The organism is Oceanobacillus sp. E9 (genome assembly GCF_001741975.1).
Lineage (GTDB): Bacteria > Bacillota > Bacilli > Bacillales > Amphibacillaceae > Oceanobacillus > Oceanobacillus kimchii.
This window is the reverse complement of sequence record NZ_LSNA01000007.1, coordinates 230,687-461,372: the sequence shown is the minus strand read 5'-3', so window position 1 is coordinate 461,372 and position 230,686 is coordinate 230,687. Positions and strand designations below refer to the sequence as shown.

Annotated in this window: 228 protein-coding genes, 2 tRNA genes, 1 pseudogene, 3 riboswitches and 2 other annotated features (2 of these 236 cut by a window edge); of the genes and pseudogenes, 77 read left to right on the top strand and 154 right to left on the bottom strand. The window is 33.9% G+C overall.

The window, feature by feature from the left end; genetic code table 11:
• Both AQ616_RS11895 and AQ616_RS11890 read left to right on the top strand, forming a co-directional pair.
• Positions 1-1,383, top strand: the 3' portion of a protein-coding gene (locus AQ616_RS11895) for a DUF6792 domain-containing protein (protein ID WP_069685870.1). It extends 492 nt beyond the left edge of the window; the window shows 1,383 of its 1,875 coding nt (coding positions 493-1,875); its start codon lies off the left edge, out of view; its stop codon occupies positions 1,381-1,383.
• 2 nt (positions 1,384-1,385) lie between these two features.
• Positions 1,386-1,724, top strand: coding sequence for a hypothetical protein (locus AQ616_RS11890; RefSeq protein WP_017796428.1), 339 nt, complete (start codon positions 1,386-1,388; stop codon positions 1,722-1,724).
• 65 nt (positions 1,725-1,789) lie between these two features.
• Here the strand turns inward: AQ616_RS11890 and ftsW are convergent, their stop codons facing one another.
• From ftsW to AQ616_RS11875, 3 genes are read right to left on the bottom strand one after another with little or no spacing between them, the layout of a single operon-like run.
• Positions 1,790-2,911, bottom strand: a complete 1,122-nt coding sequence (ftsW, locus tag AQ616_RS11885; RefSeq protein WP_017796427.1) for a putative lipid II flippase FtsW — start codon at positions 2,909-2,911, stop codon at positions 1,790-1,792.
• Between the two features lie 23 nt (positions 2,912-2,934).
• A complete protein-coding gene (gene rodA, locus AQ616_RS11880; protein WP_017796426.1) occupies positions 2,935-4,095 on the bottom strand; it encodes a rod shape-determining protein RodA in 1,161 nt (386 codons plus the stop codon).
• A gap of 43 nt (positions 4,096-4,138) precedes the next feature.
• Positions 4,139-4,768 carry a helix-turn-helix domain-containing protein gene (locus AQ616_RS11875; protein WP_017796425.1) on the bottom strand — a complete coding sequence of 210 codons (630 nt, stop codon included), beginning with the start codon at positions 4,766-4,768 and terminating at the stop codon, positions 4,139-4,141.
• 301 nt (positions 4,769-5,069) lie between these two features.
• Between AQ616_RS11875 and AQ616_RS11870 the strand changes: the two genes are divergently transcribed.
• The 4 genes from AQ616_RS11870 to AQ616_RS19935 all read left to right on the top strand — a co-directional run bounded on the left by AQ616_RS11870 (position 5,070) and on the right by AQ616_RS19935 (position 6,832).
• Positions 5,070-5,267 carry a hypothetical protein gene (locus AQ616_RS11870; protein ID WP_069685869.1) on the top strand — a complete coding sequence of 66 codons (198 nt, stop codon included), beginning with the start codon at positions 5,070-5,072 and terminating at the stop codon, positions 5,265-5,267.
• A gap of 300 nt (positions 5,268-5,567) precedes the next feature.
• Positions 5,568-6,026 carry an HIT family protein gene (locus AQ616_RS11865; protein WP_069685868.1) on the top strand — a complete coding sequence of 153 codons (459 nt, stop codon included), beginning with the start codon at positions 5,568-5,570 and terminating at the stop codon, positions 6,024-6,026.
• Positions 6,019-6,522 (top strand): PP2C family serine/threonine-protein phosphatase, encoded by a 504-nt coding sequence (locus tag AQ616_RS19940; RefSeq protein WP_240490500.1) that lies wholly within the window; start codon positions 6,019-6,021, stop codon positions 6,520-6,522. The genes AQ616_RS11865 and AQ616_RS19940 overlap by 8 nt, the downstream gene beginning before the upstream one ends.
• A complete protein-coding gene (locus tag AQ616_RS19935; RefSeq protein ID WP_240490499.1) occupies positions 6,500-6,832 on the top strand; it encodes a PP2C family serine/threonine-protein phosphatase in 333 nt (110 codons plus the stop codon). Before AQ616_RS19940 ends, AQ616_RS19935 begins: the two co-directional genes overlap by 23 nt.
• Before the next feature lie 98 nt (positions 6,833-6,930).
• On the opposite strand, the gene AQ616_RS11855 is transcribed toward AQ616_RS19935, so the two are convergent.
• Entirely contained in the window at positions 6,931-7,323 is a 393-nt protein-coding gene (locus AQ616_RS11855; protein ID WP_069685867.1) for a DUF4064 domain-containing protein, read from the bottom strand.
• Positions 7,324-7,776: 453 nt separating this feature from the next.
• On the opposite strand from AQ616_RS11855, the gene AQ616_RS20085 reads away from it, so the two are divergent.
• Both AQ616_RS20085 and AQ616_RS11850 read left to right on the top strand, forming a co-directional pair.
• On the top strand, positions 7,777-7,899 hold the full coding sequence (locus tag AQ616_RS20085; RefSeq protein ID WP_017796420.1) for a hypothetical protein: 123 nt from the start codon (positions 7,777-7,779) through the stop codon (positions 7,897-7,899).
• 2 nt (positions 7,900-7,901) lie between these two features.
• Entirely contained in the window at positions 7,902-8,510 is a 609-nt protein-coding gene (locus tag AQ616_RS11850; protein ID WP_017796419.1) for a protein kinase family protein, read from the top strand.
• Between the two features lie 232 nt (positions 8,511-8,742).
• Here the strand turns inward: AQ616_RS11850 and lipA are convergent, their stop codons facing one another.
• The 3 genes from lipA to AQ616_RS11835 all read right to left on the bottom strand — a co-directional run bounded on the left by lipA (position 8,743) and on the right by AQ616_RS11835 (position 12,258).
• On the bottom strand, positions 8,743-9,687 hold the full coding sequence (lipA, locus tag AQ616_RS11845) for a lipoyl synthase (protein WP_017796418.1): 945 nt from the start codon (positions 9,685-9,687) through the stop codon (positions 8,743-8,745).
• Positions 9,680-10,501: a lipoate--protein ligase family protein gene (locus AQ616_RS11840; RefSeq protein WP_017796417.1), complete on the bottom strand. Its 822-nt coding sequence runs from the start codon at positions 10,499-10,501 to the stop codon at positions 9,680-9,682. The genes lipA and AQ616_RS11840 overlap by 8 nt, the downstream gene beginning before the upstream one ends.
• Before the next feature lie 308 nt (positions 10,502-10,809).
• A riboswitch (TPP riboswitch) is annotated at positions 10,810-10,919 on the bottom strand.
• A 106-nt stretch (positions 10,920-11,025) separates the two neighbouring features.
• Positions 11,026-12,258, bottom strand: a complete 1,233-nt coding sequence (locus AQ616_RS11835) for a dicarboxylate/amino acid:cation symporter (protein ID WP_017796416.1) — start codon at positions 12,256-12,258, stop codon at positions 11,026-11,028.
• Positions 12,259-12,439: 181 nt separating this feature from the next.
• On the opposite strand from AQ616_RS11835, the gene AQ616_RS11830 reads away from it, so the two are divergent.
• Complete coding sequence (locus AQ616_RS11830) at positions 12,440-13,627, top strand: MFS transporter (RefSeq protein WP_139136358.1); 1,188 nt, start codon at positions 12,440-12,442, stop codon at positions 13,625-13,627.
• A gap of 47 nt (positions 13,628-13,674) precedes the next feature.
• Here AQ616_RS11830 and AQ616_RS11825 read toward each other — a convergent pair whose 3' ends face one another.
• The 9 genes from AQ616_RS11825 to AQ616_RS11785 form a co-directional block, all read right to left on the bottom strand.
• Positions 13,675-14,208, bottom strand: a complete 534-nt coding sequence (locus AQ616_RS11825) for a GNAT family N-acetyltransferase (RefSeq protein ID WP_069685866.1) — start codon at positions 14,206-14,208, stop codon at positions 13,675-13,677.
• 152 nt (positions 14,209-14,360) lie between these two features.
• Entirely contained in the window at positions 14,361-14,987 is a 627-nt protein-coding gene (locus tag AQ616_RS11820; RefSeq protein ID WP_077596300.1) for a DUF998 domain-containing protein, read from the bottom strand.
• A 397-nt stretch (positions 14,988-15,384) separates the two neighbouring features.
• Positions 15,385-16,386: a ZinT family metal-binding protein gene (locus tag AQ616_RS11815; protein WP_069685864.1), complete on the bottom strand. Its 1,002-nt coding sequence runs from the start codon at positions 16,384-16,386 to the stop codon at positions 15,385-15,387.
• Positions 16,387-16,541: 155 nt separating this feature from the next.
• The gene (locus tag AQ616_RS11810; RefSeq protein ID WP_026133747.1) at positions 16,542-16,871 is read right to left on the bottom strand and encodes an HIT domain-containing protein; all 330 of its coding nucleotides are present in this window, start codon (positions 16,869-16,871) and stop codon (positions 16,542-16,544) included.
• Positions 16,872-16,898: 27 nt separating this feature from the next.
• Positions 16,899-17,618 (bottom strand): class I SAM-dependent methyltransferase, encoded by a 720-nt coding sequence (locus AQ616_RS11805; protein WP_069685863.1) that lies wholly within the window; start codon positions 17,616-17,618, stop codon positions 16,899-16,901.
• A 13-nt stretch (positions 17,619-17,631) separates the two neighbouring features.
• A complete protein-coding gene (locus AQ616_RS11800) occupies positions 17,632-18,150 on the bottom strand; it encodes a GNAT family N-acetyltransferase (protein ID WP_069685862.1) in 519 nt (172 codons plus the stop codon).
• Between the two features lie 543 nt (positions 18,151-18,693).
• On the bottom strand, positions 18,694-18,894 hold the full coding sequence (locus AQ616_RS11795) for a Fur-regulated basic protein FbpA (RefSeq protein WP_017796407.1): 201 nt from the start codon (positions 18,892-18,894) through the stop codon (positions 18,694-18,696).
• A gap of 75 nt (positions 18,895-18,969) precedes the next feature.
• Positions 18,970-19,070, bottom strand: a riboswitch (SAM riboswitch).
• A gap of 101 nt (positions 19,071-19,171) precedes the next feature.
• Entirely contained in the window at positions 19,172-19,711 is a 540-nt protein-coding gene (locus tag AQ616_RS11790; protein WP_017796406.1) for an HAD-IIIA family hydrolase, read from the bottom strand.
• A complete protein-coding gene (locus AQ616_RS11785) occupies positions 19,708-20,007 on the bottom strand; it encodes a hypothetical protein (RefSeq protein WP_069685861.1) in 300 nt (99 codons plus the stop codon). Before AQ616_RS11785 ends, AQ616_RS11790 begins: the two co-directional genes overlap by 4 nt.
• 119 nt (positions 20,008-20,126) lie before the next feature.
• On the opposite strand from AQ616_RS11785, the gene AQ616_RS11780 reads away from it, so the two are divergent.
• The 5 genes from AQ616_RS11780 to AQ616_RS11770 all read left to right on the top strand — a co-directional run bounded on the left by AQ616_RS11780 (position 20,127) and on the right by AQ616_RS11770 (position 24,011).
• Positions 20,127-20,423, top strand: a complete 297-nt coding sequence (locus tag AQ616_RS11780; RefSeq protein WP_069685860.1) for a hypothetical protein — start codon at positions 20,127-20,129, stop codon at positions 20,421-20,423.
• A 152-nt stretch (positions 20,424-20,575) separates the two neighbouring features.
• Positions 20,576-21,787: a CynX/NimT family MFS transporter gene (locus AQ616_RS11775; protein ID WP_069685859.1), complete on the top strand. Its 1,212-nt coding sequence runs from the start codon at positions 20,576-20,578 to the stop codon at positions 21,785-21,787.
• Positions 21,788-22,144: 357 nt separating this feature from the next.
• Positions 22,145-22,270: an IS3 family transposase gene (locus AQ616_RS19245; protein WP_260048392.1), complete on the top strand. Its 126-nt coding sequence runs from the start codon at positions 22,145-22,147 to the stop codon at positions 22,268-22,270.
• Between the two features lie 143 nt (positions 22,271-22,413).
• Positions 22,414-22,602, top strand: a complete 189-nt coding sequence (locus AQ616_RS19440; RefSeq protein ID WP_139136357.1) for a hypothetical protein — start codon at positions 22,414-22,416, stop codon at positions 22,600-22,602.
• Between the two features lie 410 nt (positions 22,603-23,012).
• Positions 23,013-24,011 (top strand): pectate lyase family protein, encoded by a 999-nt coding sequence (locus AQ616_RS11770; protein ID WP_017796402.1) that lies wholly within the window; start codon positions 23,013-23,015, stop codon positions 24,009-24,011.
• A 170-nt stretch (positions 24,012-24,181) separates the two neighbouring features.
• On the opposite strand, the gene AQ616_RS11765 is transcribed toward AQ616_RS11770, so the two are convergent.
• From AQ616_RS11765 to AQ616_RS11720, 11 genes are all read right to left on the bottom strand, one after another.
• Entirely contained in the window at positions 24,182-25,330 is a 1,149-nt protein-coding gene (locus AQ616_RS11765) for an MFS transporter (RefSeq protein WP_276206866.1), read from the bottom strand.
• A gap of 238 nt (positions 25,331-25,568) precedes the next feature.
• Complete coding sequence (locus AQ616_RS11760; protein ID WP_017796399.1) at positions 25,569-26,126, bottom strand: GNAT family N-acetyltransferase; 558 nt, start codon at positions 26,124-26,126, stop codon at positions 25,569-25,571.
• Between the two features lie 3 nt (positions 26,127-26,129).
• Entirely contained in the window at positions 26,130-26,666 is a 537-nt protein-coding gene (locus tag AQ616_RS11755) for a GNAT family N-acetyltransferase (protein ID WP_069685857.1), read from the bottom strand.
• Positions 26,667-26,709: 43 nt separating this feature from the next.
• Positions 26,710-26,922 (bottom strand) — a binding site (T-box leader).
• Between the two features lie 105 nt (positions 26,923-27,027).
• Complete coding sequence (locus AQ616_RS11750; protein ID WP_017796397.1) at positions 27,028-27,777, bottom strand: sugar phosphate isomerase/epimerase family protein; 750 nt, start codon at positions 27,775-27,777, stop codon at positions 27,028-27,030.
• A 36-nt stretch (positions 27,778-27,813) separates the two neighbouring features.
• Positions 27,814-28,398 carry a GNAT family N-acetyltransferase gene (locus tag AQ616_RS11745; protein ID WP_069685856.1) on the bottom strand — a complete coding sequence of 195 codons (585 nt, stop codon included), beginning with the start codon at positions 28,396-28,398 and terminating at the stop codon, positions 27,814-27,816.
• Between the two features lie 18 nt (positions 28,399-28,416).
• Entirely contained in the window at positions 28,417-29,262 is an 846-nt protein-coding gene (locus AQ616_RS11740) for a hypothetical protein (protein ID WP_069685855.1), read from the bottom strand.
• 11 nt (positions 29,263-29,273) lie between these two features.
• On the bottom strand, positions 29,274-29,411 hold the full coding sequence (locus AQ616_RS19435) for a nucleotidyltransferase domain-containing protein (RefSeq protein WP_139136356.1): 138 nt from the start codon (positions 29,409-29,411) through the stop codon (positions 29,274-29,276).
• Between the two features lie 20 nt (positions 29,412-29,431).
• The gene (locus AQ616_RS11735) at positions 29,432-30,643 is read right to left on the bottom strand and encodes an amidohydrolase (RefSeq protein WP_069685854.1); all 1,212 of its coding nucleotides are present in this window, start codon (positions 30,641-30,643) and stop codon (positions 29,432-29,434) included.
• 31 nt (positions 30,644-30,674) lie between these two features.
• Positions 30,675-31,100 (bottom strand): MaoC family dehydratase, encoded by a 426-nt coding sequence (locus AQ616_RS11730; RefSeq protein ID WP_017796392.1) that lies wholly within the window; start codon positions 31,098-31,100, stop codon positions 30,675-30,677.
• 91 nt (positions 31,101-31,191) lie between these two features.
• A complete protein-coding gene (locus AQ616_RS11725) occupies positions 31,192-34,023 on the bottom strand; it encodes a LamG-like jellyroll fold domain-containing protein (protein ID WP_069685853.1) in 2,832 nt (943 codons plus the stop codon).
• Positions 34,024-34,627: 604 nt separating this feature from the next.
• Positions 34,628-34,882, bottom strand: a complete 255-nt coding sequence (locus tag AQ616_RS11720) for a hypothetical protein (protein ID WP_077596285.1) — start codon at positions 34,880-34,882, stop codon at positions 34,628-34,630.
• A gap of 694 nt (positions 34,883-35,576) precedes the next feature.
• On the opposite strand from AQ616_RS11720, the gene AQ616_RS11715 reads away from it, so the two are divergent.
• From AQ616_RS11715 to AQ616_RS11705, 3 genes are all read left to right on the top strand, one after another.
• Positions 35,577-36,881 (top strand): aspartate aminotransferase family protein, encoded by a 1,305-nt coding sequence (locus tag AQ616_RS11715; protein ID WP_069685851.1) that lies wholly within the window; start codon positions 35,577-35,579, stop codon positions 36,879-36,881.
• A 13-nt stretch (positions 36,882-36,894) separates the two neighbouring features.
• Entirely contained in the window at positions 36,895-38,271 is a 1,377-nt protein-coding gene (locus AQ616_RS11710; RefSeq protein ID WP_069685850.1) for a YjiH family protein, read from the top strand.
• An 82-nt stretch (positions 38,272-38,353) separates the two neighbouring features.
• Positions 38,354-39,712 (top strand): FAD-binding oxidoreductase, encoded by a 1,359-nt coding sequence (locus tag AQ616_RS11705; RefSeq protein WP_017796385.1) that lies wholly within the window; start codon positions 38,354-38,356, stop codon positions 39,710-39,712.
• A gap of 102 nt (positions 39,713-39,814) precedes the next feature.
• Here AQ616_RS11705 and AQ616_RS11700 read toward each other — a convergent pair whose 3' ends face one another.
• The gene (locus AQ616_RS11700) at positions 39,815-41,305 is read right to left on the bottom strand and encodes a glycine betaine uptake BCCT transporter (protein WP_069685849.1); all 1,491 of its coding nucleotides are present in this window, start codon (positions 41,303-41,305) and stop codon (positions 39,815-39,817) included.
• Positions 41,306-41,625: 320 nt separating this feature from the next.
• Between AQ616_RS11700 and AQ616_RS11695 the strand changes: the two genes are divergently transcribed.
• Positions 41,626-42,234: a peptidoglycan-binding domain-containing protein gene (locus tag AQ616_RS11695; RefSeq protein WP_017796383.1), complete on the top strand. Its 609-nt coding sequence runs from the start codon at positions 41,626-41,628 to the stop codon at positions 42,232-42,234.
• A 138-nt stretch (positions 42,235-42,372) separates the two neighbouring features.
• Here the strand turns inward: AQ616_RS11695 and AQ616_RS11690 are convergent, their stop codons facing one another.
• A complete protein-coding gene (locus AQ616_RS11690; protein WP_069685848.1) occupies positions 42,373-42,669 on the bottom strand; it encodes a hypothetical protein in 297 nt (98 codons plus the stop codon).
• Between the two features lie 366 nt (positions 42,670-43,035).
• On the opposite strand from AQ616_RS11690, the gene AQ616_RS11685 reads away from it, so the two are divergent.
• Positions 43,036-43,392, top strand: coding sequence for an MmcQ/YjbR family DNA-binding protein (locus AQ616_RS11685; RefSeq protein ID WP_069685847.1), 357 nt, complete (start codon positions 43,036-43,038; stop codon positions 43,390-43,392).
• Between the two features lie 157 nt (positions 43,393-43,549).
• On the opposite strand, the gene AQ616_RS11680 is transcribed toward AQ616_RS11685, so the two are convergent.
• From AQ616_RS11680 to AQ616_RS11670, 3 genes are all read right to left on the bottom strand, one after another.
• A complete protein-coding gene (locus AQ616_RS11680) occupies positions 43,550-44,392 on the bottom strand; it encodes a TraB/GumN family protein (RefSeq protein ID WP_069685846.1) in 843 nt (280 codons plus the stop codon).
• A gap of 146 nt (positions 44,393-44,538) precedes the next feature.
• On the bottom strand, positions 44,539-44,877 hold the full coding sequence (locus tag AQ616_RS11675) for a YolD-like family protein (protein WP_069685845.1): 339 nt from the start codon (positions 44,875-44,877) through the stop codon (positions 44,539-44,541).
• 1,579 nt (positions 44,878-46,456) lie between these two features.
• Positions 46,457-46,873: an Lrp/AsnC family transcriptional regulator gene (locus tag AQ616_RS11670; RefSeq protein ID WP_069685844.1), complete on the bottom strand. Its 417-nt coding sequence runs from the start codon at positions 46,871-46,873 to the stop codon at positions 46,457-46,459.
• A gap of 114 nt (positions 46,874-46,987) precedes the next feature.
• Between AQ616_RS11670 and AQ616_RS11665 the strand changes: the two genes are divergently transcribed.
• Positions 46,988-48,040 carry an oxidoreductase gene (locus AQ616_RS11665; protein WP_069685843.1) on the top strand — a complete coding sequence of 351 codons (1,053 nt, stop codon included), beginning with the start codon at positions 46,988-46,990 and terminating at the stop codon, positions 48,038-48,040.
• A 1,213-nt stretch (positions 48,041-49,253) separates the two neighbouring features.
• On the opposite strand, the gene AQ616_RS19930 is transcribed toward AQ616_RS11665, so the two are convergent.
• The 5 genes from AQ616_RS19930 to AQ616_RS11635 all read right to left on the bottom strand — a co-directional run bounded on the left by AQ616_RS19930 (position 49,254) and on the right by AQ616_RS11635 (position 52,041).
• Positions 49,254-49,439, bottom strand: a complete 186-nt coding sequence (locus AQ616_RS19930; protein WP_240490498.1) for a YolD-like family protein — start codon at positions 49,437-49,439, stop codon at positions 49,254-49,256.
• Between the two features lie 146 nt (positions 49,440-49,585).
• A complete protein-coding gene (locus tag AQ616_RS11655) occupies positions 49,586-49,792 on the bottom strand; it encodes a hypothetical protein (RefSeq protein WP_069685841.1) in 207 nt (68 codons plus the stop codon).
• Positions 49,793-50,033: 241 nt separating this feature from the next.
• Positions 50,034-50,306 carry a hypothetical protein gene (locus AQ616_RS11650; RefSeq protein ID WP_069685840.1) on the bottom strand — a complete coding sequence of 91 codons (273 nt, stop codon included), beginning with the start codon at positions 50,304-50,306 and terminating at the stop codon, positions 50,034-50,036.
• A gap of 420 nt (positions 50,307-50,726) precedes the next feature.
• Positions 50,727-51,290: a GNAT family N-acetyltransferase gene (locus tag AQ616_RS11645; protein WP_017796371.1), complete on the bottom strand. Its 564-nt coding sequence runs from the start codon at positions 51,288-51,290 to the stop codon at positions 50,727-50,729.
• A gap of 565 nt (positions 51,291-51,855) precedes the next feature.
• Positions 51,856-52,041: a YjzC family protein gene (locus AQ616_RS11635; RefSeq protein WP_017796369.1), complete on the bottom strand. Its 186-nt coding sequence runs from the start codon at positions 52,039-52,041 to the stop codon at positions 51,856-51,858.
• A 237-nt stretch (positions 52,042-52,278) separates the two neighbouring features.
• Here AQ616_RS11635 and AQ616_RS11630 point away from each other — a divergent pair, with 237 nt between their 5' ends.
• Entirely contained in the window at positions 52,279-52,557 is a 279-nt protein-coding gene (locus AQ616_RS11630) for a YrhK family protein (protein ID WP_084822471.1), read from the top strand.
• A gap of 212 nt (positions 52,558-52,769) precedes the next feature.
• Here AQ616_RS11630 and AQ616_RS11625 read toward each other — a convergent pair.
• A tRNA-Val gene (locus AQ616_RS11625) sits at positions 52,770-52,842 on the bottom strand.
• Positions 52,843-53,411: 569 nt separating this feature from the next.
• On the opposite strand from AQ616_RS11625, the gene AQ616_RS11620 reads away from it, so the two are divergent.
• The 6 genes from AQ616_RS11620 to AQ616_RS11595 all read left to right on the top strand — a co-directional run bounded on the left by AQ616_RS11620 (position 53,412) and on the right by AQ616_RS11595 (position 59,615).
• The gene (locus AQ616_RS11620; protein ID WP_069685839.1) at positions 53,412-55,142 is read left to right on the top strand and encodes an ABC transporter ATP-binding protein; all 1,731 of its coding nucleotides are present in this window, start codon (positions 53,412-53,414) and stop codon (positions 55,140-55,142) included.
• Complete coding sequence (locus AQ616_RS11615; RefSeq protein WP_069685838.1) at positions 55,132-56,937, top strand: ABC transporter ATP-binding protein; 1,806 nt, start codon at positions 55,132-55,134, stop codon at positions 56,935-56,937. The genes AQ616_RS11620 and AQ616_RS11615 overlap by 11 nt, the downstream gene beginning before the upstream one ends.
• A gap of 90 nt (positions 56,938-57,027) precedes the next feature.
• The gene (locus AQ616_RS11610; protein WP_017796365.1) at positions 57,028-57,753 is read left to right on the top strand and encodes an alpha/beta hydrolase; all 726 of its coding nucleotides are present in this window, start codon (positions 57,028-57,030) and stop codon (positions 57,751-57,753) included.
• Positions 57,754-57,841: 88 nt separating this feature from the next.
• Positions 57,842-58,354 (top strand): YjcG family protein, encoded by a 513-nt coding sequence (locus tag AQ616_RS11605; protein WP_017796364.1) that lies wholly within the window; start codon positions 57,842-57,844, stop codon positions 58,352-58,354.
• Between the two features lie 8 nt (positions 58,355-58,362).
• Positions 58,363-58,788, top strand: coding sequence for a GNAT family N-acetyltransferase (locus AQ616_RS11600; RefSeq protein WP_017796363.1), 426 nt, complete (start codon positions 58,363-58,365; stop codon positions 58,786-58,788).
• Positions 58,789-58,904: 116 nt separating this feature from the next.
• A complete protein-coding gene (locus tag AQ616_RS11595) occupies positions 58,905-59,615 on the top strand; it encodes a YetF domain-containing protein (protein WP_017796362.1) in 711 nt (236 codons plus the stop codon).
• Between the two features lie 64 nt (positions 59,616-59,679).
• Here AQ616_RS11595 and AQ616_RS11590 read toward each other — a convergent pair whose 3' ends face one another.
• On the bottom strand, positions 59,680-59,934 hold the full coding sequence (locus AQ616_RS11590; protein WP_069685837.1) for a hypothetical protein: 255 nt from the start codon (positions 59,932-59,934) through the stop codon (positions 59,680-59,682).
• Positions 59,935-60,167: 233 nt separating this feature from the next.
• Here AQ616_RS11590 and AQ616_RS11585 point away from each other — a divergent pair, with 233 nt between their 5' ends.
• The gene (locus AQ616_RS11585) at positions 60,168-60,638 is read left to right on the top strand and encodes a CotY/CotZ family spore coat protein (protein ID WP_017796360.1); all 471 of its coding nucleotides are present in this window, start codon (positions 60,168-60,170) and stop codon (positions 60,636-60,638) included.
• Between the two features lie 45 nt (positions 60,639-60,683).
• Here AQ616_RS11585 and AQ616_RS11580 read toward each other — a convergent pair whose 3' ends face one another.
• Positions 60,684-61,145: a CotO family spore coat protein gene (locus tag AQ616_RS11580; RefSeq protein WP_017796359.1), complete on the bottom strand. Its 462-nt coding sequence runs from the start codon at positions 61,143-61,145 to the stop codon at positions 60,684-60,686.
• A 186-nt stretch (positions 61,146-61,331) separates the two neighbouring features.
• Positions 61,332-62,711: a magnesium transporter gene (gene mgtE / locus AQ616_RS11575; protein WP_017796358.1), complete on the bottom strand. Its 1,380-nt coding sequence runs from the start codon at positions 62,709-62,711 to the stop codon at positions 61,332-61,334.
• Between the two features lie 375 nt (positions 62,712-63,086).
• Here mgtE and prpE point away from each other — a divergent pair, with 375 nt between their 5' ends.
• Complete coding sequence (gene prpE / locus AQ616_RS11570; RefSeq protein ID WP_017796357.1) at positions 63,087-63,833, top strand: bis(5'-nucleosyl)-tetraphosphatase PrpE; 747 nt, start codon at positions 63,087-63,089, stop codon at positions 63,831-63,833.
• Here the strand turns inward: prpE and AQ616_RS11565 are convergent.
• Genes AQ616_RS11565 through yjbM form a run of 3 tightly spaced genes read right to left on the bottom strand, consistent with a single transcriptional unit; the run spans position 63,825 to position 66,159 of the window.
• Positions 63,825-64,724, bottom strand: coding sequence for an RluA family pseudouridine synthase (locus AQ616_RS11565; RefSeq protein ID WP_077596266.1), 900 nt, complete (start codon positions 64,722-64,724; stop codon positions 63,825-63,827). The two genes, prpE and AQ616_RS11565, sit on opposite strands and share 9 nt — an antisense overlap.
• A 1-nt stretch (position 64,725) precedes the next feature.
• Positions 64,726-65,529: an NAD kinase gene (locus AQ616_RS11560; RefSeq protein ID WP_017796355.1), complete on the bottom strand. Its 804-nt coding sequence runs from the start codon at positions 65,527-65,529 to the stop codon at positions 64,726-64,728.
• Between the two features lie 21 nt (positions 65,530-65,550).
• The gene (gene yjbM / locus AQ616_RS11555; RefSeq protein ID WP_017796354.1) at positions 65,551-66,159 is read right to left on the bottom strand and encodes a GTP diphosphokinase; all 609 of its coding nucleotides are present in this window, start codon (positions 66,157-66,159) and stop codon (positions 65,551-65,553) included.
• Between the two features lie 172 nt (positions 66,160-66,331).
• Between yjbM and AQ616_RS11550 the strand changes: the two genes are divergently transcribed.
• From AQ616_RS11550 to AQ616_RS11540, 3 genes are all read left to right on the top strand, one after another.
• Complete coding sequence (locus AQ616_RS11550; RefSeq protein ID WP_017796353.1) at positions 66,332-66,898, top strand: CYTH domain-containing protein; 567 nt, start codon at positions 66,332-66,334, stop codon at positions 66,896-66,898.
• Between the two features lie 92 nt (positions 66,899-66,990).
• On the top strand, positions 66,991-67,377 hold the full coding sequence (locus tag AQ616_RS11545) for a globin domain-containing protein (RefSeq protein ID WP_017796352.1): 387 nt from the start codon (positions 66,991-66,993) through the stop codon (positions 67,375-67,377).
• 18 nt (positions 67,378-67,395) lie between these two features.
• The gene (locus tag AQ616_RS11540; RefSeq protein ID WP_017796351.1) at positions 67,396-68,301 is read left to right on the top strand and encodes a ClpXP adapter SpxH family protein; all 906 of its coding nucleotides are present in this window, start codon (positions 67,396-67,398) and stop codon (positions 68,299-68,301) included.
• Positions 68,302-68,849: 548 nt separating this feature from the next.
• Here the strand turns inward: AQ616_RS11540 and pepF (AQ616_RS11535) are convergent.
• The 4 genes from pepF (AQ616_RS11535) to spxA all read right to left on the bottom strand — a co-directional run bounded on the left by pepF (AQ616_RS11535) (position 68,850) and on the right by spxA (position 73,862).
• Positions 68,850-70,649 (bottom strand): oligoendopeptidase F, encoded by a 1,800-nt coding sequence (gene pepF, locus AQ616_RS11535; RefSeq protein WP_069685836.1) that lies wholly within the window; start codon positions 70,647-70,649, stop codon positions 68,850-68,852.
• A 69-nt stretch (positions 70,650-70,718) separates the two neighbouring features.
• Complete coding sequence (locus AQ616_RS11530; RefSeq protein WP_069685835.1) at positions 70,719-71,891, bottom strand: competence protein CoiA family protein; 1,173 nt, start codon at positions 71,889-71,891, stop codon at positions 70,719-70,721.
• Positions 71,892-71,984: 93 nt separating this feature from the next.
• The gene (mecA, locus tag AQ616_RS11525) at positions 71,985-72,686 is read right to left on the bottom strand and encodes an adaptor protein MecA (RefSeq protein ID WP_069685834.1); all 702 of its coding nucleotides are present in this window, start codon (positions 72,684-72,686) and stop codon (positions 71,985-71,987) included.
• A 780-nt stretch (positions 72,687-73,466) separates the two neighbouring features.
• Entirely contained in the window at positions 73,467-73,862 is a 396-nt protein-coding gene (gene spxA / locus AQ616_RS11520; RefSeq protein WP_011065612.1) for a transcriptional regulator SpxA, read from the bottom strand.
• 362 nt (positions 73,863-74,224) lie between these two features.
• On the opposite strand from spxA, the gene AQ616_RS11515 reads away from it, so the two are divergent.
• Both AQ616_RS11515 and AQ616_RS11510 read left to right on the top strand, forming a co-directional pair.
• Positions 74,225-74,566, top strand: coding sequence for a P-II family nitrogen regulator (locus AQ616_RS11515; protein WP_069685833.1), 342 nt, complete (start codon positions 74,225-74,227; stop codon positions 74,564-74,566).
• Positions 74,567-74,590: 24 nt separating this feature from the next.
• Complete coding sequence (locus AQ616_RS11510) at positions 74,591-75,961, top strand: ammonium transporter (RefSeq protein WP_069685832.1); 1,371 nt, start codon at positions 74,591-74,593, stop codon at positions 75,959-75,961.
• 66 nt (positions 75,962-76,027) lie between these two features.
• Here the strand turns inward: AQ616_RS11510 and AQ616_RS11505 are convergent, their stop codons facing one another.
• Both AQ616_RS11505 and AQ616_RS11500 read right to left on the bottom strand, forming a co-directional pair.
• Positions 76,028-76,621, bottom strand: a complete 594-nt coding sequence (locus AQ616_RS11505; protein WP_017796345.1) for a GNAT family N-acetyltransferase — start codon at positions 76,619-76,621, stop codon at positions 76,028-76,030.
• Positions 76,622-76,806: 185 nt separating this feature from the next.
• Positions 76,807-78,030, bottom strand: coding sequence for a putative glycoside hydrolase (locus tag AQ616_RS11500; RefSeq protein WP_069685831.1), 1,224 nt, complete (start codon positions 78,028-78,030; stop codon positions 76,807-76,809).
• 347 nt (positions 78,031-78,377) lie between these two features.
• Positions 78,378-78,550: a binding site (T-box leader), on the top strand.
• Between the two features lie 51 nt (positions 78,551-78,601).
• Between AQ616_RS11500 and trpS the strand changes: the two genes are divergently transcribed.
• A complete protein-coding gene (gene trpS, locus AQ616_RS11495; RefSeq protein ID WP_026133742.1) occupies positions 78,602-79,585 on the top strand; it encodes a tryptophan--tRNA ligase in 984 nt (327 codons plus the stop codon).
• An 84-nt stretch (positions 79,586-79,669) separates the two neighbouring features.
• Here trpS and AQ616_RS11490 read toward each other — a convergent pair whose 3' ends face one another.
• The 6 genes from AQ616_RS11490 to AQ616_RS11465 form a co-directional block, all read right to left on the bottom strand.
• The gene (locus tag AQ616_RS11490) at positions 79,670-80,431 is read right to left on the bottom strand and encodes a YjbA family protein (RefSeq protein ID WP_017796342.1); all 762 of its coding nucleotides are present in this window, start codon (positions 80,429-80,431) and stop codon (positions 79,670-79,672) included.
• A gap of 80 nt (positions 80,432-80,511) precedes the next feature.
• Positions 80,512-80,712, bottom strand: coding sequence for a YuzI family membrane protein (locus AQ616_RS11485; protein ID WP_017796341.1), 201 nt, complete (start codon positions 80,710-80,712; stop codon positions 80,512-80,514).
• A 142-nt stretch (positions 80,713-80,854) separates the two neighbouring features.
• Complete coding sequence (gene fabF, locus AQ616_RS11480) at positions 80,855-82,093, bottom strand: beta-ketoacyl-ACP synthase II (RefSeq protein WP_017796340.1); 1,239 nt, start codon at positions 82,091-82,093, stop codon at positions 80,855-80,857.
• Positions 82,094-82,123: 30 nt separating this feature from the next.
• Positions 82,124-83,062, bottom strand: coding sequence for a beta-ketoacyl-ACP synthase III (locus tag AQ616_RS11475; protein ID WP_017796339.1), 939 nt, complete (start codon positions 83,060-83,062; stop codon positions 82,124-82,126).
• Between the two features lie 178 nt (positions 83,063-83,240).
• The gene (locus tag AQ616_RS11470) at positions 83,241-84,206 is read right to left on the bottom strand and encodes a BMP family ABC transporter substrate-binding protein (protein WP_230199321.1); all 966 of its coding nucleotides are present in this window, start codon (positions 84,204-84,206) and stop codon (positions 83,241-83,243) included.
• Between the two features lie 33 nt (positions 84,207-84,239).
• Positions 84,240-84,845: a hypothetical protein gene (locus AQ616_RS11465; protein ID WP_069685830.1), complete on the bottom strand. Its 606-nt coding sequence runs from the start codon at positions 84,843-84,845 to the stop codon at positions 84,240-84,242.
• A 162-nt stretch (positions 84,846-85,007) separates the two neighbouring features.
• On the opposite strand from AQ616_RS11465, the gene AQ616_RS11460 reads away from it, so the two are divergent.
• Positions 85,008-85,172, top strand: a complete 165-nt coding sequence (locus AQ616_RS11460) for a DUF2929 family protein (RefSeq protein ID WP_240490497.1) — start codon at positions 85,008-85,010, stop codon at positions 85,170-85,172.
• A 49-nt stretch (positions 85,173-85,221) separates the two neighbouring features.
• On the opposite strand, the gene AQ616_RS11455 is transcribed toward AQ616_RS11460, so the two are convergent.
• The gene (locus AQ616_RS11455) at positions 85,222-85,527 is read right to left on the bottom strand and encodes a hypothetical protein (protein WP_017796335.1); all 306 of its coding nucleotides are present in this window, start codon (positions 85,525-85,527) and stop codon (positions 85,222-85,224) included.
• 85 nt (positions 85,528-85,612) lie between these two features.
• Here AQ616_RS11455 and AQ616_RS11450 point away from each other — a divergent pair, with 85 nt between their 5' ends.
• The 3 genes from AQ616_RS11450 (at position 85,613) to AQ616_RS11440 (ending at position 88,251) form a co-directional block, all read left to right on the top strand.
• A complete protein-coding gene (locus tag AQ616_RS11450) occupies positions 85,613-86,440 on the top strand; it encodes an undecaprenyl-diphosphate phosphatase (RefSeq protein WP_017796334.1) in 828 nt (275 codons plus the stop codon).
• Positions 86,441-86,636: 196 nt separating this feature from the next.
• On the top strand, positions 86,637-87,056 hold the full coding sequence (locus tag AQ616_RS11445; RefSeq protein ID WP_017796333.1) for a MarR family winged helix-turn-helix transcriptional regulator: 420 nt from the start codon (positions 86,637-86,639) through the stop codon (positions 87,054-87,056).
• A gap of 4 nt (positions 87,057-87,060) precedes the next feature.
• Entirely contained in the window at positions 87,061-88,251 is a 1,191-nt protein-coding gene (locus AQ616_RS11440) for an MFS transporter (RefSeq protein ID WP_069685829.1), read from the top strand.
• Positions 88,252-88,312: 61 nt separating this feature from the next.
• Here AQ616_RS11440 and AQ616_RS11435 read toward each other — a convergent pair whose 3' ends face one another.
• Together AQ616_RS11435 and AQ616_RS11430 are read right to left on the bottom strand one after the other, a co-directional pair.
• On the bottom strand, positions 88,313-88,624 hold the full coding sequence (locus tag AQ616_RS11435) for a metal-sulfur cluster assembly factor (protein ID WP_017796331.1): 312 nt from the start codon (positions 88,622-88,624) through the stop codon (positions 88,313-88,315).
• Positions 88,625-88,686: 62 nt separating this feature from the next.
• Positions 88,687-89,451, bottom strand: coding sequence for a prolyl oligopeptidase family serine peptidase (locus AQ616_RS11430; protein WP_017796330.1), 765 nt, complete (start codon positions 89,449-89,451; stop codon positions 88,687-88,689).
• A 135-nt stretch (positions 89,452-89,586) separates the two neighbouring features.
• Between AQ616_RS11430 and AQ616_RS11425 the strand changes: the two genes are divergently transcribed.
• The 4 genes from AQ616_RS11425 (at position 89,587) to AQ616_RS11415 (ending at position 91,278) form a co-directional block, all read left to right on the top strand.
• Positions 89,587-90,423, top strand: coding sequence for a Cof-type HAD-IIB family hydrolase (locus tag AQ616_RS11425; RefSeq protein WP_069685828.1), 837 nt, complete (start codon positions 89,587-89,589; stop codon positions 90,421-90,423).
• Between the two features lie 121 nt (positions 90,424-90,544).
• A complete protein-coding gene (locus AQ616_RS19630; protein WP_017796328.1) occupies positions 90,545-90,694 on the top strand; it encodes a hypothetical protein in 150 nt (49 codons plus the stop codon).
• Entirely contained in the window at positions 90,695-90,886 is a 192-nt protein-coding gene (locus AQ616_RS11420; RefSeq protein ID WP_017796327.1) for a DUF3813 family protein, read from the top strand.
• Positions 90,887-91,014: 128 nt separating this feature from the next.
• Positions 91,015-91,278, top strand: coding sequence for a NifU N-terminal domain-containing protein (locus AQ616_RS11415; RefSeq protein WP_017796326.1), 264 nt, complete (start codon positions 91,015-91,017; stop codon positions 91,276-91,278).
• A 317-nt stretch (positions 91,279-91,595) separates the two neighbouring features.
• On the opposite strand, the gene AQ616_RS11410 is transcribed toward AQ616_RS11415, so the two are convergent.
• The 5 genes from AQ616_RS11410 to AQ616_RS11390 form a co-directional block, all read right to left on the bottom strand.
• Positions 91,596-91,907, bottom strand: a complete 312-nt coding sequence (locus AQ616_RS11410) for a DMT family transporter (protein ID WP_017796325.1) — start codon at positions 91,905-91,907, stop codon at positions 91,596-91,598.
• On the bottom strand, positions 91,907-92,242 hold the full coding sequence (locus AQ616_RS11405; protein WP_069685827.1) for a DMT family transporter: 336 nt from the start codon (positions 92,240-92,242) through the stop codon (positions 91,907-91,909). Before AQ616_RS11405 ends, AQ616_RS11410 begins: the two co-directional genes overlap by 1 nt.
• The gene (locus tag AQ616_RS11400) at positions 92,235-92,825 is read right to left on the bottom strand and encodes a TetR/AcrR family transcriptional regulator (protein WP_069685826.1); all 591 of its coding nucleotides are present in this window, start codon (positions 92,823-92,825) and stop codon (positions 92,235-92,237) included. Before AQ616_RS11400 ends, AQ616_RS11405 begins: the two co-directional genes overlap by 8 nt.
• Before the next feature lie 177 nt (positions 92,826-93,002).
• Positions 93,003-93,422: a hypothetical protein gene (locus tag AQ616_RS11395; protein ID WP_017796322.1), complete on the bottom strand. Its 420-nt coding sequence runs from the start codon at positions 93,420-93,422 to the stop codon at positions 93,003-93,005.
• Between the two features lie 17 nt (positions 93,423-93,439).
• Complete coding sequence (locus AQ616_RS11390) at positions 93,440-94,282, bottom strand: YitT family protein (RefSeq protein ID WP_017796321.1); 843 nt, start codon at positions 94,280-94,282, stop codon at positions 93,440-93,442.
• Positions 94,283-94,390: 108 nt separating this feature from the next.
• On the opposite strand from AQ616_RS11390, the gene AQ616_RS11385 reads away from it, so the two are divergent.
• The 3 genes from AQ616_RS11385 to AQ616_RS11375 all read left to right on the top strand — a co-directional run bounded on the left by AQ616_RS11385 (position 94,391) and on the right by AQ616_RS11375 (position 96,723).
• Complete coding sequence (locus AQ616_RS11385; protein ID WP_069685825.1) at positions 94,391-95,257, top strand: DegV family protein; 867 nt, start codon at positions 94,391-94,393, stop codon at positions 95,255-95,257.
• Positions 95,258-95,437: 180 nt separating this feature from the next.
• On the top strand, positions 95,438-95,626 hold the full coding sequence (locus AQ616_RS11380) for a YppF family protein (RefSeq protein WP_017796319.1): 189 nt from the start codon (positions 95,438-95,440) through the stop codon (positions 95,624-95,626).
• Between the two features lie 224 nt (positions 95,627-95,850).
• Positions 95,851-96,723, top strand: coding sequence for an SDR family oxidoreductase (locus AQ616_RS11375; protein ID WP_017796318.1), 873 nt, complete (start codon positions 95,851-95,853; stop codon positions 96,721-96,723).
• Positions 96,724-96,829: 106 nt separating this feature from the next.
• Here AQ616_RS11375 and AQ616_RS11370 read toward each other — a convergent pair whose 3' ends face one another.
• The 7 genes from AQ616_RS11370 to AQ616_RS11340 all read right to left on the bottom strand — a co-directional run bounded on the left by AQ616_RS11370 (position 96,830) and on the right by AQ616_RS11340 (position 108,933).
• Positions 96,830-98,329: an alpha-amylase family glycosyl hydrolase gene (locus AQ616_RS11370; protein WP_069685824.1), complete on the bottom strand. Its 1,500-nt coding sequence runs from the start codon at positions 98,327-98,329 to the stop codon at positions 96,830-96,832.
• Positions 98,330-98,701: 372 nt separating this feature from the next.
• Positions 98,702-99,079 carry a YisL family protein gene (locus AQ616_RS11365; RefSeq protein ID WP_017796316.1) on the bottom strand — a complete coding sequence of 126 codons (378 nt, stop codon included), beginning with the start codon at positions 99,077-99,079 and terminating at the stop codon, positions 98,702-98,704.
• A gap of 101 nt (positions 99,080-99,180) precedes the next feature.
• Positions 99,181-100,350, bottom strand: coding sequence for a DUF418 domain-containing protein (locus AQ616_RS11360; protein ID WP_069685823.1), 1,170 nt, complete (start codon positions 100,348-100,350; stop codon positions 99,181-99,183).
• 13 nt (positions 100,351-100,363) lie between these two features.
• Positions 100,364-104,095, bottom strand: a complete 3,732-nt coding sequence (addA, locus tag AQ616_RS11355) for a helicase-exonuclease AddAB subunit AddA (protein ID WP_069685822.1) — start codon at positions 104,093-104,095, stop codon at positions 100,364-100,366.
• Complete coding sequence (gene addB, locus AQ616_RS11350) at positions 104,088-107,588, bottom strand: helicase-exonuclease AddAB subunit AddB (RefSeq protein WP_069685821.1); 3,501 nt, start codon at positions 107,586-107,588, stop codon at positions 104,088-104,090. Before addB ends, addA begins: the two co-directional genes overlap by 8 nt.
• A gap of 91 nt (positions 107,589-107,679) precedes the next feature.
• Entirely contained in the window at positions 107,680-108,222 is a 543-nt protein-coding gene (gene lepB / locus AQ616_RS11345; protein WP_069685820.1) for a signal peptidase I, read from the bottom strand.
• Positions 108,223-108,294: 72 nt separating this feature from the next.
• Positions 108,295-108,933 carry a TVP38/TMEM64 family protein gene (locus tag AQ616_RS11340; RefSeq protein WP_017796311.1) on the bottom strand — a complete coding sequence of 213 codons (639 nt, stop codon included), beginning with the start codon at positions 108,931-108,933 and terminating at the stop codon, positions 108,295-108,297.
• A 184-nt stretch (positions 108,934-109,117) separates the two neighbouring features.
• Between AQ616_RS11340 and AQ616_RS11335 the strand changes: the two genes are divergently transcribed.
• Positions 109,118-109,510 carry a YhjD family protein gene (locus AQ616_RS11335; RefSeq protein WP_069685819.1) on the top strand — a complete coding sequence of 131 codons (393 nt, stop codon included), beginning with the start codon at positions 109,118-109,120 and terminating at the stop codon, positions 109,508-109,510.
• On the opposite strand, the gene AQ616_RS11330 is transcribed toward AQ616_RS11335, so the two are convergent.
• The 5 genes from AQ616_RS11330 to AQ616_RS11310 all read right to left on the bottom strand — a co-directional run bounded on the left by AQ616_RS11330 (position 109,461) and on the right by AQ616_RS11310 (position 114,833).
• Positions 109,461-109,967 carry a competence protein ComK gene (locus AQ616_RS11330; protein WP_069685818.1) on the bottom strand — a complete coding sequence of 169 codons (507 nt, stop codon included), beginning with the start codon at positions 109,965-109,967 and terminating at the stop codon, positions 109,461-109,463. The genes AQ616_RS11335 and AQ616_RS11330 overlap by 50 nt on opposite strands.
• Before the next feature lie 153 nt (positions 109,968-110,120).
• Complete coding sequence (locus AQ616_RS11325) at positions 110,121-111,668, bottom strand: fatty acid--CoA ligase family protein (protein WP_069685817.1); 1,548 nt, start codon at positions 111,666-111,668, stop codon at positions 110,121-110,123.
• A gap of 183 nt (positions 111,669-111,851) precedes the next feature.
• Positions 111,852-112,793, bottom strand: a complete 942-nt coding sequence (locus AQ616_RS11320; protein ID WP_069685816.1) for an aminoglycoside phosphotransferase family protein — start codon at positions 112,791-112,793, stop codon at positions 111,852-111,854.
• Between the two features lie 222 nt (positions 112,794-113,015).
• Complete coding sequence (gene lplA, locus AQ616_RS11315; RefSeq protein WP_069685815.1) at positions 113,016-114,011, bottom strand: lipoate--protein ligase; 996 nt, start codon at positions 114,009-114,011, stop codon at positions 113,016-113,018.
• An 87-nt stretch (positions 114,012-114,098) separates the two neighbouring features.
• On the bottom strand, positions 114,099-114,833 hold the full coding sequence (locus AQ616_RS11310) for an MBL fold metallo-hydrolase (RefSeq protein ID WP_017796305.1): 735 nt from the start codon (positions 114,831-114,833) through the stop codon (positions 114,099-114,101).
• Between the two features lie 117 nt (positions 114,834-114,950).
• Here AQ616_RS11310 and yhfH point away from each other — a divergent pair, with 117 nt between their 5' ends.
• Positions 114,951-115,082, top strand: a complete 132-nt coding sequence (gene yhfH, locus AQ616_RS11305; protein ID WP_017796304.1) for a protein YhfH — start codon at positions 114,951-114,953, stop codon at positions 115,080-115,082.
• 159 nt (positions 115,083-115,241) lie between these two features.
• Positions 115,242-117,059: an oligoendopeptidase F gene (gene pepF, locus AQ616_RS11300; RefSeq protein WP_069685814.1), complete on the top strand. Its 1,818-nt coding sequence runs from the start codon at positions 115,242-115,244 to the stop codon at positions 117,057-117,059.
• An 82-nt stretch (positions 117,060-117,141) separates the two neighbouring features.
• On the opposite strand, the gene AQ616_RS11295 is transcribed toward pepF (AQ616_RS11300), so the two are convergent.
• From AQ616_RS11295 to AQ616_RS11275, 5 genes are all read right to left on the bottom strand, one after another.
• A complete protein-coding gene (locus tag AQ616_RS11295; RefSeq protein ID WP_017796302.1) occupies positions 117,142-117,690 on the bottom strand; it encodes a GNAT family N-acetyltransferase in 549 nt (182 codons plus the stop codon).
• Between the two features lie 158 nt (positions 117,691-117,848).
• Complete coding sequence (gene hemY, locus AQ616_RS11290) at positions 117,849-119,255, bottom strand: protoporphyrinogen oxidase (protein ID WP_069685813.1); 1,407 nt, start codon at positions 119,253-119,255, stop codon at positions 117,849-117,851.
• Positions 119,252-120,190, bottom strand: coding sequence for a ferrochelatase (gene hemH / locus AQ616_RS11285; RefSeq protein WP_069685812.1), 939 nt, complete (start codon positions 120,188-120,190; stop codon positions 119,252-119,254). Before hemH ends, hemY begins: the two co-directional genes overlap by 4 nt.
• A gap of 23 nt (positions 120,191-120,213) precedes the next feature.
• A complete protein-coding gene (hemE, locus tag AQ616_RS11280; protein WP_017796299.1) occupies positions 120,214-121,251 on the bottom strand; it encodes a uroporphyrinogen decarboxylase in 1,038 nt (345 codons plus the stop codon).
• A gap of 103 nt (positions 121,252-121,354) precedes the next feature.
• Positions 121,355-123,520, bottom strand: a complete 2,166-nt coding sequence (locus tag AQ616_RS11275; protein WP_069685811.1) for a transglycosylase domain-containing protein — start codon at positions 123,518-123,520, stop codon at positions 121,355-121,357.
• Positions 123,521-123,684: 164 nt separating this feature from the next.
• Here AQ616_RS11275 and AQ616_RS11270 point away from each other — a divergent pair, with 164 nt between their 5' ends.
• Positions 123,685-124,182 (top strand): antibiotic biosynthesis monooxygenase family protein, encoded by a 498-nt coding sequence (locus AQ616_RS11270; RefSeq protein ID WP_017796297.1) that lies wholly within the window; start codon positions 123,685-123,687, stop codon positions 124,180-124,182.
• A 417-nt stretch (positions 124,183-124,599) separates the two neighbouring features.
• Here the strand turns inward: AQ616_RS11270 and AQ616_RS11265 are convergent, their stop codons facing one another.
• From AQ616_RS11265 to AQ616_RS11240, 6 genes are all read right to left on the bottom strand, one after another.
• Entirely contained in the window at positions 124,600-125,070 is a 471-nt protein-coding gene (locus AQ616_RS11265; protein WP_017796296.1) for a thioredoxin family protein, read from the bottom strand.
• A complete protein-coding gene (locus AQ616_RS11260) occupies positions 125,071-125,508 on the bottom strand; it encodes a disulfide oxidoreductase (RefSeq protein ID WP_017796295.1) in 438 nt (145 codons plus the stop codon).
• 98 nt (positions 125,509-125,606) lie between these two features.
• Entirely contained in the window at positions 125,607-126,236 is a 630-nt protein-coding gene (locus AQ616_RS11255) for a response regulator (protein ID WP_017796294.1), read from the bottom strand.
• Positions 126,233-127,303, bottom strand: a complete 1,071-nt coding sequence (locus AQ616_RS11250) for a sensor histidine kinase (protein WP_017796293.1) — start codon at positions 127,301-127,303, stop codon at positions 126,233-126,235. Before AQ616_RS11250 ends, AQ616_RS11255 begins: the two co-directional genes overlap by 4 nt.
• 12 nt (positions 127,304-127,315) lie before the next feature.
• Positions 127,316-128,050, bottom strand: coding sequence for a cell wall-active antibiotics response protein LiaF (gene liaF / locus AQ616_RS11245; protein ID WP_069685810.1), 735 nt, complete (start codon positions 128,048-128,050; stop codon positions 127,316-127,318).
• A 79-nt stretch (positions 128,051-128,129) separates the two neighbouring features.
• A complete protein-coding gene (locus tag AQ616_RS11240; protein ID WP_069685809.1) occupies positions 128,130-128,783 on the bottom strand; it encodes a phosphatase PAP2 family protein in 654 nt (217 codons plus the stop codon).
• A gap of 110 nt (positions 128,784-128,893) precedes the next feature.
• Here AQ616_RS11240 and AQ616_RS11235 point away from each other — a divergent pair, with 110 nt between their 5' ends.
• Positions 128,894-129,328, top strand: a complete 435-nt coding sequence (locus AQ616_RS11235; protein ID WP_017796290.1) for a ferritin-like domain-containing protein — start codon at positions 128,894-128,896, stop codon at positions 129,326-129,328.
• 350 nt (positions 129,329-129,678) lie between these two features.
• The gene (locus tag AQ616_RS11230; protein ID WP_069685808.1) at positions 129,679-130,866 is read left to right on the top strand and encodes a M20 metallopeptidase family protein; all 1,188 of its coding nucleotides are present in this window, start codon (positions 129,679-129,681) and stop codon (positions 130,864-130,866) included.
• Positions 130,867-131,010: 144 nt separating this feature from the next.
• Here the strand turns inward: AQ616_RS11230 and AQ616_RS11225 are convergent, their stop codons facing one another.
• Together AQ616_RS11225 and AQ616_RS11220 are read right to left on the bottom strand one after the other, a co-directional pair.
• Positions 131,011-132,240 carry an ABC transporter permease gene (locus AQ616_RS11225; RefSeq protein ID WP_069685807.1) on the bottom strand — a complete coding sequence of 410 codons (1,230 nt, stop codon included), beginning with the start codon at positions 132,238-132,240 and terminating at the stop codon, positions 131,011-131,013.
• The gene (locus tag AQ616_RS11220; RefSeq protein WP_017796287.1) at positions 132,233-132,976 is read right to left on the bottom strand and encodes an ABC transporter ATP-binding protein; all 744 of its coding nucleotides are present in this window, start codon (positions 132,974-132,976) and stop codon (positions 132,233-132,235) included. Before AQ616_RS11220 ends, AQ616_RS11225 begins: the two co-directional genes overlap by 8 nt.
• A 791-nt stretch (positions 132,977-133,767) precedes the next feature.
• Between AQ616_RS11220 and AQ616_RS11215 the strand changes: the two genes are divergently transcribed.
• From AQ616_RS11215 to AQ616_RS11190, 5 genes are all read left to right on the top strand, one after another.
• Positions 133,768-134,196 carry an HIT family protein gene (locus AQ616_RS11215; RefSeq protein ID WP_069685806.1) on the top strand — a complete coding sequence of 143 codons (429 nt, stop codon included), beginning with the start codon at positions 133,768-133,770 and terminating at the stop codon, positions 134,194-134,196.
• Positions 134,197-134,512: 316 nt separating this feature from the next.
• Positions 134,513-135,034, top strand: coding sequence for a tryptophan transporter (locus AQ616_RS11210; RefSeq protein ID WP_069685805.1), 522 nt, complete (start codon positions 134,513-134,515; stop codon positions 135,032-135,034).
• A gap of 259 nt (positions 135,035-135,293) precedes the next feature.
• Positions 135,294-135,656 carry a YtxH domain-containing protein gene (locus AQ616_RS11205; protein WP_017796284.1) on the top strand — a complete coding sequence of 121 codons (363 nt, stop codon included), beginning with the start codon at positions 135,294-135,296 and terminating at the stop codon, positions 135,654-135,656.
• A 168-nt stretch (positions 135,657-135,824) separates the two neighbouring features.
• Entirely contained in the window at positions 135,825-136,367 is a 543-nt protein-coding gene (locus AQ616_RS11200; RefSeq protein WP_017796283.1) for a DUF3267 domain-containing protein, read from the top strand.
• Positions 136,368-136,772: 405 nt separating this feature from the next.
• Positions 136,773-137,672: a peptidylprolyl isomerase gene (locus AQ616_RS11190; RefSeq protein WP_017796281.1), complete on the top strand. Its 900-nt coding sequence runs from the start codon at positions 136,773-136,775 to the stop codon at positions 137,670-137,672.
• 297 nt (positions 137,673-137,969) lie between these two features.
• Here the strand turns inward: AQ616_RS11190 and AQ616_RS11185 are convergent, their stop codons facing one another.
• From AQ616_RS11185 to AQ616_RS11155, 7 genes are all read right to left on the bottom strand, one after another.
• Positions 137,970-138,173 (bottom strand): sporulation YhaL family protein, encoded by a 204-nt coding sequence (locus AQ616_RS11185; protein ID WP_017796280.1) that lies wholly within the window; start codon positions 138,171-138,173, stop codon positions 137,970-137,972.
• Positions 138,174-138,235: 62 nt separating this feature from the next.
• Entirely contained in the window at positions 138,236-139,189 is a 954-nt protein-coding gene (gene yhaM / locus AQ616_RS11180; protein WP_017796279.1) for a 3'-5' exoribonuclease YhaM, read from the bottom strand.
• A 25-nt stretch (positions 139,190-139,214) separates the two neighbouring features.
• A complete protein-coding gene (locus AQ616_RS11175; protein WP_240490496.1) occupies positions 139,215-142,175 on the bottom strand; it encodes an ATP-binding protein in 2,961 nt (986 codons plus the stop codon).
• Positions 142,156-143,364, bottom strand: a complete 1,209-nt coding sequence (locus AQ616_RS11170; RefSeq protein WP_017796277.1) for a metallophosphoesterase family protein — start codon at positions 143,362-143,364, stop codon at positions 142,156-142,158. Before AQ616_RS11170 ends, AQ616_RS11175 begins: the two co-directional genes overlap by 20 nt.
• Before the next feature lie 132 nt (positions 143,365-143,496).
• A complete protein-coding gene (gene copZ, locus AQ616_RS11165; protein WP_017796276.1) occupies positions 143,497-143,706 on the bottom strand; it encodes a copper chaperone CopZ in 210 nt (69 codons plus the stop codon).
• Between the two features lie 21 nt (positions 143,707-143,727).
• Positions 143,728-146,109 (bottom strand): heavy metal translocating P-type ATPase, encoded by a 2,382-nt coding sequence (locus AQ616_RS11160; RefSeq protein WP_069685803.1) that lies wholly within the window; start codon positions 146,107-146,109, stop codon positions 143,728-143,730.
• A 12-nt stretch (positions 146,110-146,121) separates the two neighbouring features.
• On the bottom strand, positions 146,122-146,421 hold the full coding sequence (locus AQ616_RS11155) for a metal-sensing transcriptional repressor (protein ID WP_069685802.1): 300 nt from the start codon (positions 146,419-146,421) through the stop codon (positions 146,122-146,124).
• Between the two features lie 160 nt (positions 146,422-146,581).
• Here AQ616_RS11155 and AQ616_RS11150 point away from each other — a divergent pair, with 160 nt between their 5' ends.
• Complete coding sequence (locus AQ616_RS11150; protein WP_017796273.1) at positions 146,582-147,196, top strand: YdhK family protein; 615 nt, start codon at positions 146,582-146,584, stop codon at positions 147,194-147,196.
• Positions 147,197-147,405: 209 nt separating this feature from the next.
• On the opposite strand, the gene AQ616_RS11145 is transcribed toward AQ616_RS11150, so the two are convergent.
• Both AQ616_RS11145 and AQ616_RS11140 read right to left on the bottom strand, forming a co-directional pair.
• The gene (locus tag AQ616_RS11145; protein WP_069685801.1) at positions 147,406-148,671 is read right to left on the bottom strand and encodes an ABC transporter permease; all 1,266 of its coding nucleotides are present in this window, start codon (positions 148,669-148,671) and stop codon (positions 147,406-147,408) included.
• Positions 148,664-149,563 (bottom strand): ABC transporter ATP-binding protein, encoded by a 900-nt coding sequence (locus AQ616_RS11140; protein WP_017796271.1) that lies wholly within the window; start codon positions 149,561-149,563, stop codon positions 148,664-148,666. Before AQ616_RS11140 ends, AQ616_RS11145 begins: the two co-directional genes overlap by 8 nt.
• 204 nt (positions 149,564-149,767) lie before the next feature.
• On the opposite strand from AQ616_RS11140, the gene AQ616_RS11135 reads away from it, so the two are divergent.
• A complete protein-coding gene (locus AQ616_RS11135; protein ID WP_017796270.1) occupies positions 149,768-149,953 on the top strand; it encodes a YhzD family protein in 186 nt (61 codons plus the stop codon).
• Between the two features lie 60 nt (positions 149,954-150,013).
• Here the strand turns inward: AQ616_RS11135 and AQ616_RS11130 are convergent, their stop codons facing one another.
• On the bottom strand, positions 150,014-150,367 hold the full coding sequence (locus AQ616_RS11130; protein ID WP_017796269.1) for a YlbF/YmcA family competence regulator: 354 nt from the start codon (positions 150,365-150,367) through the stop codon (positions 150,014-150,016).
• Positions 150,368-150,512: 145 nt separating this feature from the next.
• On the opposite strand from AQ616_RS11130, the gene AQ616_RS11125 reads away from it, so the two are divergent.
• The gene (locus AQ616_RS11125; protein ID WP_017796268.1) at positions 150,513-151,412 is read left to right on the top strand and encodes a PucR family transcriptional regulator; all 900 of its coding nucleotides are present in this window, start codon (positions 150,513-150,515) and stop codon (positions 151,410-151,412) included.
• A gap of 89 nt (positions 151,413-151,501) precedes the next feature.
• A complete protein-coding gene (locus tag AQ616_RS11120) occupies positions 151,502-152,599 on the top strand; it encodes an ABC transporter ATP-binding protein (RefSeq protein WP_017796267.1) in 1,098 nt (365 codons plus the stop codon).
• Positions 152,600-152,712: 113 nt separating this feature from the next.
• Here the strand turns inward: AQ616_RS11120 and AQ616_RS11115 are convergent, their stop codons facing one another.
• Positions 152,713-152,904, bottom strand: coding sequence for an alpha/beta-type small acid-soluble spore protein (locus AQ616_RS11115; protein ID WP_017796266.1), 192 nt, complete (start codon positions 152,902-152,904; stop codon positions 152,713-152,715).
• 186 nt (positions 152,905-153,090) lie between these two features.
• Positions 153,091-154,476, bottom strand: coding sequence for a class II fumarate hydratase (gene fumC / locus AQ616_RS11110; protein WP_069685800.1), 1,386 nt, complete (start codon positions 154,474-154,476; stop codon positions 153,091-153,093).
• 130 nt (positions 154,477-154,606) lie between these two features.
• Here fumC and AQ616_RS11105 point away from each other — a divergent pair, with 130 nt between their 5' ends.
• Entirely contained in the window at positions 154,607-155,509 is a 903-nt protein-coding gene (locus AQ616_RS11105; protein WP_069685799.1) for a zinc dependent phospholipase C family protein, read from the top strand.
• Between the two features lie 171 nt (positions 155,510-155,680).
• Positions 155,681-155,827: pseudogene (locus tag AQ616_RS19430) on the top strand (dTDP-4-dehydrorhamnose 3,5-epimerase family protein); the annotation flags it as partial.
• Between the two features lie 81 nt (positions 155,828-155,908).
• Here the strand turns inward: AQ616_RS19430 and AQ616_RS11100 are convergent.
• The 4 genes from AQ616_RS11100 to AQ616_RS11090 form a co-directional block, all read right to left on the bottom strand.
• Entirely contained in the window at positions 155,909-157,219 is a 1,311-nt protein-coding gene (locus AQ616_RS11100; RefSeq protein WP_017796263.1) for an MFS transporter, read from the bottom strand.
• Positions 157,220-157,235: 16 nt separating this feature from the next.
• On the bottom strand, positions 157,236-158,216 hold the full coding sequence (locus AQ616_RS11095; protein WP_240490495.1) for a methyl-accepting chemotaxis protein: 981 nt from the start codon (positions 158,214-158,216) through the stop codon (positions 157,236-157,238).
• Between the two features lie 38 nt (positions 158,217-158,254).
• Positions 158,255-158,701 carry a hypothetical protein gene (locus tag AQ616_RS19925; RefSeq protein ID WP_240490494.1) on the bottom strand — a complete coding sequence of 149 codons (447 nt, stop codon included), beginning with the start codon at positions 158,699-158,701 and terminating at the stop codon, positions 158,255-158,257.
• A 118-nt stretch (positions 158,702-158,819) separates the two neighbouring features.
• Positions 158,820-159,053: a hypothetical protein gene (locus AQ616_RS11090; protein ID WP_017796261.1), complete on the bottom strand. Its 234-nt coding sequence runs from the start codon at positions 159,051-159,053 to the stop codon at positions 158,820-158,822.
• Between the two features lie 375 nt (positions 159,054-159,428).
• Here AQ616_RS11090 and AQ616_RS11085 point away from each other — a divergent pair, with 375 nt between their 5' ends.
• On the top strand, positions 159,429-160,301 hold the full coding sequence (locus AQ616_RS11085; RefSeq protein ID WP_017796260.1) for a cation diffusion facilitator family transporter: 873 nt from the start codon (positions 159,429-159,431) through the stop codon (positions 160,299-160,301).
• Between the two features lie 493 nt (positions 160,302-160,794).
• Here the strand turns inward: AQ616_RS11085 and AQ616_RS11080 are convergent, their stop codons facing one another.
• From AQ616_RS11080 to AQ616_RS11070, 3 genes are all read right to left on the bottom strand, one after another.
• Positions 160,795-160,992 (bottom strand): helix-turn-helix transcriptional regulator, encoded by a 198-nt coding sequence (locus tag AQ616_RS11080; RefSeq protein WP_017796259.1) that lies wholly within the window; start codon positions 160,990-160,992, stop codon positions 160,795-160,797.
• A 98-nt stretch (positions 160,993-161,090) separates the two neighbouring features.
• Positions 161,091-161,387 (bottom strand): AzlD domain-containing protein, encoded by a 297-nt coding sequence (locus AQ616_RS11075; protein WP_017796258.1) that lies wholly within the window; start codon positions 161,385-161,387, stop codon positions 161,091-161,093.
• Positions 161,384-162,109 (bottom strand): AzlC family ABC transporter permease, encoded by a 726-nt coding sequence (locus AQ616_RS11070; RefSeq protein ID WP_017796257.1) that lies wholly within the window; start codon positions 162,107-162,109, stop codon positions 161,384-161,386. Before AQ616_RS11070 ends, AQ616_RS11075 begins: the two co-directional genes overlap by 4 nt.
• A 465-nt stretch (positions 162,110-162,574) precedes the next feature.
• On the opposite strand from AQ616_RS11070, the gene nhaC reads away from it, so the two are divergent.
• Positions 162,575-163,939: a Na+/H+ antiporter NhaC gene (gene nhaC / locus AQ616_RS11065; RefSeq protein WP_017796256.1), complete on the top strand. Its 1,365-nt coding sequence runs from the start codon at positions 162,575-162,577 to the stop codon at positions 163,937-163,939.
• A gap of 147 nt (positions 163,940-164,086) precedes the next feature.
• Here nhaC and map read toward each other — a convergent pair whose 3' ends face one another.
• Positions 164,087-164,839 (bottom strand): type I methionyl aminopeptidase, encoded by a 753-nt coding sequence (gene map, locus AQ616_RS11060; RefSeq protein WP_069685798.1) that lies wholly within the window; start codon positions 164,837-164,839, stop codon positions 164,087-164,089.
• Between the two features lie 144 nt (positions 164,840-164,983).
• Here map and AQ616_RS11055 point away from each other — a divergent pair, with 144 nt between their 5' ends.
• Positions 164,984-165,706 (top strand): ABC transporter ATP-binding protein, encoded by a 723-nt coding sequence (locus AQ616_RS11055; RefSeq protein WP_069685797.1) that lies wholly within the window; start codon positions 164,984-164,986, stop codon positions 165,704-165,706.
• On the top strand, positions 165,699-167,339 hold the full coding sequence (locus AQ616_RS11050; protein ID WP_069686000.1) for a putative ABC transporter permease subunit: 1,641 nt from the start codon (positions 165,699-165,701) through the stop codon (positions 167,337-167,339). The genes AQ616_RS11055 and AQ616_RS11050 overlap by 8 nt, the downstream gene beginning before the upstream one ends.
• Before the next feature lie 71 nt (positions 167,340-167,410).
• Here AQ616_RS11050 and AQ616_RS19220 read toward each other — a convergent pair whose 3' ends face one another.
• The 8 genes from AQ616_RS19220 to AQ616_RS11015 form a co-directional block, all read right to left on the bottom strand.
• Entirely contained in the window at positions 167,411-167,554 is a 144-nt protein-coding gene (locus tag AQ616_RS19220; RefSeq protein WP_017796252.1) for a YjcZ family sporulation protein, read from the bottom strand.
• A gap of 102 nt (positions 167,555-167,656) precedes the next feature.
• Positions 167,657-168,412, bottom strand: coding sequence for a (S)-benzoin forming benzil reductase (locus tag AQ616_RS11045; protein WP_069685796.1), 756 nt, complete (start codon positions 168,410-168,412; stop codon positions 167,657-167,659).
• Positions 168,413-168,472: 60 nt separating this feature from the next.
• Positions 168,473-169,834, bottom strand: coding sequence for a dipeptidase (locus tag AQ616_RS11040; protein ID WP_069685795.1), 1,362 nt, complete (start codon positions 169,832-169,834; stop codon positions 168,473-168,475).
• Between the two features lie 351 nt (positions 169,835-170,185).
• On the bottom strand, positions 170,186-171,319 hold the full coding sequence (locus AQ616_RS11035) for a bifunctional cystathionine gamma-lyase/homocysteine desulfhydrase (RefSeq protein ID WP_069685794.1): 1,134 nt from the start codon (positions 171,317-171,319) through the stop codon (positions 170,186-170,188).
• Between the two features lie 14 nt (positions 171,320-171,333).
• Entirely contained in the window at positions 171,334-172,263 is a 930-nt protein-coding gene (locus tag AQ616_RS11030; RefSeq protein WP_017796248.1) for a PLP-dependent cysteine synthase family protein, read from the bottom strand.
• A 53-nt stretch (positions 172,264-172,316) separates the two neighbouring features.
• Positions 172,317-172,778 carry an S-ribosylhomocysteine lyase gene (locus tag AQ616_RS11025; protein WP_017796247.1) on the bottom strand — a complete coding sequence of 154 codons (462 nt, stop codon included), beginning with the start codon at positions 172,776-172,778 and terminating at the stop codon, positions 172,317-172,319.
• Between the two features lie 15 nt (positions 172,779-172,793).
• Positions 172,794-173,435: a class I SAM-dependent DNA methyltransferase gene (locus tag AQ616_RS11020; RefSeq protein ID WP_069685793.1), complete on the bottom strand. Its 642-nt coding sequence runs from the start codon at positions 173,433-173,435 to the stop codon at positions 172,794-172,796.
• Positions 173,436-173,622: 187 nt separating this feature from the next.
• Positions 173,623-174,192 (bottom strand): YhcN/YlaJ family sporulation lipoprotein, encoded by a 570-nt coding sequence (locus AQ616_RS11015; protein ID WP_017796245.1) that lies wholly within the window; start codon positions 174,190-174,192, stop codon positions 173,623-173,625.
• 166 nt (positions 174,193-174,358) lie between these two features.
• Here AQ616_RS11015 and AQ616_RS11010 point away from each other — a divergent pair, with 166 nt between their 5' ends.
• Positions 174,359-174,604 carry a YhdB family protein gene (locus AQ616_RS11010; RefSeq protein ID WP_017796244.1) on the top strand — a complete coding sequence of 82 codons (246 nt, stop codon included), beginning with the start codon at positions 174,359-174,361 and terminating at the stop codon, positions 174,602-174,604.
• A 30-nt stretch (positions 174,605-174,634) separates the two neighbouring features.
• On the opposite strand, the gene AQ616_RS11005 is transcribed toward AQ616_RS11010, so the two are convergent.
• The 6 genes from AQ616_RS11005 to AQ616_RS10980 form a co-directional block, all read right to left on the bottom strand.
• Positions 174,635-175,828, bottom strand: a complete 1,194-nt coding sequence (locus AQ616_RS11005) for an anti-sigma factor domain-containing protein (RefSeq protein ID WP_017796243.1) — start codon at positions 175,826-175,828, stop codon at positions 174,635-174,637.
• Positions 175,825-176,550: an RNA polymerase sigma factor SigI gene (gene sigI / locus AQ616_RS11000; RefSeq protein ID WP_017796242.1), complete on the bottom strand. Its 726-nt coding sequence runs from the start codon at positions 176,548-176,550 to the stop codon at positions 175,825-175,827. Before sigI ends, AQ616_RS11005 begins: the two co-directional genes overlap by 4 nt.
• A gap of 410 nt (positions 176,551-176,960) precedes the next feature.
• A complete protein-coding gene (locus AQ616_RS10995; RefSeq protein ID WP_069685792.1) occupies positions 176,961-177,683 on the bottom strand; it encodes a PRC-barrel domain-containing protein in 723 nt (240 codons plus the stop codon).
• A 73-nt stretch (positions 177,684-177,756) separates the two neighbouring features.
• Positions 177,757-178,566, bottom strand: a complete 810-nt coding sequence (locus AQ616_RS10990; protein WP_084822468.1) for a S1 family peptidase — start codon at positions 178,564-178,566, stop codon at positions 177,757-177,759.
• A 21-nt stretch (positions 178,567-178,587) separates the two neighbouring features.
• Positions 178,588-180,618: an ABC transporter ATP-binding protein gene (locus tag AQ616_RS10985; protein WP_069685790.1), complete on the bottom strand. Its 2,031-nt coding sequence runs from the start codon at positions 180,616-180,618 to the stop codon at positions 178,588-178,590.
• Between the two features lie 3 nt (positions 180,619-180,621).
• On the bottom strand, positions 180,622-182,364 hold the full coding sequence (locus AQ616_RS10980) for an ABC transporter ATP-binding protein (protein WP_069685789.1): 1,743 nt from the start codon (positions 182,362-182,364) through the stop codon (positions 180,622-180,624).
• A gap of 1,053 nt (positions 182,365-183,417) precedes the next feature.
• On the opposite strand from AQ616_RS10980, the gene AQ616_RS10970 reads away from it, so the two are divergent.
• From AQ616_RS10970 to AQ616_RS10955, 4 genes are all read left to right on the top strand, one after another.
• On the top strand, positions 183,418-183,978 hold the full coding sequence (locus AQ616_RS10970) for a beta-class carbonic anhydrase (protein ID WP_017796235.1): 561 nt from the start codon (positions 183,418-183,420) through the stop codon (positions 183,976-183,978).
• Positions 183,979-184,174: 196 nt separating this feature from the next.
• A complete protein-coding gene (locus tag AQ616_RS10965; protein ID WP_017796234.1) occupies positions 184,175-185,674 on the top strand; it encodes a spore germination protein in 1,500 nt (499 codons plus the stop codon).
• Between the two features lie 8 nt (positions 185,675-185,682).
• A complete protein-coding gene (locus tag AQ616_RS10960) occupies positions 185,683-186,798 on the top strand; it encodes a GerAB/ArcD/ProY family transporter (RefSeq protein WP_069685788.1) in 1,116 nt (371 codons plus the stop codon).
• On the top strand, positions 186,795-187,925 hold the full coding sequence (locus AQ616_RS10955) for a Ger(x)C family spore germination protein (protein WP_069685787.1): 1,131 nt from the start codon (positions 186,795-186,797) through the stop codon (positions 187,923-187,925). The genes AQ616_RS10960 and AQ616_RS10955 overlap by 4 nt, the downstream gene beginning before the upstream one ends.
• Positions 187,926-188,051: 126 nt before the next feature.
• On the opposite strand, the gene AQ616_RS10950 is transcribed toward AQ616_RS10955, so the two are convergent.
• The gene (locus tag AQ616_RS10950; protein WP_017796231.1) at positions 188,052-189,125 is read right to left on the bottom strand and encodes an undecaprenyldiphospho-muramoylpentapeptide beta-N-acetylglucosaminyltransferase; all 1,074 of its coding nucleotides are present in this window, start codon (positions 189,123-189,125) and stop codon (positions 188,052-188,054) included.
• 104 nt (positions 189,126-189,229) lie between these two features.
• Here AQ616_RS10950 and AQ616_RS10945 point away from each other — a divergent pair, with 104 nt between their 5' ends.
• Positions 189,230-190,573, top strand: coding sequence for an MATE family efflux transporter (locus tag AQ616_RS10945; protein WP_017796230.1), 1,344 nt, complete (start codon positions 189,230-189,232; stop codon positions 190,571-190,573).
• A gap of 342 nt (positions 190,574-190,915) precedes the next feature.
• Here AQ616_RS10945 and AQ616_RS10940 read toward each other — a convergent pair whose 3' ends face one another.
• From AQ616_RS10940 to AQ616_RS10905, 8 genes are all read right to left on the bottom strand, one after another.
• The gene (locus tag AQ616_RS10940) at positions 190,916-192,103 is read right to left on the bottom strand and encodes a NupC/NupG family nucleoside CNT transporter (protein WP_069685786.1); all 1,188 of its coding nucleotides are present in this window, start codon (positions 192,101-192,103) and stop codon (positions 190,916-190,918) included.
• 350 nt (positions 192,104-192,453) lie between these two features.
• On the bottom strand, positions 192,454-193,725 hold the full coding sequence (odhB, locus tag AQ616_RS10935) for a 2-oxoglutarate dehydrogenase complex dihydrolipoyllysine-residue succinyltransferase (RefSeq protein WP_069685785.1): 1,272 nt from the start codon (positions 193,723-193,725) through the stop codon (positions 192,454-192,456).
• The gene (locus AQ616_RS10930) at positions 193,712-196,573 is read right to left on the bottom strand and encodes a 2-oxoglutarate dehydrogenase E1 component (protein WP_069685784.1); all 2,862 of its coding nucleotides are present in this window, start codon (positions 196,571-196,573) and stop codon (positions 193,712-193,714) included. Before AQ616_RS10930 ends, odhB begins: the two co-directional genes overlap by 14 nt.
• Positions 196,574-197,212: 639 nt before the next feature.
• A complete protein-coding gene (locus tag AQ616_RS10925) occupies positions 197,213-197,686 on the bottom strand; it encodes a tRNA (cytidine(34)-2'-O)-methyltransferase (RefSeq protein WP_017796226.1) in 474 nt (157 codons plus the stop codon).
• Between the two features lie 43 nt (positions 197,687-197,729).
• On the bottom strand, positions 197,730-198,587 hold the full coding sequence (locus AQ616_RS10920; protein ID WP_017796225.1) for an amidase domain-containing protein: 858 nt from the start codon (positions 198,585-198,587) through the stop codon (positions 197,730-197,732).
• Between the two features lie 189 nt (positions 198,588-198,776).
• Complete coding sequence (gene queG, locus AQ616_RS10915) at positions 198,777-199,913, bottom strand: tRNA epoxyqueuosine(34) reductase QueG (protein ID WP_069685783.1); 1,137 nt, start codon at positions 199,911-199,913, stop codon at positions 198,777-198,779.
• Positions 199,914-199,928: 15 nt separating this feature from the next.
• Positions 199,929-201,632, bottom strand: coding sequence for an ABC-ATPase domain-containing protein (locus tag AQ616_RS10910; RefSeq protein WP_017796223.1), 1,704 nt, complete (start codon positions 201,630-201,632; stop codon positions 199,929-199,931).
• A gap of 138 nt (positions 201,633-201,770) precedes the next feature.
• Positions 201,771-201,844 (bottom strand) — tRNA-Gly (locus tag AQ616_RS10905).
• Positions 201,845-202,128: 284 nt separating this feature from the next.
• Here AQ616_RS10905 and dat point away from each other — a divergent pair.
• From dat to AQ616_RS10890, 3 genes are all read left to right on the top strand, one after another.
• Positions 202,129-202,995, top strand: a complete 867-nt coding sequence (gene dat / locus AQ616_RS10900) for a D-amino-acid transaminase (protein ID WP_017796222.1) — start codon at positions 202,129-202,131, stop codon at positions 202,993-202,995.
• Between the two features lie 225 nt (positions 202,996-203,220).
• On the top strand, positions 203,221-203,739 hold the full coding sequence (locus AQ616_RS10895) for a DNA topology modulation protein (protein WP_017796221.1): 519 nt from the start codon (positions 203,221-203,223) through the stop codon (positions 203,737-203,739).
• A gap of 64 nt (positions 203,740-203,803) precedes the next feature.
• A complete protein-coding gene (locus tag AQ616_RS10890; RefSeq protein ID WP_069685782.1) occupies positions 203,804-205,807 on the top strand; it encodes a S9 family peptidase in 2,004 nt (667 codons plus the stop codon).
• 233 nt (positions 205,808-206,040) lie between these two features.
• Here the strand turns inward: AQ616_RS10890 and AQ616_RS10885 are convergent, their stop codons facing one another.
• From AQ616_RS10885 to AQ616_RS10820, 14 genes are all read right to left on the bottom strand, one after another.
• Entirely contained in the window at positions 206,041-209,268 is a 3,228-nt protein-coding gene (locus AQ616_RS10885; protein ID WP_069685781.1) for a carbamoyl phosphate synthase large subunit, read from the bottom strand.
• On the bottom strand, positions 209,255-210,343 hold the full coding sequence (locus tag AQ616_RS10880) for a carbamoyl phosphate synthase small subunit (RefSeq protein ID WP_069685780.1): 1,089 nt from the start codon (positions 210,341-210,343) through the stop codon (positions 209,255-209,257). The genes AQ616_RS10885 and AQ616_RS10880 overlap by 14 nt, the downstream gene beginning before the upstream one ends.
• Positions 210,336-211,535, bottom strand: a complete 1,200-nt coding sequence (locus AQ616_RS10875; protein WP_017796217.1) for an acetylornithine transaminase — start codon at positions 211,533-211,535, stop codon at positions 210,336-210,338. Before AQ616_RS10875 ends, AQ616_RS10880 begins: the two co-directional genes overlap by 8 nt.
• Entirely contained in the window at positions 211,528-212,325 is a 798-nt protein-coding gene (argB, locus tag AQ616_RS10870; protein WP_017796216.1) for an acetylglutamate kinase, read from the bottom strand. Before argB ends, AQ616_RS10875 begins: the two co-directional genes overlap by 8 nt.
• A gap of 9 nt (positions 212,326-212,334) precedes the next feature.
• Positions 212,335-213,558, bottom strand: coding sequence for a bifunctional ornithine acetyltransferase/N-acetylglutamate synthase (gene argJ / locus AQ616_RS10865; RefSeq protein WP_017796215.1), 1,224 nt, complete (start codon positions 213,556-213,558; stop codon positions 212,335-212,337).
• Between the two features lie 12 nt (positions 213,559-213,570).
• Positions 213,571-214,611: an N-acetyl-gamma-glutamyl-phosphate reductase gene (argC, locus tag AQ616_RS10860; RefSeq protein WP_069685779.1), complete on the bottom strand. Its 1,041-nt coding sequence runs from the start codon at positions 214,609-214,611 to the stop codon at positions 213,571-213,573.
• 177 nt (positions 214,612-214,788) lie between these two features.
• Complete coding sequence (locus AQ616_RS10855; protein WP_017796213.1) at positions 214,789-215,751, bottom strand: alpha/beta hydrolase; 963 nt, start codon at positions 215,749-215,751, stop codon at positions 214,789-214,791.
• A gap of 406 nt (positions 215,752-216,157) precedes the next feature.
• Positions 216,158-217,264 carry an ABC transporter permease gene (locus tag AQ616_RS10850; protein ID WP_017796212.1) on the bottom strand — a complete coding sequence of 369 codons (1,107 nt, stop codon included), beginning with the start codon at positions 217,262-217,264 and terminating at the stop codon, positions 216,158-216,160.
• Positions 217,264-218,517 carry an ABC transporter permease gene (locus tag AQ616_RS10845; RefSeq protein WP_069685778.1) on the bottom strand — a complete coding sequence of 418 codons (1,254 nt, stop codon included), beginning with the start codon at positions 218,515-218,517 and terminating at the stop codon, positions 217,264-217,266. Before AQ616_RS10845 ends, AQ616_RS10850 begins: the two co-directional genes overlap by 1 nt.
• A gap of 10 nt (positions 218,518-218,527) precedes the next feature.
• A complete protein-coding gene (locus AQ616_RS10840) occupies positions 218,528-219,460 on the bottom strand; it encodes an ABC transporter ATP-binding protein (RefSeq protein WP_017796210.1) in 933 nt (310 codons plus the stop codon).
• A 269-nt stretch (positions 219,461-219,729) separates the two neighbouring features.
• On the bottom strand, positions 219,730-220,548 hold the full coding sequence (locus AQ616_RS10835; protein ID WP_069685777.1) for a cytochrome c oxidase assembly protein: 819 nt from the start codon (positions 220,546-220,548) through the stop codon (positions 219,730-219,732).
• 91 nt (positions 220,549-220,639) lie between these two features.
• On the bottom strand, positions 220,640-221,275 hold the full coding sequence (locus tag AQ616_RS10830) for a response regulator transcription factor (protein WP_017796208.1): 636 nt from the start codon (positions 221,273-221,275) through the stop codon (positions 220,640-220,642).
• 18 nt (positions 221,276-221,293) lie between these two features.
• Positions 221,294-222,382: a sensor histidine kinase gene (locus tag AQ616_RS10825; RefSeq protein ID WP_017796207.1), complete on the bottom strand. Its 1,089-nt coding sequence runs from the start codon at positions 222,380-222,382 to the stop codon at positions 221,294-221,296.
• Positions 222,383-222,398: 16 nt separating this feature from the next.
• Positions 222,399-223,247, bottom strand: coding sequence for an SAM hydrolase/SAM-dependent halogenase family protein (locus AQ616_RS10820; protein ID WP_069685776.1), 849 nt, complete (start codon positions 223,245-223,247; stop codon positions 222,399-222,401).
• 155 nt (positions 223,248-223,402) lie between these two features.
• Here AQ616_RS10820 and AQ616_RS10815 point away from each other — a divergent pair, with 155 nt between their 5' ends.
• Positions 223,403-224,500: an SDR family oxidoreductase gene (locus AQ616_RS10815; RefSeq protein WP_069685775.1), complete on the top strand. Its 1,098-nt coding sequence runs from the start codon at positions 223,403-223,405 to the stop codon at positions 224,498-224,500.
• Between the two features lie 28 nt (positions 224,501-224,528).
• Here AQ616_RS10815 and AQ616_RS10810 read toward each other — a convergent pair whose 3' ends face one another.
• The 8 genes from AQ616_RS10810 to AQ616_RS10775 form a co-directional block, all read right to left on the bottom strand.
• Entirely contained in the window at positions 224,529-225,029 is a 501-nt protein-coding gene (locus tag AQ616_RS10810; protein ID WP_017796204.1) for a DNA-deoxyinosine glycosylase, read from the bottom strand.
• Between the two features lie 18 nt (positions 225,030-225,047).
• Entirely contained in the window at positions 225,048-225,608 is a 561-nt protein-coding gene (locus tag AQ616_RS10805; protein WP_017796203.1) for a maltose acetyltransferase domain-containing protein, read from the bottom strand.
• A gap of 49 nt (positions 225,609-225,657) precedes the next feature.
• Complete coding sequence (locus AQ616_RS10800; RefSeq protein WP_017796202.1) at positions 225,658-226,050, bottom strand: hypothetical protein; 393 nt, start codon at positions 226,048-226,050, stop codon at positions 225,658-225,660.
• A gap of 183 nt (positions 226,051-226,233) precedes the next feature.
• Entirely contained in the window at positions 226,234-227,538 is a 1,305-nt protein-coding gene (locus AQ616_RS10795) for a nucleobase:cation symporter-2 family protein (protein WP_017796201.1), read from the bottom strand.
• Positions 227,538-228,122 (bottom strand): xanthine phosphoribosyltransferase, encoded by a 585-nt coding sequence (locus AQ616_RS10790; RefSeq protein WP_017796200.1) that lies wholly within the window; start codon positions 228,120-228,122, stop codon positions 227,538-227,540. Before AQ616_RS10790 ends, AQ616_RS10795 begins: the two co-directional genes overlap by 1 nt.
• Before the next feature lie 120 nt (positions 228,123-228,242).
• Positions 228,243-228,344, bottom strand: a riboswitch (purine riboswitch).
• Between the two features lie 164 nt (positions 228,345-228,508).
• Entirely contained in the window at positions 228,509-228,883 is a 375-nt protein-coding gene (locus tag AQ616_RS10785; RefSeq protein WP_017796199.1) for a VOC family protein, read from the bottom strand.
• 147 nt (positions 228,884-229,030) lie between these two features.
• Entirely contained in the window at positions 229,031-229,594 is a 564-nt protein-coding gene (locus tag AQ616_RS10780; protein WP_017796198.1) for a hypothetical protein, read from the bottom strand.
• A gap of 25 nt (positions 229,595-229,619) precedes the next feature.
• Positions 229,620-230,686: the 3' portion of a sodium:solute symporter family protein gene (locus tag AQ616_RS10775; protein ID WP_069685774.1), read on the bottom strand. Its footprint extends 364 nt past the window's final position; 1,067 of the gene's 1,431 nt are visible here — the last part of the coding sequence; the start codon falls outside the window, past its right edge; the stop codon is at positions 229,620-229,622.

Here is a 230,686-nt window from a genome sequence, read left to right as displayed (position 1 = left end):
ACTTTTGATGAAGTCTTTAGTATTAACGGAGCACAGACAAATTATTATCAATTGTATAGACTAGACATACATTTTCAAGTATCTCTTGAAGAAGCTTTTTCCATAGAAGGAATTTACGACATCTACGACATCACACCTCAAGAACTTCACGATTTTGCGAAAGATTACTACAGTGACAAAGAACAAAATATAACGCAATTTATCTCTGAAGATGACCCACTGTACGCTGTGAGTGGTATACGTGGTTTTCTCACATTAGGAGACGTTCAGTATATTAATACGAATCCTTCCCTTCCTGGTTTACGTGAAATAGTTGATGATATTCCCGACGATATCATAGTTAGTTTTCAAGAAATGGCCATAGATTACACGATAGCAGCAGAGCAAGGTGGAATGAATGCTGGTATTGAGAAATTACTTGGAGTTAACCCTTCATTATTTGAAGATAAGAGTGGTGGTATGGACTATTTCAAATGGTATATTACGAGTCCTACTGAAGTAGATACTGTCATCCGTAACTTAAACGACAATGTTCCGGTATTAAACGAAAAGATTAAAATCATAACAGATAACTCAGAATTAATTTTCGGAAGGCTCTATGAGGCTGGTTATATTACCAAGAACCAACAAGATACATTAATCACCGAGTTCGGTAATTTGCAGCACGAACTAAATGAGATTCAAGAATTAATAGAGAGAAATATAAGTGTACGAGATTTGAATAACCCATTTGCTACATTGGGCGCAGACTCTGGTACCATTTTAAAAATCATGCAACACGGGAAAAAATTCACAGAAATCGTCAAAAATATTCAGGATAGTAATATTCTACACAACTTAGAAGCAATTACAGATAGTCATAGTCTGATAGAAATGCTTTCATCATTAAGTGGTGATGGCAGAAATAAATCTTATCTAGGAAGAGATATGGTATTAACCTCCAGTAAAGGAGGAAACATACAAATTAATATATCTGCGGCACTACGAATGTATCAACAATGCTTTCCCCTTCTTGAAGAGAAATCCACCATGATTAATAACCTCGAAAAAGCAGTGACTGATGAAATTCAAAACGCATTTAATGAAGAAAAACAAAAAGTTATGGCCAAGATAAATGAAATGGAAGCTAGTCCTGGTCTATATAGAGATTTACTAAGAAAACACATTTACTTTCCACGCTTAAATAAGACTGTCCGTCAAATTAATGTCCATGAAGAATTTCTTCCTTTAGAACAAGCTGATCTTGATGAGGAGATTAGCTACATGCGACAATCCGTGGAAAAAGGGAAAAAACATATTGAGACGTACCGAACGTCTATTGAAGATTTATTTGAAGCAGAGGATCATGTTTCTGATATGTTTAACTTAATCGGGAGGATTTAATTATGAGTGAGTTACACTCTATCACTGTTACAGAGAGTATACTTAGTAGTGAAGATTTTTCATATAAAAAAGATACATTACGAAAACATGTGAATAACATACAAGAACAAGATGATCAATTTTATAAACTTATTGGAGACGTTATTGTTGGAGAAGATCAAAAAGGAAAAATTGTAGATTCTCTGCAAAGTGAGTCTCGTCTTCTACAGTTACATGACGTATCTATTGGCCTTACTTTAAATTATAAAATCAACCGTGTCGTAACTAATTTCAATGAGCAAGTAGAAGATATGAAAGAACAGCGATTAACCATAACATACGAAAATACACCATCTGCATAGAAATTCTACTATGCATAATGAAATAAATAAAGATGGCAAGGAAGAAGAAGTTTTCCCTGCCATCTTTAAATTTTTTCTTCCGTTTGCTCCTCTGCATAGGAAGATAGATTCACTAATATTCCAATTGATATCATTGTAAATAATAATGAAGATCCCCCATAACTAATTAATGGAAGTGTTATACCGGTTATTGGTAATAGGCCTGAAACAGCTCCTAAATTAAACATGATTTGTATCATTAGTTGAAAAGTAATACCTATTGCCAGAAATTGATGAAATGATTCAGTAAGTTTTCTCGAAATTTGTATTCCCCGAACTAGAATAAACATGTATGCTATAATAACTATAAATAATCCTAGTAAACCTAATTCCTCAATGGTAATGGCCATAATAAAGTCCGTGTGTGATTCTGGTAAGAAACCTAACTTTTGAATGCTGGCCCCTAACCCATTTCCAGTCAATCCCCCACTTCCAATTGCAGTAAGAGAATTTACCAACTGATAACCGTCTCCAGCAAAATTGTCAAAGGGATTGCGGAATGACGTTAATCGATCCAAACGATATGGGGAAGAATATGCAAAATAAATAAGCCCGACAACTGCGGTGCTGATTAAAAACAATAGATGGCTCCACCTTGCCCCTGAACAAGTAACAATAATTCCACAAGAGAGTAAAATTAATGCTGCTGTACCTAAATCTGGTTGTGATAATATTAGTAAGAATACTACTAGTAAGATGATTAACGGCGGTAATAATCCTTTATGAAATTTTTCTATGTATGACTGTTTTCTTGCAAAAATGTAAGCAAAATATATAATCATAAATATCTTAATTGCTTCAGTTGGTTGAAATAGAAAGAAACCAAGTTGTATCCACCGTTGCGAATTATTCCTTTCTACTCCAACTCCAGGAAGTAATACAAGAATTAATAATATGATAGACAGCAGTACAAAAATTGGACTTAATCTTCCGTATACATGTATAGGGATAAGCGTAGCGAATACAAAAAACACTAGACCGATTAGAAACCATAGAATTTGTCTTTGAACAAAAAAAGTTGAATTATCATAGTGTACATACGCAAAAGGAAAGCTTGCGCTATACACCATAATAATTCCGAAAATTGCTAATACCATAGGGATAATGATTAATGAATAGTCCATTCTTTTTAGTTTATCTCTAATCATATCATCACCCTTCCTTTTAAGAATTACAGTGCCTTCTCTCTAAATAGATACTCTTTCGATGATCTAATTTGAACACTAAAAACAATCCCTATTGCCAACATGTTCGTTAATAATGCACTACCGCCATAACTAACCAAGGGCAATGTTATTCCGGTGATTGGCATCACCCCTATCGTCATTCCAATGTTTTGAAATACTTGAAAGGCAATCAAAGCAACCACACCTACACATATATAAACCCCAAAAAATGTTTCTGATTGAAATGCTACTCGTATAATTCGGTAAATAAGCAAAAAGTATAGAAGTACTAAAATACTTGCACCTAAAAATCCAAATTCTTCTCCAATTACGGCGAATATAAAGTCTGTATGTGCCTCTGGAATCTTGCCTTGCTGCACTTGTTGACCTTGATTAAACCCATTCCCTGTTAATTGACCCGAACCAATACCCATTCTTGCTTGGTAGAGCTGATATCCAAAATTAGAGGCGTACTCACCGGGATTAAGCCAGCCATATATCCTTTCCAATTGATGAGGTTTAAGAAGTTTTTCGAATACATTATTTAAATATGTAAATGTAAATACAAGGAATGCCAAACATGCCCCGAATGCAGTAATAAGCATAAGAATTACTTTATAGGAAATATGAGAAACGATGATTAACGTTAAAGCAATTACTAAAATAATTAGTGATGAACCTAAATCAGGTTGTACAAAAACGAAAACAAACGGTACCATCGTCACCAAAAGTATTTTTCCTGTTAAAACAAGGCTTGCTTTTAAATCTAACTGAGATTTACCATACTTTTTTAATAGAACTGCTAAGTATAATATTAAGAATATCTTTACAAATTCTGATGGTTGTAAATCAAACACACCTAAGTGAATCCAGCGTTGGGATCCATTTTTCGTAGTACCAAAAAAGTGAACAAGCACTAATAAAAATATTCCACTTAGGTATAACGGTAACGCCCATCGTTCTAACAACTCATAGTCAAAATAAGCTGCACCTATCATAACTAAGATTCCTACTACATACCATACTACTTGTCTTAACACGAAAAAAAATGGTTCTGTTTGTGCATATTGACCCGAACCACTATAAACAGCAATCAGACTTATAACGAAAAACAAGAATAAGATAATAACGATGCCGTAATCAATAGATATATTCTTTTTTTGCATAAAAATCCCTCACTTACATTACATCTTTTAACCCCACCTCACATTATTGTGTTTTTTCAAGCATTCCCATTACTAGATTAATAGCAATAGCATCATCGATAAATCCAATAGGAAATAAATAATCTGGTATGACATCCACTGTAAATATAAAATATAATAGCGCACTTCCCATAAGAATTAATTGCTTTGTGGTCCCTTTCTTAGAAGAAAATCGCAAAAACATTTCTTCTAATCGTTGCAAATACGGACCACTAAAATCTCCTAATTTGGAGCGCTTGTCTTTGTAGTTTGCTAATACAGTAGATTCTCCCTCTTCTGTTTGCACAAATTGTATGTACTTTTTTAATTCCTTGTCGATTTCTTGTATCGATAAATCATGCGTATTACCTACTTGTCCCAATGTAGACTGAACGGTATAAAATGATTCTTGTAATGCGATATTTTCTTTTTCATACAAAGATACCTTCTCTTCTCCCAATAAATCTTGAACAGAGGTATGAAGAACTTCGGATAATCTTTGTAAATGTGATAATGTTGGCTTTCGTCTGCCATTTATAATTCTAGAAATAGTAGATACATTAATGTTTGAGCTTTTTGCAAGTTGCCTCATTGACATGCCTTCTTTGTCTAATATATATCTCAATCGTTCTCCAGTTAAATATTTATCACTCATTGTATTCTCCTACCTAATATAATTTCATTGCTTAATATACAAGTGTGTTGACAAATTGTCAACACACTTAAACATATTTTTATTTTAGTATAGAGATATTAAGTATAAAAGAAGAGTTCGTTAAAAATTTATAAATACAAATTTAGGAGATACTTTCGAATTGATGAAATAAGAAATTGATTTAAAATTCTCTTCAGAATCATATTCCGTAAAACCTAGTGTGCTCTATATACATTTTATTTATAAATCTATGTTTCTACCTACATAAAAAAGGGAATATATTTATAAGAGGTGGTAAACAATGGTGGACAATAATAATGAACGCAAAGACGAAAAATCAAAAAGGAATATAGAAAACCGTACTGCTCTAGATGAATTTGAAAACCAAAAATTTGCCGATGACGTCCCAATGGAAGACTTAAAAATCGAATTAAAAGATGAGAAGAAAAAGACCAAATCAAAAGACGATTCACAAAGTCAACGTAAACATGAAAAGTAAAGCATTCTCTCGGAATGCTTTACTTTTCATGTTTACGTATGTTCGACAAATCTCTCTAAATAATACCATCCATTTGATGCTTTTCTAAATCTCTATTCGTCATAATTATTACACCTAATTATCTTTTTCAAAGTTATAATTATCTCTCAATTATAGATCCCCTACTTCCTATATTATTTCTTTCATTTAACACGAACATAAGTATTAGATTTTTATTTTGACAAATAATTTCGAATTATTATTTCCTTATCAGTATTTTTATTATATAATCATAAAAATTACTTAAGGAGGAGATACAATATGATCGAAAAAGATTGCTTTATTTGCCAAAAACACAAAGGCGACATTTCTGCATCTAAATTTAAAATATATGAAAATAATTATGTTTATGTAGGACATATCGATAACAATAATCAGCAAAGTTACCTAGGATATATAATGATAGATTTGAAGAGGCATATTCCAACTTTAGGAAATATGAATGTAGAAGAATCAAAAGCTTTTGGATTAATAATTGCTTCTGTTAGCAAAGCTTTAATGGAGTGCGAGAATGCGGAACATGTTTATGCAATTGTTTCTGGTGATAATGTTCCTCATTTACACATACATATTATTCCTCGTTATCTTCATACACCAAAGAAATTTTGGGGACCTAGCGGCGTACAAGATTGGCCAGAAGCTCCAAGAGGCAATACCCAAGAAATACTGGAAATCTGTAATCGCTTAAAATCGTATTTGGAGAATTCTACTTATGAATAATTGTATTAGTTGGGTTGGTAGTGCTCAAACTTTTATAGATGAACCAAGCGTAGTTCAATATAAACATATAAACTTAGGTCGGCTTGGAGGAAATTCTAAAACCGGTCAAAATAAAAATGAAGATGGTTGTTTAATATGGTGGAGCCTTGAACAAAATTGGGAATTCATCATGCTCCTGGATGCACATAGCAGTGATGATAGTGCTAAACTTATCACCCATTATATAATGGAAGCAAGATTCGATTTTTTAAGGATTTTGGAATTACCAGTTCAGCAAAGTTTTCAATTAATAAAAGAAAAATTACTTCATATTTTTAATTCCAACACTTTCCTAACTGACTGCAAAAACATTAAGGGTGAATCATCCTGTTTAATCGTCTTGAGAAAGGAAAAATACATTTGGTGGTTTTCAGTGGGAGACTGTCTATTATACTACTTCCATCCTGATTTAATTCGATTAGGACAATTTTCAATTGAATCAAAGACAGTTTTTTGAATGGATTGGACAAATGAACACATTTAATCAAGAAGTCCCTTGTTATAGCACTGGCGTTCGAGAACTAAGAAAAGGAGAAAACCATATCTTTCTCTGTACAGATGGCTTGATAGAATGTCCTCATGCACCCTTTGCACACCCGGAAAGAATTTTTAATTTGTTTTCAGAATCTGCACAGCAGGATACAGAAATAATTCTTTCTATGTTAGAAACCTTACAATCAAAAGAGGTCAAAGATAGTACGACCATCATTTCTTGGAAAGTATTAAATTCTAAAAATGTATCGATGCCGAGTGATGAATTAAACTAAACCTCATTCTTGCTAGCAGTTGATTTCAGTTGTTGTAGATTCATATAGCACCACCCAAAGCAATTATTTGTCTCATTATTACATCTCCTCAACCTATATTATACTGCAATTTTATCTTTCGGTTTTCTAACAAAACACATAATTGCTGCAACGATATACAGTAAAGTATGAATACCAAATCCTGTAAAAATAAACATACCTGTTATACAGCTAGCTGAAATAAACAATATACCGGATAACTTACTATTTACTTTCAATTTTAGAACACCTATTAATCCCAATATAAAACTAATTAAATACATAACTGCCGGAAGCCATAATAGATGTAGAAAAATAGAAAAGATTATAGGTAAATCTCCATGATGGACAGCAGATGTACCCTCTCTTAGATTCACATTAATTATAAGTGCAAAAATCCCAAGAAAAATTACAAATCCTGCATCGACACAAACTGCAATTGTACTCAAAATCTTTTCAATAGATCGATTCACTCATTTCTCTCCTTTCATTCATCCGTGTATTTTTGTTAACTCTTTTTACTCGTAACCATAGCCCACAGTAAATCAACACCTATCATAGTTAGATGTATCTCGTAAAAGGCTTTTAGTAATTATAATATTATTAGTCATATGAATACTTTCTTGTGAATAGTATAATTTATCCAAACACATACTGCCAAATATTCTAAGAATGAGATTCGAGTTTTACATTATATGATGCTAAATGCTTGCTTATAAAAGAACAAGCTTATATAATATATTCAAATATCATTTAAATTAATCCCAAAGGGGAGTAGCATAATAGCAGCTGTCGTCATTACAGGAGGAATCCTCGGCACTGCTGGCAACTTTTTATTAAGTTGCTTGCGAGACCTTTGCTCAATTTAGTGGGCAAAGGTCTCTTTTTATGGACTTATTGCCACACTTTTAAAAGGAGGTAATTATATGTCTAAACTCACAAAATTATTAAAATCAAAAGTGGTAAAAGAAGGAATGAAACAAGCTCAGAAACACGCTCTACCATTAATTAAGAAGAAACTAGCAAAAAGGAAAGGTAAGTTTAAATAATAATGAATTCATCTCAATACAACTTCTATGTCTCTACCGTTTCATTTTCAAATAAAAATAATCAAGTAAAAGTACTGAAACATCACCCTGATTTGCAGGTTTATGGGACGGGAAGAAGTGCTGTTGTATTTAAAGTGAACGGAGAGCATAGAGTCATTAAAATATTTTATCCACCTTTTGAAAAAACAGCTATTCAAGAAAAAAATAACTATGAAAAACTAAAAGGCAGTAGTTATTATCCAACCATTTATGAGTCTGGACCCAACTATTTGGTAATGGATTTGATTGAGGGAAAAACTTTTTTTGAATGCTTGGCGGAAGGAATTTTATTAAAATCAGACTATGTACACCAAGTTGACAATGGATTACAATATGCAAGGGACGTTGGTTTAAATCCATCCGATATTCATTTACACAATTTGATTGTCACAAAAGAAGGTACGATTAAAATTATTGATGTTGCTCGTTTTTCTCAGGAAAAACAATGCACTCAATGGCAAGATTTAAAAAATGGATATGAAAAATACTATCATCGAACTTATTTTCCTACTAAAATTCCAAAATGGATAATGAATAGCGTTTCCAAACTATATCGGCTTCGTAATAAATAGTCTATTTAATAATAGGTTAAGACAAAAGGGTTTACTCAAAAGATAAATTCGAATGATTAGTTTAAACCAGAGATATACTCCGCTTATCTAACTAGTGACTGGTGAGATTCTGATTGCTCATAACACCTGGTAGACTTTCACCCCACATAAAGTATATTTCTACCGCTAAATCTTATTATCATTCTTCTTTTGAGCAACCCGTTTTACTTTGTCTATGCCCTACTTATGGTACTCAGAAATTAAAATCCAGTTGAGTGTTTTCTTGCTTCTCTACACCTTTCATATATTTAATTCTTCGTTGAGCTGCTGCGTTAGATACTTGTTCATCCGCATGGTATGAGGAACGAACTAGTGGACCAGCTTCACAATGGGAAAAGCCTTTTTCTAAGGCAATATTTTTCAGTTCTTCAAATTCATCTGGGTGATAGTAACGCACTACCTCTAGATGTTTTTTCGTTGGCTGTAAATATTGGCCAAGTGTAACAATATCCACATTATGATTTAATAAATCATCCATTGCTTGAATAATCTCTTCTTTTTCTTCTCCTAGACCAACCATTATACTAGATTTTGTCGGTGTTTTTGGAGCTATTTCTTTTACACGTCGGAGTAACTCTAATGAACGGTCATACGTAGCCCTAGCTCGCACCCTCTTGGTAAGTCTTCGAACGGTCTCAATATTATGATTAAAAATATCTGGTCCACTATCCATTAATGTATGGAGACTTTCATAATCTCCTTTCATATCAGAAGGCAAAATTTCAATAGTACAACCTGGATTTTTTCTACGAATAGCTCGGACAGTTTCTGCAAATACTGCTGCACCGCCATCATTCAAATCATCTCGAGCGACTGCTGTTACTACCACATGTTTTAAACCCATTACGGTGACAGAATCAGCCACACGTTCTGGTTCTCCCCAATCCAGCTCATTCGGCAGCCCTGTTTTTACTGCACAGAATCGGCATCCCCTTGTACACGTATCTCCTAAAATCATAAATGTAGCTGTTTTTCTTTCGCTCCAGCATTCATGTAAGTTTGGACAGCGTGCCTCTTCACAAACTGTATTTAACCGATTATCACGCATCAGCTTTTTTAAGTTTCGATAAGATTTGTTTGTATTAATTCTTGTTTTTAACCAATCTGGCTTTCGTACATGAGTTTGTTGATTAGACATGTGAAACAGCTCCTTTTATATTACTCTTCGAATATTTAGCTTCGGCAATCTGATACACTTCTTTCCACTGTTCTTCTGTCAACGTTATTGGCTCTAATTCGATATTTAAAATTTCTGAAAAACCTTGTTGAAAAGCATCTCTTACCACTTTATAGGATTGCTTTTCTCCTAACTCCTTATTAATAGTAGTCGCTCTTTCATAAAATCCTTGTCTCTTTCTTTTTTTTATTTGATCTGTTGGAAATTGTAATAAATCAAATAGCATCTCCACATTCATAGATATAGGGATTGATCCATGTTGAAGTAGTATTCCTTTTTTCCTTATTTGTGCGTTCCCTGAAATTTTCTTTCCATTTGCAAGCAATTCATAAAATGCGGGTTGCTCAAAACAAATCGTGCTTCGATTTTTAGAGATTGGTTCATGTGCATAATCTACTTCAATCCCCAGCAATTGATAGGCTCTTAATATACCTTTTGATAAATCGTAATATGCTTGACGAATAGATGATGCAACTCTCTCATGCCTTTCTGAAATGACAATACTGTATGTCAATTCATCATCATGCAGGACAGCACTTCCACCGGTCATTCTTCTTACCAATTGACATTGATGCTTTTTAATACCTTCAAGATCAATTTTACCATCTACTTTCTGAAAATATCCTATAGAGAGTGTCGGTTCATTCCATCGATAAAATCGCAAAGTTGGTGGAATTTCACCTTTTTGATGCCAATGCAACAAAGCTTCGTCTAGTGCCATATTAATCGCTGCATCTTGTGGAGTGTTTTCTACGAAAGCCCATTTTTCTCGCAAAGATTTTTCCTCCTTAGCGAACTTTTTCACTTTAAGTGTGGGTTTAAAAGGGTGGATGAAAAGGACCGAGAAGATCGAGGCGGCGTAGCTTTGAGTACCGGAACGTATGCAGTTAATACGTGAGGAACTAAAGCAAGCCAACGAGCTTCCACAGGATGTGGTGATTTCTGCGTTGTCCACAGGACGTGGGCGATCTTAGCAGAAGTTCCCCCCTGATCTGTGTTATTTTCACCAGACTCTTTGAACAACCTCTTTGAAACAAACAAAAAGACCACATTCATCATGAGAGAATGTAGTCAATATACTTATGCCTATTGACCACACTTCCTCACGCAGGCATTATCCTGTTCGAGTATAAAGGGTCTAAACAATCCAATGTTCATCTCAGCTATTTACCATAGCTCCCCTAGTGTGAAAAAAATTCTATTTAAATGTCATTTACTAACAACCCAAGCTTACCAATAATGGAATATAATGTAAAGATACTTTTTTACTCCGTTTATTTAGCAAGGACCCTTAAAAGTCTAGGTCAGATTTTCACTCTTCTCCATCCAATCTTTTCCTTCAATTTGTCTGGTTACTAACATACTTGATACGGTATCACCAGTAACATTAACCATCGTTGCAGGCGGATCAACCACTACTCCAATGGCAGTTATGATTGGTAATGCTTCCATTGGTAAACCATACAGTGTGATTATCATCATTTCTCCCATAAATCCGCCACCTGGAATTCCACTCATCACAATTCCAGACAACAAGCATATTCCAATAGCAGTTAGGAAAGTATCAAATCCCGAGAAATCCATATTGAATACGCCAAAGACAAATGCAATTTTAAGCATTGCAGATAAACACGATCCATCCATATGAATCGTTGCCCCTAAAGGAAGTACCGTTTCACGAACATCCTTTGGAACACCAATACGTTTAGCCGCTTGTAAGTTTACAGGTAAAGCAGCGATACTACTTCCAGTACCAAGTGAAGTTGCTGCCGGAGCTAAGATATTTTTCCAAAAACGAGTAACTCCCTTCTTACCACCAGCAAGAAATGCATATAAGGTAAAGCCAATTGCAAAATATAATACGGAAACTGGGTAATAAATGATAATTGCTTTCGCATAATCTCCAATTAATTCCGCTCCAAATTCTCCAACAAGTGCTGCAAAGTACGCTCCAAGACCAATTGGGGCATAGTACATCACGAGTTTTATGATTTTCATAAACACTTCAGAAGCACTAGTTAGAAATGTAGCGAATGGTCTACCCTTCTCCCCAGTTAAACCAGTCGCTACACCAATCAATACAGAAAAAACAATTAGTGCTAACATATTGTCTCGGGAAAATAAATCAACAAAATCTGGTACTGTAAACGTATTAACCAATTGTTCCGATAAGCTTTGTTCTTCCACATTTTCTGGTGTATCTAAGGGAATATTTACACCAGAACCCGGTTCAAAAATAACAGTAGCAACTAACATAAATACAGATGCAATTATTCCTGTAACAACAAAAACCGTAATCATAGAGCCCAAAATCTTCCCAAGACGTTTCATACTATCCATACCAGCAATCGCTGATGATATGGTAAAGAAAACTAAAGGTATAACAATCATAAATAACAAATTAATAAATAAATCCCCAAGTGGTTTAATAATAGTAGCTTCTTCACCAAATAAAATCCCTATAATACTCCCAATAATGATTGATGCCAGTAAAATAATAGGAAATCGATATGCTTTTAATTTTTCTTTCATGTATCTCACCTTCATTATGTAATTTCATTTCATTAACTTAGTATATTCTACTCCTTTTTTTATTGAAGTCAAAGAGGCAAATGAAGTAATTTTTTCTATAATTATTTTTACTCTAGACATCAGGTAGCTTCTGTCATATCATATTCACTATGTATTTTTTTAAACAAAGAGGTGAGATGATATGCCAATGAAATTTTCTCGAAATACTATTCTAGCTATCTTCATGATTGGTACATTCGCGATAGGAATGACAGAATATGTTGTTACTGGATTACTAACACAATTCGCTACAGACCTGGATGTACCAGTATCTACTACAGGACTTTTATTAAGTGTTTATGCTATTAGCGTTGCTGTATTCGGACCTATCTTACGGATGGTTACAGTAAAGTACTCACCTAAACCCTTATTAATTGGATTAATATCTATATTTATTATAAGTAATATCGTTGCAGCACTAGCTCCAAATTTTGAAGTGCTTCTATTATCAAGATTGCTGTCAGCAACGATGCATGCACCTTTCTTTGGTTTAACCATGAGTCTTGCTGTTGAAATTTCTAAACCAGAAAAAAGAACTAGTGCCATAGCTGCTGTTCAAGGTGGGTTAACTATTGCTGTTATGCTTGGTGTTCCATTCGGATCGTTTGTTGGTGGTTTTTTTGATTGGAGACTTGTTTTTTGGATTATAGCCTTATTAGGTGCGATTACTTTAATTGGTTTACTTTTAGTTACTCCGAACATTAGGCCAGCAGAACAACCGAAACTTAGAAAAGAATTAACCGTATTAAAAAATAAAAATGTACTAATGATCATTGCGGTTATTGTCTTTGGTTTTTCTGGTGTTTTCACTGCATATACGTTTAAAGAACCTATGTTAAGAGAAATTGCTGGTTTTGGCGTGACAGGTGTCACAATCGGGCTGTTTTTATTTGGGCTAGGAGCAGTTATTGGCAATTTTGTCTCGGGAAGAATTCATCCTTCAAAGTTAACCGAACGTTTAATCGTTACCTTAGCAATACTTGGTGCAGTGCTATTTTTATTTACATTTTTATTATCTGTACCATTTCTTGCTTATGTTGCATGTTTTCTATTTGGAGCAGGAACATTCGGAACCACTCCAATTCTAAACTCAAAAATTATTCTAGCTGCTACAGAAGCACCAGCTCTATCTGGTACCATTGCCGCTTCCGTTTTTAATCTGGCAAATTCTATTGGTGCAACATTAGGAAGTTTACTATTAAATTCTGGTTTTTCTTTTTCACAAATCACATTTGTTGCAGCTGGAATGATATTATTCGGTATGCTATTGATGATAATAACGCATAAGATAGAAGATAAATCATTATTCTCTATTGCTACTGATAAATAGGTTTTACAAAAGAGGAGACTCTTCGGAATAGAGTCTCCTCTTTAATATTATTTATAATTCCACTCTTCCCGTAAAATCCCCATACGTATAGAGTCGTAATACTCTCCATTATAATAACGGACTTTACGTATTTTTCCTTCCATCATCATTCCTAACTTTTCAGCAACACGAATCATCCTCTTATTTCCAGACCATGTAGTCAAACCTACTCTAACTACAGGCAATTGATCAAATAGATGGTTTATCCATAACTTTAAAGCTCTTGTTCCATAGCCTTTACCCCAATTATTGCCTTCATAAAAGATAATCCCCATCTCTAGCCAATTCTTTTGTTCATCTTCATAATAGTAAGAAACTGTACCATATACATCATTATCTACACAAATTATCCATCTAGATTTAGTATCAATCCATGAGTCAGATTCTTTCAAGAAACGTTCATAAGAAATACTTTTATGGGAGAAGTATGGAGCATCCCATTGCTTCCACTCGGGTTTATCTTCTTTGTAAATTAATTCCCATAGACGTTTCAAATCTTTTTCTTTAATTGGCCGTATTGTCAACTCTCGATCTTTATACATGTGTATCCTCTTTTCATTAAAATTTATACTACCAACGATTAAAAAGAAGATTAAAAGAATCAAACTACTTTTCAATCACCTTTTTAACTGAAATCTGGTTCATTGCTATCACACCTTTCAAAATTTAAGTAAAACATCTTTCCTTTAAATATTCACCTATACGCACCTTTATTATTAGCTAAAATAACTGCTAAGACAGTACCCCACAGAAATGTAACACCATAAAACATACGTTGAAGTAGTCCTGCTGGTAAAGGGATAAAGATAAGTAGCACAATAAAAACTACTAAAATGATGAGAGAAACCAATATGCAATAAGTCCACCATTTCCCTCTGACTAATAATTTTCCAAATAACCATAACCCAATTAAAAAAGTCACCATTCCTAACTGTGCAAAAATAGAATGCCAGAATAAATTTACATCTGCAGGAATAAATCCAGAAACAATATTTCCTAATGCTAATAACAATAAACAAATAGTACCTATCCGATTCTTTTTATTTTGTTCTAGCTGTTGAGAAAGATATAGTATCCCTATTGAAAATGTAATCCCGTTAACAATAAATAATATATTCATCCAAAAATGATAAGGAGAGCAAATATCATAAGCTGCTAAAGCATAGGTATATTCGCCACAACTCGTAACTCCCAAATCACTCATTGCATGATCCATCAAACTATACGGAGCGATGGAAGACATCACAAAAAAAGGTTCAATTACAAAATACATACAAGTAAGAATCCAACTTGTTATACCAACATTTTTAGAGATTTTCATTCCAATTACTCCTTATATTTATCCCGTTTGTTACAAGCAGAATATCCTAAGTTTTACTTAATAAAATTAAAGAGATCTGTTTGTTGTTAATCGGTACTAAGTATTATTTCTATATTCATATCCTATTTTCCTTTTATATTTTCATATGAATAAATTTAGTATGGATTATAGGAAATACTTGGCTTTGATTGTATTGGAAGACGACGACTCGTGGTCAGAAAAAAAGAGCTTGAAAATCCAGTAGGAAAAGTGGTTTTCTTTAACCTAGTTAGTTAAAGCCGTGCCTGCTAAAAAGCTGCCGTCTGCAAAGAAAATTAAACTGATCACCATTTAATATGAAATTGATTAAAAAAGAGAACCCAATTAATATCGGATTCTCTACTTGCTTGCAAATATATTAGTGTGCGATCATCTCATGAACGATATCTTCTTCACTCATTTCAGATGGATAGTATGTTGGCCAGTGTTCGACTTCTTCTAACAACGCTTGTCTGTCATCCCCCCAATAAAGGTGGAAATGTCCAGAATCAGTTGGGAATATTGAATGATCGCTAAATTGAATATAAATTGGTAAGCCTTCAGACTCTTCATCTAGTTTAAATATAAATCTTACTCCTCGATTTCCTGCTTCATAATTTAAAATTTCATACCCATCATATTGGTACTCACCAGTTTGTTCTTCTTCTCCCTCAAAGAAAGTTACTTCATTACCATTAATGACAATTCTATTTACGTCAGTTACATAACCAGTTTCATAATAATCCTTGTATTCTTCTTCTGTCATGTCATCACTTTCTTCAGCTTTGTGTGCATAGACTTCATCTAGTGTACCATTTTGATGTAATGGATATACAGATTGCCAATCGCCTTCCCAGTCTCCTAAAGTACGATCTTCTACTTGTTCATCTTCAAAATAACCATTATAAATTTGTTCAGATTCTTCATCATGCGCATGACTATGTCCATGCCCGTGATCATCTATTACAACTTCTATAACTTCTGATTGAGCATAAGGTTCATGATTATCATTAAACAATACTGCTATAATTTGTTGTCCATCAGTTTCCGCATCACCAAAAAATTTCGTATCATCTAATTCTGGTACTGCTTCCCATTCATCACTGGATGAATCTCTTATGTACCAATGCCAATGATCAAATTCACTATCTTCTTCAAGCTCTGCAGTTAATTTGATTAAATCACCTGTATGATAATGATCAGATACTCCATTAATATTTACTTTTTCTGGTGCATCTCCAATCTCTACCTCATGATTATGATCATTTTCTTCTTCAGCATTTGCTCCTTCTTCGGAATTATCATCTGCTGATTGACAGCCCATTATAAATAGTAGACTTAGTAATAGAACACTAAATCTCTTTCCCCATATTTTTCTCATAATGATTCTCTCCTTTATTAAATCGTAACAGTTACGACTCGTAATGATTACGATTTAAATTATACATAGCAGTTATATGACCGTCAAGATAATTTTTAAATAAAATAAAAAAAGTCTCTACCTGAGACTTTCGTTTTTTTTAAACTAAACAATTATTATCTAAATTTCTTTCCAGATATTATATGCCAATGAAGGTGTTTTGAATCTTGATAATTACCTAGGTTTGTAATGACACGACACGCGCCATCTTCTTCCTTTACCATAGTTGCAACCTGCTTGATTACAAAAAACAACTCCAATAATAAATCATTATCTTTTTCTTCCAAAGAAAGAAGAGAGTCAATATGAACTTTCGGGATGGCAACTATATGAGTGGGCCAATATGGATTTGTATGATGGTACGCTAATACATTTTCTGTTTCCACGACCTTCTCCACTAACGTATTACCACTTAAAACTTCATCACAATAAAAATCTTCCATCATATACTCCCCCTCCATATTTTCTGATCATTATTTTGTACCATAGAAGATAAATGATGATGATTCTTCACTTGCCTCTTTTAATTCCCAATCTCCATAACATTTAACATCAGAAAATCCTGATTTTTCTAAGGCAACCTTTACTTCTTTTTGATTACGAAATCGCAATTGCAGTTTTTCACGTTGGATAACCTCTCCAGACTTAACACTTTTTACAGTTTCATAGAACGTAAATATTTGTTTTTCGTCCATTCCATCGTATTCGGTCCAAATTTCTAATTCTTCTCCTGTCTTAGGATGTGTTGCAATATCGGGTGTTTTATCTGCCATCCATTTTTTCCACACTTCAGCCTTTGGATTACGTGTATCAAATATGAAAGAACCGCCTTCTTTCAATGAACGAAAAACATCACTTGTTACTTGCTCCCAATCCACATCTGTAAGAAACACTTGCGCAACATTTGCAGTCATAATCACCACATCATATGTGTTTGTCTTTAGATCCCCACTATCTCCAATAATCCATTCAACTTGATTGGATGTTTGTTTCGTCTTAGCAAGCTCAATTGCTTCTTTATTTGGATCGATTGCGGTTATATCAAATCCTGCTTTAGCAAAATGTAAGGTGAGCCTTCCTGTTCCACAACCTAGATCAGCTAGATTTTTCCCTTTTATCTCTTTTAATAGGGAAAGAAAAAATGTATCGTCTTCACCAAACCTATTTAATTGATCATAAACTAGCGGAATCATATATTACCTCGCTTTACTGTCTTTTTAGTCTCTTACCGAAAATCACAAATGCTTTTCCATCTTCATTTGGATAAAATTGCTCTTTTACTAGTTCCCAATGCTGGTTCTTATAAAATTGTATAGCAGTCATATTATCTTGTTGTGTTGTCAAAATTGCTGTAGTTGTTTTGGCACCTTTTAACAGACTGTCTAATAATTCTCTTCCATATCCTAACTTTCGATAATATGAGTCCACGATTATTTCAACAACTTCATAGCAGTTGGAGAGCCAATCTTGATACTCCTGTTGATTCAGATGATTAGCAATAAGATCATGGTAATATTGACCTTTCAATGAAAAATAACCATAAGCAAAACCAATTAACTTATTTTCTTCCGATAGAATCATATGCCCTTGAAAACCATCATAGTCCATATGTTTCTTTATTCGTTGGAATATCCCTTCAGAATCTTGTCTCCAAACTTTACTATATAATGTGGAAATTAAGTTAACATCCTCTTCACTATGTATTGATTTAAAGTTTATTTGCATACCAGTCACCTCCAACAGACTACACTCCATTTTATCATTCAATTCAGAAAAATACATAATTCTCATTCATTTAATAATATATAATATCTATTAGGGGTGTGATTGTATATGAAGATTTTTAGAATAATGATAAATTACATCAGTATAATATTTATGTTAGTATTTTCCAGTTCTTGTGATAGCACTTCTATTAATAACATTCGAAATGCCAAATTTTAAACTCAGGATAGCCTTATTGGAAATATACAGACAATAAACAATGATATTGCTATTGTTAAAGTAACTAAAGGGTCAATTTTAAATTCTGGAAATCAAGTAACTGTTGATTTATCTGTAGAAGAAGAAATTACTTTTGAAGTAAGTGATAAAGTTGAAGTCGGATTTACTGGAGAAGTCAGAGAGATTGGTCCGCCAGTCGGAATAGACACTATCTATGTAAAAGTAATTGATAATTAAGTAATTTGCTATGAGTAATACATTTGATGTAAAAATGGAATAAAAAAACCTCGCAAATGCGAGGGTGATGTTTTTATCAACATATAGTTAGAAATTCTCCCAATGAATGGCACTTTTACCAGCATGTGGGTGATCATTAAATTGAAGCTTAAAGTATTCGTATTCTAACTCTGCGGTAGTAAGCTCATAAAGATGTTTGTTCCCTTTTTTAAAATGATTAGATGCAATTAATTTCTCAATTAATTCGTTTTTTCTTCTTTCTGATTCATCTTCATTCCAGAAAGCCATATTTAAATCCTCCTCTTCTATAAGTATGATCATGGCAAAGATAAGAAGAGAGAATTTGTATATTACGATAACCTCAACTTATCTTTCAAGCTAATGCTTGCAGGATTTAGCACAGATAGATGCACTCTGTTGCTGAGGTTTCAACGGGCCAGTCCCTCCACCTCTCTTGATAAGTATATTTTTATAAACTTAATTATAAACTCATTAATCCGATTTGTCTACTGCGATTTAATTCTGCAATCTATATATCATAAATTGATTTGTTTCATTCATTTTTCTATGATAGGTGATATCGATTACTAATCCAGTTTACTGCTTCTGTAAGATTCTCTGCAACAAAATCAAGTTCAATTTCTTTTAGTTTTTCAAAATGGTCATGAAGCGTTGACATTCCTGCCCCTGTTTTTACTAATATCTTTACTGAATTTGTTTTGGAAGCTGCTACCATATCACTCCATCTATCGCCAATTACAACACAGTTATTTAAATTTAACTGATATTTATAAGTAGCTTCTTTTAACATACCAGTACTAGGTTTTCGGCATTTACAGCCTTCTTTATGATGATGTGGACATAGAAATACATCATCAAAACCAAATCCCATTAATTCTTTATAGAAATCTTCTTTACTCGCCTCTCCCAATGAAATACCTGGTTGATTGGTAAATGAAAACACTTGAACAAATTGTTTAAGATAATCTATATTCTTTTTCGAATTCGTAAACAACTTAAAGTCATCTGGATAATGTACCTTATCATCTCCACCAATGGTCCCATCCCTATCTAAAAACACTGCTTCAAGCTTTTTGTTTATCATGACTCCCTCATCCCAAAAATGGAAGAAATATTTAAAGTAACCGTTAAAGCCAATAGTATTGCAGATATCAAAACTGTGCTACCTGAAACATCCATTAAAGCTGACCAATCCTGAATTTTCACGAGGTGATGCTGATAAAATAACTGAAAACATATTGCAATAGAACATGCACTTAGACTTACTAACATTAGAATAATTTTTTTCAATTTATGTTTATGTGTGGATAATAGATTGATAACGGGAAGAATTAATGCTATTATCCCTAATATTACACTTGCTAGATTTAATATTGCCATTGCTAGTTTTCCCCCTTTTATTAAATAGACGTAGATTTATTTATAATAGACGCAAAATTTTAATAAATACTCAATTTAGATTATTGTAGAACTTTATAGCTATTTAAGGAGAGCCGAAAATGAAATTCACTTTAGAAATCATCCGTATACTCATAATTTTTGGTCTATTGGGATTTATTTTCAATAAAGCTATTATGTTTATCTATTCATCCATCGGTATTCAATTAGATAATTATTATGGAGGATTAATTGCTGGTATTGGTATCATTATTTCTATTTTTGTATTATATCGGAACAAATTACAATTCTCTGGATTTTATAAAAGTGATAAAAATGTAAAATTATCAAAAACAGTTAGTACTTTTTTAATATCAATTTCTATCATCATGTTAGTCATTGCCCCATACTTACCATAAGTTGTAATATGTGTTTGGTTACCTTTTGGCTTAAATCCTTTAAAACTCAGAATAAATAATCAATAATTTTTATCTTTCTCCTTATGATCAATTTATGTATAATTAACTTTTGATATATTAGCTAACGAAGATTAATCATAAGGAGAAACACCATGCAACGTATTTCAAATTCGACAAAACAGCGTTATTATACATTTCTATTAATTTTAGCGATTCTTTTCATAGCTTCAACACTACGGTCCCCCATCACTTCCGTTGGCCCATTAATTCCAATATTTAGAAATGAATTAGAGGTAACAAATGCCATGATCGGTTTAATTAACACATTACCTTTAATAGCATTTGGAATTTTTTCTTCATTTGTTCCTACTCTATCTAGAAAACTAGGAATGGAATTTACGTTATTAATGGCAATGGTAGTATTATCCATAGGTATATATATTCGATCAATTGGTGATATATCCATGTTGCTATTCGGCACACTGCTTCTGGGGATAGCAATATCGGTGGGAAATGTACTAATGCCAGGACTAATCAAATCAAGCTTCCCATATCGTATCGGACTTATGACTGGTATTTATTCTGTAACCATGAATTTATTTGGAGCGCTGGCTTCAGGAATATCTGTCCCTATTACTTCCTTTCCTTCATTGGATTGGCGCAACGCAATGCAAGTATGGAGCGTCATTTCCTTGATTGCAGTAATTATATTATTATTACGACTACCCATGATTCGTTCATCACGGAAAAAGGTGTTTGTAGATGTAAAGAGCCAACCTCCTACTGCATTATTCAAGTCGAAAATAGCTTGGGCAGTAACATTCTTTATGGGTTTTCAATCATTCATTCCGTATAGTCTGTTTACTTGGCTTCCAGATATCTTATTAGCAAAAGGATTTTCTGAAAGTGACGCAGGTTGGTTTATTGCAATTTTACAAATGGGAATTATTCCAACGACATTTGTCGCGCCAATCATTGCAGGAAAAATGAATAATCAACGAATAATTGGATGCATTGCAGGACTTCTATTTTTTAGTGGACTGCTTGGAATAACATTTACATCATCATCTAACTTAATTATAGCTTTCTTATTGTTAACTGGAGTCGGTGCTGGGACAGCATTTAGTCTAGCGATGATGTTTTTTGTTCTTCGTACAGAAACAGTGGCTCAATCTTCACAACTATCAAGTATGGCACAATCGGTCGGCTATATGGTCGCTGCACTTGGACCATTACTACTTGGTTTCATCTCAGAATGGACCAATGGATGGACTATTCCTTTGGTTATTTTAATGATTGTTGCTTTATGTATAGCAATACTCGGAACCATCGCGGGGAAAAACGAAAAGATTAAATTTGAATAAATAATGAATGGAACTACCTTCCTTTGAAGCGGAAGGTAGTTCTTTTACTTAAGCAAACGGATTATCTCCCTACCAATCAATGAGCTACCAGATTTCCATGTAACGTCTAATTCCGGGCACTCATCTTGTCTATTAGCACCATTCTGCTTTGATCCATCTGATTTCGGGCACTCATCTCGCTTATGAGGTACCTTATTTCTCTATTCCTTCTGATTCTGGGCGTTCATCTCGCCTATAAGTTACCATACTTTCCTGCACCCTCTAATTCTGGGCACTCATCTCGCCTATGAGGTACCTTTGGATAAGCTACACTAAATCGGACAGATAAAATGAGGGCTTGTAAACTTATATTAATAACTGAAGCATACTACTATGGACGGAGCTCATTTCACTTCTCTTGAACATCTTGTTCTTGAACTTAATGATTATTTTCATTGGTGTAATAACATTCGAATTCATGGAACGCTAGGTTATTTAAAGTGAAATTTAAACATCTCATCTACCCCTATAACTTTTTGTCCATTTTAGTGTTGACATACCAATGCTTATTTTTTCTTTGAAAAATACCTAGTATGTTTCTTACTATCTTAACTGTATATATACAAATTCTGTTTTGATCTTTTTGAATGTCGCTTCAGCCACCGCGTTGTCAAAGGGGGACAAATGTTAAAGGTGAAGAAATTACTGATTTTACAGGTGTAACTTACAAATCATCCACTAATGCAGTAGCATTACTTAGTACAGATGGTCAATATTATTTTAAATACTTCTTGAATAACGACTTCTTCAATGACCGTAATCAACGATTCTTTTAATTTTTCTCTCTTATTGGCCAATTAAAATAGCGGGTGTAAAACCCAATGAGACTGTGTCCAGAGTTAATTTATTCTCTCATTTTTATAATTAGTAAATTACTGTAAAAAAAATATTAATCAAAGACAAAATCTATAATCATTATATTAGATTCTCTAAAAATAAACTTTCTATAACAAATAATAAATTTTAAAAAACGAGGTAATTAGCTATTTTTTATAGTAAATATAGTCTGTATTTATTGGATTTTATTTAGTATAAACTAACCAGAATGTTTAATATATGAATAAATGATTATTTTTAAGTAAGCGTTTTCGTGATAAGGTTTAGATATTATTTTAAAAAGGAGGGATGATGTAGGACTTTGTGGATAAGCAGACTAAATATAAAATCTTAAAAGGGTGTGGAAGAATTGATTAGAAAAAATGTAAAAATCTTTTTATTAAGTCTTATTGTTATATTGTCTTTAGGTTTGTCTTTTCAGTCTGTCTCTGCGAGTACTCCTGATTTCAGTATGACCGGGTTTGCTACATTTGATGGTGGCACAACAGGCGGTGAAGGAGGAGATACTGTAACTGTTTCCACTGGTGACCAAATCATTCAAGCCTTAAAGGATAAAGACGATAACACTCCATTAAAAATTTATGTAGATGGAACGATCACACCTGATAATACTTCGGATAGTAAAATCAATATCAAAGATGTTTCCGATGTATCGATTGTTGGAGTTGGAACGAATGGCGAATTTGACGGTATCGGCATTAAAGTATGGCGGGCAGATAATGTGATCATTCGAAATCTCACAATTCACGAAGTAAGAGCTGGTGATAAAGACGCTATTAGTATTGAAGGACCATCTAATAATATCTGGGTAGACCATAATGAGCTATATGCAGATTTAAATGTGGACAAAGATTATTATGACGGGTTATTTGATGTAAAGAAAAATGCACATAATATTACCTTCTCCTGGAACTATGTCCATGACAGCTGGAAAGCGATGTTAATGGGCTCTTCCGATAGTGATGATGGAGATCGTAACATCACTTTCCATCATAACCATTTTCAAAATTTGAATTCACGTGTTCCTGCTTTCCGTTATGGAGAAGGGCACCTTTACAATAATTATTTCGAAGGGATCATTGATACCGGTATTAATGCACGGATGGGTGCAGAATTGCTTGTAGAAAATAATGTCTTCGAAAATTCTAAGGATCCTTTAGGTTATTGGTACAGCGACGAACCTGGCTATTGGAATGTTTCCAACAACTTGTATATAAATAGCACAGGAAGTCAGCCAACTACTTCAACAACCACTTACACTGTATCCTATAATTACAATTTAACTCCTGTACAAGATGTCAAAGCAATGGTTTCTCAGTTTGCGGGTGTTGGAATAGTTCAGCCTTAAGGATACAAAAAAGGTCCAGTTATGTAGTTCACCCCAAAAGTTAGAGTGAAAATCTAACTTTTGGGGTGTTTATTGTAAAGGTGTAACTGGACAATTTGTTCTTTAAACTGACCTTAACTAATCTGTACAACTAAGTGTAACTATCCAGGGCAGTTAGAAAATCAATTGACTCACTCTTTAACTCTATGATAGATTGGTTGAATTTTGTTCATCGTAACGCCTTGTTGTTTATATTTTAAAATGAATATCCCGCACAATAACAAAATAATAAATCCTAAAATTAAGGCTAAGTTAGAATCCCATTCTGAAATTAAACCTGATAAAAGCGTACCCATAATTGTAGCAACTCCACTAAGTACAATGATTGCACTTCGAACTCTAGCAATGAGTTGATCTGGCGTAATCCCTTGCTGAACAGTAATTTGTACTACAAAAGCCATGGATAATGCCCCGTCAAAAATAACCATTCCAATACACATGATAATAAACTGATGTGAAGTTAATAATAATATTCCTAACGATGAAATCATCAGCGGACTACTTAATAGGTACAACCAATTGATTCTTTTAAATCTTGGCATGATTAGTACACATATAATATTCCCTATTCCCGCGCACGAAAGCAATATACCTATTGAAGTTTCCGTAAAATGAAGTGCTGTTTTTGCATGTATAATAATCGTCAGCTCTATAAATAAAGTTGTAAATCCAAGTACGACAGCAGAAATAGTGGAAACGATCTGTGAATCATTCGCATAAAGATAATCGACACCTTCTCTAGCTTCGTTTATAAAGTTTTTGAGCTTCTCTTTTCTATTCATAATAACTTTTTGGTTGATATTTTCATTACGATATTTCACTAAAGAAATAATAATCATACAAAAAAGAATTAAAATTCCACAAATAACTAAAGTAATGCTCGGTCCATATGTAGCTAAAATCACCCCACCTAGTGCAGGACCAATAAATGTAACGATAGCATCAGCAGCCTCTAATAAATTATTTGCACTTAATAATCGGTCCCTACTAACAATTTTGGGGACCATTGCTGCCAATGTAATACGCAACATCAGTTCTACAAACCCCATAAGGAAAAGTATGATTCCAATGATGCCCAAACTAGAGTCTTCAATAGTGATCAAACATGCTAATAGAAATAATAACATGGCAAATATCAGGTTACATATAGTTGAAATTAGCACCAGATTCCTTTTTTCAACCCATGTACCTAGAGGAATTGAAAAGAGTATGGAACTAATTCGTTGAGATAAAAGTACAAAAGATGTTAACAGCGGCGAACCAGAAAGACCGAGTACAATTATCGGTAATATCAGTTCTCAAAAACGATTGCTTAATATATTGGATATACTGTGGAGCCACAACTTTGCAAAATCGGTATTAATCAGCCATTTATTCAATTTAACACCTCTATTTAAAGTTAATGAATCACCTTCCTTTTATTGAAATTTGAGTAGTTAATCCGTTACGAACAAAGTAAATCCTCCTCATCATTGATCTAATACTATTATACATAGAAGATTCAGAAAAAAGATGGTATTAGAGTATATTCTTCTTATGCCAATCTAAAAAACAATTTCTTTCAATTACATTTAAAATACACGGTTCTCTTGCTTCACTCTCCATCTTAGCATGTTGCTCTGGAAAATTTACTCCTTCGTCTATTTTTATATAGGGGAGTTTCTCTTGAGATTTCTGAGACCGTATATTTGTTTTCTTCGCCCCTGCAAATACTCTTTCTAATTTCATATTTTCAAAAGCATGATAAAGAATTTCATTTTTCGCTAGCTCGTTATACCCTTTTCCCCAATGCTCTACTCCTAACCATGTTCCAATTTCACTCGTACTATTCTTTTCATCTATTTCTTTCAGTGTAATAACACCTATTGGTTCGTCAATCTCATTGAGAATAATTCTTGAACATAAGTTTCCTTGTCTTTCTGCTTCTATTACAAAATGAATAAAATCGATCGTTCCTTGAACAGAAGACTGTGCTTTTGTTAATCCTAACGTGTCTCTAATCCTTGGATCTGATGATTGCTTTGATAATGTAGCTGCATATCTAATGTCTGGAATAACTAACTGTACCTTTATCAATTTTTATTCCTCCTCACCACTTAGTGAATGAAGTACATCACTCACATGATTCCATTCATATATCAGCAAAGATAATACTTTACCTCCGATTGTAATTGAGGATGAAGAAGTTAATGTTGCCCCATAATATTCATAAAAGTAACGCGTTCGATTATCCTCAAGCACTTCTACAAACACTTTACGATATCCTAATTCTTCAAGATGTAATAACACCTCTCGAAGTAACTGTTTTCCAATCCCTGTCCCTTGATAGGTTTCTAGCAAATATAAAGAAGTTAAATCACCAGCATTTTCATAAGTATTGGTCGACCTTTTTCCTCCACTGGCAAATCCAATAATTTTTCCTTGTTCATTTTCCACCACCAATATAATACTTTTATCTTCTGAAATATTCGATTCCCATATTTGTTCTCGTTGTTGATAGGTCAACTTTTCTAAATAACTATCTGGAATAATACCCTTGTAAGTGTCCTTCCAGCTATCTACATGAACGATTGCAATTCCTCGAACATCTTCTAACAAAGCCTTCCTAACCCTCATTGAATCTCCTCCTTATTATAGAACTAAAAAAAGCCCATCATCTCTAAGAGACGACAGGCTTTACCTACGCGTTACCACTCTTGTTAGTTCATTGATAACGAACTCACTCTACACGTGTAACGGCGCAACCCGTTAAGATTTATTTGTTAATCTTAAAGCTCCAAGGCGAGTTCAGGAACTCATTTACTGTCTTGCACCAGCCGACAGTTCTCTTAATAAACAAGTAATCCTTACTACTCCTCTTCATTGCACATATTGTATTTCAATTAGCTTACCACAGCCATTCTAAATGTCAATAAGTTCTGAACATTTTTAGTGAGATGGTTTTTTACATTTAATTAGAGTATGTTTACTAAGTCTCTTATAACATATCTTTTAAAGCGCTTAAATTTTTTTCGGCACTCTTTAACGGGTCTCCCGTAAAATGTTCTTGTTCTACAATAAACCATTCTACATTGTTCTTTATCCCTGTTTGGATGAGAGAACGAACGTCAAGCGTACCATTTCCAATCTCCGTAGACACTTTTTCTCCATTCTCTAACTTAATATCTTTTATATGAAGTGATATGCAACGATCCTTATATTTGTTAATAATTTTTATAGGATCATATTTTGCGTAAGTGGCCCAATAACAGTCTAGTTCCATCTTTACCAATTCTGAATCCGTATTTCCAAACAACAATGAAAAACCGGTTTCATTTTCCATTTCCTCAAATTCAAATGCGTGATTATGATAGGCAAACTGAAACCCTGAATCTTTCAGTTTCTTTCCAATTTGATTAAAAAGTTCAGCGCTCTTAAGATAGTCCTCTTTAGTCTGTCTCATTTCTTCTGGAAGATAGGGACAGATAATTAATGAATTATTGATAGATTCGTGGAATTGTTTAACGCTATCAAGATTTTCTTGAAGTTGATCAATGGGAACATGCGCACCTGCTGGAATCATTTCTGATCTTACTAAAGTTGAATTCACCTTCTCAGCGGGAGTATCATAAAAACCTGCGAACTGAACCCCTTCATATCCAATTGCCCCAACATCTATCAATAAATTATGGAAATTACTGGTAGCAGCTTCTCTTAAAGTATATAACTGTAAGCCTATTTTACTCATAAAACTTTTCCCCTCCTTATCATGCATCATAACAAACTAATCTAATCGTTTCTCATAGCAATTACATTCATGTATACGTCTATACTTATTTTTCACTTCTTCGTGCTTATTTCCAACATAGTGCGCGAATACCTTGATAGGAAAAATATGAGGAATTTTACTTGATAAAGTTTCTTTTATCTCGTCTCCCTCCATATACACATGTAAATAACTATCAACTTTTAAAAACTGTTGTGTTTCATACCAAATATTGACGGACAGATCGTCTCTCGTCCAAGCTTCTAATCGATTCAATCCTACTCTTCTAGCACGTTCCTCTGCTTCTGCAAGCAAAGCCGTTCCAATCTTCATTCGCTGATAGTCAGGATGAACAGCTATATGCCAAATCATTCCTCCTAACCCACTTCCTCGCGAACAAACTGTTTTTTCTTGTTGTTCATATTCCACGTCTATTAATCCAACAATTTCATTATCTATTTCTGCTATTAACTCAATCGAGGGATTGTCATACTTTTCTTTATGTGGTACGACGTTATCGTAGTATGCAGTATCTAGAAAAGCCAGTACTCTGCAACGTACCCAACCAACTTCATCTTTAGCTTCGTATTCTCTAATTTTCAAATAAAACCTTCCTCTCTATTAACCATTACTTTGCAGCCATGAATGAATCGTTTCTATAAAATCTGAGTTTTTCCATGCTAAAATGGCATTCATTTCTCCCCATTCATTAACTTGTGTTTCAAAGAAGATGTATCCTATATAGTAGGCAAGACGATTGAAGCCAAAATGAGTTCCACCATTAATTGAAAACCACTCTTTATACATATCTTCAGATGACAGTTTACTGTAATCATCTAGAAAAGCAGCTATTATTTTCTTTTCGTCCTTTTTGCAAAACTCCATCCATTCTTCTCCTTCGTCATTATAAGAAAAGTAGATAGAAGAGTTAAGATTTGGGACAATTCTTTTGGAAAAATAAGTCGCCGCTCCTTCACGATACAACGAAAGGAGTGCATTCTCCCATCTCATCTGATTCCAATTGACATCTGTAGTGTCTGTCAAAATGTTATGTGCAGCATGTCCAAATTCATGTGCCACGATTACATGTAAATGATCCGGATTCGGTGAAAGTTTTTCAAGTGAAAAAGTAACATCAGGAATAACTTGCCTATGTGTAAATGCATTTGAGCTAAATCCACCAACAATTAAATTAACATTATTAGGAAATTCTATGTCATAAACCACTTTATATTTCTCTGTAACCTTTTTAATAACTGGCTTAATATTTCGATGAACTTCCGTAATAACTGGTAAAGATGAAGGATATTTACGTATGGACTGAAGATGTCTTTCTTCTGTATCTTTGCAATGATAGGCAAAATATTCTTCAAAACTAGTAGAGTATTGACTATAATATTTTTTTAGAAAGGAGATGGACGGTTCATAGTTATTTAAAAAGTAAGGTACCGTATCAATTAATTTCAAAAAATCACACCTCAATAATCTTTTGTAGTAATTTTTTTAAACAGAAAGTCTATAGCCCAACCACCTTTAAGCCAAATATCAATATTTAAACTATCCGATATTATTGTTATATCTTTCAATATAATAAGCTGTTCCTTTCCTCCATCCATTTCTTTGCTCCTCTTAATCATTACAAACTATGCACAACTGTCCCTTTATAGAAACTAAATTTAACCGGACTTTGTCTTGCCACAAATTCTGCTGCTGATGAACTATCTACTAATAGGAAACTCGCATCCATATCTTTTTTTAGCCATGTTTTCCCTTTCTCTAAATTAAATGGTTTTCCAGTTATAAGAGCTAAAGAGTCCGTTAGCGCTTCCTGAGTCGTTAAACGATGAATTTCAGCATAACGATTTAATTTTTCTAAGATATTTCCAGTACCAAAAGGCGACCAAGAATCATAAACATTATCACATCCTAAATTCACGTTAACACCTGCTGTTCTTAATTCTTCTAATGGAGGAATCCTCCCATTAATTGGAACACTAGATATAACAGAAATACCAAGTTCTGCTAATTCACTAAATACCATTTCCCTTTCTTCTCCCACAAAGTCATTCAATCCAAAGGCATGACTAATTGCCACTTTTCCCTGCCAATTACTTTGCTTTGTATACTCTATTAATTTTTTAACTGTTTCTGTTCCGTGCTCCCCCCGATCATGTACATGAATATCAATAGGAACATTGAATTGTATTGCAAGCTCGAATGTCTGACTCAACGACCTTTCTAGGTCACCATCTAATGAAGAGGGGTCCACACCACCAATGATTTGCACTCCTGATTCCAATGCTTTTTTCACATCATCATATGCATTTGAACGAAGCATACCGTGCTGTGGAAATGCGACAAGTTCGTAATCTAGCTGTCCTTGGTATTCTTCTAAGGTTTCTAATACGCCTTCAAGATATCGCTGCCCTACTTTCGGATGAACATCAATATGTGATCGGAAAAATGTAACCCCATTAGAAATCTCCGTTTCAATTAGGTTTTTCGCTCTCTCTTTTAAAGAAAGAGATAGATTATCTAATTCATCTATTTCACTCGTAAACCGTTCTACATTATTATTTGCCGGAGTAATCGGTTTCCAAGGAACACCGAGCTTACTTTTATCCAAATGACAATGCATTTCTCTTAATGTCGGTAAAATAAGATAATTTTTTCCATCTATCTCATTATTCCCATCTGGGCGGAAATTTTGATGAGCTATAATATCGCTTATTTTCCCATTTTTAATCTCTATATCAACTGTTTCAGATTTACTACCATATGTAAATCCTTCTTTCTCCAAATAATCATTCTCTACTCTTACATTTCGTAACCACGTTGAATCTCTCATTTTCGAACACTCCTCAAAAATCACATGAAAATTATAGCCTCATCAGAGCGGACAATTCTCCTTGCAAGACTTTTTCTCCGTCCTCATTAAATGTCTTTAACAATACTGTTAGAATACCTTGTTTCTTTTTTAAGACTCTCAATTCCGTAATCTCTACTACAGCATATAATTTATCATTTGGGAATACAGGTTTTATAAATTTAATATTGTTCATTTGTAACCCAGCAATTATATCTTGACCGTACACTTCTTCTTCCACCCATAGTTTGAAAGACAGCGCAAGTGTATGCATTCCAGAAGCTATGATACCATTAAACATTCCTTCTTTTGCTTTCTTTTCATCTAAGTGCATATATTGCGGATCAAATTCACTTGCAAATTTAGTTATATCTTCTTTCGAAACCTTTAGTGATTTTGTTGTAAAAACCTGTCCTACTGAAAGTTCATCAAACTTCATATAACACCTCCTATCGAGCTCACTTTTTTACTTATTTTTAATGGTCAGTTTTTATCTGATAAGTTCCATTTTAAAGTATAATTAAAATTCCTTAATTAATAGTGTTGCTCCTCTTCTTAAGTAATAATACACTACCACCAATTGTGGATAATACCAGTCCCAATAACAGCCAATTATATCTGTTGGTTGCAGTCTCCGGTAGTGTTCCTCCTTGCTTTTCATCATCTGATACATTACCATCGTCCCCCGCCTTATCAACGTTAGACTTCGGGTCTTCAACATCGTTTCCCTTTTCTCCTTCTTTGGAACCATCACCGTCTGTTCCGTCGTCAGTTTCATCTTCATTTCCTGGCGTATCATTCTCTTCTTCTAATGCAGGATTTTCGTACAGTGAATGCACTTCTTCGACTGCAAGTACGAAACCATCATAAACACGAACTTCATCCATTAATCCTTTAAATGGTGTATCCCAAAAGTTAACACCTAAACTAAATTGAGCATCTTCTGTTGTAAAGATATTCGGAAAATTATCATTGGAAAACTTTTCTTCTCCATTAATATATACAGTTGCTTTTCCTTCATCAACAGTAAACGCGAAATGTGTCCATTCTCCTGTTGGAATAATGGAATCTGATGTCGCATCGTACCAGTCATCTCCATTATGCGCCCATACTTTGGTGACATTCTGAGCGTTTGGTACAAGGCTTATCCAATTATTTTCTGTTCTAGTCCCAAAAAATGTAGTAGTAAATTCAGTTATCTCCTCAGGTTTCATCCATAACGATATAGAATATTGATTACTAGCAATTAAACCATCAGCCAGCTTTAATCCAGATTGACCATTAAATTTGGCTGCCTGACCAACAATACCATCCGCAAAAGTAATCTCTCCACCTGTATTATTTATCCGATCCCCAGTGATAGTAGCATCCTCGTGATTTCCGGTACGATCTGAAAAACCATCACTAAAATCATAATACGCTGTCAATCCACCTTGTTCACGTGCAGGTACAGTTATGGTTAGAGTGAGCGTTTCCGTTACTTCTCCTAATGTAATTATTGCTGTCAATTCAACCCTCGCATCATCGGATTCAAAGGGTGGCCGATTGACATCGCCTTCTGGTGAAATAACTTCTGGATGGGAGGATTCCCATGAAATTTCTGCCCCTTGTGTTCCCAAGGTCGGTAAGTCTAAGTCGGAAATGGCACGTTCAGGTATGGTTTCACTTAATTCTTGTTTTATGCTATCTACAATTTCTTGATCATCTCTAGTTTCTGTACGACTTCCCCAGACTACTACACCTTCATTTGACATCGCACTAAATGTCATCACCCATTTTTCAGATGTAGGATCATACTGACGAATGAACACACCATCGTATGTTTTATCCTCCACTGTTAACTCCACACGGTAATCATCATAGAGTTCCCATGTCCCTGATACAGCTCCAGAAATAGAATGGTCATCATTTAATTTAACCCATGTTGATTCGGTTAACTCACCGGTAATTTCTTTACCATGGTTCACAAATTTATAGTTACCAATTACATCAGGTTCCGCTACCGCTTCAATCCCTTCTCCTGCATAATGATATGGTGCCGGTACTGGCCAATCATCACTATTTTTAAACATTTGGTGCACACGAACCTGATGCATTTCTCCTTCCTGAGGAAATCGTGTATGTGTCACAATGAACTCTTTTCCAAGTTTCTCATCGATTAAATATGAATTATGCCCCGGCGCCATATATCCTGTCCCTATTCCTGCACCTTCTTCACCGTAGTCTCTCTTAAACAGAAAGTTTCCCATCATTTTATTACCAATTTCTTTATGATCATCATTACCAGGAAAATTACCTACACCAATATCAAAGCTATCAGGAAATACTGCTTCATTTCCAGCAGCATCTACATAAGGACCTTCAATATTTTCTGATCGGAATTGGCGCATTTGATAACCACCATCAGAGGCTAGTCCACCATATGTAATGTAGAGATAATAATAACCTGTTTCTTCATCATAGACTGCATAGGTTCCTTCACCAGATCTTCCAAATCCACCAGCAATTTTTGTACCAAAATATCGATCAATCATTCTACCATCAGAAGTTTCTCCATCTTCCCCTGGGTAAATCGGTGTACCTGTTTCTTTATCCAATTCTAAAATAAAAGTACCACCTGACCAAGATCCGTAAGTCATAAACAAGTCACCATTCTCATCATAGAGAATATTGGCGTCGATCGCATTCGTATAAAGAGCGTTGTTGAAATTGCCTTCTTCGGTAAACCAATCTGGATTTACATCACCAATAATCCCCTCATCTATAAGATTAGAGATATTTGTATTTTCCCAATGTTTATTCACATCACTATTATCATCATAACTTTCGTTGTTCGTAAAACCAGAGTACATAATCGTGTCCGAATATTCATATGGACCTTCTATATCTTTTGATACCGCTATACCAATAGCCGAGCGGATATAAGTAGAAGAAACGCTATAATACAGCATATAAGCACCGGTTGAACCATCTTCCCAGACATAGTCTTTGTTCCAGAATATATCTGGAGCCCATACAGCAAAGCCTCCTGTACTATCCGCATCATCTTCCCCAGCCCATTCAAATGATTCTGCTAGATTAGCAGATAAGTCACCATAGATAGGGTTATTTTCAGGAGTTTGATATTCACTGTCCACTATAGAATTCCAGTTACTTAAATCATTTGATTTAGCAACCGCTATATGTGAACCAAACACATAGTACGTTCCATCTTTCGCTTTAATTATGGATGGATCATGTACAGAAGCCCGATCAAAAGCTATAGATTCGGGATGTGTTTGCTCATTGCCTAATACGGTTATAGGTGCGATGCAGATCAATAAAACACCAAATACTGACACTCTTTTTAAGAAAGTAAGCATAGTTTTTTTCTCCTTTCACCTTTTCCTTTTTTGATAGCGCATTCATTCTTACTTTAAGCTATTTCCCCTTTATAACAAAAAGGTTATTAAATTACGTGAAAAACATTGTTCAAAAATAGATTACCATAATACATAATTTATTAAATATTAATATTAATCTAAAATTTATTCAAGGTAAAATAGTAACATAATACTAGTCTGATAAAACTTTAAGAATTTCGCTTTTAATTATTCTCAACTCACGATATTCGGTTAAATCTATAGCAAACACTCAAACACTCGAAAAGATGCTCCTTTATCATAACCATCCTTAACGTCATGAATCTTAATTTATTGAACCCGTTTTTCTTTAAAATCTTTCTAGAACTGATTCCTACATGCTTCATTGATGTGGCTGTCTGGCTATGTCTGAGTTGCCGGTATCTCTTAATTTAACTAAGTATACGGTATTTGTTTAGTATTATTTTAAGGGGAATAATAATGAGTAACACACACAGGCTTCCCTTCCCACCTTTGATAAAATTTCAAAAAATACCCCCTCTATCTGTGTTACTTCTTTTTTCAGACATTTTCTCATATAATCACCTAAATCATTAAATCTAACTTAATAAATACTTTCCCATAAAAACCCAATAAACATAAAGATAAAAAAACTAAAGGTTATAAGAATATTCAACACGACAGCTAACTTACTCCTACCTATATATCCAAGTACGATACCAATTGGACCTATCAAGAATGTCCATAACCAATAACCATATCCATATTCGTAGATAAAATTAGGCAGCCATAATATTAAACTTATAATAAAACTAATCATTGAAAGTATAATCCATTTTTGTTTTAATACATGTTCCAAGTTACATAACACTCCATACTTCAAAATTTGTATATCTTTCATCTTCGTCTAAATAGATTAATAAATAGAAGAAACGAAAAAATATAGAAAGTAGATATAAATTACTGCAATAGCTATAGCAAATAAATCAAACGAGTTGCAGCCATAAATATTCGATTTCATTTACACCTCTGAATAAAATAAACTAATGATAAGGAATAACGGAATTAACAATAAATTTTGCGATGATTGTACTCTTATAAAATCTCTTTTCATATTATACATACTAACAATTAATAGAATAAGAAAGAAGATATAATATACAATCCATACAATTGTTGGCAACAAAGGACCCATTGTACAACCCCTATCTACAATTTTTTATAATATGCACATTAATTAATGATGATTATATACATTTCCTCACTACCCTTGAAATATATGAGATTTTATCCTGTATTAATTCGTAAACAACATCTACTCTTTCCAATTAAATAACCTCCAATTCTTAGGTTATAAATTAATTAACTGAAAAGTCTAATTACTAAGTAAATTACACAACAAACACGCAGGAATATAATACCAATAGTTTTTTACTATAAAAATTAAAAATTCCCCCTTCATAAATCGACAAATTTATTATATAATTTTTATGCAATCAAATTTATATTTATACAATTATTATACTTTCATGACAATAAAGGAGCTTTTTTCTATGAATAAATCAGATCAACATTGGCAAGAACTTGTAAACTCAATCGGAAATTTCTTAGCACCTAGCATGGCAAAAGATCACCCGAATCTACCTGTTGTTAAAGCAGAAGGTTGTTACTACTACGGAACGGATGGAAAAGAGTATTTAGATTTCACTTCTGGAATTGCAGTAGAAAATGTCGGACATCGTCATCCTAAAGTAGTACAGGCGATAAAAGATAGCGCGGATCATCTTGTACATGGACCATCAGGCGTTATTATCTATGAATCTATCTTGAAATTAGCACAAGAACTTCAAGAAATTATGCCTCCAAAACTAGATAATTTCTTCTTTGCTAATAGTGGTACAGAAGCAATTGAAGGTGGATTAAAGTTAGCTAAGCATGTGACGAAACGTCCATATGTCATTTCATTTACGGGGAACTTCCATGGTCGTTCGATTGGTTCATTGAGTGTTTCTACCTCAAAAAGTAAATATCGTAAGTATCAACAACCATCTTGGTTAACCTATCAATTACCATATGCTCTTCCAGAATACTTACCAGAAGGACAAGACTCAGAAATATTCTTTGCAGAGAAGTTAGAGAAGGATGCAGAATCCCTTTTCAAACATCAGGTAGACCCTGAAGAAGTGGCATGTATGATATTAGAGCCAATTATGGGAGAAGGCGGCTATATCATCCCTCCTAAATCTTGGTTACAAAAAGTACGTGAGATCTGTGATCGTCATGGAATTTTATTAATTTTTGACGAAGTTCAGACTGGATTTGGTCGTACCGGCGATTGGTTTGCTGCACAAACTTTTAGTGTTACACCTGACATTATGGCCATTGCAAAAGGAATCGCAGCAGGAATGCCATTAAGTGCCACTGTTGCATCCAAAGAACTAATGGATCAATGGCCATTAGGTTCACATGGAACAACTTTTGGTGGTAACCCGATTGCCTGTGCAGCAGCACGCGCTTCTCTTTCCGTAATGAAAGAAGAAAAACTCCTTAACAATGCCAAGACAATGGGAGATTATGCATTAACAAAGCTTAACAATCTAAAAGAAAAATATGAGATTGTCCACGAAGTACGTGGAATTGGCCTAATGTTAGGGATAGAACTGAGAGACCCTCAGACTGGTAAACCAGACGGTGATGCTGTAATGGAAGCTTTAAACGGTTGTTTAGATGAAGGAGTTTTATTCTATCTATGTGGAAATGCTGGGGAAGTCATCCGTATGATTCCACCTTTAACCATTAACAAGAAACAAATTGATCAAGGAATCGATGTACTAGACAAAGTTCTAGCACAAATATAAAGGACGTGCTGAAATGAGCAATCAAGCAGAAAATTTATCAGACAATACACCACAAGCCGAAAAAATAGATAAAAATGGTCTAATGAAATTTTTACTCCCTTCCTTATTTGGAGTATTCATTTTCCTATTTCCAATCTTTGATGGTGAAACATTCAATATACCATTAGGCATTATTACAGAATTGATCATCGATGCTTTAACCGCATGGTTACCAGCTATCGTTACGTATATTATGGTGATCTCCACATTATTTACTGTGGTACAAGCAATTTTCAAGCCTGCTTTTATTGAAAAATCTGCGTTGTTTAAATCTCTTTTCGACGTCTCAATATTTTGGACAACGCTTCGTGTGCTTGGAACAATATTCGCGATCATGACCTTTTATAATGTTGGAATTGAAGGAATCTATTCTGAGCTAACTGGCCAAGTTATGTTCGGATTATTAACAAGCTTAATTGTATGGTTCTTTGTTGCTTCGTTCTTGATGCCTTATTTAATTAATTTTGGAGTAATGGAATTTATAGGATCTATCTTAAGAAATGTTATAAAACCATTATTTACATTACCTGGACGTTCGGCAATCGACTTATTAGCTTCCTGGATAGGAAATGTAAACGTCGGTGTCGTTATTACTCGTGAACAATATGAAAATGGATTTTATACTGGAAGAGAAGCTGCAGCAATCGCAACATGTTTTTCAACTGTTTCGCTTCCCTTCTGTCTAGTAATTGCCGGAATGTTAAATGTGGACCACATGTTCCCTGTGTTTTATCTAACAATCGTTATTGCAGGTGTGGTAAGTGCGATGATTATACCGAGAATACCGCCAATTTCTAAAATTCCTAATAGATACTATACAGAAAATCATTTTCAAGAAGATGTTCCTGAAAATATGAATAAGTTTAAATGGGGATTACTACAAGCTGTAAAGCGTGCAAAAAGTGCCGGATCATTTAAAGATCAATTAAAACAAGGAAACGAAATATTTTTAGGAATCGCATTTGTTTTGCTTCCTCAAGTAATGGCAATTGGTACACTTGCACTTATAGTTGCAGAATTCACTTCATTTTTCCAAGTGATTTCTCAACCGATTGTTCCTTTACTCGAACTGATGCAACTACCAGAGGCAGCTGCGGCAGTACCTGCTACAATAATTGGTTTCATTGATATGTTCTTGCCAGCTGTACTAGCATCTGGCATTGAAGCTGAAATTACTAGATTTGTAATAGGAGCTCTTTCACTTGTGCAGATTATCTATTTAACAGAAATGGGTACACTATTACTTATTTCTAAAATTCCTGTGAAAGCATGGCATTTATTTGTTATTTTTTTACAAAGAACGATTATTTCATTACCGATTATAGTGTTAATTGCTCATATGATTTACTAGATTTAAAGTATAATATCGTCTTCATCCAGGAGCGATTTCCAAATCTCTCCTAGTTATTTTTATTCTTATGAGGTGAACAGCAGTGTATATAGAACAACTTATAGAAAAATTAGGAATTGATAATGTCTCACAAAATGAAAGCATCTTATTCCGCCATGGGTATGATGAATCTCCACATAAAGCGGTAGAACCAGATGTTGTTTGTTTTCCAACATCCAAAGAAGAAGTACAAGCCATACTTGAAATCGCAAGAAATAATCAGATTCCAGTGACTCCCTTTGGAACAGGATCAGGACTTGAAGGCTCTTCCATTCCTGTAAATAAAGGAATATCTATTAACTTTGAACAAATGGATAAGGTTGTGGAATTTTCACCTGAAAATATGACTGTTACTGTCCAGCCGGGTATTACACGGTTTCGACTTAATGATTATATTAACTCAGCCGGTCTACAATTCCCGGTAGATCCAGGCGTAGACGCTACCATTGGTGGAATGGTAGCAACTAACGCAAGTGGAACTACCGCAGTTCGTTATGGAGCAATGAAAGATCAATTGGTAGATTTAGAAGTAGTGATGGCTGATGGAACGATTATTCATACAGCTTCAAAAGCAAAAAAATCTTCTTCCGGGTATTTAATAACAAATCTTTTTGCAGGATCAGAAGGTACTTTAGGAATAATAACAGAAGTAACATTAAAGCTTCACCCTATTCCCGAACATACAATTATGGCAAGATGTACATTCGAAACCATTAATGAATGTGCTACAGCCAGTCAGCAATTATTATTAAGTGGTATCCCATTAAAGCGCATAGAATTAATGGACGCAGCAAGTGTTGCTGAAGTTAATCGCCAAAATGGATATAGATTCCCGGTACGCCCTTCGCTTTTCTTTGAGTTTGCAGGTGCAAAGCGAGCAGTGGAAGCTGAAGTAGAGCTTGCTCAATCTATTCTAAATGATTTAAGTTGTGAAAATTGGGCTGTAGCATTAGATCCTGCTGAACAACAAGAACTTTGGAAAGCAAGATATGACCTATCCTATTCTTTTCAATCTATAAACGGAATGGATGAAGTAGGAGCAGATGTATGTGTTCCTATTAGAGATTTACCTGAACTAATAACCTATGCGAGAGAGTTAATTGATGATAGTGGGTTGAAAGGCGGCGTATGGGGTCATGTCGGTGATGGAAACTTCCATACTTTAATTTTATTTGACCCTCTGATTGATGGTCAGAAACAATTAGCTGAATCCGTCAATGAAGCATTAGCAATCCGTGCGATAGAGGTTGGTGGCACGTGTACAGGGGAACACGGTGTGGGAATTGGCAAGCAAAAGTTTCAAGATCTAGAACACGGCAATTCCCTATCTATTATGCGTAATATAAAGCAATTATTTGATCCTGCTGGTATCCTTAATCCAGGAAAGATATTTATAGATTAAATAATATCAAACCTACGATGTATAGAAATTATTATGAAATAAGCTATAAAGAAAAAATAAGTATAGTGATCTTCATTGTATGAAAATCACTATACTTATTTTTTACTTCCTCCAATGACGTTGATCCCTACGAGCAGATTTAAAGAATGAAACACACATCAGAATAATTACCACAGAGAATGGAAGAGCAGCAATAATTAACATGTTTTGCAGACCTTGTGTACCACCAAAATAAACTATTATCGCTGCAACTGCAGATTGCATAAGACCCCACATAATTTTAACAGAGTTTTGTGGGTTAATCGTTCCTCCAGTACTTAACATACCGAGAACGAAAGTCGCTGAATCTGCTGATGTAATAAAGAATATCGCTACAACAAATAAAGTGATGATAGACATTATCATACCTAATGGATATTCATTTAATACACCAAACGTAGATGTTTCTAATGCAAATTTTGATATTTCAGCAATGCCATTCTGTTCTAAGTTTAGTGCAGAGACTCCAAATACTGCGAAGAAAATAAAACATACAATCGATGGGACTAATAACACCCCAAGCATAAATTCTTTAATTGTTCTTCCTTTTGAAATACGCGCAATAAAAATTCCAACAAATGGTGACCAAGATATCCACCATGCCCAATAAAATACCGTCCAATTATTAATCCAAGTTCTTTGATCACCATCTTGAGGAGCTAATCTTAAGCTCATATCAAAGAAATCAGATACATAACTTCCTAATGTGTGTGTAAACATATTAAGGATATATAGCGTAGGACCGATTAGAAATAACATGAGTAAAAGTACAAATGCAAGCCCCATATTAATATTACTTAAATACTTTATCCCTCGACCGATTCCTGACCATGCAGAACAAATAAATAGAATGGTCGCAATCACTAATATTAGTAACTGCATCCAAAAAGTACTCGGAGTACCAAATAAATAAGATAATCCCCCGTTAATTTGTGCAGAACCGAATCCAAGGGTTGCTGCAACACCGACAACTGTAGCAAAGACTGCTAGAGTATCAATAATTTTCCCAGCCGGTCCTTGCATACTATTTCTACCGAATAATGGAACCAATGTCGCACTTATTAACCCTGGAGTGTCTTTATAAAATTTAAAATATGCTAAAACTAATGCTACAATTCCATAAACTGCCCACGCATGTATTCCCCAATGAAAGAAAGAATACTTTAATCCATCGTTAATCGCTTGTTCGGATCCTAGTTCTGCACCAGGAGAACTAATAAATGCATGTGAAATAGGTTCTGCAGTAGTCCAAAATACTAAACCCATCCCCATTCCAGCACTAAATAACATAGCAAACCAAGACAATAAACTAAATTCAGGTTTGTCATTCTCTTTGCCTAATTTAATTTTTCCATATTTAGAAAATATAAGATAGACACAAAATATCAACATTAGCATGACTATTATTAAATAATACCAACCAAAGGTATCCGATATAAATGTTGTAACGTCTGACGTAAATCCTTCTAGATTGCTTGGAGCGTAAGACCCCCACAGGACTACGATAATACACAATGCTAATGAATACCAAAAAACACTCGTAACACTTTTCATTCATACACCTCTTCTTTATTACTTTTCTTTTTTTTATGTATAGGCATCTTATTTAATACCCGACCCGTTATACAATCAAACTATTATTTGGCATGATATTTTAATATCCCCTTGGTTAATTAATACTATAATAGTGATAAATACCGTCAGTTTATAAACCGATCACTAAAGAAGCAAGCATTAAAAAACCGCTTCTATACATCGTATATTAGCGTTTTTCTTATTTATATACTTTGCCTGTAGATTTAAAAAATTGTTTAAATTTATTTGGAGGTGGAACTGAAGTAATGCACCAAATAATTAAAGGAGGATCTATCATAATGAAAAAGAAATGGTTAACGATTGTGCCAGCTGTTGCTTTGACGTTTACACCACTTTACTTTCAACAAGTAGAGGCCTCTAATGACCATCCAGCATCGCAAACGGAGCAGTCTAATTCTGAGGTACCTGAAAAGCTTGAACCAATCTTGGACATTGCACCCGAGCATCAACCCACACTCAAAGTAGATAGTGTAGGATTAGAGGTAGAATTAGTACAAGTGAAGTTAAATCATTTCGGATTTGAGACAGATGTCGATGGAATATTTGGTAGCAAGACTGAACAACAAGTAATGAATTTTCAAAAAGAACATGAACTAATGATTGATGGAATTGTTGGTGAAGAGGCTTGGACAACCTTATTAGCTGAAGAGCGTCAAGATATGTTTACTGTTGATTACGCGATTTTTCTAGCTGAAGAAGAATTAAACAATGACGACCTAATTTTCAGCAGTAATGGTGAACTGTATGTAGATAAAGAAGGAAGAACTTTTTACAACCTAAAAGCATCTAGTAAATCCATGATTGAAGATGGAGGTACTGGAACGGTAGGCTTCTATAATGTATACAGTGATGGAGAAGTTATCTTATCGGAACCGATGAGTAAATAAGACAGTGCAGCAGAGAATATCTGTGGGTGTTCTCTGCTTTTTATAAATCAATTGAAAAATTTGATGTTTTATCCATATGGGATATAACCTATTAGAATACGACAGTTATCTCATCTTACATGTTTCTGTTGATATTATTTAGTTATTCCCGAAGATTTCAAAACTAACTTGACCTGATAATTGAATATAAATAAATGTAAGTAGTAAAATTTCTATTATGAAGAAAAAGAGAAATAGTTTTATTGATGGGTATCTAAGCTGAAGTATATAGAAAGTTAACCATAAAATAAAGAGAATAATCATTATCGGGAGATTAATAGGAATAATATCTGTTGTTTCAAAGGTTAAATATAACCATGCAAGAAATATACCTATTCCTCCAAAGATAATAACACCTAACGTAATGTTAACGATATGAATAATTTTTTTGTTCAAGAATGTTTCCCCCTTTCATTAAATTGTTCATCAAAATTATTAATTATCTCGTCACAAATGGCAATAATCTAATGTTTTATAATGAGTTAAACTTCCCGAAGCAAATGATTAAAAATATCTGTTTATTGTCATTATAGTTTAACTGCATTATTCATATTCCAGCTTTTTATATATTCAGCATATCAAAGTTCTGCTCTTTCATTTATTTTAGTGAGAAAATAAAATCATTGATATCAAAAAGATGATGATTAAGTGAAACACAGATTGTACTAAAATTAATTTGTATACCTTATGCCATAGATAAATATCCCTTAAGTTTAGAAAGTATTGATAATAGGAATAATTTCTTTGGAGGGATTTAATAAAATGATAAGTAGAGAAGATGTTTTCAAATATACACAAAATAAGTATAAAGTTGAACCAGATTATCCTTGGGAAAAATATTCAAATTTTGCCGCTTTAAGACATAAGGATAGCGGAAAATGGTTTGGCCTAATTATGGATATCACTGAAGATAAATTAGGAATTAATGCCAATAAAAAAATTAATGTATTAAATGTCAAAGTAAGAAAAGAAATGATAGGATCATTAAGAGAATTAGAAAATGTTTTTCCTGCATATCACATGGATAAAAATAACTGGGTAAGCATTGTTTTGGATTACACAGAAAATTTAGATGATATTAAGGGGCTAATTGAAGAAAGCTATGAATTAACTTCTTGAATTCCGTTATTTTATATCCTTCTTCAAGTTGATTCCAATACTGAAATTGTCATTTACATCAATATATTCAATATTGAACATTTTTTAGCCAACTCTTATTCAAGTGGCTCACCAAAATTATATTTAAGTATCATATCTTCTAATCTATTTCATCGTGTTAATAGATACTTTTAACGTTATATCCTTTTTCTCTAAATTCACTTAAAATACTTGGATCAATTACAGTATGTCCAGAACCAACAATTACAAGGTATGTCTGTCTGCTCTCGCTCTGTAGTATTTCATCTAGTTTGTTTACCATATTAATATTACGAGTGTCATTCATTTCTTTTTGATATTCATCATCAGCACGATTAAGATCATTAGTTACAATATTAATTAACTCTTCCTTACTGCTACTACTATTACTGTGTACCCAGCTATATCCTAATTGGTTAATCCAATCAGCTTGTTGTTCAAATGTTTGTATCGTATGTTCTAACATTTTGACTTGTGTATCTAAATTGTAGCTACTAAAAACATTATATTGATCTTCTACTGTTTCTAATTCAATAATTTCTTTACCATCTTCTAAGGCTCGTTTAAGGAAATATAAATCAACACCATACTCAGGTCTTAAATCGCTTTTCTCCCTGATGAATGCCCCTAGTATACTTTCTATATACCAAGGTTGGTATTTATTAAAGTTCTCTAGAGATAACTCCTGCGCTTCTAAAATACCTGAAAGTTTTTTTAAAGACTTCGGTGACAACACTTTATCCAAAGTCATACCTTCACTAAATAACGCCAATTTATTGATTTCTTCTGCATTGACTTCAGGTTCTACTACATTAATTTCAGGAAGAATTACATTTGCACTATCATATGCCTCTTCAATTGCATTTGCAAGTGGATAGAAATTTTCATGACCTACATGAATAATCCCTTGTACATACAGAGTTGTCTCACCATTTACTATCTTCCATAGCAATCCACCATTTCCATCATAATCATACGTCATTTTGTCACCATCCCTATTGGTACTCTTCGAAACCTTATATTATCCTTAATAACTCATTATCAACGTAGTGCAATTAATCAGTAAAGTCAAATAAATCGATGTATAACCTAGCCGAAACTAGGCATTCTTCGAGAATAAGGCCTTTTCTATAGAATAGTAACTTTTAAAATCGCATTAAAATTTATTTTTAATTCATGCTCTAAGCCTACCTTTTCAACCACAGTAATATATTGATCTTGGTAATTGATCTTATTAATGTAACCTTTGGTATTATGGTAATCATAATTGTTATAGTACTTTATATTTATTAAAAGATTGTCCTTATGTGCCATCATTAATTGAAATCCGTTTTCTTCTAATTGTTGTTCATCAAGTATAGGCTTCTTCTTTCTGTTTTGTTTTACTTTTAATTGATTTAACATCTCGGTATGTTCAGGCATCATCATAGATGTCCATTTTATTTTACCTCTGTCATTAATACTCATGTTCCTGTTCTCCTTTTAACGAACGTTTGTTCTCATTATATCAATATATTAACAAGTGTAAACACGAAAAAAGTGGAAATCCTGTTAAAATTCGCTTGCTCCTATGTGAACAACTCATTAGAATAGGAAATAAATCAACATATAAGGAATGAAGTTAAATTAGAAAAGAAAATATAAGGGGATATTATGGTTATATACAAGTTTTTACCTATTTGGAATGATGTTGAGGCTGTGAAGAAAGGAAAGTAGGTAAGCGAATTGGCAGACGAATTACTGGACGTGCTGCAGAAAGATTTTTAAGTAAATTCACTAAAAAACGAGTACTAGAAAGAGAGGTTAGTTATGAGTATTGGTAGTTGGGTTGGTATTGTTATAGCTGTTGCAGTTGCATTTGGTTTATTCGATTCAAAGAAAAAGAATAAAAAATAAAACTCCCCTTAGCTATTTTTTGGGGAAAGAAGCATTTTGAAAGTAAGTGGTTTAAAAGTTTATTAGTTTTTATGTATAGAGATTTGAGATAGTGAAAATTTTTGTCAATTAGAAAAAATAATAGTGAACGAGAAACTATCTTCCTATAATGGAGAAATCATTCTTATGGCTAGTTAGAAATCTTGCATGGCGGTTGATGCTTTGAAAGTTTAGATCTTAACAGCATCTTTCGCATATTACTCTGCCAAGTGTATTAGATAAATATAAATACTATTAGATAGGTGATAATTATGAACTCTAACTTAAAGATATATTTTATTGGATTCTTTTTAGCCATTCCTATTATGTTTAGCTTAGTCTCTATACTTTGGAAAACCTTTGTAAGCGGAAATCCATTTTCAACAACTTTAATTGACAATTTGGGTATTCTAGGTGTGTATTACTTTATCATAAGTATCGGTTTTACAATATACTTAAAAAAGCTTTAAAAATATATTTACATTTACTCAGAAAAAGACTTCACAATATAAGAAGTGGTTCCTTTGTAAAAAAGGAACCACTAAAATAATGAGTGAAGAAAGAATATTTACTAAAATACCTTAAAGAAATTGATTTGTATGATAGGTTAATATTTTTTAGCAAATTTCTTCCTCTAGATATATATTTTTTTTGTATCTTTTTTTGGAAGTGTATCAAATAATTGAATATAGATTTCTTCAATCGACTTCCTCACATACATCGTTTTCCCTATACCCATCCACCATCAATCAATATTTTTCTATAAGGAAGACTACCAATATTACTTATTTCATTAGCTTTCATATTACTCGCCCTTCCTATTTTTCTATATTTCACCATAGTTATATAATTCTATAAAACTGTTATTAGCATCCTATAATTAGACAAAAACAGGAATTAGCAGTTTTTAAACAAAAATATGTTCTAAGTAAAACATGATTTTTAATATAAATTTATCCATAAAAAATACCACTTCATTAAAAGTGACCTTTTACATAACGAATTTATAAAGATATATGGGTTACCAAATGATGAATCAATTCAGTTCATTGTTAAAAGTATAACATTTGAATTAGACAGATTTAAAAATTGGTTTCTTTCTTGAATTAGTAATTGAATCATTTAATCATTTTTAACTATCACCAACATTATAATTCCCTAGAACAGATAGTTTATTGGAAAAGGCATAATGCGTTGTATCTTTAGAGATTTGCTCCAGTTCCTCCATCTTTGTACATATAACTTCAGCCATATAATTATACTCTCCGCTAATTCTCCATAGATCGATAACATTGCTGTTCTCTTTACAATAATTCGTTAACTTTTCACAGCTCTTTGTTTTAAATAAAACAAAACCGTGAATTCCTTTATTTAGTTCCTTATGATTTACCTCTACCGTATAACGCGTTATCACATAATCTTCTAACCTTTCAATTCTCGTTTTCACAGCAGGAGATGACATGTTTATTTGTTTACCGATTTCTGTATATGTAAGTCTTGAATTTCTTTTTAATAAATCTAATATTTGGTGATCAATATCATCTAACATTCCTTTCATCCTCTCCGATCACTTTAAAATTTAAAGTTTTTCTTAGTATATAACTTAATAATTCCATTGTAAACAAATCGTCAGAGAATTAAAATTCTATATGAGGTGATTAATATGACATGTTCCATTTTCTCAGATTATAAAATCGGGAACTTAACATTAGATAATAGAATTGTAATGGCTCCAATGACAAGAGGATTTGCCGATAATGAAACCGGTGAAGTTAATCACTTGATTGCCGACTTTTATGGAAAAAGAGCGAGATATGGTGCCGGCTTAATCATCACAGAAGGTATTGTCATCAATAAATTAGCCAAAGGAACTTATGGGATTCCGGGAATATTCACACATCGCCAAACCCTAAGTTGGGAAAAAGTCATAAGAGAAGTACATCAATATAAAACGAAAATTTTTGCCCAACTTTGGCATGTAGGCAGATTAAGTCATCAGGAAATTTTAAAAGGTCATGCACCTGTGGCTCCATCTGCCATTGTTGCTAGCGGTCATGTGCATAGATTAAGGAAACCGTTTCAAGTACCTAAAACTTTAAGTCGTGCGGAAATATATCAAATTATCGATGACTATAGACAAGCAGCAAGAAATGCAATAGAGGCCGGTTTTGACGGTATTGAAATACATGCAGCACATGGTTATCTCATTGACCAATTTATCAATGAGAAATCAAATCTTCGACAAGACGAGTTTGGAGGATCCTTACAAAATAGACTGCGGTTATTAGATTTAATTATTAAAGAAGTAAAGAAAGTTGTGCCTAAAAATAGAATAAGTATCAGAGTTTCTGAAAAGAAAGATGACGATAAAAATTATGTATGGGAGCAACCAGAAGAAATGGTGCGCGCTATTACAAAGATTCTTTCCAAACATCGAATAAAAATTGTTCATCCCTCTGTAGAAAACTACGGTGACGCACTTAAAAATGATCAAAGATCGCTTCATGAGTTATTTAGGAAATACTGGGAGGAAACCCTTATAGCTGTTGGTAATATAGCTCCTAATAAAGGGTCAGCAATTGTTGATGAAAATCAAGCAGATCTAATTGCATTTGGGCAATTATTTATATCCAATCCTGATTTAGTCATTCGTCTGAAAGCGAATCAAGAGATTTTACCTTATCACAAAAAAGAGCAGTTAAAATGTTTAAATTAATATATACGTGAATTTGAAAAACAGGCAGTCAAAATATTGCAACAGACTCTATCAAATTCATTTTATTAAGACCTGCCAACACCCCTATTGAAGAAACTATAGAAGTATTACCTGATGTGGTTAATTTAGGTAAAGCAAGGTACAGATTTTATCTTCTCCCCTGCAAATACTCCCACTTTTCCTAATGAAAGTGAACCGGTTAGATTTGCTGCAATTTTAGTCCTCTCTGCTATACGATAATTAACCTTTCCTTGTACAACGTCAAAAAAATAGTTGTAGCAGTAGGTCTAAATATATGCGGGTGAAACATTCTTTTTAATGCCGAATTATAGCGTATTCTTTTAATCGTTCCCTATATTATCATCTGCCAATACTACTCCGTAATTGCTGATGAGAATACAATCTGTATCAAAATCCGAATACGTAAACCCGACTAGCTTCCTAAATAATTCCGCGATCATCTAGATAAGCCTAAAGTATCCGAAATTTCCCTCGTACTGCTTTAGTATAATCTCCCTACCTTCCGACACTTTTTTACGTACCGAACGTCCGCGGTATGGTTGTAGCTCATTTGCAGAAGTACAGGTAAAAAGTTGTATATGACAAATATAAAAATAGTTCCAAGTGGAAAAACACAGCAAGTATGAAAGCGCAATTAAATTGATGCAGACTACGCTACTAAATATAAGACACCATGGAATATAGAGCCTTGGCGTACCGAGTCTAACTACGCGAAAGTTGTAGCCAAAGCATATAATCCATAAGATCAAGTATTCTAAAATACATCTTTCAAAATTGTATATAAAATAAGCTTCTCACAACTTTTTGAGAAGCTTATTTTTATTTCAAATCCCTCTTAAAAAGGCATACCTATTTCATATACATAGAGATGGAATTATGACATTTAAAAAATGCTATATAAACAAGATTAAAATAAGTAATTTTTTGAAAGAGCCTCACTTATTCGAGTGGCTCACCAAAATTGTATTTAAGTATCATTTCTTCTGCATACCCTCTGTCTATTTCATCCTCAACATTAACGAAATTTAGTATGTACCATTGTCCTTAAATTCCCAACAATGACGCCATCTTTTGATTTCAATTCTTCTTTACAACATCCAAACCAATATGAACCCAATAAAGTTGCCATAAAATCCCCCTCATTATAATTATAGTTATATACCTAAATTCTATAAAAACAGAGATTTTCCTTCTATAATATAATAACTTCTAAACTCACATCAAAATTTATTCTTGTATAATCATCTGAACTTACCTTTTCAACCAAAGTAATGTATTTATCTTGGTAATTGATCTTATCAATATATCCTTTAATATTATGGTAATCATAATTAGTATAATATTTAATACTAATTAGAAGGTTATCTTTATGTGCCATCATTAACTAAAAACTATTCCTCAAGTTGCTGTTCATCAAGTATAGGTTTTTGCTTCCTGTTTTGCTTTTCCTTTAATTGGTTCAACAACTCTCATGCTCAGGCATCATCATAGCTGTCTATTTTATTGTACCTCTATCATTAACACTCATGCCCCTACTCTCCTTTTCACTGGTCCACATAAAAGGATGTTTTCAAACTTAAATGATCGAACTTGTTTTCTATAGTGACAATAAGCAATAACGTGTTCCCTTTTTATTTCAACAACGCTTATTATCCGTTGAGTTACTTCATTATTGTTATCTATATAATAAATCATTACTAATTCCTTCGAATTTTCAAGTAATCCTTTCATGTTCACCCCTTTAATACGAACGTTTGTTCTAATTACACTAAAAAATAAAAAGGTGTAAACATGAAAAAATTAGAATGCTTAGCTAAAATAATAGCCTCAGTAATTTCAATCCTAACTACATACAATTTTTGGTTGACAGCCCAAAAAAAAGTTAGAAATGGAAAAACTGAAGCTAGAAATCAGAAGAACACCATTTGAAAGTATTTGCTAAAAAATTATAGTTAAAAAAATCATTAAAATGTTATTGAGCGTTATTATTCATTTTTTGCTGTTGCATACTGTTTGTCCCACTTTTAGCTGCACCTGCCAATTGTTGACCGCTCTGATTGTTAGTCATGCTTTGTAAAGGCTGAGTCATTTGTTGGGCCATAGGGTTATTTAGTGCATTAGAAATAGTTTGAGGCAAATTTTTAAAGGTTCCGTTTTGCATTCCCTTTCTGATACCGTAAATAGCTGCACCTACAGCACCTATAGCAAGTAAAGAACTCATCATCCCCGATGATCGGTTATTCATTATAGTTTTCACCCTTTCTATCAAAAAAATTATTTTGAAAATAATTCTTTTCTATTGTTTTATAAATTACCTAAATTATACTTAATCATTTTTTATTTTTAGTTATAAAAAAACTCCACAAGTTTTATATGCGGAGTAAAAGGACTAACTTGGAAGTTATTTCTTCTTTTGTATATAGTATCATCAACAATTAGCAATATATACAACATATGTAGCCCTAGCTTTATATGCCAGGGCAAAGTAAACTTTGAATTTAATAATAAAAAAGGTTTATGCCATACAACACAATATATGCAATAGTTATTCTATTGTGACATATTAAAGAACTTTTTAAGGTAGTGGGATGAAAAAGGTTATTAGAAATTAATTATATTGTAATACTATTCTGATAATATGTTGAGCTTCAAAAAAGTTTGGGTATTAATTTTCATCATTTATATATGGTATAAACTTAGGCTTAACAAACATAAAGAATATACCCGAATATCTTTGAATTAATTCAGAGTACTCTTTCTCGATTAATTCATTTTGATTAATCATAATTTCAAAATAATCTTTGTTTTCTTTTAACATGATTCCAGAATTGACGTACCCATTTTTTATATAAAAGTTCTTTCTTTTTACTCTTTGTTCATAGTTTTGAGAATTAGAAATGATAGCCTCTATATTGAGAATTAGACGATTATTTGGATACAGTTCTTTAATCTTCGAAAGTACTGCTCCCCCATACCCTTTTGATCTTTGACTACTATCAATTGCCAAATACAAAACAAATGTCAAATCCTTATTAGTTATTAAATAAGTAAACCCAATAAAGTCATCTTCATCATAAAAACCTATAAAATCAACAAAATCTTTGTCAGCTTTCATTAAAAGAAACCAAAGTGGCAACCTCTCATTCTTCGGAAATGCTTTTATAAATAATCTCTTAAGTTTATTGATATCATTGAAATCTTTTGTTATTTTTTCTAATCTTAATGCCATTATGTATACTCCTCTTATCAGTAATTATACAACTACATTTCATAAAAGTTAACACAAAAAAGAGTGGGATGAAATAGATTTATTAGAAATAGACGCCGTAGGTATATGATACTATTCATTTAATAATATTAACCAAGAAGAACTTAGAAGAAAATACAGACCTTATGGGATCTTATGGTGAATAACCTACTCAGTTAATAGGGTAGGCTCCCCTTTGGATTTGTGTGATAAGAGAAAATGAGCTAAAATGAAATGAGTTTGGGAAAATGTAGAGGAAAAAATAATGGATAATAGTAAAAACAAGCGATTAATAAATATAGCGAACATTTTTACAATTTTTGCTTTTATATATCTAATTTATTCGACTGGTGATATCACATATAGGTATATTGCTTCTATGAATGCTAATCCTCATCTAAACGTAAATCAAATACTCCAATGGAATAGTTTTTTAAGTGAAGTAGCTAATCGTGGTTTTAGGGTATTAGTTTTGTTTGGGATTGGTGCAATACTACGTAGACTTAAAGTTTGAAATTAAGCCCCCCATAGGAGGGCTTTTTCTTTTTTATGATACTTTTACCCAATTGGCAGCTTCATTACTAGATGGAGAAGGAGGAAATTGCTCGCCTTCTTCAACTCTAATTTCAGTATTATCTTGATTAGTTGATCCGCCGTTCACTAAACTTTTAACTTTAAATGTTCCGCTCTCCGGTGCTTTTTCTCCTGTTTTGTAAGTTTGATTGTTAGCCATGTCTCTCCACCTCCTAAATTATTTAGAAAAGCTATGAAACTAACTTTTCTATGTAAAATGTATTCCACTATTTTCTTCAAATAAACTAAAAAAATTAAAATTAGTTCGTACGTCATAATATCTTTAATTATTCATACTTAATTGTTCATGACTATAGAATGATTCCTTCTTGAGGTAGAGTAAAATTTGAATTTTAAGGGAATTAATATAGCAAAAATTGGGAGGAGATTAGCATATATGCAAATACCAAGAATAAAAAATTATAAAGAAGGAAATAAACAAGACTTTAGCATATATAGCCAATCACTAGAAGTTTACTTTCAAGAAAAATATAATTTCTTACAATTAATAGGAGATGTATTAGTAGGAATATTTTTCGTTACAGGTAGCATATTAAACTTTTTCGCTATTACAGACTTCTATGGAAATATTGCATACTTATTAGGAAGTCTATCTCTAACCATTCGACCTTTACTGAAAATACTAAGAAAAACTTGGATTTACAGAAGGAAGTGATATTTCAACAACTATGAATTTTTATGGTCATGCTATCGAAGAAGCAGATAAAATTGCAACAGAAAAACTAGATAATGCACTTTTAGGAAACAGCAAAAACCAATAAAATATAGGAATTGGTCGGCAAAATGTCGGCATTTTGGATATACAAAGAAGAAAGGCTTTTCCTTCATTAAGAAGAGAAAGCCTTTGATATCAAGGGATATTTAGGATGATTCCGATTGGGCTCGAACCAACGACCTCCACCCTGTCAAGGTGGCGCTCTCCCAGCTGAGCTACGGAATCATAAAAAATATGTGACTACAAAATATTATACCCGCTCTATCTACCTATGACAAGCATTTGTTTCTCCACACCTATTCGTCCACTTTCACCTTTGACTACTGTACAAATACATTTCTGGTGTTATTCAAAACTAACATTCTTTAATTCTCCCATATACAAATACTAACTTTTATTTTTTTATACAACTTTCATCAAGTGTTTCTAAAAAGTAGAATTTTTAATACATTTCATCTTCATTATCATAGGACGAAGTCCCGATGAATTTTTTCAAATCAAGTACTGTCAGTAACCTCAAGTCCTATCACTAATTTGAATCAAAATATATAATGGATTGAAAAAGTCTTTTTCTGGGTAAATACAGAAAGTGCTTATAAAATATTTAAACGTGTTCATCTATTCGCAAGCACTCCATTTTTTGTTCTAATTTCAACTTATATCATCATATTAAAAATATCCAAGATCATTTATAAAAATTTCGCATACCGAAATAAATTACTGGATAATAAAGCTTTATCGTCTTATAATAGTAAAAAAATTGTTTTTTATCTGAGATTGAAGGTGGATAATTATTGAGAAATGTTTTTTCATTTATAAAACCTTATAAAGTTCCTTCTATTGTAGCATTTCTACTAATGTTGGTTGAGTTAGCTGTAGAATTGCTGCTTCCTTTATTTTTAGGGTTCATGATTAACCAAGGCATTGAGAACCAAGATTTAGGCAATATTGGTTTTTGGGGCGGTATCATGATTGGATTGGCTTTACTTTCACTTGTTTCTGGAATCATTAATTCCTTTATTTCCTCCCATGTCAGTTTTGCATATGGATATGATATTCGTCAAAAACTGTTTGAAAAGATTCAAGATTTCTCTTTCGCCAATTTAAATCAATACCCGACATCTGCCTTAGTAACCAGATTCACTAATGACATCCGCCAAATTCAAAATACGATTTTTATGGCATTACGTATTATGGCGAAAGCTCCACTTACTGTAATTGGTGGAGTTATCATGGCTTTTATTGTAAATGCACAATTAGCAGCGATATTCTTAGTAACCGTTCCCCTGCTTGTTATTTTCTTATTATTTGTTTTGAAGATTACGAGTAAGTTGTTTACGAAAGTCCAAGGGAATGTAGATAACGTAAATAGAGTCATGCAGGAAAACCTTGCTGGAATGCGATTAATTAAAGCATTTTCACGCAGAGGCTTTGAAGAGGATAGATTTGGAATTGCGAATACTGAGCTAGCTGATGCAACCAAGAAAACATTTCGTATTGTTGAATCCACAGGTCCTATACTTCTACTTGTTATGAATATAAGTTTAATCTTCATTATATGGTTTGGGAATGCACAAACTATTGCGGGTCAAGCTAATGTCGGTGAAGTAGTGACGATGGTAAATTATGCACTAAGAGTATCAATGGCAATTTCTATGTTCTCCTTCATTATAATGGCGATTTCACGAACGAAAGCATCTGCAAAGCGTATCGAAGAAGTGTTAACATTGCGTAATGAACAAGAACAACAAGCTTCATCAGATGATAAAGAAGTGGTCAAATACGGAAAAGTAACATATGACCATGTTTCATTTACATATCCTAATGCAAAACAACCCACGTTAAAAGATATTTCTTTCAACGTTAATCCTGGAGAAAGTATGGCTATTATCGGAGCAACTGGTTCTGGAAAAACGTCATTATTTCAATTAATGCCGAGGTTATATGACCCGACAAAAGGAACCATTTATGTTGATGATCTACCATTAGATGATTATTCTTTTGCAAATTTACGTGACAGCATTGGTTATGTGCCTCAAAGCCCATTATTATTTACAGGAACAATATTTGATAACATCGCTTGGGGAAAACGAGAAGCAACGATGGATGATGTAATTCAAGCTGCTAAAGACGCTCAAATTCATGACACCATTATGCAATTAGAAGGAAAATATGAAACACGTGTCGGTCAAAAAGGGGTAAATCTTTCGGGTGGTCAGAAACAACGTATTTCGATCGCAAGAGCTTTAATTCGCAAACCTAAAATTCTAATGTTAGATGACAGTACAAGTGCTCTGGACTTAGCAACTGAAGCTCGATTTTTACAAGCATTGGAGAGTTATCATTGTACTGTGTTTATCATAACCCAAAAAGTATCGACGGCAAAAAAGTCTGATCGAATCTTATTACTCGATTACGGTTCAGTATTAGATATTGGTACTCATGCACAGTTGCTTCATAAATCAGAGCTATACCAATCCATTGCTGAATCACAATTTGAAAAGGAGGCTCATCATGCGAAATAGTTCCTTAAAGGCACCTTTTCAGTATAAAAGAATTGATATATCGAGTGTAAATGCAGATCAACAAAAAAAAGCCAAAAATATGGGCGCGACGCTTAAACGAATTTGGCAATATATAGCAATAGAAAAAGGCATGCTTACGCTCGTTATACTAATGGTCCTAATTAGCTCAATATTTGCGTTACTTGGCCCTTTCTTAGTAGGAAGAGCAATTGATAACTTCATTATTACACAAGAAGCTAACGGACTCGGGTATTTATTACTTGCTCTAATTGCCGTTTATATCATTCATTCTGTATCCTTGTTTCTACAAAATTTTTGGATGGTTGGAATTGCTCAAAATACAGTTTATACATTACGAAAAAATTTGTTTGAACAATTTCATCGCTTACCAATTTCCTATTTTGATAAACGCCAACACGGAGAATTGATGAGTCGCTTAACAAATGATATAGATAACATTAACAATACCTTAAACCAATCCGTTATTCAGATTTTCTCAAGCGTCCTAACTCTCATAGGTACATTGGTTGTCATGCTATATTTGAGCCCTATTCTTACAGTAGTAGCAATGTCAATCATTCCGGTAATGTATTTTGCGATGCGCTGGATAACTAGGAGAACAGGTCCATTGTATAAGTTGCAACAAAGGCACCTTGGTGAAGTAAATGGTTATGTAGAAGAAATTGTTTCAGGACAACACGTGGTGAAGACCTATTCTCAAGAAAATTACGTTACTAACCAATTCGAAAAAAGAAATAACGATTTAAAAAATACTGGTTTCTGGGCTCTAACTATTTCTGGTTTTATTCCAAAAGTAATGAATATGTTAAACTTCTTAAGCTTTGGTTTAATTGCTTTAGTAGGCGGTATATTGGTAATTGTTTCAGATACTTCCTTAGTAACCGTTGGTACTATCGTAATATTTACAGAATATGCTAGACAATTTACTCGTCCGCTTAATGAATTATCAAATCAATTTAATATGTTGTTATCAGCCATTGCTGGTGCAGAGCGTGTATTTAATGTTATGGATGAAACACAAGAAGAATTAGATGAAAAAGATGCCATTACTATAAATGACACCAATGGTCATGTCGTGTTTAGCAATGTTTCATTCGGATACGAAAACACTAAAACATTAGACAACATTTCATTTGAAGCTAGTCCAGGAGAAACAATCGCTCTAGTGGGACACACTGGCGCAGGAAAGACAACAATTATAAACCTTATCTCCCGCTTCTATAATTATGATAGTGGATTGATTACTTTAGATGGTTTGGACATTAAGAAAATTAAGCGTTCCAGCCTTCGAAGTCATATGGCTTTTGTATTACAGGATGCATTCTTATTCCATGGAACCATTAGAGAAAATATTCGATATGGAAAGTTAACTGCTAGTGACCACGAAGTAGAAAAAGCAGCAAAAAACGCCAATGCTTACGAATTTATTTCTCATTTACCAAAAGGATTTGATACGATTCTTGATCAGGATGGAAGTGGCATAAGCCAAGGGCAGAAACAATTACTTACTATAGCTAGAGCATTACTGGCGGAGCCAAAGATTCTGATCTTGGATGAGGCAACCAGTAATATTGATACAATCACAGAGATTAAAATTCAAGAAGCTCTAAAAAGACTTATGGAAGGTAGAACAAGTTTTGTTGTGGCGCATCGTTTAAATACCATCCGCGAAGCAGATATAATCATGATGATGAAGAATGGGAAAATCATTGAAAAAGGAAATCACAATAGTCTAATGAAACAAAAGGGGTATTACTATGAGCTACATAGCTAATACCTTCTACCTTATTCTAAGTGACAGTATTTGTCATCGGTGATAGACTATCGATATACTAAACAAAATCTTGAGGCAGAGGTGGAAATTGTGGGAAGAAAAGGGAAAATGATTGAAAAAAGAATGGATAGCGATTATCTACATGAATCGATGTCTATACAAATTTATCAGCCAGAATCATTTTCTGACTTATACAAATATGATATTTGTATCATGCAAGACGGGAATGATTATTTCCAAATGGGCAGAGTAGCGACTTTAAGTGATCGATTACATGAATCAAAAGAAATAAATAATACAGTATTTGTTGGTATTCATTACAAGGATAAATATGATCGAAGAAAAAAATATCATCCTTCTGGTGAACAGAATAAAGCTTATATAAAGTTTCTTGTCCATGAAGTAGTACCTTTATTAGATTCAATAATTCCTACTTATCATATGGGTAGATCACGTAGTCTAATTGGAGACTCTCTAGCTGGCACATTAGCACTGATGACTGCTATTCAGTACCCAAATACGTTTGGAAAAATCGCTATGCAGTCTCCATATGTAGATGATACAGTACTGGAAGCAGTTGATAAAATTGATAATCTTTCAACTATCGATATATATCATACTATTGGTACAGCTGAAACAGATGTTTCTATGACAGATGGAAACCGGGCTGATTTCTTAACACCAAACCGCAGACTTCATGACATTTTGCAAGAAAAAGGTGCTACTTACCTCTACCATGAACTAGATGAAGGTGAACACACCTGGAAGTATTGGCAAAAAGACATGAAACGATTATTAACGAGTTTATTTGAATAAGTTTCTATTTATCGTATATTTTTGCTATACTATAAAAAACAATTTCTGATTATTAATTAAAGAACGAATTGCTATAGGAGGTTACATTATGAAATACGGTATTGCAATATTTCCATCTAAATCAATCCAAGATCAAGCTAACGCTTTAAGAAAACGATATGATCCACGTTATTCATTAATACCACCTCACTTAACATTAAAAGAATCTTTTGAAGCTGACGAAGAAACATTAAATGAAACAGTTGAGGAACTTCGTAAGATTGCAAAAGAAACAGAGCCTTTTCATATTCAAATTAATAAAGTAAGTACATTTGAGCCAGTAACAAATACCATTTATTTCAAAGTAGAACCAATTCAAGAGCTTAATGACTTGCATTCAAAATTACATGAAGGTAAATTTGATGATAATCAGACGCATCCATTTGTACCGCATATCACAATTGCTCAAGAATTGGAGCACGATGAGTTTTCCGATATCTTAGGAAGATTACAAATGGAAGGTTTTAATTTGGAAGATTACGTTGACCGTTTTCAACTACTGTATCAATTGGACAACGAATCTTGGACAGTGTACCAAACATTCGTTTTAGGAAAGGATTAATTTTCAGCATGAGAGTTAAAATTGCAGAATCAAGAGAAGAATTGGAACAAGCATATCATATTCGAATGGTTGTATTTGTAGAAGAACAGGAAGTACCAGCTGAAGAAGAGTTAGATGAGCATGATGCTACTGCTACTCATTTTTTAGCCTTTGAGAATGATACTGCTATTGCAGCAAGTCGCTTAAGGTATACAGATGATGGTTATGGCAAATTAGAAAGAATTTGTGTTTTAAAAGATCATCGTGGAAAATCTGTTGGCCAACAATTGATAAACGCGATGGAAGAAGAAATAAAACATCAAAATTATCATAAGGCAAAATTAAATGCGCAAACTCACGCACTAAATTTCTATAAGAAATTAGGCTACCGTGTGATATCAGAAGAATTTATGGATGCAGGAATTCCGCATGTAACGATGCTAAAAAACTTATAATAATGCAGGGAATCAGTGATTTAACTGGTTCCCTGTTTTTTTTATTCTTCCTTACATGATTATTACTTTTTCGGTAACACTAAGCATTGAATGCATATGTGAAGGGAGATTTCATTATGAGTGGTTATTTCAGCATGTTTTTTGAGATGGTGATTGGTTTTGTTGCACTTTTTCTTGTTACTAAAATTCTTGGGAAAACGCAGATATCACAAATAACTCCCTTTGACTTTATTGCAGCATTATTACTTGGAGAATTAGTAGGAAATGCTCTATTTGATCAAAATGCTGGAATCATTGATATATTATTCGTTATTACCATTTATGCAGTAATTATGTATACCTCAGAAATTATCTCACAAAAATACAAGCACACTCGCCACATGTTAGAGGGTTTTCCTTCCATTGTAATTTATAACGGGAAGTTAATTCGAGACACTATGAAGAAAAACAAACTAGATATTAATCAGTTACAGCATTTACTTCGTACAAAGGATACATTTTCTATTCAAGAAGTTGAATTTGCCGTTTTAGAAGCGAATGGCACATTATCGATTTTAAAAAAATCGGACTATCAAATGCCTACTCGAAAAGATTTAAAATTGAGTGCAACAGAAGTCGATTTATCAACAACATTGATTAATGATGGTGAAGTAATAATGGATAATTTAAAGGAAAAAAATCTCAGTATAGAATGGTTATCGGAACAGATTAAAAAAGAAGGTTATGAACGGATAGAGGATGTATTTTATGCAGAGTATATCAAGGACAAACCTCTTTTCCTTCTTCCCTATTTAAATCGTAATCATCAAAAATGGGATGCGGACTAACCCCAATAAAAGTACCTTATTCTATCTTCATAGTAGAATAAGGTACTTTTTTATTTATCAATAGCTATACATAATCGTTAAATTTTCTTCCTTTTCCTGTATATAAACTTATTTCTTCACTGGAAATATACGGTGATACTTTGTGTTTATCATCAACAGAGGGGTGTAATCCTTCATGCCTGGCAGCAACTTCTTGATGTTTTTGATCTAACAAAACTTTAAACGGACCTTCAATATAATTTCTATTCGTTTTCACCTGTGACACTCGTTGCTGATAATCTTGATATTGGTAATGTTCGATTGGAAGAATATAAGCCATATCAAGTCCCCTTTCTCAGCATAATTATATATATTATACGTTTAGACTCATTAATAATTGACTGTTGTATAAAAAATATACCCTCTTTTCTGAAAAAACAAACTCCAATCCATTTTTTATTTTTATATTTCTAGTCATACTCACAGTTTTTCTTATATATGCCCACACCATCCATGCTATGACACATATCCTATAAGGAAAGTAAATTCAAATTGCGAAAGGAGATATTTTTCATGGGTTGTGGAAAAAATTACGATACGGGAAGTTGCGTAGCAGATATTTTAAAAGATATTGTTGACGCTCAAAATGACATTGTAGAAAATTGCTGTGATACGAGCTGTGATCAATCCATCAACGACTTGCTAGGTGAGAACGATACCTCTAACGGTTTAGATACAGTTCCAGTTATCCTATATTGCAAGGATTGTAAACCATTCAAAGGATTTGGTGCTGTTCGTGAACACAGAAGCAAAATTGGCGATATCCTTTCTAGCTTCATCTTCCGTGTCAAAAAAGTAGATAAAGATAATTGCGCAGTTCTTGAATTGCTACTCAGTGACGGAGAAAGCTGTGGATATGATCACTTAAAAGATCCAACTGAACAAAGCACACATGATTTAGAAGCTACAGGCATTTGTATTACTGTAGATTTAGATTGTTTCTGTCATGTAACTTGCTTACCAGCAATCAATGCATTTCGTTAATAAGAAGCAAAAACACCATTCAGAAAACATCTGAATGGTGTTTTTTTAGAATCCTACTAATTGAATATCCTTTATATCCTCATAATTGATTTTTATGCTACTTTTTCGATTAGATAGACGAAATTTCACTTCTTCATTTGTCATTTCTAAAATTACCCCTCGATATTTTTTTCGATCAGTAATTACCAAACAATTAATTGGAGGTGCGTACTCCGAACGGCCAACGAAATAATCAATCTTTTCGCTGATAGACATTTCTTTAAATTGTTTTTTTTCACTATTCAGTTCATGGTTTTTTTGATTAAAATTTTCGTTATTTGCCGATGCATTTACTTGTCTTCCACCCCTTGTTTTTCTAGGAGTGATGGATTCTTTCGTCTCATTTGCAGGCTGCACACTTTCTCTACGATTCCCTATAAAATGATGTTGCATCGAGGCTTTTGGCTGATTTAATTCTGGCTGATGAATATAAAGCAACGGCTCTTTTGCATATTCTTTTTTTGACATTATTTTATACTCCCTTCATTCATCCTCTAATTAGTATATGTACCTAGAAATGATTTGTGTGCACATACCCAATAGTACATAAACAAGAGCTGTTTAATGTAATTATGAGAATATCCTTAAATATGCAATCTTTATAAAAAGCACTCCCTTATGGAAAGGAAGTGCTCGTCTTTTTTTTAAAAAACATTATACTAAATAACTCATAAATGTCGTTGCCATTCCAAAATAAATCAAAATGGAAATTAAGTCATTAATCGTCGTAATAAAAGGTCCTGATGCAACAGCCGGATCAATATTGAGTCGGTTCATAAACATTGGAATTAACGTTCCCGCCAACGTTGCAACAACTAAGGATGCCATAATCGAGAATCCCACTAGAAATCCTAAATACAAGTTCCCTTGCCATAAATAAATAATTAATACTAAAATACTTCCACACACTGTTCCAGTAATTAATCCGGTAATTGCTTCTCTACCTACCAACTTCCATTTAACAGAACTATCATAATCTCCCGTAGCCATACCGCGTACCGCAACTGCCAAAGCTTGCGTACCAGAATTACCAGCCATTCCAGCGATTAATGGAATAAACACGGCTAATACAGCGACCTGGTTTAATGTATCTTCAAACCTTCCAATCAAACTGGCTGTAAGCATTCCTAAAAACAGTAGGATTACTAACCAAGGTAATCGTTTCCTAGCTGAACGAAATGCATTGTCATCTTTTATATCTGTATTAGACATCGCAGCAAGCATCGAGTAGTCCTCACTTGCTTCTTCTTCCATAACATCTAAAATATCATCAACTGTGATTATCCCGAGCAAGTGGTCTTGAAAATCTACAACAGGTAGTGCAAGAAAGTCATAATCACGAAACATTTGCGCTACGTCCTCTTGGTCTTTAGCAACAGATACTGCAACCACTTTTGTACTCATTAATTCTTCAATTTTAGTTTCATCATCAGCAATAATTAAATCCCGAATGGAAAGTACACCTACTAAGCGTTTATTTCCATCCAAAACAAACAGATAATAAATAGTCTCTGCATCTGGTGCTTCTGTTTTCAATAAACGCATGGTTTCCGCTACGGTCATATCGTTGTAAATGGAAACATATTCTGTGGTCATAATACTACCAGCGGTTTTTTCCTCATAGTGCAGTAATTGTTTAATCTCATTCGCACTCTCTTGATCCATAATTGTTAGATAACTCGCTACTTTTTCTTTATCCAATTCATTTAAAATGTCCACCGCATCATCGGCTGGCATCTCCGCAAAAATCATCGCAGCATACCTCGGATCCATCTCCTCAAAAAATGCCGTTACATCTTCAAGATCAATATTTATGAGTATTTCTGACATTTCTTCAGGAGATAAATACGTATATATCTGCCCTCTTGCCTCTTCATCCTGTTGATTAAAAAACATTGCTTGATCATAAGGATGAATGTCTAAAAATTCTTCACGAAAAACTTCAATTTGCCCTTGTTGAAGGGCTGTTTTCACTTTTTCAATATGCTCTTGAAATTGTTCTTCATATTGAGTGTCATAACGCTCTTGTTTCATTGTTATCCCCCCAGTTTCCTTCACACTGCATAAGTGTATTTTTCCCCGTTGATTAAAAATCAAACAGAAAGTAGCATAAGACATAGAAGTTTGACGATGCTAATATAAGAATATATAGTATAAACCAATTTTAAACAGTTAAGTGAATCAATTTCATAATCGCTAAGTTTTATTAAATACGAACATTTTGTAATGGTTATATAATAATGTTCTGTAACGAAAATCAAACAACGCAACATTCGGATTTTATACCAAATGTATTAATTATAAAATTGATTCAAATATAAAAATAGCTATTATGAAATTAATACCAACTTTTATAGATTAAAACACAGTAACGTTTACCGTCAAATTTTTTATAGGGAGATTAGTGATATGAAAATTGATATTATTGGTGATGTACATGGTTGTTTAGAAGAACTAGAAGCATTACTGTACAAATTAGGATATCGAAAGAAAAATGGTACATATCAGCATGCTGATAATCGTCTTATAGCCTTTGTAGGAGATATTACAGACCGGGGTCCAGATTCAATAAAAGTAATAGAATTAGTTTATCAACTTGTAAAAGAAAAACTTGCCTATTACATCCCAGGCAATCATTGCAACAAGCTCTACCGTTTCTTTCTAGGAAATAAAGTAATGGAAAAACATGGATTGGAGACAACAACAGCAGAATTTCGTAGCTTATCAGCAGAAAAACAACACAACATAAAAATCAAATTTATGGAGCTCTATGAGAATGCTCCCCTTTACCTTCACTTTAAAAATATAAATGTAATAATCGCACACGCAGGTATACCGGAGCATCTAATCGGAAAAGAAGATAAGCAAACAAAAACATTTGTGTTATACGGGGATATTACAGGAGAATTCGATCAAAAGGGAAAACCAATTCGCCGCGATTGGGCCAAACATTATCACGGTGATATATGGATTGTATATGGACATACTCCTGTACTTGAACCACGTATTATAAATCATACAATAAATATTGATACTGGTTGTGTATTCGGAAATAAGTTGACGGCTTATCAATTTCCAGAAGATGAATTTGTCTCCATCCCCTCTAAACAACCGTTTATCAGTGACAAATTTACTCATTTTGGCGAATCAACCTAACCTTAATCGTTTCAATAAGATTCCCATATCTTGTGGAATATTTGCGTCAAGCTGTATTTTTTCATTTGTTATTGGATGCAACATTGTAATTTGCTTACAATGTAAAGCTTGGCGCTGTATAATGTCTCTTTCTCCTCCATACATATCATCACCGTATAAAGAATGGCCAAGGTATTGAAAATGTACCCTTATTTGGTGTGTTCTCCCTGTCTCTAATTTAATTTCTAATCGTGAAGCTCTATAATCAGAGCGTACCACAGTATAGTTTGTTATAGCATGTTTGCCATTGATTACGTCAATCGTACGCTCAATAATCGATCCTTCTTTCCTACCAATAGGAGCATCGATGATGCCTGACTTTTGGATTATTTCTCCATGAACAATCGCTTCATATACACGTTGAATTTTTCCTTCTTTTTGCATTTGTGAAAACAAAGAATGAATATATTGATTCTTTGCTACTAAAACCAGGCCAGACGTTTGCACATCTAGCCTGGTAACAATATGAACAGTAGAAGGTATCGAATTTTCTAGATAATGATAAGTTAATCCATTTGCTAGCGTATTGTTATGATGGTTCATAGATGGTAGACATGCTTGTCCTGCAGGTTTATTTACTACAAGGCAGTACGCATCCTCATAAATAATGTCTAAAGGTAATTTTTCCGGTGTGATCACATCACTATGTCTTTCATTAGGAAATACTATTTTTAGAATGTCTTCGCTCTGCAATTTATAAGTTACCCATTGTGAAGTTCCGTTTACTTGTATGCTGCCTGGTTCCTTCTTCAAAGAAACAAGTAACCTTCTAGAAAAATGATGGATTTGTTGTAAATATGTTTTAATCAACATCCCCTCTTCATTCTTCTTGATTTTCCACCGTAAAATCAAGTTAATCTTCCTCCGATACAAAGGAATCTCGAACCCGATTCCAAAACGGGAACTGCTTAAAGCGAGCAAACCGTACCTTCTCTTTTGCTACTCTACATTGTATCGATTTTACATTTTGATAATTCTTTGTAAAGTGATCAATTTGAATTAGAAAGCTGCTATCTACCATTGGTTTTAAGAAGCAAGTATGATGTTTTGGCAGTATAAGAGGTGAACCGATAGTACGAAAAACTCGATTATTAATGGATGCATTCTCTGTTATTTGGATTGCTTCTAACGATGGATGCAGAATTGCACCTCCAAGTGCTTTATTGTATGCAGTGCTTCCAGAGGGTGTAGAAATACAGATTCCATCTCCACGAAATGTTTCAAAATGCTCACCTTTTATCTCCACATCAAAGACCACAGACGAACCATCCGCTGTTTTAATCATTGCTTCATTTAAAGCAAGAATGCGATCTTCTTTCCCGCCTGACTTTCCTCTAATAATTACTTCCAATAAAGGGTACTCCACTGTTTGGAAAGGAGTTTTTGCAATCTCTATGATCAGTCTTTCCACATCGTTTGGAGTCCAATCTGTATAAAAACCTAAATGCCCAGTATGTATCCCTATAAAAGCTGTATCTTCTAATCGATGAACATAGCGATGAAATGCTTCCAGGAATGTACCGTCTCCTCCAACAGAAATTACTAAGTCGGGGGCTTCCTTATCATAAACTAATCCAAAATCGGATAAATATTGACGCATCATTGCTTTTATTTTTTCTGAACGATCATCACCTTTTGAGACAATTTTAAAGTTCATTTATTATTTCTCCTTCGACTATTATTTACGATGAAACACTCTTTGTGCCTCATGAATTTCACTTCTTATTTTAGACATTTCTTCATCTAATTTAAAGGCTGCTTCAGCCGCCTTTTGTAATCGCAATCTAACCTTAGATGGCAGCTTTCCATCATATTTATAGTTTAATGAGTGCTCATTCGTTGCCCAAAAATTCATTGCTAACGTTCGAATTTGTATCTCAGCCAATACAATCATTTCACCATGTATCGTTTCTACTGGATACTTAATAATCATATGATATGACCGGTAACCACTATCTTTTTTATGGGATACATAGTCTTTCTCTTCAACAATTTCAAAGTCATTTCTATGTTGTAGCATATCTACAATCGTATAAATATCATCAACGAATTGACAAACAACCCTTACACCAGCAATATCTTGCATTTCTCTTTCCACATTCTCTATAGCAATACCTCTGCTTTGTGCTTTTTCTATGATACTTGGTACTGGCTTCACTCTCGCTGTTACAAATTCAATTGGTGAATGACTTGACTCTTTTTCATACTGGGAACGCATCCCTTTTAACTTTACTTTTAATTCCTCGACTACTTGCTTATATGGAGCAAGTGTTGATTCCCAATTCATGGTTATCACCCTAAACGTATTCTAATAATTGCCAATCCTATTTTATCATAATCAAAATAATCAACAAGTACTATCCCCTGCTATTTAATAACGATGATAGTTATTTTTTGCATTGAAAACTGTTATTAGCCATAATAGATATAAGCTTTCTACGAATAGGAGAACAATGAAGATGTCACAAGAAATCGAAATTGAATATAAAAACTTATTAACCAAGGATGAATTTATCCAGTTGCAGCAGGATTTATCGTTCCCAACCTCATCTGTTAAACAAACGAACTATTATTTTGAAACAAAAAATTTTGATTTAAAGAAACATGGATCAGCTTTACGAATTAGAAAGAAGCAAGGGCAGTATCAATTAACCTTAAAACAACCACATGAAGATGGATTATTAGAAACTCATGATGATTTAACGGAACAAGAATTCCAAAAATGGATACACGGTGAAATAATACAAAAGCCACATACAACAAAACAATTAAGTGAAATGAATATCTCACCTACAAGTCTTAATTATGCTGGATATCTTACTACAAATCGAATGGAAATTGAATTTAATGGCACTCAATTGGTCTTAGATCATAGTAACTATTTAGGTATAGAGGATTTCGAATTAGAATTAGAATCTGCGACAAAAGAACATGGGGAAAAAGTATTTCATGGATTATTAAATAAATATCATATACCTATTCGACAAACTCCTTCTAAAATAGAGCGTTTTTTCCATCAAATGTAACGTTGACAAAAATTATGGAGAAATATTCCTCGATCAGATTGGTTGAACAACCATAACTGGGTTGCTACAATAGTTACACAAGGAGAATTGTTATGGAACAGATTGAACATCGTACTATCTATGAAGCCATTGGTGGCTATAAAACAATGAATAATATTGTTCATGCATTTTATACAAGAGTTAATGATCATCCAGATTTAAAACCAATATTTCCAGATGACTTAACAGAAACGATCAGGAGACAAATGCTGTTTCTCACGCAATTTTTCGGTGGCCCTAGACTATATGAAGAAGAAAGAGGCCATCCAATGTTACGTAGGAGACACCTTCCCTTTCCCATTACACCAACACGAAGAGATGCTTGGTTAACATGTATGGCAGCAGCTTTAGAAGAAGCTGAAATTAAAGAACCTTATCGTACAGCTATGATGGAACGATTAACACTAACTGCTAATCACATGATGAATACGCCTGAATGAGAGAAAGGAGAATCCGATGTGAGTTGGAATCAACAAGAGCTTACCAGCTCCAATCATACAAACACATCGCCCAATTATAACTATATTGATTATGTTCAGAAGCCAATAGAAATGTATGTTTTTATTGATCCTTTATGTGCAGAATGCTGGTCATTAGAACCATATATTAAAAAACTTTCTGTTGAATATGGACGTTTTTTTACCATTAGGCAAATTGTAAGTGGACAATTATCTAATCTTAATGTTGATGTATTTGAAAAACCAAAAAAATTAAAAGATATTTGGGAACGGACTGCAAAACGAACAGGAATGAGTTGTGATGGTAATATATGGGATGAAAATCCAATTGATTATCCTTATGTACCGTCCCTAGCAATAAAAGCTGCAGAACTACAAGGTAAAAAAGCTGGAAAAATGTTTGTACGTAAGCTTCAAGAGAACTTATTTATTAATAAAGAGAATATTTCTGATGAAAAAATATTGTTAAAATGTGCCACCGAAGCGAAATTGGATATTGAAGAATTTGAACGTGATTTATTTTCTTCCAGTGCAAAGAAAGCATTGCAGTGTGATTTAAAACTAACGAGAGAAATGGAAGTTGATTATATTCCAACAATCGTTTTTTTTAATCAATCTGTAGAGGATGAAGGTGTGAAAATTTCTGGACTATATCCGTACGAAATTTACGAACTCGTACTAAAAGAAATATTGCAGAAGACACCAATTCCATCATCCACACCACCTTTAATTGATTTTTTAAAACATTATCAAGTTTTGGGTACAAAAGAAATTTCCGTCGTATATGATTGGTCTTTAGATAAAACAGAAAAAGAAATGAAAAAACTCCAGTTTCAACAAATTGTGGAACGAATTCCAGCAAAGTACGGTTCATTCTGGAAATATATAGACACTAAAAAAAGCTAAGACAAATTTAAGTCTTAGCTTTTTTGAACAAAAATATAGGATATACGGGGCAGCGTATATCCTATTTCCGTCTTTGTATATCTACAAAGGGGGATGGGAGAAAGTTTCATGATCAAACAAAAGGGGTATTTGTTTGTATTCAACTTACATTTTAATATTAACAATTCATTTCTATAGATGCAACACTTATGTTCATGTTTTCACAAAAAGTTCACTTCTAATTTATTTATGAAATACATAGACTCAAATAGCTAGTTCATTACATTTCATGAAAGGAGGAAGTTGGCAAAGATGCGTAGGCGCAAAAACTATTTCCCATTTCTATTTTTTATACTTACCGTGTTAGCCTTCTTCTTAAATTTACTTGCCATGTTAGAAATGATGCCGATATATTTTACAGCTCCCCTTTTTATCATTTGTATCTATTTAACATTACAATCTATCAGTAAAATGAATACCTCATATCGATAAAAAGGATATCTTTTTTTATATCCCACATGTAACGGGAAGAAAAAAAGAGTTCGAGTAGAAACTCGAACTCTTTTTTATTAGCCCAATAATTGTTCCATCTCTGCTAATTTTTCTTCAAAGACATCCAATGCATCTAAAATGGGTTGTTTAGATGTCATATCAACACCAGCTTTTTTCAATACATCGATTGGATCTTCACTACTTCCTGATTGCAAGAATTGTAAATAGCGATCATTGGCACCTTCTTTTCCTTCTAATATATTATGTGCAAGCGCAGTAGCAGCAGAGTAACCTGTGGCATATTGGTACACATAATAATTGTAATAGAAGTGAGGTATTCTGGCCCACTCTAATCCGATATATTCATCGGAAACCACATCTTCACCAAAATATTTTTTATTTAGTTCATAGTAGATTTGAGTGAATTTTTCAGCTGTTAATGCCTCTCCCTCTTGATCTTGTTTGTGAATTTCATGTTCAAATTCAGCAAACATCGTTTGACGGAACACGGTACCTCTAAACCCTTCTAAGAAATGGTTTAAAATATATAATTTTTCTTTTTCATCTTCTAAATGATTTAATAAATAATCATTTAACAATGCTTCGTTTGTCGTAGAAGCAACTTCTGCAACAAAGATAGAATAATTACCATACCTGAATGGTTGATGCTTTCTTGAGTAATAACTATGCACGGAGTGACCTAATTCATGTGCTAGCGTGAATGTATTATTAATGTCATCCTGCCAATTCATCAAGATATATGGATTTGTTCCATAAGCACCGGATGAATAAGCACCACTTCGCTTCCCTTTATTCTCTTCAACATCAATCCAACGATTCTCAAAGGCAGATTCTAATACTTTTTTATAGTCATCACCGAGTGGTTTCAGACCTTTTATTACATATTCTTTTGCTTCTTCATATGTTACCTTCATTTTCACATCTTTCACCAACGGAGTATAAAGATCATACATATGCAATTCATCTAGGTCCAATACTTTTTTACGCAACTTTGTATAACGATGCAATAATGGTAATCGTTCATTTACTGCTTCTACTAAGTTATCGTAAACCTTTTCTGGAATGTTATTATCATCTAGCGCAGATTGTCTAGCACTATCATAATTACGTACTTTTGCGCTGAAGTTATGAGACTTTACTGTACCACTTAACGTTGAAGCGAATGTATTTTTAAAGTTTTCATATGTTTGGTACACAGCATCAAACGCGCTTTTTCTAACGTCTCTATCCTTTGATTCTAAAAATGTAGAATATCTTCCGTGCGTTACTGCTACCTCTTCCCCATCTTCATTGGTGATTGATGGGAATGTTAAATCTGCGTTATTTAGCATACCAAAAGTTTGTGATCCTGTAGACATTGGTTCAGATGCTTCTGCTAGTAACGCCTCTTCTTTTTCACTTAATACGTGTGGGCGTTGTCGATTAATATCTTCAAGTACCTTCTTATATTCTTGCAATCCTTCATGTTCCTCTAAAAATTGTTGTAACTTATTTTCTTCAATGGTAAGAATCTCAGGTACAATATAACTTAAATTACTGGAGGCAATAGTTATTAAATTCTCAGCTTGCGCATTTAACCCTTGATAAAAAGAGTTTGTCGTATCCTGATCATAACGCATATGTGCATACGTGTATAGCATGCCTAAACGTTGAGAAAGCTCATCTTGCTTTTTAAATAAAGAAAATAATGTATCTGCAGACTCATGTAATCTTCCTTTAAATTCAGTTATTTCAGGGAACGATGCTCTTAATGATTTAAGCTCCTCTTTCCAAGCATCATCACTAGGGAAAATATCCTCTAATTTCCAAGTAAGATCTGTCGGTATTTCATCTCTTTTAGGTAATTCTTTACTCATGTGCACTCCTCCTTATCTTCTCTCAACATAGTATATTACTTAGTATAACGAAATAATATAGAATCATGCTCACATTTTGCCCTTTTTTTCCAAAAATAATTGAGTTATTATTTTTTCATCTCCTTTAAGCGCATCTTCTAGATGAACATACATTTCTACATTCTTTAATTTAACATACGTAGAATTTGAGGTCTTTTTTAAATAACCGAGGATTTCAAGATTTGTTAAAAAAGAATGTATTGCAGAGTATTTCTGATGAATATTTGGCAATTGTTTTATAATATTTTCATCTAATATCTTTGCACATCTTGAAATGGTTAATGTAGCAGATATGGAAAGATCTTGTATTAGATTTATAATTATTTCGGTTTGCCACATCCAAAAAGGAGTATTCATATGGATTTGCCATTTATTTGGCAAAAAGCAAATACTGGGTAAATGATGAAAAATTATGCCTTGCTCATATAATTTCCTTCTCCAGTTCATTTCCTTACCTGGATGAATAATCGGTTTATTACGTATTTGTTGAAGTTGTTCAATCCAAACTTGAGGAAATCTTAAAGAAATAGGTATATCTTTAAAGATTCTTTGGAATGGGATAGTTTGTATTGGGGCTATATTAATCGTAGCAAAAGCTTTAGTAAATTGATATGGGTAAATATGTGATAGTGAGGCAAAATACCGAGTAGTTGGATCGAAGAAATATAGAACAGGAACTTTTTGTTGTGGAAATAAGTGAATACAAGATTGAAGAAAAGAACTTAATTTAAATTGATTATTACTCAACCTTCGAAATTGATTCATCCCAACAATCCAGATAACATGCAGATTAATTTGATTGTAAGCACTTGTTCTTTCCGCAATTTCTTCTGCAGATATTTTCGCGCATTGAAATTCAATAATAATTATCTTATTTAATACTTTTATTACCAAATCAGCTCTTCGATTGATTTGTGGAAAATATACTTCTAAATCAACTTCAATATTTTGGTCAGTTAACCATTGATAAAGCAAATATTTGCCCATTTCATGATACATTCCCTCTCCGTTACCATATCTACAAAATGAATGTGGTAAGTGTGAAAAATGAGCAATTACTTTTCGACCTGATCGAATAATTACTTTAGAATTACAGGTTGGACAATAAAAAGGTTCTTTATTCTGTTTCCATTGTATGATATTTCTTTCTGATTCTTGAAACAGTATAATGAAATTACCATGTTTATTCATTGCTTTTTGCACTAAATTAATTCACCTCCCGTCTATAGACCTATTTCGACAGTTATAAAAAAAATCCTTCCAAAAAAATAAACATCCTCTTTTAATAGAGAATGTTTATTTCAAATGTAATGGAAAATGTTCCCTAATACTACTGAAGGTATCGTTTTCCATTACTTTCTTTCCGTATTCTTCTAAAACATGAATAGAAACAGATGAATCGGACGCATACTCAAGCACTTGACTGATGACATCTTCTTGTCGATTATCATCTAATACATCATAGGAGAATTCCATATACAAGTAATATTTACCGTTATAGAAATATAACGTCTCTTCTCCAAAATTCGATATATCTACGAATTGATGACTTAATTGAATTAAATCTTCAAAATCATCAAACTCAACAATAATCCATAAATTATCTTCCGTTAAGTCATCATCTTCACTATCAGATTCTTCAGATTCACTAGGGTTTTTACCGAATTTTTCACCAAGAATACTTTCTATTTTTTCATCGACAGGAATATCTACACTGCCATCTTCCGTATCTAATTCAAGATGTTCACCATTCTTAGATACTTTCGCTTTTGTAACGATGATTTCTAAACCTTTTTCCATCGCTTGCACCTGAATCCAAAGTGGTCCTTCAGGATTAAAGTCTTCTCGATAATTTACCTCATCCATCATTTGCCAAAAAAGCTGTTCACTTCTCTCGCGATTGTACCAAATTTCTTCTCTTTCAAAGCCAAGCTCTTCTATATCTAAATACGAAATGTAAAACTTAATTGTATTTTCGTTTATTCTTTCTATCTCCATATTCACGCTCTCCCTTCTTGATTATAGAAGCATCCGCTACCTACCTTCCCACATGTGCATCAAGCGTGCTTTAAAGTAAATAATAATATCCTCCATACTTCCTATCCTATAATGCATGTACCCGTTAACTATATATTTTAATCTTTAGTTGATCTCATACCTCTATTGTATGATAGTGTACGGAACGTTGGAAATTAATATGCCTATCTTTTTTGATTTTTATTTTCCATTTTTCTAACCCGCATGCAACGGATAGAGTGATGCCCACTTCTAGCGATGACGCTTAACTAAAGGGTAGTCAAGTATCCGTAAATTCTCAATTTAATTCAAGGGCTTTAAATCATACCCTTGTGCTGATATTAACATATAGTGAAGGATAACCAATCTATCCATAATAAATACAGTTTCACATTATCGATAAATATTTGCTTTAATGATACAGATAAATGCTATTTTAGAATTAATTGCTAGTTAGTTATTCTAACGTATTTCGGCTTGTTTGTCATTTTATCTAACTGAATCAATTTCATCAATAATAAAGATTGCCAATACGGCTACTTATTCGATTTTCATTACTTACGGGCATTTTTTATCAGACAAGGCTTTATTTTCACAGAAAGAAAAGCTTATTCATATGGAGCTTTAGCTGCTATCAAGTCTCCGCTGGTTATTTTTACCAAGTTAAATCTTGAAGTTGCGCTATTATAAATTTGTATAACTGTTAAAAAAAGAAAAGACGCAGGAATACTCCGCATCTTTTCTAGTTTTATTAATTTATATTTAATTAACCATACGTTGTGCTTCACGCAATTGGAATGTGCGAACTGTTCTTGGTAAAAACCGACGAATCTCATCTTCATTATAACCAACTTGAAGTCGCTTTTCATCTAATATAATCGGCCTACGCAACAACCCAGGATTTTTCTGGATTAGATTGAATAAGTTTTTCATTGGCAGTTGATCAATATTTACATCCAACTTTTGGAAGACTTTTGATCTTGTGGAAATAATCTCATCCGTGCCATCCTCTGTCATCCGCAATATTTCTTTTATTTCATCGAGACTTAATGGCTCAGAAAAAATATTACGTTCTGTAAAAGGTATGTTGTGTTCTTCCAGCCACGCTCTTGCTTTCCTGCAGGAAGTACAGCTTGGTGAGGTATAAAGTGTTACCATGTAACTTCACTCCTCAATCTAATATATATTTTCGAGCTTTTTAATCAACTTATTAAATTAAAATAAGTCTAAATAACTCATATGTAGTTATTATACTACAATTAGCTACCAAAAGGTAGGGGGGTACAACAAAAATTCATTTATTTGTTTATGATTCTTTTCACTTACAAGTAACATTCCCGATGCATGTTAAAATTAAACCTTTTTTCCAATTAATTTAACAAAAATGTTGAAAACGTTTTCTTCTAAATTTTCTAAAAAAACAGTAAAAAACACTTGCAAAACAAATATAAAACATTTATGATAATTTACATAACTAAACATGTTAGGAAATCTAACATTAATATTAAAGGGGTGGAGTAATGAAAAAATTGGAAGCAATTATACGTCCAGAAAAATTCCAGTCTCTACGCGATGAGTTATCTTCAATAGGAATTGGTGGATTAACTGTTACTGAAGTAGCAGGTACAGGAAAGCAAAAGGGCCAGACAGGAGTTTATCGGTCAACAGAATTTCAAATTCAATTGCTATCCAAATTAAAAGTAGAGATGGTGGTCGAAGAAAGCCAATTAGACGAAATTGTTGATATTATTATTAAAAGTTGTAAGACAGGTAATATAGGCGACGGAAAAATTTTTGTTTCACCAGTGGAAGAAGTCATTCGAATTCGTACAGGTGAACGTGGTGTAGAAGCTGTTATATAAATTATGAAGGGGGATCACAAAAACATGATAAAGAAAATTTCACTTTTATTTATAATACTCTTACTTTTATCTACTCCTGTATATGCTGCAACACCCACTCCCGAATCATTAGAATTATCCGTTAACTTAATTTGGGTAATGTTAGGTGCATTCTTAGTATTTTTTATGCATGCAGGATTTGCTATGGTAGAATCTGGATTTACGAGATCGAAGAATACATTAAATATCCTTATGAAGAATTTCTTAACGATAAGTGTCGCTGCTATCTTATTTTTCTTAGTTGGTTATGGCATTATGTTTGGTTCTTCTTCCGGCTCTATTATAGGTAGCGATGGATTCTTACTTAGCGGAGTTAGCGAAATAGACTTTTTCGTATTCCAAGCTATGTTTGTTGCTACTTGTGCAACGATTATTTCCGGAGCAGTTGCGGAAAGAATTAAACTAGGCAGTTATATCCTGATTGTAGCAGCAATGACAACAATCATTTATCCAGTTGTTGGACATTGGGTTTGGCAAGGAGATGGATGGTTAACTGCGATAGGATTTAGTGACTTCGCTGGTTCTACTGTTGTTCACTTAACTGGAGCTGTAGGAGCGTTTGTAGTAGTACTTATACTTGGACCACGTATCGGAAAGTACAAAGGAAAGAAAGTCAATGTTATCCAAGGGCATAATTTACCTTTAGGTGCTCTAGGAGTTTTCATCCTTTGGTTAGGTTGGTTCGGTTTTAATGGAGGTAGTACATTAGCAGCAGATCCATCACTTGTACCGTATGTAATAGGAACAACTTTATTATCTACTTCTGCCGCATTAGTGTCATCTTCTTTATATACAAAAATCCGATTTAAGAAGGTAGATGCATCATTATCAATGAATGGTGTACTTGGTGGATTAGTAGGTATTACTGCAGGTGCTGCAGAAATTTCTCTTGGGGGATCAATTATTGTCGGACTAATTTCTGGTGTAGTACTTGTAGAAGGGATTCGTTTCTTAGATACAAAATTACGTATAGATGATCCAGTTGGAGCTATTGCGGTACATGGAATCTGTGGTATATGGGGTACGTTGGCAATTGGTTTATTTTCTGTTAATACCGGACTTTTCTACGGAAATGGTATTTCACAATTAGGTATCCAAGCCATTGGAGTGCTTGCAGTAATTGCTTGGGTAGCAATTACAACCGGTGGATTCGCATATGTAATGAATAAATTTTCTCCAATTCGCGTTTCAGAGGAAGAAGAAATTTCTGGACTTGATTTTGCAGAACACGGTTCTAGTGCATATAACTTTAAAGAAAGTTTATTAGAAGGAACGGATAATAATTCTTCAAGCGGCCTAGCTGAACGTTTAAATAATAATATTCCGATTGGAGAAACAAGTAACCAAAGTTCTTAATGTCGTTATTAAAAAATCCGAGTTATTTCCTAGAAATCAGGATGATAGCTCGGATTTTTATTTATATTATTGTGAAGACCTCTTCGTTAGTTCATCTAATAGATTAACTGCTTCACGATTCTCATCATAACTCAACACTTCTTCAGATGATTGGTATTCTTTCCCGTAAATTTCCTTATCTTTGTATGTATGAATGTCTTCATACATTTGCTTCATCTGCCCATAAATCACTTCTTCAGAATCATCATTTGGAGACCAATATAAAATTTCCATTGGAGTTTCTTCGTTTGTTGCTAAGGAACGTCGATTATAACCAATTGACTGCGCATGCTTAAATCCTTCGCGATGATAAAAATGAAGTCGTTTTTCTGAATCGGAATCCTCATAATCGACCGGCTCTACTTCAAGTATAATTGGTTTTCGTTTGTTCTTTAGCTTATCTATTAACTTATGCCCTACTCCCTGACCTCTTGTCTGAGCAGATACCCATACATAGTCAATAAAAATAAATGTATTGAACTCCGCATACATCATCACATGCTGCGGACTTTCATCTTTAAAATATACGTCGCCCTTTTCCTCAAGTAATAATTCCATATGCTTTTTTGATTTCATTTCTTCAACTGGAAAATAATCGTTTAATTTCTCATACCAATTCATTAATTTACCCCTTTTTTGATTATTATCTCTCATTATAGCTAAGTTCATTCAAGATGTTAAATGATACCCAGTTTCTTATATACTATATCCAATTATTTATTTACACCTTATCTATTAATATATACCCGCTTGCTAAAATCAAAATCTCCCCTCTGTTTTGGTATCAGAGGAGAGTTTTATTTTATTTATTCATCTTTCCCAATCATGTAGTCTACACCTTCCGTGTATGTGTTACCTGAGTTCCATAGTAAAAATTCATTAATACCATTGTCATACAGTGCTTGTATCTGCGCTTCTACTTCATCTTTGCCATATTGGAATGTAGAACCACTATATAACCACGGTGCTTCAAAATCTTGCAACCACGGTCGAGATAACGGAGGGTTTTCTAATGCTCCTAAGACCTGATTCTCCACTTTTGAATACTCATTAATAAGATTATATGGTTCAGTATCTGGTTTTTCTATTCCGAAGTATGATGACCAATGACTCGGGTAAATCATAGAAGAAATAATATCGACATTTTCAGAAATACGAGAGAAGTTTTGTCCAATTCCTGGTGCCTCTTCTATCGTTGTAGCATACCCAAATATATCTACAGAAACATCTACATCATAATCACTTAGTTCTTCTTTTGCATAAGCCACGAAATCCGATACTGCTTCTACACGTTTCTTTATGTTATTCATATCCAAGTCTTTATAATCACCAAGAGAGTAACTTAATTCCTCATCTTTGTTTTCAAATCCTTCAGGGAAACGTACATAATCAAATTGAATCTCTTTAAAGCCCATCTCAGCTGCCATTTTTGCAACTTCTATATTATATTCCCACACTTCTTGCTCAAAAGGATTTACAAAAGACTCACCTTTTCCGTTCTCCCATACTTCTCCATTTTGAGTAAAGGACAGATCCGGACGTTTATTAGCTAGTACATTATCTTTAAATACAACTACACGAGCTATCGGATATATTTCCTCTTCTTCTAATCGTTCCATCATTTGTTCAGGGTTAGAAATAACATTAGTAGCCATATCTTCATATGGAGATCCTTCTTCAGGTATAAAAGTTAAATTCCCATGATCTTCTTTTACATCAATAACCATTGTATTTAAGTCGGTTGAATTCACAAAATCAATTAATGAATTAAACTTCTCGCCTCCAGCAGAATTACCCGTTACATAAATTCCTCGTACTGCGTCAGGATATTCGAAATTATACCCGGAATCAAAAGTAAAACGCTCTATTTTTTGCGATGTATCTATTATTTGTAAGTTGGTCGATCGTTCTTTATGTAAACTTGCTTCAACATTAATTTCTTCTTCTGCTTTTGTCGAATTTCCAAATATCATGCTAATAAATAATGTTACTACGAACACCCCAAAAAATTTCTTTTGCCAATTCCGCATATAAATCAATCTCCTGTATGTATGATAATTTTAGTATATAGGAAAAAAAACTACATTTAAATGAAAAAAGTGACATCCGTTAAAATTTTTCCCTAGTTAGCTTTTAGTATATATACTCTGCTTAGCTTTTCCTTCTATACCCTTATTATGATTATCGAAAACTCCTAAGCATTAAAAATTCTATAATACTTTCTTATACTAAGGTCATATGTAAAACCGATCATGAATAAATACCTAATGATTTAAAAATGTACAATTAAGAAATCGATTCTATAAATATGAACTTTAAAACTTGATTGCTTCTTGCTTTTTCTTTTAACTATGGATATAATAGTAAAAAATTAATATTTCAAGCGATGAAGAAGATGTAGTACTCTTTGCCCACTGATTAATAGAGAGCTTGTGTCTGGTGAAAACAAGCATCAAGGTGAATAGGAATTGGGCTTCGGAGCTTATTTAATGAAGTGATCTTGTAAATTCAAGATAATAAGGGTGGCAACGCGGTTCATTCGTCCCTAGATTTGGGGAGAATGGGCTTTTTTTAATGAATAAATTTATTGAGGTGAATAAAATGAAAACAATTTTTTCCGGCATTCAACCAAGTGGTACATTAACTATTGGAAACTATTTAGGAGCAATCCAACAATTTGTGGAATTACAAAACAATTATAATTGCTATTTCTGTATTGTGGATGAACACGCTATAACGGTACCACAAGATCGACTTGAGTTACGTAAAAATATAAAATCATTAGCGGCTTTATACATTGCATCGGGAATTGACCCAGATTCTTCTACGCTATTTATTCAATCTGAAGTACCAGAACATACCCAGTTAGGTTGGATGTTACAATCAATAAGTTATGTTGGTGAATTGGAAAGAATGACCCAGTATAAAGATAAATCACAAGGTCAAGAAGCAATTTCTTCAGCTCTCTTAACTTATCCTTCGCTTATGGCAGCTGATATCTTACTCTATAATACTGATGTTGTCCCAGTTGGTGATGATCAAAAACAGCACTTAGAGCTAACTAGAAATCTTGCCCAACGTTTTAACAATCGATTCAATGATATCTTTACTGTACCAGAAGTTCGAATTCCAAAAGTCGGTGCACGGATTATGTCTCTTCAAGAACCTAGCAAAAAAATGAGTAAATCGGATACAAATCAAAAAGGATTTATCTCTATGCTAGATGAACCCAAACGAATAGAAAAGAAAATCAAAAGCGCTGTAACCGATTCAGAAGGAATTGTAAAGTTCGATAAGAAAAATAAACCAGGAGTATCTAACCTACTGACGATTTATTCCAGTTGTACTGGTGAATCGATTGCTGATTTAGAAAAAAAATATGAAGGAAAAGGCTATGGTGATTTCAAACAAGGCGTAGCGAATGCTGTAATTGACACACTCCGCCCTATTCAAGAGAAATACGAACAATTAATTCAATCAGATGAATTAGACGCGATCCTTGATCAAGGTAGAGATAAGGCATCCTTATCGGCTGGAAAAACAATTAAAAAAGCTAAAAAGGCAATGGGGTTAGGCCGAAAATAAAGTGCAACTTCATTCTGCCGAAGTTTTGGTATAAACAAAACGGGTTTCTTCGTTCACACAATCATGAACGAGGAAACCCGTTTTTTACTTTTGATTTGAAGTATGTTGTTCATTACCCATTTCCGCTTCCCACATTCTTTCTAAAAATGCCTGTCCACGAATAAGTTTACTGCATAAATCTTCATGGGCACTACTCCAACCAATCTTCACTCCATCATATAAGGCATTCCATACTTGTTCTTCATCCATATATCGTATAGACGGATATTGCTTTGGATCCCACTCTGTTAACCAATAACGTAATTCTTCTTTATTATTAGTAGTTCTTAATTGATCTAATCCAATCATCAATAACTGCTTTAGTTGTCTTTCTTTTCTAGTCAAACCAAAAATATATTCCGGAGGCATCGAAAGCATATGGTATTCTTTGTCATGCATCTTATTATCGAATTCAAAGTTTTCTGGTTTGTTATTTTCTATCATGTCATAAACCAATTGTTCTTGACGAGGAATTAAGCGACTTTTACGGATTGGGATATAGTAACCTACTGTGTCAAATGCAAGAATATTATCACCGTCTGTTACAACAGCAGCATATTCAACAACTGTCCTCTTTTGCCCTTTTCTCGTATAGCCTCGCTTATAAATCGTATCTAATAAAGACTTTGGCAGGTCATGCATATCGTTCTCAATGTAGTGTAATAACTCTTTACTTATGTACAGCAATGGCACCTGATCAAGTAATTCAATCGTATCTTCTTTTCTCCATTCATGGAAATGACAAACATTATATCCGTTTTCTTCACCCTCAAACCAATTCACCCAAACATCATGTAAGTACAACATATCTCAGCCCTCACTTTTATACCGTTTTAAGATACATTATGACCATCAGAGTAAGATTTTATTCGAGAACTGCATGTATTTTATTTTGGATAACGTTGAAGAGTAATTAACATCAGACTTACACCAACAGGCAAAAAATAACATTCAACTCTACCAGCGACAAAAACAAAATAATCTACCCACGATAAACCAGCAGGCAAGAAATTCATATATGCAATCATCGTAACTCCGCCCGTTACCGCCATACCAAAACCTACTAAGAACAGGAACACATACCCCATCTAATCGCCTCTCATCTGCTTGTCCAAAATATAGTTTATTCTATGAATGAAAACAGAAAAGAATGCTAGATTTTCCCAAAAATAAAAAGGAGATCGGGGTAATTTATACCCTAATCTCCTTTTAAAATAATATAACGAACGATTATTTCACAAATTTTTTAAATACCAAAGCTACGTTATGTCCGCCAAATCCTAATGAATTACTTACTACTGCATCTACTGATTGTTTTCTTGCTTCATTTGGAACATAATCCAAATCACATTCTGGATCTGGTGTTTCATAATTAATTGTTGGCGGAATAATACTATCTTGAATTGCTTTAATAGATATCACGGCTTCTATCCCACCTGCAGCTCCTAATAAGTGACCGGTCATCGACTTAGTAGATGATATTGCTAAACTATTTGCATGATCTCCAAATACAGATTTAATAGCTTGAGTTTCATACTTGTCATTTAGATCTGTGCTCGTTCCATGAGCATTCACATACTGTACTTCTGAAGGTTCTAAATTGGCATCTTTTAATGCTATTTGCATTGCTCGAGTTGCCCCTTCTCCATTCTCAGCAGGTGCAGTAATATGATAAGCATCTCCAGTCGCGCCATATCCGACTATCTCTCCATATATAGTTGCGTCTCTTTTCAGGGCAGATTCTAAAGACTCTAGTATCAGAATACCTGCCCCTTCTCCCATAACGAATCCATTACGATTCTTATCAAATGGACGACTTGCTTTTTGTGGATCCTCATTTGTGGATAATGCTTTTGAAGAAGAAAATCCAGCAAATGCCATATCTGATATTGGAGCCTCTGTACCACCAGATATCATTATATCTGCATCTCCACGCTGAATGGCTTTAAATGCATCTCCGATCGAATTGGCACCTGAAGCACAAGCTGTGACAGAGCAGGAATTAATTCCTTTTGCTCCTAATTGAATCGAAACTTGGCCTGCAGCCATATCTGGAATCATCATTGGTACAAAGAAAGGACTTACACGTTTTGCTCCTTTCTCCATGAACTTAGTATGTTGATCTTCCCAAGTTTTCATTCCACCAATTCCAGAACCAATCCATACACCCACTCGTTCTGCATTCTCTTCATTAATTGTTAAATTAGCATCTTCAACAGCCATTTTAGCAGCAGCAACTGCATATTGTGTAAATGGATCCATCTTACGCGAATCCTTTTTATCCATGTACTTCGTTGGATCAAAGTTTTTAACTTCTGCCGCTACTTTCGCTGGAAATAAATCTTTATTTACCTTCGTCACAAAATCTATTCCTGATTTTCCTGTCGTAACACTTTCCCACATTTCATCTACAGTATTGCCTACAGGGGTTAATGCTCCTAATCCCGTAATAACAACTCGATTATTCAATGTTTTATATCCTCCTTCCAAAATAACTGGTTACTTCCCCCATCGAAGCGCAACTGCTCCCCAGGTTAAGCCTCCACCAAATCCTACTAATACTATTAAATCATTATCTTTTATTTTACCCTCTTTCACCGCCTCAGATAAAGCCATAGGTATAGATGCAGAAGAATTGTTTCCAAACTTTTCTATGGATTTGGCCATTTTATCTTCTGATATACCTAACCTTTCTCTAGCAGCTTCCATTATACGAATATTTGCTTGATGAGGTACTAGATAGTCCACATCGTCACGTGATAAGCCTAACTGTTCAATAACTTTTATTGTAGAATCTGGCATTTGACGGACTGCAAACTTATATACTTCTCTACCATTCATGATGATATGATCATCATGATTCAGGTAAAGTTCTTTTCCACCAGCACCATTGGCCCCTAATTCAAATGACAGAATACCTTTTCCATCACTTACTTCACCGACTACAGCTGCACCTGCACCATCTCCAAATAGTACACATGTTGTGCGATCGGACCAGTCAGTAATTTTAGAGAGTTTATCTGCACCGACTACTAGTACATGTTTGTACGCACCTGTATCGATAAACTGTTTAGCAGTAATCAATCCATACATAAAACCAGCACATGCAGCACTAACATCCATAGCCGCAGCATTCTTCGCTCCAAGTTGATCTTGGATGATACAGGCAACAGATGGAAACGATGTATTTGGTGTAACCGTCGCTACTAATATTAAATCAATATCTTCTGCTTTTAAATTCGCTTCTTCTAATGCACCAAGAGCTGCGTGAAAAGCCATATCAGAAGTGTCCACTTCATCTGTTGCTAATCTTCTTTCTTTTATACCAGTTCGAGTACGAATCCATTCATCATTCGTATCTACGATTTTTTCTAAATCATTATTTGTAACAACATTTGTTGGCAAGTAATGTCCGGTTCCTAGAATACCGATATTCATTTGACAGCTCTCCCCTTTACACTCATAATTACTATCAATTATTATGACTTGGTACTAATTTTAATGTATAAAATACAAAAAATCAAGTGGATAGCTTGTCATACAATAGTTATCAATTAAAAACTCAAAAAAGCTCAGCTAGTAAGCTTTTTTGAAATTTAGTGATTAATCGTTTCATTTAATTATCTTCATTAGGGAGATTTCCCGTATCCTTAAATCGCTCAATATCATTTTTTATCTTCTCTTGGAATTCTTCTGGTATTGAATCATTCAATTCCCCGAGCTCCACAAACTCGTCCTGAAAATCAAAATTATAAATCTTACCTTGTAATTCAGATTTATCAAAAAGGTCAGTAACATGTAAATATAACCGATCTATATGCTGCAAAGTGCTTGTAAGAACAGTATTAGGAGCAAGTTTCATTTGGTTGGTCAGATACCCAATTGCAAATAATCTATCTTCTTCTGCTTTCTTAATAATTGGTTCACTAAACGAATCTCCGATCGGATAAAAAACATCAACACCTGCTTCTTTCATTTCCCCATAGACTTCTAAAGCGAGTTCAGTATTATTCCAGTCATTAAGATAACTTAACTCAATCTCTGTCATAGGATTAACATGTTTTACTCCTTCGTAAAATCCTTCTATTTCAGGCTGCCAAGAATGCGCAGCAATGATTCCAACTTCATTATTTGTAGACATTTGTCCAGCAACCATACCTGCGAAGAACCCCATAGCATGTCCATCAAAATTTAAGGAGGTAACATTACTTTTTACCTCCCCGCCATTCATATAAACAAAATGAACATCCGGGTAACTATCTGACAATTCCATGAAATACTCTCCATACATGTTACTATGTCCAAAAATAAGATTGACACCGTCTTGGACAAGTTCATCTACAGCAACTCTAACATCTTGCATTGATTGAATATTTTCTTTGTAAAAAACATCTATTTGATATTGATCTTCAATATCTTGCATGCCTTCATATCCAGTTTTTGTCCAAGGATTTGCATCAATATCCGTCTCTACAAGAAAACCTACATTTTGTATTTTTCCAGATTCAAAATAAGAACAAGCGGAAAGAGTGCATACAAAAACAAATAAAATTGCTATGAATAATTTCTTCAAATAACACACTCCATTCCATTCCAATTTACTATAATTTCTAAACTATTTTTGAAACTGCTCATAATGATTCTTTAATGACTGTATAACTGTGTCTATACTTCTATTTTTACGGAGAAATATCTTTTTTTCAACTTTCTTGTTCGAAATGTTTTCCTGTTTAGGAAAAACTTGAAAACAAATAGGTAAATTATCCATTTGTATCCAATGTAATAAAGCATTTACGAAATCAACAATATAAATTGCTTGTTCTTTAAAATATTTGGAATCAAATCGAATAAACTCATCATTTCTGTAAACTCCTTGTTCATTCATGTTCATCCATTCACCCACCAATAAGGATGGATAGATGCAGGTCATTGTCTGCGTGGCAGATTCAATTCTTTTGTCATTGTTTGTTGATATAGTTATCCAATGCTTCACACCTTTTGGCAATTCAGTAATAAAATCATCTATGATGATACCGATCTCGTACTCTTTCTTGGTTTGTAAGGTAACTTCCTCATATAAACTATTTCTCCCAAAATACATTTCTAAATCACCTGGTTCATCATGATCAATAACGCCATCAACCAGGAATCCTTCCATCAGTAGTGCATCTACTATATGATATCCTACCCAACTATTACAGTTTACAATCAATAATCTCATTACTACCTCTCCTTCCTATATAACACAAATATTTATAGATTTATTGAATAATTCATAAGCAAAATAATAGAATACGTGTTAAAATATAACTGTTAATGAAGTGTATGTGTTTATAGCTAGTTTGATTATAGTTGAGTGAGGTGTTTAATAATGCGCTACATAATGACAATCTTTTGGTCATTTCTAATTGCCGCTGCTGTTTCTTATGTACTTTCAAGTATGGGTGGAGAACCTTTCTTGATTCAAAATGCGATCATACTCACAGCAATTTTTTCTATCGTTGTATTTGTACTTGGGGATGGCATTTTAAAAGAAAAAGCTGAATAAAATTGGAGAGACCCTTGCCTTCCAGCAAAGTTGGCAAGGGTTTTCCTTATTAATACCAAGGAAGTACACTGATTGCCGTCAATGCAGCGAGAGGTAAAATCAAACGATTAAACCTTCTCCTTCCATACCCAGGATATCCAAAACCGGGATACCCAAATCCACCATATCCTGGCCAAAAAACACGATGGTCATACGAATTATTTTCTTGCGAGTAATCAATTGGAACTGCAAGGTGGACATTTTCTTTATCCACACCTGTAACAATACCATCTATCTGAGAACCATCATTCATTTGTATTAATACATATAAGTGAATATGCTCGTTACATTGGTCATACATTGTTTTATTAGTCATTTTTTATCCTCCTCCATGATAGCCTATGCATTTTCATGTGGAGTGGTGAAAAGAATCAAGAAAATTGAATGAAGGAGTTAGAATCATGAATGTGTTTGAAAATTTTTGGACAATCGTGCATTATTTTATACTTGGTCTTGTTCAAGGTATCACGGAGCCAATTCCAATCTCTTCTAGTGGACATATAATCATCTTTCGAGAGTTATTTGGAATTGAAGCACGAGGCTTATCGTTTGAGATATTTGTAAACTTAGCCTCACTACTTGCCGTATTAATCATTTATCGTAAAGACATTGTTCGATTAGCAGTAAATAGTTGGAACTTCATATTCAAGCAAGAAAAAGAATCAAAAAGTGATTTTATGTTTGTAGTTTATCTTGTGATTGCAACAATTCCAGTTGGAATTGTTGGTGTACTATTTGGAGATGAAATTGGAGCATTTATTGGCGAAGATGGTACAACTGTGGTTGGAATAACATTGCTAATAACCGCTGCCGCAATATGGATGATTCGTAATTTACGCGGAAGAAAGATAGAAGGAGATTTATCTACAAAAGATGCTGTTATAGTAGGACTAGCACAAGCTGTTGCAGTTACACCTGGTATAAGTAGATCAGGAGCTACATTAGTAGCATCTATGTTAATGGGTATGAAACAAGATACAGCATTACGGTTTTCATTCCTATTATATATCCCTGTTAGTTTAGGATCTTCTGTATTAGAGATTCCAAATATTGTACGAGACCCTCATGTCCAAGAATTATGGATACCATATTTAATTGCTTTTATTACTGCGTTTATCGCATCTTATTTTGCCTTAAAATGGTTTATGAACATAATGCGACATGGAAACCTTAAGTATTTCGCATACTACTGTGTGATTGTCGGTTTATTAGTATTAATATTCCTATAAAATACTTTAAGACCTCAAAACAAGTTTATGATACTTGTTTTGAGGTCTTTTTATGGAACTAAAAGGTGCAAATTTTTATCGTTTGCAAAAACTTGTATTTATAAATTATTTACAAAAGCTATTTACATTACATAGCAAGAGGTATAGAATAGTTCAAGTGATTTTATTTACCTAGGTAATTAATTAGGGGGATAGCATGGGAAATATAGAGAGCAAAGATATTCTACACTTATATAATCAAAAATATCGTTATTTCCAAAAAGAGATGAATCAGCGCCTTCGAAAATATGATTTGTATGCCTCGCAATGGACAATCTTGTATTGTCTTGATCAGTCGGGACCAATAACTCAGACAGATATATGGAAATATCTAAATATAGAAGCTCCTACTGTAACTCGAACTTTATCTAGACTTGAAAAAAATGGATGGGTGGAGCGACTACCTGGTCAAGATAAACGAGAAAAAATGATTTATTTAACCGAAGAAGCCAAGACAGAATTACCAAAAATAAAAAGAACAATGAAACAATTTGATGATGATATGCTTCATCGTTTAGATCAAGGTGAGCGGAAATTATTATATCAACTACTTAGTAAATTAACATCAGAGGTGTAATAAAATGAATCTCGAAAAAATTTGGACTAAAAGTTTTATCAGTATATCTCTCGTACAACTTTTAATATTTTTATCTTTCTATGCGTTATTAACCACTCTTCCTATTTATGTAATTGATCAATTTGGAGGTAACGAGGCTGAAGGTGGTTTAATCGTAACAGCAATGTTGCTCGCTGCTATCATTGTTCGATTCTTTTCGGCAAAATTATTAGACAAAATCGGGAAAAAACGAGGACTAGTCATAAGTGTTGCTGTATTTATGATTACCTCTTTTTTATACCTATTTACTGAATCCTATACTTCTCTATTAGCTTTACGTTTTTTCCATGGCTTCTCATTTGGAATTATCACTACTGCTACAGGAGCGATTGCCGCTGATATCATTCCAGCTTCTCGTAAAGGTGCAGGGTTAGGCTATTTTGCTATGGCAATGAATGTAGCAGTTGTATTAGGACCATTTCTCGGTCTCACGTTGATTCAATATGTAAGCTTTCAAACATTATTCCTTATTTTAGGCGTTTTAATGATAGTTGCACTAATTAACTCCATGATGGTTCAGGTTGAAGAAAAAATTGTACTAAAAGATAATGATAAAAAACGCCTATCTATTCACGATTTTATTGAGATACGTGCATTGCCAATTGCTATAATTGCGAGTTTAGCATCATTATCCTATGCCAGTGTAATGTCATTTATATCTGTATATGCTACTTCTATAGGTCTTGCATCAACGGCAAGTTTCTTTTTCTTAGTTTTTGCAGCAGTAATGCTGATAACTAGACCTTATATAGGTAGAAGTTTTGACCTTAAAGGACCTAGATTTGTACTTTTACCTTGTTTAACTTTCTTTGCAATTGGTTTAATTACATTAAGTGTAACGAATAGCTCCTGGATGTTGCTATTTGCGGCAGGATTAATTGGGTTAGGATATGGTTCTATCCTACCTGGTTTCCAAACCATCGCAATACAAATTTCTCCCGACAGTCGAAGCTCTCATGCAACATCAACCTTTTTTATTCTTTATGATTTAGGCATAGCTATTGGATCTTTTGTATGGGGGTTAATTGTTTCAGGAATTGGCTTTTCAAATGTATACTTAGTTGCCGCAGCAATGGTGGTCGTAGCTCTGTTCCTTTTCGAATTTTACTATAGAAGATCTTCCAAAAAAGAAGAAAAATATGCAAACGCACAATGAACAATAAGTCAACACATTAAAAAAACACTGCTAAATTTAAAAATTTAGCAGTGTTTTTTAATCAATCGGGAATACCTAATGCAATTTTGGCATAGCGTGACATCTTGTCTTTACCCCAAGGTGGATCCCATACAATACTTACCTTTGTTTCTTTTACTTCAGGTATATCGGAAAGTGCATGTTTGATATCTGCTTCAATATGTGCAGATAAAGGACATCCCATTGCTGTTAATGTCATTGTCACCACACATAATCCATCGTCTTCCATATCTACGTCATAAATTAAACCAAGATTTACAATATCTATACCTAATTCTGGGTCAATTACATTTTCTAATGCACCCATTAAGTTTTCTTTTAGTGCTTCATCCACAATATTTCCCTCCTTCCCCTTATATACCATTTAAACATACTATATCATTTTAGAAAATTAATTTACAATAGATGTTTTGCAAACCACTCTGTTGCTTCTAAGTAACCATTGCGGCTCACCTTATGTCCTACCCCAGGTTCTTTGATAAATTTAATATTCTGTTCGTCAATATAAGTATCTTTCGCTTCTTGATAAAAAAGATAAGAATGCTCAAAAGGAACGACAGGATCTTTATCTCCATGCCAGAACATTACTGGACGTTGATCTAATGTATCCACATGATGAGATAAGTCCATTGCTTCTATTTGCCTTAATAACTGTTGCAATTGATTATTTGATATTGGAAGTTCTCCATACTTTTTAAAATTACCAATAAGGGCATTTGCATAATCTGTGATCTTTGGTGATCCCATCATAATAGCAGCTGCTTGAATCCAATCATACTTTACTAATGCTGCACTTGTTGTAATACCGCCCATGCTAGTACCTGCAATTCCTAGTCTACCTTCTAATAGCCAATGATTCTTTAATAAAACACTTCTTAATTCTTCTAACTCTTGAACATTTTGAATAACAATATTCCAAAATGAAATTTGCATCTGCTTATCGGTCAGACCTTTACTTCTTTCACCATGATGAAGACTCTCTGGTAAAAGTACTCTAAACCCTTTCGATGCTAACATATATGCAATCGGTAAATTTTGCTCTTTCGCGCTAGTAAAACCATGAAAATAAATAATTGTCGGTAATTCAAAATTATAGTTTTCACTTTTAACAATATGTAAGTATGGAATTTGATTTATTTGTTCCTCATATATCCCTATCATCATGTCTACTCCCTTTCATCATTCACCTATCTTCTATTGTAAGGTTTCTTTAACGACTCATGCAAATAATGTAAACTCTTTTTCACTTTACATCTAACTGAATAATGATAAGATTAGTTCAGATGAGGTGATAGAATGACAAAAAAGCAAAAGCATTTAATTGCGGTTGATTTAGATGGAACGTTATTAAAAGATAATAAAACCATTAGTTCTCGCAATAAAAATACTTTACATCAAGCAATGAATGATGGACATATCGTTGTTATAGCAACGGGCCGTCCACACAGAGCAAGCATTAACTATTATCATGAGCTCGGTTTAAAAACACCGATGGTTAATTTTAATGGAGCATTGGTGCATCACCCATTAGATGCATCATGGAAAACACTTCACACTCCTATGCCTATTAAAACAGCCCACAGAATAATCGATGCTTCCTACGAATTACAAGTAAAAAATATTTTGGCTGAAGTTCAAGATGAAGTATACATGGATGTGTATAATGAAGAAATTTTAGAAGTTTTTCAAGATAATGAAGAACGCTATATAATCGGAGATATAAAAAGCAAGTTAAGTGAAGATCCGACCTCCGTACTCATTCATCCTAAAGAAAATCATATTAAAGAATTAAGATCCCATTTAGATGATTATCATGCCGAAATCATTGAACATCGTAAATGGGGAGCTCCTTGGAATATCATTGAAATTATTCGTAAGGGTATGAATAAAGCTGTAGGATTACAAAATATCGCTAAGTATTATGACATACCGAAAGAACGTATCATCGCTTTTGGTGATGAAGACAATGATTTAGAAATGATTGACTATGCAGGTGTTGGGGTATCCATGGGCAATGCTATTGACTCCCTTGTATCTATATCAAAGCATCAAACTGTCTCCAATGAAGAAGACGGGATAAGTATTTTTCTTGAAGAGTACTTGCAATTATCTAAAAATGTAATTCAATCATAAATCCATTTGTTTCCTGCTATAAAATCCTTCATACGTTTCATACTAGAAGTGAGCGTTATAACACGTTCACTTTTTACTTCTATATGGTTAAAGCAAGTATCTCTTCAAGGGGGTATTCACTTTGAGCAAGCGAAGTAAATCTAAACGTTTCAGCCATCAAGGTGCTACTGCAGTTAAAAAACACGATGAGATTTTCACCTATCGTTCAACATTGGCACAGGCCAAGGGAAAGCACCAAGATGCTGATGACCAATCTCTAGGAGGGTTTTAATTGGAAAATAACCTTTACCAAAAGGCAAAAAATGCTGTCACTAATATGATAAGTAATCAAGGGGCTTCTGCTGAGCAGCAACAAGCTGCAAAACAAGCTATTGAAGCAGCCTATCAAGAAGCTTCTCCTGAAGAAAGACAACAACTTCAACAACTTGAACAGCAATTACAACAGCATAATCAATTAAAATAACTCTTAAGCAGAGCATATAAAGAGCATTTAAACAATGAATTGTTTAGATGCTCTTTATGCTTTAGTATTGATTTCTTTTCTGTTAGTATATAAATAAAATATATATGTAATATTAGGAGGAAATTATAATGGGAGTACATATCTCAGCAACACCGAATCCAAATGCCATGAAATATACAACGGATAAAGTAATTTTTGAAGGCACTAATAGTATTTCAGTTATGCCAGGAAATACGAGTGAGTATGAAATCTTAAATGAGCTTATGAAATTAGAAGAAGTTGATAATGTTTTTGGTTACCAAAATTTTATTACAGTGAATAAGCAGTTTGATGCTGATTGGGAAAGTCTTAATCCAAAAGTGGAAGAGATTTTCGTAAAATACGGCTATTAAACAAGACTACTTGGTAAAAGAGGATGGGACATAGCAAAATTATGCCAAAAGGCGGATGATGATTAGATTGAGCATAAAAAATATACGGAGACTCCTTGAAAATTAAAAATTGATTTTTTGCGTGCGATGTAATGCTGTCGAGGTTCTTCCTTATCCTATGGAAATAAGGTATAGGCGAGACCCAGAATGCGGAGCATTCTGGGTCTCACCAGCCGCCGTTGGATAAGCACAGTAGTTTCTGAAGCATTCGCATTTACCTTTTGAGTAAATATTTTTGTCCCAACCTCAATCTTCTATTTGAATTTAACCTAGCTCCTCTATCCAATAAGTTTTAATCCTATTGCTCCAGAAATAATGAAAGCAATACAAAGAATTCTCTTCCATTCTTTAGATTCACCATAAACAAACATTCCCACAACGGTTGAACCTACCGTACCAATTCCTGTCCAAATTGCATAAGCTGTTCCCATCGTAATACCTTCCATTGCATATCCTAATAAACTAAAACTTATGCCGAAGAACAACACTAACAGTAATAATGCACTCCACTGTTTCATGGCCACTTTTTTCAAACTCATCACACCAAATACTTCAAATACTCCCGCTATGATTAATGCTCCCCAATGCATTAGGCTTCACTCCTATTTTGCTGATCACTTAACAGTTTTAATCCGATTACACCAAGCAATAAAATCGCTATAAAAATAATCTTTAAAGAATTAAAGGGTACCCCAAAAAATACTGTTTCAACAATTACCGTACCTGCAGCTCCTATTCCAGCAAAAACAGCATATACTGTGCCGACAGGTAAATACTGAGTTGCTTTAATTAAAAGAATAAAGCTAAACATAATAGCGACAATTGTAGCCGTATATTCCATTATTGTGGTTGAATAATTCAACCCAGTAACCCATATGATTTCCACTATTCCAGCTAATAAAACATACATCCACTGTTTACTCATGTTGATTTCCTCCTCTAAAACCTCGCCAAAAAATTGGCCATATCGCATTAACACGTCTTTGAAATTCTTTCTCTCCAGTAAAAAATAATTCCAGTACGCATCCATCGACAATAGTAATATAAGCAATTGAAATTGTTTCTATCTCTCCCTTAAATGAGACAGTTTTAAAATATGGATGATTACGTAATAATCTATTCAACAATTTCTCCATATCCTTTAAGAACGGTGCAACTAAAATTGCGACCTCTTTTTCTAATTGTGCAGGAGGAAAATAAGTCATTCGAAAAATAAATGCGACATGGCTATCTTTTTTTATTTTTAAACATAACCAATCAAAAAATGTACGCAATTGAAATTCTAACGGTTTGTTCTTCACTTCTATAAAATAACTAACAATATGCTGTTTTTCTCTTTCCAACGATTGGCGTATAACGGTAAGAAATAAATCCTGTTTACTTTTATAATGTGCATAAATAGAAGGTTTTTTTATTCCAACTTTATCTGCTATTTGCGCCAATGATGTACCCTCATACCCATTATTAGCAAATGCAGATAAAGCAGCATTAAAAATTTCTTTTTTCATTTAAAATACCCTCCCTAACGGTCGTAAGTCAAATATAACAATTATATACTTTTTTGTCAAAGTTCGGCTTTTGGAGATGTGAGAGATCTCAGTACACAAATTTTATGATTTTCTATGCAATAAAAAATACCCTGCTTCCGCTGTTCGCGGTCACAGAGTATTAATCATTTTTGAGTGCTAATTTTGAGTATCAATTGGGACATAATTTTCATTAATTGGCTCTCCAGATTGGTTTTTACCATATAGTACGACAACCGGAGGATCATTACCTTCTAAAACTTCACGTGGTAGTGTTTCGACTATTTCAAATTCACTCCACTCATTAGTTGAATTTTCAACTTGTTCATATGCTTCTTCCTGAATTATTTCACCATTTAATTCAACCTTATAATAGAACAGACCTCCAGAGCTATTAACCTCACCAATAATATGGAACTGTTCACTTTCTATATTGACATCCACATTGCGAAATTGAACAGAAGTTGCTTGTTGATCTAGTTCTGATTCTGACTCCATAGGTTCGATGACATCTTCATCTCTATTACCACAAGCTGTCAAAAATAATAATACCAACATTACGATTCCAATTTTTTTCATTACACGAACACCCTTTTTTAATCTCTTCTAAAGAAGCCGTATACTCCTGCAGTTTCCACTATATTTGTAAATGCATTCGGATCTACTTCATTGATAATTCTTTCTAGATCATATAATTCATAGCGTGTAACAACTAGATACATTAAACTTTTATCTGCTTTCGTATAAGCTCCTTTTGCAGGAAGAATGGTAATTCCACGAACCATCGTTTTATGAATGGCCTCTTGTAGTTCATCTGTTTTCTTCGTAACAATCATTGCTGTAACTTTCTCATAGCGAGTATGGATTGCATCAATTACGCGAGTAGTAACATACAGCGTCAGCATAGTGTATAACGCATTTTCTGGCAAATACATGATACCTGCAATTGCAATAATAATCGAATTCATAATTAAGAAATAATTTCCGATTGGTTTATCTTTTAATCGCGATAGGATCATAGCTACAATATCCATCCCACCAGTGGATGCACCAATTTTAAGTGTAATACCTACACCAATCCCTGCTATCACACCTCCAAATACTGCATTTAAGATAATGTCACTGGATATCTCGACTAATGGGATAATTTCAAGAAATAGAGTAGAGAAAAAAACAGAGATTAAGCTATATATTGTAAAGCCTTTTCCAACTTTATACCAACCCATTATTAAAACTGGAATATTTAAGATAGCTAGTAGTATACCTGTAGATAAACCAACACCTAGAAAATCATTAAATATACTAGACAAAAGCTGCGCAGCACCAGTAAATCCACTTGCATATACATTAGCTTCAATGAGAAAGAAATTTAATGATACAGCATTTAATAAGGCACCAATTATAACTATAGCAATTCTTTTTGCTTCCATTAAAAACATGGAGTACCCCCCCTTTAACTATGTGTAGAAATAATAACTTTTTGACTAAAATTTTAAATACATTTAAACTAAAATAAAGTCAAAAATATGAAATGTAGGTGAAATAAGATGGCGATAACAATACTGGCTGATAGTGCTTGTGACTTGTCAAAGAATTATTATAACGAAAACAACATTGAAATGATACCATTAACTGTTCATCTAGACAACGAAGAGTATGAAGATGGCCTTACCATCAATCCAGAAACGGTTTATGAAGCGATGCGAAATGGCAAATCACCAAAAACATCACAAGCTTCTGCACAAGATTTTAAAAAAATATTTACAAAACATGCTGAAGAGAATAAAACGTTAGTTTATATTGCGTTTTCCTCAGAACTTTCAGGAACATATCAAGCTGCCAAAATGATGGAACTAGAAGTTAAAGAGACCTATCCAGATGCGGATATCTATGTAATCGATTCAAAATGTGCATCAATCGGTCATGGATTAGTGGTCCTAGAGGCTGCAAAGTTAGCTAACAACGATGCTTCTGTAAATGAGATCATTGAAAAAGCTAATCATCATGCCAAGCATATGGAACACATATTTACCGTTGACGATTTGGAATACTTACACCGCGGTGGCCGTGTAAGTAAAACCGCAGCATTTGTTGGAGGTTTATTAAAAATAAAGCCACTTCTTCATGTTGAAGATGGAAAACTTATACCTTTAGAAAAAATTCGCGGCTCGAAAAAAGTTCTTCAACGCATGATTGACGTAATGGAATCCCGCGGTCAAGATTTTGAAAATCAAACAATTGGAATTAGCCACGGTGATGATCTTTCTCGTGCTGAACAATTATCAGAGATGATACAAGAAAAATTTAACGTAACAAAAGAAAATATTGTAATTGAAATGGTAGGATCTGCAATTGGTTCTCATTCAGGTCCAGGTACACTGGCATTATTTTTCTTAAATACAAAAAATAAATAGAAATCATTCTTACGAGGAATTATCCCCTTTTATATAGACAATTAAACGTTCTATTACTATAGGGGGTTTATTTTTACCATTTAAACTTGTTCTATATTGAATTTAATAAATGATTTATGTGTATGAATGCCTAAGCCTAATCATATAGTGTAACAATAAGTTATCAATGGAGGTTAAATCATGCTTAATAAATTATTAGATACTTTCGAAACAGAACATAAATATGCACCACTCACGTTAGATCATTTATTGGATTTTTATCAAAAGAAATACATTCAAGGTAAAATTGATATTAGACGTTACTATGAAATATATCAGTGCTTACATCAACAAGGTGCTGTATCATCTCACGAATATCTATATTCATAAAATTTTACTTCGTTGCAGTAGAGGGATTACTGTCCGTTACATGAAAGATAAAAACAATCCAGCTATTTTAAGAAGAACATAATCAAGAAGATGAAAACACCTCTTAAGTCGGTTATTTAACGACTTTTAAGAGGTGTTTTTTATAAAAGAAAGAAATTTATTTGGATTGATTCTATAAAAATAGGGTAAAAGTATAATAAGTTTATATTAAGGAGGCAGTTCATATGAAAATGGAGAAAAAGAATGGGAAGATTACTCCCCCTGCACAATCTCAAAGTAAGCAGCCTGGTGTAGAGTCGAAGATGACTCCAACGCCTCAATTCATTCACGAATCTTATGAAGGTAGTAATAAGTTAAAAGGAAAAGTAGCTGTTATCACCGGCGGAGATAGTGGCATAGGTAAATCTGTTAGCGTCCATTTCGCAAAAGAAGGTGCAGATGTTGCGATTATATACTTGGATGAACATGAAGATGCAGAGGAAACAAAACGATTAGTTGAACAAGAAGGTCGTAAATGCTTACTTATCAATGGTGATATTGGTAATCAATCATTTTGCGAAGCAGCTGCCACGGAAGTGTTAGATAACTTTGGAAAAATAGATATTCTTGTTAATAACGCAGCTGAGCAGCATCCTCAACAAACATTATTGGATATTTCCAGTGAACAGTTAGAAAAAACATTTCAAACCAATGTCTTCAGTATGTTTTATCTGACGAAAGCAATTCTACCTAATTTAAAAAAAGGTAGTGCCATTATTAATACAACTTCAGTAACAGCCTATGAAGGTAACCCTGTACTTATCGATTATTCATCAACCAAAGGTGCTATTGTGTCCTTTACTCGTGCATTATCAAATGAACTTGCAGAAAAAGGCATAAGAGTCAACGCAGTTGCTCCTGGCCCAATTTGGACACCGCTTATCCCTGCTTCCTTTAATAAACAGCAAGTTGATGAATTTGGCGGCAATACACCAATGAAACGCCCTGGACAACCTAGTGAATTAGGGCCTGCATATGTGTATCTTGCTAGTGAAGACGCTAGCTATATGTCCGGACAAACCCTTCATATAAATGGCGGTAAAGTTGTAAATGGCTAGTTCAATTCAGGGGTTGAGACATAATGAAAGTACGGAAAGGAAGAAAGATATTTTACACGTTCATATGTCCTTTTAATCTTTCTGTCTCAACCTTCTCTTCTCTTCTCTATTTATTACGTTCTCTTTTTCTTTGTTTTAATGTTAAATAAATTACTCCAGCAATAAATGCCAAAATAACAATAACAATAAATCCAATAAACCACCAGTTAAGCCCTTCATCATCTTCTACTTCATAAACTTCTACAGATTCACGTGGTATTCCGATTCGATGATTTCCTTCCTGATTTTCACGGACCAAATTATCTTGCAAGTAACCACGTAATTGTTTATCTCCATCAATATCAGTTACGTCTACATAAGCAGACTCACTTCCATTATTAATGGCAACATACATCGTTTGGTCTTGATAACTTCTTTTAAACACTACCATTGAATCAACTGCATCGACTAATTCAATATCACCTTGACGTAGTGCAGGAAATTCATTCCGTAAAGAAGCTATTCTAGTATGAAACTCTTTCAATTCCGGATCGCCACTATTAAACGGTACAAGTCGCTGAGACTCCTCTTCATCTCCCCCATACATTGGCAACTCGGTACCTTGAACAATTTGTGGTGTACCTGGTGTTGTATACATATATGTCAACGCCAACGTCCATGCTGTAAGTGAATTTCGTTGATTTTTTGAATATGCATTTGTAAAACGTTCTTCTGTAAAACCATCGATTGTAATTAACGGAGAATCTGTCTCTAAATTCTCCCATTGATTGTATACCTCAGAAACTGGATTATCCACATTAGAGAATACTTGTTTTAAACTTTCATGTAGCATAGGGTTAGCTACAATATCCAAAGATGTTTCTTCTAATTCTTGTATGTTAGCAGCTTCTGAATCTAAAATATCCCCTATTAAATAAAAGTCTTCATCTTTTTCTTTTATATGTTGTGTATATTCTTGTAGAAAATCAATCGGTGCTTGGTCCACAGCATGTAATGTGAATCCATCTATATCCGTCTCTTCCATCCAGTAATCTGCGACACCTATCATAGTCTCCGCAACTTCAGGTTGGTTTAAATTCCACTGAATTGCATTATTAGACCAAGTGGCAGCTGTGTATGATGGTTCACCCCACCATTTAGCTTTACTACTGTCTTCTGTCACTTCATGTGATTCTGCAGCATAATTGATTACCATGTCCATAACTACTTTCATATCACGATGATGTGCTTCTTCAATCAATTGATTAAGATCTTCCATTGTTCCTAATTGCTCGTCTATTTCAAAATAATCAACGATCCAATAACCGTGATAACCATTTTGTTGATTATTCATTAAGGGCGATAATGAAATTGTAGTAATCCCCGTTTCTTTTAGTCGATCTAGTTGATCGATTATACCTTGAATATCTCCGCCGTGATATGCATTCGGGTCATCTACGTCAATTTCTATCGTTTCCTCAGGATTTCCGTTATTAAAACGATCAACTAAAATATCATAAATAACTTCATTATGTATACTGTTTGGTTCTTCTGCGTTTACATTGGTTACAGGCAATAAGACAAAAATCACTGTAACCAATATAAGCAATTTATTTTCTTTTAGCATGATGTATAGCCCCCATCTGTAAATAATCCCATTGACTCCCCTTCTATTATTCCTTAATAAAAAAAATAGTCAACTACACGTTGACATTTGTTGAAAAGACTTCAAATTTTTTCTATAAGGAACAATTTCATAATTAAGATATTAGATATAAAATCCAAAAGTTGTGCTGTTTGATTTCCATTGCAGCCGGATGCTTTTAGCAGGCACGGCTTCAACTACAATCAAAATCAAGTTTTTCTATAATCCGAACATTAAGATTTAATTTTCCCACTAATTATTCGTTTTTTAATAAAACTTAGCAATTATGAGATTGACTTATACAAAAAACCAACGGTTACTTCTCCGTTGGTTTTTTATGAATATTATTCTAAATTAAATAAATAGAAAGCCCATTGGTAAGCGGAAGAAACCTAATACAATTACTAGAACTAATGCTATCCAAAATTGCACCCACTTCGCTGTAGTTGGTTTTCCTTTTGCTTTTCCAGTAAGAATCATTTCCATCATCGCTACTATCCATAATCCGGCCAGTGCTTTAACAATAACTTCACCAAGGATAGGCATACCAAAAGGACCTTGAATGTAATCCCATGTTAATATTCCACCTGTTATAATGATGAGAATAAACATAAGTCGTAAAATCATATGAATAATTTTTGCTGGTTTTTGGTTTCCCTTTTTGTACATAACAAGTGCAATAATAAACAAAATTAGCCCTAATGCCCATGATGTAATATGCATATGTGTCATAAAAACTTCCTCCTTTTAATAATCGAACCTATTTGTTCTAAGGGTATCATACCATTTATGGAAAAATAATACATGGAACAACCCTTCTTTTCAATAAATCGTCAAGTTTCTCGTCGGAATGGTTGTCTTTTTCCATAAGTAAGTGTACGCCATAACCATTCAAAAGGCCCAAAACGGAAGTTTTTCATCCACCACATACTACCTATCATCTGTAAAATAAATATAACTAATACAAGAATCAATTGTATCAGAGGATCTACTTTGCCGTATAAACCAAACCCAACACCATAAAAGAGCCAAAAACTTATAATAGACTGACATAAGTAATTGGTCATTGCCATTTTCCCTACTGCTTGTAACGGAACCATTAACTGGCGAAACCATCCTTGCTTCCATAACAGCGTAATACTGGTTACATAAAATATTGCAGAAGCAGCGCCACCAATATTGTCTTGTACATATGAAAACCAAGAAGGATTACCAAATAGGTATGGACCTAACTTTAATATAATAAAACCGATGAAAGAACTAATCCAAATCATTGTTAATTTTTGTTGATATTTCTCTGGTTGATGGAACCATTTTTTTCGAGCAGCATACATACCGATAAGAAACATCGGAAGTATGACACCTGCTAAGAAAAGAATATTTATCCCACCATTTGATAATTGCCAATCATGTAGATTTTGTTCCCAAATTCGAGAAAATGAGGCACTAGAATAGTTGTTAATAGCTTGTATAATAAATCCCTGATTTGGTGTATCTAAATAATCTCTAACCTGATACATCAATAGCGTGAATAACCCAACAAATACTCCCAATAGACTAATGATATTCACCTTTATGGTTCGGTCTTTTACATTAAAGTAGATTAACAATAAAAACCCAACCACACCATAAGTAAATAAAATATCCCCGTGCCATATTCCTATTGCATGAATTAGACCTATGATTGTTAAGAAAGCTAATCGTCGAATAAAAAACCGATTAACGGAAATTCCTTTTTCTACTAGCCGATCTTTTTGAAGCTGTATACCAAAACCAAAAAGAATTGAAAATAACGTATAAAAACTCGCTTGGAAAAACACGTCAATGATAAATAAAATCAACGTATCCATTTTTGAGGTCCAAACCTCTGTATCTCCACCATATAAGAAATATGGGGCAGAGAAGGCACCAATATTAACAATAAAGATGCCAAATATAGCAAAACCTCGTGCTGCATCAATCCAATTTAAACGTTGACTATCTTTAATTGGATAAGTAGACATGGCGCTCCTCCTATCAATCTCTGTACGGTACTTCTATCAATAACTGTTGTGAAAAGAAGTAAAGGTAAGTTTGCTCTACAGGCTGTTTCCAAATTTGCTCAATCGCTTGTCGATATAACGTCATTTGTGTTTGATAACGATGTGTTAATTCCTGTACTTTCTGAGGAGTAGGATTATCTTCAATAAAGTCCGTTTTGTAGTCTAAGATAATCCAGCCTGTATCTGTTGGAAGTAAACAATCGATTACTCCCTGTATAAGTACTTTTTCATTCGATTGATCTTTCCAGTTAGCATAGACTTCATTTGCTGGAAGCATGATACTAAATGGAACTTCCCTATGCATATCATTTCCATCCATAATCTTTGACGCAATTTCTGTGTGATAGAAACGCTCAATTGCTCGAATATTAACACTATCCGCTTCCATTCGAGTTAGCTTTTCCTCTTGCACCATTTTCTCTATGTTTTCTTCTATCTCCATTTCTGACAATACTTGTGTCATTGGTAAATGTTGCATAACTGTATGCAATGCTGTACCTTTTTCAGCTGGAGATAGTTTCATTTTCTTTTGTAAGAAATTAGGTCTTTTTCCGATTGGCCCTTGCGATGGAGGTAAAATTTGTTGATCACTATAGTCATCCTTTACCTCTTGTTGCCTTTTTAATTCAGTCACTGATTGTTTCGCACGAAATACTGTTGCTTGTTTATAAGCATATTCATATGACAAACGACCTTCTACATCGTCCTTTAAATTTTCTTGTTCCGTATCTAAACTTTCCCAATTAAATACTTTTTCTTTCAAATTGTCCTCGTCATCCACAGAAGACTCTTTCATGTCAATATAATCTAATGCATGATTTGTTGTAATTTGCCAATCCGATGGATCCTGATTAATTGATTCCAATACTTGATTTCCTATATTTTCAGTCCGAAGTTTTTCAGATCCAACATGCCTTAATAATGCAGGTCCTACCCAGTCAAGATACGTTTTCGATTCCATACGAAAATATGCTGGTAACACCCAACTTGGATGATCAGCAATCCTTTGCCATTTTTCAAGTTTTTTGTCTAGAGAAGGAACCGTTCCTACCATCAATAGTTTTTCTTTTGCACGTGTTAATGCAACATATAATACACGTATTTCTTCAGATAACAAATCACGAAATTTAGCTTGTCTAACGGCATGATAATACAAGGTAGGATATTGAATTCGTTTAACAGGATCAATGTATTTACTGGCAAATCCTAAATCTTTATGAAGAAGATATTTCTCTGACAAATCCCGTTGATTAAATTCCTTATTCATTCCTCCGAGAATAACTATTGGAAATTCCAATCCTTTACTTTTATGAATGGTCATAATCCGTACAACATCTTCCTGCTCACTTAAGGCACGAGCAGCTCCTAAGTCCTTCCCTCTTTCTTCCATTCGTTCTATGAACCGTAAAAAGCGATATAAACCACGGAAAGATGTTGCTTCGTAACCTCGAGCTCGATCATATAAAGCTCGTAAGTTGGCTTGGCGTTGTTTTCCACCCGGAATAGCACCAACAAAATCATAATAACCGGTCTTCCGGTAAATATCCCAAATTAATTCTGATAATGAACCTTGTCGGGCAGACTGACGAAAATCGTTTAACATTTCCATAAAACGAGTTAATGACTTCACAGTGTCATTATTCTCTTCTTCATTTTGCATATAGCGTTGAACAGCTTCATAAAAACTTGCTTTTCGATCTGCTAGCCGAATGGAAGCAAGTTGATCTTCTTCTAGCCCAATAATTGGTGAACGAAGTATAGAAGCTAATGGAATATCTTGTCTTGGGTTATCTATAACTTTTAGAAAACTTAACATTACTTTGATTTCAATCGCTTCAAAGTAACCCGTGGATATATCTGCATATGTTGGTATTCCCTGCTGTTGCAACTCATCAACAATTGTTGATGCCCATGTCATGGATCGCATTAATATAACGATATCCTTATATTGTAAATCCCTTTGTTTCCCTGTTGCTTTATCTACTACTTGCATTGGCGATTCATCTTCAGATGTACCTATCCAATTTTTAATCTGTTTTGCATAAGCACGGGCTTCAATTTGAGCTTTCTCTAAATCTTCTACCGCCTCTTCATTGTTGGATTGTTCCATCTCTTCACTATTGCTATCAATAAGTAGTAGTTCAGGTTTTGCTTCTAATGGATAGTCGTCATACATTTTATTTCCGTATATAAGTTCAGCTGCATCATCATAGCTAATTTCTCCAAGATCTTCATCAAATAATTGACGAAAGATATAATTAGCACCTAAGAGTACATTTTCTCTACTACGAAAATTTCTCGCTAAATCTATTCGAATCGATGGATCATCCGATTTAGAAAAACGTTTGTACTTATCTATAAATAATGATGGTTCTGCATGACGGAAACGATAGATGCTTTGTTTCACATCGCCAACCATAAACATATTCCCTTTATCCTGACGATCACTAATTAATTGTAGTATTGTTTCTTGTACCATATTTGTATCTTGATATTCATCAACAAGTATTTCTGTGAATTGCATCTGTAACTGCATCGCAACAGTTGAAGGAATCACTTTGGCCTCGGTTGATGATTCATCGATTAATATTTGTAAACAATAATGTTCTAAATCTGAAAAATCAACAACTGCTTTTTCTTTCTTGACTTTTGCAAAGGAATCCTGAAAATGTTTTACTAATTCGACAAGATGCTTAATCACCGGTGCAAGCTCTCTCATATCATTTACATGTGCATCTAAATTTCTAGCAAACCATACTTCTTGCATTTTTTGGAATCGCTTCTTATAACTATCACGTAATTTTTTTACTTTTGTTTTCTTCTCTTCATCACAGTCTATTTTTTTCCCGGACAATTTACCGAATTTTACTTGTAACATAGATTGTTGAAGATACTTCCAGGATTCAATATTTTTCAATGCATCTTGGATGATAGCCTTCTCCTCTTCAATTGTTTTAGCATAATGATAAGGTCCATCTGCTTCTTGGGTTATGGAATAAGCGATATCAATTTCTTGACTAACGGCATCCAATTGTCGTGACACTTCTTCTCTTAATACATTCATCCATGGTAACTCTTCATCTTTCCATTCTTCTGGTATATTATAAGTTTGTACAAGCCTATCTAACCATTGGTTTGGCCATGGACTTTGCATTGCAAATGTATGCAAACTTCGAATTAATTCTTCCATCTCTAGATCAGAACGATCACTAGTAAATCGATTGACAACCTCAAAGAAACCGTCTTGATTTGGATTAGAATCTCCATACCACCCCTCTAATAAATCATCGAGCACTTCTTGTTTCAATAAATCCATTTCCATATCATCTGCAATTCTAAATGAAGGGTCAATATCAAGTATATATGCATTCTTCTTTACAATATCCAGACAGAAAGAATGAAGCGTCGAAATAGATGCTCGTTGCAGTAAAGACAACTGCTTTTTCAAGTGAATAGAGCTTGGGTTTGCAGCCAAGGCTTGTTCTAAAGCTGCTCCAACTCGGTTTCTCATTTCTTGAGCTGCAGCGTTGGTAAAGGTAACTACTAATAATGAATCGATATTTGTAGGATTATGCTCTGCTAACAATTTTTGTATAATTCGTTCTACCAATACAGCTGTCTTACCAGATCCAGCTGCAGCAGCAACTAGTATATCCGAACCACTTGTATATATTGCTTCTTCTTGTTCTTTAGTCCAATTAACCATTATTTTCACCCTCTCTCTCAAACAATTGCAGTAAATCATTCTCTTTTATATCCGCAAACTTACGATAATCATTTTCTTCTAATACTGGATCAAATTGGCACACAGAATGAAATGGACAATAGGTGCATGCCTTCTGTTGCTTATGTTGATAAGGATTTACATCAACATAACCATTGGTTAAATCGATTCCAGCCGATTTCAACAACTGATGAATGTGTTTTTGCAATGTCTCAAAAGTGGATTGATCTGCAATCTTAGAGTAACTATAGAATCCTCCATTTTTCTTTAATGCTGCCGGGATAATTTGACTGGAACCTGTTTCTAACGATGAATCCATCATCTTCACTATCTCTTCATTGGATAAAAGTAAGCCTTGCATTTTATATTGTTTAAATAATTCTTCTTCAATATCAGCTTCTGTCATACTACCTTTAGCAGAGATCATTGGATTGTGAACATGGAAATATAATACTCCAGCTGGGTCTGCCTGTTGGCCTAACCATTTCTCCGAATGAGTTAATACAACATCTAAGTAAGCGAGCATTTGTAATGCAATACCGTAGTATACTTCCGTTAAGTCCAATCCTTTAGAGCTTGATTTATAATCAATAATCCGTAAATATAAATTGTTTTCGAGTTCGGCTTTGTCTACCCGATCAATTCTCCCTCGTAATACAAGTTCATAACCATTCTCTAATTGCATAGATAGTGAAGGAATTTGATTATTGCCATCACCAAATCCTAATTCCAATCCAACTGGAGAAAAATGGCTTAATCTTGCTTGCTCACCTAATACAAATGCTGCTCGAGCAATGACTTCTTCTAGTTTCTTCTGAATATACGCATAGCGATTGGAACTATGCAATATTTGATGTTGGAGCACAGGAGATAACTCAGTTACAGCACGGTTTGCATATTTAGACGATTGACTTTTTGTCAATGTAGCAAAATCATTTCCCTCAGCATGAATCCATTCTGTTATTTTCTTAAGTGCCTCATGAAACAGTTGTCCAATATCTGGAGCATCTAATTTGTACGTCCTTCTCTCCTCTAAATTCAAGCTATATTTAGCAAAATGTTGATAAGAGCATCTGTAATATGTTTCTATTCTACTTACACTCGCTTGAATACGCTTCGGATATAGTTGTTCAACTGTATCTCGTTGTAGTGATTCAGGTTTATTTTCATAGTAGAGTCCTTGTAATACTCGATGTGTTGTTCCACCTTTTGGATGATGTTCTACATACCATTGATATACTTCCCACCAAATTGGATCAATCGGATATCCTTTTCGAAACTTCGCTAACTGTGCGGTTAATGCTGACCTTGATTTCAACTCAGTGGATACAAACCTTCTTGTATTCGATTCATCTTCTGGATCCTGTAATAATATATGATTTTTGGTTGCAGGGAATAGCTCTTCTATTCGATGAATCAATTGAGAAGGCATTTTTGCTTTCCCTTCTTCATCACTTAGTAAATAACTAATTTTCAGTCTGTCTTTCGCAACAGTAAAAGCTAAGTACATATAAAACCAATCATCTAATAATTGGCGTTCACTTGTATCAGCTAACTTCAATCCATTTTGTTCAAGTAATAAACGCTCTGCTTCATCAATCATTCCATCAGATGTTGGTTTCATTGGCCAAACACCCTCATTTACTCCTAATAGAAAAGCACAACGAATATTACTCATTCGGGATCGATCGATTGTCCCTACAATAATATGATCCATACTCGGGGGTACGTGGGAAAATTGCAGCGTTTCAATACCTGCATCCAAAGCAACTTGGAAAACAGATAAGTCCATCTTCTCTTCACCTGCAATTTCTACCATTTCATCTAATAGTTGAATAACAGCGTCCCATACTTGTTCTTGTTCCCTACCTTTTTCAGGTAACCCTTGATCATCATAATAATTTCTGGTTACTTCTAGTTGATCAGGAATTTTCAGTTCTTCTAACCACTGATACACGGCTATACAAAGATCTTTAACAGTGGTTGCTGCCCTTAATTGTTCATCAACTGTTGCAATAGCAGATATAACTTGATCTCGATATCGATTCATACTTTCTTGTAATTCTCTTTCTCTATCTGTCTGAGCAGAACTATCAAATCCTCGAAAACGCTGGTATTTCCATATTTTTTCACCAATCCACTGATGTCTAGATCGAATCCCAAACTCAATAACATAATTCTCTAATTGATCGATACTGTCCATAGTTAGAGGAAATTCTTCATCTGTAGCTGGTATAAGTCCTGTTTTTAAAACCCGAAAAATGGCATCATTTCTCCAATTTCCTTGTACAACCTCTAATATGGAACGAATTAATTCGATTAATGGATGATGAAGCATTGGACGTTTCTCGTCAATAAATACAGGAAGTTCATAATCATTGAAAATAGTTTCAATTAAATTATGATAAACTTCTGGTTGTCGTATTAACAATGCAATGTCTCTATAGCGGTATCCTTTATCTCTAATTAATTCCAGTACTTGCTGGGCTACCCCTTCTACTTCTGCGCGTGGATGGACAGCTTCAAATATTTCAATCGGGACTTCGCCTTCATACGCTGGTGCTGGTCTAGAATCAAAATATTTTTCCATATGAGCAAAGTAAGGTCGATTTTGAAAATTCCCTTTCAAAGAATCTAATATGATCGGATCTTCTACCGGAATCCCTGTATCCCATGCTAATTGTTTCAATACATGATACGTTTGGCTTGGTTGGTAAAATAAATCTAGCTCAGTTGTATCCTCTTTCTCCCGATCATCTAATGTTAAAGCAACTGTGATAGAATTGCTCGTTTTCATTAACTCTGTAAGTACTGATTGTTCCTGAGGTGTGAAACTATGAAAACCATCTATGTAAATATCCGCATTATTTAATATAGAAGATTGTTTAATTTGTTGAATTAACAACTGTAGTTGATCTTCACTATCTACATATGTGCCCTGTAAGGAATATATAAACGTTTCATAAATATAAATTAAATCACTAAGTTTACGCGTGAGACCCTGCTCAGATGGTGACTGATGCACAAACTGTGTGAAATGAGATTGTTGCATCCGTAGATCATCTGGTGTTATTTCATAGCGTTTTAATTCAGTTAACATCGTCTCTAGTTGACCAAGAAATCCCTGTTTTTTTAGAGCTTTTTGAAAAGCATTCCAGTCCCCTTGCTTCTCTTCAATAATCTTCCTTAGCATCATTTGAATACCCACGGAGCTTATAAACTGTTTTGTACCTCCGCCGGTTTCCTGTAATACTCTCCAGGCTAAGCGTGAAAAACTAACAACTTGTGCTCGAATACTACCGTTTGTTTCAGAATCACTAAATAGAGCAACTTCTTGTTGAAATGTCATTTGATCTGGAACAATGTAAAATATAGAAGGTCCTATGGGTTTGGTAGAAATTTTTTGTTTTATTTCCTTTAAAATTACCTCACTTTTATTTGTCCCAGAACGTCCTAGTATGAACCGCATTCCCATATATTAACCCTCCTAAATTTCCATAACTAAAATAGAGCTCCTATCTATTTTATCAAAGATAGAAGCTCGGTCCTAATCGAAAAACTTTTTATTATTTATTTACTTTCTCTGTCAATGGCCAATACGTTATATCAACCTTTCCTACAATTTGATCATTGGATATAAATCCGAACGATCGACTATCTAGGCTATCTTGTCGATTGTCTCCTAGTACAAATAAATTCCCCTTAGGAACTTCAATTTCTCCAGTAATTTGTTGGAGCGTAAAATCATTAGTAAATTTTTCAACCGAACTTGCTTCCTTATAAGATTCTAAAAATCTTTCTTCAATAAATTCTCCATTAATATAAAGCTTATCATGTTTATACTCCACCCTATCTCCAGGTATTCCAATAACACGTTTAACATAGTCTTCCTCTTTAGAAGCCCGAAAAACAATAACATCAAATCGATTTACATCCGATAATTCATATACAAATTTATTCACCATCAATAAATTTCCGTCAAATAGTGTAGGTTCCATCGACTTCCCATCTACAACATAATTGGCAAATAGAGTTGTTCTTAAAATAACTGCAATCCCAACCAAGAGAAGTAAAAGTAACAATACTCTTCGAATATTGAATTTTTTCACGTTGTTTCATCCTTCATCGAGTAATTATTATACATAATACCCTTGAAGGAAGTTTTTAACCCTTTTCGTGATTCACATATTATTTTTAGCTGATTTTTTTTGCAATCGTTTTTCTAAGTATTTACCAAACATCCAAAAAATCACTATGCCTATACCTACAATTATTGTTCTTACTGGATTTTGAGCAAATTCCATTATACTCGAGCCGACATATGAAATGGAGAATATCATTACCGTTTTACCTAAGCAGACAGCTAATATAAATTGATATATGTTAATCTTCGACAATCCTGCCACAACATTAATTATGGACGAAGGAGAAAAAGGGAAACACAGCAATATAAATAGCGGACCAAATCCATGTCTATCTACCCATTGAGTAATTTTTTTCACTTGATTATTCTTTCTAATTTTTTGTAGTAAACGTGTATTAGAGAGCTTTCTTATAAGTAAAAATACAACAACTGCTCCAACAGTTGCGCCAATCCATGAATACAGAAAGCCTTGAAATAATCCATAAGCAGCAGCATTACCAAGAACAAATACGATTAACGGTAAAAAAGGTAAGAAAGCTTCTAGGAACGGTAATAAAATCCCTGGTAACGGTCCTAGTCCTTCATACTGATTTAAGAGCTGGGAAATAAATTCTTCCCAACCTTCTTCTCTAATAAAACTTCTCCAATTCGATAGAGAAACACTCATGACATACATCCACGTAAGCTCCTATCATTAGACAACATTCTTTTAAAATTATTATATGGTATTAGATTGTATTTTAAAAGAAAAAGCTAATTAATTCCAATAATGAATCGTCACTCTAATTGGTAGATATTTTTTCATCTATAACATATAATAAAATATACGAACATACGATCTGTATAAGAGGTGTGAGTGCATGCGTTATATCAATGAGGAAAATACTAAAATAGCTTCAAGGTATTTATTTATATCCATGGCGATTATTATAATTCGTCAAGATATAAAATATCATGATGAAGGACCATATAAAATCAAGGAGATATATCTTCAGATGTTATCAGAAATGGAGAGGGAAGCTGTCCGAGAACGTAAACAGATCATTCGCAGAATGAGAATAAATCAATTATCGGTTATTCCACTAACAAAAGATGATTCTTTTTCAAACTTTTTATTTATATGCCAAGGAAAAGAAGAAAAGAAAAGTTATTTCAACCCAGCTATTCGTAAAAAAGTTGAAAAAGTGCTAAAGGAGTTGATGTTTAAGAGTCTTTATCGTCTTCAGAACGAAGAGGCTTCCTCCAACGTTTAATTCGATCGTCTAAAAGAAATCTTATTTGAGCAGTACGTTGTAGTTGATTGATTAAAGAACCATGGGAGATATCAAGTGAAATTTTTGAGCCATTTTTAAACAATACACTGGTAGTCCCTTCATCTCCTCTACGTACTTCTTTAATATGACTATGTGCAATCCAAGAACAGTTCGCATTACTAGGAGACTTAGTTGGAAAGAAATACATTCCACTTGCTGGATCAATTGTAATTGGTGCTTTATGTGTTATTCCGCTAATTTCTCTAGTCCCCTCCTGACGTCCTTTCAAACTAGCACCAAAATACTTGCAAGCATAATCAATGACATTGGTAGGTTTCGCTTCCAAAACATATTCCATTTCCTCTTCCAATACTTTCGCAATGTACCTTCCATTTTCATCTTGCTCTGATACAATCGCCAACGTAAATGGCGTTATTTCTAAAAATTCCTTTTTCATTGTTTACCTCCTTTACCAATTAGTGTGACTTAATACCTAATATAACATATTATTAGTTAAAATGATATATTTTTACATAATTTTTTGAATAAATAGTTAAAAAAGAAACGAAGTTGATAATAAACGACAATTTCAACTTCGTTAGGAACCATACTATGAATTTGTAACTTGTTCTTTAAGACTCTTTCGTAAAATTTTCCCTGTCGTATTTTTCGGAAGCTCATCAAGAAAATAAATCGATTGAGGAACTTTATATTTGGCTAAATGTTGTTTACTAAACTCAATTAAATCTATTTCTTTCACATCCGGATTATCAACAACAACATACGCAATAACTGCCTCACCTGTTTGAGGGTCTGGAACTCCAATGACAGCAACTTCCACAACAGAAGGATTAGAATAAAAGACTTCTTCTACTTCCCTAGGATAAACATTATAACCACCAACTAAAATCATATCTTTTTTACGATCAACAATATAAAAATATCCGTCTTCATCCATTCTTGCCATATCTCCTGTATAGAGCCAACCATCACGTATTGTTGCAGCTGTTTCGTCTACCATTTTATAATAACCTTTCATCACATTTGGCCCTTGAACTACTAATTCACCTACTTCACCTGGTGGTAATTCATTACCCGTTTCATCAACCACTTTATTTATAACATTTACAATATTTTGGCCGATTGAACCTGCTTTTCTCGGACGATCTAAAGGATTAAAAGACGTTACAGGAGCAGCTTCAGATAACCCATAGCCTTCAGAAACCTTTACATTAAAAGCTTGCTCAAATGATTCTAGTAAAGATACCGGCATAGCTGCACCTCCAGAAATACATAAACGTAAAGAGGAAAAACTATCCACATTATCTTTTGCACTTTGTAGTAAATAATTATACATCGTTGGAACGCCTGCAAATACTGTTGCTTGATAGTCACTAGCTACACGGAATACTTCTGTTGGCGAGAACTGAGGTAAAATAATGATTGTCCCTCCATTTAACAGCGGTGCATTTAATGATACAGTCAAGCAAAAAACATGAAACATTGGCAAGGCAGCAATTACCCGGTCATCTTGACTAATATGTAAATAATTAGCGACATCTTGTGCGTTAGAGTATAGGTTTTTATGCGTAAGCATTGCCCCTTTTGGTTTTCCGGTTGTACCTGAGGTATACAAGATAACAGCTAAATCTTCTTCAACTAATTTTGGACCAGTGAAAGGCAATTGACCATTAGCAATTACTTCTTGAAAACGTAATATACTTGTTGATAATTGTTCTTTTTTAATAGATCCTGGAACTTCTTTTCCACTTTCACAATTAACAAAATATTCTAGAGTAGATAGATCATCAACAATTGGAATAAATTTATCCATAAGAATATCCATTGTAATAATTCCTTTTACATCACCATCTTTTAACATATAAGCCATTTCACTAGGTGTATATAAAGGATTCATTGGAATTACAGTTAATCCTAATCTCAATGCCCCATGCAATCCTATGACGTAATATGGACTATTCCCTAATACTAATGCGATATGATCGCCTTGTCTGAATCCTAATTTTTGGAGACCATCTGCAAACTTTTGAACCATGCCCTCTAACTCACCATAGGTTGTTTTCTTATCTGCAAAAATATATGCAGTTTTTGTTGGATTTTCCCTAGCAGTTAGTGCCAACTTATCTGTAATATTCAATCTTATCTCTCCTTCCTATTATGAATGAATATTCATTCATTTATGGGTGAAAAAATAGAATTACGCTATCGTAAGTTCTTTTTTTTTGGTTATTTTAAAATAATTATAAATTATACGAATTTAATTTTCAATAGAAAGCGCTAACATTTTAGTAAAAGTCGTTCATATATCTCTATACAACTATTACAGCTCAAATTCTGTCACTAATTCATTTATATAATTTAATGTCTCTACTTGTTTCTCGTTATTTACATCCTCATATAACAACTGTTCTATAAACTCCCAAATATCTTCTAAATTTCGCTGACAACGGTAATATTTTATGGCATCTTCATTAATAACATATCTTCTGTGGGTCTTTTGATAAATACTTATGAATTTATCAAAATATGGCTTATCTATTAAAAACATGATATCAGCTTCTACTGGTGCTAACTTTAATCCTTCCCAATCAATTAATATGAGTCTATCTGTTTGCATTAAATTCCAATTGTGTATGTCAGTATGACAAAGGGAAAAATCTAGATTACTGGACTTTAATTGATTTGATAAATTTTTAATATCTCCTATACGATTAACTAATGTTTGTCTATACTTGGTAATAGTTTCTTTGATAATCTGTGGTAATTCTTCTATTTTTTTCTGTAAAATTATTTCAAAGTCATTTAAATATGGTAATTCAAAGTCCTCTACCATCAAGTTAGTTGAAAATGGAATTTGATGACTTCCATAAGAATGAAGTGTAGATATAATTTCAGCTAATTCTTTAATTTGCTTGTCAGACATGTTTTTATTTCCAACTGTATCTCCATCAATATATGCATAAAGTAAGTACACATTACTATCATCTTCACATTTATATTCCCCTTCAAACGTAGATATTGGTATAGGAGTTTTTCCTTTCAATTTTGTATGATTATCTAACCACACCAAAATTGAAGCATATTGATTAATGAAAGCAATAAGTTTTGAAGTTGAAGGTCTAGACTTGTCATACACTTTTAAAAAATAAACATTATTACCATCTGATATTTTGAAAGCTAATGCTGCCCATCCACCTTTTATAGCATCTATTTTTATTGGATTTATACCATAATGGAAATTTAAAATCTTATTAAACTTCATAGCTATTTCCTTCCTTAAACATAATTTATCTTTAATAAAGCGATACTTCATTCAATGAGCCTTTTGTCCTTTACCCTACGTATGTTATTCGTCAACCTATCCTCGACTTAACCTCACAGCTTTGAAGTGCTGGATAAAAAAACCGAGTCATAACCTTGTATCAGTTATATAACTCGGATTTCTATTTTATTTATTAAAATTAACATACAGAAGTTGTCTTTATTAATAAAGCAGAGAAATAAATTCTTCTTTTGTAATCCTTCCTAGATAGTAAGACACATCAACATCATGTAGAGCTTCTTCAATCGCTTGTCGATTATGACGTATACCAATTAATTGATCTTCTAATTCATTGATTAAACCTATTCCAAAGAAGTCACCATATATCTTACAGTTTTCAATTATACCTTTTTTAACGTCTAAGCGAACATCAACAAGCCCACCTTGAAATTTTTGTGATTCTTGGTAATTAAACGAAGGAGATTTCCCATAGTTCCATTCCCATTTTTGATAACGGCTTTCTGATATTTCATGGATTTTCTCCCAGTCTTCATCTGTTAATACATATTGTGGTACATCGTTTACATCTTCTACGTCAAACACATGAGTTAAAATTAATTCTTTAAATTGCTCCATTGTTATTTTTTCATCGAGGAATTCTGCAATATTAGCTACACGACTACGAATGGATTTAATACCTTTTGATTCAATTTTAATTTTCTTCACCTTTAATGCTTTTGTTAATTCTTCTAGTTCAGAATCTAACATTAATGTTCCGTGACTAAACATACGCCCTCTTGTAGAGAACATCGCATTACCAGATATTTTACGTCCATCTGCTGCTAAATCATTTCTTCCTTGTAATTCCGCTGGCACACCAACTTTATTTAACGCATCTACAACAGGCTGGGTAAACTTCGCGAAGTTCTGAAAGCTATTGCCATCATCCTTTGTAATAAAACTAAAGTTAAGATTTTGTTCATCATGGTATACTGCTCCTCCACCTGATAAGCGGCGAACAACCTTTATACCTTTTTCATCTACATAATCCGTATTTATTTCTTCAATTGTATTCTGATTACGTCCAATAATAATGGACGGACTATTCACATAAAATAGAAGATATGTATCTTTTTCACCAAAGTTTTCTAAGATGTATTCTTCAATGGCTAAGTTAATTCGTGGATCAATAATGCCTTTATTATCAATAAATTTCATTGTACATCCTCCCATAATTCACATATTTATTTATATGCTATCTTTTATTGTAAAACAATCTCTTCATGTAATCAAAAGAAATAGACCTTAATTCCCAGACCATGTCCAACCTTCTCTTGCAATTTCTATTGGTCCTTGATAAAAACTTTCTGCTTCCTTTTTTAATTGTTGTAAATCTCCAAACTGAGGTAAATGACTTAGAAGCAGTTTGTTTACATTAGCATCTCTTGCTATCATTCCAACTTGCTCGCTATTCATATGTCCAGGTTTGGAACCATCTTGTCCAGCATAGTAGTTACAATCTGTTATAAATAAGTCACATCTGTCCGCAAATTTCGTCCATTCTTTCATAAAACCACTATCGGCAGTATATACGATTGATTCTTTTCCATCTGTTATTTGCATACCATAACAAGGTACTGGATGATTTGTTTGAATAAATTCAATTTCAAAAGGACCAATTATCAACTTATTATCTGGATTGTATTCTATTCCTTTTGTATACGTATGAGTTAATTTTGCAAATCCTTCTTCATCTTCTGTATGACCATATATAGGTACAACATTTTCATTACCATTTACATAATAATTAATTAGTTTTGCATATTGGAAAACGCCAATATCAGCCACATGATCATGATGATAATGGGAGAGTACAATAGCATCAATCTGTTCTATATCAGTATAATTTTGTAGTTTTGATAAGGCACCACTACCTAAATCAATTAACATACGAAAATCTCCAGATTGAAGTAAATAAGACGAGGTCGATCCATTTTCAGCGGGATATCCACCCCAACATCCAATAACTGTTAATTTCATTCTGTTACATCCTTTCAAAAATTTTTATAATTTGTTGTAACACAGCATTGACTTTTGAATACTGTTATAATACAATATTTTATAAGAAATGAACATTCAATTTAAGGAGGCTTCACTATGATTGGAATTGTCGAATTCTTTAGAAACCTACCGAAGAAAAAATGTGTTCAGTGTGGTCAGGATATGATCATTGAAAAAGCAGATTGTTACGGAAATATCTGTGATGAATGTGATCATCCTGCTCGGTAAATAGTATACCAAATGTTTTATTCGCAATGTAATTGGAATTCTTCCCGGCAACTATTATATTATAGTTGCCTTTTTTCTGTTTAAAATCTATTATTATTATTTTATTTATATTATAATTATTTTGAGTTACGAAATAATTTAATGGAAAGAGGGATATTCATGACAACAACCAGCACTTCGCGTTTATTACGTACAGAAGTACCTAAAGAAGAAACATGGAATTTAAGCGACTTATTCCCTACGTTTTCTGATTGGGAGAAAGAACTTCAATCTATTCAAGAAGATATTGATTTGGTTACTAATTTCAAAGGTAAATTAACAAAAGATGCCCAAACACTATTACAAGCAATTCATGAGCTCGAGGCCTACCAACAACGTGTCTTTCATGTCATTGTTTATACCTCGTTATTAACAAGTGCAGATGGAACTGATCCAGTTAATCAAAGTGCTTACTCGAAAGCATCTTCTGCATTAGCTAATATTGAATCAAAACTTGCTTTTATAGAGTCCGAAATACTTCATCTTACTAATAAAGACATTAACGACTATATCGCTGAACAACCAGAATTAGAAAATTACCGTAAATGGTTAAATGATATTTTAGAAGAAAAACCACATAAACTTTCTCCAGAAGTGGAGGAAGCACTAGCTGTATTTGGTGAATTATTCGAAGCACCTAGAAATATTTTTAGTATTAGTAAAGCATCAGATATGCAATTTGAATCAATTTTTAACAAAGATGGCGAAGAAATACCGATGTCAGAGGCATTATACGAAGAGAACTATGAATATAGTGAAGACACAGTCGCACGTAGAAATGCTTATGAATCATTTAAGAAAACTTTTCAGCAATATAAGAACACTTATGCGACTACCTATGCAACAGAAGTCACAAAACAAGTAAAAACTGCTAAGTTAAGAAATTATAACTCAGTTACAGATATGCTACTTTCCTCGCAGGATGTATCCGAAAAAATGTATGAAAATCAACTTAATGTGATTCAAAAAGGGTTAGCTCCACATATGCGGCGCTATGCGAAGTTATTGAAAGAAAAACTAGATGTTGATGAATTACGATATTGTGACTTAAAAGCACCGCTAGATCCGGACTTCAACCCTAAAACAACGTATAAAGAAGGAACAGATACGATTTTAGAAGCACTAGAAGTCATGGGGCCAGAGTACATTGAAATTATAAAACAAGGAATAAATAACCGATGGATTGATCGTTCAGAAAACGTAGGAAAAGCGAATGGCGCATTCTGTTCTAGTCCATATGGGGCTCATCCTTATATTATGGTGACTTGGTCCGATAATATGAGAAGTACATTTATTCTCGCGCATGAATTAGGTCATGCAGGACATTTCTATTTAGCAGGAAAACATCAGACATTGTTGAATACACGTCCTTCTACTTATTTTGTAGAAGCACCTTCAACATTAAATGAATTATTATTAGCAGAACATTTAATGAATCAACATCAGGATGATCCTCGTATGAAACGTTGGATTATTACGCAACTACTAGGAACTTATTATCATAACTTCATCACCCATTTATTAGAAGGGGAATTCCAACGAAGAGTTTATCAACTAGCAGAAGAAGGCGTACCATTAACTGCGGATAGGCTATGTAAAGAAAAACAAGAATCACTTGAAAATTTCTGGGGAGATACCGTAGTATTTGATGAAGGTGCTGGTCTTACCTGGATGCGTCAGCCTCATTACTATATGGGATTATATCCATATACGTATTCTGCGGGTCTGACGGTTTCTACAGCAGTTGCAAAACGGATTAAAGAAGATGGTCAGCCAGCTGTAGAAAGTTGGTTGAATGTATTAAAATCTGGTGGTACGAAAAAGCCTCTCGACTTAATTAAAGATGCTGGGATTGATATGTCAAAACCTGAAAATATTCAAATTGCAGTTGATTATGTTGGATCACTTATTGACCAACTTATTGACAGCTATGAATAAAAAAATAAATAATTAATCAAAATCGATCTATCATAACGTAAAAATATTTACGGAATAATAGATCGATTTTTTTGAAGTATACTTATTTTTGGTTTACCCACTCTGTTCGCAGTAACCCATGAACTATTCGATCATGATACCTGCCCTGTAAATATTCATAATCACGAATAATCCCTTCTTCTACAAAGCCTAATCGTTTTGGTATTTGTAAGCTTTTTAAATTCTTCTTAGCCACGTTAATTTCCACTTTATTTAACTTTAACGTTTTAAAAGCATAGTTTAACAATTGTTGTGTAGCAATTGTAATACAACCTTTGCCTTGAAATTCTTCCCCTAGCCAATAACCTATCTCTGTTTTTTTGGCTTTCCAATCAATATATAAATACCCAATCGCACCGACTAATTGTTGTTTATACCAAATTCCCGCCCAGAAACCATTATTGTCAATGTATCTTTTCTGTGACTTATCAATAAACGCTATCGTATCCTCAATCTTATTTGTGTACACAGGAAACGACAACCATTTACTTAAATGCTCTCGGTTTCTATCTATTAATAAGTATAAATCAGTTGCATGTTTTCTTTCAAAGATAGATAAACATATGTTTTTACTAATTTTTAAATAGAACAACTCATCCCCCCATTTACTACATCATAATACACTAGTTCTAACCTACCTTTACATATAAAAAGACACTGGTCAAAAACGATTTAATCAAAAAAGGGCATACTAACTAAAGTTAAAAATGTTAGTCGGATTAAACAGTTTTATTTTCCAGTTACTTCCAATTACTTGATTAGATTCGATGCTTGATGCGCACTATATTTTCCATGTTCAATACAATCTGGAATACCTGTTCCATCATAAGAACTTCCAGTTAAAATGAATCCAGGTAAATAATGATCTACATAGTGACGGACTTCATGAACTATTTCAAGATGCCCTACATGATATTGTGGGCGAGCATTTTTGAACCTTGTAACTTCATGAAACAAAGGTTCTCCCTTTATTTTCATAACTTTATTTAAATCTTTTAAAACAATGGCTGTAATCTCCTCATCCGTTAGATCTACAATGTTCTGATCGTCTGGCTTACCTACATAGCAACGTAATAGAGCTTTTCCGTCTGGTGTCGTATTCGCCCACTTCCGATGTGTCCATGTGCATGCGGTTATGCGATAATCACTATTCCTTGTTACTAAAAATCCCGTTCCATCTAAATCACGTTTAATTTGTTTTGCATCAAATGCTAATATAACATTAGCTGTTGATGTAGCAGGTATTTTGTTCAGCTGTTTCATTGGCTCGTGCTTACTTAACATCTCCGGAACATTTGTATGAGGGGCAGTCATAATAACCACATCAGCGAAAAGAACCTCTCCGTTGTTTAGTAATAAGTGATATCCATCTTCCTTTTTTTCAATATGATCTACAGCTCGATTACATTTAATAATATCATTTAAATGATTGCTTAATGCTTCCACAAGTGTTTGTAAACCATCCTCAAATGAGTAAAACATGCCAACAGATGGCTGTTTAGAAGTTTTTTTCTTTTTTGAAACTGGCATGGTTTGCTGCAAGCCTCTCATAACACTACCATACTCTTGTTCCATCTTTTCAAAAATTGGATAAATTGCTTTTAAACTCATTTGATCAATATCACCGGAATGAATTCCTGATAATAACGGATCGATTTGGTTGTCAACTAGCTCATCTCCAAATCTACGTCGCATAAAACTACCTAAAGACTGATCTTCAGTGTCTTTTGATTTCGGCATCACCAAATCCATTAATGCTCGTAACTTTCCACGCGTCGTTATCACTTTTGAATTTAGTAAAGGTTTTATTTCTTTTGGAACCCCCATGTAAGCTCCTTTTGGCATTTTATGTAATTTATTTTTTACTAATATATACGACTGTCCGGTAGAATTTCTTACAACTTTACCTTTAATGTTCAATGACTCTACCAATTCCATTGCGGCAGGCTTTCGAGATAATAATGAATCTGGTCCCTTTTCAATCGTAAATCCATCACGTTTTACTGTATGAATTCTGCCACCAACTCGGTCTGATGCTTCTACTAAAGTGATATCGATTGGTATTTCTTGCTCTTGTTTTTCTTTGTGAAGATAGTAGGCAGCGGATAATCCTGTAATCCCGCCGCCAACAATGACAACCTTCTTGTTAGGGGTCATTTCACTTCACTCTTTGCTTTTTTCATTACAACATTTGTTAATGTCTCAATGAACTCAGGATGAACATTTGGCATTTCTGGGCGATAATAGTTTGCACCAATTTCATCACATACGACTTTACACTCATAATCATTATCATAAAGAACTTCTAAATGATCCGCTACGAATCCTACTGGAGTATAAATAAATGCTTTATATCCTTCGCTTTCATACAATTCTCTTGTTAAATCTTGCACATCTGGACCTAGCCAAGGATCTGGTGTGTTACCTTCACTTTGCCACCCTACTGCATAATTTTTTACATCCGCTTCTTCAGCGATCAATTTTGCAGTTTCTTCTAATTGATCCTTATATGGATCACCATCTTTAAGAATTTTTTCAGGAAGACTATGCGCAGATACAATTAATACAGAATTATTTCGCTCATCATCTGTCATTTCTGCATAACTTGCTTTAATTCCATCTGCCCAGAATTTAATAAATCCAGGCTCCGTATACCAATCTTCTACAGAGTCTAACTGAATACCATACTTTTCAGCCGTTTCATTTGCACGCTTATTATATGATTTCACACTAAACGTAGAATAATGTGGAGCTAATACAAGTGAAATGGCTTCTTTTATTCCATCCTTTGCCATTTCTTCAACAGTATCCTCGATAAATGGATGGATATGTTTTAATCCAATGTATGCTTTAAATTCATACTCACCCTGATTCTCATTTAGTTTCTTCTCCAATGCTTTCGTTTGTTCTTCTGTAATTTTTGCTAATGGTGAAATGCCACCAATTGCTTCATAGCGTTCTTTTAAATCTTGTAAGGCTTCTGGATCTGGTTTTCGACCATGACGGATATGTGTATAGTACGGTTCAATATCCTCCTCTTTGTATGGAGTTCCATATGCCATTACTAATAATCCAACTTTTTTCTTTTCCATCTTACATACACCTCTTTAATAATTTACTTCTCTTTACTATAGTTATGAACCAACTCAGTTAATTTTTTTAGTGTAGCTGGTTCAATATCTGGAGTGACTCCGTGACCAAGATTGAACACATATTTACCTGAATCCATACCTTGATCTAAAATTTGCTTCGTACGCTGCTCAATTGTTTGCCAATCTGCTAATAAAATAGCTGGATCCAAATTCCCTTGAACAACTTTGGTTATTCCCATCTCACGTGCCTCAGTAATAGAGGTTCTCCAATCTAAGCCAATTACATCCACAGGCAAATCATTCCATTCCATAAGCAAATGCCTTGCACCTACTCCAAATGTAATTAGTGGTACTTCATGTCGTCTTAACTCAGAAAAAATCCTCGTCATTACTGGTTTAATAAATAAACGATAATCCTCTGCATTTAACGATCCAACCCAAGAATCAAATATTTGTATCGCTTTAGCTCCTGCCTCTACTTGAGCATCTACATAACTAATAATCATGTCACTTAACTTATCCATTAATGCAAACCAAGTTTCTGGCTCACGATACATCAATGCTTTTGTCCTAGAATAGTTTTTTGATGGACCACCTTCTATCATATAGCTCGCTAATGTAAAAGGTGCACCACTAAAACCAATCAAAGGAACTTCCAACTGCTCTTCTGTCAATAACCGAATCGTATCTAGTACGTAAGAGACATCCGAGACTGGATTAATTTCTCCGAGTTTTTCTACGTCTTGTAGATTTCGTATTGGATTATGAATTACAGGACCAATTCCACTTTTAATTTCTACATCCACACCTATATAAGGTAATGGGGACATAATGTCTTTATATAGAATAGCAGCATCCGTTCCATAATTTTCTACTGGTAAGCGAGTAACATAAGCACATAATTCTGGTTGATGTGTAATTTCAAAAAGCGAATATTTTTCTTTCAAAGCACGATATTCTGGTTGGGACCTTCCAGCTTGTCGCATAAACCAAGCAGGAGTATAGTCTGTTTCTTCCCCTTGATAAGCTTTAATAATTGTATCGTTTTTAATTATAGACATTTCATTCATCCTTTTATATTCATATATCTCCATAGTCTACTATAGCTATTTAATACTTGAGTGTATAGGGAAGGAAGTTGTTTGTCATCAATTTGCCTCATTTTTACCAACTAAATGTCACAGAATCAGACTTCATTCCTTCCATTCTTGTGTTCGGATCATAAGGAACAACATAATATTTATTGTTTTCGAACCAAACATTATCAATTGTATATTGTGTTACTCCTTTAACTTCATCGATAAGTTTATCTTCACCGTCTGTTTCTTGATAAATACGATAAACAACCCGCTCATCAGTTGAACCATTCCAGTTAAGATTCCCTCTAATTATCGAGAATCCTCCAAATTCATAGTTTGCGGAAATATCGGATATTGTCGGTAATTCAATTGGTTCTGGAAGTGGTTCAACATTCTCTGGTATTTCAAAATCACTCGACATTTCTCGTTCTGTCTGCCTATCAATTTCCGTCAAAATCTTCTTTGTTAATGATGTAGGATAGGAACTGCCACCAGTTAAATAATGATCTTTATCTGTGGTATCATAGCCCATCCACATAGCAGTTACGTATTCTGGAGTATAACCAACAAACCAAGCATCTTTCGTGGCACCATCCACTGTTGTATGCTGTGTAGAACCTGTCTTTCCTGCGAGTGCTTTATTGAAATCACCGGATGAAGCCGTCCCAGATTGTACCGTTCCAGATAACATCTCAGTCATATTCCAAGCCACTTGACTTGTAAATACATTCTCAGTTTCTATCTTTGATTCATATATCACTTCTTCATTTCGATTTTCAATACTAGAAATCGACGTTGCAGAAGTTATATCACCACCGGAGGCAAAAGCCTGATAACTCTGTGCCATTTTTAAAGGAGTGACTCCATAGGTAAGTCCACCTAATGCAATAGATAAACCATCGTCTTCGAACGTAATTCCTAGTTTTTCCAAATATCCTTTTGAATAGTCAATCCCAATTTCATCCAATAACCAAACAGCAGAAGTATTGGTCGACTCCATAATGGCTTGGTAAATTGTAATTTCATCTTTATACTCACCATTTGCATTGACAACATTATATTCTTCTGATTTTTTATCTGGAATCAATGTGAAAGGAGTATATACATCTTCCTGCATTAATGCAGGTCCATATACAGCTATAGGCTTAAAAGTGGAACCAGGTTGACGATCAACTACTGTTCGATTTAAATCTCCAATTTGATAATCTCTTCCACCAATTACAGAAACTATACGAGCGTTATTAGCATCTAACATTACAAACGCTCCTTCAACCCCTTCCGTATTTCCAGGGAAATATGCATCGTTTCGCATTTCCGAATATGCAATCTGCTGAATTTCAGGATCCATATAAACGGTAATATCATACCCACCCGTTTGTAGTGCCTCTAAAGAAAGTTGATGTTTTTCTGAAGCCTCTTTCATTACAAGATCAATATAACTGTCCACCCATGGATTGGAAGCTTTCGGTTCTTCCACATCAAGTCCTAATGTTTTTTCTTCTTCCGTGACTCGTTGTTCAGTACTAATAAATCCTGCATCTTCCATCGATCGCAAAACAACATTCCTACGTTCTAGAGCACGATCTGGATGATTAATAGGAGAATATCCATTTGGACCTTTCATTAATCCAGCAAGCATTGCTCCTTCAGCTACTGTTAATTCATCAGCTGGTTTGGAAAAGAAATACTTTGAGGCGGTTTGAATACCATAAATACCTTGACCGAAGTAAACTTCATTCACATATAGTTCGAGAATTTCATCCTTCGATAATTCCCTTTCCAAGTATAAGGCAGCCATCGTCTCTTTTATTTTCCTCGACCATGTTTTGTCATTACTCAAAAATAAGTTTTTAGCAAGTTGTTGTGTAATAGTACTTCCACCTTCAACTTTGCTCATCGCAATAATATCCCGATAAACTGCTCTAGTAATTGATTTAAGATCAATCCCTTGATGTTCATAAAAACGCCTATCTTCAATTGCTATAAAGGCTTCTTTTACATGTTCGGGTAGACTGTCTACATCTATAAATTCCCTATTTTCTTTATATAGCGTTCCGATTACATCTCCTTCTTCGGTTCGTATTGTCGTTTTCAAGTCGAGAATCAAGTCTTCATCATTTGCTATAATTTTTCCACCTAATAAAACGACACCATACCCAAGAAGTAGTAATATAAAAAGAGAGGCAATTGCAATGAAAAACCATTGAGTTCTCTTCTTGTAAGCTAACTTATTTTGCTTACGTTTTTCCATTCTCATAACTTCACCTCTAGCTGTGTACATTTACATTATACGTCATCATTCGTCAATATTAAAGAATATAGTCTCTATTAATTAATAATCATTTTAATTAATATGTGTAAAATTGAATTTTACAGGGTAATATGTAATATACTACGAATAAGGGGGAATTTCATATGAAAGCCTATATGACTAGCGGAACAATAGATTACTTACTTAAGATGGAGGAGAAGTATAAAGCAATTGATTTCTTTTTTATTATTAGTAGTGAAGGTGCAATCGCATTTTATGAAGGTACTAGTGAGAAAGTATTTGCTTCTGGAAGAGAATTCGATGTTTTAAAATCAGTAGGTAATATACAAGAGCATGGTTATGTCATTATGAACCATATCCCTGTATCAGAAGATAGCCATGCAACGTTTGAATATCGTATGAAACATAGTAGCAGTGGAATCGAAACTATGTCTGGATTCCAAGCAATGCGACTATTGAAACAAACGGATAGTAATATGTTTGTTGTTTTTACCCAATGGGCATCAAAGGATGACTTTAATAATTGGACACAATCCGATCATTTTAAACAAGCACATAAAGAGCAACAAGCTAAAAAACCCGGATATATTATGGAACGACCATTTATTATCACAGGCACAATGTATGAAGAAGATAATTAAATCAATAACAAAGGGCGCAATCTACGTTAATCAACGTAGCGCGTGCGTCAGTACACAAGATTTATAATTTCTTATATATGAATCAATATATTTGGTATAAAATCCGAATGTTGTGTTGTTTGATTTCCATTGCAGACGACGCTTTCCGCAGGCACGGCTTCAACTAACTAGGAAAAAAAGACCACTTTTCCTAGTGGATTTTCAGCTCGTGCTCTTCCTGTAGGAGTCGCCGTCTTCCATTACAATCAAAGCCGAGAAAATCCTGTAATTCGAACATTAATAACTATATTATTACTAATCGTTCCTTTTTAATAAAACTTAGCAATTATGAGATTGTCTCACATTAAAAAACATACTACGATTTAGCGGGAAAGATCATTTAGCACTGGACTTTCCCGCTTGTCACTTAGTATGTTTTTAATTTACATATTCTTCGAAAAATGCTCTATATTCTTCTTCTGGTTTTTGTCCGATAAGCCTTGCAACTTCTTCCCCATCCTCATAATGTACTAATGTTGGAGTGGAATCTACAGAAAAAGTTCCCCAAGCTGCTTCAAATTCATACAAGTTTAATTTCTTCATATCCACATTCATATCTTCTGCTAATGGCACTAAGTACGGAGTTGTGTTTTGACAATAAACACAAACTGGACTGTAGAAATAAACTGTTACTGATTCACCGTCCTCTATTTGTTGACTTAGATTATCCGGCATTATTTGATTTTGATAAAGTGGATTATCTAATTGATCAATAGTTTCTTGTTCTAAATCTTTATCACCATAAGGGCTATCTTGTGTAGCTTGATCATTTTTATAATTCACTACGAATATTAGTGCAACAAATAATAACACTATGACACTAATGATTATAATCATCTTTTTACCCATTTACGCTTTCCTCCCTTGTTCTCTTAAGATCAAAAGATGTAATACAAATATGATTAGAAATGCGATTCCTGCCATAAAAGGAATACTAATAAAACCAAAGTAATTCACATAAATTACGTTACACGGTACACTCCCACTACATGCTCCTCCAACTTCTTGAAAGATGGAGACATGCTGGACTAAATAATGATATGTAGATACAAGAATTCCGATTCCGCTCATGAATAAGCCCGGTAAAGCAATTGATATATCTTTTTTAATCGCTGCTACCCCATAAATCAATACCAGTGGATACATTAAGATCCGTTGATACCAACATAATTCACATGGGACATAGTTCATTACTTCAGAATAAAATAAACTCCCAGCCAACGCTAAAAAGGCTTGTACCCATATAAGCAGTAATAAATTCTCTGCTTTTTTTGTTAGTTTCTTCATAAATGCCTGTCCTCTCTTTTGAAGTACAGTTGTATTATACAGAAAGCGAACACATAAATACAATTAGTTAGACTTATTTGACAAAAAGTCGAAACAAATTACTGTAGTAATTTGTTTCGGTGAACATAGACAGCTGCCTGTGTTCTATCATGTACATCTAATTTCGAAAGGATATTGCTAACGTGGGTTTTTACTGTTTTCACACCAATATACAATTTTTCACTTATTTCTTGATTCGTTAGTCCTTCTCCAATACATAGAAGCACTTCTCTTTCCCTTTCTGTTAAATCATCATGTAATTTTCTCTTCTTTGATTGGAAATTTGCCATCATTTTACTCGCCACTTTTTGTTCAATTACATTCTCTCCTATTGTAGCCTTTTTGATAGCGGACGCGATTTCTGTTGCTGTTGAAGTCTTTAAAATATAACTGAACGCCCCTGCTTCAATAGCTGGAAAGACCTTCTCGTCATCATAAAAACTTGTTAAGATGATTACTTTACAATCTGGATAGTCTTTAATTATCTTTTCTGTTGCTTCAATACCAGTTCCATTTTCCATAATTAAATCCATTAATACCACATCTGGTTTTTCTTTTAGAACAATTTCAACTCCTTCAAAACCACTTGATGCCTGCCCAACAATTTCTATATCTTCTTCTGTCTGTAAATAAGCAACAATTCCTTTTCGAACAACATCATGGTCATCAATAACTACGACACGAATCACATTCTTCTCCTCCGTTCCTCTTCATATGGTATTCTAATTTGTATATAAGTACCTTCATCTATATTAGATCGGACAGTAAATGTACCGCCAATTTCTTCACTACGCTCTTTCATTGTTTTTAATCCATAAGAAGTCTTTTTCCCATCAGTCTCTGCCATATCAAATCCTTCACCGTTATCTTCGATTAAAATAAAGATTTCTTCTGATTTTTTCGAAATCTCTACATACACCTCGGTTGCGTTTGCATGCCTTAATATATTAGATAAAGATTCTTGTACAATTCGAAAAATATGTTCTTCAATCGTTTCTTTCATTTCAAGTTGATCATCTAATTTGAGCTTAAACTGTAAGTTACTTTTTTGTTTTAATTCATTAATTAATTTATGTAAACCTTCAACCAAAGATTCACCACTTAAATATACTGGCCGTAAATGAAGTAATAACGCTCTCATTTCTGTTTGTGCTTGATGAGCAGATTGAGAGACTTCAAGCATTTGCGTTTTTGCCAATTCGGGTTTTAAATCTAATTGTTTTATAGCCGCTTCAGATAACATTGCGAGTGCAAATAATTCTTGACTCACTGCATCATGTAAATCTCTTGCGATTCGCTGCCTTTCTTCAATCACTGCTGTTTTATGTGCTGATTTCGCTAATTCTGATTTTTCATCCGCCATTTTTTGCAGTGATTTCACTTGATTTTGTAATTTCTTTCCTAATTCATTTAAAGAATTAGCCGCCCTGTGAATTTCATCATCTCCATTATCTAATAGTTGAATAGATGACTGATAATTTCCGTTTGCATATTGCTTGATTAATAATGTAATAGCATCAAAACTAGTCTTTAAATAATTGCCATTACCGTTAAACCCAGCGTAAAAAGCTAATGGGAAACCGATAAGTAGATGTGAAATAATGAAAAGAAAGACACTCTTTGTTGTTAACCATTCCGGTTCAAATAAAACATAAACCGACAATAATATGGAAAGTAAAATAAATGAAGAGAGGAATAGAACAAATATATGAGAACGAATGAATATAAATCGAATTCCTTTTAAACGTTGATGCATTCTAATCCCCCCTTAAATTCTTTCCACTCGAATGGAACCTGCTTTTAGGCGTATAAACAAATCAACTTTCTTACTCGCGTTTGGATAATTTTCTGATTCATAATTTATATTTCGATTAATTCCATCAGCTATATCATTCAACACGATAATTTCTCCAGCATTTATAGCCGCATCTATTCGAAAATCGATATGCTCTGGTAGCAATACGGTTACATCTCCTGCTAAAGAACGAATAGAGATTGGTGTTGTTTTATCAGGAATATATGCTTTCGTCAGGTCCAAATAAAAATCGCCAGCTAAATTTCTTAGGTTTAAAGGTTCCAAATTCCACTCCTGTTTTTGCTGATAATCTCCTATGGAAAAGTGAGAATTACCTTTAGAATACGTTGTACCCTTTGAATACTGTCTCCATCCTTCTTGTTTCGAATTTATAATGGATACTCCGATATAGACGATGAACAATGGCCATAATTGGAAAACATCCCAAAAACCAAACGAAATATATTGAAATCTATCAAGTAAAAGCAATGTTCCGAAAATAATCAGGAAAGATGAAAACATCCAGCCTCCACCTTTTTTTCTTAAGTAATTCCATAAACTAAATAGACCGTAGACAATAAAGAAACTAGGATAAATATATCCCCAAGAACTACCAAGTTGAAAATCATATACTCCTATATTGTTCAATACAAGCAACATTCCAAACGCGATTAGAATCATTGCAAATAGATATTTTAAAAATCGCATCCCTTGTTCCCCTTTCCTAATAGAAAACTACGTTTGATTGATTCTAAGTATAATTTGTATCGCATATTACATGAACCATCTAAGGATTGCTTTTTTCTACGTCTCTAGTAGGAGAATGTTCAAATTTCTTATGGATATAAACACTTCCCATTAATAATATGAAGCCTAACGTAAACCCAGCTATAACATCGGTTAGGTAATGAACATTAATTACATATCGACTTATACCTATGAGTAATACAAGTAATCCACAAGCACTTTGAAAGGCAATTTTCGCAGTACTTGATGGTAATTTTTTTCCAATAAAGTAAGCGACTAACCCATAGCAAACCATTGGAATCATCGAATGACCAGACGGAAAGCTATACCCTTCCGCATGTGCTTCCACCGAGATGCTTGGTCTTTCTCTTGTCGTAGCCATTTTAATCGCAACATTTAAAACATGTGTTAATACTATGCTACTTACGAAGAGTAGTGCTGGAAACCAATGTTTATATAGAAGTAATAAAACGATTGCGATGACAATCACAAATGGAATTAGAAAAGTACTAGAACCTAATTCGGTAATATTTCTAAACAAATCAGAAATAGTAGTATTACTTAACTTATCTACAAATTCTCTTGTTGGACGATCTGTTAAAGGAACAATACCTATTGTTACTTGTATCGACCAAATACCAATAATCACAAGTAATATAGTTAAAAAAATAATCCCTATCTTTTTGTTTCGCATTCTTTCACTCCTTCTATTTATATCATACCTTAATAAAGGGTTTTAAAAAAATATAATAGGGAATTTTATTTATACATAATCATACTTTTAAATAGATAGGAGACTTGATAATGGATAAAGAAGTTCAAGAACTTATTGATGGTTTAAATGAAGATTTAGCAAATGAATACGCTGCAGCAATTCAGTATACGTATAGTGCTTCTGTAGTTACAGGTTTATATCGATCAGCCTTAAAGCCTTTTTTTGAATCAGAAATTAACGATGAACTCGGTCATGCTCTATATCTCTCTGAAAAAATAAAAACTTTAGGTGGGACACCAACCACAACCGCTGCATCCATACCACAACCCACTGAAGTAGCAGATTTATTAAAAGCAGCTCTTCAATCAGAATCAGATACCATTAAACGTTACGAAAAACGTAAGCTACAAGCAGAGAAATTAAAATTTACTGAGCTTGTGGTTAAATTAGATGACCTTATTTCTGATGAAACACATCATAAGGAAGAAATTGAACGACTTTTAGAAGACCCTAGAATTTCCTAAATGTTGTAACCTCCCTTCAATATATATGTTGGATGTATTAGCTATCCAAATAGTGTAGAAATAATTTCTACACTATTTTTTTGTCTAAAGAAACCCAATGCATAGCAATCCAACGCTTGAAAAATTCTCAAAAATAATACTTGAGTCAATTTCATAATTGCTAAGTTTCACTTAAAAAACCAAATGCTGAAGCCGTGCTTGCTAAAAAGCGTCCGTATGTAATGGAAATTATAATAGCGAATATTCGGATTTCATACAAAATATCCTATTATGAAATTGACTCACTTAAACAAATAATAAGAATAATGTTATAATACATAGTTAACTAACACAAAAAGGAGCTGACATCAATGTTAACAAAAATTTTTGATACAATTGATATTCATTTTGATGAAATGGTAGAAATAAGAAGATATTTACATCAATATCCTGAACTATCCTTTGAAGAAACAAAAACTGCAGCTTATATTGCAAATTATTATGAAGAATTAGGCATACCTTATGAAACAAACATTGGTGGAAATGGGGTAATCGCTACATTAAAAGGAAAAAAACCAGGTAAAATAGTTGCATTACGAGCGGATTTTGATGGACTGCCAATCCAAGATGAAAAGAATGTTCCATATAAATCAAAAGTTCCTGGTGTTATGCATGCGTGTGGGCATGATGGTCATACAGCAACTCTCCTAGTATTGGCCAAAGTAATGCAGCAGCATCAAGAAGAACTAAAAGGGACCATAATTTTCTTACATCAGCATGCTGAAGAATATGCTCCTGGAGGGGCAAAGCCGATCATCGAATCAGGGGCAATTGATCATGTTGATGCTGTTTTTGGTACTCATTTATGGGCTACCATTCCTTTAGGAGTACTACATACCTCGACAAGTGCTATGATGGCGGGTGCAGACCGGTACGAAATCATTATTCAAGGTAAAGGCGGTCATGGTGCATATCCACATGAAACGAAAGACGCAATAGTATTGGGGGCAGATATCATTACAAAATTTCAACAGATTGTAAGTAGAAGATTAGATCCTCTCAGTACGGCAGTAGTCACTACTGGTATTTTTGAAGCTGGGAGCGCCTTCAACATTATTGCTGACCAAGCTAAGCTTGTAGGAACTGTTCGACATTTTGATAGTAGTGTTCAGGAGAAAATAATTCAAGAGATGGAACGCATTCTTAAAGGAGAATGTGATGCTAATGAGGCAAGCTATGAATTTAATTATATAAAAGGTTATCCACCATTAATTAATCATAAAGAACAGGCAGAAACTATACTTAAAGCTAGTGAAAAAGTAAAAGAAATACACACCGCTGAAGAAGCACCTCCAGTTATGGGTGGTGAAGATTTTGCTTATTATCTTCATAATAAACCAGGGGCTTATTTTTTTACTGGGGCAAATTTAGATGGGAATCCATATCCTCACCATCATCCAAAATTCGATATCAATGAAAAAGCAATGGCAACTGCTGCAAAAACATTAATCAGCGTATTTATGCAATATCAAGAAGAACAGGAAGCAAATACATTTTAAAATTACGAATTATTCTAATGACTTGGTCAATAATTTAAACCGATTTCTACTTTTTACACACATGGAAATAACTCATGGATAAATTTTTTACATAAAAACCAAAGGATGGTAAATGATTAATTGCATCCTTTGGTTTCTTTTAAATTAAATATTAGAAGTTTGTTGAAATTTACTCCGAATATACCCTTGCGTAAAAGTAATTGTAAAAATCACCCCAACTATCATCATAATTACAAAACCAAGCCAATCTCCTAAAAATAAAAATAAAAAAGAAAATAAAATGGCTTGTATTATTCCCAGTTGTCTAATAATAGAGAGTACTGCGTCTCTTTTCAAATGCTGTGGAACAGGATAAATATCTAACCATATATTTGTACGATGATGTTGATATAGGGACATCATTTGGAATGTACTTAAATATAAAAATAATAAACCAAATAGTATTTTTATCCAACTATTAGGCATAATCCAAATAAAAATACCACCTATGATAATGAGTCTTATATACATACCTACATAATCGCCACTTCTAACAAAAGAAATACGATATAAATATGAGTATGTAGCTTCTTTAGAAAAAGGAATACCCTTCACAATTAGAGAAACTAACCAATTTCTCCGCTTTACTCTATTTTTCAAATGAGGAACCTCAGCAAACATATTAGCTATTCGATAAAAGGACTGCATGCGATTATTATCTTTCTCAATAAGCAAATCCCATAATATCCCTGCCTGCTTACTGGAATACCAAAAATCATAAATCAAAACTACGATGAACAAACTCACTGTAATGACAGTCATAAGCATATTGCCAGCTACCATAAAATAGAAAACAACTACGTTTAGAATTGTTCTTGTTAATAAATCAATACGTCGTATACTTGGTTCTCGAACTTTTAGCATCCACCAATTAGCAAATAAATTGGCAACTTTCCACAATAGAAGAATTGCAAGCGAAGTAAAATACATGCTCCCTTCTCTCTCTGGAAAAGTTGCAAAATAAAGTGGTGCAAGTGCAGCAGCAAACAACAGAACTAAATATAATTGAATAACAAAGCTATAAATTAAACTATTACGAAAATAATTTTTCATTTGTTTTTCAGCTGGTATTAAAAATACTAAGTCAGGCTCTTGAAGTAATGTTCTAATCGGACTATAACTAACAAGTAATCCAAAAACAATCCCAATTATAATTGCTGTTGGAAAGTTCTCTGGTAAGTTTGCTAACCATTGTTGATAATAATATGCAGATGCAGATATAAAGAAAAACATCGCAAAAGCAATATGTCCATTAAATATATATCGTAAGTAACGACTTAAATTTTTTATGTGAGAAGATAATCGATTTTTATAAAACAGATGAGAGTCAAACATGGTTATCTTCCTTTGTTAATTGCACATATAAGTCATCTAAAGAAGCTGTTGGCATACTAAAACTCGAACGTAACTCATCCAACGTTCCTTGGGCACGTAACTTACCATCATGCAAAATTACAAATCGATCACAATACCTTTCTGCTGTTGCTAATATATGAGTGGACATCAATACTCCAGCTCCTTGTTCCTTCATTTGCTCCATCATTTTCAAATATGATTGGATGCCTAGTGGATCAAGACCAACAAAAGGCTCGTCCACAATATAAAGTGGCGGTTCAATTAAAAATGCACACATTATCATCACTTTTTGACGCATACCTTTTGAAAAATGTACCGGAAACCAATGAAGTTTTTTCTCCATACGAAATTCTTTTAATAATGGCTCTAATCTTTCTTCAAACAGCTGTTCATCAATATTGTAAGCCATTGCAGTTAAACGCAAATGTTCATATAAAGTCATTTCATCGTATAAAATAGGCATTTCTGGAATGTATGCTAGTTGATTACGATATCCTTCAGGGTTTTCCTGAAATGTTTTTCCTTGTATAAAAACGTCACCTTTTTTCGGCTGCATTAAGCCAATAATATGTTTAATAGTTGTACTTTTACCAGCTCCATTTAAACCGATTAATCCAACAATCTCACCACTATTCACTTTAAAGGAAACGCCATGTAATACATTTTTATGTGTATATCCACCAAATAAATTTTCAATATGTAATAAGGTGCTCACCCTTTTCCCTCCTCTATACTTAACACGATTTTATCATTATTGTATGCCAATGCCAAAGCCAATCGTTCTACAATTATCCTAATTTAATTAAATATTTATGTATAATATCGTAGAAAAAGCTCAAAATACAAAAGAAGAAAATAAGAAACTTACTTCCAATAACCTAAAAACGTAAATGAGGTGTCAACGATCGAAAACCTAATTTAGTTATGTATTTGCACATGACAATTGTTAGTAATCGATAATTGCTCTAAATTTCGGTTAGGATGGTGTTTCTGTTGGACAAATGATAATCCTTACACGAATTACTTCATCTGCATGTACTCGGTAAGGAGAATGTAAGTTATGTATATAATTTACGACCAACCTTGGTATACAGAAATGAATTGAAAATGAGTTTCTTATTTCTTCATTACGACTATTTGTCACATTGAATTATGTGGCAAATAGTCTACTTTTATTTAAAATCAATCTCGGCATAAAATCCGAATGTTGCACTGTTTGATTCCCATTGCAGACAGCTGCTTTTCACAGGTACAGCTTCAACTAACTAGGAAAAGAAGCCATATTTTCTTAGTGGAATTTCAAGCACTCTCTTCTAAGGAGGAATCCCCGTCTTCCACTACAATCAAAATCCAGTTCGCCTATAATCCGAACAGTATGATATAACTATCGATAAAACATTATTTTTTTAAATGAATCTTAGCAATTATGGAATTGACTAATATGGTAATACTTTACTTTTATATACAAGCCTCTATACAATAAAGAAAAAGGAGGTTGTTATTCATATGTCACATGAAGATTGCATTTTTTGTAAAATTATTCAAGGAGATATTCCTTCTGCAAAGGTCTATGAAGATGATAATGTATATGCTTTTTTAGATATCAGCCAAGTAACCAAAGGGCATACATTGGTCATTCCAAAAGAACATACGAAGAATATTTATGAAACATCTCCAGAGGTTGCAAAAGAATTGTTTGCACGTATTCCATTTATTGCTAATGCCATTAAGAAATCTTATAACCCGTTAGGTATGAATGTACTAAATAATAACGAATCAGCTGCAGAACAATCTGTATTTCATTTGCATTTACATCTCATTCCTCGATATGGAGAAGGAGATGGATATTCTCCTAATTGGACTGTACACACCGATGAATATAATTCAGATGAATTACAAGAAATAGCTAGAACTATTTACGAAAATATTAACTAAATTAAGATGTTGGGACAAAGTATTTACTCAAAGTTAAATTCAAATGAATAGCTTTGACAACTTGCTTGAAAAATATACTCCGCTTATCCAGCGGCTGCTGACGAGCCTCCGGATGCTTCGCATTCCGGGGTCTCACTCCCACAAGAGTCTAAGTATATTTCTTACGCTTATTTTTATTATCATCCGTTTTTTGATTAAAACTTTTTGTTATATCACAACTTCTTTGTTACACTATCATTAATTCTTCGCAACTGACGATGAGCGTACTGTTGGAAGATATTAGTAAAGAATAGACGAGATGAGGAGAGATTGAAAAATGAATACGAGAATATTAGTGGTACTAGCATTATTAGTAAGTATTGGAGCAGTACTGCACACTGTAGTCCCACCAATGTTATTCGGAGTAAAACCAGACATGTTACTCGCGATGATGTTTTTAGGAATTGTTTTATTCCCTAGAATCAAATATATATTGATATTATCATTAGCTACTGGGTTTATATCCGCTTTAACGACAGCAGCACCAGGTGGTCAAATTGCAAATATCATTGATAAGCCTATAACAGCACTTATCTTTCTATGCTTATTTTTATTACTAAAAAATAAAATCCGAACCACAATCGTTGCACCAATATTAACTGCAGTAGGTACAATTATTAGCGGTACTATATTTTTAAGTGTTACATTATTTATTATTGGATTAATGGAAGGTGGATTTTTTGCATTATTTGCGTCCATTGTTTTACCGGCAACTATAATTAACACTGTAATAATGATCATTATTTATCCAATTGTGCAAACCATTTTAAAACGTTCTGTAAATGTATCATTCACATAAGCAATACTCCATAAGCAGTTAGGAAGTGGTTTGTTCTAAGGGTAAAAGTCTCCCCTAGCACACTTCATGCGGACTATAAGTTCAATTAAATTTTGTCTTCTCACTTTTAGAGGAGGACTTTTTTCTTATTTATGGCAGAAATTCTCTTCCTTCTTTATAATAGAAAATGAGTAGTATAATTTTTTCTATTTAACCATGTTTGACACATATGTAAAAAGAGGAAATGGTATACTAGAGAAAGGAAAGGAGTGCGTTTTCCATGTCAAAAGGAAAATCAATAGTATTAGGCTTCCTTGTAGGTGCTTCAGTTACTGCTGGGGTAACATTACTTAGCACCCCAGAGTCAGGACGTCAGTTAAGAAATCGTGTAAAAGATCAAAGTATGGAACTTGGAAACCTACTTTATAGCTTAAAAGAAGACAGTATAAAACTAAAAAATCAATTATTACGTACCTCTAAAGAGGGAGCAGTCCTTGTTCGTGAACTTACAGAGGAAATGAGAAAATCAGTAGAGGATTGGAGAGATACTGTAGAACCTCATCAGGAAAATATCCACCAATCTTTAGAACAAATCGAATCAAGTATTAAGGAATTGGAATCAAAATTAAACAGTTCTAACTAATGACTTAAAAAATGAAAGCTTTTGATGCTCTTGTCAGCTAAAATATGACAAAAGGGATCAAAAGCTTTTTTCTTCATTTTTATTTAAAATAACTATTGATTTTTCAACATAATCGTACTATGATTCTCTCAGTGTTATTTCAAGTTTTTAAGATTTGTAGGTGATAAAATGAATTGCTTAAAAACAATTTATTTAACAAGAGAGTTTGGAAAAGTACGATTACAAATTATAGCATTATTTATTAGTCTACTTGTATTTATAATTTCATATGTACCATTATCTTTTGTACATGGAGCTTACCAAAATAGTGAGAAAGCAATTTTTCCTTTTATAATTGCAATAATTAGTATGCCAATTCTTCATTCACTAGTAATGGTCTTAAGCCTTAGTATTCTAAAGAAAACAACGAAAATACCTTTTAAATTTACTGGATTAAAATTTCCTGCATGGTTCTGTTTTAAGGGCGTACAATTAACCAAAGTAGAAGCATTTGTAACTGGTATTATGCCCACTATAATATTAACTTTACCTGGATTTTTAATAAGTAGCCAACTTGCTGATTATTATCTTTATACGCTTCTATGGTCGAGCATTCATTTAGGTATGACCGTTACTAATTTTATATATCTTTATTATATACTCAAATCACCTAAAAAGGTTTATATTCAACATTTATCAGAGGGCTTTGAATTACTTTTAAAACAAGAATAATATTAATCATATTATTCTTGTCCCCCCTGTTCAACACGCTTTGTTTTTGGTAGAGTAAAGAGTGCATAACCTTTTTGAGACGGGGGAAGAAAGGAGAGTCAAAAGCAATGGTTATATTTTATATGGTATTTGCTTTTATCGTACTACTAATTTTTAATACTTTAACCAATGCATTTTGTATCAAGATGGAGCTATCACAAAAAAAACAGCTTAAAGTCTATCGAGTTATAAACATGATTATGGTAGCTCTACTTGTATGCTCCTACTTACGAGTATTGAATGTGACAGTTTAATGGGATTTTATAGGTATTTTTACAAATTCTATTTTTTTCCTTATAAAGTATGATATATTAATGATTGTAAAAACTAATCGCAAACTAGTACAGAGTAGGAGTGTTTTAAAGTATGAAGAAATGGACAATAGCAGCCTCACTTTCAATCGGGGTACTCGCATTATCTGCATGTAATTCAGACGATGAAATTGTTGCTGAAACAGCAGCAGGAAATATTACAAAAGAAGAATTTTATGAAGAATTAAAAGATGTTAATGGTGAATCCATGTTACAACAACTAGTTACTGTAAAAGTCTTAGAAGATAATTATGAAGTAACTGATGAAGAGTTAGAAGAAGAAATCGCAACCATGAAAGAAGGATTTCCTAGCGAAGAAGATTTTAATACGACTGTAGAGCAGCAATTTGGCGGCGAGGAACAACTTCGCGAAATAATGTATGTTAGTATGTTACAGGAAAAAGCTGCTGCTGAAGATATTGAAATTACCGAGGAAGATTTAAAAGAGTTATATGAACGTAAAAATACAGAAGTACAAGCACAACATATTCTGTTAGAAAATGAAGAAGATGTTGCTGAAGTACAACAAAAAATTGAAGACGGAGAAGATTTCGGTGAACTAGCGAAAGAATACTCTGCTGACACTGGAAGTGCAGAAAATGGTGGAGACCTTGGTTACTTTAGTGCGGGAAGCATGGTACCTGAATTTGAAGAAGCTGCATATTCTTTAGAAGCAGGAGAAATTAGCGATCCAGTGCAAAGTAGTCACGGGACACATATTATTAAAGTAAATGATGTACGTGAGAAAGAAGAATCAATAGGTGAATTCGAAGATGTTAAAAAAGAACTTGAGCGTGAGATTTTACTAAGTCGCGTAGATCAAACACAAATCCAAGAAAAAATTAATAATTTAATCCAAGAATCTGATGTAAAAATTAATGTAGAAGGCATGGAAGATTTATTCGAGCAAGAAGAAACCGAAGAAAATACAACTGAAGAAGACGCACAAGGTTAAGCCTTAGAAAAGCGCCCATTTAAATGAAATGGGCGTTTTTCTTGCTATATAGGAAATTATAAAACTTGTATGCTGTGTATAACTAAATAACTGAGCATCCATGTCCAGAAGAACTTACCGAAATTACTCATGTCATGAGGCTTAGTCGCACTTATACTCTTGCGGTGAAAGTCATCATCTCACCGTGATTCCTTAATCTCAAAGAAAAAGGAAGTTCGGTCACTGTCGTACCACTCCCTAAAACAGGGGCGCATTCGCTACGTTTCTAAACAAGCGCTTGCGCCTTTCTCACTAAATTCAATTGTTATCATGAATCTCACTATTATGATCCCTCTGACGCTTCAATCGTTCCTCACGAATGCGTTCCATGTATATTTTTCCTTCTCTTTCAATAAATTGTTGATCCAATTTTCGTTCTGCCAGCATAGCACGTAATGCCATATATCCGCTGAAGAAAATTAATAAGATGACTGCTATAACCCAAATAGGAATTGATTCCATCTTCTTTTCCTCCTTGTCCAAGCCTTAATACTATATATATGAACAAAGAAAGAAAAAATAACCTATCCTTCATTTTCTTCAAAATTCGGTTTGTAAAAAGCACGATTATCCATAGCAAAAAGTCTTTCCGTGAACTCTCCTGGTTGAACTTTTTCCAACGCTCGACCTAACATATTCATTTTTGCATCTATTAAATCGATTAAATGTAGTAGTTCAGCTTCACGAACTAATGGCGGGGTAGGACTTCCCCATTCTGCTTTACCGTGGTGACTTAGAACGAGATGTTTTAAAATGAGCACCTCTTCTCCTTCAATTTTCAACTCATTAGCCATTAATCCAATTTCTTCAACCATCATCGGTATATGTCCAAGCATTTTCCCTTCCAATGTATAAGTAGTAGAAACAACACCAGAAAGTTCTTTAATCTTACCAATATCATGCAGTATAATTCCAGCATATAATAAGTCTTTATTAATTTCGGGGTAGAGCTTGTGCAATTCTTTTCCAATAGCCAACATACTAACGACATGATATGCTAGTCCAGATGCAAACTCATGATGATTTTTGGTTGCTGCAGGATAGGTTAGTAACTCTTCCTGATATTTCTTAATAAATGCACGAACTAGACGTTGAATTTTAGGGTTCTCCATCTCAAAAATTGCCTCAGTTAATTTTTCTGCCAATTCTTCCTTTTCCATGGGTGCTTTACCTAAAAAGTCTGTTACTTGAACATTATCCATTGGTTGAGCTAAACGGATAGATAATATTTTTAATTGGTGCTTACCTCGAAATTGGTTAATTTCACCTGAAACTTGAATAATTTGTTCTGGAATCAGTGTTTCTTCATCATCTTTAGTTGCATCCCAAAGTTTTGCTTCTATTTCGCCGCTAGCATCACGAAGTATTAAGGTTAGAAATGGTTTTCCATTACTAGTAGTACCCCTTGTAGATTCTTTAATTAATAGAAATCCATCAAATTCTTCTCCAATCGTGCGAAATGCGATACCATTTTTCATATAATTTTCTCCCCCTTTTACGCTACTATAATTGCAATACTTCTCCCTCTACTAGTTGCATAATTTCTTCTTTACATGTAAATAAAATCACTTGTTGATTTTTTGCAGTACGACGCAGAATATTTATAACACGTTCCATTCGCTTCGTATCAAAATGTACCAAAGCATCATCGATTAGGAATGGCAGTAAATATTGTTGGCTCATGATCTTACTAATCGCAAATCGTAATGAAATATACAGCTGATCAATAGTTCCTTGTGATAACTCGTTTACATGAAATCTTCTTTGTTCTCTTGTTTCGACTATAAATCCTTGATTTTTTGTTGGTGGATAAATTTTAACATATCGTTTATCGGTTAAATCACTAAAATACACAATTGCTTCTTGAATAACGCTTGTCAAATATTGATCTCGATAATTTTTCTTTGCTTCTACTAGATAAGACTTCGCAACTTTTCGAATTGCCCATTGTCGAAACAAAGTATTTAGCTTTTCTTTTTCTAATTCAACCTGATGTGTCTTTTTCGACAGTTCATTTGATCCTTCTAATGAATTAATGGCAGCTTGAACTTCTGCTAGATTATTTCGAATATCCTCTAAATCTTCTTCTAATTTTTTTAAGCTAGCGTTTTGCTCTTCTTGCTTTTTCACATAATACTCATTTAATTCTAATCGCTCAAAGTAAGATTCAAATCCATCTGGAAAAATATTGATTAACTGATTTTGTAATTCTTTGTTTCTCTCTTTTAATGATGTTCGCTCTTTATACAGAGCAGCATTTTGATAGAATGATTCTTCGTCTGTCACATTGGCTTGTATTAACAATTTATCTATTGATTCTTGATAAATCGAGATAGATTTTTGAAGTTGTTGTTCAAGATTTCTTTCTTCTTGCCAAAGTGCTCTATAATGTCGATAATCTTGGAGTGTCCGGTTATGCTGCTCATTTATGGCTTGTAGTTGTACGAGGACACTTTCCGGATCATCTAAATCTAATTGATTATTATTATTTATAGCCCATTGTTCACATTGTTTAATATAATTATCTACCTTTGTTGATTCTTGTAAATAAAGTTGTTCATTTTCTTTCAATTGTTCATATAGTTGAAGTAGGCGCTGCAAATGATGATATAAATCTGGCCAATAATCAACTTCAATTGAAACTAAAAAAGGATACTGGGTAACTTGTTCCTGCTTCTGTTGATCTAGATGTTCAAATCTTTCATAAATATTTGTCTGTTTTCTTTTCCACTCTATCCACGCTAACTCATTATCTTGTATCTTTTTATTTAATTGTTCGATTTCGCTTTGTATAGCCTCTTGCTCTTCTAATATATTTCTTGCCTCATAATATTCTTCTATGGTTACATCAACGAAAGCAACCAAGCTAGGATCATTAATATCTGACATTCCTTGTATCATATCAATTGTTTGTTTATTTATACGTAGTATACTTAAGCCAAAACCAATTACGATTATGGATACTATAGTTAACCAAAACTCTGTAAAAACAAATGAAGTTACCATAAGGATACTTGCTATAACAATTGTACTGTATAATATACGTTTGTTAAGATTCTTTTTTTGTAGTCTTGTCTTTTGCCATTCTTGATGTACTTTTTGATTTTCAGCTTGTAAAACCTGACTAGTTTGGTAAGCATCAATTCTTTGTCGTAATTCATCTACATGCGCATCATGTAATAATTGATTCTTCAATTGCTTATATTGCCCATTTAGAAATTCTTTTTCTTCATTCAGCTGACTTTTTTGTTGTTCCAATTGCTGTTTTTCATAGTATAACTGCTCAGCATTTGCTCTTATTTTCCCCCATTGTTTTTCTATATAAAAAGGCAATGCTAATTGATCTAGTTCGGATTTAGACAAGTTCACATGTAATTGTTGAATCTCCTCATCTAATCTTGCTTTCTGTTTTGAAATAAGTTTAACTAATCTCTTTTTCTCTTCAATAGCAAATTGAACCTCACTTAACTCGTTCAGCAACTCATATAATGGTTCTTGGGTTGAATTAGGCAATAAACGTTCGTTTACTTCTAACATTTTTTCATGATATTTTTCAATATTATTTTTTCGTGTACTTCTTTCACTTCGAAGAGGAAGAATAAGCTTTCTATATTGGTCCATTCTCTCTACGCCATGTTCAGGAAAGGCATCTACATGATTCGAATTATTAAGTTGATTTTCGATTCTTTTTGCCTCTCTCAATAAAGGTAAAGCTTGTATCAACGTATCAAGCTTCTTACGTTCTTGATGGAGCTTCACAATTTCTTCTTGTACTGACTGATAACGTTCTTGTAAATAGTGCTTTTTTTCCACTTTATTGTGATATGTACCTTCGTTCTTTTTTAATTCATCTAGATGTTTAGATTGCTGTTGTAATGATGTTAATTGTTCGTTTATCTCTGGCTTTCTACCAGAAGGTTTATATAAATTTCCTATTTCCTGATCCAAGCGCTTCTCTACGTCATATATAATAGAAGATCCCGTTAATCCTATACTTAACAATATTTCATTAAGTTCTTCCTCTTGCATTGTTCGTATATGAGCAAGATCGGTATCTGAAAAAGAAAAAATAGATTGATATGTATCAAGCCCAATTCCGTTTAGAATTTTGCTTAACCATTGTTCATCCTTTACCGATCCATCTTCTAAAATGCAGCTTGCTTTCCCCCTACTCTCATCATCTATACGTTCAATTATGATACGTTCATGGTCTGGAGTCATTATAATCATTCGGCCACCCATTTTACTACTATTCTTCGGTTGATAGAATTTCCTTTGTTTTGGGGGCATGCCAAAAAGCATAAATAAAATAAATTGTTGTAACGTAGATTTTCCAGACTCATTTTTTCCATAAATTGTTGTGATTTCAGAGGATGAGAAAGTGAATTGTTGATCAACCCATTGTCCAAACCCGTAGATAGTTATATCTGTAATTCGCATAATTTCACCCTCTCCGAAATGCATCTTGTAAAAATTGGTCTGCTTCTTGTTTTATTGCTTCTATCTCTGATTCTGATAATGCATTGATATACTTTCTAGCTTGTCTATTTTGATATAATTCATCTACTATTGGTTGAATAGGTACCTCATCTATCTGTTTTTTTATCATAGTAAAGAATGGACTATTTTCCCCAAATTCATGACTTTTTGGAACTTGAATCGACGTACGATATATATATATCCATGGAGATTGAGTGATAGTTAACTCATTTATTATATCTATCCACTCATCAATGCGTGTCTGTTTCCAACTTTCGTATTGTTGCTCATTCATCTTTATTATTAATTCGATTAATCCGGGATTATCTAATTGAGGAAGTGACTGTAGAACAAGCGGTTCGATATTATGTAAAAATTCAACTCCAGATAAATCTAATTCTAGTTGTTCGAATCGAATTGATTCTAAAGATATAAATTGTTTTTGAACTTCAAACTCGTTCATTTCAACGAAATAGCATCCTTTTTTACCTATTTCTTTCCGATGACGACCTTGTATATTTCCTGGATAGATAATAGGTGGAGCATCAGATAGCACTTCTCTTTTATGAATATGGCCAAGTGCCCAATAATCCATGTGAGCATTCTTCAATTCTTCTAAATGAAACGGTGCATACATATCATGCTCGGTATTCGTAGTTATACTTCCATGCAATAATCCAATATGATAAGGTACTTGTTCATTTATCCGTTGATAGTGTGGAACCTTAGAATCGTATACCGCTCTATTTTCATAACTAAACCCATAGATATGTGCTATTGTCTCTTCTGTTCTATTATATGGCAAGTAAGACACGGTTTCACTTGTAAACATATGAACATTATTAGGGAATTGTACAGATAAGGAGTGTTCATTCAAATAATCATGATTTCCATAAGAAAGGAATACTTGAATGTTATATTCCTCAAGCTTTTGGAAAACATTTCTAAGTCGGACTTGTGCTTTTAAGCTTTGATTATCGGTATCATATAGATCCCCTACTAATAATAAAAAATCTACTTTATGTTTAATCGCCTGTTCTATTAAATTATCTAATGTTGTAAATGTACTTTCTTGAATTTCTTGAAAAATTTCTTCAGGTATATTTTGCAATCCTCGAAAAGGACTATCTAAATGTAAGTCTGCTGCATGAATAAATGATATCGACTCTTTCATTTCGCTCCACTCCTTCCTTTACTTCTTCTTATTATTCTACCAAACAGCAAAACAGAATGCACGTTCTGTTTGATTCGTAAAAAATATCCCCCTGAACAATTTTATAGTTCAAGGGGATAGATAACAACTGTATTATGGAGCTACTACATCATAACCTTGCTCTTCAACTGTAGCTTTTAACTGCTTAGTTGTAACTTTACTATCATCAAAATAAATTTCAACTTCCCCTGTAGAAAGATTAACCTTTGCTTCTGACACACCATCTATACCATTGATAGCACCTTCTACCGATTGTTTACAATGTCCACATGACATTCCTTGTACTTGCATTGTTTTTTTCATAAATTATCTGCCCTTTCAATGTTAAATTTTCACTTTTTTAAGCCTTAATGAGTTTGTAACAACACTCACTGAACTTAAAGCCATCGCTGCACCAGCTATCCAAGGAGCTAATAACCCAATCGCTGCGATTGGTATTCCCGCAGTATTATAACCAAAAGCCCAGAATAGATTTTGCTTTATATTTTTAATCGTTGCTTGACTAATCTTAATAGCTTTTGATACAAGAAGAAGATCTCCTCCTAAAATCGTAATATCAGCTGCTTCAATTGCAATTTCGGTGCCTGTTCCGATCGCAATTCCTATATCTGCTATTGCAAGAGCAGGAGCATCATTAATTCCATCTCCAACCATTGCGACTGCAGTTCCATCTTTTTGCAACCTTTTTATATTTTCGGCTTTCTCTTCTGGTAATACTTCAGCAATAATATGATTTATTCCAGCTAATCGTCCAATAGCTTTCGCAGTTCGTTCATTATCACCTGTTAACATAACTACTTGTATATTCATATCTTTTAATTGGTTTATAGCTTCTTTCGCATTTTCTTTAATCGTATCGGCAACAGCTACAGTACCACGGATTTTTCCGTCAATTGCAATTAGCATAGCAGTTTTTCCTTCATTTTCTAGTTCGAATAAATATTCATCTTCTTTTCTACTATCTACCTTATATTCTTTCATTAATTGACGATTTCCGACAATAATATGCTTACTGTCTACAATTGCAGTTATACCACGACCTGGAATGGCTTCAAAATCAGTTGTTGGTACTAGAGCCATTTGTTTTTCCTCAGCATACTGTGTAATTGCTTCGGCAAGAGGATGTTCTGAACCTTTTTCTGCACTTGCTAATAATAAAAGCGTCTCATCATCTCCATTAAAATCAGTGACAACTGGTTTACCATTAGTAATAGTTCCTGTTTTATCAAATACAACGGATTGAATTTTATACGCTTGCTCTAAATGTTCTCCACCTTTGAAAAGAATTCCATTCTCAGCAGCGCGGCCAGTTCCTACCATAATAGAAGTTGGAGTTGCTAACCCTAATGCACAAGGACAAGCAATTACTAATACAGCAATTAATGCTACTAAAGCAGGTTCCACTTGACTTGGTTGTACGAAGAGATACCACACAATGAACGTTAAAATTGCAATCATGACAACAACTGGAACGAAGAATCCTGAAATAACATCTGCTAATCGTTGTATTGGTGCTTTCGAACCCTGGGCATCTTCCACAGCTTTGACAATAGATGATAATGCGGTATCATTACCTACTTTGGTTGCTTCTATTTCTATTGAACCGTTTTTATTCATTGTTGAACCAATCACTTCTGTGTCCCTACCTTTTTCTACAGGTATAGACTCTCCAGTAATCATTGACTCATCAACGGATGTTTTTCCTTGTTTCACGATACCATCAACTGGTATTTTTTCTCCTGGTTTTACAATTAATCGATCCCCAACTACCACTTCTTCTAAAGGAATCATAAATTCCGTTCCATCACGTAATACTCTAGCTTCTTTAGCTTGTAAATTTAATAACTTTGTAATCGCAGTTGTTGTTTGCCCTTTCGCACTTGCTTCCAAGTACTTACCCAACAATACAAGCGTTATAATAATTGCACTTGTCTCATAATAAAGATGTGGGTGATAAGCAGGATTATTAATCGTTAATAATCCTTCATACAAACTATAAAAGTACGCTGCACTAGTACCAACTGCAACTAACACGTCCATATTTGCAGTTTTATTACGCAAATTTTTATACGCTCCCACATAGAATTGCCATCCAATCCAAAATTGAATCGGGGTGGCTAACACGAATTGGAACCATGGGTTCATGAAGAAAGTGGGAATTTCGATATTAAACAGATGTACAAGCATAGTCACTAATAACGGTAAAGATAATAGCGCAGACACAATCAATTTCTTTTTTGCTTTTACTAACTTTTTTTCTTTCTGTGATGATTTATTTTGATTCTCATTTTTTAAAACAGCGTTATATCCAATTTTTTCTATTTTATTAATGAGTTGTGACTCTTGAACTACATCTGAATAATAATAAACCGTGCCAGTTTCAGTAGTAAGATTTACATTTGCTTCTCTAACACCATCCATTTTGTTTAATACTTTTTCTATTCGATTAGAACAGGCGGCACATGTCATCCCGCTTATATCCAAATCAACCTTTTCTATTTGTACTCCATATCCCATTTTTTCTATTTTATCGGTTATATCACCATTCTTAATTTTCGTCTCATCGTATTGAATTGATGCTTTCTCGGTAGTTAAATTCACATTAGCTTCTACTCCATCCATACGATTTAATACTTTTTCTATTCGATTGGAACAGGCGGCACATGTCATCCCTGTAATATGATATGTTGACTGCTTATTAGCCATAAGACCCTCTCCTTACTTCGTAAACTGTTTTAATACACTCATTACTTCATCAATTGCTTCATCACCTTTACCGGACTTTACTGCATCACTGACACAATGTTTCATATGCCGCTCCGTAATTTCAAATCCTACTTTTTTTAATGCAGCTTGAATGGCACTAATCTGAACGAGTATATCTACACAATAACGATCCTCTTCCACCATCTTTTGTATTCCTCTCACTTGTCCTTCTATACGTTTCAAACGGTTTGTTACCGCTTGTTTTTCTGTATTCGATCTTGGATGATTTGTATGTTCTTGTAATGAATCCAATTTGATCACTCCTTCATTGTTCTAACAATACTATACCCCCCTAATGTATATATGTCAATATAAGCGCTTAGTCATTATCTATTATTTTCCAGTTTTTGCGTTTATAACATATCGTTTGCGTGAATAATACTTGTACAACATGTGAAAGGAGCTTATTGCTATGATAAAAAAATTGGGATACTTCGTTGGGGTATTTGTGCTACTGATGGGATTGTATGCTTGCAATAACGAAAGTGATATTGATGAAAATGAAGAAAGAAACATGCTTCCTGATAATGAACAAGTACCTGAAGGAGATCTCGAAGAAGATAATCAAAGTGAGCAGGAACATTCGGATCATGATGAGAGTGGTAAAATCCCTAAAGATTTAAAAGAAGCAGAGGAGTCTACCTATACTGCAGGTGATGAAGTAACAATCACCGCTTCACATATGCCAGGTATGGAAGGAGCTTCAGGAAAAATTGTTGGGGCATACGATACCACCGCTTACATGATTAGTTATCAACCAACAGATGGCGGTGAAATGGTTGAAAATCACAAATGGATAATCCAAGAAGAAATTAACAATCCAAATAAAAACCCTTATCAAGTTGGAGATGAAGTAACTATTAATGCTGAACATATGGAAGGTATGAATGGCGCAACAGCAACTATTGAAGACGGTATCGAAACAACCGTATATATGATTGATTATGTAACCGAATCTGGTGAAGAAGTTAAAAATCATAAATGGGTGACCGAGGAAGAACTTGAACCAAATTCAAATGAATCATAAGCAAACTCGTCAGGGGTTATTACTCATCATTCAATTTTCCCTATAGTTGAACTTTTTTTAACATGAGAACAACTCAGATCGTACTGTTACCATAAAAATCGTCGCCTATTATCTATAAGTGTGTATAACGAAATAGGGGAAAGTCAACCTGTGATGACTTTCCCCTTTAGATATTAATCTCATTGAATATTACTTATTCAGTGGATAATTTACTTTTCTTTTTTAGAAAGCTTCATTGCCTTTTTAAAGTCTTTCAACGAGCCCGATTTCCCATACATCAATACCCCGCCACTGTATACTTTTGCTCCTACATAAGCTAATAAAGCTATCGTTCCAATTAATAATCCGAATGATAATACAATTTCCCATATCGGAACATTAAGCATACCTACTCTTAAGAACATTATCATTGGTGCAAAAAATGGTATAAATGAGGTTACTGTTATTAAAGTTGATTCAGGCATTTCCAGCCCAAAAATTGCAATAAAGAATGCAATCATTATTAGCATGATCATTGGCATAACGAGCTGATTTACATCCTCAATACGACTAACTAAAGAACCTAACATTGCAGCTAGGGTAGCGTAGAGAAAATACCCCAGAAGGAAAAACACAACTGCATAAATATAAATAGAAATGTCATTGTTCGTTAAGCCCATATACTCGAAAAATTCTCCACCAATGTCATCCATTTGGGAACTAATCATAAAATACCCTACTCCTAAGAACAGAAGTATTTGCGTTAAACCGAGCAATGCAACACCGATAATTTTAGCAAACATATGTGTAATAGGAGAAGCACTTGATACTAATATTTCCATCACCCTTGAAGATTTTTCAATTGCTACATCCGTTGCTATCATTTGGCCATAAACAATAACAGCCATATACAGTACAAACAACATCACATATACAATACCTCGTGCTTGACTCATTTCTTCAGAAGTTCTTGCCGTTTCATCTAATTGTGTTGCTTCAAATGGTACTGGAGCGTAAATCATTTCTAATGTTTCTTGATCTATTCCTGACTGTTGAGTACCAATCGCTATTTTTAGTTGTTGAAGTTGATTTTGTAAAAATAACTGCTCTCCGCTATCCGAAATCCGATTCGCATAATAAGTACCAATAGGTAAATTATTCTCATCTGTTTCAATTACAAGAAGTCCATCGTACTCCTCTTCCTGAACAGCTTGTTTCACATCATCCTCTGATTCATTTACAGATACAATCTCTAATTCTTGGTCATTCGCAGCAGCTAGGCTTTCGTCTAATAGGTCAAAATAATTTCCAGATTCATCAATTACAGCAATCTGCTCCGAACTCTCTTCTCCATCACCAGCAAAAGTATCAATAATTGTTGGTAAATTAGCCAAACCTATAATTACTAATAACGTAATGGCAGTACTAATGATGAATGATTTTGATTTCACTTTTGATAGGTATGTATGAGATAAAACAACCCAAAACTTATTCATATGAAGCACCTACCTTTGCAATAAAGATATCATTTAACGAAGGTTCTTCAAGTTCAAATTTACGTATAAATCCTTTGCCTTGCAGAGCTTCAAATATTTGTTGTGCCACTTCTTCACTGTCAATTTGAAGCTTACATCCATCCTGTAGAGCTTTGTAAGAGGAAACTCCTGAATGGGTCCGTAAGAATTCAAACGAGACATCTCCGCGAATATGCAGATTCTTCTTTCCATATCCTTTTTTTATTTCTTGTAACGATCCATGAACAATGGGAGTTCCTTTTTGTAAAATACATACATGCTGACATAGTTCTTCTACATGTTCCATCCGATGCGAAGAAAATACAATTGATGTCCCTTGTTCTTTTAACTCAATAACCGCTTCCTTTAGCATTTCTACATTTACAGGATCAAGGCCTGAGAATGGTTCATCCAGAATCAATAGCTGTGGTTGATGAATCACCGCAGATATAAATTGAATTTTCTGTTGATTCCCTTTAGATAATTCTTCTACTTTTTTATTCAAGTATTCTGGTACACGGAATCGATCTAACCACTTTATTAATTCTTTTTCAATTTGGGGCTTTTTCATTCCTCTTAATCTGCCGAGATAAATGATTTGCTCTTTCACTGTTAACTTCGGATATAGACCTCTTTCTTCTGGCAAATAACCAATTAGATGGCTTTTTTCATAAGAAATCGATTCGCCTTTCCATGTAATCTCTCCCTCGGTAATGTCTAATAAACCAAGAATCATCCGAAATGTAGTCGTTTTACCCGCTCCATTCCCTCCAAGAAAACCAAACATCTCCTTCTCAGGAATCTCCAAAGAAAGATTAGTTACAGCAGTATGGTTGTCAAATCGTTTTGTTACGTTATTTAATTGTAACGTCATCGTTGATTTACCTCCTTCTCTCTATTATATAAACTACCTATGTCCCCATTAAAGTGTATATAATGTCCTATTTAATTACAATACTTTTTCAGACAATAAAATAAACTTTACTCCGTGGGGATATTACTGTAACACGCAGGATGAATTGCCAGAAAATACTGATATGATTTATAATAATATATAAATAATTAAAGGGGGATTGGGATGAGAACCTATGCATTAACGGTATTTTCAAAAAATGGGGAAAAGTTATTGGACACATCATTCACTGCAGAAAATGATGAATCTGCAAAAGAAATCGGACAAACTCAGCTTGAAGAAGAAGGATATATGGAACATACACATCGCTGTGTAAGTCCAGATGCAAAATTAGTGCTATTCCATCGTTAGATTACGGCCACTCAAAAAAAGGGTGCTATCCACCAAGTTTGGTAATAGCACTCTTATTAATTAATTTTGTTCAGCTGTTCCGTATAATTCTTCTAATGGTTTTGTAATGATTTGGCTAATCTCATTAATTAAATTGTTTAAGCGTTGTTCTTCTTCCATTAATTTAGAGATGCCCTCATGTTGTTGTACTGTTTCTACAACTTGTCTTGCTTTTTCCACTTCTTCTTCTGTAATTTCGATACCTTGCATTTGTTTTTCTTGAAGGCTTAGTTGAGTGTCACGGAAATCTTCAAACATTTGTTTCGCAGTTGGTTCTCCCATAACTTCTTCATATGCTTCTTTTAAGCTTTTAAACTCATCACTTTCACGTAAAGCTTGTTCTAAATTATTTGCTACATCTAGTGTATTTGCCATCCTTATTCATCCTCCTTGATTTGTCTCCATGCTACTATAACAAAGGTGACCTCTGATGTATACCAATACCTATGCGATTTTTAAAGGTAGGATAGAATTAACTTGTTATAATAATATTATGATAATTAAAAAGGAGTACTGATACATGATTCAAATGCTAAAAAAATTTTATCCCAGTGTTCGCACACTACCTTCCAATACTTCAAATCTTCCGTTAGATTATACCTGGTTTCAAACGGAACAAGGAGAAGTAGTTGGCATCCACCAAAATGAATTAACAGAGAAAGATCAAGCTTTATTATCGGCTTTTTTAACTAAATACCATGTTAACTTACCCTTACAAACGGAACGTGAGAAATTATGGAGAAAAAGATTAGGTGAAGATGATAAAGAACGATTAGAGGAAATTAACTCTCCTTTTCGATTTGTTTATTTTCAAATTCGCCAAGGCCATGTCGAACCAGATATATTTAAAACGACTATCCAAGAGTTTTTCACTGGGCCTATATCTATCCTTTGGCATAATGAATATGCAGGAATTTTAGTTGAAGAGGAAATTTCACAACTGGAAGAATCGTTAAGTTATGCGCAAATATCAGATACATTAATGAGTGAATTATACATTAAAACTGCTTTTTATATAGGACCATTCCTTAATAGTTTAAAGGATATTGTCACGTATTCAAATATATTATCTGAGCAAGCGCCTTCGAGTTTTCAATCTCATGATTCACCCGTTGTCACTTTTATAGAAGATTATCCATTTCGTCTTATTAAGAATCTAAATAAACAAAAGAAAATCCAATTAAGTAGCTGGATTTTAAAAGAGTTTACAGAGGATAAAGAAGCATTGCAAACAATACAAATATTTATTGAAAGTAATTTAAATCTTACAGAAGCTTCAAAAAAACTGTATATGCACCGAAATAGCATTCAGTATCGTCTTGATAAATTTCATGAAAGCACAGGAATTGATGTAAAACAATTTGAACAAGCCATCACCGTATATTTAGCTATTTTAGCTAATATGCACAAAACAGAATAACATCTTTGTGCATATTTACCATATCAACATTTCATCGGCTCTTGTACAATAAATGTAATCGTTAACATAAAAAATAGGGGGAATAAGAAATGGCTGAATTACGCTTAGAACATATTCAAAAGAAATATGATAAGGAAGTACTTGCAGTAAATGATTTTAACCTACATATTCAAGATAAGGAGTTTATCGTCTTTGTAGGTCCTTCTGGTTGTGGTAAATCAACTACTTTAAGAATGATTGCTGGACTAGAAGAAATTACCGATGGAGAATTTTACATCGATGAGAAAAAAATGAACGATGTTGCTCCTAAAGACCGTGATATTGCCATGGTTTTCCAAAACTATGCCCTCTACCCACATATGAACGTGTTCGATAATATGGCATTCGGATTGAAGCTTCGTAAATTTAAAAAAGAAGAAATTAAGGAACGTGTGGATAATGCAGCCAAAATTCTTGGTTTAGAAGCATACCTTGACCGTAAACCAAAAGCACTTTCTGGTGGTCAGCGGCAACGTGTTGCATTAGGTCGTGCAATTGTCCGTGATGCAAAGGTATTCCTAATGGATGAACCATTATCTAACTTAGATGCTAAACTTCGTGTGCAAATGCGAGCAGAAATTCAAAAACTACACCAACGCTTACAAACAACGACGATTTATGTAACACATGATCAAACAGAAGCAATGACGATGGCTACTCGCTTAGTTGTTATGAAAGATGGAGTTATTCAGCAAGTGGGTGCTCCAAAAGAAGTGTACGATTATCCTGAAAACATTTTTGTTGGCGGATTTATTGGTTCACCTTCTATGAACTTCTTCACTGGGAAATTAGATGGAGGAAACTTTATTACTGGTGAATCTAAATTCACTGTACCTGAAGGTAAACTGAAAGTACTTCGTGAACAAGGGTACGAAGGAAAAGAATTGGTACTAGGTGTCCGTCCAGAAGATATTCATGATGAATTAATATTTATCGATTCTTCTCCAGGTACTAAAGTAACTGCTAATATTGAAGTTGCAGAATTAATGGGCGCAGAATCTATTCTTTATTCTAGTGTTGATGGGCAAGAATTTGTAGCTCGTGTTGATTCACGTACAGATGTTAAAGGCGGAGAAAGTATTGATCTTGGATTTGATTTAAACAAAGCACATTTCTTTGATAAAGATAGTGAACAACGCATTAAATAATTCCTAGCATATCCGGGACAACAGTTTTTATCGATAAAAAATCTTCTTTTCAAAAATAGAAAGGGAAGCCCAGTTAGACTTCCCTTTCAGCCATTTATTTTATTATTTTAGATTTAGCCATGCAATTGTTGTTGAGCAGTTTGAACAAGACGTTTAGTAATCTCTCCACCTACAGAACCGTTTGCACGAGAAGTTGTATCAGCACCTAAAGACACACCAAATTCTTGAGCGATCTCATATTTCATTTGATCTAGAGCTTGTTGTACTCCAGGAACTACTAATTGGTTTGAATTGTTGTTAGCCATTAATATCACCTCCTGTAAGACTATTGTCTGCACATCCTCAAAACTTATCACAAATAAACATTGGTAATTTGTAGGAGAAATGTAATTATGGCGATACAAGCTTGTTAAATATGTAATTTAAGCCTTGTATTTATGTAAAAAAGTATCCATTTACCTTTGATAAATGGATACTTTTTAATCATTACTTTATTTAGGATATGTCATTTCTTCTGGATTAACATACTCATCAAACTGCTCTTCCGTTAATAATCCTAATTCTACAGCAGTCTCTTTTAATGTTGAATTATCCGCAAATGCTTTTTTTGCTATTTTCGCTGCATTTTCATACCCAATATGTGGATTTAAAGCAGTAACTAACATTAATGAATCATTTAGATTCTTTTCAATTTGCTCATGATTTGGTTCGATTCCAACAGCACAACGCTCATCGAAAGATATAATGCTATCTGCTAATAATTGACTTGATTGTAAGAAGTTGTATGCTATTACTGGTTTAAAAACATTTAATTCAAAGTTCCCCTGACTAGCGGCAAAACCAATTGCAGCATCATTTCCCATTACTTGTGTTGCTACCATTGTAACAGCTTCACTTTGTGTTGGGTTAACTTTACCCGGCATAATTGAACTTCCTGGTTCATTTGCAGGTATTGTTATTTCACCAATTCCACAACGAGGGCCACTAGCTAACCAACGGACATCGTTGGCAATTTTCATTAAATCTGCTGCTAATCCTTTTAGTGCACCATGTGCATAAACGGTTTCATCATGACTTGTTAATGAATGGAATTTGTTTTTTGCGGATACAAATTTCTTATCTGTAAATACACTAATTGCCTGGCAAACTTTCTCTGAAAAATCAGGATGTGCATTTAGACCAGTACCTACTGCTGTTCCACCTATTGCTAACTCACGAAGATGCTCTAAACTCTCTGAAATCATTGTTTCTGATTTCTCTAACATACGATGCCAACCACTAATCTCCTGGCCTAATGTTAACGGAGTCGCATCCTGTAAATGTGTACGACCAATTTTAACAATATCTTCAAAAGCAACTTGTTTTTCTGAAAACGTATTTTTCAACTGGTTTAATGCTGGTAATACTGTATCTTCTAATTTCAATACAGCAGCAATATGCATTGCTGTTGGATATGTATCGTTAGAACTTTGAGATTTATTTACATCATCATTTGGATGTAATTTCAAATCACTTCCTTGTTCTTGTAACCATTTATTACCTACAAAAGCTAATACTTCGTTTACATTCATATTACTTTGTGTTCCACTTCCCGTTTGCCATACGACTAATGGAAAATGATCTGTAAGTGAATCGTTTAATACTTGATCAGCAGCATATTGAATAGCTTTCATTTTATCTTGTTCCATTAAGCCTAATTTGAAATTAGCTTCTGCAGTGCTACGTTTTAATATTGCAAACGCTTTAATAATTTCGACTGGCATTTTTTCATTTCCAATTGGAAAATTTTGCTTACTACGTTGCGTTTGTGCCCCCCAATATTTATCAGCAGGAACTTGAATCTCCCCAATTGTATCTTTTTCAATACGATAATCCATTTTATTTCCTCCCTTTGTTAAATCCTCAATGATAGTGTATCAAATTTTTTAATATTTTTCGATTTCTTTCCGTCCATGGTAAAATATATCATAAATAACTGAAAATTGTATATTATGGGAGGATTTTTTCATGCCGAATATATGGACGCATATCTTATTTGCTGAAGATGCATGCAACTCTGTGGATCTATCTATATATACTGGACCTGCTTTAAATCTTGGGGCACAAGGACCAGACCCTTTTTTCTATTATCAATTTTGGCCCTGGGTAAAAGAAGGGCCAGTACAACAGTTAGGAACAACTTTACATACAAAACAATGCGGAGAATTTTTGCAACAATTAATACAGAGGGCAAAAAAGTGTAATATTCAAGTCCAAGCTTATGTACTAGGTTTTATTACGCATCACATACTAGACCGTCATACACATCCATTTATTCATTATCATGCGGGTTATGAAGGCAGTAATCATCAAAAATTGGAAGTAATTATTGATACAATCATGATGCAAAAATTAAGAAAAAAAGAAGCATGGAAATTTCCCGTTTATCTAGACATTGATGTAGGAGATTCTCTACCATTAGATATACACCAAATACTAGAGCAATCGATCAGAAATATCTATCCGGATCTAACTCCACCTGATGATTATATTAAAAAACCTTATCATGATATGAAATTGGCACATAAGATACTTGCCGATCCTTATTTATGGAAAAATAAATTACTTAGTAATGTTATATCTTCTTACTCGCATCAGCCGATTCGATCAAGTATCGATTACCTTAATGAGGGTCATAACATATGGCATCATCCTGCAACATATGTTCCTTCAACAAGAAGCTTTTTAGAACATTATGAGGATGCACATGAAGAAATATGTAAATTACTGCCACTCATACACCAGTACTGGGTAAATCATAATTATAATGATAATAATCTGATAAACGACATTATCGGCAATATTTCCTATGATACAGGCATGCCTCTTTCACTTGAGCTAGAAAACATATATTCAAATCCAATCATATAGAAACGTAATATAAGGACCAGAGGCATGACCAATTCGAGAATTTCGATTATTTAGTTTATCACACTCGTTTCATTTTAAAATCAAGTCAGAAAATAAGCAGTTAAAATATGTCCCTCTTATGAGTATCTGGCAGAACTGATGTAAAGGGAAAAACAAAATCCAATCCTATGATTAATACCAAAGGGTGTTGCTTATGGATACCGAGTTTTAGGAAGTGAAAAAGCCACAATCATTTACTTTACGACCGTATCGTATAATAAAAATGATTCTGATGAAAAACGAATAGCTTGGAATAACCCAACGATTAATTTCAATTGACACCACCTTTAAATAAGGATAAAAACCCCCTACTTTTGGATTAGTACCATCTACAGTAGGGGGTTTACTTACATTCTACTATTACTTTGTTTTAACAATCACATCATCTTTTGGATTAGATGCTTCTTTTGCTTCCAAAATACCTTTATTAATATCAACAAATCGTAATAAAATGATACCTGCTACAAAAAAGAAAATCAACGATAATATGCCGAGTCTACTATTACCAGTTAAATGTCCAATGGTTGCGAACATAAATGGTCCAACTACTGCGGCAAATTTTGACGAAATTCCATAAAAACCAAAAAACTCTGCATGTTTTCCAGCTGGAATCATTCTTCCGAAGATAGACCTACTTAGCGATTGGGCACCACCTTGTACCATACCCACAATAATTGCCAATAAGTAAAAATGAAGTGCAGAATTCATAAAATAACCGATAATAACAATTCCAAGATAGGTAAATAAGGTAATATATAGAGCATTTTTTGGATTTATTTTCGTTGCTAACCAACCAAAGAAAAAAGTAAATGGTATACCAACAAATTGTGTAATTAATAACGCTATAATTAAATCATTTTGAGCAATTCCTATTTCACTTCCATATACTGTCGCCATTCGTATTATGGTTGAAATACCATCATTGTATAACCAGAACGCAATTAGAAATATAACTAGTTGTTTATATTGTTTTATTTCACGAAAAGTATTTCCTACTCTATTGAATCCAATCGCAACATACGATTTAGTTCTCGTAACTTGTTGCTTTTTTTCCTCTTTAATATTTTTCAATAATGGTATAGCAAATATAAACCACCAAATCCCTACAGAAGCTAGAGCTAGCCTTGTAGCCCACTCGGTATTAGGTAGACCGAATACGTCTGGGCTTAAAATCATAACAACATTGATTGCAAGTAAGATTCCTCCTCCGATGTAACCAAAAGCAAATCCCCCAGAGGAGACCTTATCCATCTCGTCTTTATCAGCAATTTCAGGTAAGAATCCATCATAAAAAACATTTGCACCAGAAAAACCGATAGAACCAATGATGAATAGTAGTGATGCAAATATATAATCTCCTTCTCCTATAAACATCATTAATAAACTAGCTATAATTCCCATAAAAGCAAAGAAACGTAGGAACTTCTTCTTTGCTGCAGAAAAATCACTAATTGCACCAAGAATTGGGGCAAGAATAGCAACGATTAGCACAGATATTGATTGTGAATACCCCCAATAGCTAGTGGCCAAATTGTCATCTAATCCAGATGCGGCAACAGTTGAATAATATACAGGTAAGACTGCCGCCATGATGGTTGTTGCAAATGCTGAATTTCCAAAGTCATACATCATCCAGCTACGTTGTATCTTTTTTCTACTCTTTAAATCCATCTATTCTCCCCCAATACTAGACTTTTTTCATTTCTAGTGACGCAGCAGCTTCATTCGTCGCCTCAATTGCTTCTGTTAAAACGCCCATTCGACTAGCTTGTTGTTCAACTGTAGCTTCCATCTGTTCCATAGTAGCAGTATTCTCTTCTATTATTGAAACAAGCCGGTCTAGTGATTGATCTATTTCTATGGAAGATGTTTGAATGTTATGACCACGGTGGCGTAAATCAGCAGTGTAATTTAAAAATCGTAAAATTTCTTTTGAGATAATTGAAAAGTTGTCGCTTGCTTTGTTTACTCGCTTGACGCTCCGTTCCAACTTCTCTCCATTTTGATACACTTCTTGTTGTGTGTGAATAGCACCTTGTTGTATCCCTTCCATATTAATCTCAATCTTTTCTGCTGTAGACTTTGATGTTTCTGCAAGTTTACGAATCTCTTCAGCTACAACCGCAAACCCTTTTCCTGCCTCACCAGCTCGTGCCGCTTCAATGCTTGCATTCAATGCTAGTAAATTTGTTTGTGAAGCAATACTTTGTATTTCCGTAATAAATTCGGTACTCTCTTTAATTGTACGCTCTAATTGTTTCATATTTGTTGATAAATCGTTAAAAGATTGTTGAAATCCATCCATCATTTCATTCAATTCACCGATAGATTGAGATCCAGACTTTGATAACGCTTCCAAATTATGACCGTCATTTTTTAGTTTTGTAAATAAATCAATCATATGTTTAATTTGCTGATTCGTCATTTCTGTAGTCTCTGAAATTGTCGTAGCGGCTTGTGACTGAATTTGTGTTGCTTCATTCATTTCTTTAAAGGCATCTCGCATTTCCATCATGGATTGAAAGTTCCAATGACTTTCCTTTTCAATTACTTGCATTTTCTGATGAACTTGAGATACACCGCTCTTTACTAACTTAGACTGTTCCATTTGACTATCTGTAAGCTTTTTACTTTCTTCTAACAACTTCTCTGCATTTATCAGTAGCATTTGAGTGATTTTCACCTGAATAAATAAAACAATAAATACTAGTGTATAAAAACAAGTGTGATAGCCATAGAACGTGAATCAAATCCAATAGCAGCACCCTTTTCTAACACGAAATAGCTAAGTAGTAGCAACCCAACCACTCCACCAGTAATTAAAGCTGGGATAGAAAGTGATAAAGCAGAAACCGCCAACAGATAAAACATAAATAACATATTTGTTACATACGCTGAACTCATCATTACGATTAATGCTACTCCGGTAATAGCAACAATAACTATATAAGGAATAAAGTGAGTATTTCGTTCACTTCGATTTAATACCCAAATTATGATAAGACCAATTACCCCCCCTATAAAAATTGCTAAAATATTAGCAATCGGAGCGCCCACAACTAGTTCTGCCCCTACTCCTAGTAAAATTGAAAATAATAGTATGTAAAAAATAATTGTATACTGTTTCTTTACTATAGAATTTTTATTATTCATCTTTTTTCCTCCATTTTTTCATATTCCATTTAATTTATTTTTCTACCAGCAAAATAATTCACCTCCAAATTAAATTCAAAAAAAGCCTTACCTGTTGAGGCAAGGCATAATCAATATTTTATTCCCAAACAAACTGCTTGTACTCTTGGCTTAACTTCCGGAACAATTGTATATTATTTTGATCGATGGAGCTATTTAAGGCTTCTTCCAATTTCGTCTTATTCCAATTGAAGCATAGCTCATCTAACATCAATCTTGAGAACAAGCTTGTTTCAAATGAAATCTCGCGTTTAGCCTGTAATGGTTCTCCTGCATAGCGAAATATACGATATACTGTTTTAGCCTTCCTCATGGAATAGGCCCCCTTTGTTCCTTTTAACCATTATCCTTAATTTTCTAATAAATTGCAACCTTCTTATTTAATTTTTAATATATTAATTAAAAAGTGTTCATCTTTTTCAATTTAGCTAAAAAGCATCCGTTTGTAATGAAATTTAAAGCAGGTAACATTCGGATAACACACAAAATATCGTATTATGAAATTGGTTCTATTAATAAAATTTGTATTTTTACTAATGATATGTTGTATCAAGGAAACTTCCTTTAGAACTTTCAAGACCTATGGCTATATGCTTGTTTGTTTCTCTAGACCCACCAGTAGAAGGTTTGGTAGACTATATAAGCTATAAATAAAGTGTATTTATTACACGCTGGAGGATAAGAGAAAATGAATCGTTCAGATCATTTAAAACAAGGTGAAAAAGGTGCATGGCTAAGTATCATTGCTTACCTTATACTTGCTTCATCAAAACTATATATTGCTTCCATCGGAAACTCGGATGGATTACGAGCAGATGGATTAAATAATCTAACCGATATTGTCACTTCTGTTGCTGTACTAATCGGACTTAAAATTGCCCGCAAACCGCCTGATGATATCCATCGTTACGGTCACTATCGTGCAGAAACAATTGCTTCCTTATTCGCAGCATTCATCATGATGTTTATCGGGCTCCAAGTCATCATCGAAGCTGGACAAAAACTAATCAATTCATCTTACACACAACCTGATATGTTAACAGCTTGGACTGCCATTTTTGCTGCGGTAATTATGTTGTTTGTGTATCGATTTAACTTACGATTATCAAAAAAAATTGAGAGTGGATCTTTATATGCGGCAGCTATGGATAATAAGGCAGATGCTTTAGTCAGTATCGGAGTATTTATTGGTATTATCGGCGCTCAATTCGGTTTATTTTGGCTAGATCCACTAACTGCTGGAGTTGTAGGTATCATTATTTGTAAAACTGCTTGGGATATTTTTAAAGATTCCACGATTACATTGACCGATGGCTTTGATGATGAAAAATTAACAGAAATAAAAGAAACAATAGATAAAGACCCTTCAGTACTACGCGTTGATGATATTAAAGGCAGGATCCATGGAAACCAAGAACTTCTTGATATAACGATTCATGTAGATCCTAATTTGACAGTTGCTGAAGGTCATGAAATCACTGATCGTATTGAAGAATATTTATACGATAAGCATCGAATTTCTCATGCGCTCATTCATATTGAGCCATTCGAAGAAAAATAGACTTTTTATCATTAAATCCCCTAAGACTTTTTCATTTTAGCCTTAGGGGGATTTATCATTTTTATAATTATAGTTTAAAAATAATTTAGTATCGCTTAGATAAAATAACAAAGGAAGAAAATACAGTGATGATCATCAATGAAGCCATCAAAGTTACCGTCTGGTATCCAGACAAACTCAACACTTCAAATTGAAACATTAACATTAATATTAAACTATATGCTACAAAGAAAGAGTAACTGAAAAACATCCCTCTCTCCTTTATCGCTTTTGTACGTTCATCGTTTTTTTTGAACTGCGGATATAAATAAGCTAAACAGAAACACATGATGGATAGTGATAACTGGATTAGTTCATGGCCCTGTAAAAATCCTAGTGAATATATGGATGCTGATGAAAGAATACCAGTATATAACAAAAACAAACACCCCATAAATGTAAAAAAACGTCTACCGGCTTTACTGTTCAAATAAATTATAACCTTCCCCTTTCCTTATTCTTCCTCTAATATAAAAACTTCTTCTACACTAGTTTTAAAACATCTAGCAATTTGAATGGCTAGAGGTAATGAAGGATTATATCTTTCTTTTTCTATTGAAATAATGGTTTGTCTTGAAACATTAAGCATTTCTGCCATTTGAGCTTGAGATATGTGATGAATTTCACGAAATTCTTTCATTCTATTCTTCAAATATGCTTCTTCCCTTCTAGTTCAAATCATAAAGTAAAGGAAACTTGACGTCAAGTTTCCTTTACTTTATATATTATAATATTTTCAGCCTTTGAAAACTATAAATTTATCATGATATATATTGATAATATAGAACCAATAACAACAAAAACAACATTTAACCCAAACAGTGATAGCAAAATTGCTATTAGTCCACCTAGTAATCCTACAAAAGGTCGATCAGGTACTACTGATAATACACCTGGAAAAATTAAAGCACCTAGTGCAGCATATGGTATTGCCAGTAACCAACGATTAACCCACGGTCGGAATTGCACCTTCTCAACTATAAATACAGGAATTAAACGTGGTAGCATTGTAACAATAAACATACCAAGAATCATTGCGATAATCATGCTTCATCCTCCTTCAACAAAGGAATTCCAACCATTCCACCAAAAATAGTTCCATATACAATTGCCCATCCTGTACTAATTCCTAATTGAAGACAACCCCAATGAATAAACATTGCTACTACCGCAATGTAAGCTACTTTGATATCTTTTTTTGCAGATGGTATTAATAGCCCAATAAACATTGCATAAAGTGCAATCCCCATACTTTGACTTAGAGCAGGAGGAATTATTTCACCTAATAATCCACCAAATAATGATCCTATTACCCAGGAAATATACGCAAATCCGATAATTGTTCCATAAAACCAAATTCCTTGTGCTTTTTTTCCTTCTTCAGGATACATGGAAGACACCGCAAAGGTTTCATCCGTTACACCAAGCGATAATGGCAATTTTTTATGGAGTGGAATTGCTTTTAATACATTCATCATCGATAAGTTCATAATAAAATGTCTGAAATTCAAAACAAATGTTGCAATAATAATTTCAATAATACCAGTTCCAACAGCAATCATATTTACTGCCATAAACTGACTAGCTCCAGCAAAAACCGCTGCGCTCATCCAAGTTAATTCAAATAAAGATAAACCTACTTGGCTAGCTAGCACACCATATGTAATTGCAATTGGTAAATATCCAAGCATAATTGGAAAGCCAGCTTTTAATCCTCTTTTCATAATTGTTAGTGGTGATTCTACTTTCATTGTTGATGGCATCTGCATTATGGTTTCTCTCCAAATTAAAATTTCTTTTTTCACGATGAGCAGTTTACTGCACTCCCTAATTTCAGAAAAAAATAGTATTAATATTCTGATATGTGTTACTCATCATTAACGACATTGCTATCTCCTAATAAAATTTTGATTTAATTATAACTAAATTACCAATATTTAAAAAGGAAAATTTGGTTATTGACAATACTAGCTAGATGGTTGTATAGTCAGTATTAACAATTTAATACTACCGGCAATTAGAGATTCGAAGTAGATTTTGAATTTAGCAGTACAAGAGACAGAGTGGTTGCTGAAAACTCTGGCTGATTCATATCGAATTACAAATTTCAGTTATTAGGATTGTAAGCATGTGAGTGGGTGGAATTTTTTCCATCAACCAGGGTGGTAACGCGGAGTACATAGCTTCGTCCCTTATTGAAGGGACGAGGCTTTTTATATTTAGGAGGAAAGATTATGAAACCAATTTCGGCTAAACACAAACCAGCTTTTTGGGAAGCATTGTTATTTTTTATATTTATAATTATATTTATTAGCTACTTTATAATCGGATTAGAAACAACACCGCATATTCCCATTTTAATTGGAATGTTATTATTAATTTGTTATGGATTATTAAAAAAGATTAACTTCTCTTCACTCCAAGATGCAATGGCAACTGGAGCTTCTTCCGGGATGGGGGCAATTTTTCTTTTCTTCATCATCGGGGTATTAATTAGTAGTTGGATGATTAGTGGTACTATACCTACTTTAATAAATACGGGTTTCTCATTAATTGGCACTATGTGGTTTTACGCGATTGTCTTTGCAGTTACTTCAATAATCGGGATTTCCCTAGGAAGTTCCCTTACAACTACAGCAACAATTGGAGTAGCTTTTATCGGAATGGCAGGAGCTATGGATGCATCACTTGCTATTACAGCGGGTGCTATCGTTTCAGGTGCTTTTTTTGGAGATAAGATGTCACCATTATCAGATACAACGAATCTTTCTTCTTCTATAATCGGAGTAGATTTATTTGACCATATTAAACATATTAGTTTAACTACTATACCAGCATTCATTATTTCATTTATTGTGTTTGCATTCCTATCTCCTAGTCAAGATACATCCATTAGCAATGTAGAAGCTTACCGAGAAGCTTTATTAGGCAGCGGTCTCCTACATTGGGCTTCTTGGATTCCTTTAATTATATTAATTATATGTACTATATTTCGAATGTCAGCATTTCTGGCTTTATCATTAAGTAGTTTGATCGCAGTAATCATTGGAAAAATTACAAACGGTTTTACGTGGAAAGAAATTACGAACGCTTGGTTTAATGGATTTACTGGGACAACGAACTTTGAACCTGTAAATGAACTATTAACTCGAGGCGGAATAAATGGAATGTTATTTACTATTTCATTAGTAATATTAGCCTTAAGTTTTGGAGGATTGCTGTTTGTTACAGGCATTATTCCGAGCTTATTAAACAGTTTCCAAGAGAAATTACAACGTGCAAGATCTATCATTGCATCAACCGCAGGTACTGCTATTGGAGTTAACGTACTTATCGGTGAACAGTATTTATCTATATTATTAACTGGAGAAACGTTTAAACCTATATATGAAAAAGCTGGGTTAACAAAGCGCTCACTATCGCGCACACTGGAAGATGCAGGTACAGTAATTAACCCATTAGTTCCTTGGAGTGTATGTGGAGTATTTATAGCAGATGTACTTGGTGTACCGGTACTTACCTATTTACCATTTGCATTCTTCTGCTTGCTTAGTCCAATCATTACAATTTTGTTTGGAGCTAAAACAGCAAAAAAATAAAATACAAATAGAATGATGTTTGATTTTTTTCTAACTTCCCCTTTTTTGAATATGCCTTACCCGCTTGAAAGTGAGAAATTACTTTCCTTTACAAGCGAGATAAAAGACCCCAACTGCATTTTTTAATACAGTTGGGGTCTTTGCTTGTTATTTATCTTGTTCTGTAAAAATATGTGGTCCATTTTCTGTAATGACAATCTGATGTTCAAACTGAGCTGAACGTCCTTTATCGATTGTTCTTGCAGTCCACCCATTATCATCCATTTTGCTTTGCCAAGCCCCTTCGTTGATCATAGGTTCGATTGTAATTACCATGCCTTCTTTTAAACGAAGTCCTTTGTTTGGCAATCCATAGTGAGGAATATGTGGATCCTCATGAATAGTCGGTCCAATTCCATGTCCTGTAAAATCACGTACTACCGAAAATCCTTCCGCTTCAGCATATGTTTGAATTGCATGACCGATATCACCTATTCGATTACCTGGCTTTGCCTGTTCAATACCCTTATAAAGAGCTTCTTTGGTTACATTGATTAACCGTTTCCCTTTTTCATCTACATTTCCGACAGCATATGTCCAAGCTGAATCAGCTAGACCACCATTTAAATTTACCACCATATCAATTGTTACAATGTCTCCATCCTCCAATGGTTTTTCAGAAGGAAATCCATGGCAAATTTCATCATTTAATGATGCACAAATTGCATAAGGATAACCATTATAGCCTTTTTGCTCAGGAGTAGCTCCATGTTTTTCTAAGAAACCTTCTACAAAGTTATCTATTTCAATCGTTGAAATACCTGGTTTAATTATTTTTGCAATTTCTCTATGACAGGCAACGAGAACATCTGCAGCAGCTTGCATTTGCTCTACTTCTCGTTTACTTTTTCTTGAAATCATTAATCTCTCCCTCTCCAATTCTATCTTTAAGTACGTTATACTAATACTATGCATAGTTCATTCGTTGGTTATTCCAATGTAAATTTTAACATATGTATTTTTTTTCGAACAGTAATACAGACTTATGGAAAGCGAGGGAACACATTGATAGAAATAAACCATGTTACAAAAGAATTTGAGGGTAAGACAGCCATCCAAAATTTAAATTTGACAATTCCTAATGGTAAAATCATTGGTTTCTTAGGACCAAATGGCGCTGGAAAATCCACCACCATTAATATGATGACAGGGATTTTACCAATTGATTCTGGCTCCATTACTTTAAATGGACTTGATATTGAAAAACGACCACTAGAAGCAAAAAAAATATTCGGGTTAGTTCCAGATCGTTCTGATATGTTCCTTAGATTAAAAGGAATGGAATATTTAAATTTTATAGCAGATATTTATGAAATACCGGCTGATATAAGAAAAGAGAGAATTGAATACTTTACCAAACAATTTTCTATTCACGATGCGTTAGGAAATTACATACAAAGCTATTCTCATGGTATGCGTCAAAAAATAATGGTAACGGGTGTACTATTACATGATCCAGATATTTGGATTCTTGATGAGCCTTTAACCGGATTAGATCCTAAATCTTCTCATTCTTTAAAACTTATGATGCGAGAACACGCTGATAAAGGCAATACAGTCTTTTTTTCTAGCCACGGACTTGAAGTAGTTGAACAATTATGTGATGAAGTTGCAATTATTAATAAAGGTAAACTTATTTTTTATGGGACGATGGAACAACTTCAAAAAGAATATGCAACAGATCAATCGCTTGAAAATGTATTCTTGGAGTTGACCAATGATGAGTAAGACATGGAAAGTCATACGTATTATGCTAAAGATGCAATACACTTCCACGGGCAAAAATAACTATGCATGGCTATATATCGTAGCCGGATTATTTTTCATTCCATTTCTCGGAATAATTTTCACACTATATAATAATTTAATTAGTGCCATTTATAACGTGTTTGCGCCTTTACAACAGCAATCAATGATACTAGGTTTACTGTTCATCGGCATGAGTATTGTCCTATTTATTACTTGTATTGTTTCTGTATTAACCGCTTTTTATTTTGCAGATGATGTAGAAGCGTACATTCCTTTTCCTTTACATCCATATCAAATTTTATTAGGAAAAGCAGCAAGTCCTTTTATTTACTCATACTTATTATCAGGGATTACCTACTTACCCATGATGATTATTTACGGGAATATTAGTAATGGCTCAATACTTTATTATATTTATGGAATCCTTTTATTCATTCTATTGCCAGTAATTCCTTTTGTAATTGCTTCTGTGATTTTAATGTTTGTCATGCGTTATGTAAATATCGCTAAAAATAAGGACCGCTCAAAAATATTTGCAGGTGTATTCTCACTTACTGCTATTATTTTAATAAATGTGGTAGTACGACTCAATACTGATGAATCTAAATTAATGGAGTCCATTAGCCAAACAATGCAAGAACAAGAAGGCTTATTACAATGGATTACATATTTCTATCCACCAGCATGGTTTTCAGCGAATAGCTTACATCAAGCAGAATCAATAAATGGTTTTCTTTTCATATTGTTAATGATAATACTAAGTGGATTAGCAATCATGCTATTTGCATTTCTGGGTCAAAAATTATATTTAAAAGGTGTCCTTGGGATGAGTGGAGGTAGTAGTGGAAAAATGTCTGATAAAGCATTAGATAGATCCATTGCTTCTCAACCGATTTGGCAATCCTATATTAAAAAGGATTTACGTATTCTCTTACGAACACCGACTTTCCTTACCCAATGTGTCGTCCAATCTTTATTCATGCCAGTATTTTTATTGGTGATTTTCTTTTTGGATTTTGGAAGTGGTATAGCAGGAGAAATTACAGGTTCAGTACTAGAAAAAAATGTACTGTTATTACTGTTTATCGTTACCGTTTTTATGGTAAGCATCAATATGACTGCTGCAACAGCTATTTCTAGAGAAGGAAAAACGTGGAAAGCTAATTTATTTCTTCCACTTAATCACAAACAAGTTATTCATAGTAAATTGATTGTCTCTTGGATAATAGGTCTATTACCAATGATATTACTATTCATTATTGGTATTGTTATAGGACTCCCAATAACGGTACTTATCTTATGGGGGGGATTATTCCTTGCAATTAATTGGTTTTCTAGTTGTATTGGACTCATACTCGATATGAACCAACCAAAATTAAATTGGACAGATGAACAAGAATTATTTAAAAATCGATTTGTTCCGTTTTTTGGATTTCTTATGCAAGTTGTTATTTTTGGTTTGATTATCATAATACTATGGAATATCGAAGTATCAAATGTTTATCTCCTAGCCGTTATTCTTTTCGCTGTCATATCAATAGGAATATTTTTAGCTCATCGGTATATGTATAAAAGAATCAATCAAAATGTATTTCAAGAAATTAATTTCTAATAAAAAGCTTGTAGCGTTTGCTACAAGCTTTTTTAGATTTCGTCGTTTTTAAAGTTTTTAAAAATTATTGACTACCAGCCGTAGCCGCCACCACAATAGCCACCGCCATTGCCTCCATTAGAGTACGCAGTTCCTATGATGACAAGTAAGATAAATAGCACTACTAGCAAAGCAAAGCCAGCGGAGCCAAAGTTTTCACCATGTTCTTTACCCATGTTTGTTACCTCCTCTATATGAATCTAATTTACTTTATGCGAATTCATCAATTTTGGGAGGGCGAATAACTATTTTTTTATTTTCCATAGATAAATTTTTTCTTAGATGTAATCTTTTACATCATAGATTTTTCCATTTTTTATTTTCTCATCTGTCATAATATCGATGAGCACACCTGCAATTAAATCTGTGTCCTTCAATAAATTATTATCCTTTAATCCTTTGAAATCTTCCACATCTTTAAAAGCCTCTTTTGAGCTAGAACGTATTGTTTCTTGCATATTCGTATCCATTACTCCAGGACTAAAAGCAATAATTTTATGCCCAGTCTGCTCTTCATCTTGTTCTAGAGCGACCGTTTCTGTATACATGTTCATACTTGCCTTAGAAGAACAGTAAGCACTCCATCCAAATTTGGGCTTTTGTGCCGCTCCAGAAGTTACGATTGCAGTAATTAGCGTTACTTCATGCTCCTCTGCTTTTTTTAAATAATAATTTGTGAAGGCCATTGGAGCGAATGAATTCACCTGTAAATGCTTTTGTAATGCAACATTTTTAATGTTTTTCGCTTGTTCTATTGGATCAACAATACCTGCATTATTCACTAAATATATCGTGTCTACATCATCTTGAAAAAGAATTTCATCCATCTTGTTAAAGGTTGAATCATATTCACTTATATCCGATAAATCACAAGCTACGTGATGAAATTCTGTATTATTATTTTCAGCTATTGAATATAAGGCCTTGTTATCTGTTCGAGATACACCAATAACCATTACACCTGATTCTAAATACAGCTTCGCAATTGATTCTCCTAATCCTTTTGAAACTCCTGTAACTATTGCTGTTTTCATACGTGACCCCTCCTTAAGTAAACTTTATATTTTTCGTTTTGTAATCTATCCTTTTTTTAATTACATTTCACTCCAATAATATACAAGCGTCTCCATACCTTTATCAAAACTATCCAATGGAAAACTTTCGTTTGGTGAGTGCAAACGATCTTCAGGTGTACCGAAACCTAATAATACGATAGGAAATTGATAAATAGATTCAAGCCATTCTACTACAGGAATTGATCCACCCATGCGTAAGAATACCGTATCTTTATTAAATGCTTTTGCATAACTTTTGGCTGCTTTTTGTATCAATGGATGTGTCGGCTCCACCTTATAGGCTTTAGCAGAAAGTTTTTCTTTCTTTACTTCTACGGTAACACCTGAAGGAGAATATTTATTTACATGGTTGACTAATTTTTCCTGTATATCTACAGGATCTTGCCCTGGAACTAATCTACAAGTAATTTTTGCAGTGGCAGTTGATGGAATAATAGTCTTGGTACCTTCTCCTTGATAGCCTCCATAAATACCATTCACTTCTAAGGTCGGTCTACCCATTGTATGTTCCTTAGCTGTATATCCCTTTTCTGATGCAATTTCAGGTATACCTGTTGCTTGAATAAAGTCTTCTCCTGGTGCCTTTTCCATTAATTTACGTTCTTCATCTGAAAGTCCTTCAACATCATCATAAAAACCATCTACTGTTATCACCTCGTCTTTATCTTTTAAAGACGATAAGATATGACTTAAAGCCATAATCGGATTTCTAACAGCTCCACCGTACATTCCAGAATGTAAATCATGATCTGGTCCAGTTACTTTAATTTCAATACCAGTAAAGCCTTTTAAACCATACAAAATGGTTGGTTGATTTTTTTCTGCCATTCCGGAATCAGAGATAACTGCAAAATCCGACTTAAACTTCTCTTTATTTTCTTGCAGAAGATCATATAAATTTTCACTACCGATCTCCTCTTCTCCTTCAATACAAACTTTGACATTAACCGGAAGTTTTCCTTCTGTCTTTAAAAACGCTTCAAATACAGCGAGATGCATAAACACCTGGCCTTTATCATCACTAGATCCTCGAGCATAAATACGTCCATCTCTCACTTCTGGATTAAAAGGTTCACTATCCCATAATTCGATTGGATCAACAGGTTGAACATCATAATGCCCATATAATAATACAGTTGGTGCATCTTCTCCTGCTCCCACATATTCACCATATATGAGAGGGTGTCCATCTGTTTCTACTTTTTCAATATTTGTAAATGATAGTTCTTCTAAGTATGTAATTAGAAAATCAGCTGCTTTGTTAATATCCTGTTTATGTTTCGAGTCTGTACTTACGCTTGGTATAGACAAAAAGCGATATAACTTGCTTAACATATCCTCTCGATGTTCTTGTAAATAGGTTAATGCTTTTTCACTCATACTATTACCTCCTCAATTATCTACATAATAAAACAAACTTCGTATTACAATGATTATAGTACAACCAATGAATTGTTTCTAGCATCACTTGACCTAAAAAGAACGAAACCCAAGTATGTTTAATGAAAAATAGTCAGTACGCTCCTGTTTTTTAAGGTGGGCAAAAGTATAAATCCGAATAAATAGGTGTTGAAAAAACGCTTCACAAACATGCTCTTATCCTATGGCTACTGGTTGCCTCTGGATGCTTATGCATTGGGGGGCAAGCTTAGACCTCCCTCCAAAATTTCATATCTTATTTTATTTACAAAAAAAGACTATTCCCTAAACGGAAATAGTCCTGTAATTTACTTATTGCATCGCATTTTCTAAATCTTCAATAAGGTCATCTATATCTTCAATACCAATCGATAAACGAATAAGCCCATCTGTGATACCTAATTCTTTTCTACGATCAGAAGGAATAGAGGCATGTGTCATTTTTGCAGGTATGGATATTAAACTTTCAATTGCACCAAGACTTTCTGCAAGTGTAAAAAATTCTACTTTACTTAAAATTTTATCTGCAAGTTCTCCACTTCCTACATCGACTGAAACCATTCCACCAAACCCTGCTGCTTGTTGTTTAGCAATTTGATGTCCCGGATGATTTTCTAATCCAGGATAATATATTTTTTCTACTTTTGGATTCTGTTCTAAATATGCAATAAGTTTTTTTGTATTTCGCTCAATAGCTTCCATACGAATTGCTAATGTTTTAATCCCACGTAGTAAGAGCCATGAATCTTGTGGACCAAGTACTGCTCCAACTGAGTTTTGTATAAAATGGATACGCTCCGCTAAGTCTTTAGAGTTTACTGCAACTAATCCTGCAACAACATCACTATGCCCACCAATATACTTTGTAGCACTATGCAATACGATATCCGCACCTAATGTTAATGGTTTTTGCCAATATGGAGTTGCGAAGGTGTTATCTACAATTAGTAGAAGATTATGTTTTTGTGCAATCGTTGACATTTCTTTAATATCTGTAATTTTCAACAATGGATTTGTTGGAGTTTCTATATAAATCGCTTTTGTATTTGGTTTAATTGCGTTGATAACAGATTCATCAGAACTCGTATCAATAAAAGTATGCTCTATATTATACTGATTTAATACCTTCGTCATTAATCGGTAAGATCCGCCATAGACATCATCTGTCATTATGACATGATCTCCAGATTCCAACAACATCATAATAGAAGTAATTGCAGCCATTCCTGAACCAAATGCAAAGCCTGCATTTCCTTCTTCTAATTCAGCAATTACTGTTTCAAGTGCATATCTGGTAGGATTGCCTGTACGGGAATACTCATAACCACGGTGTTCGCCTGGACCATCTTGTTTATATGTGCTTACTTGATAAATTGGGACACTTACTGCTCCAGTTCGTTCATCTGAAGTAACTCCACCATGTATCATTTTCGTCTTATCTCTCATTTCTCTAAACTCCTTTATAATTGCTTTGACACATTATAAATCTGTTTACTTAAATAACGATCACTTCCATCAGGAAGAATGGTAACAATTGTCGTTCCTGATGTTGCTTCTTTTGCTTTGTTTAAAGCAGCTACCATTGCGGATCCAGAAGAACTACCCACTAATAATCCTTCTTTTCTAGCAAGTTCTTCAACCATCAAGAAAGCTTCTTTATCGGGAATAGTTTGTACTTCATCCATTAAAGTTTGATTCATGTACTCAGGAATAAATTCCATTCCAATTCCTTCAGTCAAATGTGGACCAGCTTTTGCTCCACCTAAAATCGATCCAAAAGGCTCAACGATAACATTATGAATCGAATTCTTTCTTTCTTTAAAATATCTCGCAACCCCTGTAAATGTACCTCCAGATCCTGCACCCGCTACAAAAATATCAATATTACCTTGTAAATCATTCCAAATTTCCGGCGCCATGGTCTCATAATAAGTCATTGGATTAAATTTATTGGAAAACTGTTGGGGAGAATAACTATTTGGTATTTCATCTACTAATTGCTCCGCTTTTTCTATGGCACCTATCATCCCTTTTTCTTTTGGAGTATGGACTATGGTTGCCCCTAATGCTTTCATGATTTGTTGCTTTTCGACACTAAATTGCTCAGGCACACAAAAAATAATTGATAATTGTTTCTTTCTAGCAGCTAAAGCTAAACCGATACCAGTATTTCCAGCTGTTGGTTCGATTATTGTACTTCCTTCCTTAAGGAAGCCTTTTTCCCAAGCTTTATCAATTAAATATTGTCCTAATCGATCTTTCACACTACCGCCAGGATTTAAAAACTCTAATTTTGCATAGAGATGAACATTATTTGGAATGTCCATCTCATTAATTTTTAATAAAGGTGTATTGCCAATCAATTGTTGAATCGATTCATATATTGCCAATGAATTGTCACTCCTACCTTGGAGAGAAAGAGTACAATGAGGATTTTATTTCATTAAAATACTTCTGACCAACCTGTTTTTTCGTTTAACATTTCTTTTGCAATTTGCTGAGCACCTTCAAGGCTATGGTTTGCTGCCCATCCGCACTGAACTTCGTTACATGCTGGTACTTCAGTTGCCTGTAAAACGTCTTCTAGAGTTTTCTCAATCATTGCAAGAACATCTTCATAATCCTCGTGATTGAGTAATGATAGATAAAATCCTGTCTGACATCCCATTGGTCCAATATCAAGAACTGCATCAGAATGATTACGAATATTTTCTGCCATTAGATGTTCTAAAGAATGGAGACCTGGCATTTCCATGTGTTCTTTATTTGGTTGTTTAAAACGAATATCATACTTGTGCACTTTGTCACCATTTGCACCTTCAGTAACTCCAACTAATCTTACATAGGGCGCCTTTACTTTTGTATGATCAAGATTAAAACTTTCTACATTCATTTTTTTAGACATTGATATATCTCTCCTTCATGCTATTTTTATTGCGCTAATTATCCACACAAAATCATTCATCTGTTTAAATGATACATGAAAATTGTACTTTTCAAAAGCATTCCGGACTGTTTCAATAATTGGATAATATTCCCGCTCTAAATCCTCAGCTAACGCTTTAAAACCTTTTTTTCTTGCTATATCAATTTGTTTTTGTTTCGCTTCTATTGTTTCAAACATCGTATCTCCAAATACAACCATACCTTTTGGTTGTAGTACTTCATGAAATTGTTTAATTGCTTGTTTTTTTTCCTCATCTGTCAAATGGTGAAATGCATATGTGCTAACAATACTATTTATTGGCATTGTCAATTTTGGGAAATTAATAAAATCTCCATCCAAGATTGTAATATTTGGAAGTTTCTTTTGAGCAATTTTCCTCATTGCACTAGATGGTTCAATTCCAATTACACTCTTTCCCTCTTTGAGTAATTGGTTTGTTAAATTCCCCGTGCCTACACCGAACTCCAGTACCTTATCTAGGCTTTTTTCTACTACTTCTGAAAGAATTTGATCATAATGCTCAAATACCTTTTCATATTGTGCATCTTTTCCGGTTACACTGTCGTCATATAAAGGTGCCCAATCCTCAAAAATATCAATAAATTCTCTACCCATTGATGGTTTCCTCTCCATTTATATTAATTCCAAGTAATATACTTTGGATACTAAGAATTATATGTCTACACTATATCATATGTGTATCATGAAAGAAAAGGAAATTTAATTTTCCTGTAAATAAAAAACTGTCGAGAGTTTGACCGTTTGGTCTTCCTCTCGACAGTTACATAACAAACTATAAAATTTATCGGTTATTCGGGAAAATACGCTCAATCATATTTCCAAATTGATCAAAAAATCCTTCTATCGGACGGCCTTCATCTAGATCATTGATATAGCGATCAGTTAAATCCATAAAATCTGGATTTGTTGTAACATAAACATTTTCAATGGAGTTATCAACAGAACGAACAATATCAGCAATTTGTTGCTTTGTTTCATCCGATACATTGTCTCCTGCTTGTTCAGATTGACCATTGTTTTCGTTGTTATTGTCTTGATTTAAATGTGCTCCAACATATGCATTATTATCAGTAGTTAATACATATGCATCTTCAATTCCTTCTACTTGGTTAGAAATTTTTTCTGCAGCTTCCTCTGAAACATCATATTTTGTGTTTTGATTTTGATCTGCATCACGTTGCATCGAATTGTTTTTATCAACCATTTCTTGACCTAAATTAGAATTGTTGTCATAACGGGTCGGCTCCACATTACCTTCGTCCATATTATTATCCATTGAATTTTCTTCTGCATTTTGACAAGCAACAAGCACAAAAAGTAAAGCCATAACCGCAAATATACGCAATTTCATATCTTTTTCCTCCTTACCTTATTTGCACTTATTTTGTATAGATATTTACTTTTTATACAGATTTATATCACCTTTTTTTGGCAGACACACCATTAATGTAAAAGACATTATATATAGAAACCGGGCAAAATAAGAAATATCCTTTTCGGGTAAGGAGGGAATACGGATGGTTATTCCGGATTACGATAAAGCATTGTATTATACACTTTGGGGTCAATGGGATGATTTATTAGTGCTTATGGTACGTACAAAAGATGATATCTTATCTAAGAAAATTGAACGTTTTTTAAACGATTACCATTTCTCTATGGATCATCAGCAAGTACTACATTCACATGATACTTTATTGTATTATTTAGAGCATGCAATGAAGTTAACAACACCTCTTAATCCTGAGAAAATAGAAATGTAAACACACTTAAATGATGGGAGAGTTTTCCCATCATTTAAATTCTTTATTATCCTTTTCTTTTTTCTTTGGTGGCCAATTATTCTTATCTTCTTTCTTTGGTAACTCACTATGTTTATGATGTTTCGAATTTGTTCTATGGTGTTCATCGTATTTATCTATATCATTTTTATGTTCATCATTTTTATCTTGTATTTCTTTTTTGTGTTTATTGTAATAGTTTAATTCGTCATGTTGTTCTTTTTTATCCTCTTTCTCAGACGGAAATCGTCTATGTTCCCACTGATTTCCAGGATTTCTATCCTTTATTTCTTCTGTTGGCTTAACTTCTTTTTCGAGAAGGTTCACTTCTTTATCCTCTTCATCTGTATCGGCTACTGCTTTTTCTCGTTCTGAATTAGCAACACTTTGGTCTGTAACATCATCATTATTGTCTTCCTCAATGATAACCTCTTTATTTTTATCCTCACCTTTTTCAGACTCATGTTGTGATGAGTCAGGGTTCGCTTCTTCTATCTCATTAAAAAAAGAATTTATAATTGCTTTATCATTAGAATCTAGCGCTTCCCCTTCTATCATTTCATCGTCGTTCATATGAGTCGCCATCATTTCATTCATTGAAGTTTTTTCTTCCTGTGCTAATTCACGAATCTTTTCAGGAATAATTAATGTTGCTACACGCCATTCCTGTAATGTGGATAAATAGTCTTGCAAATGGTTTGGAACCGAATTAGAAATATCTTCACCTAAGTAACTTATACCAACAACCATATTTTTCTCAGATGCAAATCCATGATCTTCACTTTCAATAATAATTTCTCTAATGACCTCTTCAATAGAATGGTGTTCATATTCATTCAAAGCTTTTATAATTTCTTCACCGTCATCATTGATTGCCTCTATCCTTTGCACTTCAAATTGGTCATCGACTTGCATTTCAATACTTGGATTGATATCTACGGTCACATATGCAAAAGTTTTCTCTCCATTAGATAAAAAATACATCGGTAAAACAACTAATAATATTGCAGCAGCTAATAAAGACACCTTCCAAGGTATGCCACGTTGTTTTCGCAACATAACTTGGCGATTTCCTATTGGTCGAAAGACAACTTCTTCACCAATCTCAGATTGATTCGAAAGTACTCTTCCTTTTACAAAGGAACCATCTTTAGTCATTAAAATGGTGTATTTGCGATGCCTTTCCATCACAATTCCTTTTTTCATTGCCCCACTCCCTTAAGATATTCCTTAAGATAGATATAGTCTTCACTAAGTACAATAAACATTGCAAGTATAAATTTTCTATTTCTTTCTAATGTTTTTTTACTAACATCGACTTTCTTTACCAAATCTTTAATAGGGAGCTTTTTCTTTCTGTATACATAGTCCCTGAGAGTTGGATCGTTATAAAGTATTCGTGCAGTTTTAACTGCGGATTCACGGGCATCACGATGTTTTGGCGATACCTCGGTTAATTCAACTAAAGATAATTTATATAACTTTAATTTCTCTTTAAATTCAAGAATTTCTTCTTTCCTATTTTGCGCATCAATTTCCATTTGGTATTTTTCTTGAACTGCCGCAATTTCTAATGAGTTTTCCATTTGTTCTTCATCATACGTTTCATCCAATGATAAAGATGCGGACCTCTTTTGCTGATAACGGATATAATCAATAACTTTCCGTTTAATAACTAATTTTGCAAACGATAAAAAAGAACTTCCTTTATTTGGAACATAAGAAAATATAGCTTCGTTAAAAGCAGACAAACCGATACTAAATTCATCATCCCTTTTTGGATCAATATATCTTTTACATACTTCCGATACGCACTTGGCTATAAAAGGTTGATAAGTTCTTAATAATTCATTTTGCAGATACTTGTCCCCTTGTTGAATTGCATATACTTTATCTTCTATAGGAGTTTCCTTTAGTTGACTCATCATCACATTAGGACCCTCCCAACCATCATATCATTCGTATTTTTCTTTACCTTTTCGGGTGTATTATTTTTAATTTTATATGTACGTTTCATTATTATTTGTTTTATATATATCATATGATGTTCCCACCATTTATCATTTTATAGTCTAACCTCATTAGAATCAATGAGTATGTCAATGGTAACGCAAACCAATAATGGATACTATCTCAATTGGTTTACATTTTATTTAAAAAACCGTAACGGTAACCAGTAACCTCTTTCAATTTATAACAAATTAGAAAGTTTTAATCTTGATTAACAACATTAAAGTATTACAAATAAAAACCCAACTAATCCGAATCTAATCTGCAATCCGGATTACTTGGATTTTCATTTCATTCACTTGCACCGAATTCATAATCCAATATAGCTTTAAGACAAGCTAGATAAGATTTCATTTTTGTCTGTAAAAGGTGTAGTTCCTTCTAGTCCTTTTACAGAATCATTGATATAAAGATCTCTTTCAAACCAATCAACGGTCTGAATTTGTTCTATACGATAAATATAGAATTCATTTTTCGTCATATTTTCACTATTTTGTACGACAAGGTATGTGATTTTCCAATTATTGTTTTCATCACAGATAAGATCCACAATGTTACCAATTTTCCCGTCTTTAGCATGTACCTTGAAATCAAGCGTTTCTTCCTCACTTCTTAGCGTGTCATTCGACAATATTTCATTACGATTTAAATGTGGTTCCTCTGGCACGCTTCGATCTACACCTGGTTGATCAAATGTAACGAGTGGACTATGACTAGGAGTGGATACAGCGTTATCTTTATACATATTCCATCCAAAATAATCTAGTACATTCCCTTGATCATCTGGTGTAAAATGTTCATCCTCCGGGACAGGTGGACTATTTCGAATTTGATCTTTATCATAATCCACTTCTACATATTCACTATCTTTATGAATGGGATGAAAAATATGCAAAGGAAGAAGTACTTTTCGTCCAGGTAACCATTTTCTTGTATCGACTACAGCAAATTTCACATTCCAATTGTCATTAAAGTAAATATCTTTTATTTTTCCAATATCACCATCCGTCGCACGGATATTCATTTCTTTCATTTTTGAACTATATAACATAAAAGCACCTCCAGAAAGGTTATAGTATGTAAATACCCTTCTCTGAACGTGCTAAACAACCATTTTTAGTTTGTTACAATTCTGTAAAATAGGAAATAGGTACATATAAACCTACTTTGCCCTTCGATTCATGATCTAATGTAGCAAATATCACTCCAACTACATCACCAGCTTGATTAATTATTGGGCTTCCACTATTCCCTCTGTATACAGGTGCTTGAATCATCACCACTTCTTTATCCCAGTTATCTAACAATACGGTACCAGCAATATTCCCTTCATTAGCAATTCCATTAAAGAATAGAGGATTACCTATAAAACGAATGCCTTCGTCTTGAGATACTTGATACTGATCATCAATAGTTAGATAAGGAACATCCTCTTCATTTTTAGTCTGTAATACAGCCATATCAATTTCCGGATAGCTTTCTATTACTTCTGCTTCATATAAACCTAGCTCTGGAAAAGAAATAACCACAGAGTCATATCCTTCTACAACATGTTCATTCGTAAGAATTTTGCCTTGTTGAGTAATGGAAAATCCTGTTCCTCTCCCATCATCCGTTTCAACTACAACTACAGCTTCCTTATATGTCTGGATATCTTTATTTTGTGATAATGTTGATGAAGTCTGTAAAAAATCAATTGCGGGAATAGATATAATTTGAGGAAAAAAAGCCAGAATATTAAAAGTCATCGCTACAGCAATCACCCAAAACATCCATTTTGGAAATGGACGCTTTGTGGATTGTTCTTTATTTTTTGAACGTTCGATTGCTTTTCTTTGCTCTTCTTTTACCAATTCATGAAGTTCTTCTTCCTCTATTTCTTCATATAGATCATCATCAATAATATCATGATTCTTATTATTTTTTGATTTCACGAGGCACCTCATCAAACTTTTTTAAGAAACGTTCGCTCTAATTGATCCTTGCTGCATTTGATACATTTCATAATAATAACCTTTTTCTTTAATCAGTGTATCATGATTCCCCTGCTCTTTAATAGTTCCATGATCCAACACAATTATTTGATCGGCCTGCTGAATTGTGGATAAACGATGGGCGATAACAAGCGTTGTTCGACCTTTTTTTAGAACTTCTAAAGCTCGCTGAATGACTTGTTCTGTCTCGGTATCTATATTTGCAGTTGCTTCATCTAAAATAAGAATAGCAGGGTTAAATGCTAATGCTCTAGCAAAAGAAATCAGTTGTCTCTCTCCTAATGAATAAGTAGTGCCACTTTCATTCACTGGCTCATCATACCCTTTTGGTAATCTCTCAATAAAGGAAGATGCACCAACAGCTTGTAAAGCTTTAATGGCGTCATCTCTTGATACATTAGGATCATTCATCGTTACATTTGACACTATGGTGCCTGTAAAAAGAAATGGATCTTGTAATACTATTCCCATATGACTACGCACTTGTTGCCGAGATAAATCTTTGGTATTCATTCCATCTATTCGAATCGTTCCTTTTTGAGGATCATAAAAACGGAATAATAAGTTCATAATCGAACTTTTTCCAGATCCAGTGTGACCAACAAATGCAACTGTTTGACCAGAGTGGATTGAAAATGAAAGATTGTGTAATACACTCTCATTCTCTTTGTACGAAAAGGTAACTTGATCAAATTCTATATTCCCTTTATAGCGAGGAATCGGTTGAACTTCTACTTGCTCCCCATCTTGATCTAGCAATTCAAATACCCGAGTTCCAGCTACTCTTGCCTGTTCTAATAACGGTAATTGATTGACTATATCTGAAGCAGGTTCAAACAACCTATTTATATAATCTACAAATGCATAGAGCATCCCAATAGAAATGACACTCGTTATATCAAAAGAAGCTGACCCGAAATACCATATAAATCCCACTAACGTTAGGTTTTTAATTACTGTCACAAGATTATAGGAAGTTAAAGCACTTAATTTAATTAATTTTTTCTGATACGTATAATTACGATTATTTAACACTTCAAATTCTTCTTTCGTCTTCTTCTGACGGTTAAATGCTTGAATGATTGGCATTCCTTGAATAGCTTCACTAATATTTCCATTTATTTCACTTATGGTTTTCCGGACTACTTTATTGTATTTAGTTCCATAATACTTGTAGACTTTCATCCAAATATATAATAGCGGGATAATAAATAAACACATAGCAGCTAATGTAGGATCTAAAATAAATAATGCTACAAAAATACCACCCATATAGATCAGACTTGTTACAACAATCGATAATACCCTTTCATATAAATCTCGTATAGCCTCTGTATCATTGGTTATACGGGCTACAACAGAGCCAGCAGGTTGATCTATATAGTAGCGAATTGGAATTCTTTGCGTGTGTTGAAATAGATCTGTACGCATTTGTTTTACAACTTGATTTGCTGACTTTTGCAATAAGAATGTTTGAAAGAATTGAAACACTCCAGCGATAACTAGTAAAACCATATAAAGTACGAGCAACATAATAATTGGGCGTTTTTCAGGTTCAAAAAATGGATAAGCTTCTGAAGCTGACAATTTCTCTCCAATTGCTGTAATTTTTTCTTCTCCTGATTCAATAATTATTTCATTATCATCTACCGAGCGTTTTCCTGTTAAAGGTAACTCTTCATCAAAAACATAATAAGATAAGCCTACTTGTAAAAGTGTAATCGTCTCACCACTAGATAGATCATTATCTTCTACCCGATCCGCCCGTTTTAAAAATTGATTATTATATTCTACCGTTTCTGTTCCTTGATCAGATACTTCCATCCAATAACCTTCTACTCCAAGTATATGTTCATCTATGACTCGTTTAGCAATTAATGGACCTGCTAATTCTAAAGCAACAGCTATGATCAAGCATACTAGACCAATGGTAATTCCTTTTTTATATAATAAGGCATATTTTAATAATCTTTTTTCTGTACTTCCCTTCACACTCTACACCTCCTTGTTTTCCATCTGTTGTTGTTGATATTGTCCTTGATACCAGCCTTTTTGACTCATTAATTGTTGATGTGTACCTTCTTCAACAACACGACCATGATCTAAAACGATAATATGGTCTGCATGTGAAACAGCGGATAGTCGATGAGCAGCAATAAAGGTTGTTTTATTTCTTCTTTCAGTTTTTAAATGTGATAGAATTGTTGCCTCTGTTTTTCCATCTACAGCAGATAACGAATCATCTAAGATTAAAATTTCAGGATCTTTAATAAAAGCTCGCGCTAAGGCCACACGTTGCTTTTGACCACCAGATAAAGTTATTCCGCTTTCTCCAACTTGGGTATCCAACCCTTTTGGAAGCACATCTATATCCATTGCAAAATGAGCTAAATCTAGTACTCTCATTATTTCTTTATCTGTAGCTTCTGCATTGCCAAATTGAATGTTTTCTCTTATCGTTTTGGAAAACATCATCTGATCCTGCGGAACATACCCAATCCAATCTCTAATCTTACCTAACGCAATATCTTCAATATCTTCACCGGATATTAATATCTTGCCTTGAACATCCGGGTATTGTCGGAGTAATAATTTGAAGAGTGTTGTCTTACCAGCACCTGTTTTTCCAACAATACCAATCGTTTGACCAGCCTTAACACTTAAATTTACATCACGTAACTGTAAACTACTTGTTTCTGGATATTGAAAACTAACCTGGTTCATTTCAATTGTTTGAACACGGTCAATCTTTTTAGGATCTTGAGGATCTGAGACATCAGCTTCGTACGCTAGTGTATGATTCACCCGGTCTAAAGAAGCATTACCTCTTTGTAAAATATTGATTAGTTCCCCAACTGCAAACATTGGCCAAATCAACATACCTAAATAAACATTAAATGTGACTAAATCACCAAGTGTTAATTTATTATCAAATACAAAAAATGCGCCATATCCAATACCAATCGTATACGATAAACCAACTAAGATTTTCATTGTCGGTTCAAATAATGCATCAATCTTGGCAACTTCAAGATTCTTTTGATACACTTTTTCTGTCATTTCTTCAAAATGATTTACTTCTTGTTGTTCTTGCACAAATGCACGTGTCACCCTAATACCACGTATGGATTCTAATACCTCATTATTCATATTTCCAAAAGCTGCTTGCGCTTTTGTAAACCGTGTATGGATTGCACTACCATAAATATTCATTACAATTGCCATTACCGGTAAAGGCATTAATGCTGCGATAGTTAGTGGCCAACTTATCGTAAAGCCCATTACCGCAATAATCATCAACATAAATATGCTCGAATCTACAAGTGTTAAGACTCCAAACCCTGCTGTCTGACTAATTGCCTTTAAATCGTTTGTCGATCGAGCCATTAAGTCTCCCGTTCGATATTTACTAAAGAAAGTTGGTGTCATCTTTAAAAAATGATTCATTAATTTTGATCTCATCCATCGTTCCAGGATGACCGCACCACCAAATAACGTATAGTCCCATAAAAAACTTATAATGTAATGAATAACCAACAGAACAAAATACCCAATAATAACCGCAACGAGAAGCTGCATAGTTAACGTTTCAAATTGAATATGATCAATAATAGTTCCAACTAATTTAGGAGGAATTAATCCAATTGCACTAGCGATAATCAATGAAATAATAGCAAATAAATATCTTTTCCAATAATGTTTAAAAAACCAATTTAATTTTATAAAAATCTGAAACATCTTCCCACCTTCTTTCCATAACAAAGGCGCAAGCGCCCGTTTAACAACGTTCAAAATGGAGCAATCCGCATTGAGATAAAGGAAACACGGTAAGAGACCGATGTTGACTTACCGTAGTGAAGGTTGCTGGGCACTTGCGCCGGACGTGGCTGGCTAAGTTATTTAGTTAACCACAGCACACAAATTTGATAATTCTCAATGCAATAAAAAAGAAAAGCACACACCTCTTGGCGCGCGCTTTTCTTATTTAGACACTTCTCCCTAGAATGTGTCGTTTCAAATAGCCACGGAGGTTTCCTGTGGCCATCGTAAACAAATACGTTCAATAAATGTTAAATTTGATGACAGATTCCCTGTACGTGAAGGCCACTATTATCTATATTTAATTGGATATGTTGCATTTTTTGTTGTAGTTGCAGTTGTTTCATCATCATCGTGACCTCCTTTTTTAATTTTTTAAAAATTAACACTACATCATTATATATTTGATACTAACAGAAAGTCAATTACTTTTTTTATTTTTCTAAAATTTATATTTCAGAAAAATCCTAAGAAGAATAAAATACTTTTTACCTAGATCATTAAAATAGTAATTTATTCGTTATTAAATTAAGCCTAGCAATTATAACTTCATTCATTTCGGGATGGTTGCTCCCCTGTTTACATGCGAGATAAAATTAACTAGCTTATTTATCTAATCAATTCCTAAGATCTTTTTTACGTGAGATATTGGAATTTGGGTCGACTCTACTAATTCATGTAACGGAACACGTGGGTGATTCTTTAAAAACACCCTCACCTGTTCTTTTTCTTGTAAACACTCAGGGCATAATAAAAATGGGCTACTTTCCATTGGTGCCTCACATAATTGGCAGTTACGAATAAAATCACTCATTGCCTCACCCCAATTTTTTTATTTTTTTCATCTTATACCATATTTTTACATAATTCAATGAATTATCCAAAAATAATTCTTGTGACTCATCTATTATGCATGTCGTTATTTCGTATCTATTTAAAAAATGCTAATATATTCAATAAGGAGTTGATAAAATGCACTTAGATCACATGCTAGAATTCAATAAAAATTTTGTAGAAAACAAATCTTATGAGCCATACTCTACGGATACTTACCCTAATAAACGTATGGTTGTGTTTACTTGTATGGATTCACGGCTACTTGAATTATTACCGAAAGCACTAGATATGAAAAACGGAGACGTAAAAATGGTAAGAAACGCAGGTGCAATTATTCGCAACCCGTTTGATAGTGCAATGAAAAGCTTATTAGTTGCCATTTATAAACTAAAAGCGGATGAAGTTGTTGTAATAGGACATCATGATTGCGGCATGTCACAGGTAGATACACATGAATTAAAACATGAAATGGTAGAACGCGGAATAAAAGAAGAAATCATTGACGTATTAGCGAATGGTGGCGTTGATTTTGATGAAGAATTTAATGGATTTGAAACAGTGGAAGAATCTGTTTCACAAAGTGTGAACCTTGTTCGTAATCATCCCCTTCTCCCAGAAGAAATAAAGGTGCATGGACTTGTCATTCATCCAGATACTGGGAAAGTTGATGTTGTAACAAGAGATGAACGAAAATAAGTTTATGTAACATAAAATAGTATAAATAAAGTGTTTTGTTTCATTTCACTCAAAGTACGCAGTGCTTAAACTGCTACTTTGAGTTTTTTATATTCAATTATTAACTTGATAATTAAAATAAGGCTCACCTTTAATGTATAAATGAATCTTTTTTGTACACTCTAACAGTCATAGTACGTGTTGGAGGGGGTATTTCATGAAAAAAGTTGGGTCAAAAAAAAATAATCCTTTTCCACTAACGATAGAAGAACTAAAAAAAATATTAAATAAACAATATGCATATTCTTCTGATCTTAGCTTTACCGTTTATGAGCATGAAGAGCAGAAAATTGCCGTATTCTATATACAATTTTCAGTAGATGAAATGAAACTGGAAAATTACTTATTGGAAACACTATTAAATACAGAAGAACAATTAACGAACCAATTAGCTTTAAAGCGAGTACCTCTAAGCGATGGAGGAGAATACAACAATTTTGAAAGCATACTAGATTATTTGATTCAAGGACATGTATTTGTATATTTTGAAACTGAAAACAGTGTACTTGGGTATTCTATACCGAATAAAATTATTCGTAACCTTGAAACAACTGAGACAGAATCTCTCGTATTAGGTCCAAAGGTCGCTTTTACAGAATCACTTTCCACGAATATTAATATTATTCGTTACGGATTAAAATCAAAAGACTTAGTAATGGAAAAGCATATTATTGGAAGAAGAGATCCACGTGAAGTTCGGCTTATTTATGTACGATCGATTGCCAATGATACAGATATCAATACGTTTAGACAACGAATTAAAGCATTAGAAGTAGATTTCATAGATGATACATCCGTACTTACTCAATATTTAGAGGATAATTCTACAACTGTATTTCCACAATTTCTAATTACAGAATTACCAGACCGATTAATTTATAACTTGTCTCGTGGAAAAATTGGTGTATTATCTGAAAATAGTCCAAATGCGATTATTGCTCCCTCTACATTTTTTAGTTTTTTTGAGTCAACAGAAGATATCTATATGCGTTGGAACAGCGCCTCCTTCATTCGTATCTTAAGGTTTATATCCTTCTTCATATCGACACTGCTTACACCTTTATACGTTGCCGCAGTTACATTTCATTATGAAATTGTGCCAACACCAGTACTAATTACTTTGGGAGAATCACGTGCTGCAGTACCTTTTCCACCTATATTTGAGGCTTTATTCTTAGAATTAATGATTGAACTATTGAGAGAGGCCGGTGCCCGGCTTCCAACTAAAGTTGGTCAAACTATCGGTATCGTAGGTGGTGTAGTAATTGGAACAGCTGCTGTAGAAGCAGGAATCACAAGTAATGTACTAGTTATTATTGTTGCATTAAGTGCTCTGGCTTCATTTACCACACCTAACTATATTATGGGTACTACTGCACGAATCATCCGCTTTCCAATGATTATTTTCGCAGGATTACTTGGATTAATTGGAATCGTGTTTTGTACTAGTATCCTACTCATACATTTAATAAAGCTAACATCATTAGGTAGACCTTATTTCTCCCCTGTTTATCCATTTCGATGGAAAGATTTTAATAAATCACTATTTCGCAGTAAACCAGACATGCAACAAGAAAGATTTATTTCTTATCGACCAAAGGACAAATATCGTTTTAAAAAAATTAAAAAAGGATTAAAGAAAGATATAGACGAGTAGGTGATAAAGTGGATATTAACGTAAGAGTTAAACCAAATTTAAAAATAAATACATACTACTTGTTCTTTATTATTACCTTTATCCAGATTGGCGTAGGGTTATTAGGTCTTCCGCAAATTTTGTATGAGCACGCTAGACAGGATGCTTGGATTTCTCTACTAATAGGGCTTGTATATCTATTCATTATTATGTACGTTATGGTGATTATTTTAAGACAATACTCAAATGCTGATATTTTGGGAATACAAGTCGATATATTTGGAAAATGGATTGGTAAGTTTTTAGGTACTATTTTTATTATCCATTTTGCTATTGCACTTTTCACCATCGTAATTACGTATGCTCAAATTATACGTGTGTTTATGTTTCCAACTTTACATCCTTTTGTAACTGGATTACTATTAGCAGTTTTAATGATTACCGGTGTACTAGGGGGACTTAAAGTAATTGTCGGAGTCACATTTGTATTTTTCTTCAGTTCAATTTGGTTATTGCTCCTATTAATACCTGCAACCGTTCATCTCGATTACACACATTATTTACCTTTATTTCAAGCATCGTTGCCTGAACTATTAGAAGGAGCAAGAGCTACTACCTATTCATATATTGGATTTGAAATTTTGTTGTTAATCTTTCCTTTTTTGGAAAACAAGAAAACCGTATTAAAAACAAGTCTTATCTCTGCAGTTTGGACGACTATGGTTTTATTGATCACCACAATGATTGCAATAGGATTTTTTAGTGCTGAACAACTATTACGCAGAGATTGGTCTTTACTGGCATTATTCAAAATTGCAAACTTTACCTTTATAGAACGTTTTGATTTTATTGTCGTGGCAGAATGGATTATGGTACTTGTTCCAAATATGATGTTACTGATGTGGGCAATCACATTTGGATTAAAGCGATTGTACCGTATACCGCAAAAAGCGACGCTCTATATTAGTTCTATCCTTATTCTGATTGGTTCAATTATGGTAACAGACCATTACTCTATTCAACGGGTTATTAATTTCTCCTCTCAATTAGGGTTTTGGCTAATATTTGTTTATCCATTGGTATTACTACCTATCGTTCTTATAAAATCACATTTGAGAAAGAAAAACAGGAGGATAAAAGCATGAAAAAAATACTGTTTCTTTTACCAACCTGTGTTATTTTTTTAGCTTCCTGTATTCCTCCAACACAAGAATTAGAAAGTCTAGCTGTTATCAATGCACGTGGAGTTGACCGATTAGATAATGGTGATATTGAAACCACTTTATTAGTATATCGTTTTGACCAACAGACTCCACAGAATTTCACTACTGTATCTGGAGTAGGTAGAACATTAAAGGGAGCTAGAGAAACAGCAGCAAATAATATCAACTTTAGAGCCAGTCCAGGACAGATAAACACAGAAATATATGGATATGAAACAGCTGAAAGAGGGATACTTCATTTCATGAATGGACTTGTTCGTGATTCAAGGGTATCAGATACAATGAATATTGCTATTAGCACAGAAAGCGCAAAAAATATTCTCACTGAAGAAAATAAGACAAATATTGATATTGGAAACTTTCTCGAAAGCCTCATTAATAAAGAAGTCGACGAAGGAACATTACCTAGTGCTTCATTATATACTTTTTCCAGTACTTATGGAACACCAGGACATGATCCGGTATTACCATTACTTGATACGATGGACGGACGCCCAAATCTAATTGGAATTGGATATTTTCAAAAAGACAGAATTGTGGCTTCGGGAGATATGACAGAAGCAACTATATTAAATACATTGAAGACAACCATTAAGAATACCCCACTCGAAATTACTGTCCCTATTGAACCTTTTGTTGATTCAATCTATCACCCAGATGGTTCAGATAAAAGTGAACTTACTGTAGAATTAACAGTAGTTAAAGGGAAAAGTAATATCAAGCTACTTGATATAAACCAGCCTCTTTTTGAGGTGAACACGAAAATTCGAGCAGACATCAATGAAACTTCAATAATAATGGCATTTAGTGAAGAGAAAACTATCCATCGTCTAGAAGCTGAAATAGAAAAAAAGCTTGTGTCCCTATTAAACGGTATATTAGATAAATCAAAAGAACATTTAATCGATCCTATTGGCTTCGGCCGTTACTATAGAATAAATAAACCAAGTGGACTTCTTACTGATGAAGAATGGAAAGAGATTTTGCCTGACATTCAGGTGGATTTTAATATTGATATTGATATCGAAAACTACGGTACAATTATGTAACTTAGAGTAGCATGTACGAGGAAAGTTATAAATTCTAGAATAAGAAAAGCACACCTTAAAAATCCCTCCTAGAAGGAGGGATTTTAACAGCATCTAATTTTAAGCATGAAAAAAACCTAAATCCTTTTATTTCATGACATCATCGATAATTTCAGTTACTGATAGGAGCGATTGCTCACTTTTATATTTTTTCATTTCATCTCGAATAACAGGTGCAGCTTTACTCAGTTCTAAAAGATGTTCTACTAATGTTTGTTCAGTAAGTTCTTCTTCCTGCAATACTCTAGCATAGTTCTTTTCTTTAAAAGAATTCGCATTTATAATTTGATCTCCTCGACTAGCCTCTTTCGATAAAGGAATAAGTAACATCGGCAAACGTAATGCTAAAAACTCAAAAATAGCATTAGAACCCGCTCGAGAGACGACTAGATCGGTTGCAGCAAATATATCTTTCAATTGATCATTAATATATTCAAACTGAACATAGCCATCCATTTGTAAGGAATGATCAACCTTCCCTTTACCACATATATGAATAATTTCGAATTCATCTAATAGTTTAGTTAAGGACTGGCGAATAGTCTGATTAATTTTTTCAGATCCACCACTTCCTCCCATAACGAGTAAAACTGGTTTACTCCCTTTTAGACTACTAATCTTTAATCCAATTTCACGATTTCCTGTAAATAATTCATCTCGAATAACTGCTCCTACATAAGAAGCTTTATTTTCCGGCAAAAATTGCATGGTTTCTTGAAAAGTAGCCAATACTCTTTTAGTAAAAGGAATTGATAATTTATTAGCTAAACCTGGAGTATAATCTGATTCATGAATAATCGATGGTACACCTCTAAGTTTTGCAGCTGCAACTACGGGTACAGACACAAACCCACCCTTTGAAAATACAATCGATGGTTTACGCTTACCAATTATTCGATATGCTTGCATAGTACCTTTAAGTACTTTAAACGGGTCCTTGAAATTTTCTTTGGACATATATCTTCGTAATTTCCCTGTAGATATTGGGTAATAAGTCACCCCATCTAATGGAGAAATTAAATCTCGTTCTATTCCGTTGTAAGAGCCAATGTAATCAATTTCCCAACCTCGATCTTGATAGTAAGGTATAAGTGCTAAATTAACGATAACATGTCCTGCTGTGCCGCCACCTGTAAATAAAATTCGTTTATAATTTTTCATGGAACTCATTCCTTTCCCAACACATTATATCAGCGTATAATAGTCAATGCACTATATAATTACGTTATAATAATAAGGAAATTAAAAAGGAAGAAGAATTGCATATGTACCAAACAACAACATTAAGAGATAAAATCAAGCTTTTTATTATTATTTTACTGCCAATATTAATCACACAAGTAAGTATAAATCTAATGAGTTTCTTTGACACAATGATGTCTGGACAATTTAGTGCCAGCGACCTGGCGGGCGTTGCAATTGGTTCAAGCCTATGGGTACCAATCTTAACTGGGATCAATGGAATTGTCTTATCGATAACCCCTATTATTGCACATTTGATTGGAGCTAAAAACAAGCAAGATATTCCACACGTAATTCAACAAGGTATGTATTTATCTATTGCATTATCCGTAATTATTATATTAATTGGTGGATTGGCATTAGATCCAATTTTACAAGCGATGAGTTTAGAAAAAGAAGTACAACATATAGCTAAATACTACTTGATTACTTTAGGGTCTGGGATAGTACCTTTATTTTTATTTCATACTATTCGTAGTTTTATGGATGGACTAGGACAAACACGTTCTTCTATGATCATTATCCTTATATCATTACCAATCAATGTAATTTTAAATTATATATTAATATTTGGTAAATTTGGTATTCCAGCATTCGGTGGAGTTGGTGCAGGTATAGCAACAAGCCTAACTTATTGGATTATAAGTGGGATTTCGATATTTATGATTCATCGTGTCTACCCATTTCGTAGTTATAAAATATTTCAAAAAGTATTACCCCCTACACTTTCTTACTGGTGGGACCAACTAAAAATCGGGCTACCAATTGGATTAGCCATATTCTTTGAGACAAGTATTTTCTCAGCTGTTACGCTGTTGATGAGTGAATATAACACAAATACCATTGCCGCTCACCAAGCTGCTATGAACTTTGCTGGTTTATTATATATGTTGCCATTAAGTGTTGGTATGGCATTGACCATTGCAGTCGGATTTGAAGTTGGTGCTAAACGATTACAAGATGCTAAAAGTTACACGTATATGGGGATTGTTGGAGGATTATTAATTGCTATATTTGCAGGTATAATTTTATATACATTTGATGATATTGTTGCCAAATTATATAATTCTGATCCACAAGTAATTGAACTTACGAAGCAGTTTATTATTTTTGCTATCTTTTATCAGTTAGCAGATGCTATAGGAGCACCTATTCAAGGGGCTTTACGCGGGTATAAAGATGTGAATATGACATTAGTTATCGCTTTAATCTCTTACTGGATAATCGGGCTACCAATAGGGTATGTATTAGCAAATTATACTGCATTAGAACCTTTTGGTTACTGGGTTGGTATTATTGTTGGGCTGAGCGCAGGAGCTATTGCATTATTAGCCAGACTGTTATTTATTCAGAAAAGATCGGTATAGATATTAAAAAATGCAAAGAGGTTGGGACATAATAAAAGTTTTAGTTAAAAGGCGAATGATAGTTAAATAAGTGTAAGAAATATACGTAGACTCCTTGAAAATCAAAAATCGATTTTCTGCGCGCGATGCAATGCTGTCGAGGTCTTCCTTGTCCTGTGGGATTGAGGCATCGGTGAGACCCCGGAATGCGGAGCATCCAGAGGCTCACCAGCCGCCTACGGAATGCGGAGTATATTTCTGAAGCGGGTTTTCAAATCCTATTCATTCGGGTTTTCTTTTGACTAAATAATTTTGTCCTAACCTCTTAATTTAATCATAAGGTATTAAGATAAAAATGATTTTTTACAAGAACAATCCCACAACAGTTGCTGACAAGATGGAAGCTAGTATTGATCCTAATAAAAGCTTCATTCCAAATTGAGATACAGATACAGCTTTTTTACTATCAATTCCTTTAACCGTTCCAGCAATGATACCAATGGAAGAGAAGTTAGCAAAACTTGTTAGGAATACGGTAACAATACCAATTGTTTTTTCGGACATTCCATCTAATAACGGTTGGAATTGTGTCATTGCTACAAATTCATTCGTAACAATCTTCGTCCCCATAATAGATCCTGCCTCAATTACTTCATTAGGTGCTATCCCCATTAAAATTCCAATCGGAGCAAGAATATATCCTAAGATTTGTTGTAGAGTGACGCCAGCAAAAACAAACTGAATTAACCAGTTTACAAGCTCTAGAGATGCAATAAACGCAATTAACATCGCAGCTACGATTAATGCAATTTTTCCACCTTCTAAAGCTCCATTTCCCATTGCTTCAAAAATACTCTTATCCTGACTTACGTCGGTAATATCAACTTTGTCTTCTTCTTTTGGAACTTCGACAGGAGCAATAATTGATGCAATCATTAACGCACTAAACATGTTTAAAGGCAATGCGACTAATATATATTCAGGTGGTAATATTTGAATATATGCACCTACAATGGAAGCAGATACTGACCCCATCGCTGAAGCACTGACAATATAAAGACGATTTTCATTTAAATGATGGAATTGAGATCGAATTGCGATTAGTGCTTCCGATTGCCCAAAAAATATACTATTTACGCCATTAAATGATTCAATTCGTGGTAATCCAGTAACTTTTGAGATTGCTGCTCCAACATACTTAATAATAGCCGGTAGTATTTTTAAATACGTTAACACAGACAGTAATGTTGCAAAGAATATAATAAGTAATAATACGTTGAAGAAGAATACTCCACCTTCCGCAACTTCGAATCCTCCAAGTACAAAATTCACCCCTTCTGTACCAAATTCAATCAACTTATTAAATACAGCTGATATACTATTTATTATAGAAGCACCAATGGTGGTTGAAAACATAAACCACGTAATTAGTAACTGAAGAACCAACATTATTCCTATGCCTTTAAAGTTTACCTTTTTCTTCTTATTCGACATGAGGTAGGCAAGTCCCAATGTAATAATAATTGCTAATATACCGAGAAGTATACTCACGGTTAGCCTCCTTTATTCATTTTTAGGTATAAATACCATTATAACTATCTATCAACATGTATGACGTATGACAAGTTAAACATTTAAAAAATATATTACCATTTTTAAGTTCTTAATTTTCAAAAATGATAACGTTTTTATAATCTTTTATTAAAAAGAATTTATTCATATCATGTCAATAATGTACCCAGCAAGTACTATAATATTCGTTCTGCCGACTAATTTCAACAAATATTAATGAATTTAATAATAAAATTTATCAAAAGTATGACAGTCTAGTATGCAAAAAAAAAAAAAAAAAACAGGGTCATATCTAAAACCCTGTTTTTCTATTTAACTAGTATCTATTTTTAGCCTTCAAGTAAAAGATCATACGGGTCTTCTAACATTTGCTTAATTCGAACAAGAAATTGCACAGCTTCCTTACCATCAACAATACGGTGATCATAAGATAGAGCTAAATACATCATTGGACGAACTTCAATAGAATCATCTGGCATTACCATTGCACGTTTTACTATATTGTGCATTCCTAAAATACCTACTTGAGGGGCATTTAAAATTGGTGTAGACATCATTGAACCAAATGTCCCACCATTTGTAATTGTAAAGGATCCACCTTGCAAGTCTTTTAACGCCAATTTATTATCTCGTGCTTTTGTGCCTAAATCGTTAATATCTTGCTCAATCCCAGCAAAATCTTTACGGTCTGCATCTCTGACTACTGGCACTACAAGTCCATCATCCGTGGAGACAGCAATACCGATGTCATAGAATTTCTTAATGACTAATTCATTTCCCTGAATTTCAGCATTTAATAATGGGAATTCCTTTAAAGCCCCTACAACCGCTTTTGTAAAGAAGGACATGAATCCTAACTTAACGCCATTTTTGTCTAAGAATTTATCTTTACGTTGTTTTCGTAATTCCATAACCGCTGTCATATCTACTTCGTTAAAAGTAGTAAGCATTGCCGTATTATGCTGTACTTCTACAAGATTTTTTGCGATTGTTTGACGGCGACGAGTCATTTTTACACGTTCTACCGGTTTATCAAATTCAGTTTTCTCCGATTTTGGAGCTTCTTTTTTCTCTTGCTTCTTATCCGTTGATCGTTTATTCGCTTGTGCTTGCGCTTCTACATCTTCTGTGCGTACACGTCCTAATGGATCTCGTGATTGAACACTACTTAAATCAATATTTAATTCACGAGCTCGTTTTCTAGCTGCAGGAGATGCAATCACTTCTCCATTATTATCAGATGTAGTTTCCACTTCCTTAGAAGATTCTGTTTCAGTTGCTTTCTGTTTATCTTCTTGTTTTTCTTCCTGTTTAGGCTCTTCTTTAGGCGTTGATTCTGATTCATCTGAACTTGAACCAGCTTCACCATTTTCATCTAGTTTAGCTATGGTGTCTCCAACAGTTACATCATCACCTTCTTCACTAATGATTTCAGTGATAACTCCGGAAAATTCTGCATTTACTTCTACATTTACTTTATCCGTTTCTAATTCTACTACTGGGTCACCTTTTTCAACTTTGTCACCTTTTTTGACAAGCCATTCTGCTATCGTACCTTCTGTAATGGATTCTGCTAATTCTGGGATTTTAATTTCCTGCACTGGACTTTCCTCCTTCAGATTGATTCAATGCTTGTTTAATAATTTTATTTTGAGCCGTTTTGTGTACAGTCGGAATACCTCCAGCTGGAGCGGAACGGTCTGGTCTACTTATGACTTTAAGTTTCTGATCTCCGTTCAATAATTCTCGCAGATAATCATCAACAAAATTCCATGCACCCATGTTTTTCGGCTCCTCTTGTACCCACACAATCTCTTTTAAGTTTGGAAGCTGCTTTATTTCCTCTTCCAATGCTTTTTTTGGGAATGGATAAATTTGTTCCACTCTTTTTATTTGTAACCAATCATATGTTTCATCTGAATCATCCATCGCTTCTTCTATATCGATCATCATTTTTCCACTACCAACGACAAGACGCGTTACTTTATCTCGATCCACTTCAAATCCCGGTTGATCACGCAATGGCAGGAACCCACTATCTGTAAATTCCTCGGCAGTTGCCGCCATACGCGGATGACGAATGAGACTACTTTTAGGTGTCATTAATACTAATGGTCTAGCTTCATCACGATCTCGCATTGCTGCTTGGCGTCTAAGAATATGAAATAGTTGTGCAGATGAAGTCACATTTGCTACTATCCAGTTATTTTCAGCTGCCATTTGTAAGAAACGTTCTAATCTTGCACTAGAGTGTTCGGGACCTTGCCCTTCATAACCATGAGGTAGAAGTAAAACCATATTTGATTTCTCGCCCCATTTTGCACGAGCAGAAGAAATAAATTGGTCAAAAATAACCTGCCCTGCATTCGCGAAATCACCAAATTGAGCTTCCCAAATAACAAGTGTGTTTGGTGATTGTACGCTATACCCATATTCAAAACCTAAGACTCCAGCTTCAGATAAAGGACTGTTACGTACATCAAAAGATGCATGAACATCCGATAATCCATGTAAGGGACTGTATTTCTCCCCAGTTTCTACATCATGTAATACTATATGACGATGTGCAAATGTACCACGCTCGGTATCCTGGCCTGTTAAACGAATTGGTGTTCCATCTTTTAAAATGGACGCAAAAGCTAAAGCTTCACCTGTACCCCAATCCGCTTTATTACCTTCTTCCAACGAATCTTTTCTGCGCTGTAGGATTCGCTCTGTCTTCTTGAAGCCTTTAAAGCCTTCCGGACGTTCAAGTAATTCTTCATTAATCGATTTTAAAGTAGCTAAATCAATAGCTGTCGTAAATTGGTCTAGGCCATTGGTTAATACTTGTGGCATTAGCTTCGCTTCTGGTTCTCCAATTTCACTTTCTGTCATCCCTTTATAAATGTCAGTCAGTTTTTTCTCAACAGCACTTTTTACTTCTTCAAATCCACCCTCTTGAAGAATACCTTTTTCTTCCATTGCTTTTCCAAACAACGTAGCAACAGATGGGTGGTCATCAATCTGCTGATAAAGACTTGGCTGCGTTGTACGAGGTTCATCCATTTCATTATGTCCGTAGCGACGATAGCCAACTAAGTCTATTAGAAAATCTTTATTGAACTTTTGACGGTACTCATATGCTATTTTGATAGCTGAGATACAAGAGATAGGATCATCCGCATTAACTCGGATAACAGGAATTTCAAATCCTTTCGCCAAATCACTTGCATATCTTGTTGATCTACCATCTTCACGGTCTGTCGTATACCCAAGTAAGTTATTTGCAATAATATGCAAAGTTCCTCCAGTAGAATATCCAGGTAATCCACTTAAGTTCAGCGTTTCTGCAACGACGCCCTCACCAATAAATGCTGCATCTCCATGAATTAATACAGCAACAGCCTTATTGGAATCTTTCTTCGGATATCCTTTTTTACTTCTATCATCTTGAGCAGCACGAGTAAATCCTTCTACTACGGGATTAACAAACTCAAGATGCGATGGATTATGTGCTAAAGTAATTCTTGTTTGGCCTTTATTACCATATTCAACTGCTTTTTCTGCACCATAATGATATTTAACATCTCCAGTCCATCCATAATTGATTGCTCTGGAGCCTTCTGATGGCATTAATTCTTTGTCTTTCGTGTAATTAAACTCAGAAAAAATCTTATCATACGGTTTACCCAAAACATTTGCTAATACAGATAATCTTCCACGATGTGCCATTCCCATCATGACATGTTCAATGCTATCTTGATTTGCGTATTGAACGATATGATCGATCATTGGCACCATTGATTCTAATCCCTCAATGGAAAATCGCTTTTGACCGACAAAGGTTTTATGAAGAAACTTTTCAAACCCTTCCACATCAGCTAAACGTTGAAGGATCTCTTTTCTTTCATCATCATTTGGATCTAGTCTTGCATTTCCTTCTTCAATTAAATCAAATAACCATTTACGTTCTTCATCATTATTAACATGGTCATATTCAAATGTAATCGTCCCAGTATAATACTTTCTTAACTGGTTTACTACATCCAAAGCTGTCTCTACTCCAGGAGCTTGATTCTCCCAAATCCAAGATGCAGGAATTTTCTCTAGATCTTGTTCTGTTAAATTATATGTTGATAAATCCAGCATCTTAGAACGATCACCCTTATATCCACCAACTGGATATATATCTGCATCTGTGTGTCCATAACGACGAATAGCCTCAACAAGTCTGATTGCTGAGGTTAAGTTGGTTACATCAAAATCAGATGTATTGGATACAGATTTTACATTCTCGGTAGAAGTAAGCCAAGATGGAGCGCCATGTGTATCAAATATTGTTCTGATAGAAGATTCAACTAATTCCGGATCTTCTTTATACAACTCAAATTGTTGTTCCAAATACCCCGTGTTTTGTCCGTGAAACTGCCCCCAAAATCTTTCTGCAGATTCTGCATTTTCTGCCACGACTGATACCCCCATTAGAAGTTAACTTATCCGTTATGAAAACGGTTCAAAACCATTATAGAGTTCGTTTCTCTATTCATCAACTAATATACATGATTTTTACGGAGGATACAACAATTCAGGAAATCTTTTGAACAATTTATCGACATTATTTTTTCTGAAATAACGACATTCATTCAAAGTGCCCAGTTCACAATCTTGATTTTTTTCGTTATAATAAGAGCATACTAGTGAGAAATATGCCTAGAAAGTACGTCTACAAGGGAGGAAATAATAATGAAACTTGCTCTATTAATGGGAGTTATTGTAACATTCGTTGTTTCTATGTTCACTTCAGGATACGAAGCAAAATCAGGGGTACCAAAAGAAGATCAATATTAATGCTATTCGAGGTTGGAAATAACAAAATTTTAGTCAAAAGGCGGATGACAGCTGGAAGAAGTGCAATAAATTTACTCAGCTTCCCGCGAGAGGTGGCCTAGGCGGGACTCAAGCTGCATAAGCAGCCTTAGGATCACCAGTACCGCTGGATAAGTGAAGAAGCGGTCATTCGGAGTGATTTTTGAGTAAATACTATTGTTCCAACCTCTTTCATTACGAACAAAAAACCCTCTTCATTACGAAGCAGGGTTTATTTTATTAATATAAATTTGGAAATCCTTGTTGTCTTAATACTTCATAAATAATAATAGCAGAGGTATTTGATAAATTAAGGGAACGAACTTTATTATTCATATGAATACGCAGACATTGATCTTCTTTCCCGACTAGCAATTCTTTTGGTATACCTGTAGACTCTTTTCCAAAAACAAAGAATTGATCTATGTTCGAATCACTAAAATCAAAGTCAGTATAATGTTTGGTTCCAAAGTTCTCAATATAGTAAAATTTTGCATCTGGATATGTTTCATAAAGTTCTTCTATTGATTGATATTCTTGAACATCTACATGCTCCCAATAATCCAATCCAGCTCTTCGTACCATTTTACTATCTGTAGAGAAGCCAAGTGGGTGGATCAAGTGGAGTGTAACCCCTGTTGCAAGACATGTTCTTCCTATATTTCCCGTATTAGCTGGGATTTCTGGTTCAAATAAAACAACATGCACACTCAAAACTCATTTCTCCTTCTTCTATAGTAACCTTATATATTATACACTAATTTTCACCAATCCGAAAAAATTTGTACTGAATATCTGGTGTATATGCCGTCGAGTCTTCATACGACCAATACCGATGACGACTATTATCCGTATGTGCATTTACTAATGGCATCCCATATTCATCTTTTGTCACAACAATAGTTGTATGATTCCAACGATTATCACCTTCAAAATCATAACAAATGACATCACCAGGAAATAATTCTTCAGGACTCTCGACTTCTTTCCCTTTTAATCCTTTTTGAGAACCACTTAAGTACCAACGCATTGAATGTGCAACCGACCAACTGAAACTCCAAGAATTCCCGCTGTACCACCATCCTCGCTCTCGTACAGGTTCCCCCCAAGTAGGTGCCCCACCAGCATATAAACATTGTGAAATATAGTTTGTACAATCTACTTCAAATGTTCTGTAAGCCGGATTATAACTATTCCACCATCGTTCTGCATATTTCACAGCCTCAAGACGATTATATTCAAATCGACTGGTGTCAATTCTTTGTGACTTATTACTTGAATTCCATAGTGAATAATCATCTGGGATTTTTTCAACAGCAGTATCACGTTTGTGGTGGTTGACTATTGTTTTATCTAGGAGACTATACGAAAAAGGTAATACTTGTTCTTCCAACATAAATCGTTCATTTTGTTTTATTAAAAATTGTAAATGCATCACATATTCATAGTTTGAGCGATCATCATAATGAAGTTTTCGTGTCACCTTTCCATCACCGGTTATTTTTACAATAGTTGCATTTCTTTTTTCTAGCAAATCCAGTTTCTTTTGCCACCACTCATCATCGGAATGCCTTTCTGAGAACAACGTACTCCAATATTCTTTTATACTTTCCATAAAAAAACACCCCTCCCATAACAATGTATGTGAAGAGGATCTATTTTACGAGAAAATATTTAACCGGTTTGTAAGTGGCAGTAATCTACTACTTCATACCTGTAAGACTTATCGAATTCCTATTTCGTAAATACCCGTTTTTGTTCTTTACTTAAGCGAAGAACGAATCCTCGCTAATAAAGTTTCACTTTATGTTTGCTTTTGAAAAGATAGACCTTTCTCCATCTCAAAAAGAACTTGACTGTCAGTTTCTTTTTTCATAGCTGTTTCAATCGCGTCATATGCTTGTTGAGAACCAATTTTCCCTAATGACCATGCTGCAGTTCCTCGTATAACTGGCCTTGGGTCATTATTCATCACTTTAATCAGATCATCAATTGCACTTTTATCTTTGTAGTGGCCAATTGCAATCAGCGCATTTCGTTGTAAAGGTTTTTTACCGCGCCAAGATCCAGACATATAACCAAATTTCTCTTTAAACTCTTTATTGGACAAATGTAGCATTGGTTTTAACTTTGGTTTTGCAGACTCTGGTTCAGGTTCTAATTCCTGATGAAAATGAGAATCTATGCCTCTATTATACGGACATACTTGTTGACAAGTGTCACAACCATATAGACGATTACCAATTTTTGAACGGAACTCATCTGGTAAGAAATCTTTGGTCTGTGTTAAAAATGCAATGCATCTTTGTGCATTTAATTGTCCTCCCTGAACTAATGCTCCTGTTGGACAGGCATCCATACAGATAGTACAATCTCCACAGCTTTCTTCCACTGGACTATCAGGTATAAATGGAATATTCGTAATCATTTCCCCTAAGTAAACAAATGAACCAAACTCAGGAGTAATAATCGACGTATTTTTCCCACTAAATCCTATACCAGCACGTTCTGCAACTGCTCGATCAGATAGCTCTCCTGTATCAACCATAATTTTGTTCACCGCATCAGGGTATTTTGCTTGGATATATTCTGACAATTTATTTAAACGTTCACGTAAGGCTACATGATAATCAATCCCCCATGAAGCCCTTGCGAAAATACCACGTCTCTCTCCTTTGGTACTTCTGGGGGCATCATGCATTTTTTGTGGATACGCTACTGCTATAGAGATAATTGATTTTGCTTCTGGTAATAACCTTTTAGGCTCGGTCCTTTCTTCTATAGAGCCTTTTTCAAAACCAGATTGGTAATGTAGTTCCTGTTGTCTGCGTAACCGTTCTTTTAATTCTGTAAAAACATCGGCGGTCGTAAAACCGATCTTATCAATCCCAATTTCCTTCGCATAAGATTGAATATCTTCTTTTAATTGAGCTACTTGCAAGACGCCCCCTCCTTTCTAAATATGATTTAGTACAAACTTGCCAGTACGCATACGATTTAATACAGCCGCAATTTCATACCGGCGAGGTTTTGCCAAATCACCTGGATGTTTTCCTCTATTTAATGTAAGTTGATCTAAACCTTTATTCATTTCATTCTCAATAATATCCAAAACATCTGTAAACGAGCGGCTTTCCATAACATTCGTTCGATACAAATATTGTATAATTTCTGCTATCATTCTTGTTTGTGAGGAATCAATAAGTTGTTCCGTATTTGAAAATAGAATAGGTGATTTCCCTAACATAATTTGATATTGACCTTTTGCTTGGATCTTAAATCTCTTATCACTTTGTTTAGGAAATGAAGACTGTAATAACTTACGTTTTGTATGTTTTCCATATTCAGTTGAGGGAACTTTCTCATTTTCAATCGGATTTTCACTTATGATTTTTTTGGCCTCACGAGTTACTTGTCTTGGAATATACTCTTCCATCAAAATGACATTGTCCGCAACAGAAAAGTAATCACCTGATCCACCCGTCACTAAAATCACGGATACTCCTAATTCATCGACTAGTTGACGAATACGGTGAATAAATGGAGTTATTGGTTCTTTATTTTTAGCAACTAACTTTTGCATACGGATATCCCTAATCATAAAATTCGTTGCACTTGTATCTTCATCAATTAATAACGTCTTTGCTCCCACTTCCAATGCTTCCATTACATTTGCCGCTTGTGAAGTACTTCCACTCGCATCATCTGTGGAGAAATTACTCGTATCTTTACCATGTGGCAAGTTTGAAATGAACGGTGATATATCTACTGCAGAAATTCTTCTTCCATCTTCTGCTCTTATCTTCACCGCAGTGGGATCGGTTAATACAAATTCTCGTCCGTCTCCAGCGGTATGCCGATATACCCCTCGCTCAATCGCTTGTAACAATGTACTTTTACCGTGATAACCGCCGCCTGTTATTAATGTAACTCCCTGGCGGGTTGCCATTCCTTTTATTGTTTTCCCATGGGGTAAGTCGATTTCTACTTCATTTTCTTTTGGACTCTGAAAAGGTACGGCTTGTTGTTGTGGTAGATTACTCACTCCACTCCTACGTGGCAGTATGGAGCCGTTAGCAACAAAAGATACCCATTTATTTTCTTTCATTACGTTCAAAATATGAGACTGCTGATCAGCTAAAATAATTGCTTTTTCTATTTGTTCATTTTTCACTTTAAATACGGATTCATTTAAAAGATTCGGTAATACCTCGCTAAAGAGTTTGATTGCTTGTCTTCCGTTAATAGACCTGCCCTGCGCAGGTAAACCAACCGATAAACAAATAGTTATAAAATGTTCTTGTAGCGAAACTGCTGACCGTTTTAATATTTCTTGTCCAGGTCCATCGAAAACAATCAATCCACTTTTTCCCGAACCTTTTATTGAAATCTTATTTTCACTAATTGCTTGGTCGATCACTCTTGCAAACGTATCTTCTACTGCAGTTTTTCTTTCTTCTGTTTCTAACCATGATGGTTCAATCGATCGCTTATTATGATCAACTATTAACCTAATTTTTGATGGACTTGCAAATGGGTCTCCTTGGACATAGTCAATATAGAGTTTGAACGATGGATGTGTATACATTCCCTGTATTTGTTTATAACTTTTATATCCTCTTCGATCTATCTGAGTTAATTTCTCTTGTAGTTGTTCCATTAGTTCGCCCCCAACATAGTTATTTTACACAAGAATACTATGCAAATTATTATTATTTCAAGGATTCTACTTTATAACATTAAAAAACGCAACGCTTCGTAGACCCTATGTACGAAACACTGCGTTATGACATATGTATGGAGCGGGTGAAGGGAATCGAACCCTCGTCATCAGCTTGGAAGGCTGAGGTTTTACCATTAAACTACACCCGCATTAAGTAAATATAATGTAACTTTTTTGCTGACAAGTTACATTATAGCAATGTTAATTTAACAAATCAACCATAATTTCATCATTTTTTTACAAAATTTATATATAATTTACGTTATATAAATAAACTTCAATAATATTTTTGTCTAAAATGCCGAAGCTTGCTCTGTTTAAATCAATTTTTAAATTGATTCATTTATAAAGATAATTATAAGATAATTAGTTATTTACATATGATATAGCAAGTTATAAACTAGAATTATGCTTGAAGAGAGGAGCTTATTTAATGTCTGTATATCCAATTATTTTAACTCAATCTGAATTTAGAGATAAGGATAGCTTAAACTACCCATTTGAGGAACGTGGTTTGCAGTTCGGAGATGGTATTTATGAAGTTATCCGTGTATATGAGGGAAAATACTATCTATTCGAAGAACACGTTGACCGATTATATCGTTCAGCTGAGGCAATTAAAATTGAAATACCACAAAGTAAAAAAGAAATGAAAGAATTATTGCTTCAATTAATTACAAAAAATGAAATGACTACAGATGGAAAAGTATATATGCAAATCACTAGAGGGTCTGCTCCTCGCGATCATATCTTCCCTCAATCTGTAGAACCAAATATGTATGCCTATATACAGGATATGCCAAGAAATAAAGAAGCTTTACAACATGGAGTGTCTACGATTACTCAACCTGATATTCGTTGGGAAAATTGCTATATTAAAAGTTTAAACTTACTCCCTAATGTTTTAGCAAAACAAACAGCTAAAGAACAAGGTTGTTATGAAGCTATTCTCCACAGAGATGGGAAAGTAACTGAATGCAGCTCATCCAATGTGTATTTAGTTAAAAACGGGAAAGTATATACTCACCCAACGACAAACAATATACTCTACGGTTGTGTACGCATGGCAGTGGAAAGATTCTTAAAGGATGCAGATATTGAACTTATTGAAGATGCATTTCAACTAGAGGACATCTCTAATGCAGATGAAATATTCTTATCAAGTAGTACTTCTGAGGTTACTCCGATTGTACGTGTGGATGATAAAGCTATTGGTGATGGTAAGCCAGGTACAATCACTAAACAATTACAACATGCATATGAATCAGATGCAGCTATACAAGATAAATTATCTGTGTAACCTTATATAAACATCCAAAAACGAGGTTAGGAAATTTAAAGTTTAACTAAAAGGATCAATTTCTCGAGGTTGATAATTAACTCGTCGTCAATCCTTGGAGATTATCGTTTATCTTTATTTCTAGTTCATTTAAAACTTTTCTTTTAGATAACACTTTTACCTCACCTCGTTTTTTCACCTGTAGAATTTTCTTAATCTTCTTATCATTAAGAAAGGAAAGTATAAATGACAAAAATTATGATAATAGGTTGTCCTGGCTCTGGGAAGTCAACGTTGGCAACGCAACTTGGTAGTCATAAAAACCTTCCCGTATATCATTTAGATTCCTTTTTTTGGGGACCAGGGTGGAAACCGATTGAACGAAATAAATTTATAGAAAAACAAAAAGATATTATGAAAAAGCCTGCCTGGATAATTGACGGAAATTACGGCGTAACAATGAATACACGTTTGAAATATGCTGACACGATTATTTTTCTCCATTATAGTACCACTCGGTGCTTATACAGAATTATAAAGAGAAGGATTCAGTATCATGGACAAACTCGACCAGATATGGGAAAAGATTGTAAAGAAAAAATAGATTGGGAGTTTGTACATTATGTTTTAAAGTTTAATAAAGTTCAATCTCCAACTATTCTAGAGAAATTAGATTCTGTTAAAGAAAAACAAATTTATATTTTTAAAAACCCGAAACAACTTAGACATTTTTTTCATCAAATTAAAGATATTTCAATTGATTAGACCCTCTAATTAGTTTAAAATAATAACAAGTTTTTGATTTTTTGTAAAATTTAGGAGGATATACATGAATTTAACAAAACGTGCAATCAACGAGACTGACTTAAAACGGTTAGAAATTGTGAGTGGGCCTACATACACTGCTTCGAACAACCGCTTTACATATGTTTCAACAAAGGTAAATGAAGATAGTGAATACGAAACACATGTGTACAGTAAAGATATTTCGACTAACCAGACGAAACAATGGACATACGGAAAGCATTCCAATACCAATTTTCGAAGTAACCCGAATAATACTCAGGCAGTGTTTCAATCCACAAGGTCAGGCACAACACAACTATGGCTAGTTGATTTAGATGGCGGTGAACCGAAACAGATTACATTTTTTCAAAAAGGAGCATTTTCACCAAAATGGTCTCCAGATGGTACATCTATCTTCTTTTCTGCGCCATTAAACATCGATGATGACATCCATACCCAAAAGGAACATACCTGTGAAGAAAAGCAACAAATTAAAAAAGACAAACAAAATAAACCGCTTGTTGTTAATCGTCTAAAATACAAATCAGATGCAAAAGGGTTCCATGACGACTCTAATATACAAATTATTGAATACCACCTACCTACGAAAAAATTCAAACAATGGACCACAAAACCAACTGACCATTCCTTACATGATATATCTGCAGATGGTAAGAAACTAGTTTTTTCTAGTAATTGGAATGAAGAAGCAGATTCAGAATTAATTTCCGATTTATTTTTATTAAACCTACATACACATGAATTTACATTATTAACAGATGGAAATAGCAATTATTATAATTCCCGTTTTTCAAGCGATAGTTCACAAATTATAACACTTGGTCATGATTTTGATTATGCCGGAGCAACGTTAACGAAACTCTATTTATTTGAACTATCTTCAAAAAAAAGGAAGGAAATTACAAATCAGTGGGATATTCAATTAGGTGATGCGATGGTTACAGATTCTAGATTAGGAGAGTCAGAAAATGGCCCGATCTGGTCAAAAGATGGTAAATCAATTTATTTCCTAGGATCCGACCAAGGTTCTACCTCTCTTTATCAGACAGATCTTGACGGCAATCTTGAAAAAATTTACGGAGAAGATAATCATGTATTTGGTTTCACCTATCATCCTGATGAAGAATCATTTATTTTAGGAATTAGCTCCCCAATTGACCCAGGAAATTTTTATGAATTAAACAGTAATCGTGAACTTTCATTACTAACAAATGTTAATAAATCATTATTAGAAGAAATTCATGTAGAAAAACCAGAGGAAATTTCCTTTACATCATCGGATGGACTTGCAATCCAAGGTTGGTTATTGCGACCATATAGCTTTGAAGATGGGAAAAAATATCCGTTTATATTAGAAGTTCATGGTGGACCTCATGCTATGTATGGAAATTCATTTTTCCATGAATTACAATTATTAGCTGCAAAAGGTTATGTTGTTGTTTATACAAATCCTCGGGGTAGTCACGGCTATGGTCAACAGTTCGTTAATGGCGTCAGAGAAAATTATGGACAAGGGGATTTCCAAGACTTAATGGAAGCAGTAGATTATTGTCTGGATAAATATTCCTTTATTGACAAAGATCGACTTGGAGTCACTGGCGGGAGCTATGGTGGGTTTATGACAAACTGGATTGTTGGGCATACAAATCGATTTAAAGCAGCTGTTACTCAGCGTTCCATTTCAAACTGGCTTAGTTTTTACGGAGTTAGTGACATTGGATATTTCTTTACAAAATGGGAACATGGATTAAATCTCTTAGATGATCCGGAAAAACTTTGGGATATATCCCCTCTTAAGTATGCAGCGAATGTCAAAACACCGTTACTTATTCTTCATGGTGAGCTAGATTTTCGTTGTCCAATTGAGCAAGGTGAACAATTATACATTACGTTGAAACACTTGAAGAAAGAAGTAGAGTTTATTCGTTTTCCAGGAGCGAATCATGAGTTAAGCAGAAGTGGAGATCCATCTATGCGTATAAAAAGATTAGAACAAATTGGTAGATGGTTTGATCAATACTTGTAAAAAGTTGATATCCAATCGGGTTAGGACATAGCAAAAGTAGTACCCAAAATTCGAACAACGAAATACTTTAAAAATATAGTAGACTTTATTTGGAGGAAGGCAGGTGAGCTTTCGGATACTAAGTATTCCGGGAGCTCACCTGCCTTCCAGGGTACAAACTCTATTCTTCATTGACATACTTTTCGTCTGTCCCTGTTAGTTAAGCCGTGCTTACCCTAGAACACACTTCTTAATTATTTTGAAGTCATTACTTCTTTTAAAGAAGCTGTATATGATTGTAATGACCGCACTTCTTGTTCAGTTGACTTCATACTTCCTAAAACTGTCTGAGCAGTCTCAAAACTAGTAAAGTAAGGAATTTGATATCTATTACAAATCTCTCGTAATAAATACCCTAATCGAGTCTTATCTCTTCCTTGATTTGGAATATTAATAACAACATCTGGTTGATATCTATTAAAATAAGCTTCTATTATTCCAATATCTTTTGATATAGCTTTTATTGAAAAACCTTTTCCCTGTAAATATTTAGATGTCCCTTCTGTTGCTGAAAGGCGGGAGAAAACCTGACTATACTTATTAATAAATGCGATGCTATCTTCTTTCCAAAGATCACTAACGGATAGAAATACATCTAGCTTACCTTTGTCATTAAAGTTAACTGGTATGATTGCTTTCTTGATAGCATCTTCAAAAGATGTACTCATTCCGATCAATTCACCAGTTGACTTCATTTCTGGCCCAAGAATTTGATCGACACCTTTCAACTTACTCGAAGAAAATACTGGTGCTTTGACAGTATAATAATTAGGGACTGGTAATAATCCTACTTCTGAGACAAAATCCGTTAATGGATACCCTAGTTGGGAATGAACCGCCCATTCTATCATTGGAACCCCTGTTACTTTACTAATAACAGGAACTGTTCTAGAAGCTCTTGGATTTACTTCCAGCACATAAATTGTTTGATGATATATAACAAATTGGATATTCATTATTCCTACTAAAGGTAACTCTACTGCAATTTGTTTTGCAATTTCTATCATTCTTCCTTGTTGTTCAGATGTGAGTAATCTCGGCGGAAACACACCAATGCTATCTCCTGAATGTACTCCTGCTTTCTCTATATGTTCCACGATTCCTGGAATAACAATATTTTCACCGTCACTAATAACATCTACATCATATTCCATACCTGGTAAATAGGCATCTATTAATAATGGCCAACAACGATCATGTGTATCTTCTTGAATTTTAGATACATAGGATAGTAAGTCTTTCTCATTGTAACAAATGTACATGGATTGTCCGCCAATTACATAAGAAGGACGAATCAATACAGGGAAACCTAAATCTTTTACTGTCGCTATAACTTCATTTTGGTTGTGTACTACTTCTCCTTTAATATGTGGAATCCCTAATTGATTTAGAAATTGATAAAATTGTTCTCTATCTTCCATCTGATCAATTTCTGTAGGTTTTGTTCCTAATAATGGAATTCCTTCCTCCTCTAATTCTTTTGCCAAATTAATAGCGGTTTGTCCTCCAAACTGTAACATAACACCATCAACATTTTCCTTTTCGATAACCTGAAGTACGTCTTCCAATGCCAATGGTTCAAAATACAACTTATCTGCAATGGAATAATCAGTACTAACTGTCTCCGGATTATTATTTATCATAATCGTTTCATACCCAGCTTTTTGAAGCGCCTGTACTGCGTGCACGGAACAATAATCAAACTCGACTCCTTGGCCAATACGAATAGGACCAGAACCAACTACTAATATTTTTTTGGTATCAAGATTGACCTGTACTTCATCCTCCCCATGCCAAGTGGAATAATAATATGGAGTTATCGCATCAAATTCTCCCGCACAAGTGTCAACCAATTTATATACAGGATGTACTCCGGTTTCTTTAGCAAAATCTCTTACCTTTTTACTCGTGGTTTGTAGTAATTTTGCAATTTGAACATCACTTATATTGTATCTTTTCGCTTTTTTGAACAACTGAACAGGAAGTGAAGCTAACGTGTAATTCGACAACTCTTTTTCTGTGTGAAGAATATGTTGTATTTTTACTAAAAACCAATGATCAATAAATGTCTGTTGATGCAACGTTTCAGCGGATATCCCTCTTTTCAGAGCTTCTGCTAACGCAAAAAGACGGAGATCGTTGGGGGTTTCAATTAAATTGAACAATTCCCGATCGTCTCGTTCATCCATCTTCGGCCAATCTAAACTGGATACGTTTAATTCTAACGATCGAACTGCTTTGTTCAGAGCACCTTCAAATGTTCGATCCATTGCCATTACTTCACCAGTCGCTTTCATTTGTGTTCCTAGTGTACGATCAGCTTCAGAAAATTTATCAAAAGGAAAACGTGGTAGCTTAACGACAATATAATCCAATGCAGGTTCAAATGATGCATACGTTGAACGAGTTACCGGATTTTTCATTTCATCCAAATTTAATCCAATTGCGCACTTTGCTGCCATAGAAGCAATTGGATACCCCGTAGCTTTAGATGCAAGAGCTGAAGAACGACTAACTCTTGGGTTTACCTCGATAATACAATACTCATTAGAATCCGGATTTAAAGCAAACTGTATATTACATCCTCCAACCACATTTAATGCACGAATAACCTTTACCGAAGCTGAACGTAACATCTGGTATTGATGATCTGTTAAGGTTTGAGAAGGAGCGACAACAATGGAATCACCTGTATGTATACCAACAGCATCCATATTTTCCATATTACAAACGATAATACATGTATCATTTGCATCTCGCATTACTTCGTATTCTACTTCTTTCCAACCTTTAATACTTTTTTCAACCAACACTTGATGAATTGGACTTAACCCTAAACCTCTATTTAATAACTCTTCAAATTCAGCTTCATTATGGGCAAAGCCTCCTCCTTCTCCACCTAACGTATAAGCAGGACGAAGAATGACGGGAAATCCTATCTGGTCAATAAATCGAATTCCTTCTTCAATATTCGTAACAATTTTTGATTCCGAAATTGGTTCATTTATTTCAATCATCAATTCTCGAAACTTTTCTCGATCTTCCCCTTTTTGAATGGAATCAACACTGGTACCTAATAATTCCACTTCATATTTTTCTAAAATACCTGCTTCAAATAGTTCAATAGATAAATTAAGCCCGGTTTGCCCTCCTAAAGTGCCTATTAACCCATCTGGTTTTTCTTTTTCAATAATTTTTACTAACGTGTCTTTATTTAAAGGTTCTAAATATACGTTATCTGCAATTTGTTCATCTGTCATGATGGTAGCTGGGTTATTATTAACAAGAACAACTTCGATACCTTCTTCTTTTAAAGCAAGACATGCTTGTGTTCCTGCATAGTCGAACTCCGCCGCCTGCCCGATGATGATTGGACCCGATCCGATTACGAGTACCTTGTTTATGTCTTTACGCTTTGGCATGCGTCAATGCTCCTTTCTTTTCTCTCACTTCATCTAAGAAATCTTCAAAAATATAATTGGTATCACTTGGTCCCGGATGTGCCTCCGGGTGAAATTGAACACTTGTAACTGGATAGTGACAATGTTTCAGACCTTCTACGGAACAATCATTTACATTCTTAAATAATACATCGAACTGTGTATAATCGATGGTATTTTCTTCTACTACATATCCGTGATTTTGAGCTGTTACCCAGACCTTTCCAGTAAATAAATCTTTCACTGGATGATTACCGCCTCGATGGCCAAAATGCATTTTTTTGGTCATTGCCCCATAAGCCAATGCTATTAATTGGTGTCCTAGGCAAATCCCAAGTGTTGGATAGTCTTTTGTTAATTGTTTGATGACTGGAAAATATGCTTGTAAATCCATTGGATCTCCTGGCCCATTACTAAGAACAATACCATCAGGGTTTAATTCTTTTATTTGATTAAGTGAAGTTTGATAAGGAACAACCGTCACTTTGCATCCCTGTTGAAGTAGCGCATTTCGAATTGATTTTTTATATCCGAAATCCAGAATTGCAATATGAATTTCACCAGTACCATAGTTTTCTAATTGTTTTACAGAAACACTATTAACTAATGATAGTAAACTACGCGTTTGCCATGTTACATTTTTCGTTTGACTTTCGTCTTTCACTATTTTTGCTCGCAAAGAACCGTGTTCACGAATAATCATTACAAGTTGACGTGTGTCAATTTCAAACAAACCCGGAATACCAGCTTGCTCTAATTGATCTGAAAACGACTTTGTTAATTGATAGTGACTAGGTTCATCACATATATCACTAGCAATAACAGCAGAAACAGCGATTTCTTTACTCTCATCATCTATATCATTAATCCCATAATTCCCAATAATTGGATAACAGAACGTAAGAATTTGACCTTTATAGGAAGGATCTGTCAACATTTCTTGATATCCCGTCATACCAGTGTTAAAGACAAGTTCACCTTCGATTGCTTTTTTATCTCCAATTAAAATTCCTTCAAATACATCTCCGGTTTCTAATACTAAAAAACCTTTATCCATTTGTAACTTCCTCCAGTTCTAATGCTACTTCTTTCAACGCTTGTATACACATTTGTAGTTCCTCTTTGGTTGTCGTTAATGGAGGTAATATACGTACTACTTTTTCACCAGCTGGTAGCACAAGGATTTGTTTGTCGCGAAGTTTTTCAATCCAGGTACTAGCCTGATTCGTAACTTCTATTCCAATTAAATAACCTTTACCACGAATATCTTTAATCAATGGAGAGATTTCTTTTATTAGTTTTAATTGAGTAAACAATTCATCTTGAACTTCGTTACAATTTTTTAAAAAACCGTCCTTTATAATTTCTTTTAAAGTTGCAGTACCAGCTGTAGCAGCTATTGGATTTCCTCCAAATGTACTTCCATGTGTACCAGGTGAAAATGATGCCGCTACATGTTGTTTCGCTAGCATTGCACCAATTGGAAACCCAGATCCCAAACCTTTCGCTACCGTAATAACATCTGGTTCTATACCGTATGGTTCATATGCAAATAAACTCCCCGTACGCCCTATCCCCGTCTGTATTTCATCAATGATTAGCAAAATATCAGCATCCTTACAAATAGCAGATAATTGTTTTAACCAATCTTTATCTGCAATATGAATTCCACCTTCACCTTGGATAACTTCTAATAACACTGCAGATGTTTTTCCATTATCTATCTCAGACAATGACCCTTTATTATTAAATGGCAGATAACGAAACCCCTTTGTTAACGGAGTAAATCCTTGATGTATCTTTTCTTGTGCGGTAGCTGCCATTGTTGATCCGGTACGTCCATGAAAGGACTGTTCGAAAGTAACAATTTCAATACGATCATGATACCCTTTATCTTTAGCATACTTCTTTGCTATTTTTATCGCAGCTTCATTCGCTTCCGCTCCACTGTTACAAAAGAATACTTGGTCTAAGCAGCTATATTCAGTCAACATCGAAGCTAATTTTTCTTGACTAGGAATATGATATAAATTAGAGCAATGCCATAATTCTTCTAATTGAACTGATATCGCTTGTTGAACATTATCGGGTACATGCCCTAAATTACATGTTGCTATCCCAGATGTATAATCTAAGTATTTTTTTCCACTTTCATCCCATAGAAAGCTATCTTTCCCTTTAGTTGCAGTTATTGGAAAACGATTATACGTTTGCATTACTGCTGATGAAATCTCTGTTTTACTAGACATGTTCTACCTCTCTTTCTGTTAAAACTGTTCCAACTGCTTTTCCTTCTAAATAATTCTTTATATCATCTGGATTTAATCCATTTAAAATAACTGATTCAGCGACACCACTTTTAAGACTTGCTAAGGCAGAACGAACTTTTGGGATCATACCGCCATAAATGACTCCTGAATCTATTTTGCTTTCTACTTGTTGTTTTGTTAGATGATGATGAATCATTTCTTCTCCATTAACCGATTCTATGACTCCAGGAATATTACTAACTAGTATTAACTTGGATTGAAAAGCTTCAGCAACCTTTCCGGCAGCCATATCACCGTTCACATTATAACGCCTGCCATCCTCACCAATCGCAATTGGAGAAATAACTGGAATGCCTCCACTATTCATAATGATCGATAACCATTCTGTATTAACTTCAATAATTTCACCAACCAAACCAAGTTTTCCATTATGTATCTGTCTAGCTTGTAATAGTTTTCCATCTACTCCGCTTAAACCAAGTGCATTTCCACCAATGGACTGGATACTAGCAACAATACGTTTATTTATTGTTCCACTCATCACCATTTCAGCAATATTGAGAACTTCCTCTGTAGTTACCCGTAACCCATCAACAAACTCGGTTTCTATATTCATCTTACTTAGGGCTTCATTAATTTCAGGTCCGCCTCCGTGAACAATAATTGGATTACAAGTTTCTGTTTCTTTTAGCCGTACTAACATTTGATAAAACTTAGGAGAAAGTTGATTTAAAACACTGCCTCCCACTTTAAACACAATAGTAATCATTTTTTCACCTCACGTTCGATAAGAAGCATTGATTTTAATGTATTCATACGTTAAATCACAACCCCAAGCTGTTGCTGTATGCATACCATTTTGTAAATCTATTACTATATTTACTCTTTCCTGATTTAAGGCATGTTTGCAATCTTCCTCATCAAAAACAATCGGTTCGCCATTATTCACTACTTCAATTCCTCCAATGACAATCGAAAGTTTGCTAGCATCTACAGGTACACCACTGTAACCAATCGCACCGATAATTCTTCCCCAATTAGCGTCATTTCCATAAATAGCTGTTTTTACTAGATTGGAAGAAATGACCGCTTTGGCAATTTGACTTGCTTGTTGTATTGTAGATGCTCCTTTTGCTACTACTTCAATAAGTTTTGTTGCACCTTCCCCATCTCGAGCAATCATTTTTGCTAATTCGATTGCAACGATGTTCCAAGCGTCCTTAAACACTGACCAGTCCGGATGATTTTCATTTAACTCTTTGTTTTCTGCTCTTCCGTTTGCAAGTATTAACACCATATCGTTCGTACTAGAATCTCCATCTACTGTAATCTGATTATACGATTGATCCGTAATAGAACGTAACGCCTGCTGTAAGCTATTTTGATTAACATTTGCATCCGTTGTAATAAAAGAGAGCATCGTAGCCATATTGGGATGAATCATCCCTGAGCCTTTTGCTGCTCCACCGATGGTAACTTGCTTGCCATCTATTTCTAGTTGCACAGCTACATGCTTCGTTGTTGTATCCGTTGTTAGTATTGATTTTTCAAAGCTTTTTGCATCCACCTGAGTAGGAGATATTTGCTTGATACCATTTCTTATTTTTCCCATCGGTAATCGTTCACCAATAATTCCTGTAGAAGCAACAGCAACATGGTGTTGTTCGATATTTAATTGGTTTGCTGCTAGTTTCTGCATAAGTAGTGCATCTTCATATCCCTGTTTGCCTGTAAACGAATTTGCATTGGCAGAGTTCACAATAATAGATTGAAGTTGCTTTGAATGCTCGATTGTATGTTTTGTTACCAGCAATGGTGCTGCTTGAAATGTATTTTGTGTATACACACCTGCTGCATTTGCAGGAGTATCGGAATAGATCCAGCCAAAATCAAGTTTTTTTCGTCGTAGACCACAATGAACCCCACCAGCATAAAATCCTATTGGACTCGTCACATGACCATCTTTCAATATTGATATTTCTTTCACTGCTGTCGTTTCCATTGATACTCCTCCTTATGGATATATTGGTAAAAATGATAATCCTGTTTTTTCATCCCATCCATTCATCACATTAATATTTTGAATTGCTTGCCCTGCAGCACCTTTTACTAGATTATCAATTGCAGAAGCTATGATTAGTTGATTCGTTCGTTTGTCGACATATGCTCCAATATCACAGTAATTACTTCCGTTAACGTCTTTAGTGGAAGGGAATTCTCCTGTTTTTCGAATCCGGATAAATGAAGATTGTTCATAATAATGCTTATACAAATTTATCACATCGTCGGTGTCAATATATTGTTGTAATGGCGCATACATCGTACACATTAATCCTCTCGTCATAGGAATTAAATGGGTCGTTAAAGTCACTTTTACAGAGGTTGCTTCTGTACTTTGAGATAAGTATTTTTCAATCTCCGGTGTATGTTGATGTGTTCCAATTTTATACGGTGTGACGTTTTCATTTGTAGTAGAAAAATGGGTTTTTGCACTAGGATTTTTACCCGCTCCAGATATACCCGTTTTCCCATCAATCATGATTCCTTTTGAATCAATAATGTTATTTTCAAGTAGCGGAATAAGGCCTAGTAAAACAGCAGTAGGAAAACAACCTGGATTTGATATAATATTCGTTTGTTTAATCTTTTCTTTATAAACTTCCGTTAATCCATAAGCCGCTTCTTCCAGTAAAGATGGACTTGCTGGCTTATTCTGATACCACGTTTGATAGTCATCGGAAGATAAACGTAAATCACCTGATAAATCAATACATTGGACAGAAGTATCGAGAAAACTAGCGGCTATCTCCTTTGCTACACCAGCAGGAGTTGCTAGAAAAACGATATCAATCTCTTGAATAAGTTGTTGAATATGTAACTCTTGCATAGGTTGTATTAGATAAGTTGCAAGATGTGGATATGTTTCATCGATTAACTCTCCGTGTTGTGATTGAGAGATGATCTTTGCTAATTCTATGTAAGGATGTGAATCTAACAATCTAATAAGTTCAATAGCACTATAACCAGTACCACCAATAATCGCTGCCTTTTTCAAGAGGAACCGCTCCTTTTTTCAAAATGGAATTAATCCATATTATAAATATTATTGTATGTTTATGCAAGTATATTTATAAAAATTAATTAATATTTATGCATTTAAATACAATAAAACTGCTTTATTTATGTATAAAAAATGAATAAACGGTAAGGCTCCTTTCCGGAGTCTTACCGTTTATTCATCTACATATTTATTTAGAAAACTATTAAGCTTTTCAATATACAAATTTTCTTTCGTGACAAAAGCTTCACCATGTCCAGCAGAATCAACTAACAATAATTCTTTTGGACTTGAAGTCTTTTCATATAATGTCTCTGTCATTTCTGTAGGAACAAATTGATCTTCTTTCCCATGAACGTAAAATATAGGAATATCTGTTGTTTGTACTTGATCTAATGCGGAAGCTTCATTAAATGAATAACCAGCAAACATTTGAGTTATCAAACTCGTCGAAGGAATAAATGGAAACGACGGTAAGTTATACATACGATCAATTTGATAATCAAATAAATCTGCCACACTTGTATATGGACAATCAGCTACAATTGCTTTCACATTGCTCGGTAATTCTTCCCCACTTGTCATCAACATCGTTGACGCCCCCATCGATACACCTTGAAGGACAATCTCCACATCATCACCAAAACGCTCAATAACTTTGTCTATCCAATCCATCATATCTAGTCGGTCATGCCAGCCAAATCCAATATAATCGCCATCACTTTGTCCGTGACCTCGAAGATCTGGCGTTAACATATGATAACCTAGTTGTTCCACATAATGTTCTCCATAGAGAGCCATATCTTTACCTTTTCCCAAATATCCATGTGCCATAATAACCACTTTATTCGAAGGTTCCTTTGACCTTAAAAAATAGCCTTCTAGATTTAATCCATCATGGGAAGTAATATTCCAATTTTCATAGTTTTGTTCGTCAGACCAATTTCTCCAATCACCATCTAGTAAAACATCCAATGTCTCAGCAGAAACTTCTAAATCCTGATTTCCACTTAAGAAATCCTTCACATTTCTTTCAATCGCTAATTGATAAAAGAAATATGCAGCAGCAAAATTTATAATAATAAGTAAGATTGCTATACTTGATACAATCCAAATCCACTTCTTTTTTCTCTTCACTTATATGCTCCTTTCCAATATCCATAACTAATTCTATTATACTAAAAGAACAAACATGTGAAGGAACCATGTTATGGAAACATTGGAAATACAAAAAGCACAACGAGTCTGGGACAAAAATAGTTACTCAAAAAGATAATTTTAAAATCCGCTACAGAAATATACTACACTTATCCTAAGGTGACTGTTGAGCCTCTGAATGCTTAGCATCATGGGACTCAACTACGCCTTCCTCTCACAGGACAAGGAAGACCTCGACAGCATTGCATCGCATGCAGAAAATCGATTTTTGATTTCCAAGGAATCTCCGTATATTTCTTACGCTCATTTTAATTTTCATTCGTCTTTTGACTAAAAATTTTATTAAGTCCAAATCTGTTGCGCTTTTATAATTTACATACCCTACTTAAATATGACGCCTTTCCATTAAGTGAATTCCAATCCCAGTAAATAATACAGTCATAAACAATAGTACACTTACTGGCTGAACCATCTCTGCCAATGGATAGTTATATACAGAAAGCCCTTGTACAATCTCCAATCCATATTTTAATGGATTAAGATCAGCTAAAAATAGTAAAAATTTATTTTCTACAATTTCTAATGGCCAGAATGCACCACCGATCATCGCTAAAGATACAGCAACAATAGAAATTACTGCATTAAATTGTTCCGAGTTTTTTACAATAGCAGTAATTAAAATAGAAAGTGCTACGATTGCTAAAACATATGGTATCAGTAATAATAACACTTCTAAAAATCGTCCATTAAAATCGATATTAAATCCATAATAGAAGATTGCAAAAGTAAGACAGATTTGTATATAACCTTCAAAAAAACTATAGATTAAGTTACTTATATACATCTCTGTTTTCTTTAGTGGGGATAGAATCATTCGGTCCCACATTCCATTACGTTTTTCTACTAAAATATGAAGTACATTATAGGCAATAGTATAGATTGCAAAAAACAACGAAAACCCTGCTATTCGATGGATATTTCCATCATACAACCAATCCTGTTCACCTTGAAAGCTTGTTTTCTCTATTTCAATCAGTGAATCTTCCTTACTCGCCAAATAGCTTTCCAATACTTCATCTTCATTTAAACCTGCTTGTATAGCTGCTTCCTGAATTTTCATTTCTTGTTCTTTTTCAACATACTCTTGCTGGATAGTTTGACGAATCATCCCTAAATGTGTACTCTCCACACCTACAATTAAATCAAAATCATCTTCATAAAGGAGTATACCTACATCTGCATCACCGTCATTTATCCTTGTTTCTAGTTCTTCTTTACTAACCCACTCAAATGTAAAATATTCTTGATTTTGTATTTCTGATTTCATTTCTTCTTGTATATCTTTATCACCATATACAGGCACAACGATAGTTCCAGCCGGACCTGATCCGCCAACGAGTAAAGCGAATATTACAGCCATGGCTGTAAATATAAGGAACGTAAAAGGTTGTCGAATAAACTCTCTTACTCTTGAATAAAGGATCCCTTTCATTACTTAGACCCCCTTTTTGGATAACTTATTACTGCTAATAAAATGGATAAGAAAGTAAAACATATCAGTACTAGGATGTAAGAAGCTATCTCTCTTAATGAAGCTCCTTGCAATAATTGAATGTATGCACTTAAACTCGCCCCGTTCGGAGTTAAATTTCCAATTTGTTGAATAAGAGGTGATAATTCACCGACGGGAAAAAAGCTTCCACCTAAGAAGGCAAAAATCGAGACAATGATTCCCGAGAAAAAACCAATGATTTCTTCTGAATTAATTCGATAACTAATCGCCGTCAATAACACTGTTGTTCCACCAACTGCCAGAGCTAGAAACAACGATATAGTTAAAAATGACATTATACTTGGCCATGTTATTTTAAAAACTAACCAAGAAAATGTAAAAATAAAAAGTAACTGTAGGAATGATACAATTGCCCCAGATATAAGAACACTGAAGAAAAATTTCCATCTTGACATATCTGCAACAATCAATCGATCAAATACATGTATCTCTTTCTCACGATATGCAAAGAAGCCTAGTGTAGAAGCTACATACAAAGCATTCATAACCGCCATTCCAATCGTATAATACGCTTGAGAAGAGATTGGTGTACGTTGTTCTATATGCTTTATTTCTCCTGTCACTTCATTGTTATACAATTCTTCAAATGTAATTGGTAATTCACTTTCTTCCATAAATTGATTCATGACTAAGATTTCATTAAAATTATGAATAATCGATTCAACTACTTCAGCACCTATTTGATGTTCTTGGTTGACAAATAATTCAAGTTGTGGAACTGAATTGTTTTCAAAAGCAATCGCTTGTAATAATTCCAGAGTAAAATCTTCTGGGACTTCAATAATTGCTGTGTAATCAGCATCTTCCATAATTTTTTCTTTTTCAGATTCATCGATTTGTTGCAATTCAATCATGCTACTCAGTTCTTCACTTAAAAAAACGTCTTCACGAAGTGTAGTTGTCATGTGTAACGCATCTTTATCAGGAAATGCATCTGATGAAACATCTAACTCATTCATATTTTCTAAGAACTCATCGACTTGTGATGTTTCATCTTGTTGCTCTAGCCAGGCAATTTTTAAAGTTAATTGAGGATTATCCCCTTGCATGAAGCCTGACAACGCCGTACTAAGAATAACAATTAAAATAATTGGCAGCACCAATAACATCAATAGTTGAATAGGGTTACGCAACAGAAGAAGCAGTTGTTTTTTTATTAATTGAAGTATCATACACTACCTCCTAATCCCTTAGTGCTCTGCCCGTTAAATGTAGAAAAACATCTTCTAATGTCGGAGTTTTAACATGTAGTGAACGAATATCCACATCATGTTCCTCTGTTAAACGGATAAGTTCCGGAAAAAGATTGATCTGTTTTGGAATAATTAATGTAATTTCCTTTCCTTCTATTGTCAGATGATTAATAGAAGGTAACGATTTTAGACTTTCAATAAAAGCCTCGTTCCATCGATAAGCAATTAAAGATATAGTGTTTTCGGCGGACAAGATTTGTTTGATTTCATCTTTGGTTCCAGAAGCAATCAGATCACCTTGATCCATGATATATATACGGTCACAAAGATACTCCACTTCTTCCATATAGTGACTTGTATAAATAACCGTCATACCCTCTTCTTGATTCATTTGCTTCACTGTTTCTAAAATATAACTTCTTGATTGAGGATCAATTCCTACTGTAGGTTCATCCATCACTAAGATCTTCGGCTGATGAAGCAATGCAACACCAATATTTAATCTTCGTTTCATTCCCCCAGAAAAATTCTTTACAATTTCTTTTCTTTTTTCCGTTAATCCGATTTGTACTAGAACTTCTTCGATTCTTTCTTTTAATACTTTGTTTGATAGCCGGTAAATCTTACCAAAGAATTTCAAATTCTCTTCCGCTGTTAAATCGGTGTATAGCGCTATCTCTTGTGGAACCACACCAATATCTTTTCTTAGCGAAGATGTCTGTTTCAATACACTATTATTAACATATCGAACATCTCCACTTGTTGGTTCAATTAGTGTAGATAACATGGAAATCGCAGTGGATTTACCAGCACCATTCGGTCCAAGTAACCCAATAATTTCTCCACGTTCAATAAACATATTTAAAGACTTAACTGCCTGCGTAGTCTTAAATTTTTTAGTCAGATCTACTAATTCGAGCATCGTCATCCCTCCTTACTTTTACTATATTGATAAATTATTTACCAACATACTGTCTACCGTCATTTGTTTCCTCTTTTGAACATGACTCAAGTCATAAAGTGAAAAAAACTTCATCAGTGAGACTTCGTTTCTTCCCCAATCATAAAGGCATGACCTAAAGACCCTTGAACAAAATCGAACATTTTCGGTTTATATTCTTTCGCTTGAGCCCTATGTCTGAGGAAGTTACAGTCTGTTACATCCCAGATAAAAAAACACTGTCCTCATCATTATGAATGACTAAGAACAGTGCCTTCATGAACACTTTGCTTGCAAAACAATACGATTATATATATTAAACAGGAGCTAATCCAAAAGAAAACAACTCCAGTTTGCTGATGTACAACTGGGTCGAAAGGTAATAAGGAAGCATAAAATTGTTCCGGAAAATTAATTTCTACAGGTAGGCAAACTTCAATTGCCGACATAAATAATGTTATATCTGAATATACACGATAAACTCCTTCATTTGCTGTATATAAAAACAAAAAATAAGGAATAAGGAGAAGGTGATGGATTCCGGCATATAGCCAACGTTTCTCACTCACTTTTACCTTATATAGAATCGAAATCCAAAATAATATGCTAGTACTGAATAATCCTAATAAAAAGAAATGATTCCAATATAATTCTATCCTTGCAAAATCAAACACAACCGGTAAATGGTATCCATAAAAAAAAATTTGAAGCAATAACATCGAAAACCACGGTTTCGTTAACCAATCTACACATGTATGTACAAATGAGATTGTATTGATTTTAATCGGCTTCCAACCTGCTACTAATAATGGAGATGATATTACTATTAAAAGCATTAGCTGTATCATATGTCCTTGAAATGTTAAACGAGCAATAATATTTATCGGGCTACCAACTGCTAAAAATAAAGTTGTAACACCGAGTATAGTTAAAATACCTTTCTTCATCCCTCCAGAATCAGAAACAGGTAAAATAAAGAAATAACCTATTATATACAGTAAACAAAAAAGTAATATTCCTGCATTCCAAAGTGTTGAAAAATGAAATTCATTTAAGAAGATTTCAATCATGTAATCACCACGACTTTTAGCCTTAGAATATCTTAATTATAATTCATAACGTCTATTTACAAGCCGTATAGTTGTAACAATTCAATGACATTTAATCTTTAGTAATTCCATGTCTTACTGCAAAAATAGCGAGTTGCGTTCGATCTCTTTGCTCTGTTTTTTGCAAAATCGAAGTGATATAATTTTTTACCGTTCCAATGGTTAAAAATAATTCATCTGCGATTTCCTTATTCGTCAAACCATTCCCAATTAATGCCGTAATAGCATGCTCGCGTTCTGATAGCTGAACAGATAATTCCTGTTGCGATGTATGTAATAATTTCGGCATTACCTTTGCCGCTACCTCATCATGAAGTACTAGTCCACCTTTCATACAGCTGTAAATTGCATCAATTAGTTTTGTTCCGTCAGCAGTTTTTAGTAGAAATCCATTAGCCCCTTCTTTTAGAGATTGCAACGCATATTCATCATCATTAAACGTTGTCAACATAAGGATACGTACATTTGGCCACTGTACTTTGATTTTTCGTGTTGCTTCAATTCCATTCATATCCGGCATACGTACATCCATTAAAATAACATCTACGGTATGTTCCATCATTTTCTTTATTGCTTCAACACCATTGGTAGCTTCCCCAATTACTTTAATCTGCTTATCTTGTTCTAATAATACTTTTATTCCTTGCCGAACTATTTGTTGATCTTCTACTAACAGTACTCGATACAATATAATACCCCCTATCTTTTAATAAGGCTTCTGAACAGGGATTCTTCCTGATACAATAAAACGATTTTCTAATTGATATACATTTAAAGTGCCGTTAACCTCTGCCACTCTAACTTTCATATTCTTAAGCCCAAATCCTAATTCAAATTGCTTTGACTCAAATATAGCATTTGTGATTTCAAATGTAAGAGCACCATCAGCAGATTTACTTAATATAACATTTACTTCACGACTATTCGCATGTCGCATAGCATTTGTTATGGCTTCCTGAATAATCCGATATAGAATTACACTTTTATCATTGGAAAGAGGAACATTAAGAACCCCTTTTTTCATTGTAAACTGTACAGTTATATGACTTTCTGCTTCTAACTTACGTATAAGATGAACAACAGAAGCAATACCTTCTGATTCATCTAGCTGCAATGTTTTTACTGCTTGCCTAGTGTCTTCCAGGCTCTCTTTTGCTAATTCCTTTAATGTGTCGAATGAAATAGAAGAATGTTCAATAGAAAGTAATTCCAACCGCATAATCAATGCCGTCAGCCTATGTCCAACTGTATCATGCATGTCACGTGCAATTTTTGTTCTTTCTTCCAATCGTGCATTGTTTTCTGCAGTTATATTCATTCTTTTTAATTTTCGATATTCGTTGAGTAATTCATGATAAATTTTACGATAATACTTTCGTTGATATATTTCTTTTAATACAAAATATCCACTGATCACAATTACAATAGTACTAATCAACAATTCAATCTGATAGCTTTGCTGGATCCACATTATCATCAAAATTTCAGCTAACAAAATTGCTGTTAGCCCATAGTACATACGAATGGATATACGATGAAGAGAATCCCACAATAAAAACCAAAGCAACACGACCGAAAAGAGGATTTCATTTACGAATTGTATTGCTCCTATAAAAACAACAAGTAATAATAACACGTATAATAACATTACTCTATGTTGAAAAGTGAGCAAAAAAAACAACAACAAAGCTACGGTACAAATCAAAATGTGATAGGGAACAAAACTACTTTCCATCGTAATTAGCAATAACCAAATAGCTAGAAATAGTCCTAGTCGTAACCAAAAAACTTTCATAAGTAACCTCTTTTAATCATTTTTGTTGAGATTTTTTAATATATATCCGCCAATCTGACCCAGTTTCAATTTGATATGCGTTTGCAAAAGAGCCTTGATTGATAGCTACTGCTAGTTTATCCAATGAATTTACAAACAATAACGGCTCTCCAAGTCGTGTTTCTGCGAAGGAACGTCCAAACAAAATATGATTCTGATACTTTTTCTTCCGCTCATTTTCGATCGATACTTCTACCCAATCACCATAACAATAACGTTCTTGGATAAACATTTCTCGATCTATATTTGTCCATAAATTTCCGAAACGGACATCTAATATATCAATATTTCCTGAAATAATCCCATCTTGAGACGACGAACCAGGAAGAGGTAAAGTAATGATTTCAGAAATATCAACAGACGGTCCAACACCTTCATAATTAATATTTCCTGAAGCTAATCTCGCACCAGTATACGCATATACATCTCTCCCATGAAACGTATAAGATTCTCCAGAACGCGGCAGTCGGTTTACTCTTTCATCAATTTTTCTGACTTCAGTAATTCCAATCCGATCTGCTACATGAGTCAACGTTCCATTATTTGGCGTTACTATGTAATGATTGCTCTTTGTTTTTGCAACTATACTCAATCGGTCCGTTCCTACTCCAGGGTCAACAACGGATATAAATATCGTACCTTCTGGCCAGTAGTCAATGGTCTGCGACAATCGATAAGAAGCATCCCAAATATTAAATGGAGGGATATCATGAGTTAAATCGTAAATTCTCAAATTCGAGTCTACCGATATCGATACACCATACATAGCGTTTACTGCTCCATCACTTAAACCAAAATCTGTTTGTAATACTAAGGGGTTTTTCATTAACTTTTCAAGCCTCCATACGTTATATCTCGTTTTACGATACTTTGATTGATTTTTATTATACGTACCGATTTCATTTTAATCAACGAAATGTTAGAAAACTTTAAAAACAAACGCTATACTAAAAATATCACGTGACTTTTGGGAGGAGTACAATGAAATATACTTTTTTTATTACTGGGTTTCCAGGATTTTTAGCTAGAAACTTAGTTCAGCAATTACTTAATGATTATCAAGACAATATTGAACATTTTTATCTACTTACCTTACCAGCGGAATTATCAACAGCTCGAGAAGTACTTAACCAGTCTACTTATCATTCCATACCACGAGATCGATATTCCATTATAAGCGGTGATATAACCAAAACAAACCTTGCAATAGAAACTAATATCAATAGACAATTGCAAGAGAAGGTTACACATGTATTTCATTTAGCAGCTATTTATGATTTAGCAGTACCATTTGATATTGCATGGAAAGTAAACGTTTATGGTACAAAAAACGTCAATAATTGGCTTAAAACATTAGGCAGTTTAAATAGATACATATACTTCAGTACTGCATACGTATCTGGTACTAGGCAAGGAACTATTTTGGAAACTGAGCTTGATATGAAACAAACATTTAAAAATCATTATGAGGCTACGAAATACGAAGCTGAAGTTCTTGTGGAAACTCTAAAAGAAATTATACCAACTACAATTATACGACCAGGGATTGTCAAAGGGCACTCTAAAACTGGTTACACTGAAAAATTTGATGGAATATACTTTTTATTGAATATGTTTGAACGTATGAAATTGATGAAACAAATTCCTTTTATAAGTGAAGGAAATGTAGAAGGCAATTTTGTACCTTACGATTATGTCCTAAAAGCAACGAGTTATTTAGGACTTCATCCAATTGGAGAAGATAAAACCTATCATTTAACTGACCCAATACCGTATACGATGCGACAGTTATATCAAATGATAGCTGAAATATACCTAAACGTAACACCAAATAAAACTATTTCTTTATCGCTTGCAAGTTATCCATTATCTTTTTCTTTTATTCGCAAATGGTTACAAACGGAAAAAGAAGCATTAGCCTATTTTGAAAACAACTGCTCATATAGTAGTGCACAGGCAGCTAGAGATTTAGAAAATACAACAATTCGCTGCCCTGATTTTAAGGACCAGTTGCAACCCATGATCGATTTTTATCAAAAATACAAAGATGATTATCAACGTCATGTTATCATTACTTAATAGTTAGCTTAGAAAGCTTAGGAAGTTATTATAGATATTGACAAATAACTCCCCAAGCTTCTATCTTCTCTTCTAAATTTTTATTATATTTACCAGGTATCGGGCTAGTAGAAGGTAGTTTAACCACATCAACATTTGGAAAACTCTCTAAAGTAAAGTTTCTTTTAAATGTATCATAAGCTTTTGTTCCATTGCAGCCAATTAATTTAATTGTGGGGTATTCTTTTATCAAACCAATAATGTCATTAGGTTCAGCATCTTGAATATTTACATCAAGACTCCCTTCTCGGTAACAGGTTCCGATGGTATCCCACAGGGCGATACCATTTCTTTTCAATATACTTAATTTATCTTGATAATTCTCTACACGCTTTTCTTTCAGCAACGTAAACATTATACTCCAAAAATGATTTCTTGGATTCCCATAATATTGTTGTTCTGCAAGTGACTTCACTCCAGGCATTGATCCTACTATTAATACTTTGGGAACATCCGGAATAACTGGAGTGAATGATTGTAATCGATCCATTTAAATAACAGCCTTTCTTTATAACAATATTTCTTTTATAAATTTTGCTGGGTTTCCTCCGTACACTGAATTCGCTGGAACTTTTTTCGTAACAACCGCACCAGAAGCTATTACCGCATTATCTCCGATTGTTACTCCAGGATTAATAATTGCGCCTCCACCAATCCACACATTATCTCCTATCGTAACAGGTTTTCCATACTCAAGTCCGCTATTTCTTTCAGTTGGATGAAGTGGATGAGTAGCAGTAAAAATTTTAACTCCTGGTGCCAGCATGCAATTTTCACCAATTCTTATTTCACAAATATCCAACAGTATACAATCAAAATTTGCGTAGAAATTCTCCCCTACATGAATATTAAACCCATAGTCGCACCGGAAATGAGGTTCAATATAAAGATTCTTTCCCGTACTTCCGAATAATTCTTTTAACATACCTGAACGCTTGACAACATCCTCTTCTGTTGTCGCATTATAGTAACGAGTTGTTCTTCTTGCCAATTGTCTCGCTTTATATAATTCAGCGTCCGCAGGCTTATATAATTCGCCATCAATCATCTTTTGCTTCTCTGTTTTCAATATTCTTCCCTACCTTCAATTCTGATTATATTACCAAAATTATAACAACCTATTTTTCCCTAACCTCTTTTTGACTATGGTTATTTCGTTGTTTCCATTTATTTTGTATTTGGCTAATAAGTCCTTTCATCCATTGATATAATTCCTTCACCTGCATTCCAATAATCATCCAAACAAACAAAAATAAATGTCCAATGACTATAAATATCGCCCATCCATTTGCATCTCTTAGTTGATTCCAAATATAAACAATTTCATTTGTTCCTTCTAATCTGTATACACTAAATAGAAAAGTCATCAGTGGTAGTAATAATGAAAGTACAATGCCTAAAACAGAAACTATTTCATACTCTCTTCGTATCCAGTTTACAATGGAAATACATAATACAAAAAGCATCCCTAATAGATAAACTACAAATAGCAAAATTGGAATATCAATCATAACAACGCTCCTATTCTCTTATTCTATGATACAGCAAAAAAAATAGTAGTTTAAAATTTATGGAAGGGTAATTATATGTATTATTTTATATTAGCTAATAAATAATACAATAAAAAATAAGAAAAGAGGGATATATGCTCATACAATGAACAATATCCCTCTAACTTGAAATGAATCATTTTTTTAAACAATGTCCTCCGCTAACTCTCTGCTATCATTGGTTTGCTGTTTTTTAGAAAAATTCGGTAACATATGAAATATTATGTTTAATACTATTGCCGTTACACTGCCTGCTACAATTCCATTACTTGTTAATATTTGTAAACTATTTGGAATTTGCGCGAATAATTCTGGAACAACTGTAACACCTAAGCCCATACCAACAGAACATGCAATTATCATGGAATTCTCAGGGGAATCGCTAATTACTGCACTAAGCATTTTGATTCCTTGAGCAATGACCATACCGAACATTGCTACCATAGCTCCGCCTAATACTGCTGTTGGAATAATCGTAGTTAATGCTGCTATTTTCGGTATTAAACCTAAAGCAATTAACATTAGACCCGCAACGACTATTACTCTTAGTTTTTTCACACCGGTCATTTGAATTAAGCCCACGTTTTGAGAAAATGCCGTATATTGAAATGCATTAAATATACCGCCTAGTAAAATAGCCAATCCCTCTGCACGGTAACCTTTCGTCAAGTCTTTTTCCTTTAATTTTTTATCTGTTATATCCCCTAAAGCAAAGTACACTCCAGTAGATTCTACTAACGATACCATTGCAACTAAAATCATTGTAATAATCGCTGGCCATTCAAATGTCGGAGTCCCAAAATAAAAAGGTTGAATCATATGGAAATAAGAAGCATCTGCAACTGCCGTAAAATCTACTCTTCCCATAAAACTAGCAACAATTGTACCTCCAGCTAATCCAATTAGAATAGATATAGAACGTAAAAATCCAGTTGTAAAACGATACATAAGAATAATAAATAATAATGTGCCAAATCCAAGTGAAATATTTGCTAATGAACCAAAGTCACTTGCGCCTTGTCCACCACCAAGATTGTTAATTGCAACTGGAATTAAAGTAATACCAATAATGGTTACTACCGAGCCTGTTACAACAGGCGGGAAAAATCGAACAAGCTTGCCGAAGAATCCACTAATTAAAACTACAAAGATACCTGAAACAATAATCGCCCCATAGATAGCCGTTATTCCATACTGACCACCAATGGCGATCATAGGAGCAACTGCTGTAAATGTACATCCTAATACTACTGGCAACCCAATACCAAAGAAACGATTATTCATGACTTGAAACAATGTAGCAACCCCACACATAAAGATATCAATCGCTACAAGATATGTTAATTGTTCAACAGTTAATCCAAGTGCTTCACCAACAATTAATGGTACTAAAATAGCACCAGCATACATCGCTAATACATGTTGTAATCCCAAAGCTGCGATTTTCATTATATACGGGCCTCCTCTTTAAACGTAACTTTTCCATCCGACATTGATTCAACGATGGCTAAAGATTCTACTCGTATACCTTTATCTCTAAGCTGCTTTCCGCCAAATTGAAAACCTTTTTCGATTACAATGCCGACACCAATTACTGTCGTTTTAGCTTGTTTGGCAATTTCTAATAAACCTAAGGCTGCTTGACCATTTGCTAAGAAATCATCCATAACTAAGACAATATCATCTTCATGAAGAAAGTCTTTCGATACAGAAATTTCATTCGATGTCTTTTTTGTGAATGAATATACTTCAGCAGAATAGAGATGATCAGTTAGTGTTAGAGATTTTCTTTTTCTTGCAAAAACCACTGGTACATCTAACTCTAATCCAGTCATTGTAGCAGGAGCAATCCCCGAAGATTCAATGGTTAATATTTTTGTAATTCCAGCACTTTTAAATTTGTTTGCAAATTCTTCCCCAACTTGCTTCATTAATTTAGGATCTACTTGGTGATTCAAGAAAGAATCAACCTTTAACACAGTGTCCGATAACACTTTTCCTTCTTCTATGATTTTATTCTTTAGTAACTCCATGCTTCCCATTCCTCCTAAAATATAAAAAGCTCGAAAATCCGCCTATAAAAAAGCAGATTTCCGAGCTTGGAATGTCGAAAATTTAAAAACGATAGTCTTTGAAGTTTAATTAATAGAATATCGAATTATCCGCTTTTTCATAGTCGGTTCATTTACGGTAAACCGGTAGAAACTTGCAGGCCCTATCCCCGCGATTATATGAAAAAACTATATATAAGGTTTCAAGATGAAGAATGTATTCAGTATAGCATTTGCATACAAAAAAACAAGACATTATAAAAAAGAAAAACCTTTCTCACAATTGCGATAAAACAAAACTTCATTCGAGATTTTCCCCCGCTGAATGTTGTACCACAAAGGTATGAGCTAAAGACCCTTATAAAAGGTTACTTTTTTCTCCACTCTAAAAACTCTAAACGATTGCCGAAAGGATCGCGCACATAAAAACGTATCGCACCTGGAAGTTTATTATCTGATTGTGTCGATATTCCGTTTTCCTCTAGATAAGCTTGGAAGAGTGGAATGTTTTCCACTTCGATCGCAGGGTGTGCTTTTTTTAGTGAATGAAAAGGTTCTTCAATGCCTATGTGCAAGAAAACCCCTTCTTTTTTAAACCACACACCTCCATTTTTTTGTAATGCTTGTGGTTTTATTTCTTCATCAAACCCGAGTATATCTATATAAAACTTTCTCGCTTTATCCTCAGATCCTTTTGGTGCTGATAACTGGATGTGATCAATCTTTTTAATTTTAAAGTTCATTCTAACCCCCCCTTTAGCTCCTTACTCTTAGAATAGCAATAAATGGAAGAATTGAATAATTCTATTTTTGAATATACATTGATTACTTTTTGTTATCTTTCTTAAAGAAAATCCAAACTCATTAATTACTTATAGAAATTTTTTTATTTACCTTTTTTGATATATATAATTTTCTGATTCACCTGTATTTGCATTGATGACAAAAACTTGATCTATGAATTTAGATTTCACTTTTATTCTCCATAATGGTAGATAAACTAATTTGAGTTCTTTAATCTCATGTTGCGGTTTCTTTAATAAATACGAACGGTTAATCTGCTTTACTTGTACATCTTTAACAAACTTTTCAACTTCATCCATTTCAATAATTTGATGTGATTCTAATAATTCTCTATTCACATCAACCGTATTTAAAGGTAATGTTTTTGATAAAAGTCCTCTATAACCAGAGATTGCATCAACAAAAATATGTTGTTTTAATATTTTGGGGGCGAGAGGCGGTCTTTCTGCAATAATTAACGTATTTGCTACCCACATAGGATGATAGAAAAGATATTTTTCTATCGTATTATCTATTAAATATTGTTCATCTACTCCTCTATTGAACAACCGCATACGGAACGGTAGTGTTCGAAAAACATATTTATATAATCTCTCTAGAGTAATAGTTGGATCTTCACCTATACGTTGAATTGATATAGTTTTTACCATTTCCATCATCCTCTATTAACAATATTTAATCTAAATGATAGGAATCGACTAAGTCTTGAATTTCTTGTGATGGAGCTTTTGTGGTTAAACTTACGATAATCATCAATATTAAGGAGACAGGTGCAGCAATAATTGGTTCCGCATTTGTAGGTAAATCCGCAAAAAATACTAAAATTAAAAACAATAACGCACCACTAAGCATTCCTACCAGCGCACCTTCTTTTGTTGCTCTTTTCCACCATAATCCTAACACAATCGGAAAGCCAAATGAGGATAATAAAAACCCTCCAACCCATCCAACCATAACTGCGATGATTCCTGGTGGATCTATTGCAAAGTATATACCCACTAACATAGCTATAAACATAATTATTAAACTTAATCCTGTAATTCTTCGTTCAGTAGCTTGTTTATTGATATGTTCTTTGTAAATGTCATGGGCTACTCCTGCAGAAATAGCTAATAACATGGCATCCGCTGAAGACATAATCGCCGCTAACACACCAGCTAACATTATTCCAGCAAAAACAGGAGGCAAATATTCTTCAATAACCGATACAAAAATCATATCAGTTTGAGTAAGTGAGTCAACGACACCTAAATGAGCTCCAGCTATCGTGACGAAAAAGCCTGCAACAAATAATAATAAATAAAATACCGTTCCCCACATAGCTGAGCGACGCGCGGTTTTTGCATCTCTGGAAGCAAAGTTACGCATTACCACGGATGGAGAAATAATTCCGAACCATAAGAAAGCAATAAATAATCCGAAGTAAGACATCCAAGATAATTGTATGTCACCAAATGTTGGATCTACTGCCAATGCTTGATTAAGTAAATTTGTAAAACTACCAAGGTCAGCAAAAATAAATATTGCTAAAATAATCATTCCTACTAACATAATGGCTCCTTGTATTAAGTCTGTATAAGTAATAGCCCACATACCGCCAAGTGCAGCATACAGTGTAAATCCAATTCCCAATACAATAACAGCTGTTACATAATCAATACCTAACACATACGATCCAATTATTCCCGAAGCTGTAAGCTGTGGTACCATGTAAAAGGTCATGGAGACAACAACAATAACAG

Coding starts and splice junctions, on each gene's coding strand:
- AQ616_RS11890 (WP_017796428.1), top strand. CDS start 1,386: ATGAGTGAGTTACACTCTATCACTGTTACAGAGAGTATACTTAGTAGT.
- ftsW (WP_017796427.1), bottom strand. CDS start 2,911: ATGATTAGAGATAAACTAAAAAGAATGGACTATTCATTAATCATTATC.
- rodA (WP_017796426.1), bottom strand. CDS start 4,095: ATGCAAAAAAAGAATATATCTATTGATTACGGCATCGTTATTATCTTA.
- AQ616_RS11875 (WP_017796425.1), bottom strand. CDS start 4,768: ATGAGTGATAAATATTTAACTGGAGAACGATTGAGATATATATTAGAC.
- AQ616_RS11870 (WP_069685869.1), top strand. CDS start 5,070: ATGGTGGACAATAATAATGAACGCAAAGACGAAAAATCAAAAAGGAAT.
- AQ616_RS11865 (WP_069685868.1), top strand. CDS start 5,568: ATGATCGAAAAAGATTGCTTTATTTGCCAAAAACACAAAGGCGACATT.
- AQ616_RS19940 (WP_240490500.1), top strand. CDS start 6,019: ATGAATAATTGTATTAGTTGGGTTGGTAGTGCTCAAACTTTTATAGAT.
- AQ616_RS20085 (WP_017796420.1), top strand. CDS start 7,777: ATGTCTAAACTCACAAAATTATTAAAATCAAAAGTGGTAAAAGAAGGA.
- AQ616_RS11850 (WP_017796419.1), top strand. CDS start 7,902: ATGAATTCATCTCAATACAACTTCTATGTCTCTACCGTTTCATTTTCA.
- lipA (WP_017796418.1), bottom strand. CDS start 9,687: ATGTCTAATCAACAAACTCATGTACGAAAGCCAGATTGGTTAAAAACA.
- AQ616_RS11835 (WP_017796416.1), bottom strand. CDS start 12,258: ATGAAAGAAAAATTAAAAGCATATCGATTTCCTATTATTTTACTGGCA.
- AQ616_RS11830 (WP_139136358.1), top strand. CDS start 12,440: ATGCCAATGAAATTTTCTCGAAATACTATTCTAGCTATCTTCATGATT.
- AQ616_RS11825 (WP_069685866.1), bottom strand. CDS start 14,208: ATGTATAAAGATCGAGAGTTGACAATACGGCCAATTAAAGAAAAAGAT.
- AQ616_RS11820 (WP_077596300.1), bottom strand. CDS start 14,987: ATGAAAATCTCTAAAAATGTTGGTATAACAAGTTGGATTCTTACTTGT.
- AQ616_RS11815 (WP_069685864.1), bottom strand. CDS start 16,386: ATGAGAAAAATATGGGGAAAGAGATTTAGTGTTCTATTACTAAGTCTA.
- AQ616_RS11810 (WP_026133747.1), bottom strand. CDS start 16,871: ATGATGGAAGATTTTTATTGTGATGAAGTTTTAAGTGGTAATACGTTA.
- AQ616_RS11805 (WP_069685863.1), bottom strand. CDS start 17,618: ATGATTCCGCTAGTTTATGATCAATTAAATAGGTTTGGTGAAGACGAT.
- AQ616_RS11800 (WP_069685862.1), bottom strand. CDS start 18,150: ATGCAAATAAACTTTAAATCAATACATAGTGAAGAGGATGTTAACTTA.
- AQ616_RS11795 (WP_017796407.1), bottom strand. CDS start 18,894: ATGGCTTTCTGGAATGAAGATGAATCAGAAAGAAGAAAAAACGAATTA.
- AQ616_RS11790 (WP_017796406.1), bottom strand. CDS start 19,711: ATGATAAACAAAAAGCTTGAAGCAGTGTTTTTAGATAGGGATGGGACC.
- AQ616_RS11785 (WP_069685861.1), bottom strand. CDS start 20,007: ATGGCAATATTAAATCTAGCAAGTGTAATATTAGGGATAATAGCATTA.
- AQ616_RS11780 (WP_069685860.1), top strand. CDS start 20,127: ATGAAATTCACTTTAGAAATCATCCGTATACTCATAATTTTTGGTCTA.
- AQ616_RS11775 (WP_069685859.1), top strand. CDS start 20,576: ATGCAACGTATTTCAAATTCGACAAAACAGCGTTATTATACATTTCTA.
- AQ616_RS19440 (WP_139136357.1), top strand. CDS start 22,414: ATGTCGCTTCAGCCACCGCGTTGTCAAAGGGGGACAAATGTTAAAGGT.
- AQ616_RS11755 (WP_069685857.1), bottom strand. CDS start 26,666: ATGAGGGTTAGGAAGGCTTTGTTAGAAGATGTTCGAGGAATTGCAATC.
- AQ616_RS11750 (WP_017796397.1), bottom strand. CDS start 27,777: ATGAGTAAAATAGGCTTACAGTTATATACTTTAAGAGAAGCTGCTACC.
- AQ616_RS19435 (WP_139136356.1), bottom strand. CDS start 29,411: ATGGATGGAGGAAAGGAACAGCTTATTATATTGAAAGATATAACAATA.
- AQ616_RS11735 (WP_069685854.1), bottom strand. CDS start 30,643: ATGAGAGATTCAACGTGGTTACGAAATGTAAGAGTAGAGAATGATTAT.
- AQ616_RS11730 (WP_017796392.1), bottom strand. CDS start 31,100: ATGAAGTTTGATGAACTTTCAGTAGGACAGGTTTTTACAACAAAATCA.
- AQ616_RS11725 (WP_069685853.1), bottom strand. CDS start 34,023: ATGCTTACTTTCTTAAAAAGAGTGTCAGTATTTGGTGTTTTATTGATC.
- AQ616_RS11715 (WP_069685851.1), top strand. CDS start 35,577: ATGAATAAATCAGATCAACATTGGCAAGAACTTGTAAACTCAATCGGA.
- AQ616_RS11710 (WP_069685850.1), top strand. CDS start 36,895: ATGAGCAATCAAGCAGAAAATTTATCAGACAATACACCACAAGCCGAA.
- AQ616_RS11700 (WP_069685849.1), bottom strand. CDS start 41,305: ATGAAAAGTGTTACGAGTGTTTTTTGGTATTCATTAGCATTGTGTATT.
- AQ616_RS11695 (WP_017796383.1), top strand. CDS start 41,626: ATGAAAAAGAAATGGTTAACGATTGTGCCAGCTGTTGCTTTGACGTTT.
- AQ616_RS11685 (WP_069685847.1), top strand. CDS start 43,036: ATGATAAGTAGAGAAGATGTTTTCAAATATACACAAAATAAGTATAAA.
- AQ616_RS11680 (WP_069685846.1), bottom strand. CDS start 44,392: ATGACGTATGATTATGATGGAAATGGTGGATTGCTATGGAAGATAGTA.
- AQ616_RS11675 (WP_069685845.1), bottom strand. CDS start 44,877: ATGAGTATTAATGACAGAGGTAAAATAAAATGGACATCTATGATGATG.
- AQ616_RS11670 (WP_069685844.1), bottom strand. CDS start 46,873: ATGTTAGATGATATTGATCACCAAATATTAGATTTATTAAAAAGAAAT.
- AQ616_RS11665 (WP_069685843.1), top strand. CDS start 46,988: ATGACATGTTCCATTTTCTCAGATTATAAAATCGGGAACTTAACATTA.
- AQ616_RS19930 (WP_240490498.1), bottom strand. CDS start 49,439: ATGGCACATAAAGATAACCTTCTAATTAGTATTAAATATTATACTAAT.
- AQ616_RS11655 (WP_069685841.1), bottom strand. CDS start 49,792: ATGAAAGGATTACTTGAAAATTCGAAGGAATTAGTAATGATTTATTAT.
- AQ616_RS11650 (WP_069685840.1), bottom strand. CDS start 50,306: ATGAATAACCGATCATCGGGGATGATGAGTTCTTTACTTGCTATAGGT.
- AQ616_RS11645 (WP_017796371.1), bottom strand. CDS start 51,290: ATGGCATTAAGATTAGAAAAAATAACAAAAGATTTCAATGATATCAAT.
- AQ616_RS11635 (WP_017796369.1), bottom strand. CDS start 52,041: ATGGCTAACAATCAAACTTACAAAACAGGAGAAAAAGCACCGGAGAGC.
- AQ616_RS11630 (WP_084822471.1), top strand. CDS start 52,279: ATGCAAATACCAAGAATAAAAAATTATAAAGAAGGAAATAAACAAGAC.
- AQ616_RS11615 (WP_069685838.1), top strand. CDS start 55,132: ATGCGAAATAGTTCCTTAAAGGCACCTTTTCAGTATAAAAGAATTGAT.
- AQ616_RS11605 (WP_017796364.1), top strand. CDS start 57,842: ATGAAATACGGTATTGCAATATTTCCATCTAAATCAATCCAAGATCAA.
- AQ616_RS11600 (WP_017796363.1), top strand. CDS start 58,363: ATGAGAGTTAAAATTGCAGAATCAAGAGAAGAATTGGAACAAGCATAT.
- AQ616_RS11595 (WP_017796362.1), top strand. CDS start 58,905: ATGAGTGGTTATTTCAGCATGTTTTTTGAGATGGTGATTGGTTTTGTT.
- AQ616_RS11590 (WP_069685837.1), bottom strand. CDS start 59,934: ATGGCTTATATTCTTCCAATCGAACATTACCAATATCAAGATTATCAG.
- AQ616_RS11585 (WP_017796360.1), top strand. CDS start 60,168: ATGGGTTGTGGAAAAAATTACGATACGGGAAGTTGCGTAGCAGATATT.
- AQ616_RS11580 (WP_017796359.1), bottom strand. CDS start 61,145: ATGTCAAAAAAAGAATATGCAAAAGAGCCGTTGCTTTATATTCATCAG.
- mgtE (WP_017796358.1), bottom strand. CDS start 62,711: ATGAAACAAGAGCGTTATGACACTCAATATGAAGAACAATTTCAAGAG.
- prpE (WP_017796357.1), top strand. CDS start 63,087: ATGAAAATTGATATTATTGGTGATGTACATGGTTGTTTAGAAGAACTA.
- AQ616_RS11560 (WP_017796355.1), bottom strand. CDS start 65,529: ATGAACTTTAAAATTGTCTCAAAAGGTGATGATCGTTCAGAAAAAATA.
- yjbM (WP_017796354.1), bottom strand. CDS start 66,159: ATGAATTGGGAATCAACACTTGCTCCATATAAGCAAGTAGTCGAGGAA.
- AQ616_RS11550 (WP_017796353.1), top strand. CDS start 66,332: ATGTCACAAGAAATCGAAATTGAATATAAAAACTTATTAACCAAGGAT.
- AQ616_RS11545 (WP_017796352.1), top strand. CDS start 66,991: ATGGAACAGATTGAACATCGTACTATCTATGAAGCCATTGGTGGCTAT.
- pepF (WP_069685836.1), bottom strand. CDS start 70,649: ATGAGTAAAGAATTACCTAAAAGAGATGAAATACCGACAGATCTTACT.
- mecA (WP_069685834.1), bottom strand. CDS start 72,686: ATGGAGATAGAAAGAATAAACGAAAATACAATTAAGTTTTACATTTCG.
- spxA (WP_011065612.1), bottom strand. CDS start 73,862: ATGGTAACACTTTATACCTCACCAAGCTGTACTTCCTGCAGGAAAGCA.
- AQ616_RS11515 (WP_069685833.1), top strand. CDS start 74,225: ATGAAAAAATTGGAAGCAATTATACGTCCAGAAAAATTCCAGTCTCTA.
- AQ616_RS11510 (WP_069685832.1), top strand. CDS start 74,591: ATGATAAAGAAAATTTCACTTTTATTTATAATACTCTTACTTTTATCT.
- AQ616_RS11505 (WP_017796345.1), bottom strand. CDS start 76,621: ATGAATTGGTATGAGAAATTAAACGATTATTTTCCAGTTGAAGAAATG.
- AQ616_RS11500 (WP_069685831.1), bottom strand. CDS start 78,030: ATGCGGAATTGGCAAAAGAAATTTTTTGGGGTGTTCGTAGTAACATTA.
- trpS (WP_026133742.1), top strand. CDS start 78,602: ATGAAAACAATTTTTTCCGGCATTCAACCAAGTGGTACATTAACTATT.
- AQ616_RS11490 (WP_017796342.1), bottom strand. CDS start 80,431: ATGTTGTACTTACATGATGTTTGGGTGAATTGGTTTGAGGGTGAAGAA.
- AQ616_RS11485 (WP_017796341.1), bottom strand. CDS start 80,712: ATGGGGTATGTGTTCCTGTTCTTAGTAGGTTTTGGTATGGCGGTAACG.
- AQ616_RS11475 (WP_017796339.1), bottom strand. CDS start 83,062: ATGAATATCGGTATTCTAGGAACCGGACATTACTTGCCAACAAATGTT.
- AQ616_RS11465 (WP_069685830.1), bottom strand. CDS start 84,845: ATGAGATTATTGATTGTAAACTGTAATAGTTGGGTAGGATATCATATA.
- AQ616_RS11460 (WP_240490497.1), top strand. CDS start 85,008: ATGACAATCTTTTGGTCATTTCTAATTGCCGCTGCTGTTTCTTATGTA.
- AQ616_RS11455 (WP_017796335.1), bottom strand. CDS start 85,527: ATGACTAATAAAACAATGTATGACCAATGTAACGAGCATATTCACTTA.
- AQ616_RS11450 (WP_017796334.1), top strand. CDS start 85,613: ATGAATGTGTTTGAAAATTTTTGGACAATCGTGCATTATTTTATACTT.
- AQ616_RS11445 (WP_017796333.1), top strand. CDS start 86,637: ATGGGAAATATAGAGAGCAAAGATATTCTACACTTATATAATCAAAAA.
- AQ616_RS11440 (WP_069685829.1), top strand. CDS start 87,061: ATGAATCTCGAAAAAATTTGGACTAAAAGTTTTATCAGTATATCTCTC.
- AQ616_RS11430 (WP_017796330.1), bottom strand. CDS start 89,451: ATGATAGGGATATATGAGGAACAAATAAATCAAATTCCATACTTACAT.
- AQ616_RS11425 (WP_069685828.1), top strand. CDS start 89,587: ATGACAAAAAAGCAAAAGCATTTAATTGCGGTTGATTTAGATGGAACG.
- AQ616_RS11415 (WP_017796326.1), top strand. CDS start 91,015: ATGGGAGTACATATCTCAGCAACACCGAATCCAAATGCCATGAAATAT.
- AQ616_RS11410 (WP_017796325.1), bottom strand. CDS start 91,907: ATGCATTGGGGAGCATTAATCATAGCGGGAGTATTTGAAGTATTTGGT.
- AQ616_RS11405 (WP_069685827.1), bottom strand. CDS start 92,242: ATGAGTAAACAGTGGATGTATGTTTTATTAGCTGGAATAGTGGAAATC.
- AQ616_RS11400 (WP_069685826.1), bottom strand. CDS start 92,825: ATGAAAAAAGAAATTTTTAATGCTGCTTTATCTGCATTTGCTAATAAT.
- AQ616_RS11395 (WP_017796322.1), bottom strand. CDS start 93,422: ATGAAAAAAATTGGAATCGTAATGTTGGTATTATTATTTTTGACAGCT.
- AQ616_RS11390 (WP_017796321.1), bottom strand. CDS start 94,282: ATGTTTTTAATGGAAGCAAAAAGAATTGCTATAGTTATAATTGGTGCC.
- AQ616_RS11385 (WP_069685825.1), top strand. CDS start 94,391: ATGGCGATAACAATACTGGCTGATAGTGCTTGTGACTTGTCAAAGAAT.
- AQ616_RS11380 (WP_017796319.1), top strand. CDS start 95,438: ATGCTTAATAAATTATTAGATACTTTCGAAACAGAACATAAATATGCA.
- AQ616_RS11375 (WP_017796318.1), top strand. CDS start 95,851: ATGAAAATGGAGAAAAAGAATGGGAAGATTACTCCCCCTGCACAATCT.
- AQ616_RS11370 (WP_069685824.1), bottom strand. CDS start 98,329: ATGCTAAAAGAAAATAAATTGCTTATATTGGTTACAGTGATTTTTGTC.
- AQ616_RS11365 (WP_017796316.1), bottom strand. CDS start 99,079: ATGACACATATGCATATTACATCATGGGCATTAGGGCTAATTTTGTTT.
- AQ616_RS11360 (WP_069685823.1), bottom strand. CDS start 100,350: ATGTCTACTTATCCAATTAAAGATAGTCAACGTTTAAATTGGATTGAT.
- addA (WP_069685822.1), bottom strand. CDS start 104,095: ATGGTTAATTGGACTAAAGAACAAGAAGAAGCAATATATACAAGTGGT.
- addB (WP_069685821.1), bottom strand. CDS start 107,588: ATGGGAATGCGGTTCATACTAGGACGTTCTGGGACAAATAAAAGTGAG.
- AQ616_RS11340 (WP_017796311.1), bottom strand. CDS start 108,933: ATGTATGTCATGAGTGTTTCTCTATCGAATTGGAGAAGTTTTATTAGA.
- AQ616_RS11335 (WP_069685819.1), top strand. CDS start 109,118: ATGCGTTATATCAATGAGGAAAATACTAAAATAGCTTCAAGGTATTTA.
- AQ616_RS11330 (WP_069685818.1), bottom strand. CDS start 109,967: ATGAAAAAGGAATTTTTAGAAATAACGCCATTTACGTTGGCGATTGTA.
- AQ616_RS11320 (WP_069685816.1), bottom strand. CDS start 112,793: ATGAAGTTTAATAAGATTTTAAATTTCCATTATGGTATAAATCCAATA.
- lplA (WP_069685815.1), bottom strand. CDS start 114,011: ATGAAATTTATTGATAATAAAGGCATTATTGATCCACGAATTAACTTA.
- AQ616_RS11310 (WP_017796305.1), bottom strand. CDS start 114,833: ATGAAATTAACAGTTATTGGATGTTGGGGTGGATATCCCGCTGAAAAT.
- yhfH (WP_017796304.1), top strand. CDS start 114,951: ATGATTGGAATTGTCGAATTCTTTAGAAACCTACCGAAGAAAAAATGT.
- pepF (WP_069685814.1), top strand. CDS start 115,242: ATGACAACAACCAGCACTTCGCGTTTATTACGTACAGAAGTACCTAAA.
- hemY (WP_069685813.1), bottom strand. CDS start 119,255: ATGACCCCTAACAAGAAGGTTGTCATTGTTGGCGGCGGGATTACAGGA.
- hemH (WP_069685812.1), bottom strand. CDS start 120,190: ATGGAAAAGAAAAAAGTTGGATTATTAGTAATGGCATATGGAACTCCA.
- hemE (WP_017796299.1), bottom strand. CDS start 121,251: ATGTCTATAATTAAAAACGATACAATTATTAAAGCTTATCAAGGGGAA.
- AQ616_RS11275 (WP_069685811.1), bottom strand. CDS start 123,520: ATGGAAAAACGTAAGCAAAATAAGTTAGCTTACAAGAAGAGAACTCAA.
- AQ616_RS11270 (WP_017796297.1), top strand. CDS start 123,685: ATGAAAGCCTATATGACTAGCGGAACAATAGATTACTTACTTAAGATG.
- AQ616_RS11265 (WP_017796296.1), bottom strand. CDS start 125,070: ATGGGTAAAAAGATGATTATAATCATTAGTGTCATAGTGTTATTATTT.
- AQ616_RS11260 (WP_017796295.1), bottom strand. CDS start 125,508: ATGAAGAAACTAACAAAAAAAGCAGAGAATTTATTACTGCTTATATGG.
- AQ616_RS11250 (WP_017796293.1), bottom strand. CDS start 127,303: ATGCATCAACGTTTAAAAGGAATTCGATTTATATTCATTCGTTCTCAT.
- liaF (WP_069685810.1), bottom strand. CDS start 128,050: ATGCGATTTTTAAAATATCTATTTGCAATGATTCTAATCGCGTTTGGA.
- AQ616_RS11240 (WP_069685809.1), bottom strand. CDS start 128,783: ATGCGAAACAAAAAGATAGGGATTATTTTTTTAACTATATTACTTGTG.
- AQ616_RS11235 (WP_017796290.1), top strand. CDS start 128,894: ATGGATAAAGAAGTTCAAGAACTTATTGATGGTTTAAATGAAGATTTA.
- AQ616_RS11230 (WP_069685808.1), top strand. CDS start 129,679: ATGTTAACAAAAATTTTTGATACAATTGATATTCATTTTGATGAAATG.
- AQ616_RS11225 (WP_069685807.1), bottom strand. CDS start 132,240: ATGTTTGACTCTCATCTGTTTTATAAAAATCGATTATCTTCTCACATA.
- AQ616_RS11215 (WP_069685806.1), top strand. CDS start 133,768: ATGTCACATGAAGATTGCATTTTTTGTAAAATTATTCAAGGAGATATT.
- AQ616_RS11210 (WP_069685805.1), top strand. CDS start 134,513: ATGAATACGAGAATATTAGTGGTACTAGCATTATTAGTAAGTATTGGA.
- AQ616_RS11205 (WP_017796284.1), top strand. CDS start 135,294: ATGTCAAAAGGAAAATCAATAGTATTAGGCTTCCTTGTAGGTGCTTCA.
- AQ616_RS11200 (WP_017796283.1), top strand. CDS start 135,825: ATGAATTGCTTAAAAACAATTTATTTAACAAGAGAGTTTGGAAAAGTA.
- AQ616_RS11190 (WP_017796281.1), top strand. CDS start 136,773: ATGAAGAAATGGACAATAGCAGCCTCACTTTCAATCGGGGTACTCGCA.
- AQ616_RS11185 (WP_017796280.1), bottom strand. CDS start 138,173: ATGGAATCAATTCCTATTTGGGTTATAGCAGTCATCTTATTAATTTTC.
- yhaM (WP_017796279.1), bottom strand. CDS start 139,189: ATGAAAAATGGTATCGCATTTCGCACGATTGGAGAAGAATTTGATGGA.
- AQ616_RS11175 (WP_240490496.1), bottom strand. CDS start 142,175: ATGCATTTCGGAGAGGGTGAAATTATGCGAATTACAGATATAACTATC.
- AQ616_RS11170 (WP_017796277.1), bottom strand. CDS start 143,364: ATGAAAGAGTCGATATCATTTATTCATGCAGCAGACTTACATTTAGAT.
- copZ (WP_017796276.1), bottom strand. CDS start 143,706: ATGAAAAAAACAATGCAAGTACAAGGAATGTCATGTGGACATTGTAAA.
- AQ616_RS11160 (WP_069685803.1), bottom strand. CDS start 146,109: ATGGCTAATAAGCAGTCAACATATCATATTACAGGGATGACATGTGCC.
- AQ616_RS11150 (WP_017796273.1), top strand. CDS start 146,582: ATGATAAAAAAATTGGGATACTTCGTTGGGGTATTTGTGCTACTGATG.
- AQ616_RS11145 (WP_069685801.1), bottom strand. CDS start 148,671: ATGAATAAGTTTTGGGTTGTTTTATCTCATACATACCTATCAAAAGTG.
- AQ616_RS11140 (WP_017796271.1), bottom strand. CDS start 149,563: ATGACGTTACAATTAAATAACGTAACAAAACGATTTGACAACCATACT.
- AQ616_RS11135 (WP_017796270.1), top strand. CDS start 149,768: ATGAGAACCTATGCATTAACGGTATTTTCAAAAAATGGGGAAAAGTTA.
- AQ616_RS11130 (WP_017796269.1), bottom strand. CDS start 150,367: ATGGCAAATACACTAGATGTAGCAAATAATTTAGAACAAGCTTTACGT.
- AQ616_RS11125 (WP_017796268.1), top strand. CDS start 150,513: ATGATTCAAATGCTAAAAAAATTTTATCCCAGTGTTCGCACACTACCT.
- AQ616_RS11120 (WP_017796267.1), top strand. CDS start 151,502: ATGGCTGAATTACGCTTAGAACATATTCAAAAGAAATATGATAAGGAA.
- AQ616_RS11115 (WP_017796266.1), bottom strand. CDS start 152,904: ATGGCTAACAACAATTCAAACCAATTAGTAGTTCCTGGAGTACAACAA.
- fumC (WP_069685800.1), bottom strand. CDS start 154,476: ATGGATTATCGTATTGAAAAAGATACAATTGGGGAGATTCAAGTTCCT.
- AQ616_RS11105 (WP_069685799.1), top strand. CDS start 154,607: ATGCCGAATATATGGACGCATATCTTATTTGCTGAAGATGCATGCAAC.
- AQ616_RS11100 (WP_017796263.1), bottom strand. CDS start 157,219: ATGGATTTAAAGAGTAGAAAAAAGATACAACGTAGCTGGATGATGTAT.
- AQ616_RS11095 (WP_240490495.1), bottom strand. CDS start 158,216: ATGCTACTGATAAATGCAGAGAAGTTGTTAGAAGAAAGTAAAAAGCTT.
- AQ616_RS19925 (WP_240490494.1), bottom strand. CDS start 158,701: ATGAATAATAAAAATTCTATAGTAAAGAAACAGTATACAATTATTTTT.
- AQ616_RS11090 (WP_017796261.1), bottom strand. CDS start 159,053: ATGAGGAAGGCTAAAACAGTATATCGTATATTTCGCTATGCAGGAGAA.
- AQ616_RS11085 (WP_017796260.1), top strand. CDS start 159,429: ATGAATCGTTCAGATCATTTAAAACAAGGTGAAAAAGGTGCATGGCTA.
- AQ616_RS11075 (WP_017796258.1), bottom strand. CDS start 161,387: ATGATTATCGCAATGATTCTTGGTATGTTTATTGTTACAATGCTACCA.
- AQ616_RS11070 (WP_017796257.1), bottom strand. CDS start 162,109: ATGCAGATGCCATCAACAATGAAAGTAGAATCACCACTAACAATTATG.
- nhaC (WP_017796256.1), top strand. CDS start 162,575: ATGAAACCAATTTCGGCTAAACACAAACCAGCTTTTTGGGAAGCATTG.
- map (WP_069685798.1), bottom strand. CDS start 164,839: ATGATTTCAAGAAAAAGTAAACGAGAAGTAGAGCAAATGCAAGCTGCT.
- AQ616_RS11050 (WP_069686000.1), top strand. CDS start 165,699: ATGAGTAAGACATGGAAAGTCATACGTATTATGCTAAAGATGCAATAC.
- AQ616_RS19220 (WP_017796252.1), bottom strand. CDS start 167,554: ATGGGTAAAGAACATGGTGAAAACTTTGGCTCCGCTGGCTTTGCTTTG.
- AQ616_RS11045 (WP_069685796.1), bottom strand. CDS start 168,412: ATGAAAACAGCAATAGTTACAGGAGTTTCAAAAGGATTAGGAGAATCA.
- AQ616_RS11040 (WP_069685795.1), bottom strand. CDS start 169,834: ATGAGTGAAAAAGCATTAACCTATTTACAAGAACATCGAGAGGATATG.
- AQ616_RS11035 (WP_069685794.1), bottom strand. CDS start 171,319: ATGAGAGATAAGACGAAAATGATACATGGTGGAGTTACTTCAGATGAA.
- AQ616_RS11025 (WP_017796247.1), bottom strand. CDS start 172,778: ATGTCTAAAAAAATGAATGTAGAAAGTTTTAATCTTGATCATACAAAA.
- AQ616_RS11020 (WP_069685793.1), bottom strand. CDS start 173,435: ATGGGTAGAGAATTTATTGATATTTTTGAGGATTGGGCACCTTTATAT.
- AQ616_RS11015 (WP_017796245.1), bottom strand. CDS start 174,192: ATGAAATTGCGTATATTTGCGGTTATGGCTTTACTTTTTGTGCTTGTT.
- AQ616_RS11010 (WP_017796244.1), top strand. CDS start 174,359: ATGGTTATTCCGGATTACGATAAAGCATTGTATTATACACTTTGGGGT.
- AQ616_RS11005 (WP_017796243.1), bottom strand. CDS start 175,828: ATGAAAAAAGGAATTGTGATGGAAAGGCATCGCAAATACACCATTTTA.
- sigI (WP_017796242.1), bottom strand. CDS start 176,550: ATGATGAGTCAACTAAAGGAAACTCCTATAGAAGATAAAGTATATGCA.
- AQ616_RS10995 (WP_069685792.1), bottom strand. CDS start 177,683: ATGTTATATAGTTCAAAAATGAAAGAAATGAATATCCGTGCGACGGAT.
- AQ616_RS10980 (WP_069685789.1), bottom strand. CDS start 182,364: ATGTTTCAGATTTTTATAAAATTAAATTGGTTTTTTAAACATTATTGG.
- AQ616_RS10970 (WP_017796235.1), top strand. CDS start 183,418: ATGCACTTAGATCACATGCTAGAATTCAATAAAAATTTTGTAGAAAAC.
- AQ616_RS10965 (WP_017796234.1), top strand. CDS start 184,175: ATGAAAAAAGTTGGGTCAAAAAAAAATAATCCTTTTCCACTAACGATA.
- AQ616_RS10955 (WP_069685787.1), top strand. CDS start 186,795: ATGAAAAAAATACTGTTTCTTTTACCAACCTGTGTTATTTTTTTAGCT.
- AQ616_RS10950 (WP_017796231.1), bottom strand. CDS start 189,125: ATGAAAAATTATAAACGAATTTTATTTACAGGTGGCGGCACAGCAGGA.
- AQ616_RS10945 (WP_017796230.1), top strand. CDS start 189,230: ATGTACCAAACAACAACATTAAGAGATAAAATCAAGCTTTTTATTATT.
- AQ616_RS10920 (WP_017796225.1), bottom strand. CDS start 198,587: ATGGAAAGTATAAAAGAATATTGGAGTACGTTGTTCTCAGAAAGGCAT.
- AQ616_RS10910 (WP_017796223.1), bottom strand. CDS start 201,632: ATGGAACAACTACAAGAGAAATTAACTCAGATAGATCGAAGAGGATAT.
- dat (WP_017796222.1), top strand. CDS start 202,129: ATGTCTGTATATCCAATTATTTTAACTCAATCTGAATTTAGAGATAAG.
- AQ616_RS10895 (WP_017796221.1), top strand. CDS start 203,221: ATGACAAAAATTATGATAATAGGTTGTCCTGGCTCTGGGAAGTCAACG.
- AQ616_RS10890 (WP_069685782.1), top strand. CDS start 203,804: ATGAATTTAACAAAACGTGCAATCAACGAGACTGACTTAAAACGGTTA.
- AQ616_RS10885 (WP_069685781.1), bottom strand. CDS start 209,268: ATGCCAAAGCGTAAAGACATAAACAAGGTACTCGTAATCGGATCGGGT.
- AQ616_RS10880 (WP_069685780.1), bottom strand. CDS start 210,343: ATGGATAAAGGTTTTTTAGTATTAGAAACCGGAGATGTATTTGAAGGA.
- AQ616_RS10875 (WP_017796217.1), bottom strand. CDS start 211,535: ATGTCTAGTAAAACAGAGATTTCATCAGCAGTAATGCAAACGTATAAT.
- argB (WP_017796216.1), bottom strand. CDS start 212,325: ATGATTACTATTGTGTTTAAAGTGGGAGGCAGTGTTTTAAATCAACTT.
- argJ (WP_017796215.1), bottom strand. CDS start 213,558: ATGGAAACGACAGCAGTGAAAGAAATATCAATATTGAAAGATGGTCAT.
- AQ616_RS10850 (WP_017796212.1), bottom strand. CDS start 217,264: ATGAAAGGGATCCTTTATTCAAGAGTAAGAGAGTTTATTCGACAACCT.
- AQ616_RS10845 (WP_069685778.1), bottom strand. CDS start 218,517: ATGATACTTCAATTAATAAAAAAACAACTGCTTCTTCTGTTGCGTAAC.
- AQ616_RS10840 (WP_017796210.1), bottom strand. CDS start 219,460: ATGCTCGAATTAGTAGATCTGACTAAAAAATTTAAGACTACGCAGGCA.
- AQ616_RS10835 (WP_069685777.1), bottom strand. CDS start 220,548: ATGATTGAAATCTTCTTAAATGAATTTCATTTTTCAACACTTTGGAAT.
- AQ616_RS10825 (WP_017796207.1), bottom strand. CDS start 222,382: ATGAAAGTTTTTTGGTTACGACTAGGACTATTTCTAGCTATTTGGTTA.
- AQ616_RS10820 (WP_069685776.1), bottom strand. CDS start 223,247: ATGAAAAACCCCTTAGTATTACAAACAGATTTTGGTTTAAGTGATGGA.
- AQ616_RS10815 (WP_069685775.1), top strand. CDS start 223,403: ATGAAATATACTTTTTTTATTACTGGGTTTCCAGGATTTTTAGCTAGA.
- AQ616_RS10810 (WP_017796204.1), bottom strand. CDS start 225,029: ATGGATCGATTACAATCATTCACTCCAGTTATTCCGGATGTTCCCAAA.
- AQ616_RS10800 (WP_017796202.1), bottom strand. CDS start 226,050: ATGATTGATATTCCAATTTTGCTATTTGTAGTTTATCTATTAGGGATG.
- AQ616_RS10795 (WP_017796201.1), bottom strand. CDS start 227,538: ATGAAAATCGCAGCTTTGGGATTACAACATGTATTAGCGATGTATGCT.
- AQ616_RS10790 (WP_017796200.1), bottom strand. CDS start 228,122: ATGGAGTTACTAAAGAATAAAATCATAGAAGAAGGAAAAGTGTTATCG.
- AQ616_RS10785 (WP_017796199.1), bottom strand. CDS start 228,883: ATGAACTTTAAAATTAAAAAGATTGATCACATCCAGTTATCAGCACCA.
- AQ616_RS10780 (WP_017796198.1), bottom strand. CDS start 229,594: ATGGTAAAAACTATATCAATTCAACGTATAGGTGAAGATCCAACTATT.